Raw genomic sequence first — 226,586 nt, forward strand, 5'->3', positions numbered from 1 at the left:
GCGCATTACATAATGAGAATAATTGTTGCTGCGTATGTGTAAGATCTTTTGCTTCAATGATTAAACTATTTGATTTGTGAACGATTTGTTCGTTAAACGGAAGCTTTTCCAGAAACGTACATGCCTGATTTTCAGTATGAAACGTAACTTGTATCTGATGTTTACTATGTTTAGTCATAATTTCTGAAAGATTACCTGTGATAACAAACTTGCCATTATGCAGCAGAGCAATCTCATCACAGATTTGCTCAGCATCATGCAAAATATGAGTAGATAAAATAACCGTTGTTTCATGTTTAATCGATTGTAAAATATCTAAAATTTCTTTTCTTCCGATTGGATCAAGAGCAGAAGTAGGCTCATCACAAATTAGTAATTTTGGTTGGTTGATCAGTGCTTGTGCAATTCCAAGGCGTTGCTTCATACCTCGCGAAAATTGCTGTATCCTCTTTTTATTTTTAGCTAGTCCTACAAGATGTAAGTAATGTTCTACACGCTCTTTTCGTACATTTTTGGGCATGCCTGTGATTTCTCCACATAACATCAAATACTCGTAAGCAGTCATATAGGGATAATAGGAAGGGACATCTGGTAAATAACCGATATGACGATTCGTGGCAGTATATCCATAGCTGACTTCTTCATCTAATATGAAAATTTTTCCTTTTGTAGAGGGGAGTAGCCCTAATATTAACTTCATCAAGGTTGTTTTTCCAGAACCATTTTGTCCTATTAGACCAAAAATCCTTCCTTCTTCCAATGTGTAACTGATGTCGTCGATCACTTGGTGTGCTCCAAATGATTTTGTAAGGTGCTCCAAAGTTAATATACTCATATGTCTCTCCCTCTTCCGAATATAAAGTATACAACAGGCCCAATGATCTGGATGAAAAGAACGACAATGATCCACATGGGTTTGTTGCCAAACTGATAATGAGGATGCTTTAAAACATGTATCAATGCCACGATGGCAAGTGTCCATTCTAAAATAATAATGGGGATGATCAAGGGGAGTGCTTCTTGTAATGTCATATTAATCACATCCTAACGTATGCTTTAAATTTTCAATCATTGTTTTTACTTCAGGGCGTAGTATTAAAGGCTTTAATATTGGATTTTCTGTAATCCCAGAGATCAAGCTCATTTTAATGGTCTGTTCATCACGAGGAGCATTGGGCCCTAAATCGAGTTCACGCATTACCCATTCATCGATTAAATCAAAAAATGCATCCCCGTGTAAGGTGATTGGAAATACAATGGATTCTGAAGCTTTGATGTATTTCTTTAACATTTCAATCGCTTTTTTTTCATTTTTTTGCATCATATAGCCTTGGGCAGCCGTTAAATAAATGATCAAAGCATTATTAAAACTCAAGTTATAAATATCAAAAGTTTGCATCATTCCTTCCATACGAAGCACTACTTCATCGAATACCTCAGGTTGATCAACATACATCATCATATAATTGGGTGCGATTCCTAATACGCCAAGAATATTTTGATACATACTCACCTGTAATGTCTCCTTTGCTTTTTCAGGTTGTTGCAATTGTTGATAAGCATTGGCTACAATGATTTCATTCCCAGTATAGGGCTCTACACCATCCCCCAGTAACTCTAGCACACGTTTCGGATTTTGTAGGAACAGTTGACAATGTGCTTCTAATGAGCCAGCTTGATAGGCGAGACGTTGATCCTCTGAATTTTCTTCAATTCGCTGACAAAGCTCGATCGCCTTACGTATAATTTCTTGCTGTAAATCACCTGCCACATGCTGATAATTTAATAAAAGTACAGCCATTTGCATGAGTAATGGAAAGCAGGAATAGTATTCATCAATAATATTTTTGATGCGTGTATAAACTTCATCGAATGGCTTGACTGCAAAATCTTTTGATAATTCTGCGTATAATTTTTGAATATTCTCTTTTGTCATTTGAGGTTTATATCCAAGTAATTCATCAATCGATAAGTTAAAAAAGGTGGCGAGCTTTGGAAGTAACAATATATCAGGATAACTTAACCCCGTTTCCCATTTTGAAACGGCGGCCTTTGATACCCCTACAAAAGATGCAACTTCATCTTGTGTTAATCCTTTTTGCTTTCGTAAAGTAGCAATCGTATTGGCAAACTGTAAGTCTTTCATTCTTGTCATCTCCTTGATCTATGTTTAGTATAGCCAAGAAGTGCAGTAAAAACGATGGAATCATAGTGTAATTTAGTTGAAAAAATCAACCATTAGGAAACATTATGATGGGATCGTTTTAATCATAGATGCATAGTTCTTCTAAAATGTGATCCGTCAACGACTGTGCTATTATAGATATGAAAAGGTATATGTTGTAAGAAAGGTCGTAATAGTAATGGATTCATCAAATGTATCATTAGTTGTACAACAAGGAGAAAATATTCTTGCAAGCATGAAAGATTTAAAGAATGCAGCAAAGAAAAAGGGAAAAGCCCGCTTTGATTTGTACGAGAGATTTTCAGCAAATATACATTCATATTATGTTTATACTTTAACAGATTCTAAAATAGAAGAATCTCCTGAAGTTATTGCTTTTCTTGAAAAACTAGATCAATTTCAAGAGTATTATAAAAATGTCGGGATAGATTTTGATTGTACAGTTGATATAAGAAATGCAGCAATCGCTTATGATAATGTGCTTTCTGCATTTAATGAAATGGTGACGGCACTTGGTCTTCCTGATCGAAAAATAAATGCAAAAAAATTTTAAATGATTTTTCCTATCCACATACTTGCTATGTGGATTTTCTTTCATCTACAAACATACTCGATACGGCAAAAAGTAAAGGAGATGTGTGATTCGACATGCGTGATGCCATACAAAATATCTTATCCCCAGTTATCGATGAGTCTACATATGTATTAATTGTCGGTTCCATGCCAAGTAGACTTTCTCTTGAAAAACAACAGTATTATGGTAATCCGCGTAATCATTTTTGGGGGATTCTGAGTGAAATTTTACAAGTTGAGATGCCAGATAATTATCAGAAACGAATAGAATTATTAAAGGCACACCATATAGGGCTTTGGGATACGATCCGATCATGTGAGAGAAAAGGAAGCTCAGATGCTAGTATTCGAAATGTCATACCCAATAACTTTACAGAATTACTAAAAGCCTATCCTAATATTCGTGTAATCCTATTTAATGGAGGAAAGGCCTTTTCTATTTTTAAGAAATATATGGGTTTAGAGCTTCTACTGCCAATCGATTATGCCAAAATGCCATCAACGAGTCCAATGCCGGGGAAGAATATCAAATCGTTTGAAGGAAAAGTGGAGGAATGGCGGATCATGGAGAAATATTTGCGTTAAAGTATTTTAAAATTGCTGCTCTATAGATGATAAAGTAAAGCTTCCATCAGTGTGGGGGCTTATTGCCCGTTAACACGGGATAAATCTTGAGATAATCGAATCATATCTCTACATTGTATACCATTTTCAAAAATTTCTTCCTCGTAGCGTCTAATGAAAAAATCTATATCCACACCAGTTATCCGAAAACCACATTTTTGATAAAGTGCTAATGGTCCTATACTTGAATTGCCTGTTCCAACTTCGATCGTTTTGTATCCCGTTGACTTGGCTGTTTGGATGGCATTCATGATCAATTGTTTTCCGATTCCTTGATTTTGCATAGTTTCAATAACTGCAATATTGACTAATTCTACAGTTTCAGGTCTTGTTGGGAGCAATACATACACTCCAACGATTTGATGGTTCATGTCTGCTACAAAACAATCACCTCTTTGAATATATTCTTCAATAAGAGACTCTGAAGGATCTGCTAGCAACAGTAATTCTATTGGGGGCATTTCGTTTTTCTCTAATTTTCGAATTTTCATATTTTCTCCTCAAAACGATTATTTTTTTCGTTTACTACATGTAAGATGTGAAGGCGTTTAAGGAAGTACATGGATACGATGAACGCTATCAATGTACCAATTGTATTGGCGATCCAAAAGCTATTGAGATCAAATATCGGCAAAAGCAGAGCAGCCATAGCCACTCTTAAGATTAAATCTGACATATTCGAGATTAAAAATGATTTCATTTTCGCATAGCCACGCAATAAGCTTTCATTGATATTTTTCCAGCCATAGAATAACATCATCACACAGCTATATTTTAAAAAGGTCACACCGAATGCAATGGCTGCTGGATATTGTTTTTCATCTATAAAAATAGATACCATTGGCTTTGCAAGAAAGAAATCGAGAGCAACAATGGCGAGAACATAAAAAGAAACAAACTTCATACAAAAGCGATAGGCCTCTTGAATTCTCTCCGGTTTCTTTGCACCAATATTGACAGAAGCAAATACGGTAAGCGTTTGGCAAAATCCAACCGTGATCATCATCAAAAGCATGATCAATTTATTGGCAGCAATATAGCCACTGATGATTTGACTTCCAAAAGGATTAATCAGCGCCTGTAAAATCAGCATAGAACCTGTGATGACTCCCTGTTGGATCATTAGGGGATATGAGATCGTGAGTAATTTAAAAACTTCAGATTTTGGAAAAATAAATTTTTCTTTCGCAAAGGGCAAAGCTTTGAGGCGCTTTCTTAAAATCATGACTGTCACAAGCATGCCGAATAGTTGAGCTAATATCGTGGCGATCGCTACACCTTTGACCCCCATTTGTAATTCTAGTATAAAGAACAAAGTTAAAAAAACATTCAATATGGAAGTAAAGAGTACAACGAGAGAAGGTATTTTTGTGTCTCCCATAGCGATCAAAATGGCTCTTGAAATATCATAGAGGAAGATAAAAATAAATCCTATACTGTAAAAAGTCAGATAATCACTTGTTAAGCCATGTAGATCCGTTGGAATATTAATCAAATAAAAAAACGGTTTTTGCAAAAGAATGAGGATACTGCTTAAAATAATGGCAGTCACACTTGCAAATAGGAGAATGCCCAATGAGCTCCTGAAGATAGTTTGATATTGCTTTTCACCTATAAATCGTGCGATTAAAACTTCACATCCCATCTCAAGTCCACCAGAGATAATAAGAAAAACCCCAATAATACTTGCTGCATTGCCAACAGCCGCAAGCTCATCGACTCCTAAAAACTTCCCTACCAGGATCGTATCCACCACAAGATATAGCTGTTGGATCACGAAACTAAAAATAATCGGTATGGCGAATGTGATTAAACTTTTTTTGATCGGTGCCTCTGAAAGATCTAGCATATTGTATTCTCCTCATCAATTCATTATAATCACACCATAAAGTATCCAGTTAGTGGATAGTCAAGGGGAGAATTATGAAAAAAGATAAATATTCAACAGGGCAATTTGCTCAATTATGTCATGTCAATAAAAAAACATTGTTTTATTATGATCAGATCGATTTGTTCAAACCTGCCATTTTAGATGAAAACGGATATCGTTATTACACAATTGATCAATTGGATGATTTTAGTAGGATTAAAGCATTGCAATCAGTTGGGCTATCACTAACAGAAATCAAAGAACAATTATACAGCGATACACTTATAGAGGGAATGCAAACACTCTATTCACAAAGGCGTGCAGTAAAAAATAAAATAAAGCAGCTAAAACAATTAGAAAACCTATTGGATCAAAAATTGTCAGAATTGGAGCATTATATTCAAACGGGTGTTAACAAAGTATTTTTTGCAGAATATATAGATGAATATTTACTAGTGGACCAACAAACTGCACAGGACGGTTTTATGATGAATTACATGACAGAAGGACATCATGCTGGAGTCATGCTCCAATATGATCGTACCTCCAAAAAGCTGATCAATATCAGCAAATTTCAAGGGGTAAGAGAAGAAGATCCCTATAATTTCGTGAAAGAAAAAGGAAAATATGTAGGTATTTATTTTGAAGCGGAAGACGGCCATGTAATGGAAGGGGCACAGCAAGCTTATCAACAAATCTTAGCGGGCAACTATGCAATGGAAGACAACATTTTTTTACAGGATATAGCTGTAGATTTTATCAACTTTGCTAATCATTTACCCTTCAGATTAACGGTAAGACTAGCCGAAGAAAAATAACAAAGAATAAGCAATGGCTCACCAACCCTTTAACCAATTAACACCCATCCTCATTTTTCCATATCATGACACTTGATTTAATAAAATAAATTTTCTGAAAAATGATTGAATTTAAAAAATAAAAGTGCTATTGTTATATATATTAAAATGAAGTGAAAACTTCATTAATGATAAAAAATAAAGTTTCAACTTCATTTTGGAGGTAAAAAGCATGTATCAACAATTGATACAGGAGCATTTTCAGCAACTATCGAAAGGGCAAAAAAAGGTAGCTAATTATATTTTGGCGACTCCTCATGATGTAGCTTTAAAGTCTGCACAAGAAATTGGTCAGTCTGTTGGAGTAAGTGAAACAACCGTTATTCGTTTTTGCTATGCCATCGAATTATCAGGATATAGTGAATTGCAATCGATCATTCGAAGTTCGTTTATGCATGGCAAAAGTTCACTAGGCACTTATCTAGCATCAAAAAACAACATTGAGGAGGATGGTAGCTTTCATGAAACTGTTATGAAAAAGGATGCATTAAAAATTCAAAAAGTTTCTGAACAGCTAAACAAAGAAGATTTCCAGCATAGCTGCCAACACTTGCATAACGCCCCCAAAATATATGTACTTGGTTTACGATCTTCCTTTGCGGCTGCTCAATGGCTGGGTTTTACGTTAAATCTACTTCGATCAGATATTTATATGATCGAACCACAATCGCAAGATATTATTCAATTATTGAATCATATGCAAAAAGGAGAGGTATTGGTTGTTTTATCATTTCATCGTTACTATAAAGAAACGATTGAGTTGACACGTATGATAAAGAAAAAAGGGGTTATCATTATTGGGGTCTCTGATACAATCACGGCACCACTTTATCGATATTCTGATTATTATTTTCCTCTTGGAACTGCTGAAACATCGACAATCGATATGATGCCTGTAGTCATTTCATTTTTGAACACGTTGGTGTCAGGTATGACTAGACAGGAACCAAAACAATATGAGATGTATAAAGCACAATACGATAGTGTTGATAGCAGTTTTTTATTTTTAGATGGAGATGATTTTAAGTGAAACAATTAGTAGAAGAGATCACACCAAAATTAAAAGAGGTCTTTACATATTTGCATAATCATCCTGAAATAAGCTGGAAAGAAAATAACACAACATTATATGTGCAGCGGTTGCTGCAATCATATGGTTTTGAACCACATTTAGTAGAGGGTTCAACAGGATTATATGTTGAAATCGGGAACGGAAAACCTGTCATTGGTCTTCGAACGGATATGGATGCGCTCTGGCAAGAAGTCGATGGTATGTTTCAAGCCAATCATTCATGTGGACATGATGGACATATGACAATGGCAATCGGCACTTTATTGTTGTTACAAAAGTTGCACCATCCCGAAAACGGCACTATTCGTGTATTATTCCAGCCAGCAGAAGAAAAAGGGCAGGGAGCGCTATATTTTATCGAACAAGGCTTAGTAGACGATATCGATTATTTATTTGGCGTCCATGTCAGACCTATTCAAGAATTACAGGATGGTACATTTAGTCCTGCTATCTATCACGGCGCTGCTAGATTAATAACCGGTACTATAATAGGCAAAGAAGCTCATGGTGCACGTCCACATCTTGGAAAAAACGCAATTGAAATAGGAGCTTCATTCGTAAATGCATTAGAAAGTATCCATGTCGATCCGATGATTCCTTCATCGATCAAGCTCACAAAATTCCATGCTGGCAGTTCAGCGAATATCATCCCAGGAAAAGCAGAATTCTGTATCGACGCTCGTTCTCAGAAGAATGAAGGCATAAATGTGTTGATGAATGATTTTGAAAATGCTGTGGCAGGTGTTGAAAAGCAATATGGTATTCAAATAGAGTATAAGATCGACGCTAATATTGCTGCTGCTGAGGTGGATGAGGAAGCGATGCAGTTGATGCGTAAAGCTATTGTGGATACAGTAGGAGAGGAAAATACAAGACCTCCTGTCGTAACACCAGGTGGAGAGGATTTCCATTTTTATACGTTAAAACGTCCGAATATAAAAGCGACGATGCTTGGATTAGGCTGTGGTCTTCATCCTGGTTTGCACCATCCTCAAATGACATTTAATCGACAAGCATTGATCACGGGTGTTGAAATATTAACGCGAACAGTATTGAATGCAGTAGCATATGCAAAAGAAAGAAGTGATTCATAATGATTACGTATAAAGTGTTAAAAACAAATGAGGACATGAAAATGGTTCAACAATTGGAACACGAGGTTTGGGGAACATCGCCTATTCCAACCCATCAAACTTTGACTGCTGCAAAGCATGGAGGAACAGTGATTGGGGCATTTGATGGCGAGAAGATAGTGGGTTTTAGCTATGGGTTTGCAGGATTTGAAAATGGACAAGTCTCTCTATGCTCACATATGCTGGGGATTTTACCGGAATACAGAGAATTAGGGATTGGCGCAGAATTAAAACAACAACAAAAAAAATTAGCGATTGAAATCGGTTATGAAAAAATGACATGGACATACGATCCATTGCAAACACGTAACGCCTATTTGAATCTGAGCAAATTACATGGGGTATGCGACACATATATTGAAGATTGCTATGGTAAAATGGACGATGGTTTAAATGGCGGTTTGCCATCAGATCGTTTCCAAATAGATTGGTGGCTGACAAGCGATTATGTCAATCAATTTGAAAAAAGAGTAGAGGATGCACCCACTTTGATAGCGACATGGTCTTACAATGCTCAACATTTGCCGTATTGTGAAGATGAGAACTTCAAGAAAATGACGGAATGGAAAGAAACGGCTTATCTAGTACCAGTACCAGCAGATATTACGGAATTAAAAGAGCAAGATTTAGATTTAGCTATTGATTGGCGTATGAAAACACGTGCAATCTTTCAAACATTATTCCAAAATGGCTATACTGCGATTGAATTGGTAAAATCATCCGGTGAACCTGTCTATCATTATCTCGTTGTTCAAAAAAATACAGTGAATATTCCACAATAGAAAGGATTTTACAAGTGAAAATTCAAAATATCAAAATTCGTCAACTAAAAATGAAGATGAAAGCACCCTTTACCACAAGTTTTGGCACATTTGTTAATAAAGAGTTCCTTTTATTAGAAGTAACAGATGAACTAGGAAATATAGGCTGGGGAGAATCCGTTGCTTTTGATGCTCCTTGGTATAGTGAAGAAACTTATAAAACGAACTGGATTATACTAGAAGACTTTCTCATTCCACTAATCAAAGGGAAAGAAATTGGACATCCAGATGAAATAAATGAATTATTTGCACCTATCCGTAAAAATAATATGGCAAAATCGACCCTTGAAGGTGCTGTATGGGATTTATATGCAAAACGAACAAATCAAACGTTAGCCTCTGCACTTGGAGGAGATAAAAAACAGATTGAAGTCGGTATCAGCATAGGAATCCAAAAATCCGTCGATGAATTACTGGCTTTAATAGATGGTTATGTAAAAGAGGGATATAAACGCATCAAGGTAAAGATCAAACCAGGTTGGGACGTTGATGTGATCCGTGCAATTCGCGAGCGTTTCCCAGATGTCCCGCTCATGGCTGATGCTAATTCTGCCTATCGGTTGAAAGATATTGAATTATTAAAGCAACTGGATGAATTTCATTTAATGATGATTGAACAACCGCTTGCTTCAGATGATATCATCGATCATGCAACATTACAAAAACAGCTCAAAACACCTATTTGTTTAGATGAGAGTATCCATTCCTTAGAAGATGCACGGAAGGCAGTGGAACTTGGAAGCTGCGGCATTATTAATATTAAGATTGGGCGTGTTGGTGGTTTAACTGAAGCGAAAAAGATCCATGATTACTGTCAGTCAAAAGGAATCCCAGTGTGGTGTGGCGGCATGCTAGAGTCAGGTATCGGGCGAGCTCACAATGTGGCAATTACGACGCTTTCCAACTTTATATTGCCAGGGGATACTGCAGGGTCTGAACATTATTGGGATCGTGATATTATCAATCCAGAAGTAATCGTGAAGGACGGATATATCACAGTACCGGATCAACCAGGTATTGGCTATGAACCAAACCTTGAACGTATCGATCAATTGACGGTGAATAAAAAGGAATATAACTTAGCAGATGAAGAGGCGGTTCGATGAAGAAAAGTATCCAAATGGCAGGGGCATTCATCGGCGTCATTGTTGGCGCAGGCTTTGCTTCTGGTCAAGAAATCTTGCAATTTTTCACTAGCTTTGGCTGGTGGGGAGTTGCAGGAACAGCTCTTGCAACCGCACTATTTGCATTTCTAGGCATGAATTTAACAACATTAGGGAGTCGCTTGCATGCGACTTCTCATAAAGAAGTTGTCTATCAAATTTGTGGTAAATATATTGGAGCTGTTGTAGATTTTGTCATTACATTTTTCTTATTTGGTGTTGCAGTCGTTATGCTAGCAGGTGCAGGTTCCATTTTTGAAAGTCAGTTTGGTCTTCCAGCCGTGTATGGTAGTTTGTTTATGCTAATCATTACAGTATTAACGCTCATGTTTAATGTTCATAAAATTATTAGTGCGATTAGTGCGATTACACCTTTTCTTTTATTATTAGTAGTGATTATTGCGATATATTCTCTTTTTACCACAGATTTAAGTGCTGCTGACATGGATATGTTAGCGAAAAAACAAACTTCTGGTGCTGCCAATTGGTTCTTAGGAGGATTGCTATATGTATCTTATAATATTGCAGCAGGAGCATCAATGCTAGCCGTTATGGGAGGAGTAGAAAAAAGTGAAAAAATAGCAAAACATGGCGGGATTTTAGGTGGAGTCGGATTAGGTATTCTTATTTTGCTTATAAATGTCGCAATTTTCACAAAAATAGATCAAATTGGTGGGGCAGATATGCCAATGCTTCTTTTAGCGACTAAAATGTCACCTGCTATTGGTGTCATTATGGCCATTGCTTTACTTGGTATGATTTATAATACAGCTGTGGGGATGCTCTATGCATTTACTGCTCGAATCGTACCGTTAGAAAGCAAGCATTTTAAATGGATTGTGTGGGTAATTGGTTTAGCTGGATTCGCCTTAAGTTTTGTCGGCTTTATCCAACTTGTTAGTGCTGTTTACCCAGCAATGGGTTATTTAGGATTTGTGTTGATCATTTCAATCATTATTGCATGGATTAAAAATGTTAAATACTCAAAAGAAAAGATACTCATCCCAAAATAGTTTGCTAGTGATTATTCTAAAAACTATTTTTATCATATGCTTTTACAAGGGTGTTGATCATCCAGTTTTCTCCACAAAATATAGTGTATTCGCTGATTTCCGCTATGGCTTGCTCGCTTTCCTGCGGGCGCGGCTTGAGCCTCCTCGCTTCGCTGCGGGATCTCAACTGTTCGCTTTTCCCGCGGGACATTGAATGGACTTCCTGAATCCACACCGCACAAAGGAAATGTGCATACATTTTCGAGGACTCGAGCAAGCCACAGCGAAGATCTACATGAATGGAGTTAAAATACATGTTTTTTAGAATCATGCTAAATTTATTACTTATTTTTCCCTAATCAACACAACTGATACTATTATTCAATCTTCAACATCTATTAAATTTCAAGTAGGCTATTGAACGATTAAATCGGTAGTGCTATACTTTGACTTGTAATTTCATACAATAATTGCTAGGAGAGCTGGTGTTGCCAGCTGAGAGTAGAGCCGTAAGCTCATGATCCTTTTACCTGATCTAGATTATGCTAGCGTAGGGAAGCATTAGGATATCGCATATACACGTCCTTGTTTCCTGAACTTAGGAAGCAAGGACGTTTTTTATCTTCTATTCTATGAACAACTAAATATTGGATTGACCACTAGGGGTGCATGTATATGCTGAGAGAGAAAAACTCAACTCTTATGACCTGATCTAGATAATACTAGCGAAGGGAAGTGGCGCTACTTTTGTTATATCGTACAAAATTTTAGCCACTTCTTCGAGCTTGAGAGGTGGCTTTTTGTATGGGATTGCAACGAAAGGAAGTGAATAAATCGTTATTTTTATTTCAACGTCGGGTGATTCGATATGGAAGAATGGGATGATGAAAGAATTGGATAAAAAAATAGAGTTGCATATCATAACGGATGGTGAGCGTTCCTTAGAGGAAGTGATTCATTTTGCACCAAAATTAGAACCATATTTAAGCTATTTGCATATACGAGAGCCCAATCGTACAGCATCTGAGCTATATGATTGTATTCAAAACATACAACAACAAGGTTTTCCGTTAGAGAAGCTGGTTGTGAATGACCGTATTGATGTTGCGCTTGCTACAGGTATCAGTCATGTGCAACTCGGTTACCGCAGTATTCCCGTCGCTATTATTAGTGATAAATTTCCAGCTCTTCATATTGGTGCATCCATTCACTCCCTTGAAGAGGCCTCTGATACAAAAGCCGACTGGTTACTTTACGGGCATATTTTTGATACGACGAGTAAAAAAGGAAAACCTTGTCGTGGTACAAAATTATTGCAGCAGCTAACAAAGAAGGTTTTAAAGCCTGTGATCGCTATTGGTGGAATCACTCCACAAAATACGAAGGAAGTTTGTGCGGCAGGGGCTTCTGGAATCGCCATTATGTCGGGGATATGGCAGGCTATTGATCCAGTTGAGAAAGTAAAAGAATATGCATATAAACTCGAGGAGTGGGAAGATGAAAAGTTATGACAGTATCATTATTGGTGGCGGTGTCATCGGTAGTACAATCGCACATTGTCTTGCAGAGCAGGGGTTACATGTAGCCATTCTTGAAAAAAACGAGATTGCTTCTGGTGCTTCTCACGCAGCCGCAGGGCTTCTAGGCGTTCAAGCTGAATGGGACGAATATGATCCTTTATATGATATGGCTAGAAAAAGCAGAGCCTTATTCCCAAAAGTTGCTGAAAAAATCCGTGAAAAAACGGGAATTGATATTGGCTATGAAGCGAAGGGAATCTATCGGATTGCACATACGGAAGAAGAATGGCAAAGAATTAAAGAAATTCGTACTTGGCAAATAGCAGCGGGAGAGGAAGCCGTATTACTTTCCTCAGAAGAAGTAAGAAAGGTCGAGCCAAATGTTTCTTCAGAAATAGTAGGTGCAGTCTATTATCCAACAGACGGACATGTTTTAGCTCCAGCATTGACAAAAGGACAAGCACTTGCGGCCGCAGCTAGCAGTGCCGAAATCTTCGAATATACAACTGTCCTACAAATTGTTGTAAAGGATGAAAAAGTGACCGGTGTCCAAACAACAGAAGGCTTTTTCCCTTGCAAACAGGTTTGTATCACAACAGGGGCATGGAGTACGCCATTTCTAAAACAATTTAATAAAAATTATGGTACGTATCCAGTAAAAGGTGAAGTGATTTCCTTAAAAAGTAATCGTCCTTTACTAAAGGCTCCGCTATTTTTGAAACGATTTTACATCGCTCCAAAACGTTATGGCAAATATGTAATAGGCGCGACGATGGAGCCTCATTCTTTTCAAGAACAGGTGAAGGCATCTAGTGTAGCAGATATTTTACAACGCGCTTTTTCAATCCTTCCTGCTTTACAGGATGCGACTTGGGATCGTACTTGGGCAGGTTTACGACCAGAGTCGAATGAGGGGCGACCATATATGGAAGCACATCCTACGATTCAGGGACTATTTGTATCCACGGGGCATTATCGAAATGGCATTTTGTTGAGTCCATTTGTTGGTGAATACATGGCAAATAAAATGGTGGGGAATTATGTTTATTAATGGGACTACGATAGAAATACCGGAAACTGTAGGAACGATTCAGGAATTACTTATCTATTTAAAACTCCAAGATAAAATGGTGATTGTGGAACAAAATGGAGTTATTTTACAAAAAGAAGATTATTCACAGGTTGTAAAGTCAACCGATACAATCGAAATTGTGACATTTGTAGGAGGCGGTTAATATGTATCAAATTGGACCATATACATTTACATCTAGATTATTACTTGGAACAGGAAAGTTTTCAGATTTTGATATTCAAAGTCGTGCGATAGAAGTTTCAGAGGCTGAAATTTTAACATTTGCTGTACGTCGTATGAATATTTTTGAACCATCACAACCCAATTTGCTAGATAAGCTTGATCTATCAAACTATCGTTTACTTCCGAATACAGCGGGAGCTAAAACAGCTGAGGAAGCTGTACGCATTGCAAAACTCGCTAGGGCATCTGGTCTTTGTGATATGATCAAGGTTGAAGTAATTGGCTGTGATGATACGTTATTGCCAGATCCATTTGAAACGTATCGCGCATGTGAAATCCTTCTTTCGGAAGGATTTATTGTACTTCCGTATATTTCAGACGACGTAGTACTTGCTCACAAATTACAAGAACTTGGCGTGCATGCCATCATGCCTGGTGCTTCTCCTATTGGCTCAGGTCAAGGAATTTTGAATCCATACAATTTACAAATCATCATTGAACAAGCAACAGTACCTGTTATTGTAGATGCAGGAATCGGTACTCCTTCTGATGCAGCACTTGCCCTTGAGTTGGGAGCTGATGCTGTATTGCTCAATTCAGCCGTATCGGGTGCGAAAAATCCTGTCCAAATGGCAGAAGCGATGAAATTGGCAATCCGTGCAGGTAGGCTTGGTTTTGAAGCAGGTATGATTGAGAAAAAAACACGAGCACAAGCAAGCAGTCCAACACAAGGAATGAGCGTTATTGACTAGTCGCTATTCAAGACAAGAATTGTTTTCGCCAATTGGATATGAAGGACAGCAAAAAATTTGTCAAAAGCATGTACTGATTGTTGGAGCAGGAGCATTGGGAAGTGGAAATGCCGAGATGCTTGCTCGTGCAGGTGTTGGGAAGATATCGATTGTGGATCGTGATTATGTGGATTGGTCGAATTTACAGCGTCAGCAATTATATTGTGAGGAAGACGTGCGTGAGCATTTGCCAAAGGCTGTTGCGGCGAAGCGAAGATTAGAAGCGATCAATCAGGAAGTAAAAGTCGAAGCATTTGTGCAGGATCTAACACCATCAGGACTTTCAGCATTTCAACATGTAGATTTGATCATTGATGCCACTGATAATTTTGAAACACGCTTTTTACTGAATGATTTCGCCGTAAAGCATAACATCCCATGGATCTATGGAGCATGTGTGGGGAGCTATGGGATTACCTATACGATTTTGCCTCACCAAAAACCATGTTTGAACTGTTTGATGAAGACACTGCCTTTGGGAGGAGCAACATGTGATACATCGGGTATTATTGCACCAACTGTCGCACAAGTGGTATCTTATCAGGTGACAGAAGCATTAAAAATATTGGTAGAAGATTGGGACGCTCTTCGAAATGAATTAGTATCATTTGATTCATGGAAAAATGAGTTCAGTAAAATCAATGTGAATTTATTGAAACAGGATACATGTCAAACCTGTGGAGCAAACCCGACGTATCCCTATTTATCCAACTATTCGCTTTCAAAGGTAGCGGTCCTCTGCGGTCGCAATACGGTCCAAATTCGTCCAGCAAAGTATCAAGCTATTGACGTGAAACAATATGAGAAATATCTTGCTCCACATGTTCAAAATATTCATTGTAATCCGTATTTACTTCATTGCCAAATTGATCAATATAAACTTGTTCTCTTTGCGGATGGGCGTGTATTGATTCATGGTACAAATGATGTAGCGGAAGCGAAGAATATTTATTATCGATATTTTGCTTAAAAAACTATAATTTTCCGTTTTTTAGAGTTTTCAAAGAGGGGTTTGAGTTGCTCCTCTTTTTATGTATATTTTTATAATATAACAGGCGTGTTGATTAGGCAGAAATTAGGGAATATTTTTGATATAATTCTTAAAAAAACATGTATTTTTCGTTCCATTTATGTAGATCTTCGCTGCGGCTTGCTCGAGTCCTCGAAAATGCATGCGCATTTCCTTCGTGCGGTGTGGATTCAGGAAGTCCATTCAATGTCCCGCGGGAAAAGCGAGACAGTTGAGACCCTGCACGAGCGTAGCGAAGCAAGCCGTAGCGGAAATCAACGAATTCTCCCTATCTTCATGGAGAAAATTGGATAATCAACACGCCTGATAATATAATCTTGTTTCAATTGAATGTTTAGGTATTAATCATTGGTGAAAAATAAAATATTCTCTTTTAATCTATTTATATCTTTTAAATGACAAAAATAACTGGATATTGTAAAATGTATTTAATTCCATTTTACAAAGGGGTGTATAAGGGATGAATGTACCATTAGTATTAACCGATTTTTTAGACAGAGCAGTGGAATTATACGGGGATAAGGAAGCACTTTTTGATGAAAAGAGAGCGTTTACATACGCTCATATAAATAAACGTGTCAATCAGTTATCTCGTGGGCTACAATCCTTTGGGGTGAAAAAAGGGGATAAAGTAGCCTATTTAGCTTCCAATACAGTTGAGATGTATGAAGGTTTTTATGGTATTTATCAATTAGGTGCCATTATGGTGCCGTTAAATATTCGTTTAAAACCTGACGATTATTTATTTATATTAAATCATAGTGAATCTAAGATTTTACTTGTTGATCAAGATTTTTATCACTTGATTGTTCCGATTAAAGAAAAACTGGAAACGGTTCAACAAATTATTGTTCACTATAAAGATGAAGAAACTTCAGAACTAGGTTATGACGAATGGCTTGCTGTATTTGATGATGGTAAGTTTAATCGTGTAGAATTGGATGAAAATGATGTAGCCAGTTTACTTTATACAAGTGGTACAACAGGTGATCCAAAAGGTGTTATGTTAACACATCGAAACAACTATCTGCATGCACTTTCATCGATGCATCATTTACGGGTAACAGATGAAGATACACTTTTACATGTTTTACCGATGTTTCATGTAAACGGTTGGGGGTCGCCATTTTATTATACAGCAAATGGTTCATCTCAAGTCTTCTTACGAAAGGCAACACCAGAGGCAATTTTTCATGCGATGGCAAAGCACAATGTTTCAGTTGTTCATATGGCGCCAACGGTATTGAATTCGCTGATTCAATATTATGAAGAACATCATCCTACGTTATCAGATAAACTTCGCGTGGTCATCGCAGGATCTGCGCCTCCAGTTGCATTTGTTGAAAAGGTAGAAAAAGAGATTGGTTGGGAGTTTATACAAGTTTATGGTATGACAGAATCATCCCCACTAAGTACCGTCTCTCGTATTCTTCCACAATATAAAGATTTAACTGATCAAGAAAAATATCAACTAAAAGCAAAGGCTGGCACACCCATGATTGGAACAAAAGTGAAAGTGGTAGATGAATTTGGCGATGAAGTGCCACATGATGGGGCGACGGTTGGAGAAGTTATTGTGCGAGGTAATGGGGTGATGAAAGGGTATTGGAAAAATGAACAAGCGACTATCAACACCATAAAAGACGGTTGGTTGCACACAGGGGATGTAGGGCATATTGATGACAAAGGATACGTAGCCATAACGGATCGAAAGAAAGATATTATTATAAGCGGTGGGGAAAATATCTCCTCTATTGAAGTAGAAGGGGTACTTTATGATCATCCTGATATTCTTGAAGCAGCTGTCATTGCTATCCCACACGAAAAATGGGGAGAAACACCTCATGCCTACGTTGTATTGCGCGAAAATGCAACATTAACAGAGCAAGATATCATCGATTTTTCTCGCTCCAAGCTGGCTCATTTTAAAGCCATTACAGGTGTTACATTTATAAAAGAATTACCAAAAACAGCATCTGGAAAAATTCAAAAAGTGCATTTAAGAAAGAATTATGTGGAAAGTACAGGTGCTTAATATCTTCCAAAAGTCCAATGATGATCTTGTCATTGGACTTTTGGCGTGGCAAAAATAACACAGAATTTCAAGAACAACTATGAATAAATACGCCGCCATTCATCTTCTAAAATGCCCATTTCGATTAAATTCCAATAATTATCTCCGTTTTTTCGTGCATCTCTTAGCATCCCTTCCTTCACGAATCCCACCTTTTCATAACAATGAATAGCTGGAGTATTAAAATCAAATACGCCCAATGTCACTTTATGTAATTTTAGTTCTTCGAAGGCAATGGCTAGAACAGCTTTAACCATTTCAGTCCCGATTCCTTTTCCTCGAACTTCTGTAGAGCCAACTAATACTTTTCCAATCCTTGCCGATTGGTTGACTCTGTCGATCTTGCCCAAAGAAATATGTCCGATCACTTGGTTGGATTCTTGATCGATGGCTTTGTAAATGTATGTGTCAGAATCCATTCTATTTGCGTTTTTTAGATAATTTTCTAATTGCTGAATGGTTAATGGATACCGGAATGTAGGACCTGACCATTGTAATGTAAAATCTGCTGATGGAATCCAATTGATCAACTGTTCCATGTCTGATTGTTCAAAATACTTTAGCTCAATCATTTGCATCCTTCTTTCCTCTTAATAGAGTATTATAATAATAAAAATTCTAAAAAATAAATGATATAGAAAATTGTAGTATGTATTAGGATGGATTCAAGGATTAGTTGATTCTTTTTCTACTTTCGTTCGTCTATAGCTGTGAAAGGAGGATTTTCATGCGATATAAACTGTTCGAACAATTATATGAACAACATAGCGATACCATTTATCAATACATATTTTTTCTCGTTAACAATAAAGAATTGGCGGAAGATTTAACACAAGAAGTATTTTTTCGAGCATACAAACGACTTGATACATTTGCAGGTCAGTCCACCCTTTATACTTGGCTCAGAAAAATTGCAAGAAATTTAGTTTATGATCATTATCGTAGAAAAAGAATGATCCAATTTGTCCCATTCGTATCGAATGATGTGTGGCAAGATGATCAATTATTACCGAACGAAATCTTTGAAAAAGGGGAGGAACTCATTACCCTTTATAAAGCGATCACTCATTTAAAATTAGCATACAGAGAAGTGCTGATATTAAGAAAAATAGAAGGACTATCGATCAAGGAAACGGCCATGGTACTAGGTTGCACAGAAGCAAAAGTAAAAAATAATACGACACGTGCTATTCAATCATTAAAGAAAATAATGAAGGAAAAGGAGGATGAGTAAGCGATGAAGAAGGAATTAGATGCACTATTCCATGAGCTTTCATTGATCAAGCGTGATTCAAAACAAAAGAAAGAAAGTTTGCAATTACTTTTAAACAGAATAGAAGAAGATAAAAATTCTTTAAGAAGGACGAAACTATGGCGGCCAATGATTACAGTAGTCATGTTTGGTTTCGTGTGTTGTTTATTCTTTTTGATTTCACAATCTCCTACAACTACAGTTCAATTGAGTAGAGGGGAAGATATGATTTCTAGCCTTCAAGGAAATCATCGCTATATACAAACGATAAATGTTTCTAGCTCGCATTCATTAAATTATTTTCCTAGAGATGATGCAAATTTTTATTTTGGTATGGAAAAAAAAGTAGATCCATTTCAAGGTGTGAATACAGAGTTGAAGGATTTACTATTAACTGCTAAACCAATACAGAAACAGAACATACAACCACTTTTCACGATAATTAGAGATGTACAAGTAAATTACACTGATCACAAAAGTCATTTGAAAGGAACATTATTTTTAAAAATAATATTTATAGATACAAACAAGAAGCTACTCTATATAAAAGATATGAAAAATGATAAATGGTATAAAATTGAAGGTGCTGCTACAGAGAAATTACAAACGATTAAAGCCGCCTCTAGTTTTCCAAATTCTCTATTTGGTTTATTGAATTTTTATGCACCTATTTTCCTTATTTCTTTTCTAGTAGGGCTTATTATCAAAGATAAATTTCCGATTATTAAAAGGACACCTAAATACGTAGATAAAAAGCATCAATGGATAGACCGTAGCATAGTTGGAGGAGGCATAGTCATTTTAACGGGGTCCATCTATTACTTGGGGGTTATTCATGTCTTATTTGTTTTTCTCATACCAATCATTATTCTGATATATCGTTTTTATAGGGAGTTCAATTTTAGAGCTGAAAATAAGAGACAATATTTGATCATCAATGAATTCATTGTTTTTGTTTTATTTATGATCGGATATTTCATGGGTGTGTAATATATAGTGAAATAATTAAAAAATACCGTCAATATCTAACATTGCTATGGAAATTAGTTGTTCAATTTCAGATAAAATTATTTTGGTAAAAGTTGGACGTTTGTGGTATAACATTAAAAAGTATATGGAGGGGACAACGGAATGAATGATAAAATTGAAAGAACACAAGAAAGAATTTTAAGTTCTCAACAGAAGAGGAAAGCCGACTTCATTTTGCGTAATGCACAAGTTGCAGATGTTTTTAATCTTCAATGGAAAAAAGCGGATATTGTTGTAACAGACGGAATAATTGTAGCCATAGATGATGAAGGGATTTTTGAAGCGACATATGAGGAAGATGCAAATGGAGGTTATGTCATTCCTGGTTTAATAGATGGGCATATTCATATCGAATCTTCTATGCTGCCACCCTCTGAATTTAGTAAAATCTTATTGCCACATGGGATTACGACAGTTATTACAGATCCACATGAGATTGCTAATGTGGCAGGGGCAGCAGGTATTCAATATATGTTGGAAGATGCACAAAGTGCGGAAATGGATATTTATGTGATGCTACCATCCAGTGTACCTGCCACTTCTTTTGAAAATGCAGGAGCAACATTGAACGCACAGGACTTAAAACCATTTTTATCACATCCAAATGTTCTGGGATTAGCAGAGGTTATGGATTTTCCAGCAGTCTTGAACGGTCAAAAAGATATGTTGCAAAAAATCATTCAAACAGAAACGACAAGAAATATCGTAGATGGTCATGGAGCCGGTTTAGACGCTTCTCAAATTCGTGGATATCGTGTTGCTGGCATTCAAACAGATCATGAATGCGTTACTGCGGAAGAAGCGGCTACAAGGATTCAACAGGGAATGTATGTGCTGATTCGCGAAGGCTCTGCTGCTAAGAACTTGCGGGATGTTTTGCCGGCAGTCAATTCTTCAAATGCGAGACGTTTTTTATTCTGTACAGATGATAAACATTTGGACGAGCTAATAGACGAAGGCAGTATTAATCACTCTATATCTTTAGCAATTGAAGAGGGAATGGAACCGCTTCAAGCGATTCAACTAGCAACATTAAATGCAGCAGAATGTTATCGATTGTATCAAAAAGGGGCTCTTGCTGAAGGCTATGTTGCCGACTTTCTCTTGCTAGCGGATTTAACCACATGTAAACCGCAAGCTGTTTGGAAAAATGGTAAAAAGGTTGCTGAGAATGGGGAAATATGTACAACTCGTAACGATTCTATCAAAGTCCCATCATTGATTTTAGAATCCGTCCATATTCCAAAACTATCCTTGCAAGATTTAGCCATCCCTTTTCAGAATGGGAACCTTGCCAACATTATTGAAATTGAGCCAAATCAGCTCATTACTCATAAAAAAGTGGCGAAGGTTGAAGTTGAAAATGGTGTATTTGTTCCTTCTGTAGAAGATGACTATTTAAAGCTTGCTGTCATTGAACGCCATCATCATTTAGGGAATATAGGACTTGGTATTGTACATGGATTTGGTTTAAAAAAGGGAGCAGTTGCGACAACGGTTGCACATGATTCCCATAATGCACTTGTGTGCGGAACAAATGATGCCGATATCTTGTTGGCGCTTGCTGAACTTCAAAAAATGCAAGGGGGTTATGTTATAGTAGCTGATGGTAAAGTACTAAGCGCTTTACCTCTTCCGATTGCAGGTCTAATGACAGATTTAAAAGCTGAAATAGCAGCAGAAAAGTTACATGACTTACATAAAGCTCTATTACGATTAAATCCGGAACTGAAATTCCACCTATTTTTAACCTTGTCATTTATTGCATTACCAGTTATACCTAGTATTAAATTAACGGATACAGGTTTATTTGATGTGACAAGCTTTAAGCATATTCCAATTGAAGTTATTTCAGAATAAAGATTTTTTAAATACAAAAAAGACAAATTCCAAAAGATAGGGAATTTGTCTTTTTAATTATTCTTCATCAATATACTTGGTAAATAGGTTAAGGTTTTACGAAAGCAAAATGTTTATAAATACAACTTATTTTTTGACAATTTCTTTGATATTTTCTTTTTCCTCTTTCACTTCTTTTTTCACTTGATCGATTTCATCTACTGTATCATCTGTCAGCTCTTTTGCCGATTTTTTAAACTCATTTAATGTTTGACCAACTGCTCTACCAATTTCAGGGAGCTTCTTAGGGCCAAATATAATTAAAGCTAGTACGAGAATAATAATTAATCCAGGTATCCCTATATTTGAAAACATATTAAAAACCTCCTAAAGTTATAATTTTATCCCGCATGAACAGGCAGTAGGAGAGATCCCCATATCTAGATCCAAGTAATAGTAGGAGGATAAGTAAAGAGATATACTGTCTGTAAAAGCCCGATTGGTTCAGCTAACACTCAGCGGGAGATGAAGAAAATCCCCATTGAGCGAAAGTTCGCTTTATGATACATCTTCAGTTGATGCTGCTTTCTTTTGCTTGCGCTTATAGACGATTTTAGATAATGAAATACTAATTTCATATAAAAGTAACAAAGGAATGGATACAACAAAATCAGACATAAATTCTGGTGGTGTAATGACAACCGCAATAACGATCAAAACAAAATAAGCATACTTTCGAACTTTAGCCATCACATAAGGGTTTATAATTCCTAATGACGTTAGGAACATCATAACAATTGGCAGTTCGAAAAGTACTCCAAAAGGCAAAGAAATATTAATGATAAATTTAAAATACCGATCTGCCGTAAAGGAAATATCCATTACCCCTTCTCCAAGATTCACCAAAAATCTCATCACAAGTGGAAAAATCACAAAATATCCAAATGCTAAACCTCCTATGAATAAAAGGAACAAAGCTGGAATATAGGATAAAGCTATTTTTTGTTCGTGTTTCTTTAACGCTGGCTTCACAAATAACCAAATTTCTAATGCTAAAACAGGAATGGTTAAAGCAATCGCGACAATGCAGGCAATCGTGAAATAAATCCAAATAATATCGCTTGGCCCTAACGCAAGTAATTTGGTATCTAAATATCTTGTGAAATACAGATAAAGATCCTTTACGAAAAAGAAAGAAGCGCTAAGAAAGATTAGAAAAGCAACAGCTGTAATAATAAGTCGTCTTCTTAATTCATCTAGATGTTCAAGTAAGTTCATTTCTTGATTTTCCAAGGAGTTACCCCCCTCACTAATGTTGGAAAGGTATAAGATATGGATTATATCGATTGTATATATTCCAACTTATGTCTTTTCGACAAGTCTGATAGCCTATTGAAAGAAGCTAATTAGGTAAATGTTCTAAATTCATATATTATTCTACCAAAGTTATAAATTAAACAATATGTCCATTTTGTTAACGTTTTTAAATAAAGCAAAGCGTCATCAAACCAAAAATAAACTTTATCTCGCTTTAACGGGCAGTAAGACCCCTACCTTTAGAGAGAAACGAGAAAGATAGATGGAGGATCAACTGCCGCATACGCCCGATTGGTTCGGGCCGACAAGATGTTGGTCCCTCAGGTGTTACCACAGGACGTGGCGCTTTTAACCTGAGTTCTCTATTTCAGTAGAAATTTCATTTGTAAATTGAATTGGATAGAAAGTCAACATCATTACTAAACAGTTAGTATATCACATGTGTTGATTTGACAAAAATTAGGAGCGTCTATTTGGCGTGATTTTTGAAAAACCCTGTATTTTTAGGACCATTTATATAGATTGGAGCGGAGGCTTGCTCGACTCCAGCGGGAAAAGCGAATAGATGAGACCCCGCAGCGTAGCGATTAAGGAACGGAGTCTAAGGGCGCCACGTCCTGTGGCAACGACTCCGTGACCAACATCCTGTTGCCCTCAGCATTCGCCCGCAGGAAAGCGAGCAAGTCGGAGCGGAAATCAATGACTCTCCCTATTTTTATGGATTAAATGGGATAATCAACACGCCTGTTAGTATATTAACAGTATTGTCGTTTCTACACAAACAGGAGAAATGATTAAAATATCTTAATTTTGGTTATTTGGCCATAAAAAGCAAGTGGGATAAATCGCAAACCCTCTTCCATACTAAGGTGAGCTCGTATCAAGTAGACAAGGTGTAACAAAAGTCACAGTAAGTATTGCGATATTTTGCTACTATGAAAATGAATGTTGGTGTTGTTAAATTTGAATATTGGTGTTCAACGAAAATAGGCATAAAACCCTTGCTTTAAGGGGGATTGAAACCCGTGGGCCCACACTTTAAGTAATAAAACAGGATAAGTGGGAAGATCAACTACTGGAAAAATCTTGGTATTTAACTAACACAATGGGGAATGTAGAGGATTCCATAATGTGCCGTTTCACTTAATCTAGTGTTTTGTCACTATAAATACGGGCATTGTAGTGAAAATACCAATAGTAGTTTTTGGCATACCAGCTCTTTCATATAAAATGATTTGAAATTTTGCTTTAATTTGTAAGCGCTTTTTGAATAAGGGAGGCTTCGATAAAATGAAGAAACAGAAGACAATTTATGAATCGGCGCTAGATCAAGGAATTTCCAGACGAGATTTTTTAAAAATGTGTACGGCATTAGCTGCAACGATGGGGCTTGATTTTAGTCAAACAGACAATGTTGTAGAAGCAATGGAAACGAAAAAACGGGTGCCAGTATTATGGTTACAACTGCAGGATTGCACAGGATGTTCAGAGTCATTTATCAGATCTACTCATCCTAAAATAGAAAGTGTTATATTTGACATGATTTCACTTGAATATACAGAAGTATTATCAGCAGCTTCAGGTGTACAAGTAGAATCTAATCTAGAAACTGTTATTAAAAAGTATAAAGGTGAATATATTTTAGCAGTTGAAGGAAGTGTTCCTGACAATGCGGGCTATTTAATGGTTGGTGGTAAAAGTGCCAAGGATACATTTATCCGTGCAGCAGAAAATGCTAAAGCCGTCATTTCTTATGGCAGCTGCGCATCTTGGGGAGGAATTCCTGCAGCCTATCCAAACCCAACTAAAGCAAAACCAATTACAAAACTTGTGAAAAATACGCCCGTTATTTTGGTTCCCGGTTGTCCACCAATTGCCGAAGTAATGACAGGGGTAATTGCCCATATTATCACATTTGGGGAAATACCAGAGTTAGATGTAGCTGGAAGACCCAAAGCATTTTATCGCCATCGTATACATGATAAATGTAATCGACGTGCCTATTTTGATGCCGGTCTATTTGTAGAATCGTTTGATGATGAAGGGGCGAAACAAGGATATTGTTTATATAAAGTAGGTTGTAAAGGACCTACAACGTACAATTCATGTGCAGAAATGCGTTGGAATGGTGGCACAAGTTATCCAATCCAATCAGGAAATCCATGTATCGGATGTTCAGAAAGCAATTTCTGGGATAATGGACCATTCTTCACAAGACGTGCAAAAGTACCAGGAACGCAAATAACGATTAATCCTGACAAGGTCGGAGTTGCAGTATTAGGTGCTACGGCAGCGGGTGTTGCTATTCATGGGGCTGCGACTGTCGCAAAGAAAAAGCATGATGAAAAAATCCGAGGTGAAGAATAATGACAGAACGTATTGTAGTTGATCCAGTCACTAGAATCGAAGGTCATTTACGTGTTGAAGCTGATATTGACGATCGTGGTGTTATTAAAGATGCCTTCAGTTCAGGGACAGCTGTTAGGGGAATTGAAGTAATTGTGAAAGAACGTGATCCTCGTGATGTATGGGCTTTTGTGCAACGAATTTGTGGTGTATGTACGTCTACACATGCTTTAGCATCCATTCGTTCAGTTGAAGATGCTCTAGATATTAAAATTCCAGAAAACGCTCATTTAATTCGTAACATTATGAATGCTGCAGTATTTCTTCATGACCATGTTGTACATTTTTATCACTTGCATGCTCTAGACTGGGTAGATGTAGTGAGTGCATTAGATGCGGATCCTAAAGAGACTTCCAAAATTGCTCAATCTATTTCAGATTGGTCAAACTCTTCTCCAGGTTACTTTAAAGAAGTTCAAAATAAAGTTAAGAAACTAGTAGATAGTGGCCAACTTGGTATTTTTGCCAATGGTTATTGGGGACATGAGGCATATAAACTTCCTGCAGAAGTTAATCTAATGGCGGTTGCCCATTATTTAGAAGCACTTGATTGGCAAAAAGAGATCGTGAAGGTTCAAACGATTCTTGGAGGGAAAAATCCACATCCCCATTATGTAGTTGGTGGGATGGCAACACCTCTAGATATCAACAGTGATAATGGGATTCATGCGGAAAGACTTGGACATATTTCACAATTGATTGACCAAGCCAATACATTTATCAATCAGGTGTATATCCCAGACTTATTAGCTATCGGTTCTTACTATAAGGATTGGACATATGGTGGTGGTCTTAACAATTATTTGAGCTACGGTGATTTTGCACCAAAAGATCATTATGATATCGATAGTTACCGTATGCCACGCGGTGTTATTCTGAATGGTGATTTAAGTAAGGTCCATGATATCGACTTAAAAGATCCAACACAAGTTCAAGAATTTATCGATCATTCATGGTACGAATATAAGGGTAAAACGCAGGATGGAGGCTTACATCCATTTGATGGAGAAACCAACCTACATTATACAGGTCCTGAAGCGCCTTATAAACATTTAGATACAGATCAAGCATATAGCTGGATCAAATCACCACGATATAAAGGACAACCAATGGAAACAGGTCCGCTTGCACGAATCATGATTAGCTATGCATTGGGTCGTAAAGATGTTAAAACACTTGTGGATGACACACTTGCAAAATTAAAAATACCTTTGTCTGCTTTGCAATCTGCATTAGGAAGAACTATTGCAAGAGGATTAGAATCTGTTTTAATCGCAAAATGGATGCGTGAAGATATGGATCAATTATTAGCGAATATCAAAAATGGCAACCAAGTCACTTTTAACGCATCAAAATGGGAGCCTGAAACATGGAAAAAAAGTGCTAAAGGTGTCGGCTGGATCGAAGCACCACGTGGCGCGTTAGGACATTGGATCGTTATTGAAGACGGTAAAACAAAAGATTATCAAGCGGTTGTTCCAACTACTTGGAATGCATCACCAAGAGATAAAAAGGGAAATATTGGTGCGTATGAAGCATCTTTAAAAGGTACGCCTGTTGCTGACAAAAAACAACCGCTAGAAATTATTCGGATCATCCATTCATTTGACCCTTGTTTAGCATGTGCGGTTCACTTAACAGATTTAGAATCGGATACGCAAACAGAAATTCGTATTGGATAGGAGGAGTGACATATGGCAAATCCATATCATTTAGACGAAAGTAGCGAGTCGGCCTTTAAAAACGAATACCCTCCAAAAATAGAAAAAGTAAATAATGAAACTGTAAAAATTTATGTGTGGGAATTACCAGTAAGAATATTTCACTGGGTGAATGCCGCAGCTATTTTTGCTCTTATGATTACAGGAATTTATATTGGAAATCCATTTTTTGATTCAATGATACAAGGAGAAGCATCAGGGTTTATCATGGGATGGGTTAGATATATCCATTTCTTTTCTGCTTTCATCTTTACAGCGAATTTACTGGTTCGATTATATTGGACATTTGCTGGCAATAAGTATGCATCGTCTAATCTATTTCGCAAAATTTTCTGGAAGGATACATGGGAAAGCGTCAAGTTTTACTTGTTTTTAAAAAATAAAAAGCCACATTTTGTTGGACATAATCCATTAGCACAATTAAGTTATTGGGTTGTTATCGGTGTCGGTTCTATCATTATGATTCTTACGGGATATTACCTATATACAGAGCCACAACCAGAATCTTTCTTAGGCAAACTATTTCAATGGGTACCAGTGATATTTGGTGATAGTTTTGACATTCGATCATGGCATCATCTAGTCGCATGGGCATTTATGGCCTTTGTTGTTGCGCATATCTATTTATCCATCCGTGAAGATTATTTATCAAAGAATGGTACAATGAGTTCGATTTTTACGGGATATAAAACAGAATCAAAAGATTCCATTGAAGACATAAAGGATGAAAGCATGCCAGGAGAAAAAAATGACAAATACTATATGTAAGAAAATTACAATATTAGGTATAGGAAATACGTTGTATACAGATGAAGGGTTAGGCGTATATGCTTTATCTCCATTGGAAGAGTTGTATGGTAGTGATGATCAGGTAGAATTGGTATATGGTGCGACAGATGGCATGAGTCTTCTAGGTGTGGTGGAAGATACGGATTATTTAATGGTCCTTGATGCGATCAATGCTGGTAAAGAGGGAGGGCATATTATTCAATTACAAGGCGAGGAGATTCCCACCTATTATGGGGTTAAAATGTCTATCCATCAATTGGGATTTCAAGAAGTTCTCCTCGCTGCGAAATTGAGGGAACGTTATCCAAAGCATGTTATGATGATTGGCATGCAGCCCACTTCCTTAGAACTTGGTGTTGGTCTTACGACAACCAATCAGTCTCAATTACCAGCTCTTGTGCAATTAGTCGAGAAACAAATCAACAAATGGAAGAATGAAATCATATGAATCGATTAGAATTTCTGAAAGAAATAAAGAAAAGTCTTGTTGAAACGGTTCAATATGCTTGTGCTCCAATTATGGAGGATAAGATTGAGAAATGGAATCACTCACTTGATGTATTGTCCCAATTGCAATGGTGGCATGTGGCAAATCGGGTGAGCGAAACCAATAAAATCGAAGAAAAGTATATTGATCGCCAAACGATCATACTCGTTCATGACAATAAAAAATTATATGCTTATGACGGGCTTTGTCCTTCTTGTAAAAACTTATTAACGATAGTTCAAATTGATTCAACATGCAAATGCATGTATTGCGAAAAGGAATATTCTCTTGCAAGCCATGAAAAAAACGGCTTGCAGGAGTTTCCTCTAAAAAGAGCTGAAGACGGTTATTATGTTGGCTTAAGAAAAAGAAAGTCTGTTTGAAATAGGTGATGAAATGCATGAAATGGCCCTTATGGGAGATATACTGGACATTATTATGAAAGATGCAGAGAGTAAAGGGATTAAACAATTTAGTAGAATTGATTTGATCGTCGGTGAGTTGAGCAATGCTATGCCAGATGCATTGACAATGGCATTTGAAATATATAAAGAACAGAATGCACAACTGTTTACAAAAGATGCTAGTCTTCATATTCAATTTGAAGAAGCCATATCAGAATGTATTTTTTGTAAGACAGTTTACAAACCGGATTTCAAAATTTCTATCTGCCCATCGTGTCATATGCCATCTGGCAAATTAATCTCAGGTGAAACATTTCAAGTTTTATCCTATGAAGGGGAGTAATGAATTTGGAAGTAAAATTAAATACGAATGTATTAACCAATAATAATGTAGCTGCGGATTATAATAGAGACTTATTTCATAAGACGAAAACACTTGTTATTAATGTAATGAGTTCACCAGGTGCAGGAAAAACGACTTTATTAGAAGAAACCATCAAAAAACTATCCAAGCAATATCGCATTGGTGTTATTGAAGGAGATTTGGCTACTGAAAAAGATGCGGATCGTATTCGTCAACTAGGAGCAAAAGCAGTACAAATCAATACCCATGGCGGCTGTCATCTTGATGCACGAATGGTTGTTGCCACACTGCCTGAGTTCGATTTTGAAGAAATAGATATACTCTTTATCGAAAATGTTGGGAATTTGGTATGTCCATCTGGATATGATCTTGGTCAAAATCATAAAGTAGCTGTTTTAAGCGTGCCAGAAGGAAATGATAAGATTCCAAAATACCCACAAATGTTTATGCGTACGGAATTGGTTCTTTTAAATAAGGTAGATCTACTGCCATATTTAGATTTCGATGTGGAAACGGCAAAAGAAGACTTAAAAGGTATTAACCCTGAATCCACGCTACTACCATTGTCAGCAAAAACACAGGAAGGTATGGATAGCTGGTATTCTTGGATTGACGAGGCCTATCAAGCATGCTTGAAACAGTAAAAGTTTCGATTGTTGGAAGAGTTCAAGGAGTAGGATTCCGTCCTTTTGTTTTTCAACTTGCACAACAATACGGCTTAAAAGGTACAGTGCAAAATAATATGGATGGTGTAGAAGCATTTATCGAAGGAAAAGCAACTGATGTTCAACTTTTTTTACAAAGTGTAAGAGAGAAAACACCAAGATTAGCTAGAATTGATCAAATGACGATACAAAGAGAAGCGTTTATCGGATATAAGGAATTTTCGATTATTAAAAGTAGACGGGAAGGTACATCTCAGCTTGTTATTCCTGTGGATGCTGGTGTATGCGATGAATGTTTGGCAGAAATAAATGATCCTTATAATCATCGTTACCATTATCCTTTTACTACATGTACGCAATGTGGTCCCCGTTATACGATTATTGATGAACTTCCTTATGACCGTCCCTATACATCCATGTCTGATTTTGAACTATGCCCAAATTGTGAGCAGGAATATCATAATCCGTTAGACCGGAGACATCATGCACAGCCAATCGCTTGCCCAGAATGTGGTCCACACGTCACATTAATAAGTCATGATGGCAACATTGTAGCGGAACGTGACGAAGCATTAGAGATGACCGGAAAATTGCTTATTGAAGGTAAAATCATGGCGGTGAAAGGTATTGGCGGCTTTCATTTATGTTGCGATGCCCATAATGATCAAGCAGTTTCTTTATTGAGAAGGCGAAAAAATCGTCCTCATCGTCCATTGGCTGTCATGAGTTTTTCAATTGAAGATGTAAAGCGTTTTGCAAAAGTTTCATCTAAAGAAGAAGAATTGTTGAGAAGTGCAGAAGCCCCCATCGTTGTTTTACAAAAACGAAAGGAATATCATTTAGCCGAAAAAGTGGCGCCCGATATGAAGACAATCGGGGTTATGCTTCCTTATTCTCCTTTACATTATCTTTTGTTAAAAGAAGCAGGCAAGAAGACACTTGTCATGACAAGCGCCAATGTTTCCGGTTTGCCAATTGTGTATAAAAACGAAGACTGTCATCCGTATATAGGAGAAATAGCTGATTTTTATTTGCTGCATGATCGTGAAATATTACATCCTGTTGATGACTCTGTTGTTCAAATCGTTCAAGGTAAAACGGATTTTTTCAGAAAATCTCGTGGCTATGTACCAGATGCCTTATATAGCAAGATGAATATGGATGGCATTGTAGCATTTGGCGGACAACAAAAAACAACGTTTGCTTTAGGGAGAAATCATCAAATTTTTATAGGTCCACATATTGGTGATTTGGATAACCTTTCTACGATTCATCACTATAGAAAAGAATTGCAGCATTTGTTGAAATGGATTCAACCACATCAACGAATAGGCGTTGTTGATTATCATCCAAACTATCAAACGCGTGAATTAGCAAAAGAGTTTTCGTTTGATGAAGTAATGGAAGTTCAACATCATCATGCACATATGGCGGCTTGTATGGCAGATAATGACATGGAAGAACAGACATTTGCCATCATTTTGGATGGAACAGGTTATGGTTTGGACGGGAACTTATGGGGATTTGAAATATTTTATGGGGATTGCAGGCAGTTTCAGCGCTTGGCCCATTTAAAATATACAGCTTTACCAGGTGGTGAGGTCTGTATTCGTGAACCATGGCGCAATGCTTGTGGTATGCTTTTAACATTATTAGGTGATGAAGGATTTAAACTATGCGAGCAGCTTTTTCCTTCGCATAAAGAAGCAATACCTGTTTTTCGTGCAATGATTGAAAAGGGATTGAACACAGTTTATGCAGGAACTTGCGGCAGATTGTTCGACGCCGTAAGCAGCATGATCGGTATTTGTGAAAAATCTACTTATGACGGTGAAGCAGCCATTCGTCTGTCAGAACTAGCTCAGTTTGATCAACAAATAGGATCTTATCACTATGAAATTCAAGAGAATCAACAAAAATTAGTATTTGATTTTAGTAGAATGCTACTTGAAATAGTGCAAGATGTTCGTAACGGGAAAACAGTAGAAAAAATGAGTACAGCCTTCCATGAAACGATTGTACAGGCTTTAGTTGAAGGGATGAACCGTTTGCGGGACAATTTCCCACAATATAGTAAAAAGATCGTTTTATCAGGTGGTAGCTGCCATAATCGTTATTTAAAAGAACGATTGACGGCATGCTTAACAGCAGCAGGATTTGAAGTTTATAGTCATAAGCATATTCCATGCAATGATGGTGGCTTATCATATGGACAATTAATGGTTGCAGCAGCAAAAAGGGAGGAAAAACCATGTGTGTAGGAGTACCAGCAAAAATAATTGAAAAACATGAATATAGTGCTGTAGTAGATGTAATGGGATCACAAACAAATGTAGGGATTATTTTTGTACCAGAAGTTGAACTTGGTGATTATGTGATCGTCCATGCAGGACAGGCTATTTCGATTATCAACGAACAATATGCAAAAGAAAGTGTTGTTGAATGGAGGAAGATGGTTGATGCGCGAAATTCTGAACCAATCTTCTAATCCGGAAATTATTAAACCCATGCTAGAACTGGTCATGGAGAAAGCAGAAATGTTCAAACAACGTTTTCATAGAAAACCTGTTTTTATGGAAGTATGCGGTTCACACACACATGCATTAGCAAAATCAGGTATTAAACAAGCATTGAAAGAATATGTACGCCTTATCTCTGGGCCTGGCTGTCCTGTTTGCGTAACAGATCAGCGCTCCATTGATTCGATGATTGAATTATCACAAGGAGAAAATCGGATTATTTGTACGTTTGGGGATATGATGCGTGTACCAGGTTCGAAATATTCCTTGATGGAAGAAAGAACAAAAGGAAAAGATGTGCGCGTATTATATGCACCAACTGATGCCATTAAAATTGCGGAAGACAATCCTGAACAGGAAATTATTTTCCTTGGCATCGGATTTGAAACCACTATCCCTATTTTGGCTTTATTGATGCAAGAAGCAGAAAAAAAACAGTTAACAAACTTCTCCATTTGGATGACCACAAAGCTCGTTCGTCCAGTATTAGAATATTTACTACAATCAGGAGAAGTAGCTTTAGATGGTTTTCTTTTGCCAGGACATGTATCCATCGTTTTAGGGGAAGAAAACTATAGCTTTTTAGTGGATGATTATCATATCTCTGGAGTGATTGCCGGCTTTGAACCAGCTGAACTGCTAAGTAGTGTTCAAAAGCTTGTACAGTTAGCCTATGATGGGGAAGCAAAGATTATAAACGATTATCCATCTGTTGTGACAAAAAAGGGAAATAGTGCCGCTCGCAATCTAATGGCTCGATATTTTGAAGAATGCGACGAGGCGTGGCGTGGTATAGGTACGATCGCTAAAAGCGGTTTGGATATTAAACCGGCGTATCGTCAATTCAATGCAAAACTCAAGTTTAATATTAAACAACAAGAACCAAGAAAAACAAAATGCCGTTGTGGTGAGATTATTGTTGGGAAAATCGATCCAGAGGAATGTCCTTTATTTGGTAAAGCGTGTACACCTCGCAAACCGATTGGTCCTTGCATGGTATCAGATGAAGGTAGCTGTTCAGCAGCCTATCTATTTATGAGGGGGCTTGGCTAAATGTCACAAACGATTAATTTGGCACATGGCGATGGTGGTGAATTGACCCATCAGTTAATACAAGATGTTTTTGTGAAAGCCTTTGGGAACAACGAAGAATCTAAATTTGATGCGGCCATTATTCCAGTGCAACAAGGTAAAATAGCTGTCACAACGGATTCTTTTGTTGTAAAACCACTATTCTTCCCAGGCGGTTCGATTGGAAAACTTGCCATATCAGGAACAGTCAATGATTTAGCCGTAAGTGGAGCAAAACCTTTGTATTTAACTTGTGGTTTTGTCATTGAAGAAGGTTTTGCATTAAAAGATTTAAAAACGATTGTACAAGATATGGCAGACGAAGCGAAAAAGGCAGGCGTGTTACTCGTTGCAGGCGATACAAAGGTAGTAGAACGCGGTGGTTGCGATGGTTTGTTTATCAATACAACAGGGATCGGCGTATTGACGAAAGAAACAGAAACAGTTCCTTCTTTTGAAGTTGGTGATGATGTGATTATCTCAGGAACATTAGGAGATCATGGAATTGCGATACTGACATCTAGAGGAGATTTAGGCATAAAAAGTGCTGTGGAAAGTGACTGTGCGGCATTAAATACAATGCTTGAAAAGGCTACCGCTGTTTCGAAACAAGTACGTATTATGCGTGATCCAACGAGGGGTGGTCTAACAACGACACTTGTTGAAATCGCAGAGGATTTTGGTGTAACGATTACATTAGAAGAAAATGCGATCCCGATTAAAGATGGAGTACGTGGTGCTTGTGATCTTCTAGGCTACGATCCGCTCTATTTGGCGAATGAAGGAAAAGCAATTATTGTCGTGGCACATGATGATGGAGATAAAGTACTAGAAGCCATTCGTCAGTTGCCAGAAGGACAAGATGCTGAATGTATCGGAAAAGTAACAGATACATCAAAGGGTCAATTGTTAATCGAAACGCCTCTTGGGGTAAAAAGAGCATTGCATCGTTTATCGGGTGTCATGCTACCTCGTATTTGCTAGGCTTTTAGGATGAAGCGACAAAATCCATTTTGTTCAGCTAAAAAGCATACAAGATGGATTTTATCCTATATTAACAGGCAATAAGATTCTTACCTCAAGACACCAGTAAATTTTTATGCTGATTATTTCGAATCTGTATATGAAAAAATGAGGGTTAACCTAATAATATTATGGTTAACTCTCATCTTATTTTTAAAAGAATCATATTATTTAATAACAGGTGTGTCGATTAGGAAAAAATGAAAGCAAAGTTATAAATTACGCGAATTTAGAAATTAATTGGTGTAGTGTTCCATGAAGATTTGGAATATCTGACTGGTTTACTGAAAATTTAACATGAGATTCATCGAATTCAAATGCTTCAGCTAACACCCCACCTAAGCCGCGCGCTTTACGATCTACTTGCAACATTCCTTCCACACAGTCGGGAGTTTGAGAGGTGAAAATAATTTCGATTTCATCTAGTCTTCCACGGAAACTACCGCTTGTTGGGATGAACTCAAATTCCTGTACAAAAGGATAGTGAGATTGTAAGTGATAAGGGGCTTGCTCACATTCAACTTCGCGGAGTCTGAAGCCGAGATTTGAAATCTCTTCTAGTATGTCTGCCACCAAAGCAGAAGGTTGTACCTCAATATAATCTTCATCTTTTGGATCAATAGCATTTGGAATATCTACATTTGTTTTAATCCAAACTTGTGACCTTCCGATTGTCACAGGTGTATCAATCGGTAATGTAAATGAAAATGGAATGTTTTTTTCTTCATCTGCTTGAATCGTTAAAGGTTTTGTGACTTGAACTTTTTCAATAACAGCTTTTTTCATAAACTCTGTGTCATTAATTTCACCCTTATACGTTGTGTAAAGGGTCAAATAGATAGTATCAATTTGTTGTTCTACGTTCCCTCCACTTATTTGTACCTCACCTTGGATAGTGTCTCCACCCGTATAAACTGAACTCTCCAATTTTGTTTCAACGGTTGCAGATCCAATCCCTATACTCGCTAAAGCTTTATGTAATATTGACATCATATATCCTCCCTTAATTGATTTCTATAATTATACGAATTATTTATAAAAAGAGTTTCAAAGTTGTCTATATTTTTTAAGAATGAAGAAATATTTCTATCAGATGTGTTGAATCCTCCAATTTAACCGGATGAAGAAAACGCGTATATATTTTCGAGGACTCGAGCAAGCCACAGCGAAGATTTATATAGATTGAAGTTTCGCAATGAGGCGTTTTTTTCACATATGGAGAGTCAACGGTTTGTAAAAATCTGATTGGTTCAACTGACACACAGAGGTGGATGAAAAAACTTTTACTGAGCAGTTATGGTTGGTCTTCTAAAGCAGTCAATCATTTTTAGCCAAAATCTATCATAGCATAAATACATGCTTGAGCTTTTGAGGAGGCTAATATGTTTTTCTTTAAAAAAGGCTTAGTGATCATCATCGGTAGTGTTTTTTTAGCCACTGGCATTAATGTATTTTTAGCACCTAACAAAATTCTTGATGGGGGATTCATCGGGGTATCTTTAATATTCAATTACCTTTTTAAGCTCAAAATAGGATTGACGATTTTAGTTTTAAGTGTACCAATATTTTGGATTGCTTGGTTCAAAAATAGAACATATTTTTACAACAGTTTGCATGGGCTAATGATTTCCTCTTTTTTGATCGACTTGTTTAAACCTTTACGTTTTCTTATAGATATGAATGCTATGTTTAGTTCATTTATTGGCGGGTTTTTGGTCGGTTTAGGGACAGGCTTGATGCTGCGATTTGAGATAAGCACAAGTGGGACGGATCTACTTGCACTTTTTTTAAGCAAAAAAATAGGGATTAATGTAGGTATTATCATTTTTGCTATTGATTCTGTCGTGATAACGATGGGGGGATTATTGATATCTGGTCATACATTTATGCTGTCAATTATTACGATAACAGCTGTTGGGATTACTACTAGCCTTATTACAGGAAAATGGTTACATACGTAAAATAAGCTAGTAGTGATCAGAACGGCTACATTTCTCGCAAACGCCAAAAAGTATCAACTCATGCGCATAGACTTGATGCTTGGTAATTTGGCTTGCAATGCTTTCAATATCAATCAAATTTGGATAATGAAAATCCGTAGCTTGGTGGCATCGAGTACAAATTACATGATAATGTGATTGTAAATTACCATCATATCTTGTTAAGGTAGGCATAATAGAGATTTTACGAATCAATTGTTTTTCTAGCAATAATTCAAGCTCTCTGTTTACGATATCGATCGTTAATGACGGAAATTTTGTGCGCAATGCATCAAAAACATCCTTAGCCATAGGATGGTTCGTATTATTTTGTAAGTACTTTACAATAGCGACTCGTTGATCGGTAATTTCTAAATGTGACGCTTCTAAAATTTGTTCTACTTGATCTATTTTTGAAATGTACAATCATATTCCTCCTCATATATAAATCATCATTTGGTTTTACTGTATCAACTTTCTATTAAGATCTTTTTACAGTGTTATTAATATATTCTATAACATCTGTAATTATTTCATAAAAGTGACAAATAGTATGAAAATATTTTTTCCTTTTTATGAGTGAATCAATTTCATAAATTCTTTTCTTCTTAAAAAATACGAACATTTAATAATAACTAATTTTGATAGTTGTGAAGCGGAAGACGGCGACTCCTCGAAAATGCATGCATTTTCTTCGTGCGGTGTTAGTTCAGGAAGTTTATTCAAAGTCCTACGGGAAAAGCTTGAGCTGAAAGCCCCGCAGGAACAATTTAAGGGACAAAGCCTAAGTCCGCCACGTCCTGTGGCAACGGCTTCGGGGTCAACATCGTGTCGACCCGAGGAGATTGAGGCCAAGCCCGTGGAAAGCGCCGTCTGGAGCAGAACAAAATTTCTAAATATCAATGCTTATATCGATGTAAAACGTTCGTATTTTTTATCTAAATTTTTCATTATGAAATTGATTCGAGTTGATTTTATAAATGATTTTTTATCATAATGATTTGCCTCCCTTTTTTTATTCATTTTATAGCTTGTAGTATTTATTAGCGCAATTTGTAAATATTTAATTTTGAAAAAGATTATTTAATTATATATCTTGTATTGCAAGATAATGATTGGTATTATGTAGTTAATACCTTGTAATACAAGATAAAGGACATTATAGGAATAAGAAGGTGAATATTGTTTTGTCTAGCACACAGATGTTAAAGGGAATTATAGATGGCTGCATCCTTGCTATTATCCAAGAAAAAGAAATCTATGGATATGAACTTGCAGAAAAACTCGAACAGTACGGCTTTGATTCTTTTAGTGAAGGGACCATTTATCCACTTCTCATTCGTATGCAGAAGGAAGAATTAGTAACCTCAACTTTAAAAAAATCAACAGCTGGTCCCAAACGAAAGTATTATTCACTTACCCAAAAGGGAAAGAACGAGTTACAACAATTTATGGTTAGATGGGACAAACTTCAAAACTCCGTCAATCATGTTTTATACAAATAATCATATGAAAGGAGAACACCAATGGAGACTATGAAACGAGCTTTATCAAAGGAAAGTCAATCATTTTTAGAAAACTTGCGACTTTATTTAATTTCTAATGGTAAAGATGATGAGGAAATTAATGCCATTGTAGAAGAATTAGAAGATCATTTAATGGAGGCAGAATCTAGAGGAAAAACAGTTGATGATATTATAGGAAGATCCCCTAAACAATATATGAAACAGTTATCTGATGAGATGGTAACAAATAAAAGAGAATGGTTTAAACATATTTTGATGATTATAGTTGGTTTTACCGCTTTTTCTATTTTGACAGATGCTATTAATGGGCATATTTCTTATTCTACAATGGAAATAACTGGATCTATTATAATTTGTCTAGTTTCTATCTTTTCAATAAGAAAGGCTTTTCAATATGTCTCTACTACTAACTTTTTATCAATAAAGAAGGAATTTACACTTTATACTATAATTGGATTATTACCAATCATTTTATTTATAGGATTGACTTATCTAGATCGGCTTGTTAAAACACCCATTTTTTATTTTAGTGATATGGGAACGATTATAATTGTGGTATTATCCATTGGCATTTTGATAGGAATGTCATTATGGGCAAAAACATGGGTGGTTTTCATAATGTTAGCGTTACTTATAATACCAGATTTTATAATAGATCATATCGATGTTCAACCAGGTATAAAGTTAGTATTGTCAACGTTGATCACTTTTGGCGGTATTACGATCTATTTGATGTTTAATCATAAAAAGATGCAAAAACAAGTTTGATGATAAGATCATTATCAGGAGTATTTTTATCTCTATCGCTTTTCAGGTGTATTGATTAGGAAAAAATAGTCGATAAGTTTTACATAATTCTAAAAAACAGATATTTTTATCTTTATTTATGAGATTGGAGCGAAGACTTGCTCGAGCCCTCGAAAATGTATGCACATTTCCTTTGTGCGGTGTGGATTCAGGAAGTCCATTCAATGTCCCGAGGGATAAGCGAACAGTTGAGATCCCGCAGTGAAGCGATTTAAGGAACGGAATCTAAGAACGCCACGTCCTGTGGCAATGATTCCGTGACCAACATCCTGTTGCCCTCAACGATTGCCCATAGGAGAGCGGGTATGCCGTAGCGGAAATCGGCGGGTACACTATATTTTTAAGGGGAATTGGATAATCAACATGCTTGGTCGTTTTTATCTTTGTGTGAAATTTATTAATTTTATTACAAAACTTAATGGCTTATTGACTTAAAAAAATCGGGCGAGATCAATGCTAGAAATATTTTAAATGGAAGGTCGTGACCCAATGGGACGTGTTGTAATACTTGCTGAAAAACCTTCGCAAGCAAAGGCATATGCGGACGCATTTAAAGTGGCGAAGAAAACAAAAAACTATATAGAATTGCAGCCATCTGCTACATTTCCTCAAGGGGCAACAATCACTTGGGGAATCGGTCACTTAGTGGAACTAAAACAACCTGCAGATTACAAACCGGAATGGAAAAGATGGTCACTCGCTCAGTTACCAATGATTCCTGAAAAATACGAGTTTCGCGTATCAAAAGGAAAGTGGGATCAATTTCAAGAAGTAAAACGACTTTTTAGAGAAGCGGATATCCTCATTAATGCATGTGACGTCGATCGTGAAGGTTCTAATATCTTTTATTCCATTTTACGGCAAACAGGTGTACGTAATAAACCAATCCAACGATTGTGGATCAACTCTCTAGAAATTGATGAAATTCGAAAGGGATTCGCCCATTTAAGAGACAACCGCAAAGATTTACTCTTATATCGTGAAGCACAAACAAGGCAAATCAGTGATTGGCTAGTGGGTATGAATGCAAGTAGACTTTATACAATGCTTCTAAAAGCAAAAGGATTGCAGGAAACGATGTCAATTGGGCGTGTACAATCTCCAACCGTTTATATGATTTATAAACGTCAAATGGAAATCGAAAACTTTAAGCCATCCAATTTCTATGAGTTAACGGGGGATTTCTTATCTGAGAAGGGACCTTATAAAGGAAAGGCCGCTGTTAAAAAGGATAAACGAGAAGAAGCAGAAGCCATTTTAATGCAAGCGAATATCAAAGAAAATGAGTCCCTGCCTGGTACAATAAAAGAAATCAAGAAGGTTAAAAAATCTGTAAAACCGCCAAAGCTTCATTCATTATCTACTTTACAGGCGAAAGCCAATAAAATATGGAAATACAGCCCTGCAAAGGTATTAGAAATTGTCCAATCTCTCTATGAAAAGAAACTTGTATCCTATCCACGTTCAGACTGTCAATGGATCACAGAAGCAGAATTTGATTATTTGGTCAAGCAGGTTCCTAATTATCAGAGTGTCATTGGACAGTCATTTGAAGTAGCAAATAATCGTCCACAAAAACGGTATGTAGATTCTTCAAAGGTAGAAGAGCACTATGCCATCATCCCAACTAAAAGTATACCATCTGAACAGAAAATAGTGGGATTGCCACCAATGGAACGAAACATTTACATGGAAATCGTGCGCAACACAATCGCTATGTTTCATCGAGACTACCAATATGAAGAAACGATCATTCTAACAGATGTAAAAGGTATTGAGTTTAAAACGATTGGTAAAGTGGAGCTTGATAAAGGTTTTCAAGAGCTATGGCCTATGTCGACTAAAAAGAAAAAAGATGAAGAACCATTATTACCAGCTGTTACAAAACAAGAAATAGTAGAAGCTAGGATTCACATCCATGAAGGAACCACTCAGCCTCCAAAACCATATACGGAGGGACAACTTGTTCAGATGATGAAAACCTGTGGGAAATTGATAGAAGACGAGGGAGAAAGTGATATTTTAAAAGAGGTAGAAGGACTTGGGACAGAAGCAACGCGTGCAGGTATCATTGAAACCATTAAAAAACATGGCTACATAGAAGTAGCTAAAAACATTGTGACGATTACAGACAAAGGAAGAGTTCTTTGTGAAACCATCGAAGGTTCTCTATTATCAAGTCCTTCTATGACAGCAAAATGGGAAACTTATCTTCGTAAAATAGGGAATGGCAACGGCTCACAAGAAGCCTTTTTAGGAAGTATTTCCAAATTTCTTCATCATTTAATTGAAGTAACACCAGCAAAAGTAGCAGGTACAAATATACAAGCTGCATTAACAACAGCACAATCCAAAGAACCAGTTGTAGCATGTCCAATTTGCCATCAAGGAAAAATGGTTGATCGAAAATCGTTTTATGGCTGTTCAAATTATAAAGCAGGCTGTAAATTTACAGTTTCAAAAACGATTGCTGGTAAAAAATTGTCGCCTAATCAGGTAAAAGATCTTTGTCAAAACGGCATTACAAAAGAAATGAAAGGGTTCAAATCCAAAAAAGGAACTAGTTTTTCCGCAAAACTAAAATTAGATCAAGGGAAAATTGTTTTTGAATTTCAATAGATGGATCTCTATGTTTCCAATGTTTTGTCCTCATTAAAATGGAAGAATGTATAGTGAAAGATTATGGTGGAAACTTTACTCGGCATGGCTTTTTTGTCATTCAATAGGGTGTTATTGTGCCAATTGAAGTCTCGTATCTTCTGCGTTTATCCCGCTTTAACGGGCAGTAAGACCCCCACCTCAAGATTTAGAGAGACGAGAAAGATAGATGGGGGATCAACTGCCCATAAAAGCCCGATTGGTTCAGGCCAACAAGATGTTGGTCACTCAGGTGTTGCCATAGGACGTGGCGCTTTTAACCTGAGTTCCTCTGTTTCAGTGAAGGATGAAGAAAACCCCCCACTGATGGAAGCTTCACTTTATTTGTGTTTGTGGAGATTTTACTGCGCGTTCAAGCGAAATGAGTGGACATTTGGATAATTTTATGAGATAATATTATCTATGCTGATTAGCTAGTTTAGTGAAAATTGGCATTCTGCTATTTGTTTTTGATCATACTTATTCACACTGGCGTGGCTAAAGGGTCACAAGGACGCAAAAGAAGGTAGGGTTTGCGTTGCTTAGGTTAGAAGGCTTTCCAGTGGAATTTTACCGCGGCAAGAAAGTGTGGTACTTTCTCGTACTATTTCCCGGATAATCGGGTTGAAAATAATAGACTTTTATAAATTAGCTAATAAATTTAATCCAAGGGGTATGCTCTATATAGGTAGAGTATGCCCCTTGTCCAATTTGTGGAGTAGTTACATAAAAACTTCTATGTATAGAATTGATGAATTTGGGAATTCTATAGTTGGAGGTGAGCTTGATGGCGAAGAAAAAGAAAAATAAGAGCCATACAGATCGTGAAGAATATGGTGCAGGCTACGATTTAAGTCCGGATGATCTAGAGGTCATTGGTCAAAATAATGCAGCAAAAGCAAACAATAATCATGAAAATAAAGGGAAACCTGCAAATAAGGAAAACCCGTCAAAACTCAATCAATAACCTGAATGATTAAGGCATCACAGGTGATACATGAATAAAATGTATTCTCTGTGATGCTTTTATTCTTGTATAGATCAAGAGTTCAACATAATAAGATCCTCTATAATTGTAAAAATACATATGCGTAAAATCGAAAATCAGTTCATTATCTATTTTTATGGATAAATTGAGATGATTAATATGTCTGCAATCCTCTATTTAAATGGCTTTATATCCTTACTTCATATTTCCTGTTTGAGAACGAATCATTTTAATAATATTCATCTGAACAATGCCCATTTCTTCTGGCGTTTCTTTTGCGTCATTAGACAGCCATTCTTCAATCAATCCGAAAATAGCTGAAGCTGAAAATGAAAGAAAGTAGCTTTGAAATTTCTTTACTTCTTCATTTGCAAAATTTTGAACGCTCTCTTTTGGAATATGTGGCAGGAGCTTTTTCAAAATCGTTTCTTTATATATTGATTTTACCTTTATGGCAAAAGACGGGTCACCAGTGGGACCAAGCAATACTTTGAAGGCATGAACTTCTTTGCGAAAGTACGTGAACATTTGAATGATCGGCGGGTAAGGTTGCCCGTTTTCGATAAAACCTAACCCTTCCAATGGTTCAACATCTTTCAAACAATTTTTCATACCAGCAAGCAGTCTTTCTTGTATTTGTTCCATTAAGTCGAATTTATCCGTATAGTGTAGATAAAACGTTCCACGATTTAATCCTGTCTCATTCGTTAAGGCTCTGACTGTAACGCCTTGAATTCCATGAACAGCCATTATTTTGATAAAAGCATTTTCTAATTTTTGCTTTGTTTCTGAGTTCATTTGTTCATGAATTTTTCCCATTAAACCATGATCCTACCTTTCTCTCAACATTTTAAAAAGCCTATTTATATTTTATTAAAACGGAGTCATCTAGGTATTTTCAGACACATATTTTTTTAACAGAGGGATCAATGATTAGATAGGTTCTGGTGTCATGCTGGCATCGCATTGTAGAAAAAAGCTGATTAACTTCACTTAGTAGAGTTAATCAGCAAAAATAAATGAAGAAAGCCAATTGATGAAACTTATACAAGAACATCATACCACAGTGGGTATATATTGTCGCTTTGTTTGGCTGTTTCTTGATGTGCAATGAAAACAAGATTAGTGCAATTCGCTATTAATGTCACATAATAGAGTGTTTATTAATTAAAATGATCGGAGTACAAAGCGCTATGAATTCAGTCGACCGATTCAGGCTATTTTTCAATAGTAGCAAAATCTTTACATACCCCTATAGGTATGATAATATTGACCAAGTTGAGTTATAGAAAAGTACTAAATAAGGGTCGCACCTTAAATGTTGGAAATCATCCTATGCTCTGCTTGGATAATAAAATGTATAGAATTTTTAATGGAGGAATGTTAGATATGGATAATGTTAAAACTAAAGTGAAAGCTGTATGGAATGGAGGAATCATGGGAACGGGTTCTTTAAAAGGCGAGAATGTCGACACTCAAATTGCTATTTCCAAATCTTCAGGTGGAAATGGCAATGGTGCAGAACCGCAAGAGTTACTTGTTTGTTCCGCAACAACTTGTTATATAGAAACGCTTACTTACATGTTAGAAAGTAGAAAACTACCTGTAGTTGAATTAATGATCAATTCTGAAGCAACTGTATCAGAGGATGGATTTCATATCATACACTATCCTAAAATTATTTTAGACACTAATGCAACAGAAGAACTCATCCAATCTACTTATAGAGTTATAGAAGGAGCGGATAGAGGATGTAAAGTTGGAAATCTATTAAGAAAAGCAGGAATTGTCATTAATATTGAAGGAAAAGTTACAATACAATAACTCTATATTCATTTATAACTGGTAGATACAATTGTTGATTGGGGCGTTAATCTTAAAAGATTGGCGCTTTTTTATATGGAATATTTATTACTATTTTTAATTGATATTTTCATCCATAGATAAATGTGGATTTTGTAATTAAATTGGCAACGCAGTCAATTAGCGGAACAGGATTATTTGCTGAGGTAGTCTCCCAAAAAGTCTCCCACTTTGAGCATTAATCATGCAGTACGTTGAATGAGGTATTATTTAAGCCGTATTGATAAAGCCATATATTTATTGTCCTAATGATAACGTTGAAGCGTAATGCAAAACGTTCAACACTTTTTTCAACACTGTTTATTGAGTTCAACTTTTTGAACGATTACACTATATTATATAGTCAACACAGTGTTTAGTGAAGGGATTGATGATAATGGCTGTTTCCGTTGAGATTTCTCATGTTCAAAAACAATTTCGTAAACATATTGTTTTACAGGATATTAGTTTAACAGTTGAAAAAGGAAAAATTTTTGGGATGATTGGTCCCTCTGGTTGTGGGAAAACGACTTTAATCAAAGTAATGGTTGGGATGTTAAAAGCAGATCAAGGTCAAGTAACAGTGTTAGGCAAGCCAGTTCCACAATTTGATTTAATCGAGAAAATAGGCTATATGGCACAATCTGATGCTCTTTATACAGATTTAACTGGCAATGAAAATCTACAATTTTTCGCTAAATTATATCACTTATCTAAAAAGCAAAGAGCTGAAAAAATTGCCTATGCTGCAGAAGTTGTCCAATTAAAAGATGACTTAAAACGAAAAGTGCAAGATTATTCTGGTGGTATGAAACGGCGTTTATCTCTTGCGATTGCGTTGATTCAAAATCCAGAAATCCTCATTTTAGATGAGCCTACCGTTGGGATTGACCCTGCATTGAAAAAAATGATATGGATGGAATTGGAGCGACTTCGGGATAAAGAACAAAAAACCATTTTTATCACCACTCATGTCATGGATGAAGCAGAAAAATGTGATGAACTTGCGTTAATGCGTGAGGGGAAAATTCTTACACAAGGCACACCAAAGAAATTGAAGACAGCCTTTGATGCAGACAATTTTGATGATGTATTTTTGAAGGCAGGAGGGTATCAAGCATGAGATTTTTCGCATTAGTGACACGCATTATGCAGCAAATGTTTCGTGATAAAAGAGCGATGGCATTATTGTTTTTAGCACCATTACTTGTTTTAACATTGATGTATTTCATTTTTCATTCAGATGAAGTTGACACCACTTTAGGGGTTGTCGGACTCGATGAAAAAGTTGTCACGCTGATTGAACATGGTGATATTAACGTTAAGAAATATGATCATTTATCTCAACAACAGGCGCTTGATGATAAATTAGATGGTTGGCTAAAGGTGGAAAATGGCAAAGTTTTGTTAACACTGCAAAACGATCAGCCAAGTCGCGCAAAAGCACTTCAATTAAAATTAAAGCAAGCATTATCCGGTCAACAACAAGCAGCTATGCAAATTTCTGTAGATTATGTTTATGGGGATGAGGATACAGCCTTATTTGATGTTATAAGTCCCATTCTAGTTAGTTTCTTTGTCTTTTTCTTTGTCTTTTTAATCGCAGGGATTGCCTTATTAAAAGAGCGTACTACAGGGACACTGGAGAGGTTATTATCGACACCGATTAGACGTTTCGAAGTGGTGTTTGGTTATGTGGTCGGCTACGGAATTTTCGCCATTATTCAAACTTTATTAGTGATTTTTTATGCGGTGAAGGTGTTAGATGTTGTGCTTGTGGGATCAATTTGGCATGTGCTGATCATTAATATATGCTTAGCCTTTGTCGCATTATCTCTTGGTATCTTGCTATCAAGCTTTGCGTCGTCTGAGTTTCAAATGGTGCAATTCATCCCATTAGTCATTATCCCGCAAATCTTTTTTACCGGTATCTTCCCTATGGATGGAATGGCAGATTGGCTTGTAAATATAGGAAAAATCATGCCCCTTTACTACGCATCTGATGCAATGACGGGTATCATGTACAAAGGCTATCAATTGAATGAGATCGTCTCTGATCTAGGAGTATTATTGGGTTTTGCTTGTGTCTTCATTGTTTTTAATATTTTGTCGCTGAAAAAATATCGAACACTTTAAAAACAAACGGATTGCCTTTTAAAAAGATGTTGCATGCTAGTAATAAATAGTACAACAGAAGAAAAAATCAGGCGCTATAATTTATCTCCATGTTACCAATAAAATTCGATTGGTGCATTCATGAGGAAATCTTGTTAAATAGTTTTTCAAAATCTTTTCTACACAAGTTCTATTAAAAAGTACAAGTACAAGAAGGAAAAAAACGTACACATTCAATAATCAATCGAATGGTACGTTTTTTGTTGTTTATCCTGCATTAACGGGCAGTAAAAGCCTACCACCACAAGATTTAGTGAGAAACGAGAAGATAGCTGGGGAGTGGGGGATGAAGAAAACCCCCACTGATGGAGTTTCACTTTATATAGATCTTCGTTGCGGCTTGCTCGAGTCCTCGAAAATGCATACGCATTTCCTTCATGCGGTGCCAGATGCCTTTTTCCACTAAATATCATAAACGTTTAATTTTTCATCATAATCGTTATCGAAAAGGATCTCATTTAACATTTATGATCAATTAATTGCCTTTTACGACAAAAATAGCTAGGTAGAAACTTTAGTTGTTACAATTAAGGCGTGAAACGAATATGCATCGTGAAGATAAATGGGACCATTCATTGGATCATTAATACGATACTTTCTCTTAAAATTACTTTGTATCTCTAGAAAACTAAAATGTTAGTCATAATATGTTGAGTTTGGACACAAAAAAATTAACATACTTGTTTATGAGATATATTCTTCTCTGAATGTAGCATAGATGTATGGACACACTCCATTAAATTAGTAAGATCAAACAAGAGGAATGAATATAGCCGTTCATCAGTAAATGTCTAACCATCTATTATCAAGAATCAACAGAAGGACCATTAGAGAAAATACATAAAATTGTAAAGAAATTGATAAACTTGAGACCTTGAAATGGAATGAGTTTTTCATAGTAATTAATCACTTTATTGAGGAGAATGATAAACTTGAACAAAAACAATTTTTTGAAATTACTCAAAAATAGGTTGAAGTTTATGTCTGAAAAAGAAAAAAAGGATATAGTAAATGAATACATAATACACTTTACTGAGGGGAAACGTGAAAATAAAAGTGAAGAGGAAATATCCAAGGAGCTGGGAAACCCAGTGGATATGGCCAAAAAATTAAACGCTGCCTATGCTATCAAGAAAGTTGACGAAAATAAAAGCATCAGAAGTATGTTTATAGCGCTATTATCAATTATGGGATTGGGCGTAATGAACTGTATTATTAGTATAATGGGTTTTTTTGTACTGCTAATACTTCTACCATTTATATTAGCTTATATCATTGGTGTACCTATCATGATTGTATCTCCAGTGATTTTAATTGTAATGGGATTTATTAATGGATTTAGTACAATTGAATTTGAAGAAGTTTTCGAATCCGTAAAAGGGTTTATTATAGGCTCTTTTTTAGCATTCCTAGGTTATTATATAGGGAAATCTTTTGTTAGACTATTTATTAAATACTTGAGGTGGAACGTGTCAATTGCAAGGGGGAATTATTATGAAGAAAATTCTTTTTAGCTTCCTGATTTTGTTTATACTAAGTGCATGTTCTCAGAAAGAAGAGATTGATACTGATACTACAGAAGATGAAGTTCTTCTTTCTACACAAGATGTAAAAATCCCCAGTGTTATTTTCACCTCTGAAAAGCAAAATAGTGTAATTGATGAAAAGGAAATGAAATTAAGCATAAAAACCTATCTAGATAGCTATGAAGAATTATCAAATGCTAGTGAACCATTTCAAGAGATTATATATGAAGATAAGGAATTAGATAAAGAAGAATTAGAGAAATTCGACAAAATTACTAAGCTTACAAAAGAAAATGATAAAAATTTTTCTAACTATATTTTAAATAATACTTTGCCTGAAGGTTATCAAAAAGAGTCTGAAAGAATTAGCCAGTATATTACAACTGTAAATGAGACCCTTGATGAAATAGATGAAACGGTCAGCAATAGTATGGATGATGCAGATAAAGGCGATATCCCAAAAGTAAATATTAAGTCAATATTTGATAAAATAGGTGTGGTGAATGGAAAGGAACAGAAAAAAATAGAAGATTTCCTTGATAAGAAAAAGATTGATACAAAAGCATTTGGACGACATCAAGGAAAAGAATAGTAATAGAGTAATTCATAGAACTTTATAAGATTAACACTTAAAAAGGTGTCCTGAATTTACATTTGGATGTCTTTTTAAAATTTTTATAATTAATAACTCAAAATTTGCAGACTGAAATCGACAATAAGCCTTAATATAGTTAGGTAGACCGCAATCTATTAGTAAAGTTGACTTTTGATTAATTTTTAAAATATCAAGCATAACTGAATTTTTGCAACAGTATGTACTAAATACTTGACGGAGATCAATGTATAAAGGCTATAGCTTTAAGGACATAGGTTTCGATTTGTCAGTCTTAGTAGGGTTTGCGCTCGTATTTATCATTTTAAATATTTTCTCATTGAAAAAGTATAGAACACTTTAAGAAATTCGTTTAAATTTATTGACTTTCAACATAATTTGTTGCATCCTTATAGATAATATAAGCGAAGTGAAGATTAGTACGTATGTCACTTCTGTGAAAGAGAGCAATGTTCATCGGCTGAAAGGCATTGTAACAGAACCATGCAGAACCTACTTCATAGCTCCTAGCAAAACTAGGCGCAGTCTCTAGCGTTATGAGAAATGAGTGGAGTATCGAATACGATGATATTCAACTAAGGTGGTACCACGAAGAGTTACCTTTTTCGTCCTTATTTTTAGGATGAAAAGGGTTTTTTTGTTAGGAGGATTTGTGTGATGGAAAAGAAACGAATTGTCGTGAAAATTGGAAGTAGCTCTCTTACGAATGAAAAAGGGGAGATAGATCAGCTCAAATTTCATGATCATATACAAGCTATTGCGAAATTGAAGCAAACGGGTCATGAAGTAATACTTGTTTCTTCAGGTGCTGTTGCATGTGGATTTCGAAAGCTTGGTTATTCTTCGAGACCTGTTACACTAAAAGGAAAGCAAGCTGCTGCTGCTGTAGGACAAAGCTTGCTTGTTCAATCCTATACTGAACAGTTAAGTACGTATGACATTGTAACGGCACAAATTTTATTGACAAGAACGGATTTTTCGAAAAAAGATCGCTACAAAAATGCATATGCAACACTTTCTGAACTGCTTGATCGTTCAGTCTTACCAATTATTAACGAAAATGACACGGTTTCTATTAAAGAACTGACCTTTGGGGATAATGATATGTTATCAGCATTAGTAAGCGGTTTAGTGCATGCAGATCAGTTGATTATATTAACGGATATTAATGGTCTTTATAATGCTAACCCTAAAAGAAATCCAGATGCTGTCCGTATTAATCGATTAACTGAAATTACGGAGGAACAATTAGAATTTGCGACAACTGAGGGTTCAAAAGTAGGTACCGGCGGCATGCAGTCAAAAATACATGCTGCAAAGATAGCTTATGATCTAGGGGTGAAAAAGGTATTCATAGGAAGAGGAAAGGGAGAAAATAAGCTCTTAGAAATTTTAAATGGCAAGGGGGATGGTACCTATATTGAAAACGATCAATTACCTGTCTTAAACAGTCAAAAACAATGGATTTCCATATTTTCACCAGTGGCTGGAAAAATTACGATAGACCATGGTGCAGAAATTGCATTAATCGAACATGGAAAAAGTCTATTACCAGCAGGTGTAATTGGGTTAAATGGCGAATTTTCTATAGGAGATGTGGTAGAAGTCTATGGTACTGATAGACTTCTAGGAAGAGGGGAAATTTTTTATTCCTCAGAATTATTGAAGAAAGCGATGGGCAAAAAAACAAGTGAAATCGATGCACCATTTATAGAAGTGATTCATAGGGATCGCTGGGTTCGAATATGAGGAGGTTTCGTTATGTCAGAAGTTTTAGAAAAAGGTAAACTAGCGAAGCAAGCTAGCTTCCGATTAAACCAACAATCTACAAAAGAAAAAAATGAAGCATTAGAGCTAATTGCACAACAGTTAATAATAGATCAACAACGGATTATCCAAGAAAATGAAAAAGATATTGTGGCAGGAAAAGAAAAAGGTCTTTCACCATCTGTGTTAGATCGCATTCTATTGACAGAAGATCGGATACAGGGGATTGTAGATGGTATTCGATTAGTCATTAGTCTACCAGATCCAGTTGGCGAGTGCCTGGAAAAAATCGATAAGGAAAATGGTTTGCATATTGAAAAAAGACGTGTTCCTCTTGGCGTGATCGGAATGATCTATGAGGCGCGTCCTAATGTTACCGTTGATGCAGCAACATTAGCATTGAAAACTGGGAATGCAGTAATATTGCGTGGTAGTTCTTCAGCCATTCATTCTAATCTTGCCTTGGTGAAGTCTATCCATGAAGCACTAAATCAATCTAAACTACCTTTAGATTCTGTTCTATTAATTGAAAATACAAGCCATGAGGCAGCGGAAGAACTATTCCATTTAAAGGAATATATTGATGTGCTCATTCCTCGAGGTGGAAAAAATTTGATCGATACAGTTGTTTCAAAGGCAACAGTTCCAGTACTTGAAACAGGCGCGGGCAATTGTCATATTTTTATCGATGAAACAGCAAAAGCTCAAATGGCGAAGGACATCGTCATTAATGCCAAAACACAAAGACCTTCTGTTTGCAATGCAGCGGAAAGTCTACTAATCCATGAAAAATGGTTTGCATCTCATGGGAAAGAGTTTATCGATAATTTGCTGAATGCAGGGGTGACCATTTATGGAGATTCAACCATTCAGAAGGCAAATGAAGCTGTCAAGCAAGCAACAGAAACGGATTGGGGAACAGAATATTTAGCATTATCATTAAGTGCAAAAATCGTGAAAAATGTAGAAGAGGCAATCGATCATATCAATCAATATGGGACGAAACATTCAGAGGCAATCATTACGGAAAACTTTGAAAATGCAGCAAAATTTCAAACTGGGGTAGATGCAGCAGCTGTATATCATAATGCATCCACTCGTTTCACAGATGGTTTTGAATTTGGTTATGGTGCCGAAATTGGAATCAGCACCCAAAAATTGCACGCAAGAGGCCCTATGGGATTACCTGCATTAACATCTACTAAATACTATATTTCGGGAAATGGACAAATTCGCGAATAAGTTAGAAAAATAGGATTCAAAGGTCGATTTACAGATTAATATTATAGTATAATAACCACGAAATGATTTTATAGAGAAAGCAGTGATCATAATGGCAACAGCATCACATACAGTAGAAGTTTCAGTACCACAAAAAGAAGTTTGGGATTTTGTCAGTCATATGGAAAAGTGGGCAACATTAGTACCAGGATATCGCGAACATCAAATTTTGAATGAGAAACAATCTACATGGACATTTGCAGGGAATGTTGGGGTTTTGAAAAAAGAAGTCAAAGTACAAATTGATATTACAGATTGGGAAGAACCACATAAAATCAGTTTCACTTTAACAGGTTTATCAGATAAATTTTCTGGTCAAGGGTACTTTGAAGATGTTGAATTAGGTGCGAACAAAACACAAATGACTGGTCACTTAGAAATGAAAGCAGGTGGACTTGCTGCTCCTGTCCTAAATCCAATTTTTGTTGCTGTTCTTCCAAAGGCAACAAGCATATTGACCAATCGCGTTGCTAATAAAATTCAATTGGTTCATGCGTAGATCTAGATGCTAAAGTATATATTTGGTATATTTTTGCGTGGCATAGTTGGAAATGAAAATATATATTCATAATAATATTTTAATCAGGCATGTTGATTAGGAAAAAATCAACATGCCTGTATTACTGTTTTTACATAATAAATCGCTAAAAAATCCCAGATTACATTTGATAAGGTGTTTTATCAGAAATGATTTTGAAATAAATCCCTTTTGCATCTTTTGATAAGGCATCTTTTATAGCATCTAAATCTACTAATTCATTTGTTCCGACATATTTTGCGAATTCATCTATTAAACAATCAAAAGAATCCGTGAATAACTTACGCATGTTATCAAAATCTAAGTTTCTAAAGTTGCCATCGATTTGGAATGCTTCAATGGAATTCATTTGTTTGGAAGCTCCTGCAAAACGGTCATCATAAACGGTATAACTTTCATCTGTAAGGGCAATGATAAATAGCTCTTCGCCTGTTACTGTTTTTAACTCAATATGGTTTTTATGTTTTTTGACATCAACAATAATATGAATACCTTCTGCATGTCGGATATTAAATAATGACAAATTAATTTCCTCCTCTATATAAAACTGCTTTTTACAATAATTAGAATAACATAAGAATGAACAAGTAAAAGAAAAAATATTATATTTTTTCGTAAATTTCCTTTATATTTTCTTGATTGAATCTGTTGACAATAAATTAAATGCATTCATTAATAAATAAATGTTAAAAGTCAAGGATATAATATTAAAAAAACAAATAATTCAATTCTTTGTGCATTTTTTCACATGAAATGTTCAAATTTAATGGAAACTCTATAAAGAAAGGTGTATTATCAAATGTAGAGTTATAAAAGTGGTTCATTCCACAAATTATAAGGTAGAGGTTGAATTTAAATCGTCAAAAAGACAATTGTTTCTATTGAAAAACGAGCACTTTTAAAAAAGGTAAACTTTCATCATCAGGATTTATCTCCTATTGATGGAAAAGGAAACATAGGCTAAATAGCTACTAGCTATGACAACGTCTATATTTCGAAATCAATCGAGCTTTTACTGGCAAATGATTCTATTCCATCCTCTATTGGATTTTCACAATCTCGAGGAGGAGAATGGATTGCCATTAATGCGATAAAAGTGGCGTGGTATGATTTTGGGCATTGTTGGTCAAATTCATCAAACAACTGAAATGTCGAAAGATGATTGAGTATGACTTCTTTAAATTATCTGTATTCACAAATAATAAGTAAATAGTTATTGCAAAGGAGAATTGGATATGTCAGAAGCGACTAATCAATTACAAGCTGGGCAACCCGCTGTAAGCCAAGAAAAACTTGATGTATTGGATCAATTATTAAAACCTGAGGTACAAGATTCTATTACAGCATTGGTTAACGAATTACCTAAGTTAACTGAAATGGTAACAACTTTAACTAAAATCTATGATGTTGCAGTATCATTATCAACAGATGAAATATTAAAAAATGATATTGCTGGTGCTGTAGGTGAAATCGCAACTCCAGTTGTGAACTCAGCAAAAGGTCTAGCTGCAACAGCAATTGAAGCAAAAGATCGTGCTGCTGGAAGCACTGAAACAATTGGACTATTTGGTATCATTCGTTTACTAAAAGATCCACAAGTACAACAATTTTTCCGTTTTACGAATGCCTTCCTTCAAGTGAACGAAGAACATAAAAATTTAAAATAGTCTTTTCTTAACATCAATACTGATTCTGATTACGGAGGATTAATTATGTCAAAAAAAATCATCATTTTAGGTGCTGGTTATGGTGGCGTTCTAACTGCCTTAACTTTCCGCAAATACGCAACAAAAGATGACGCAGAAGTTACTGTCGTCAACCAATTTCCAACTCACCAAATTATTACAGAACTTCACCGTTTAGCTGGTGGCACAATTAGTGAACAAGCAGTTGCATTCCCATTAGAAAAAATCTTCAAAGGGAAAGACATCGATCTTCACATCGCTAAAGTTACTGAAATTTCACCAGATAATAAGTTCGTTAAATTAGATGACGGTTCATCTCTATCTTACGATGTCCTTGTAGTGGCTTTAGGAAGCCAAACTGGATATTTTGGTATCCCAGGATTAGAAGAAAACAGTATGGTCCTTAAATCTGTTAACGATGCAAATAACATCAATGCACATATCGAATCTAAAATTAAAGCTTACGCTGAAACAAAAGATCCAGCAGATGGCACAATTGTTATCGGCGGTGGCGGTCTAACAGGTATCGAACTTGTTGGTGAAATCATCGATCATATGCCAAAAGTGGCTGAAAAATATGGAGTTGACTTCAGTGAATTTAACGTTAAATTAGTGGAAGCAGGTCCAAAAATTCTCCCTGTATTACCAAACACTCTTATCGAACGTGCGACAGAATCACTTTCTAAACGCGGTGTAGAATTCTTAACAGGTCTCCCTGTAACTGCCGTTGAAGGTAACAAAATCTCTCTTAAAGATGGCCAAGTGATCGAAGCAAATACATTTGTTTGGACTGGTGGCGTAGCTGCACTTCCAGTTGTTGCTGAATCTGGCTTAGAAGTAAATCGTGGTAAAGCAACGATCAACGAATACTTACAATCAACTTCTCATTCTGATGTATTCGTTGTTGGTGATAGTTCTGTATTGATCCCTGAAGAAGGTGCTCGTCCATTATATGCACCAACTGCTCAAGTTGCATGGCAAATGGGGGAAACTGCAGGATATAACTTATTTGCTCAATTAAAAGGTCAACCTTTGAAAGAGTTCAAAGCAGTTAACTCTGGTACACTTGCTTCACTTGGACGTAAAGATGGTGTAGCTACAGTTGGAGCGAACAACACTGAACTTAAAGGCTTGCCTGCTACTTTGATGAAAGAAGCAAGTAACATCCGTTACCTATCACATATTAAAGCGTTATATGGTTTAGTATATTAAGCAAAGTTTTAAAAACCCGATTTTCTTATGGAAAGTCGGGTTTTTTTAAGTTTAATACCGTTTAATTACTGTTAAAGGTTTTTAACATGAGATTCTGAAAAATCCCACATTTTTTGTAGTGAAAACTTATAATAAGAAGAAAAAGCACGAATGTTAATGAATCAATGAACTGCATCTCCCATTGTTAGATCATGTTTATAACAATGGGGGCAGTTTAAAATAGCATTTGTGCCTTTTTAATGTTCGTTATTATTTGATAGGGGATGAATTTGTTCTAAAAAGCGTCGAGTGCGTTCGTGCTGAGGATGCGTAAATATCTCATTTGGTGTTCCTTTTTCAACAATTTCACCATGATCGATAAAGACTATCTCATCTGCCACTTCTTTGGCGAACCGCATTTCATGAGTGACTACAACCATCGTCATGCCTTCTTCAGCCAAATCTTTCATGACTTGCAATACATCCCCTACAAGTTCAGGATCTAATGCAGATGTAGGTTCGTCAAAGAGCATCACTTTTGGTTCGATTCCCATTGCTCGTGCGATACCTACACGTTGCTGTTGACCACCAGACAATTGAAAAGGATAATCGTCTATTTTATCAGCAAGTCCTACTTTATTGAGTAATTGGATTGCCTTTTCTTTAGCTTGCTTCTTTGGAATTCCTTTAACGATAACAGGTCCTTCCATTACATTTTCAAGGGCAGTTTTATGAGGAAATAGATTATAATTTTGAAAAACCATTCCTGTTAAACTGCGAAATGAAACGATCTTTTTTTGAGGAATTTCTTTTCCATTAAAATTCATTAGATGATCATCTATTTCGATTGCTCCGGATGAAGGAATTTCAAGTAGATTTAAGCATCTAAGCAAAGTTGTTTTGCCAGAACCGGAAGGACCAATGATGACGATCACTTTACCAAGTTCTACCTCTAAGTCAATTCCTTTAAGAACTTCTAAGTCACCAAATGATTTATGAAGATTTTTGATGCTGATCATATCTAATACTCCTTTTGTTCTTCTATTATTATTTTGATACATATCGATCTAGCCGGGATTCAATTCGTCCTTGAATAATAGAAAGAACAGTACAAATTATCCAATATAAAATAGCTACTTCAGAGTAGAGTAATAGGAATTCATAGTTTGTCGAAGCTATTTCTTGTGCTTTTCGGAACATTTCAGATACAAGGACAAGCGATGCCAGTGACGTATCTTTTACAAGACTAATAAAAGTATTTGATAATGGCGGAATGGATACACGAACAGCCTGAGGGAAAATGATGCGCTTAAGTGTTTGTGTACGATTCATTCCGATAGAATAGCCAGCTTCCCATTGCCCTTTAGGAATGGATAAAATGGCGGCTCTAATAATTTCAGAGGCATAAGCGCCTACATTTAGTGAGAAACCAATAATCGCAGATGGAAATGGATCTATCGTGAAACCTAAATTAGGTAATCCATAAAAGATAATAAACAATTGAACAAGTAAAGGTGTTCCACGAATAATGGAAACATAGATACGTGCAATTGTATTCAAAATTTTACTTGATGAAATCCGGGCTAACGCTGTCAAAATAGCAAGAATTAGTCCAAGAACAAAAGTGATAATCGTTAGTGGAATCGTATATTTAATGGCTCCTTTTACCATTGGTAAAAGAGAAGACTGAGCGATCGATACTAATTGATCGAATCGCTCAGGATCTTGAAAAATACTATTTAGGAGAAACATCTTCACCGAACCATTTATCAGAGATTTTTGCGTATGTTCCGTCTGATTTTATATCTTTTAATGCTTTATTGACTGCTTCCACTAACTTGTCGCTACCTTTTCTGAACATTAGACCACTTTGTGATAAATCGGATTCAGCATCTACGGTTTTGATTGGTGCATTTGGGTGTGATTTTTGATAATCCAAGAATGACAATTTATCATTGATAGTTGCATCTACACGTTTAGAACCAATAAGAGATATTGCTTGCGTAAATCCTTCCACACCTACTAATTGTGCTCCATATTTTTTAGCCATTTGACCATAATTACTTGTTAATGATTGAGCAGACTTTTTACCTTTTATATCTTCAAAAGATTTAATTTCATTATTATCTTTATTGACGATTAACACTGCACCTGATTCGATATATGGATCAGAAAAATCGTATTTTTTTTGACGATCTGGTTGAATACCTACTTGGTTTGCAATCATATCGAATCGTTTTGCATCAAGTCCGGCAAACATGGCGTCCCATTGTGTTTCTTTAAATTCAGCCTTTACACCTAAACGTTTTGCTACTTCTGTTGCAATATCAACATCGAAGCCAGTAAGCTTGTTTGATTTATCATGGAATGTGAAGGGTGGGTAAGTGCCTTCTGTTCCAATTTTTAAAACGCCTTCTTTTTTAATCGTATCGTACAAGTCTGTTGTTTTAGACGTTGAAGATCCCTTTTCATCTTTGTTGTTGTTTGAGCCACATGCTACAAGAACTAAAGTTAAAGCAATTAGCAGTGACATAAGCGAAAAATATTTTCTCATAGTAACCTCCGAGTATTCTGATAGGATTTATAAAAAATCAATGGTTATCGTATCATTAATCTCTATGATTGTCAAAAAAATATGAATCTCGGCGTGTTGATGAGAGAAAGATAGGATGAATTATTGCTGATGTGGCAATAATGGATGGCAAGGCAACGATTTTCTTTGCTAGTTCACTATCATTAGAATCTTGCTGTGGATTGCATGTCTTTGTAAAAAAATTTAGGATTTGTACGAACCATTTGAGACCACTGAAAACTATCTTTTCATTGATAAGAAACTAATTTTTCTTTGATGATGAGTCAAAAGGTGATTTTTCTCCTATCTTTGAAAGCAAATCGACTTTTTCAGTGGCATCAATGGATGATAAATTGCATTTCGGACAGCTCTCTCGATACGAGGTTTTACTTTATTATTTGTTGTTTAATTTTTTGAAGGATCGTTTCTAAAGAGGTGACAACACCTTTATCATCTTTATACATAATATGTTCGGGCTTAAAATGAACAGGAGAATCGATGCCGGCAGCTGCACCAATACGAAATAGTCCCTTTCGAAGAGTAATAAGGTAATTTACTACCCTGTATTTTTTTTCATCAATGACCAATGCCTTTTGTAAATCAGGATCGGTAGTGGCAACTCCAACTGGGCAGGCGTTGGAATTGCATTTCATTGCTTGAATACAGCCTATTGTAATCATAAATCCTCTAGCGATATTGACTAAATCTGCTCCCATTGCGAGAGCAATAGCAATTCGATCGGGTGTAAACATTTTGCCGGAAGCGATAATTTTAACTCGATGTCGAACCCCATATTTTGTTAATGTTGCCACAACAATTGGCAATGCCGATTTAATTGGTAGACCAACACTGTCAATTAGTTCTTGGTAGGAGGCTCCGGTACCACCTTCGCCGCCATCAACGGTTATAAAGTCCGGTCCTTTTCCAGATTCTTTCATATATTTTGCTAATTCTTCAATACTGTCATTTCCACCCACAACAATTTTCATCCCAACTGGTTTACCAGTATGATTTCTAATTTTTTCGATAAAGTCACACATCGTTTTTATATTATTAAACTGATGGAACCGATTTGGACTATCTACTGAATGATAGGGCTCTACTCTTCGGATCTTTGCCACTTCAGGTGTCACCTTTTCAGCATCAATATGTCCACCTCGTGCTTTGGCACCTTGAGCGAGCTTGAGTTCAAAGGCTTTGATCTCTGGGATTTCACTTTTCTTTTTTAGCTCATCCCAATCTATTTCTCCATTTTGATCTCGAATACCGAATAATCCAGGCCCAATTTGCATAATGATATCAACCCCACCTTTTAAATGATAGGGAGAAAGACCACCTTCACCTGTGTTCATCCATGTTCCTTTCGCTAAAGCTAATCCTTCCGATAATGTTGTAATCGCTTGATTTCCTAATGAACCATAACTCATCGCTGACATTCCAATAAGGCTTTTTACGACAAATGGATGTTTGGTTTTAGGACCGATGACAATGGCATCATCATCATGTAATAAATAGGCAGATGACTCCTCGTCCTCCCATTTTTCTTCTCGCTGTGAAAATAGTGGATCTTTCAATAAAATATATCGTTTTGTTTTGACTTTTACGTATTGATCCAATTTTAATTCTTCCGTTAACTTAGGAAACATATCATTACGAACATAAAAACCTCCTGTTTCAAAATCACGTTTTGAGCCAAAGGCAGCAACTTCTCTCATATATTTTGCTCCTTTTACAATATGCTCGTAGTCCAATCGTGAAAATGGTTTGCCTTCAAGATCTGTGTTAAACCAATATTGACGCATTTCAGGACCAATTTTTTCAAAAAAGTATCGGATTCTGCCAAGGGCTGGATAGTTTCTTAAAACGGCATGACGTTTTTGATTTCGATCAAATACCATCATATATACTAGAAAAATAACAATAGTGATCATAACGATTGCTATTATAGTGAATCCAATAATCACGAGTCGATCTGCAATATTCATGAGAAGCCCCCTAAAAATTCATCTATCTTTATACTTAGCACTAATCTTGTCGAATTTTATAGCATTTATTCAACGGATGTGAAACGTTGGATGCTAAAAGATATACGTACAACCTTGATTTACTGATTATAGAAAGATAAAATGAATACTATAATTAAACCCATTGAACTTATCCGCACAGTATTCCCTACTTAGTGCTTGTTTTTTGAACTGGTGGAGGTCTCACTGCATGTTCATGCGGGGAAAATTGCATACGCTACAGAGGTTCTAGCTACCCTCTTAAAAAAACTAAGAAAACAGTACTTTTCTTAAGGTGCTGTTTTTTTATCCCGCATTAACGGGCAGTAAGACCCCATCTCAAGATATAGAGAGAAAGATAGATGGGAGATCAACTGCCCGTAAAAGTCCGATTGGTTCGGGTCAACAAGATGTTGGCCCCTCAGGTGTTGCCATAGGACGTGGCGCTTTTAACCTGAGTTCTTTTATCTCAGTGGGGGCTGAAGAAAACCCCACTGATGAAGTTTCACTTTATAAGGAGTTTTGAAATATGTATGACTTTGAAATTATCGATCAGTTACAAAAGATAGATGAAGATATTGATCGAAAGCAATTGAAATATCATTCGAAACGAGTGCTCGTTAGCAAAGAATTTACTTTTGATGCCGCTCATCATCTACACTGCTATGAAGGAAAGTGTAAAAATCTGCATGGTCATACGTATAAAGTTGTATTTGGTATCAGCGGATTCACAGATGATCGAGGTTTAACGATCGACTTTAATGATATAAAGAATATCTGGAAAGAAAAAATAGAAATTCATTTGGATCATCGCTATTTAAACAAGACACTTCCTCTAATGAATACAACAGCAGAGAATATCGTAGTTTGGATTTACGAAAAAATGGCAGAAGCTTTGCATAAGAAAAATTTAAGTAATGATGCACGTGTTGAATTTGTACGTTTGTTCGAAACACCGACGAGCTATGCTGAAGCTAGACGGGAGTGGATGGAAATTGAGTAAAATTCCCGTGATGGAGATCTTTGGTCCCACCATTCAAGGTGAAGGAATGGTTATTGGTCAAAAGACAATGTTTGTTCGTACAGCAGGTTGCGATTATTCCTGCTCCTGGTGCGATTCTGCTTTTACGTGGGATGGTACTGGGAAAGAGCAAATTGTGCAAATGTCAGCTGAAGAAATATGGGATGAGCTAAAGCATATTGGAGGAGATGGTTTTTCGTTTGTAACCATTTCAGGAGGAAACCCTGCTTTATTGAAAAACCTCAGTGATTTGATATCTTTATTAAAAGAAAAAAATATACAGATCGGTGTAGAAACCCAAGGAAGCAAGTGGCAGGAATGGTTTTATGAAATAGATGCACTAACTATTTCTCCTAAGCCCCCAAGTTCAGGGATGAAAACAAACTTCGCGGTTCTTGATGAAATATTCGCAAAATTGAAAAGGGGAAAGAATGATCACCAAGTTTCACTGAAAGTTGTTATTTTCAATAATGAGGACTATGAATTTGGTAAACAGGTTCATCATCGTTATCCAGATGTTTCTTTCTATTTTCAAGTTGGAAATGCTGATATTACTACAACTGATCATTTAAAGTTAGTCCATAAACTTTTACAAAAGTATGAATGGTTAATCGAAAAAGTTCTCTCGGATGATGATGTGACAAACGTGAAGGTACTTCCTCAATTACATACATATATATGGGGGAATAAGAGAGGCGTATAAAATAGGACTTGTCGGTTTTTGTTGTATAAACAAGAATGGATAAATACCCCTTCTATCGTGTATCAGATAGCAAGACTCAAGTAACAGGTAAAAGATAGGTAATGTGATAACTGCTTGTAAAAGATCAAATGTTTTAACTAACCCCGGTAGAGGATAAAGAAAAGGCTACATGGGATGAAGTTGCACTTTATTATACTTAAGCTATGCTGAATCGAAAGGAATGTAAGAATTGAATATTTTTAAATTATTGAGTGGGTTATTGGGTGCCACATTACTAATGTGTTTTGACTTCTATCAGCAATGGACGATATGGAAAGTCTTTCCGAATATCGCTTGGATGATAGTAGGGTTCGGATTATTATTGTTTAGTGTATATACGCCAGCGATCAAAGATAGAATGATGCATTTTTATGTCGAAGTGGTGGTGATGGCTTATTTGATCGTATTAATGTTTATCTTGCCGTTAGCAGGAGGTAAGTCTTCTGTTGGTTTCAGTGTAAAGGAACCTTTTTTGTGGATCGTGATTTTGTTAACAATATGGCAACTTGTGGCATATAGAAAACGAATTCTTCGACAATTGAAGGACCATCAAAAAAATGAAGCATGAAGTGGAGATTTTGGACTGTTCGTTTGTCTCACAGTATTGAATAGTCAGACATCACCTCAAGATTTGAGTAGTAGGTATGGAATCAACTGGCTGTAAGCTTTGATTGCTTCAGAAAAACTAGTTTCTGTCTATGAAGTTGCTCTTTAATTGAATAGTGTATAAAAACTAAATAAGATTTTTTTCATAAAGAACTTTGCTATCACGCGTGTTGATTTGAAAAAAAAAAGGGGTGTCTGTTTGGCATAATTTTTGAAAAACCCTGCATTTTCTTCGTGCGGTGTGGATTCAGAAAGTCCATTCAATGTCCCACAGGAAAAGCGAATAGATGAGACCCCGCAGCGTAGCGGAAATCAACGAATACCTAATTTTATGGATATAATTTGATAATCAACGTATCTGAAAGACTAATAAAATTTTATTCATAAAGAACTTTCCTATCGTGTATTTTTTGTGTATAGAACTGCCGATTGATGATCTATTTATTTACTACAAGACTATTCATGTTCGTATATTTCCTATATAATATGGTATGTAAGAACTAAGAGATAGGAACTAAGAAAATTGTCAAATGGGGGAACATTATGTCTATTAGTAAAAAGATTTTGGGTAGTTTTTCTATTATCATTTTGATCATTATTGCTGCATTTTTAATTATATTAGGTCAGCTAAACAAGATGAACCAACAATATAGCTCAACTATAAATTCGGGCTTACCTCAAATTAGTGCAACAGCCAAAATTGAAAGTTTAACTGCTAAAAAAGCTCAATTAATTAGATCATATCTTTTAGGAAATGAAGAAGATTTACAAACATTAATGGATACTAGAAAACAATTGAATCAGGAAATAGAGAATTTAGAAGGAAATTTACAGCGTCAAAAATCGAAACAATTATTAACGAAAGTATCTACTGAAGTGAACAATTATGATAAATTTTCGGATCAAGTACTTGATCTGCAAAAGAGTGGTAAACACAAAGAAGCCATTGAACAGACAAATACGAATGGGAAAGCAGCATACTTAGAAACGTTAAATGCTACTCAAGATTTATCAAAATATATAAAGGTATTATTTTCACAGGCGGAAACCAAATCTGAAAGCATAGCCAAAAATGCGTTGATTCTTGGGATTATCATTGTAATTGCTATTGTTATTTTTAGCTATTTGATGGCTTATTATATGCATCGAGTAGTTGCGAAACCAATTGTAAAGTTAAATAAATCAGTAAATGTAATCGCTGAGGGAAATTTAACGGAACCGGATGTTGAAGTACGTTCGAAAGATGAAATTGGACAACTATCCAAATCATTTAATCTAATGAAGCACTCTTTAAAAGACTTACTAAGCTCTTTATCGGTTAGTTCAGAGCACTTGAGTTCTTCTGCGGAAGAATTGTTGGCCTCTACACAAGAAGTTTCTGCATCATCAAATGAAGTATCACAAAATCTTGAAGTTACATCAAAAACAGCCCAATCAACCACATATGCTGCAAAAGAAAGTGCAGTTGCGATGGATGAAACAGCAGCAGGTGTCCAAAAAATTGCGGAATCCGCACAAAATCTACATACCTCTGCAAGTGAAACATCTGATATTGCTAATAGCGGACAAAAAGAAATTTCTAATGCTGAAAAACAAATGGTGCTTATCCATTCATCAACAAAGGATACAACAGATTTAATCCAATCATTAAATAAACAATCAGTGGAAATTGGAAATACACTTAAAGTGATTACGGATATTACAGAACAAACAAATTTACTTGCATTAAACGCAGCTATTGAGGCTGCAAGAGCAGGAGAACATGGAAAAGGATTTGCTGTGGTGGCAGATGAAGTTCGGAAATTAGCAGAAGAATCTAACCGATCAGCTAGTCAAATCGAACGTCTAACAGTAGAAATACAGCAGAACACAAAAGATGTCGAAAAAGCGATTTTAGACAATCTAGACACAGTTGAAGATGGTGTCCATTTAATTCAAAAAGCAGGGACTTCATTTGAAACGATTGTACAAGCTGTAGATCATATGAAATCAGAAATTGAAGATGTATCTGCTATAACGGAAGAAATTTCTGCTGCAGCAGAGCAGGTTGCGGCTTCAGTAAGTGAAATTGCAACATCTTCTGAAAATTCAACTAAAAAAATAGAATCAGTAAGCGACAATGTGAAGCAAGTGGCAGAAACAATAGAAGAAATCACATCTGTTTCAAACGACTTAACCAATAAGGCGATTGAACAAAGTGATGCTGTTAAGAAATTTAAGATTTGATGCAAAAAATTGTCTTCTTTTAGAAGAAGAATGTGTACGGTACAAAAGGTACGGATTGTTGATTTAACAGCATTCTGTACCTTTCTTTTTTTTATAAATGTTTATAGAATAAGGTATTTCTGTCCAATTAATTATTTACTTTAATATTTAATATACGGGATAATTAGTAAGAAAGTTCCATTACTATTGACTCGATAATCATGCTGGTATAAAATTGTATTTATTTATATAGCATAAAATTCATTGTGGTGGGAGATGACATAGATTGTCTGTTCAAAGGAAAATAAGCTTAGGCTTTATTATTTTGTTTGTTTACATAATGATTCTCATGGGGTTAAATGGCAATCGAATGGATAGCGTAGTCGACTCATTTGGTCGCGTTATCAATGACAATGTAACTAATTTAAAAAAGGTTAATGAAATTAAGTCGAATATTTCCAGTGAAGGATTATATTTAAGAGGTTTTATTATTGATAATAATGCATCCAATTCTCAAAAATTAACTGGATATCAAGAAAAAACAACAAAATTGATTGATGAGCTTCAGAAAAGTGCTGACTCCAAAATTGTCAAGGATTATACAAAGAGTATGAGTGAGACAATAGCTACCTACAATCAAGTCATAGATAAAATCATCGAGTATAAAAAAGCGGGAAAAGACGATAGCGTAGCTTTAGAATTGAATAATGCGGAGTCCGCTCACCAAAGTTTAATGACGAATATCACTGCTATTGAAAAATATCAGCAAAAGGAACTGGCTGCAGCAAAGGCCAACGTCAATCATAGTGCTTTTATAGCAAAAATTGCTTCGATTATCATTGCCATTTGCGGTATGATTACAGCTCTTCTTTTTATGAATCGAGTAAGACGGATCATTGTGAAGCCTCTATTAAAGGTCGTAGAAGGTGCGAAACAAATTGCATCTGGAGATTTAACGCAAGATGATATTGTTGTGAAGTCAAAAGATGAAATTGCAACATTGGCGTCATCTTTTAATGAAATGAAGAAAAATTTACAAACGATTATTATCAATATAGGAGAAAGTTCACGTCAGTTATCTGCAGAAATGGAAGAACTTGCGGCTTCAACTGAGGAGATTTCTAGTGCAGCTGATGCAGTATCAAATAGTGTCGAAGTCACTTCGAGAGGCGCAAATGACTCGGCTGTTATCGCAAAAGATGCAGCACAAGCTATGAATGAGACAGCAGCAGGTGTCCAATCAATCGCAGAAAATTCTCAATCGCTATTTGATAAAGCAAAACAAGCATCAGAACTTGCAGAAAATGGTAGGAAAATATTGAATGTTGCCAAAGAACAAGTTTTGTTAATATCTAAAACAACGGATCAAACAAATGAATTAATCACACGTCTAAAAAATCAATCAGCTGAAATACAGAATATGACAAAAGCGATTACAGAGATTTCAGATCAAACGAATTTACTGGCTTTAAACGCTGCTATAGAGGCTGCAAGAGCAGGAGAGCATGGAAAAGGATTTGCGGTTGTGGCTGACGAAGTTCGGAAATTAGCAGAGGAATCCAAAAATTCTGCAGAGCAAATTGTCTCATTAATAAGTACAATTCAAAATGATACAGAAATTGTAGCGAAATCCGTAACAAGTAATTTAACGAATGTTCAAGATGGTGTGTATGTTATTACAAATGCGACGGAAGCTTTTGGTCATATTTCTAGTTCAGTTAATCAAATGACAAATAGCTTAGAGGAAGTAACGTCCACTTCTGAACAGCTATCAGCAGCAACTGAGGAAGTTACAGCTTCAGTTGAAGAGATTGCAAAACAAGCCGTCCAATCTGCTGAATCGACAAATACTATTTCTGGTTCAGTAGAAGAACAAAATGCGACATTACAAGAAATAACAGGGGTTATTCAGGAAATAAGTAAAAAATCTGTTGAATTGCAAGAATTAGCACATCAATTTAAAGTGTAAAATAGTATGTTATTAGCCGAGGTGCAAACAAGTGCCTTGGCTTTTTTCTTTTTACAGGCGTTTGTGTTTTAACTTTTTTTCTATATCAAATGAATAGTATAATGAGAAAAGCAGATTATCCATTTGAACAAAGAAGTAACATAATGAACAATCGAGTTTACATCAAATGAATGATTATTGATCCCGCTTTAACGGGCAGTAAGACCCCCCACCTCAAGGTTTAGAGAAAAACGAGAAAGACAGGTGTGGGAACAACTGCCCGTAAAAGTCCGATTGGTTCAGCTAACCATTAGTGGGGGATGAAGAAAACCCCCACTGATGGAAGCTTCACTTTATTGGAAAGTGTTAACTTAATCACTCAGCTGATTTTACGTTTAAAATAAAGATGAATAGGTGATATACAATTGAAAATATATTCATTGAGTGGGCCAAGTGGAACTGGTAAAAGTACTTTTGCATTGTCTTTTGCACATGATCATGATATCGCTGGCATTATTGATGATGGTCTTTTTATTGTCAATGGTAAGAAAATTGCTGGTATGTCTGCAAAATTTGAAAAAAGTGCCTACAAAGCAGTGAAAAGGGCCATTTTTTCAGATGAGGATCACGCAAAAGAAGTGCAAAATGCCATTAAAGCGCAGCAAATCGACAAATTATTGATAATAGGCACATCTGATCGAATGACAGATAAAATTGCACGAAGATTAGAGATCGGAGAAATTCAATATTACTATCATATTGAAGATTTAAAATCTTCTAGTGAACTGAAATTAGCAAAATTTATTCGTAAAACAGAAGGCAAGCATATAATGCCTATTCCTGTTATAGAAGTTGAGCAAAATTTTTTCAAACGATTCATACAAAGAGGAATGGAAATTTTCTCAACCAAAAAAGAAAAGATCGGTGAAACAACTATTGTTCAACCTGATTTCCATCAGGCTACTGGTCATATTGATAAACAATACTTTAGCCAAATGATTCAAAAGACTTGTGAAAAAGAAAAAATGGTTGAGAAGGTAACGAAAGTACAATTTGTACTATTACCGGCACCAAAAGTTTCGGTTAGCCTTATTTTACAAGGACCCATACAGTTGGATCAACAACTGCCCATTAGAGAATTACAAGAAAATATACGGAATGCTTTTGATCAAGAATTTGAACTGGAATTACAGAGCATCGATATAAATTTAGTGTCCATTCAGTAGGATTAAAAAACCAGGGACTGATAGGCCAAGAATGCCCCCTGTGTCATTTTTCTTTGATACAGAAGGATATTTCTTCCTGATCTATTCACCTTGAAGAATTAATATCATATAGGCATGAAGCTTAAGCCACTCACAATGTGGGAAGTTCAAAATCCACTATTGAAAAAGTAAAAAAGACAGTTTAGATCGATTGAAAACTATAACATCTCTAGTCAATCCTGGTTGATGATAAGCACTTTGTTGCTTCAAGCTTCTATCTTGACGGTTTGTGATATGTATCAAATAATCGTAACAAATAAATCGTAAAATGAGTGCAGGAGAACAACCGACCATATTGAGCCTGTCTTTTTATAAATAAATCCAAAAACTAAACTAAGTAGAAAAATATAGATATGTGTGCCAAAATGAAAAAATTCCCTATTATGAATCCAAATCGGGTAGTGTATAAGCAAAAATAATAATGATGTAATTCCGTTTGCCTTCCAAAAAGATATCCTGCTGTTAATTTCTTTCAGGATAAACCCCCTAAAAACCATTTCTTCTGTAATACCTACAATTAGAAACCCATCAAGATAGCTGTCTAATGGCAGTAAAAAATGAAATGTTTCTTTATTAATGAGATAGACTTCAATGGCAAAACGCAAACCAATAAGTGTAGAAAGAATGATACCCCAAAATAATCCTTTTTTCACATGAACGTTCATATTAAAATAATCAATTGGCTTTATTTTTAGATCGTATTTTACATAAAGCCAAATAGGAACGATCCAAACTAAGATTTTTGCTGTTGCTTCCAGCAAAGTATAAGCTGTTTCTCCAAATAAATGAAAGTAATCAATGAACCACAACTCTTTCAAAGCCCAAATAAAGTAAAAGAAAAGTAGATATAAAATGAGCGTTTGCACATTACGATTTTTAGCGTTATTTTCAGCCTTTGAGTTTAATTCCATTTTCTCCCCCTATATTGTATTATATCAGCGCTAATATTTTTAATATAGCAATTTTTAGTTTTTTATAGGTTTTAAGACATACAAAAAGCATGAATAATTCATATACGAATCACAGCATGCTTTTTGTGTGCGATTGAACCACATTTAATTTTTGTCCTTCTTAAAAGAGAAGCCATTCTTTTTACATTAAAGCCTTTGTTTTTCCAAATTCTATAGACTTGCATGAATATTAGCTAATAACTTTTTAGCAAGATAGAAAAACAATTTAGATAAGGATTATTTATGATATTCGCGTAAATTGAGGTGGTCTTTTTTCAACGAAAGCGCGAACACCTTCTGGAAAATCCTTTGCGTCGACAAATGGAGTAGAACTTTTCCAAAGTACGGGTGCGGAATCGATACATTCTTGAACAGATTGCTTCACAGCTAATACAGAAGCTGGTGACATCGAAGCCACTAATTTTCCAAGTCTTATGGCATAACGATCTAAATCCTTTTCTTGTGTGACATAATTCAACATTCCAACTCGATAGGCTTCTTCCGTTTTCAAAAACTTTCCTGTATATACTAAATCTTTTGTCATACTTGGACCTATAAGGTTCACTAAACGTGCTGCAAATTTATTGTTTAACGTAATACCTAATTTTCCAACAGGGATACCAAGCTTGGCTTTCTCTGAACCAATGCGAATGTCACATGCAAGAGCCAATTCAAGACCAGCTCCCATCGCAGGACCATTAATGACTGCAATAGTTGGTAGTGGTAAATGTTCGATGGTGGAAATCGTTTTTTCCATATGAACGAATGCTTCTTCTGATTTTTCCAATGAAATGGAATTGAATTCTTTAATATCTGAACCAGCAGTGAACTGTTGACCATATCCTCTTAAGAGTAAAACTTTATTTTTAGAATTTTCTAACGCCTTCAATGCTAGTTTTCGTAGTTCATCCCACATAATCGCCGTTAGTGCATTTTTAGCTTGCGGACGATGTATTGTAATGATGGCTAAACCTGCTGTTTCTTGATAAATGATTTTTGCATCTTCTTTTTCCAATCTTGTTGTAGAAACTTTCATCATAATCCCCCTATTTTTTAACGTACCTCTATTATATAACAGAATAAACTGTTATAGATTATTTTTTTATGACTAAAAATTTTAAATCATCGGAAACGACATTTAAAACATTATAATTATAACTAAAATGCATAATAATTTATGAAATAATATAGTGTACATTATGAGTAAAAGGTGTTAGTCTGTATGTAATATAAAATGTGAACAAAAATTGAGCGCCTACGAGAAAAAAATGCGGAATGATAAACTTTTTAATTGACAATAATATTTTTAGTGGAAAAGGAAAATTATCATATAGGCACTCAAAATAAAAAGGAGTTCAAGAAAAGATGAAGCTATTAGCACCGCAACCATTTACATTTGAAGGAGATCATCGGGCTGTCTTATTACTGCATGGTTTTACGGGAAGCACAAAAGATGTGAAGAAACTAGGCCAGTATTTAAATAAACAGGGTTATACATGCCATGCGCCAATGTATCGAGGGCATGGTGTAAGCGCAGAAGAAATCTTAAAATATGGTGCAAAATATTGGTGGGAAGATGTAACGAGAGGGTATCATCATTTAAAAGAATTAGGATATGAAGAAGTTGCTGTTGTTGGTATTTCTCTAGGCGGTGTATTTACATTAAAAGTGGGTGCTGAGTTTCCGGTAAAAGGTGTTGTTTCAATGTGTGCACCAATTAAACGAAGAACAAAAGAGGGTTTGTTTGAACGTTTATACAATTACGCAAGAGTATACAAGCAAATTGAAGGAAAAGATGAAGAGCAAATCGAAAAAGAACTAAAGACATTAGAAAAACTCCCACGAGGAGCTATTGATGAAATCCAAAAAATGATTCAGCATACTTCTGAAGAAATTGAAGAGATTCATGCACCAACACTAGTGTTACAAGGTAAATTGGATGATTCTTTATACCAAGAAAGCGCTCCCTATATTTATGATACAGTTGAAACAGAAGATAAAGAAATTATCTGGTATCAAAACTCTGGTCATATCATTACTTTGGGGAAAGAACGAGATAAAGTATATGAAGATGTATTGCATTTCTTAGATGAATTAGATTGGTCAAAGGGTGCAAAGGATAAAAAACTTCACGCATAGAGAAGAGTGCTAGCATAGACGAACGCAATGTTCTGATAGAATGGAAGATAGATATATGATTTTAACGACTCGTTATGAATTTTCATAGCGAGTTTTTTAGATTTTGGCTAAATATCCATAAGATTTTTAAATTGATATAATAAAGAACGTTTGTTCTGTTTTACGGATTATGATAGAATATATGTAATCACTTTACTTTGTTTAATGTAAGAACCGTCATCATCTTTCGTTTGTCACATTACTAGCTGAAAAAGTCGATAATATCCTATAATAGAGCTAATAGTTTTAAAGATTGGAGTGATCATATGAAGATTTTTCACACAGCAGATTGGCATTTGGGAAAATTGGTACAAGGTATTTCCATGATAGAAGACCAAGCGTTTATTTTACAGCAATTTTTGCAAGATATTGATGAAGAAAGGCCTGATGTAGTCGTTATAGCAGGTGACCTATATGATCGATCAGTTCCAGCTACAGAAGCGGTGGCGTTATTAGATGATATCTTTTCGGAAATCGCCATCAAACGAGATATTCCAGTCGTCGCTATATCAGGCAATCATGATAGTCCAGGACGTATTCACTTTGGCTCACGTTTTATGGGGGCAAAAGGTCTCCATATTATGGGGAATTTATCAAAGAATTTAAAACCTGTTGTGTTACATGATGAATTTGGTGAAGTTCACTTTCACTTAATTCCTTATACGGATCCCTCTCATGTACGCTATTTATATGCTGATGATACGATTAAAACTCAACAAGATGCAATGGCAAAAATTATAGCAAATGTGGTTGATTCACTGGATTCAAGTGCCAGACATGTATTAGTTGGACATGCTTTTGTGACGAAAGATGGAGCCGATGAAGAGAATGCTACCGATGCAGAGCGCCCATTATCAATTGGGGGTTCAGAATGTATTGATGCCAAGTTATTTGAACCATTCCATTACACAGCACTTGGTCATTTACATCAAGCTCATTTTGTAGATTCTGAAAAAATCCGTTATTCGGGATCGCCATTAAAATATTCTATTTCAGAGGAAACACATAAAAAAGGGTATTTAATGGTCGACTTATCTGCTGATGGCTCCATTCGTGTTACCAAAAAAGAATTAATGCCAAAACGAGATCTTAAAACAGTTGAGAATACTATGGAAGAAATTTTAAAGTCGCCAAAAAGCGAAGATTATGTTTTTGTAAAACTATTAGATGATACCCCCATTATTTCACCTATGGAAAAAATCCGTTCTGTCTATCCAAACGCGATGCATGTTGAACGTGTCATTTTAAAAGATTTTAGTGATGTACAACATGAGATTGTATCACGCCAAAAAATGGATGACATGACATTGTTTACATCATTTTATCGAGAAATTTTAGGAAAAGATGCAGATGACGAGACTATTGAGCTTTTCCGAGAAGTGTTGCAAGAGGAATTATTATTACAACGTGAAGTGGAGGTGAAAAATGTATGAAACCGTTAATGCTGAAACTTACTGCTTTTGGACCATATAAGGATACTGAAACAATTGATTTTAGAGAATTAGGAGAACATAAGTTATTTGTGATATCCGGATCAACTGGGGCAGGCAAAACAACTATTTTTGATGGTATTTGTTTTGCTTTATATGGTTCCGCAAGTGGTGAAGACCGTGCTGATATGAAAGAAGTTCGTAGTGATTTTGCAAATGAAGATACACATACTTCTGCTGAATTAATTTTTTCAATGAAGGGGAGAACATATCGAATTTTGCGTCAGCTTGCTCATAAGAAAAAGGGCAATAAAAGTGCAACAGGAGATAAATTAGAGTTTGTTGAAATTCTTTCTGAAGGAGAAAGACCTGTTGTTGAATCACAAAAAGTAACCGAAATCAATCAAAAAATGGAGGAAATTATCGGCTTATCAAAAGATCAATTTAAACAAATCGTGATGTTGCCTCAAGGTGAATTCCGTAAGTTATTGACATCTGAAACGGAAAATAAGGAAGCGATTCTTCGCAAAATATTTAAAACGAATTCTTATCGTCATTTAGCAGATCGCTTAAAAGAAAAAAAGGATGAGGCTGAAAAAGCATTAACAAGTGCAAAGTCTATTCAACATTTACATATTGAACATATAAAAACGGCATTACCCAAACGTCAATCATCATTACAACAAGTTTTATCTTCAGAACATTTGAATATCTACCAATTGGTAGATGCCTTAAAAGAAGAGATCGAATTCTACTCAAATGAGCTGCTGCAGAAAGAAAAGGTATATCAGGCAATCGTATTTCAAACAGAAGAACAACAAAAATTAGTTGTGGAAACAAAAGAATTCAATAAACGTTTGCGTGCGTATCAAGATAAAGAAGAGCAATTGGGATTGCTAGAGCAACAATCTAAAAGTTATGAAGAAATGAAACAGAAGATAGATGCTGCGAAAAAAGCCAGTCATATCATTCCTTTAGAAGAACACTATTATGAGAATGTTCGTTTGAAAAAAGAAAAGGAGCAGGCATTCAATCATTTACAAGAATCCTATCAGACTGCCAAGACAGCCTTGGAACAAGCCATCCACCTTTTTGAAAATGAAAAGATCAATCAACCAAAAATCGATGAACTGACGATTGAATTGGCGTCATTTAAAAAACTTGAAGAAACGTTTAGCGAATTAGCAAAAGCAGAAAATTTATCAAAGCAACAGCAACAAATTATTGACCAAGACAATAAATCCATAGAATTATTAAAAAGAGAAGTGGGAAATTTAAGTCAAGTACAGTCTCAACAAGTCTGCACAGTAGCGAGTTTAACCCAACAATTAGTTCAATTTGATGAAAAAAATGAACAACTTTCACTATTAAAGGAAAAAACGTCGGCGTGGCAAAGCTGGCAACAACAATCAACGGCATTAAAACAGCTTCAAGATTTGGAAGTAGAGAAAGAACGTATTTATCATCAGTACACTGCACAGTACAAAATTGAGGAAGGAAAATGGCTAAGCAATCAGGCAACTCTCTTAGCGGCACAACTGGTGGATGGACAACCTTGCCCTGTATGTGGAAGCATCGAACACCATCCTATCCAAGCAGTCCATAGCGAAAGTGAGGTTAACGAACAACGACTTTCTAAATTGAGATCACAGGCAGAACAAGCAACTAATCAGTATTTTGAGTTGCATGGTAAGGTCCAAGCCAGTGCACAGCTGCTTCGTCAATTCGAAGAAAAGTTAGCCCTTTTAGGAGTAGAAATAAAAGACGGGCAACAATTATTGACGCAATATCAACGACTCCAATCAGAAATTCAACAACTCAAGCAAAAAAAGAAAGAACTTGATCAAGTACAAACTCAAAAACAACAAATAGATGCGCAATTAGAATTACAAGCTCAAAAGCAACAAAAATTGGAACAAGATAAGAATGCTCACTTGGAAAACTACTATGCGGCACAGGCAAAATGGAATCGTATTCAAAAAGAAATACCTGAAACCATTTCATCGATTCAAGTGCTTCATACAAAGATCCAAACCACTACTGTCCAACGAACTCAGCTAAAGGATCGTTTTGAACAGGCACAGCAACAAGTGGATTTGATGCATCGCCGAGTAGTATCGTTGGAGGCTTCTATTCAAAGTGCCGAACAAAGTAAAATAGAAGCACAAGATGCTTTGGAAGTAGCACAAAATCGATTTAAGGAAGCAGTCTTAGCAGCTGGATTTGAAAAGGGAAGTGACTATCAAGCAGCACGTTTACAACCAGATGTATTAGAACAACTTGAAATACAATTGACAGATTACATGAAACAAAAATATGCTCTTCAAGAACAATTAAAAGATGGTGCTGCTGATTTTGCAGGAAAGACCATAAAAGATGAAGTACAATTAGAAAAACAATTAGAAGAACTTCGACAACGTTCCATGAAGGCAAGTGATGAATTGCACAAAACAAAGCAATATCATTTAGATGCTATACAATTAGCAGGGAATATTGAAAAAGTCAGTCATCAGATTGCCGCACTTGAAAGAAAATGTTCTAAGATTATTGATCTATATGATCTGCTTCGTGGACAAAATGATATGAAAATTTCATTTGAACGATATTTACAGATCGAATATTTAGAACAAATCATTCAAGCTGCGAACGAGCGCTTAAAGCCAATATCTAACGGACAATATCGACTTGTTCGAAGCAATCGACAAGAGGCAAGGGGAAAACAAAGTGGATTAAGTTTAGATGTGTATGATGCGTATACGGGACAGAATCGAGATGTGAAAACATTATCGGGAGGAGAAAAATTTAATGCATCATTGTCACTTGCTTTAGGTATGTCGGATGTTATTCAGTCCTACCAAGGTAATATCCAAATAGAAACGATGTTTATTGATGAAGGATTTGGTACTCTTGATGAGGAAGCTTTAAACAAAGCAATTGATACATTAATCGAACTGCAAAACACTGGTAGAATGATTGGCATCATTTCGCATGTAGTTGAATTGAAAGAAGCTATGCCAGCCTTATTAGAAGTGAAAAAAAGCAAAGAAGGATACAGTTATACTAAATTTATCATCAAATAACTATATAATCCCTTAAATATTAAAATAAAATTCAATGATATTAAAATGCGGCTTTCAAAATTTTTTGTAAGAAAAAAGCCTTATTTTGCAAATTTTTTATAAAAGATTTGTAAAGATTTATAGTTAAAATAGACAAATAGGTATATAATGTACCGACGGGGCCAAAAAGTTCCTTTAATATGATTAGAATTTTATAATAGAGGGGATATAAAATGTTTAAACAATATATAGTTGCTATGATTATTAGTATTTTTGCTGTAGGCTTCAGTTTTTCAAATGGCAATACTGCAAATGCTGCAACTTCTGTTCATCAACCAAATACTATTGAAACTACCAAATCGGTCATTACAACGGTTTCTAAACCAACTAACCATATAAAAAAAGAAACAGCATCATCAAATGATGCTGAATTTGTTCAAGACACATTACCTCAAACCGGTGTTGAAGCAAATCATTCTGGATTGTATTTTTCTATTGCGGGTTTCTTCTTGTTATTAGCTGTTTTTACAAGCCGATCTAAATCATCTGGTCGCTACACTGTTTCCTCTGATAAACATAAAAAGTAAACCAAAAGCGGTTTACTTTTTAGTCTCAACCTTGTTAGTTCATTCTCAATAACGAATGAATCGACAAGGTTTTTATTTAGCTATTTTAACGGCAGCAAGTTCTCGAGATTTTGCTTCTGCATTTTGGATACATGCGTCGATCGCATCTACAAAATGATATTCTTCTAAAGCTTTAATGCCCGCTTCAGTTGTGCCGCCAGGGCTTGTAACTTTTCTGCGTAATTCTGTTGGTTCCTCATTCGATTGTTTTAGCATCTCAGCAGCACCAGCAATTGTTTGAATAGCCAATTGTCGTACTACTTCTTGAGATAGCCCAAATTTTACACCAGCTTGTTCGAATGCTTCCACTAAATAATAAAGATAGGCCGGACCACTTCCAGATAAGGCAGTGACTGCATGCAACTCGTCCTCTTTCACTTCAATGACTAAACCAATCGCTTCAAGCATTTGCATAAATTCTTCTCTTAGAGAAGCTGTAACAGATTGATTGAATGCAACCCCAGTTGCTGACATACCAATGGTTGCAGAAGTATTTGGCATAATCCTTGCGATTGGTCTTATACCTAGAGTTTGTTCGATTGTGTTCATAGAAACCCCTGCTACTACAGATAAAATAGCTGTATTTGATGGCAAAAATGGTGATAATTCATCCATTACTTGCTGAATATCCTTTGGTTTCACTGCTAAAATTAAACAATCAGCTTTTTTCACAATTTCGCGACTCCCACAAACAATTTGTACGCCATAGGTATCTGCTAATCGTTGAAGCTTTTGTTGATTAGACTTATTCATGACATAAATGCATTTGGGCAAAACAACACCTTCTTTAACCCAGCCATGAATTAATGCTTCAGCCATTGAGCCAGCACCAGCAAATACAATTGTCTCCATTTTAGTCGCCTCCTCATTTTTTAAGCCTTCATAAGCTCATTTTACGAATTGTCTCCATCTTTCAAGCATTTTCGGATGGGGACATATGCATTTTTTACAAATGGTTCTGTTATACTTCATCATTGACAATGGACAAGTTTTCATACTATGCAAAAGAAATGATCCTAAAGGAAGAAGGCAAAGTGATATCTTCGACTGAGTGCAGCGTATAAGTGCTCAACTGTAGCCAATAAATAAAGTATTTTTTAACAGAATTTGATAAATAAAAAAGCATTTCCATCCTAATTTAAGGACGAAAATGCTTGATTCCGCGGTACCACCTTGTTTTGCTACATGAAAAAATAGCACAACTTCATTTCCTCTTTATCGCAGAGAAACGACTGTGTTTCCACAGTTGCTCAGAAGTAGGTTCCAAAAAAACAGGTTATGTGACTTACAGCCGATGGTCACATTCTCTGAAAACTTATTATTTTTGTACTATTCTTCATCTTCGCTTTGCATATGTAAAATGAGTATAGTGAATCTAACATGGTTTGTCAATGTAAAAAGATGACGATTATTAAAAAAAAATGTACAATAAAGTGAATAGTTATTCATTTTAAAAAGAAAAAGGGGACTAACGATGATTCATAAAATTATTTCACCTGTACCTTTCCCAGAGGGGACTGTGAATTCATATTTAATAAAAGATGATGCGTTATCAATCGTTGATGTGGGAACTAAAACACCAGAAGCATTGGAAGCTATAAAAAAGGGGATCAAGGATGCTGGATATCAAATGGAGGATATCGAACAAGTCATTTTAACACATCATCATCCAGATCATGTCGGGTGGATAGATGCTTTTCCGAACGCAAAGGTTTTAGGGCATATTTATGTGGATGCATGGCTTCGCCGAGATCCTGTCTTTATCAATTCACATTATGATTTTTACCTAGATAGATTAAAAGAAGAAGGCGTTCCGGAAGAATATTATTTTTGGGCAAAAAAGATGACAAGATCTATAGAGATGCTTGGAGAACGCACATTAACGGATGTTATCCATGATGGAGATGAAATTCCAGGACACAAAGGTCTTATCGCTATTGAAACACTAGGGCATGCACAAAGTCACTTTGTCTTTTGGAATGAAGAGAAAAATGCAATGATTGGTGGAGATCTATTAATTGCGAATATTTCATCGAACCCACTAATTGAACCACCACTTAATCCAAAAGCAAAACGGGCAAAATCCCTACTACAATATAATGCATCACTGAAAAAACTATTAACTTTACCAATTGACAAAATTTATAGTGGGCATGGGAGCGAAATTACTAATGTTCAAGAGTTAGTCCGTGAAAGACTTGAAAAACAACATATAAGGGCCATGAAAGTTTTAAAATTATTAGAAGAACGTCCAAAAAATATTTTTCAGATCAATGTAGAAATTTTCCCTATACCTTACAAATCTCAACTCGGTTTAACTTTATCACAAACTATTGGACAGATTGATTATTTATTAGATCAGGATTTGATTACAGAAGTAAAAGATGAGAATGGTGTATATTGGTATGCTAAAAAATAAAACGATCTTAATAACGGGGGCAACATCAGGTGTTGGGCAAATCATTGCAAATAAACTAGCGGAGAAAGGGAATCATGTTATTGCAACAGGAAGAAATAAAAAATCTTTAAACGAATTGGCAATAAGGAATATCGTGACCATTCCAAGCGATTTATCTTCTCCGTTGGGAGTGCATCATCTTATCAAGCAGCTTCCACAACTTGATATTGCTATTTTCTCTGCTGGTATTGGTACGTTTGAATACGTAACTGAAATGGAAGATGAAGACTTACTAGAAATGTTGCATGTCAATGTTCAGGCACCTATGCTATTAACAAAATATATTGCGCAGAGGATGAAAGAGCAAAATCATGGTCAGCTTATTTTTATAGGTTCGCAGGCAGGAAAGATCGCAACACCAAAAGCATCTGTATATGCAGCGACAAAACATGCGATGATAGGTTATACGAATGCATTGCGATTGGAACTAGCGCCATATCATATCCATGTCACCTGCATTCATCCAGGACCTATCGATACACCTTTTATAGATCATGCAGATAAGACAGCTTCTTATAAACAAGCAATGAAGCATGTATTATTGCAGCCAGAAAAAGTTGCCAATGCAACGATTCGTACAATTGGTAAAACAACTAGAGAAGTTAATTTACCAAGATATATGTGGATTTCAAGTAAACTATATGCAATCGCTCCAGGTATTGTAGAAAAGGTAGGGAAACGTTTCTTTTATAAAAAGTGAATATTGTATGCTATATACATTTATTGCATGAAATTTTGCGTGTATTGTTCAAAAATCCTGTTAAAAATGCGGATTCTCATTCGAATGCATTATAGGTGTAGGCTTTTCACATATGACTCGAAAATTCCTCGTTATGCAAAGATCATATTGCCATGTCATAGAAGGGTTTCCACTATATGATTTTCACTAGCTCATTTGCTTGTGCTGCCATTTTTCAGTTTCGGCTTATATAAAATGAACTTTCACCAATAATATATACGAGTCCATTTTGAAAAAAATAAATTGTTGAAACAAATTAACTTAGTTTTACTTAATACAAGAGTAAAGATGTCATGGATTTTGAAAAGGCGATTTTCTTCAGGCAAGTTCGAAAAAACGGATGCAGACGTTCAGCGTAATTGATCACGTAAGTAAGATCCTCTCCTTCAAAACTTCTGTAAAAAACAGGAGGATAAGTAGAAGGATCAATTGCCTGTAAAAGCTTGATCAGCTCACTTTATATACAGTGAGGATGAAGAAAAATCTCCCTTGTGTGAAGTTTCACTTTACGATCAAAACCTAAATTTTAAAGTACTTTAGCTTAAATTGATGGTCATTTTAAAGTTTTAAAAAAAATGCAAGAAAATACACTTGTATTCATTTTTATTACATGTTAAGATGAATGCATAAATATTATATATCAACGCATAAACATACAGTGACTATGGAGGAATGCAATATGGCGAAAAAAATAGTATTGGCTTATTCAGGCGGTTTAGATACATCTGTAGCAATTCAATGGTTGAAGGACAAAGGCTATAATGTAGTAGCCTGCTGTTTAGATGTAGGTGAAGGTAAAGATTTAGATTTTGTACAAAAGAAGGCACTTGAAGTTGGTGCGGTTGAATCTTATATCGTTGATGCAAAAGATGAATTTGCTGAAGAATACGCATTGATCTCATTACAAGGACATACTTGGTATGAACAAAAATATCCTTTAGTTTCTGCTTTATCTCGTCCTTTAATTTCTAAAAAACTAGTAGAAATTGCAGAAAAAACGGGCGCAGTCGCTGTTGCACATGGCTGCACAGGTAAAGGAAATGACCAAGTTCGTTTTGAAGTTTCTATTAAATCACTAAATCCTAATTTAGAAGTAATTGCTCCTGTTCGTGAATGGGCTTGGAGTCGTGAAGAAGAAATCGATTATGCAAAATCTAAGAATATTCCGATTCCAATCAATTTAGACAGTCCATTCTCTATCGACCAAAATTTATGGGGACGTGCAAATGAATGTGGTATTTTGGAAGATCCTTGGGCTGCACCACCAGCTGATGCATATGATTTAACAGTAGCACTTGAGGATGCACCTGATACAGCAGATGTCATTGAAATCGAATTTGAACAAGGTGTTCCAGTTGCGCTTGATGGCGTTCAATATAAATTAGCGGACTTAATCTTAAAACTAAATGAATTGGCTGGTAAACATGGTATCGGACGTATTGATCATGTTGAAAACAGATTAGTTGGTATTAAATCACGTGAAGTTTATGAAATTCCAGGTGCACATACATTACTTCTTGCACATAAGGAACTTGAAGATATTACGCTTGTAAAAGAATTGGCTCACTTTAAACCAGTAATTGAAAAAAAATTAACAGAGCTTATTTATGATGGTTTATGGTTCTCTCCATTACGTGAAGCAATCCAAGCATTCTTAAAAGAAACTCAAAAATATGTAAATGGTACAGTTCGTGTGAAATTATTTAAAGGTCATGCAATTGTAGAAGGACGTAAATCACCAAACTCTTTATATGATGAAAAATTAGCTACTTATACAAAAGATGACGAATTCAACCATGCTTCAGCTGTAGGCTTTATCGAATTATTTGGTCTACCAACTAAAGTAAACGCAATGGTTAACAACAAAGGAGCAAAGAAGGTGCAAGCATGAGTGGTAAACTTTGGGGAGGTCGCTTCCAAAAGTCTGCTGAACAATGGGTAGATGAATTTGGGGCATCCATCGGGTTTGACCAACAGCTTGTAACGGAGGATTTAGAAGGTAGCATTGCCCATGTAACCATGCTTGGTGAAACCGGTATCCTTACAAAAGATGAAGTCAACACGATTAAAGACGGTCTAGAAAAACTAAAAGCTAAGGCACAAAACAATGAGCTTACATTTTCAGTGGAAAATGAGGATATCCATTTGAACCTTGAAAAAATGCTAATCGATTTGGTGGGTCCTGTAGGTGGAAAACTCCATACAGGGCGTAGCCGCAATGACCAAGTTGCAACAGATATGCATTTATTCCTGAAAAAACGTGTAAAAGAAGTAATTGAACTGATTACAAAATTTCAAGAAACGATTATCGTACAAGCACAAGCGAATATCGATACATTAGCACCAGGATATACGCATTTACAACGAGCACAGCCAATCTCTTTTGCACATCATTTAATGACGTATTTTTGGATGTTGGAACGAGATAAAGAACGATTTAACGAGTCGGTTAAACGTATAGATATCTCTCCACTTGGAGCAGGGGCTCTAGCTGGAACGACATTTCCAATCGATCGTGAATTGAGCGCAGAACTAATGGGCTTTTCAAATGTCTATCAAAACAGTATGGATGCTGTCAGTGATCGTGATTTTATCGTAGAGTTTTTGAGCAATAGTTCATTATTGATGGCACATTTATCAAGATTTGCAGAAGAAATTATTCTTTGGTCAACTGAGGAGTTCAAATTCATCGAGTTAGATGATGCATTCTCAACAGGTTCAAGTATTATGCCACAAAAGAAAAATCCTGATATGGCAGAACTGATTCGCGGGAAGGCAGGCCGTGTATACGGCAATTTGATGGGCTTGCTGACCGTGTTAAAAGGAATTCCATTAGCTTACAACAAGGACATGCAGGAAGACAAAGAAGGTATGTTTGATACACTTCATACGATTATTGGTTCTCTTAAAATCTTTGAAGGTATGGTACGTACAATGACTGTTTCAAAGGATACTTTAAAGAAGGCAGTTCATCAAGACTTTTCAAATGCAACTGAACTTGCGGATTATTTGGCTACTAAAGGCATGCCATTCCGTGAAGCTCATGCAGTAACAGGAAAATTAGTATTTCTTTGCATTCAACGAGGTATTTACTTATTAGACCTTCCTCTTGAGGACTTGCAAGAGGCAAGCAATCTAATCGAAGCGGATGTGTACGATGTATTAGCACCGGAGACAGCTGTTAAACGTCGTCATTCCCTTGGTGGGACAGGTTTCGATCAAGTGAAGATCCAAATTGAAAAGGCAAAAGAAAAATTGTTTCGTGCTTAAAACCCTTTTATAAAGGGAAGATAAAATTGGAAGGCTGTCCACAGAGGGGGACTAATTCCATAAAGAAGCATACATAGTGTGCTACAGAAAAAGCCAGTTTCCAGAGGGAAGCTGGCTTTTTTATTCAAAGTAAAGTTTTTTATCCCGCGTTAACTGATGACGTTCAAAGCAAGAGTTAGATGGAGGTAATTGCCTGCAATATCTCATTGGATAAACTAGCATCCATAAAAAGATAAAGAAAACTCTATTTGATAAAAATTAGGCGTGTCTGTTTGACATAATTTTTGAAAAACCCTGTTTTTTTAGGACCATTTATATAGATTGGAGCGGAGGCTTGCTCGACTCCCGCGGGAAAAGCGAATAGATGAGACCCCGCAGCGTAGCGAGTGAAGGAACGGAATCTAAGAACGCCACGTCCTGTGGCAACGATTCCGTGACCAACATCCTGTTGCCCCCAGCATTCGCCCGCAGGAAAGCGAGCAAGCCGGAGCGGAAATTAACAAATCCCCCTATTTTCATGGATTAAATTGGATAATCAACACGCCTGTTTTTGTAAGCTATTTATTGTAGAAAAAATTGTTTTCGCACCACTTCTTCTGCTATAAATCAGGAAAAATAGCCCTAAATTCTTCTCATCGATAAGACGTATATTTTCCACGAATTCCTAATAGTACAAAAATATAAGATGAAATCCCATATAAATCCTTCGCTTTTATAGTCAAATAGCATTATAATAGTCGTAACATGTTAAATGTTCGAGAAAATTTCACAGTTAAAAGTTGAGAATTTTTATGTAAAGTTTGGTAACATGGTAGTAGAATTTATAAGGAGCGACATCTGCATATGAATACAGACATAAATTTATTTTTTGCCTTTGGGGCAGGTTTTTTAAGCTTTATCTCACCATGTACATTGCCTCTTTATCCAGCATTTCTTTCATACATAACTGGTATTTCTTTTGATCAGTTAAAAAATGAAAAAGGAATGTTACAAAAAAGAGCAGTTTTACACACATTATTCTTTTTACTGGGCTTTTCTGTGATTTTTATCGCATTAGGCTTTGGAACAACCTTTGTAAAAAGTTTCTTTGTCCAATATGACGAGTTAATCCGTCAAATCGGGGGTATTTTGATTGTTGTTTTTGGTCTGATCATTACGGGGATTTTTACACCAGAGTTTTTGATGAAAGATCATAAATTCGAGTTTAAAAATAGACCATCAGGATATATAGGATCAATGCTTATTGGACTTGTTTTTGCAGCGGGTTGGACACCTTGTACAGGACCAATATTAGCTTCAATTATTTTGTTGGGTTCTACACATCCAGAGTCTGCGATGGGATATATGTTAGCCTACGTACTAGGATTTTCAATTCCATTCTTTGTTCTGTCATTCTTTATTTCACGGATGAATTGGATTCGAAGAAATAGCCAAAAAATCGTTAAAATTGGTGGTTATATCATGATTGCGGTAGGAATTATTTTGTTCTTTGATGGAATGACATACCTAAATCAATTATTAACACCAATTTTTGGTGGATTTCAGGGCTTTTAATTTTAGATTAATGTGATGGGGTGAAATTGTTGTCAACTGTATTAGTAGTAGATGATACGTTGTTTATGCGTAATGCTATTACAACGATGCTTGAAGAGGCAGGATTTGTTGTAATTGGAGAAGCAGAAAATGGAAAGCAAGCAATTGAGCAATATTTCAAATTACAACCTGATATTGTGACGATGGATGTTACAATGCCAGTCATGTCAGGATTAGAGGCTACAAAGGAAATCGTAAAAGATGATCCAAATGCAAAAATCTGTGTTGTTACTGCATTGGGACAACAAAAGCTTATCTTACAAGCGCTTAAAAATGGAGCAAAAGATTTTATTACAAAACCTTTTGAGAGGGAACGTTTAGTATCGACTATACGTCAAATGATAGAATAATTTTTTAAAGATAGGTGATTGTGAGATGTTAAGTTCAATTCCTTCTCAATTTATGCTACTTGGCTCTACTGTGGCTGTTGTATTAATGGGGATTATGATGATGATTATTCGTTCTAGATCATCCAAAAAACCTGCAAGTGTGAAAAAGATTATTATTCCACCAATTGCTATGTCATCAGGTGCATTTATGTTCTGTTTTGACTATTTTCATGTGGCATGGCCGCAAGTATTAGAGGCAGTTATTGCTGGTATAGTCTTTTCAACAGTTCTTATTGCAACCTCAAAATTCCAAGTTTTAGATGATGAAGTTTATTTGAAGCCTTCTAAAGCTTTCTTTTTCATATTAATCGGCTTATTGGTTATTAGAACGGTTGCAAAGGTGTATTTAAGTGGTTCTTTCCATCTTGGAGAGCTTGGTGGTATGTTCTGGATACTAGCCTTTTCGATGATTTTACCATGGCGTATTGCGATGTTGATCCAATATAAAAAAGTGGAAAAAGAATTACGCTTTTTACAACATAGTTGAATAATGAGTTTGTTTCAGAAGAGGTCTTCTTTGTCATATGATTTAGACAATCAAAAGCACGAATGCTGCTCAATCGGCATTCGTGCTTTTGACTTTTGAAGAATCTTGTCTCAAAGAGATTGTGGAGTCTACTCTTTCATTCATCTAAAAAGTTTTCATAAGGAGAAATATCAATATCCATTTGATTTAATTTTTTCCGTAAGAATTTATGATCACGTTTTGGCGTGGCAAGTATGTATCCTCTAATGATTAAGTCAAAATCAATCTTCTTTGCTTTTTCATCTAATGCAAGTTGGCCAATTTTACCTGCAATTTTTTGCTTGGCAACATCACGAAATAGATCTGGAACAGGGCTGACTAATTCATTTAATAAATCCTTTTCTTCTTGATGCCACAAATGCAAAGTTTTGTTTACATAATAATCTTGCCAATCTAAAGTAGATTTACCATCATCTTTTGGCATGGATTTCAAAAATTTACGGAACATGAAGAAACCGCCGATTGCTATCGTGCCGATAAGTACGACCACCCAAAATAGTATAAACCACAAAAAAGGACCGTTTAACACCGCATTCACCTCCCTACTATTATAAAAGGTAAATAAAAAATTTGCACTCCTTGTCCTCTTTTGAAGGATGAAAGTCTATGTAATTAGTGAAAGAGAGGTGATGGAGATGGCGATGAAAACATTTGAAAAAGCAACACTACGGTTAAAATTTTCACAAGGTTTGAATGAAAAAGGCCAAGTCATTGAAAAAACAAAAACATATCAAAATATTTCAGAACAAGCATCATTGGATAACTTGGCTATCGTTGGAACAGCGCTTGCTAGTTTGTTTGAATACCCGTTTATCGGGACTAGTATAGCAACGCAAGAAGCAATACAAAATTGATTCGAAAAGATGATAGTAGAGGAGGAAAAGAAATGGCAAAGGTACTGCAATTACAATTTAAAACCGCTAATGGAGCAAACTGTTCTATCAGTGTTGACGCACCTAAAAGTAATTTAACATCTGAAGAAGTATATCAAGTGATGGATACGGTGCTAGCAAGTAATGTATTTGCTATCAATGGTGCATCACTTTCAGAAATTGTAGGTGCTCGTTATGTAGAACGTACAGTCACTGAGATACATGCATAATGGATAAAGAGAAAGCTGCCTTTCTATCTTTTTGATAGTGCAGGCAGCTTTTTTAATAGCGCCTTAACGATAGGAAGACTCCACTTAGTTCAAGATTCCAGTAAAAGGAGAATAAGCAGGGGAGCGGCAGCCTAAAAAAATTAGGTCCCCCTCGTATGTACACAGTTGGAATCAAGAAAATACGGTGTAAAAGCTTCACTTTATAGCACACTTTTTGGAGTGTCGAATTGATGGGAACTAGGAAGGAGGAATTGTGATGGATGAATGGATTACGATTATTCAAGAAATGGGATTTCCGATATTTGTATCATTCTATTTAATGCATCGAGTTGAAACAAAACTTCAAGCAATTCACGATGCCCTGCTGAATTTAAAATAAGCCTATCGACTGTTTCACAAATTCGTCTTAAAGCTTTCAAACAGCGTTCTTGTAAAATGTGGTACAATTCGTTAAGATGGATGCAGATGAGGAGTGAAAGACAAAGTGAAAAAAAGATGGATCATAGCATCATTATTTTTGGTTTTATCTGTACTATTATCTGCCTGCGGTGGTAGTGAAAAGTTTAAAGCAGAAACGGACTGGAAAGTGCAAGACTTCAACTATACGAACCAAAATGGTGATAAGGTATCATTAGAAAGCTTGAAAGGAAAACCGTGGCTTGCCATGTTTATCTTTACAAATTGTACAAGTATATGTCCACCAATGACAAGAAATATGACAGATATCCAAAAATCTTTTGAAAAAAAGGGATTAAAAGATTACAAAATCGTTGGATTTAGTGTGGATCCTGATACAGATACACCTGCGAGACTAAAAAAATATATAGGGCAGTACCCTGTAGCAGATGATTCAAAATGGGATCTTCTAACAGGCTACTCTCAAGATGATATTGCTCAATTTGCATTAAAATCATTTAAAACATTAGTCAAAGATGATCCAAATTCGAATCAGGTTATTCATGGATCAAGCTTTTTCTTAGTGAACCAAGATGGTATTGTAGTAAAAAGCTATAGCGGATATAAAGATGTACCATATGATACAATTGCAGTTGATATGGAAACCATTATTGAAGACGGAAAGTAAGCATAAAAAGGCTTACCTGCAGTCTTTTTAAAAAATACGCATACAAAAAGCACAGGGTACTTGTTCTGTGCTTTTTTATGTAAGATGAAACTTGAGCTCCTCTAACGACTGCTTTATTTTTTCTCTTGAAGCAATGCACGAATATCCTTTAGTACGTCTTCAGTTGTTTCAACTGCTGCCGCTTCAACAATTTCTTCTTGTTTCTTTTTGAAATGTAGTTTTGAAATTAATCGGATGAAGATGAATATAGAAAATGCAATGATAAAAAAGTCAAATGTATTTTGAATGAAATTACCATACATAATGCCGTGATAATGTAAACCTTTAAAATCTACTTTCCCTATTAAAAGCCCTATAATAGGCATAATGATATCTGCTACCAATGAAGAAACAATTTTACCAAAAGCACTTCCAATAACAACCCCGACTGCTAGGTCCACAACATTTCCCTTCAAAGCGAATTTTTTAAAATCTTCCCACATATGTAATTACCTCCTAAACATATTAATTTTCACTATAAATAAGGTATTTTTATAAAATACTTATCCATAGTAGCAAAAATTTTCAATATATACTAGATACAAAAGGTAGAAAGTAGGTTATTTTATCTTTTCATGTTAACATAAGTAATTAGTGGTAAGGAAAGTTGAATTATAGAATTGGGGTTTTTATATGAATAAAGTTTTTGTGGCAATCCTACTTGCAACTGCTTTGGCGGCAATAGAGGGAACGATTGTATCGACAGCCATTCCAAGCATTACGGCTGACCTATCTGGCGTTGAACTAATTAGTTGGATCTATTCTGCTTATCTATTAACATCGGCGATTTCTGCCATTATTTTTGGAAAGCTAGCTGATTTATTGGGGCGGAAAAAAATAATCATAGCTGGGATTACGATTTTCTTAATCGGTTCGTTATTATGCGGTATGGCCACATCAATGGGACTTCTCATCGTTTATAGGGCAATTCAAGGTATAGGGGCAGGCTCTATTTTGCCTATTACTTTAACAATGGTCGGAGAGCTTTTTAAAACAGAAAAGGAACGAGCAAAAGGGCAAGGCTATATTAGTATGGTTTGGGGAGTTTCAGGTGTTATAGGTCCTCTCATTGGAGGATTTATCGTGGATCAGTTAACTTGGCATTTCATATTTTTATTGAATATACCTTTTGGGATTGGGACCATCATTTTAATCGCTAAATATTATCAAGAGGAAAAAATCATTTTATCACGAAAAATTGATTATTTAGGCGCGTCTTTTTTTTCAATTGGTATGATGGCATTGCTTTACTCACTTATAGAGGGAAGTAATACTCAGCAATGGACAACCATTACACAATGTATACTCTATATAACTGCCATTGTATTTCTTGGTATCTTTATCTTTGTTGAAAATAGGACGGATGAACCAATTATTCCACTCACATTATTTAAAAATAAACGGTTGAATGTCATAAATGGTTTAACTTTATTTTGTATGGCGATTGTTATCGGTATTTCAGCATACTTACCGATCTATGCGCAATCTGTATTAGGAAAAAATGCAACAGAGGCGGGACTCATGCTAACTCCTCTTTCTGTTATGTGGACGGTTGGCGCCATTTTATCCAGTCAATTAGTTGGGTGGATAACAAATAAAAGGATCATCCAAATCGGGACCATCTTGTTGGTCATTTCAACGACGATGTTAATGTTTTTATCTTCTACCACAAGTCCGCTCTTTGTATTTCTTGCTACGGGAATTTTAGGAACAGGAATGGGTTTTATCGCACCAATGCTTATTATTGCAGTCCAAGCATCTTCTACAGAAGAACAATTAAGTACAGCTATTGGGCTAAATTCTTTTATCAATACGTTTAGTCAATCGATTGGTGCAGCTATTTTCGGCGTATTGTTTAATATCACAACGAGTCATCCATTAAAAGAAATCGATGCAGAATCTATTAATCTAAATGGTTCATTTGATCATACTTTGTTTTCTGCTCAACAAATTCATCGGATTATCGAAATTATAGCTGGAGGAATACGTTCTGTTTATACTGGTTCATTTGTTTTCGCGGTTATTGCATTCATATTAGCGATATTTATTTCAATAAAACAATCTGAAGAAAACAAATGAGATGGGACTGTCCGAAAAGTGGAAGAAGTGCAATTCAACATTAATTTGAATTGTACTTTTTTGTTTCTAATGATCAATTATGGATACAGTCGGATGTTTTCTTCTTTTATCCCGCGTTAACGGGCAGTAAGACTCCTACCTCTCAAGGTTTAGAGAAAAACGAGAAAGATAGGTGGGAGATCAACTGCCGCATGCGCCCGATTGGTTTGGGACAACAAGATGTTGGTCACTCAGGTGTTGTCACAGGACGTGGCGCTTTTAACCTGAGTTCCTCTATTTCAGTGGGGGATGAAGAAAACCCCCACTGATGGAAGCTTTACTTTATTGGCTGCTTTTTATAAAAATGCGAACGTTTTAGGATATATCATTTTAATATTGAGCAGCGAAAAACAATTAGTCCTCGAAAATACATACATTTTTTCGTGCAGTGTTGTTGATGTAACGAAGCAAATCTAGAGTTCTTCACAAAAAAGCTTGAGCTGAATCCTCAAAGAAGGGGTTTAATGACAGCGTCTAAAAGCATTATGTCCTGTGACACGGCTTTGTACCTGACATCATTGAGATAAATTGAAACCAATCTCTATTGAAATCCTCAACCAAAGTGAAATAGCTAAATCTGAATATTAAAAATGATATGTGTTAAATTGTTCGTATTTATAAGCTGAAATATATTTATGAAATAGCTCCGCTTTCAAAAATACAAGAAAAATAGGCTTCTGAAAATATTTTGTTACGTTTAACAGAAAAGAAAATGTTGCTAACATAATTGTGTAAAAACTAGTTAAATTATGTCAGATGGAAATTTCGAAATTAAATTAATTAATTCATTTTTCTAAAAATTTAATTTTAAACAAAAAATAGAAAAAGTCTAACTTATACGGGATAAAAACGTATACAAACAGTATTCAAAATTCGAAATTAGTTGACAATTCTAAAAATACTGTTGACTTCGATGGAAATACGTACTATGATAGCAACAATTTAATAAATGTTTTTTAGGCGAGTAGCTGATAAACATTTTATTGTAATTTACAGAAAGAAGTGAGAGTGTGGGGGAGCAGTTAATTTTTCTTGATGGAAATTTAGTGAAAAGGGAAGACGCTAAAGTTTCTGTTTATGATCATGGTTTTTTATATGGCGATGGTGTTTTTGAGGGAATTCGTTCATACAATGGCAATGTCTTTCACTTACAAGAACATTTAGTTCGCTTATACGAATCAGCAAAGTCAATTTTACTTACCATTCCTTACACGATTGAGGAAATGACCGAAATTGTGAAGGATACCTTAAAAGCAAATAAATTACGCAGTGCATACATTCGTCTGATTGTATCTCGTGGTGTAGGAAATTTGGGAATCGATCCATCAACATGCAAAAGAGGAGCAAGTGTCATTGTTATTGCAGAACCACTTGCATTATTCCCAGCTGAATTATACGAAACAGGTATTTCAATTATCTCTGCATCAAGCAGACGGAATCGATCTGACGTGTTAAGTCCTAAAACAAAAACATTAAATTATTTAAATAATATACTTGTAAAGCTTGAAGCGACACAGGCTGGTGTTTCTGAGGCATTGATGATGAATGATGAAGGGTATGTAGCAGAAGGTTCTGGGGATAATATCTTTATCGTCAAAGGTAAAAAATTGATAACACCACCAGGATATATTGGTGCGTTAGAAGGTATTACTCGTAATGCTATTTTAGATGTTGCGAAAAAACGCGGATATATTGCTGAAGAGGGCGTATTTACAAGACATGATGTTTATGTTGCAGATGAAGTTTTTTTAACAGGAACAGCTGCCGAAGTCATCTCAGTAGTAAATGTTGACGGCCGAGTAATTGGTGACGGAAAACCAGGAAAGGTAACAAAAGATATTTTAGAAGGTTTCCGTGAAATCGTTGAAAAAGAAGGCGTCAAAGTATACGAAGAAGAAGCTACAGTAAAATAAGGGGCGTTTCATAATGAGAAGTGACATGATTAAGAGAGGAGTCGATCGAGCTCCACACCGCAGTTTATTATACGCTGCTGGTGTTAAAACGAAAGATTTAGATAAACCATTTATCGGAGTTTGTAACTCATATATTGATATCATTCCAGGGCACGTTCATCTTCAAAAATTTGGTGAAGTGGTTAAACAAGCAATTCGTGAGGCAGGTGGCATTCCATTTGAATTCAATACCATTGGTGTTGATGATGGTATTGCGATGGGACATATCGGAATGCGTTATTCGTTGCCGAGTCGTGAGCTAATCGCGGATTCAGCAGAGACAGTTATTAATGCGCATTGGTTCGATGGCGTTTTTTATATTCCTAACTGTGATAAAATCACACCAGGAATGTTAATGGCAGCTGTTCGAACGAATGTACCTTCCGTATTTGTTTCCGGTGGTCCTATGGAAGCTGGCCATTTATCTACAGGTGAACAGTTATCGCTCACTTCTGTTTTTGAAGGTGTTGGTTCCTATAAAAGTGGATTGATGACTGCGGAAAAATTAAAAGAAATTGAAGAAAGTGCATGCCCAACTTGTGGCTCATGTTCAGGAATGTTCACAGCGAACTCTATGAACTCATTGATGGAAATGCTCGGAATGGCTTTACCAGGTAATGGTACAATTGTTGCTACATCGGAAGAAAGATATGAACTGGTGAAAGAAGCAGCAAAACATTTAATACGAATGGTTAAAGAGGATATTAAACCTCGTGATATTATTACAAAAGAAACAATTGATGATGCATTTGCACTCGATATGGCGATGGGCGGTTCAACAAACACCGTTTTACATACACTAGCTATTGCAAATGAAGCAGAAATTGACTATAACATCGAAGATATCAACGAGGTTGCCAAGCGTGTTCCTTATCTAGCTAAGATAATGCCAGCATCAAGTTATTCTATGAATGATGTTCATCTTGCTGGTGGTATTAGTGCTATTATCAATGAGTTGTGTAAGATTCCGGGTGCTATTCATAAAGATCGCATAACGGTTTCAGGAAAAACCATCGAGGAACAAGTGAAGGGACATGAAATTACGAATACAGAAGTTATTCGTACAAAAGACAATCCTTATAGTCCGGTAGGTGGTTTGTCCGTCTTGTTTGGTAACATTGCTCCAGATGGGGCAGTTATTAAAGTAGGGGCAGTTGACCCATCCATTCGAGATTTTACTGGAGAAGCAATTGTATTTGATTCTCAAGAGGAAGCACAGGCAAGAATTGATGATGGTACTGTTCAAAAAGGACATGTCGTGGTTATACGATATGAAGGTCCAAAAGGTGGACCGGGAATGCCAGAAATGCTTGCACCTACCTCTGCGATTATGGGACGTGGTTTAGGGAAGGACGTCGCGTTGATCACAGATGGTCGTTTCTCGGGAGCTTCTCGTGGTATTTCAATCGGTCATATTTCCCCAGAAGCTGCTGAAGGCGGTCCAATAGCATTAGTTGAAAATGGCGATAAGATAGCCATTGATCTAACGAAAAGGACAATAGAATTACTTGTCCCAGCTGAAGTTTTAGCTGAAAGAAGAGCAAATTTAAAACCATTTGAACCAAAGATTAAAAAAGGTTATTTAGCTCGTTATTCAAAATTAGTGACTTCCGCTTCTACAGGTGGAGTTATGAAAATATAATTTCAAATCCAATAAACAATAAAACGTTGATGAGGTTAAAGGTATTAGAACTTTGTATTTACAGAGAATCGGGTTGCTGAGAACCGATGATACAACTAATACTGACATCCCCTCGGAGTGAACTACTAAACGCTAACGCAATTAGGTAGTTTCGGGCGCATACTTTTGTGCTCGTTAAGCAAAGAATAGATTGTTCTATTCATGAGGTAGTTATTTTTTGACTATAAAAATAGGGTGGTACCATGGAAGCTTTTTTCATCCCTACGCAAAGGTCTTCTTTTGCGTGGATGAAAAAGCTTTTTTTATTAATAAAAATCAAATTTCCTAGGGAGGAGTTCAATGATGAATGCACAAGTTCCGCTAAAGAAACAACAACCTGCGACTGATCAAGAAGTTGATCATGAATGTAAAGCCAGTAAAACGGGTGCTGAGATTTTTGTCGAATCGTTACAAAACCAAGGCGTTGAAATAATATTTGGATACCCAGGTGGAGCCGTCTTACCTTTGTATGATGCGCTTTACCGTAATCCGGTTAAGCATATTCTTGCTCGTCATGAACAAGGTGCTATTCACGCAGCAGAAGGTTATGCACGAGTATCAGGTAAAACAGGGGTAGTCATTGCTACTTCTGGTCCAGGAGCTACTAATTTAGTTACTGGAATAACTGATGCTATGATGGATTCTTTACCACTCGTTGTCTTTACTGGTCAAGTTGCAACAACTGTTGTTGGTACGGATGCTTTCCAAGAAGCAGATATTGTCGGAATCACGCAACCAATTACAAAACATAATTATCAAGTAAAAAATGTTCAGGACTTACCACGAATCATCAAAGAAGCTTTTCATATAGCTTCAACAGGTCGTAAAGGTCCAGTTGTCGTTGATATTCCGAAAAATATTGCAAATGCTATTTTCGATTCGAATGCAGTAGAAGAAGCAACAATCAACTTACCGGGATATCAACCAACATTGCATCCAAATTATTTGCAAATAAAAAAAGCCGTATCATTACTCAGTGAAGCAAAGCAACCACTTCTATTAGTAGGTGCTGGTGTTTTAGCAGCTGATGCTTCAAAAGAATTAACTGAATTTGTGGAAAAATACAATTTCCCAGTAGTAAATACACTATTAGGACTTGGTAGCATTGATGGAAATCATGAACTTTTCCTTGGAATGGCTGGTATGCATGGAACATTTACAGCCAATATGGCTATTAATAATTGCGATGTACTTTTAAACATTGGTTCTCGATTTGATGATCGCTTAACCGGTAACCTAAAGAAATTTGCACCAAATGCAAAAGTCATTCACATCGATATTGATCCGGCTGAAATCGGTAAAAACGTACCGACTGAAATTCCAATTGTGGCTGATGCTAAAGAAGCACTACTCGCATTATTAGAGCAAACATTTGAGGTACAGGATTTAACACTTTGGCATGAATATTTACATGAATGCCAGGAAGAGTATCCACTTTGGTATGATGATGATGGCGATGGGACGATCTATCCTCAATATGCAGTTGAAACAATCCATCGTTTAACGAATGGTGAAGCAACTATTGTGACGGATGTTGGTCAACATCAAATGTGGACAGCACAATACTATCCATTTAAAAAAGATCATCATTGGGTAACATCCGGTGGTTTAGGAACGATGGGCTTTGGTTTCCCAGCAGCCATTGGTGCACAATTTGCTCATCCTGATGAAAAGGTTATAGCCATCGTTGGTGATGCAGGGTTCCAAATGACCATGCAAGAGCTCGCATTATTGAAAGAATTCAAATTGCCAGTAAAAATTTTCATCTTAAATAACAGTTGCTTAGGAATGGTTCGCCAATGGCAAGAAACATTCTATGAAGAACGTTATTCTTCTTCATTGGTACCAGTACAACCAGACTTCGTCAAACTTGCTGATTCTTATGGAATCAAAGGCTACAAAGTAGAAAAAGTGGACGACATGGAAGCTGTATTCAAAGAAGCGATCGAATCAGATGAACCTGTTTTGGTAGACTGCCGAGTGAAAGAACTAACATTAGTAAATCCAATGGTAGCACCAGGAAAAGGACTATCTGAAATGATTGGAGTGAAAAAAGGATGAAAAGAGTAATTACTGTTACCGTTATAAACCAAAGTGGTGTTTTAAACCGTGTTACAGGTCTATTAATGAAACGTCAATTCAATATAGAAAGCATCACTGTTGGTCATACCGAGCAACAAGGTGTTTCAAAAATGACGTTCATCGTCAATGTTGAAGATGAAGCAAAAATTGAACAGCTTGTAAAGCAGTTATCCAAACAAATTGACGTTATCAAAGTTAACGATATTACGGATAAATCTATCGTTATGAGAGAACTGGCACTTATTAAAGTAGTGGCTCCACCGAATTTGCGTGCCGAAATCAATTCAATTGTTGATCCTTTCCGCGGTTCCATCATTGATATGGGAAAAAATGTTGTCACTTATCAAATCGTTGGTAATCCAGAAAAGATCGATGCATTTATCGAATTGATTCGGCCGTATGGCATCAAAGAACTGACTCGTACAGGTGTAACTGCATTTGTACGTGATGCTCAATTGAAGCCATCACCGCAACTTTCGATTTTACAATAAAAATAAAAAAACTAAAAACCCAGGGGGAATTTAAAATGGCAAAATTGTATTATAACCAAGACATCGACGAAAAAGTATTAGAAGGTAAAAAAATCGCAATCATCGGATACGGTTCACAAGGTCATGCACATGCGCAAAACTTAAAAGAATCTGGTTACGATGTAGTAGTTGGTATCCGTCCAGGAAAATCAGCTGAAAGAGCAAAAAATGATGGACTTCCTGTAAAAACTGTTAAAGAAGCAGCCGCTGAAGCTGATATCATCATGATCTTACTTCCAGATGAAAAACAAAAAGCAGTTTATGAAGAAGAAATTGCCCCAGGTCTTGAAGCTGGAAACGCATTAGTATTTGCCCATGGTTTTAACATTCACTTTAAACAAATCGTACCGCCAGCAGATGTAGATGTATTCTTAGTAGCACCAAAAGGTCCAGGACATTTAGTACGTCGCACATATGTTTCTGGTGCTGGTGTTCCTGCATTAGTCGGTGTTTATCAAGATCCAACTGGTCAAGCAAAGGCACTTGGTTTGGCTTATGCAAAAGGTATTGGTGGAGCTCGCGCAGGTGTTCTTGAAACAACATTTAGAGAAGAAACAGAAACAGATCTATTTGGAGAACAAGCAGTACTTTGTGGTGGTGTAACTCACTTAATCAAAGCTGGCTTTGAAACATTAGTTGAAGCAGGTTATGAACCAGAAAGTGCTTACTTCGAATGTCTTCACGAAATGAAACTAATCGTTGATTTGATCTACGAAGGAGGTTTCTCTAACATGCGTTACTCTATCTCTGATACTGCTGAATGGGGCGATTATGTATCAGGTCCACGTGTGATCACTGAAGATGTAAAAGCAAACATGAAGGCTGTTTTAACGGATATCCAAAACGGTAAGTTTGCGAAAGAATGGATCCAAGAAAATGAAACAGGTCGTCCAAAATACAATGCGATCAAAAAGGCTGAAGCTGAACATCCAATTGAAAAAGTGGGCGAAGAATTACGTGCAATGATGCCATTTGTAGGTAAAAAATTGAACAAAGAAACTGTTGGTACAAAAGCATAATCTTGACTCAACCCTGATAAATGAATGTCTTATTCTATAACTTAAAGAAGCAGCTTCCACTGCTTCTTTAAGTAAATTATGCGGAAAATATAATGAATATTAGTATGTATAGGTTTATGAATTAGAAGCAGTTTAGTATCTGAGGAGGAGTTACTGTGGAGAAAAAAGTTACCGTTTTACCTGGTGATGGGATTGGACCTGAAGTTGTTGCTTCTGCGGTTAAAGTGCTACAAGCTATCGGCAAAAAATTCCACCATACGTTTCATATTGCATATGCTACGATTGGAGGTGCTGCCATCGATCAGCATGGGGATCCACTTCCACAAGAAACAATTGAATTATGTGAAGAAAGTGATGCCGTTCTTTTAGGGGCAGTTGGTGGTCCAAAATGGGATCATAATCCAGCTGAGCTAAGACCTGAAAAAGGATTATTACGTATTCGCAAGCATTTTGATTTGTTTTCAAATTTGCGTCCCGTTCAGGCTATTCCATCACTCATAAAATCTTCTCCTCTGAAAGATGATTTAGTAAAAGAAGTTGATTTGCTGATCGTACGTGAATTGACAGGTGGCTTATATTTTGGTGAGCCACGTAAGCGTACAAACGAAGAAGCAATAGATTCATTAGTATACAGTCGTCTTGAAATTGAACGCATTGTTGAAAATGCATTTGAATTAGCTCGCGTTCGAAGAGGAAAACTAACATCTGTGGATAAAGCGAATGTCCTTGAAACATCACGTTTGTGGAGACAAATCGTTGATGAGAAAAAAGCACAATATCCAGATGTAGAAGTTGAACATAGTTTAGTTGACTCAACAGCTATGAAGCTGATTACAAATCCGGGAGCCTATGATGTTCTTGTCACAGAAAATATGTTTGGAGATATTTTAAGTGATGAGGCCTCTGTTATAACAGGATCTTTAGGAGTCCTTCCTTCTGCAAGTATTCGCTCTGATAATTTCGGATTATATGAACCAGTTCATGGTTCAGCACCTGAAATCGCAGGAAAAGGTATTGCTAATCCAGCTGCGACCATTTTATCAGTTGCTATGATGCTACGTTATTCATTTGGCTTAAAAGAAGAAGCAACAGAAATCGAACATGCGGTTAATGCCGCCTTTAATGATGGTTTCTTCACATCAGATTTAGCGACTTCTGGAAACCAAGCTTTAACCACAGATGAATGGACAGAAAAAGTTTTAAATAAAATAGATCCTAGCTTTGTGTCAGACAGTATTATAACTACTTATATTTAGAAAAGAAAATAGGTGAAGAATAATGGGGAAAAATATTATAGAAAAAGTATGGGACCAACATGTAGTATATCACGAAGATGGAAAACCAGATTTACTCTACATCGATCTTCATTTGCTTCATGAAGTAACGTCTCCACAAGCTTTTGAGGGGCTTCGCCTAAACCATCGAAAAGTTCGTCGACCAGATCTTTGTTTTGCCACAATGGATCATAACGTACCTACAAAAAACTTACCGATCATTAATGACCCAATTGCCAAGACACAAATTAATACATTAGCCAAAAACTGTGAAGAATTTGGTGTTCCATTAGCAGATATGGGGCATCCAGATCAAGGAATCGTACATGTTATTGGTCCACAACTTGGTTTAACTCAACCAGGCAAAACGATTGTATGTGGTGATTCCCATACATCAACTCATGGTGCTTTCGGTGCCATTGCATTTGGTATCGGTACTAGTGAAGTGGAACATGTATTATCAACGCAAACACTTTGGCAAAGTAAACCAAAGACGATGCAAATTCACGTAAAAGGTGAGCTTGGCTTTGGCGTAACGGCTAAAGATATCATTCTTGCTATTATCGCGAAATTTGGTATTGATGTAGGTACTGGACATATTGTTGAATTTACGGGTGATGCGATCCATAAATTATCAATGGAGGAACGTATGACAATTTGTAATATGTCCATTGAAGCGGGAGCAAAAGCTGGTTTAATAAGCCCTGATGAGATTACTGTTGACTACATTAAAGGACGCAAGTATGCACCACAAGGAGACAAATTTGAGGAAGCTAAAAAATACTGGTTATCACTTGCTTCTGATCCAGATGCGACCTATAATAAAACGCTTGTGATTGAAACATCAGAAATTGAACCGTTTGTAACATGGGGTACGAATCCTTCAATGGGAAGCGGTGTGTCAAAAACAGTTCCTTATGCTTCCAATTACACAGAAGAATCAGATAAACAGGCGTTGAAAAAAGCATTAACATATATGGATTTACAAGAAGGTACACCATTAACGGATATTGAAATCCAACATGTCTTTATCGGATCTTGTACAAATTCACGTTTACATGATTTGCGTGCCGCAGCTAATGTTATTAAAGGAAAGCATGTTCATCCAAATGTTCGTGCGATTGTCGTTCCAGGCTCTCATTCAGTGAAAAAGCTAGCTGAAGAGGAAGGAATCGATAAAATATTCAAGGATGCTGGTTTTGAATGGCGTGAATCAGGATGTAGTATGTGTCTTGCAATGAATGAGGATGTTGTACCAGCTGGTGAACGATGTGCTTCAACATCGAACCGTAATTTCGAAGGACGTCAAGGTACAGGGGCAAGAACCCATCTTGTAAGCCCTCCGATGGCTGCAGCTGCCGCAATTGCTGGTCACTTTGTAGATGTTCGCGAAATCATGAATGTACCTGTGTGATGGAGGTGTAAAATATGGAACCTATTAATATCGTAAAAAGTGTCGTCACACCCTTAAATCGCAAAAATGTCGACACGGACCAAATTATTTCAAAAGAATTTTTAAAACGGATTGAACGAACAGGTTTTGGTCAGTTTGTCTTTTACCACTGGCGTTTCGATCAAGACGGGCAGCCAATAGAAGATTTTGTTTTAAACCAACCTAAGTATAAGGGCTCTAAAATCTTAGTGGCTCATGAAAATTTTGGTTGTGGATCATCTCGTGAACATGCTCCATGGGCCATTTTAGACTATGGTTTCAACGTGGTTGTTGCACCAAGTTTTGCGGATATTTTTCATAATAACTGCTTCAAAAATGGTATTTTGCCTATTGAATTGAAAGTATCGGAAATTGAAGAATTATTAGCAAAAGGTGAACAATCAGTATTGGAGGCAGAAGTAAATCTTCAAAACCAAACGTTAACAGCTGATGGGAAAGTTTATCATTTTGAAATAAATCCTTATTATAAGGAAATGCTTTTAAACGGTTGGGATGAAATTGCATTAACCTTTAAATATGAAGATTATATTAAAAATTATGAAAAAAAGCGTGTACAATTTAGTTAACAAGATCCAACAGATGAATGGCTATTTAGGAGACTAAGAAATTAGTTTTCCTAAATAGTTTTTTTGCTTTGTGGGATAAACATATAGGTAGCCACTATATAAATGGTTTTTCATATATTTCCATTTTGCTATGTTGTTGCATTATGGAAAACTAAAACTTATCTATGGTAACATGGGAATGAAACAGTTACAGATGATGCGAGCAGTGAAAATCATGTATAGTCGGTTACACTATGAATGTTTAAAGGTTATGGAGTATTACAATTGTCATCGCATATTAACAGATCGTAAGAACTCATTTCAAGGGGCAAATAAAAAGTTGGAAGAAAGTAGGAGCCATTGTATATATCCCACTTTATACCGCTCTAACGGGCAGTATAAAAATATCACTTCAAGATTCAAGTAAACTTTTTTGAGCGATTGCTCCAACTGGTACATAAAAAGTTTTTTAATAGATGAATAATATAATAAAAAATGCTCACTCTAAGCGGTGTATTTTAAGTGGATGACCATTTATGACATGACTCATTATAGCTTTAAAGAAAAGGGGAGGAGATTATGAATTCGATTCTTTTCTATGATGGCGACTGTGGATTTTGCCAAAAATCTGTACAGTTCGTTTTAAAATATGAAAGAAAGCCTACTTTGATATTTGCATCATTGCAGGGAGAGATAGCAGCAACATTATTGTCTCCAAATTTAACACAAAATCTTGATTCCGTTGTTGTTTATCATAACGGAAAAATATTAACAGAATCTAACGCAGTATTGTTTATTGTAAAAAAATTAAAATTTCCTTTTTTCTTGTTCTTTCTTTTAAAAATAGTTCCGGTTTCTATACGTGATCATTGTTATCAAATTATTTCTAAAAATCGTCATAAATTCACAAAATCGAGAAAAAATTGTGAAATTCCTAAAGAAAATACTCGTAAACGCTTTCTAGATTGATGGTCATTCAAAAAAATTATAACAAAGTATAATTTTAATGTTATTTACTTATGTATCTTTTTCGATTATTATTATGTGTGGAGAAAAGTAGCTCATATAAAGCCTTTTCATTAGTTAATTTAGAGGGGGAACCAAACAATGGCAAACAACAACTTGCATAACAGTCGTTCTTCATTCGAAGTTAACGGTAAAACTTACAACTTTTATCGTTTAGCTGCAATTGAAGAAGCTGGCATCGCAAAAGTTTCACGCCTTCCTTATTCAATTAAGGTATTACTTGAATCTGTATTACGTCAATATGACGGCTATGTCATCAAAGAAGAACATGTGGATAACCTAGCCAATTGGGGTAAAGATGTAATTGGCAAAGCTGAAGTACCTTTTAAACCATCTCGCGTAGTTTTACAAGACTTCACTGGTGTGCCAGTAGTTGTTGACTTAACATCACTACGTACAGCAATGAAAGAAATGGGTGGAGATCCAAATGAAATCAACCCAGCTATCCCAGTCGATCTTGTTATTGACCACTCAGTACAAGTAGACAAATACGGTAGTGCTTCTGCATTACAAGCAAATATGGACCTTGAATTTGAACGTAACGCTGAACGTTACAACTTCTTAAAATGGGCACAAACTGCTTATGATAACTTCCGTGCTGTCCCACCAGCAACTGGTATCGTTCACCAAGTAAACTTGGAATACTTAGCTCCAGTTGTTCATGTTAACGAAGGCACTGATGGCACATTCGAAACATTCCCAGACTCAGTTGTAGGTACTGACTCACATACTACAATGATCAACGGTCTTGGTGTTCTTGGATGGGGCGTTGGTGGTATTGAAGCTGAAGCTGGTATGCTTGGACAACCTTCATACTTCCCAGTTCCAGAAGTTATTGGTGTAAAACTTGTTGGTAAACTTCCAAGTGGCTCAACTGCTACAGACTTAGCACTTAAAGTGACACAAGAATTACGTAAAAAAGGCGTTGTAGGTAAATTTGTTGAGTTCTTCGGACCTGGCGTACCTGAACTTCCTTTAGCTGACCGTGCAACAATTTCTAACATGGCTCCAGAATATGGCGCAACTTGTGGTTACTTTGCAATTGATAACGTTTCACTCGATTACATGCGTTTGACTGGTCGCGATGAAGAACACATTCAAGTTGTAGAAGCTTACTTAAAAGCTAATAATATGTTCTTTGATCCAGCATTAGAACCAACTTACACAGATGTATTAGAAATTAATTTAGCAGAAATTGAAACAAACCTTTCTGGTCCAAAACGTCCACAAGATTTGATTCCACTTTCTAACATGAAAAAACGCTACCATGAAGTTGTTGTAGCACCATCTGGTGTTCAAGGCTTCGGTTTAACAGAAGATGAATTCACTAAAACAGCAACTGCTAAATTTGCTGACGGTGACGTTGTAATTCCTGCAGGAGCTGTTGGAATTGCTGCTATCACTTCTTGTACAAATACTTCAAACCCATATGTTTTAATCGCTGCAGGTCTTGTTGCGAAAAAAGCGGTTGAAAAAGGTTTATCTGTTCCAAAATGGGTTAAAACTTCATTGGCACCAGGATCTAAAGTTGTAACTGGTTACTTAAAAGACTCTGGTTTACAACAATATTTAGATACTCTTGGCTTTAACCTTGTAGGTTATGGTTGTACTACATGTATTGGTAACTCAGGTCCATTACTTCCTGAAATCGAAGAAGCTATTAAATCAAACGATCTATTCGTAACTTCCGTACTTTCAGGTAACCGTAACTTTGAAGGTCGTGTACACCCATTAGTAAAAGCTAACTACTTAGCTTCACCACCATTGGTTGTTGCTTACGCATTAGCTGGTACTGTTGACGTAGACCTTAAAAATGATTCATTTGGTAAAGACAAAGATGGCAAAGACGTATTCTTTGATGATATCTGGCCATCATCTGATGAAGTAAATTCAGTATTAGATAAAGTCGTTACTCGTGAATTGTTCCAAAAAGAATATGAAACAGTGTTCAATGCGAATGAAAAATGGAATGCAATCGAAATTTCAACTGATTCATTATATGAATTTGATGAAAAATCAACTTACATCCAAAACCCACCATTCTTCCAACACTTGTCTGCTAAACCTGAAGCTATTCAAGAGCTTTCTGGCTTACGCGTGTTAGCTAAATTTGGTGACTCTATCACAACTGACCACATCTCTCCTGCAGGTGCAATCGGTAAAGACACCCCTGCTGGTAAATACTTACGCGAAAAAGGTGTAGAACCACGTAACTTCAACTCTTATGGTTCTCGTCGTGGTAACCACGAAGTAATGATGCGCGGTACATTTGCGAACATCCGTATCCGTAACCAAATCGCTCCAGGTACAGAAGGTGGTTTCACAACTTACTGGCCAACAGGCGAAGTTGAATACATCTATGATGCAGCTATGAAATATGCTAAAAACCACACTGGCTTAGCAGTACTTGCTGGTAAAGATTACGGTATGGGTTCTTCACGTGACTGGGCAGCTAAAGGTACTAACCTTCTAGGTGTTAAAACAGTTATTGCTGAATCTTATGAACGTATTCACCGTTCTAACTTAGTGATGATGGGCGTTCTTCCATTACAATTTGTTGATGGTCAAAACGCTGAATCTCTAGGTTTAACTGGTGAAGAAACATTTGCAGTTAATATCACAGATGATGTAAAACCTCGTGATATTTTAACTGTAACAGCAACTGCTAAAGATGGTTCTACAAAACAATTCAAAGCACTTGCTCGCTTTGACTCAGAAGTTGAAGTAGACTACTACCGTAATGGTGGTATCCTACAAATGGTATTACGTCATAAATTAGAAAAATAAGTTTATGATTGATTAAAATTTCAATACATGTGCACAATTATTTGTGCACATGTATTTTTTTGCTAACGAAAACTTTGATAGAGGAGCCTATCGTGTCTTTAATAAGTAACTTGAGAAGTGTATGATAAAGAAGAGTCTACCAAATAATTGGTTTAATCCCATATTAATAGGAAGTAAAAAGTAAAACACTCAGGTACGTGAAGCTCCACTTTATTAAATGACTCAAAATGTAATGAGGTGATATGTTTACATGATAAAACAAAGAAAAAGATTCATTTTATACTCAACCAGTTTCATGTTGTCCATGGGTTTACTATCTATTCATGCTTTTGCGACTGACCAGAATAATCAGGAGAACGTAAAAGTTTCAAATTCTGCTGAAGATTATTCAAATGTTCAAGAATTGTCGGATGATAGTGCTGAATTACCTAATACAACTGACAGTGAATTTCAAAATGTACTTCATTTTGCGAAAATAGGGACAGATTCTATCCTTGTCACACCAGAATCCTTACAGCCGACAAATGTGACATTGCCTGCAAGTGATCGTACATATAGCGTTGAACAATCAAAAAATGAAAATTATTATGCAGTGCAAATTGGTGGGTATACATATTGGATTCAAAGTGAAAATTTAATGGGTTCTAATGATCAACCAGAAGTGTTGACAAAAAAACGTAATTTAAAGATCAAAACAAAACGTAATTTTAAAATATATGAATCAAAAGACAGTCATTCGAAAATTTTGGTGATCGGTACCAATGCTACAACTTTCAAAGTTTTGGATATAGCCCCCAATTATTATGTTGTGTCAGTAGCAGGAGTAAAGGGATATATCCCTTTTAACCAAGTAAATATAACTTATAAGAAAAATAGCTATGTAGAAGTAGCGACAAATTCTGTCAAATTATATAAGGCTGTGAAAGGAAAATATAAAGCGATAGGCACATTGATGAATGGGGCTGTTGTTAAAATAGCGAAATCTACATCTAAGTATCATACCATTCAAATTGGTCATGAAGCCTATATGATACCCAAAAACGGTACGATCCCTACAGAAAAATCTGCTTCGCTAGGCAAATTGTTAAAAGCTACCTATCCTGTTTCATTAACAGTGAGTTCGACAAATTCCGTTTATTCCTCAAAAGGAAGTAAAATAGGAACCATTTCTAAAGGCCAAGTTGTTTCCCTTAAAGGATTGAAGGGGAATAAAGGAATTATCGATTTTATGGGGCAATCTGGGTATGTTAATCTGAAATACTACAATCATTCCAATATGGTCAACCCTACTAAAAATATTACTTATGGAATGTACAATTATTATCTTCGTGTAGTTGCACAATTATATCCTGAATTTACGAGGATTGAAAAAATAGGGCATTCCGTACAAGGACGCTCTATCTATGCATTACGTGTTGGCAATGGAAAAAAAGAAATCTTAATGGACGCAGCTATCCATGCAAGGGAACATATGACGACAAATGTTTTAATGGAAATGATCGATAATTATACGGTCGCTTATCGTAAGGGTTCTTCTTTCGCAGGATATAATATCAAAAGTACATTGAATAAAACCAGTATTTGGTTTGTCCCAATGATGAATCCTGATGGTGTTACACTTGTTCAAAAGGGGATAAATTCAATAGATTCAAAGTATAGAGCACGTCTTAAACAATACAATCACGGCAGTAGCAATTTTAAACGCTGGAAAGCAAATGGCCGTGGAGTCGATTTAAATCGAAATTTCGATGGATTATGGAAGTATTTAGCTTACACATCCAAATCCTACATGGATTATAAAGGACCATCCGTATTTTCTGAACCAGAAGCACAGTCGTTAAAAGCTTTTGTACGCCGTCATCATTTTAAAACAGATTTATCGTATCATTCATCTGGACAAATTGTTTACTGGTTCAATTTCCAAAAGGGAGCTAACTTAAAAAGGGATTTAAAACTAGCCAAAAGTGTTGCTAAAGTAACAGGATATTCAGTGGTACCACCATTGTATTATAGAGGATCAGGGTCTTCTGCAGATTGGTTTATTATCAATCAAAAGAAACCTGGTTTAACGATAGAAATTGCGCCATACGCTGGGAATGGTCCAGTGCCACATCATTATTGGAACAGTGTTTGGTATAAAAATAAGTCGATCGGCTTATTTGGGGCAAAAGAAGCTAGTAAGAGATAATTTATCTTGTTTCAGATCAACAGACAGTTAGATCTAGTACAAAATAGTGAATAGATGCGAGGAATCGACTATCTGTGAAACCTGATGAGGCTTGCTTCAACTAACACTAGCGAGTAATGAAGAGAACCCCCCATTGTGTATTGGTTTAGCTAACCATCAGTGGGGGATGAAGAAAACTCCAACTGATGGAAGCTTCACCTTTAGTTATAGGAGCCTTCAATGATTTAGAATTTGAATCATTGAAGGCTTTTTTGCTTCACATTTAAGGACAAAGAAAGTAAGAGCCTATGAGTAAGGAAAGAGGATATCCAATGAGGATAAAGAAATCTCTCATTGAGTGAAGTTTTACCCTATCAAAAAAATATTCATATAAGATTTTTAAATGAAAATTCGCTATACTAAGGAAAGAGGTGAAAGAAATGTTTGTTAGTGAAAAAGAAATTGAAATTCGTTATGCAGAAACCGATCAAATGGGTGTCGTATATCATGCTAATTATGTGATCTGGTTGGAATTAGGAAGGACTCAACTGATTCATGATCTTGGCTTTTCAGTTATAAAATTTGAAGCAGATGGCTATGTTTCACCTGTTATGAATGTAAACATTAGCTATAAAGCAGCCATGCGCTATGGAGAAAAAGCAATCATCCGTACTTGGGTAAAATCACAAGACCGCATGCGTACAGTTTATGCTTATGAAATTTTACATACTGATGGTACAATCGCTGCTACTGCGACTTCTGAACATATCGTAGTAAAAAAAGAGAATTTCCGACCAGTTGCGTTCAATCGTGTAGATGAAGTTTGGTACAATAAGTATAAAGAAATCGCAGAAATACAAGATTAAAAAATGAAACAAGAATTTTTTACAAATGATGAATAGACGTAATAGGGAAGAGCACAGAATGTTTTCCATCAACATTCTGTGCTCTGTTTTTTCATGTATTAAAACAATGGCGTGTTACTTATCTATATTCATAGCGAAGTTCGTCGCGTTCTTTGTCGAAGTCTACGATTAAGTCGTGACCATTAAAAAGCCAAACGTCATCTTCTTCGATAAAGAAAGTGACACCATTATGTTGTAAAACCGTTGAAGGATTCAAGGGATCATCTTTGCTCATGCCAAGTGAAAAGCCTTCGTGGAAGGGATTAGCTCCTCCATATCGTGCATAAAAGCGAATAGAATCACCTGCTTCGACTTCCATTTCGTCATAAAACCAATTTAGAGCCTGATCTGTCATCACAATTTTCATGTGAACACTCCTTTTTCACTATAACCAAGTAACTTTAGGTTCTGTACCGTTTTTAATCCGTGAAATATTTGAACGATGGCGATAGAATATAAAGACTACAAGTATCGTAATAATGATCAAAAGTAGATATTCTTGTTGTAAGATAGCATAGACAAGCGCATAAATAAAAGCTACGATTGCTGCAAACATAGAAGCTAGGCTGACCATTTTATATACTTTTAGACAAAGTAAAAAAGCAATGACTAATAAAATAAAGATTGGCCAATGATAACCGAGTAGTATGCCCGCTGAAGTAGCAACGGCTTTACCACCTCGAAAGCCAGCAAAAATAGGAAACATGTGTCCGAATACTGCCACAACACCTGCAATAAGAGGATGTACACCACTGTTAGAAAAAACAGCTAATGTTGGTAAAAGGGTAGCAACTGTTCCTTTCAAAATATCCATTAAGGTGACGACAATGCCTGCTTTTTTTCCTAGCACACGGAATGTATTGGTTGCACCTAAATTGCCACTACCGTGCTTGCGGATATCTGTTTTATAAAAAATTTGGCCGATCCATAGACCTGAAGGAATCGAACCTATTAAATAGGCTAAAACCAAAACGAGAATAATATCCATAAAAAACTCCCTCTTACTTTTAGTAGTTGGTACTATTATAATGTATTAATAGTCTATCATGAATCCTAATAAAGATCACACAATTGTCAACTTTATATCCTTTACCATCATATTCTTATTTTGATTTCGTTTCAACGTTTGATACAATAAATGCTGAATGTATATAAAATGCAAAAGTTGACAGTTCTAATCATTGTGTTTAATATGGATAAAAGTAGAACGGGTGTTTGTATTTAGGGGGAATTTTTTTGACAAGTAAACAGACAATCACGTCTTACAATGAAGATGATATTCAAGTATTAGAAGGATTAGAGGCAGTTAGAAAGCGTCCCGGTATGTATATCGGCTCTACAGATAGCCGTGGATTGCATCATCTCGTATATGAAATTGTTGATAATGCCGTAGATGAAGTACTAGCTGGTTTTGGCAATCATATCATTGTAAAGATTCATGCTGACCAAAGTATTAGCGTGCGTGACTATGGCCGAGGTATTCCTACAGGTATGCATAAAACTGGTAAACCAACTCCGGAAGTGATTTTCACCGTATTACATGCGGGTGGGAAATTTGGACAAGGTGGTTATAAAACGAGTGGTGGATTACATGGTGTAGGTGCATCTGTAGTGAATGCGTTATCTTCATGGCTAGAAGTCATCATTTATCGTGATGGTAGCAAGTATCGTATGCGCTTTGAAAACGGTGGTAAACCTGTAACAACATTAGAGAAAATTGGTTCTACAAAAGAAACAGGTGCATTTATTCATTTCAAGCCGGACGATACAATTTTTTCTACTAGTAAATATAATTTTGACATATTAGCAGAACGTCTACGTGAGTCAGCATTTTTACTAAAAAATTTAAAAATCGAGTTAATCGAAGAAGCAACGGAACGCCATGAGATCTATCACTATGAAAATGGTATTGAAGCGTTTGTAGCTTATTTGAATGAGGAAAAAGATGTCCTTCATCCTGTTAAATATGTTGAAGGTGCGCAAGATGAAATTGAAGTAGAATTTGCATTCCAGTTCAACGATGGTTATTCAGAAACCATTTTGTCTTTCGTTAATAATGTGCGAACTCGTGATGGCGGTACTCATGAAACAGGAGCAAAGGCTGCAATGACTCGCGTATTCAACGATTATGCTAGAAAAATTGGTCTACTAAAAGAAAAAGATAAGAATTTAGACGGTTCAGATATACGTGAAGGTCTTGCAGCTATTATTTCTGTTCGGATTCCAGAAAATCTGTTACAGTTTGAAGGACAAACAAAGGGAAAACTGGGTACGTCAGAAGCACGTAGTTCAGTGGATGCTGTTATTTCTCAGAAGCTGATGTATATCTTAGAAGAAAATGCAGAGCTGAGTGCTTCACTTGTACGAAAAGCAATTCGTGCACAACAGGTTCGTGAAGCGGCGAGAAAGGCGAGAGAAGATGCCAGAAACGGTAAGAAGTCCAAAAAACAAAGCACGATTTTATCTGGTAAGCTAACGCCAGCTCAGTCTAAAAACGCTGCGAAAAATGAATTGTATTTAGTCGAAGGGGACTCTGCGGGTGGATCAGCAAAACAGGGACGGGATCGCACATTCCAAGCCATTTTGCCGCTGCGAGGAAAAGTGATCAATACAGAAAAAGCAAAATTGCAAGATATCATGAAGAATGAAGAAATTTCTACGATTATCCACGCAATTGGAGCGGGTGTTGGATCTGACTTCAATGTTGAAGATTCAGCGTATGATAAAGTGATCATTATGACCGATGCGGATACCGATGGTGCACATATCCAAGTACTATTGTTGACATTCTTCTTCCGTTATATGAAACCACTTGTGGAAGCCGGAAAAGTGTATATTGCGTTACCACCACTGTATAAGGTATCAAGGGGTACTGGCCGTAAAGAGGTTGTAGAATATGCATGGACTGAAAAGGATTTGCAACAAGCGATTAAAAAAATCGGTAAAGGATATATTCTACAAAGATACAAAGGTCTTGGTGAAATGAATGCCGAACAACTTTGGGAAACAACGATGAATCCAGAAACACGAACGCTGGTACGCGTTAAAATCAATGATGTAGATCGTGCTGAAAAAGGTGTAGCTACATTAATGGGAGACAAAGTTGAGCCACGTCGTAAATGGATTGAATCACATGTAGATTTTGGTCTTGAAGAAGATAACAATATTTTAGAAAGTGAATTTATTACCAAAGAGGAGGAAGAGCTTAAATGACACAATCAGAGAAATTTCAAGACTTGCTCTTAGAAGAAGTCATCGGTGATCGTTTCGGTCGATATAGTAAATATATTATTCAAGATCGTGCTCTTCCGGATGCAAGAGATGGGCTTAAGCCTGTGCAACGCCGTATTTTATATGCAATGTTTATGGAAGGCAACGCGCATGATAAGCCATTCCGTAAATCTGCTAAAACAGTAGGGAATGTAATTGGTAACTATCATCCACATGGTGATAGCTCCGTTTACGAAGCAATGGTACGTATGAGTCAAGATTGGAAAGCACGTCATATGCTGATCGAAATGCATGGCAATAACGGGTCAGTTGATGGGGATCCACCGGCAGCAATGCGTTATACAGAAGCGCGTTTATCTACGATTGCTGCTGAAATGTTACGTGATATTCAAAAAGAAACAGTTGATTTCGTTCCAAACTTCGATGACCAAGATATGGAGCCGACTGTATTGCCTTCACGTTTTCCTAACTTATTAGTCAATGGTTCTACAGGTATTTCAGCTGGTTATGCCACAGATATCCCACCTCATAATTTAAAAGAAGTTTTGGATGCTGTATTAATGCGTATGAAAAAGCCGAATGTAACGGTAGAAGAATTGATGACAGTTATTAAAGGTCCAGATTTCCCAACAGGTGGAGTCATTCAAGGGATTGATGGTATTAAAAAGGCCTATGAAACAGGTAGGGGTAAAATAATTGTCCGTGCAAAATCTGAAATCGAGCCGTTAAAAGGTTCAAAAGAGCAAATTGTTATTACGGAAATACCATACGAAGTCAATAAGGCAAATCTTGTGAAGAAAATGGATGAGATGCGTCTAGACAAACGTTTAGAGGGAATTGCAGAAGTACGCGATGAATCTGACCGTTCCGGATTACGCATTGTTGTCGAGTTGAAAAAGGATGTTAGTGGCGAACCGATTTTAAAATATTTATTAAAAAATACAGATTTGCAAGTAACGTATAATTTCAACATGATTGCCATTTATAACCGTCGTCCTACGATGATGAGTTTACCACTTCTTTTAGATGCTTACATTGCACACCAAAAAGAAGTGGTCACTAGACGTTCCAAATTTGACTTGAAAAAGGCAAAAGATCGTTTACATATCGTTGAAGGGTTGATGAAAGCTCTATCTATATTGGACGAAGTCATTGCAACCATCCGCGCTTCAAAAGATAAAAAAGATGCGAAAAGCAACTTGCAACAAAGATTCGCCTTCACAGAAGTTCAGGCAGAGGCAATTGTTTCTTTACAATTATATCGTTTGACCAATACAGATATTACAGAATTACGTGAAGAACAAGCAGAACTTGAAAAGAAAATTATAGAATTACAAAGTATTTTAGATAGTGATGCAAAGTTGATAAAGGTACTTCAAAAAGAATTGGAAGAAGTAAAAAAACGATTTGCTGAGCCAAGACGATCTCTTATCCAAGAGGAAATAGAAGAGATCAAATTAGATATGGAAGTATTGATCCCTAGTGAAGATGTAGTCGTCACTGTGACACAAGATGGTTATATTAAACGTACAAGTATTCGCTCATACAACGCGTCAAACGGAAAAGATTTTGCCATCAAAGAATCTGACCATTTGCTGTATGAATCAACGCTAAATACACAGCAGCATTTATTGTTATTTACAGATAAAGGACATTATATATTCCAACCGGTGCACGAATTGCCGGATATTCGCTGGAAAGACCTGGGCCAACATATATCAAGTATTGTACCGCTGGATGCGAATGAAAAAATTATTAATGCTTGTGGTGTAGCTGATTTTAAGGTAGATCAATACGTTTTAACTATTACGAAAAATGGTCAAATCAAACGTACAGCTTTAGCTGAGTTCTTTGTACAACGCTATACAAAACCGCTTAAAATGATGAATGTTAAAAAAGATGATGTGGTCATTTTTGCGGGTATCGTCGAGCCAACAGTTGAAGTTTATTTAACAACTTACTGTAGCTATGCTATCCGCTTTGAGCTTGACGAGATACAAGTAACGGGTATCAAAACAGCTGGTGTAAAAGCGATGAATTTAAAAGACGGTGACTTTATACAAGCGGCTAATGTCATTCCAGAACATCATAAAGGAAAAGTAATGATCGTGACACAACGCGGAGCAGTCAAGAAGATGGCTTTGGATGAAGTGGAATTAGGGAATCGTGCACTACGTGGTGTGTTAACTCTTCGCGAACTGAAGAAAAATCCACATCGAATTTGTGCAGTCGTTTACGTAGAAGAAGGTGAAGGTATTCTCATCACTACTGAAAAAGGCGTGCAAGAAGAGCTAAGGGAAGACCAATATCGTTTGGCAGATCGATTCTCAAATGGCTCCTATGCAGTCGATGTTGATACAGATGGTGAAATTATTCATGTACAAAAAGTTCCTGCAATAAAAGAGTCATGACATCGTGCTGGGCAATCAGATATGCAGATTTAGTTATGATTATGCCAATTTAGTTTAAAAACTTGCATAAAAGATGTAACCGAAACGTTATTTCAATATGGAACAACAACACTTACAAGCTTCACATGGTGTGGATGAAAAAGCTTCCACTATGTGAAGTTTGATTTTATTTTAGGATAATATGGTCGATTTTTAACGTTTTTCAGGCATCCTCTTCCTATGGGTATGTAAGAACGATTACTAGTACGTGAGCTATTTCATTTCAATAAATATGCAAAATGATGTAACGATAACACCTATTGACAGTTCGTTCAAGAAAACTGTCAATAGGTGTTTTAAAATTGGCTGAATTTATAAAAATAGGAAAAGAGAAATAAATGGATCTACATGAAGAACAAACCAAAGAACCAAATACTATGTCTTCATCAGAAAATATAGTAGTTCTTTGATCATGAAAACGCTTTATACAAATATATGTTAGATTTTATAACATTATAGAAATAAATTCTGAAAATTCTATTGACTATTATTTTTTAATGTGTAAAATATAAATTAACAGCAAACGTGTTATGAAAACTAACATAAGTTTGTTTGGAAAAATAACATAAGAAATGAGGTTGATATTCATGGATGCAACGTATCTAATGAATAGCTTGTGGACGATGGTTGCGGCAGTTTTAGTTATTTTAATGATTGGCGGATTCATATTATTAGAAGCCGGTTCCACAAGAATGAAAAACGCTGGTCATGTAGCCGGCAAAACGATTTTCACTTTTGGTTTAGCATCATTAGTATTCTGGGCGTTAGGCTACGGTTTGATATTTGGAGGTAACGCAAACTTCTTTACAGGAATGACGGACTTTTTATACTCTGGAGATCAAGTAAAAGATGCTGGTCTAGCAACGACGGTCTTCTTCGTATTCCAATTAGCATTTGCTGCTATTTCTATTACAATTGCTCTTGGTGGTTTTGCAGAACGTGCGAAATTTTCAGCATATGTTGTTTTCACGATCTTATTTGGTATTTTAGTTTATCCCGTAATCGCTCACTGGATCTGGGGAGGCGGCTGGTTAGCTGAACATGGTAAACAAGACTTTGCAGGATCTACTGTCGTTCACTTAACGGGTGCTATGGCAGCATTAGCAGCAACAATTGTTTTAAAACCTCGTATTGGTAAATTTAATAAAGATGGTTCTTCTAATAACATTGCAGGTCATAACCAAGTGTATACTGCACTAGCAGTACTATTACTTTGGGTTGGCTGGTTCGGATTTAACGCAGGTAGTACAGTATCAGTAGAAGATGGATTCTTTGGATTCGTTGCACTTAACACAAACCTTGCTGCAGCAGCTGGTGCAGTAGCGGCAACTTTAATTTCATGGATCGTACTAGGTAAACCTGATATTCCTACACTTTTAAATGGTGCTTTAGCTGGATTAGTTGCCATTACTGCATCCTGTGCATTTGTTGATGTTTGGGCTTCAGTTGTAATTGGTTTCATCGCAGGTATCTTAACTTTCTATAGTGCTCGTTTCTTAGAAAGCAGAAAAATCGACGATCCAATCTTTGCCGTATCTGTTCATGGTATCCCAGGTATGTGGGGAACATTATCAACTGGTTTCTTTGCTACAAAGGAATTAGCTACTGTCGGTAAACCAGGATTATTCTATGGTGGCGGTCTTCACCAATTGGGTGTACAGTTTACAGGTGTTCTTGTTTCAGGGCTATATGCATTTATCATTTCTTTCTTAATTCTTTGGGTAATGAAGAAAGTCATGGGAGGAATTCGTGTCACTGAAGAAGAAGAAATTATGGGGTTAGATATTAGCGAACATGGTAGTTATGGTTATCCAGAACAAATGGTAACACAACAAAAAGATACAAATGTTACCGCTAGTAAAACTCACGTAAGTTCATAAGTGAAAAGCCTATCTTTAGGCTTTTTACAAAAAGGAAGTGCTTCTTTTGAACACTGGGGTGTTAACATATGAGTCCATTAAAGAATGGAAAGAGCAAAATATTTCTACATTTAAAAATGATTTAATAGGTCTTAATTCATTCCATGATCAAATTATGCGGAAAGTGTTAAAGGTGGCAATTGAAAAATTAAACAAAGGGGAGCCACCTTGCGACTTTTCATGGTTTGTAACAGGAAGCGGTGGTAGGTTTGAACAAGGTTTCATTAGTGATCAAGATCATGGCATGATCTATATGGAAGATTCTGAAGAATGTCATCTCTATTTTAAAGCTCTTGGGGAAGAGCTTGCAGATGGTCTTGCATTTGTGGGATATCCATATTGTAAGGGGTATATTATGAGTTCGAATCCGCTGTGGTGCAAATCTTTTCAGGGGTGGAAAGAACAATTGCTTGCCTGGATGGAATCTGAAAGTTGGGGAGCGATCCGCTATTTACAAATATTTTATGATGCTAGAGTCATAGAGGGTGAAGAGCCATATATCAAGCAGTTGAAAACCGTCATCTATGACTATCAATTAGAGCATCCAAAACTATTAAAACGATTTTTAGCAAATATAATGCATATAAAAAATATCATTGGACCTTTGGGACAAATTTTGGTGGAACGTTACGGTACATATCAGGGGTGTATAGATTTGAAGTATTCAGCCTTTGTTCCGTATGTGAATGCGATACGAATATTGGCAATTAAAGAAGGAATATATGAAACTTCAACACTTGCACGTATTTCTCAGTTAACTCAACAAAAGGAATATGGTCAATTGCTTCAAAATTGTGAACAGAATTTCGAACTTTTATTAAAGTATAGGCTATCTTTATATAAAGTAAATGATTATTCAGACACACATTATTTAAGAATTGCGGGTCTTGAAAAAGAGAAAAAAAAGCAAATCAAGCAAATTCTTAAAACGGGTGTAAGAATTCATGACGAAGTAATCGAGCTTATTGAAAAAGGGTGTTAATTATGGCTTTTGAACCGTTTCAGCAGTTGTTAAGATCCATACAAGGTAAACGGAATTCAGGAGGTTTAGGGGAAGTTCAAAATGCTCAACAAATTGCATTTTTGAGAGGCTTGCAAAAAGAAATACAGCCGGAAGAAGCTTTAACAATCCCTTTAACGGAACTAAATGTAGTCGTTTTTGATATTGAAACGACAGGTTTTCATCCAGAAAAGGGAGATGAAATATTATCAATTGGTGCCATTAGGATGAACGGTTCAAATATTCTTGAAGACGAAACATTTTATTCACTCATGCATTCTGAAAAGAATATTCCACTTGAAATCATAAAACTGACGGGTATTACAAATGAGGCCATTCAATCTGCTCCTCCAGCAGCAAATGTCTTTCTTGAATTTCTTGAATTTGTAAAAGATTCAACACTTGTTGCCCATCATGCAAATCATGAGCGAAGCTTTATGAAATATGCAAGTAATCATTATTTTAGAACACCTTTTAAGTACCGAATAGTGGATACAGCATTTTTGTTCAAAATAGTGGAACGAAACTTGAGTATTGTTAAGTTAGAAGATTTTTGTTCTCATAATCATATCCCGATTATCAATCGACATCACGCTTTAGGTGATGCAGTATTGACCGCGAAATTATGGAGCCTTTATATTGAAAGAGCCAAAAAGATCGGTTGTGAAAATTTGCAAGATGTTTATGATCGATTTGCAAGATTACAGTAGCCTCCTCTAAGCTTTTTGTATAGGATAAAGTATATATTTAATACCAATAATTGAAGTAAAGGTGATAAAATAGCAATGTGTTGTCTAAAAAGCAGAGATTCCGTTTTATCATGATAAATAGAGCACAGAATGTTGTTTAATCAGTATTCTGTGCTTTTTGTATGATCCATTTTCCTTTTGAAAACTTCTTGGCTATAGCTGGATTGAAGTAGTGGAGATGTGCTTGATGCATGATTGACAAAGGTTCGAATAGAACATTAAAGAGTGGGGCAAAGTAATTTATATTTGTATTGCCTGAAGATTGATCCTATCAGGGATTCTATGCTATATAGAGCAAAATAGCGCTTATTAGTGTCACAATAATTCTGCTTTATGATATAATATAATTACTATTTAATGTAAATAGTGAAACTACCGAAAGGAAGTGATTTTTTGTTAACTCTCAACATTCATAAGGACGATCGATTTTATGTTGTGGAGTATGTTTCTAAAGTGGGAGAACGTATTGATCATCAGCATTATTCTAAGGATTCCCTCTTTGAGAGCATTTATAAGCTCGGTCGGCATACTCACATCAACAACGTCCACTTTTGCATCCCACGCGATTTAAGCCATTCTTTGTTATCATTTTTATCTATTGAATTTCCAGGAGAACTTTATGAACACAAAATTACGATCAACGATTAGCCCGTCTTTTACAAATCTCAAAAATTTCAAAAAATTAGTACAGTAAACAGATGATCTGACTTATTTTTTTAGATCATCTGTTTTATTATTATTTATCCGCATTAACTGGCAGTAAGACCCCCCTCAAGATATAGATAGAAACGCAAAAATAGATAGATGCGGGAATAACTGCCGCATGCGCTCGATTGGTTCGGGCCAACAAGATGTTGGTCCCTCAGTTGTTGCCACAGGACGTGGCGCTTTTCACTTCCGTTCCTCTATTTCAATGAGGAAGAAAACCCCAGCTGATGGAACCCTCACTTTAACGAACATCCTTTAATTGTTTATATATGGATAAATTGACTTTAAATTTGTTAAGAACTACAATTATCTTATAAAAGATATAGCACTCAATGACTTCAATGGCTAATAAAATGACGAAATAGATAATCAATGATTGAACGAACTTATTAGAGGTGGTTATCATGGGAAACAATTTATTATCAATAGATTGGGATTATTTTATTTCATTAGACAACAAAAATTGTGTATCAACTATCGAAAACAAAAAAACAGTAAATGATTTGTGGTATAAGCGATATTTTCAATTTAAATCGGAAGGTAAAGATCTTCAAAAACGATATCAACTTTCTGAAGAGGCCGATAAGTTTTGGGGGAAGATGAAGAAAATTTTTGAGTTTGATTCGCATGTTCATATATTTGTCTCAGATTCACATGCTTTATCTTATAAAATTGCACAGATGTATAATTGTGATAATGTATACCTTTTTGACGCTCATTCTGATTTGGGTTATGGGGGTCTACCATCTCTTGAGTTTGAGTTGAATTGTGCAAACTGGTTAGGCAAATTACTAAAAAACAAAAAAGTAAAAGAAGCCCATATCATTTATGGTCCATACACGGCTGAAAAGCCTGAAAATTTCCAACAAATGAACGAATTATATCATATTGAATATCCAACAATAAATGATTTAGATGAAAAGACGAAAATATCAGCTATTCATATTTGTCGTTCAGGTGCCTGGACACCACCATGGTTAGATGGAAAATTTATTGAATTTATTCGTAAAATAGGTTTTTCTTATACCATGACTGAATGTCTGAAACGAAATTGGAATCCAACTGCTCTAACCTATGCAGATCAATTGCAATATTTGATGACATAAACGAATCCATATCATTTTTCCTGTGGCAACGACTTTGGGATCAACATCGTGTTGCCCCGAAGCGGCTCAGCGTTCGCCGCCCTCAGGAAAGCGAGCGAGCCGTAGCGAAAATCAGCATATACACTATATTTTGTGTGGGAAATTGGATCATCAACATCCTTAATAAAAAAATTTTGAAGCATTTTTTTAAAAGATATTGTAGTATAACAGAATAGATTTTGACGTATATCTGTATCAGTTATTCAAAATTATTTAATTGCAGAAAATTACAGTTAATTATTAGCAAATTAATGATAATCCTTAATAAATAAACGTATTTTAAAAGTGGCAGGTTTTTCTGAATAGAGAAACTTAGTCGCTTTTTTATATAGGTAAGTCCTAAATTGAATAGAACAGTTTTAATTTATACATATTTAATTTTTAAATTATAAAATAATTGGATCATTCAAAACTGAAATTTATCCCAAAAAACGATTTGACAGTTTTCGTGAAATCAATTATTATTAGCCTCAGCATGAATAAAGTTGCTCTTATTAATAACCGTTGAGACGAGGGGTCTAAGATACGGTGGCAAACCAGACTGATCAAAATCAGATTTTGGGGCTCAACCTGAGCGCAAAATGTACGAAGTTTTGTGAACGATAAGAGGATAAGCAGTTGATACTAATCGAAGCTTTCCTTCTAATGGTTGGAGAGCTTTTTTCTATGCTAAAAATAACATTTTTTAGTTGAGGTGTTTAATATTGACTGTTTTTATTTTATTGCCATCTAAGTTTGTTTTGAAATTATATTTTCATAAAATTCAAAAATATTTTACAAATCATGTTCTTGAAATGATTTCAACACCCTATTATTCCAAATTAGTTTGCAAACCGATCGGGGAGGGCGTTGAATAATGAATAGCATTCAAGAACAAACCCAAATCAGAGAATTTGCTCAAGCACAAGAAAGAATGCCGTTATTTGAAACATTAGTGGATTACGCCAAAAAGGATGTAACACCTTTTGATGTTCCTGGTCATAAAATGGGTGCACAGGCAAGTCCCTTAAAAAATATACTTGGTGAAATGACAATGAAAATGGATGTTAACTCCATGAAAGAGTTAGATTTACTAAGTCACCCTGAATCGGTTATTAAAGAAGCACAGCAGCTGGCGGCCAATGCTTTTGGGGCAGATCAAGCTTACTTTTTAGTGAATGGTACAACATCAGGCATTTTAGCGATGATTTTAGCTTCTTGTAAACCTGATGATGTATTAATTGTGCCTCGGAATTGTCATAAATCCGTTATGAATGGCTTAATTTTAAGTGGGGCAAAACCTATTTTTATTGAACCAGAGGTAGATGTACACTTCGGGATTTCGCATGGGATTTCAGTAAAAAGTGTGACGAAAACTTTATCCGCATATCCGGAAGCAAAGGCAATCTTAGTAACATATCCGACTTACTTTGGTTCGATGAATGATTTAAGGGCGATTTGCAGGTTAGCGCATGATCGGGATATTACTGTGATTGTGGATAGCGCACATGGTGCACATCTGCCATTTATGCCCGGTCAAATAGATCCAATTGTTGCAGGTGCCGATATCGTTACAATGAGTATGCATAAAACAGGAGGATCGCTGACTCAAAGTTCGATTTTATTTTTAAATGAAGGCCGTGTCTCAGCGAAAACCATGCAAAAAACGTTGAACATGTTACAGACAACAAGTGCGAACTATCTATTGATGAGTTCCTTAGACGTTGCAAGACATGACCTTGCATTGTACGGGTATGATCGCTATAAAGATTTAAAACCACTTGTAGAAAAGGCAATTCATGATATCGAACAGCATACATGCTTTGAAGTGCTAAAAAATGATTATGTAAAAAAACAGAATATGCAAGCTTATGATTGGACTAAAATGGTGATCCGTGTGAACGACAGCGGGTTAACAGGTTTTGAAGTATATACACTGCTAAAAGAAAAGTACCAAATTCAAATGGAATTAGCTGAAGGCTATGTAGTTATGGCTGTGGTTACGACAGCTGATGATGAGGAATCGTTGAAAAAATTAGTATATGCCCTTTGTGAGATCAATCGTTTATACGGCAGAAAAAAACCAATCTATTCGACCAATGTAACACCTACTCATCCCAATAAATTATTGTTGAGTCCAAGGGATGCATACTATGCCGAGCATGAATTGTTACCAATCGATATGGCACTTGGAAAAATCAGTGCGGATTTGTTGATGATTTATCCTCCAGGTATTCCGCTTGTCATTCCAGGAGAATTAATATCAGAAGATGTTATTCAACAATATCACTACTACTCTAAAACATTCGGTAATGTTCTGACCGAATCTGCTTTAAAGCATCATATTACGGTAGTGAAACCATCAATTACGCCTCCAGCGTAATTGCGTCCGGATTTTTTTCGAGCTTGCTCGAAAAACTCCTCTTCAAAATCCGTGACATCCGCCGGAGGCTTTATCTTGATTCAGCAGGCATTTGCACATCTGCTGAATTAGAAAAAACAGCATTCATCCCACCACCTATAGAGATGGGAGCTTTTTGCTGAATCCAGATAAAAACATCGAAGCAAATAAAGGAGTAATTAACATATGCAAAATAAGCCATTAAATGTATCAACATTCATTGGATGTGACAATCAATATGAAGAGTCTAGTCTTGTACTTTTCGGTATTCCATTTGATGGGACGACAAGCTTTAGACCGGGCACTCGTTTTGCGATGCAAGCGATTCGCCCGGACTCCTATGGATTAGAAACTTATTCACCTTATTTGGATCGTGATTTAGAAGAGATCGCTATTTATGATAGTGGAGATTTAGAACTGCCTCTTGGAAATACGCAAAAAACAATGGATGAAATCTTAACATTTAGTCGTTCACTTGTTTCTGATAACAAAAAATTTGTAATGGTTGGGGGAGAGCATTTAGTCAGCTATCCAACTATTCAAGCAGTTTATGAAAAGTATCCAGATTTGCATGTGATCCATATTGATGCACACACTGATTTGCGAGAAGAATATATGGGAGAAAAACTATCGCATGCCTCCATTATTCGTCGTTGTCATGAATTTTTGGGAGATGGACGAATCTTTCAATTTGGTATTCGTTCAGGTTTAAAAGAAGAATTTGAATGGTCCAAAGAACATACTTATATGGAGCGCTTTACGATTGATACTTTAGGTGAAGTGGTAGAAAAGCTAGAAAATGTTCCTACATATATTACGATTGACTTGGATGTACTAGATCCCGGTACATTTCCAGGGACAGGAACACCTGAACCGGGTGGTATAACGTATAAAGAGCTATTAATTGGTATTCAGCAATTACAAAAGTTAAACTATATTGTTGCAGCAGATGTCGTAGAATTATCTCCATCCTATGATCCATCTGGTGCATCGACAGCCGTTGCATGTAAAACGATTCGCGAAATGTTGTTAACGGTTGGAAAATAAAGAACTATTCAAGTGGGTCTTCACCATATTAGATACTTGTTGAAATAAGTATATGTATTAGCTAGGCAGGTTGATCCATTTATAACAAAACTGAAATGTTGATTTATCAGCATTTTGGTTTTTTCATTTTAAAACTGTATAGTTGAATAAATCAAAACTCACACAAGATAGGAAATATTCAAAAAAATAAATATTGCCCGAGGAATAAGGAAAAACGACAAAAATCTCTTATTTAATTGATTTTATTCGACAAAGATATTATTTTTACGTTTCAAATGAAAATTTATATCATATTTTTCGAAAAAAAGCACATTCTTACGTAAAAAGACTTTAGTTTTTAAAAATTTATGTTATTATATTTATAAATATTAATTCATATATATTCATGATTTGCAGTTTACCCGTATTATTATGCAATAATTTGAGCACTCGATGAGAGAATATATATAAACAACTATAGAATGGAGCTTTTTAGTATGAAAAAGAAATGGTTATTTGCAGCAGCCGCTGTATTATCACTATCACTAGCAGGATGTGGATCTAATTCAGATAAAACTGCGACTGACAACAACAATGATCAAGACAACAAAAAAGTATTAGTAATGGGAACATCAGCAGATTTTGCCCCATTTGAATATATCGATTCAGCAAAATCAGATGAAATCATCGGATTTGATGTAGATTTAGCGAAAGCAGTTACGAAAAAAATGGGTTATCAATTGAAAATTCAAGATATGGAATTCAATAGTTTAATCCCAGCTGTACAATCTAAAAAAATTGATTTTGCCATGGCTGGTATTACACCAAACGAAAAACGTGCGAAAGTGGTAGATTTCACAGATTCGTATTACGATACAGTAGATTATATTATTACGAAAAAAGGTGCTACTTTTAACGGCATTGATGATTTAAAAGGTAAAAAAATTGGTGCACAAGTTTCTTCTATTGAAGAAGATACAGCAAACACGATTAAGGATAAATTAAAAACTGTAAAAGTAGAAACTCGTGACCGTGTACCTGAATTGATCCAAGAAGTGAAACTTGGAAGACTTGATGCCATCGTGCTAGAAGATATCGTTGCCAAAAACTATGTTAAGCAAAATAATGATTTAAAATACTCAGCCATTGAAGGCGTTGAAAATCAAAAAAAGGCAGCAGCATTTCCTAAAGGCAGTAAATTGGTTACAGAATTCAACAAAGCTGTAAAAGAATTAGACGATGCTGGAGAAATCGATAAAATGAGAGCAAAATGGTTCAAGGTTGAGTAACAGGAGAAAGAGGTTCTAAAGATGAATTTGGATTTTACGCCAATTATGCCATCGATCCCTTATATCATTAAAGGGATTGTCGTTACATTAGAAATTGCAGCAATTGCATGTGTATTAGGTTTTATTCTCGGGGTTTTGCTGTCACTTGTTAAATTGAGTGGCATCAGATTCCTTAAATGGCTGGCTGATTTCTATACTTCTGTATTTCGTGGTACACCACTTGTTTTGCAGTTGATCATCATTTACATGGGGATTCCGCAAATGTTCCCGAATATTGAGATTGAACCTATGCCTGCCGCTATTCTTGCTTTCTCTTTAAACTCAGCGGCTTATATCTCTGAAATCATTCGAGGTGGCATAATGGCAGTTGATAAAGGCCAAAGCGAGGCAGCACAAGCTTTAGGTGTCTCTTATGCTAGTATGATGAAAGATATTATTTTGCCACAAGCGTTAAAAAATATTATTCCGGCTTTAATGAATGAATTTATTTCATTGACAAAAGAATCAGCCATCGTGACGGTAATCGGTGCTTTAGATATAATGCGCCGTGCATATATTGTGGGTGGTGCGACATTCCACTATATTGAGCCATTGCTCATTGCTGGGGTCATCTACTATTTGATCGTGTTAGTGCTATCATATGCTGGTAAATTGGTTGAGAAAAGGATGAGAATAGGTGATTAATGTACAAGATTTGCATAAATCGTATGGCAAAAACGATGTGCTAAAAGGTATTTCAACAACGATTCAAGATGGCGAGGTTATCGCAATCATCGGTCCTTCTGGTTCAGGTAAATCAACCTTTTTACGATGCATCAACTTACTCGAAACACCGACTAGTGGTAAAATCATCATCAATGGTCAAGATGTGACAGAGAAAAAAACAAACTTGATGAAGGTCCGTGAAAAAGTAGGCATGGTATTTCAGCATTTCCATTTGTTCCCGCATAAAACGGTCATGGAAAATCTAACATATGCTCCGATGAAAGTAAGAAAGCTGACGAAAGCAGAAGCTGAAAAAAGTGGTGAAGAGCTTTTAAAGCAAGTTGGTTTATATGATAAAAAGGATGAATATCCAAGCCGTCTATCAGGTGGTCAAAAACAACGTGTTGCGATTGCAAGAGCTTTAGCAATGCAACCAGATATTATGTTATTTGATGAACCAACATCAGCGCTTGATCCAGAGATGGTAAAAGAAGTTCTTGATGTTATGAAATCTTTAACGAAAACAGGGATGACGATGTTGATCGTCACGCATGAGATGGGATTTGCTCGTGAAGTGGCTGATCGGATTTTCTTTATAGACAATGGTCAGTTAATCGAAGATACAGCTCCACAAGCGTTTTTCAAAAATCCATCCACTCAACGTGCGAAGGACTTCTTGGATAAAGTACTGAATATATAGATAGACTTTGATATAACAAGTGTTTTTAATATAAATTGTGTTTGTTTTTAATGTTAAAAGGAAAGCAACCAATTTGGTACGTTCAATAAGAAATTTATATCTTTTGAAAAAGGCATGGCTGAATATTTCGGCTATGTCTTTTTCGTATTCTTGCATGGATATATTAACCACCTAGTGTAGTTATCAACAATTTGAATGTTCTGATGACTGCATCCATTCATTTTTTAGCTTTGAATACAAGTGAAAAATATGTGCTTATTGAACTGCTATCTTAGAACAAGATTGATTTGCAAAATGAATTTGATTGCTCGTTTAATGGTATAATTAAGGAAAAACTTCCTTGTTGATTAAACGAAAAATTAGATTGTACAAAAGGAGGAATAAAGATTTGAAACTTTTCCATGGAAGTAATGTAGAAGAAGTAATGTAGAAGTTATGTAGAAGTTATGCATCCAAAAATTCGACTTAATTTACGAGCATTGGACTTTGGAGCTGGTTTTTATCTAACTTCAAGTGAAGAACAAGCAACAAGATGGGCAAAAATTGTTTCGCGTCGGAGAAGAACCGGAAAACCTACGTTGAACATCTACACAATCGATGAATCAAAAATAAATGAATTAAACATACTCCAATTTAAAACTGCTGATGCAGATTGGCTGGATTTTGTTGTAAATAACCGTAAAGAACAACTACTTGAAAATCCTTATGACTTAGTGATTGGTCCAGTTGCAAATGACTCGACTTTGCCTGTGATTGATGATTATATAGATGATAAATATACAAAGGAAGAAGCGGTATGACGTTTACTACCTCAAAACTTGACTGATCAATATGCTTTCTTAACAGTTAAGGCACTTGATTTATTGATATTTGAAAGGAGTGAGCCTAGATGACCAAAATTCCTGCAAGAACAATTGATTTCTTTGACAGACAAGTTACGCAATTAATGATTGAAAGGTATGGCTTTAATGATATGGAGGCCATTCGTTCTTTTCTTAAGTCAGAAACTTATAAGATGTTAATTGATCCTGAACTTGAAATTTATAAGTTGAGTCCACGTATTGTTTTTGACATGTGGGAAAGTGAACGAGTTACAGGTAATCCTCGAAACTCGCAATATTTAAGGAGTGATGAAGATGAGTAAACAAGCTGATTTTTTCATCTATCTTATTGAGCGATATGCGGAAAACAAGAAAACCACTGCTCAGAAAGTGCTTGAGCAGTGGGATTCTCTGGATTTGACGAACTTAATCTATGATATGTACGAATTATACCATGTGGAACGTTTAGAAAATGCATTTGATGATATCGATAAATTGGTGTCGCAAAAACAAGGCTAAGAATGAAACTATCAAAATTCCGTTTAGCGAGGAAATCAGGCAAGAATATTACTTGAACCAATCATCAATGACCGTGGCATTGAAGTGGATAAGACATTTGTCAAACAAGCACTCAAGCTAGATGAGTTATCGAAAAGGGTATTGTGGAACGTTTAAAAAAAATTACAGGTCCTGAAAATCCTAATTCCGTCACGCAGTTCCATGATTTTTTTGGAATAAGATGGATTTAAATGTAACTTTCCTGATTTTATGTTGATAAATTTGACTATGAGGAAGATGAAGAATAAGCGAAAACGACCACACTTGGTATCAAAGACCTTGTGTGGTTGTTTTGTTCTCACTTGAGCAACATATTTGGGGTGACTGACTTTATACCTAAGAAAAATTTTGACTCGCAGCAAGTTTTTCAAATTTATCCCGCGTTAACGGGCAGTAAGACCCCCATCTCAAGGTTTAGAGAGAAACGAGAAAGATAGGAGGGGATCAACTGCCCGTAAAAGCCCGATTGGTTCGGGACAACAGGATGTTGGTCACTCAGGTGTTGCCATAGGACGTGGCGCTTTTAACCTGAGTTCCTTTCCCTCACTGGAGAATAAGGAAAACCCCCACTGATGGAAGCTTTACTTTATAGATGATTGTTGAGTTCTTTAATTCAATGCTCCTTAATTTTAACTAATTTGATACAATAATAGTAGTCAAAAAGTGAGGGAGTTGGGTACACCATGATTAAACAAAATACATGTTCTAAAAACCATCAAACCATTGATTTGGAAGGAGATACAGATTTCTTAGTAAAAGATTTTTTAGATCATGCGGGCATCAGCTATACATATCCAAAAACGAATATCAATGAAATAGATCAAGCTCTAAATGGGGAAAGCCAATCTACGTTAATGGGAGAAAAAGCAGAGTTTATTTTTGTCAGTGGAAACCATTTATTTATCGTTCAGCGCAAATTGTCCAATGACAAGTTAGAATCTCTAAAAGATGGTCAAGTAGATACCACTCTTCCAGCAAGAAGCGAATACGCTGTAAATGGGGCTGTTCATTTTGCCAAGCTCATCATTGATAAAAAGATCAACTATAAAGAAGTAATTGCAATAGGGGTTACTGGCACCTCACATTATTATCAAATCCAACCCTATTATGTGACGGATACAGAAATCCGTAAGTTAGATGATGTCAAATCATTCGATGATTTTTCAGAAACGAATATTGATGAATACTGGCGAGTAGCTATAGACGGCGAGATGCCAAAAATTGAACGTGAGTTACGTGAAGTTCAACAGGTAGCAAAAGAGCTGCATGAAGATCTGCGAAACTATGGGAATCTTGAAGGGGAACGTAAAGCCACAGTCATTAGTGCGATCTTATTGGCATTAGAAGAAGAAACGTTTGACCTAAAACAGTTAAGGGGCTATGACAAAGAGGGACAGCGTGATGGGGATAAAATATTTAACGCGATTAAAACATTCATCGAAAATCTAGATTGGAACGGGCGATACGAAAAATATGGCGTACTGCTTGATTCATTTCGGTCTATTCGAACAGATCCAATTCTCAATACGATCAATTCTAGCCTAAATATGACACCGCTTCACTACTACGCTAACAAGTTAAAAGATCAAGTAGTGGATTTGATCAAGTCTAACAATGACATCGATATTCTGGGGAATTTTTATGGAGAGTTTGTTCGCTATGGTAGTAGCGATGGCAACACACTAGGCATCGTATTGACACCAAGACATATCACTTCACTAATGGCTGAATTGATCGATGTTAAACCCTTTGACTATGTATTGGATCCAGCTTGTGGCACAGGTGCTTTCTTAATCTCAGCTATGCAACGTATGATTTCAGATGTTGAAAACAATAAAAGTTTATCTCATTCTGAGAAAGAAGAACAGATCCGTGAGATTAAACAACATCACTTGTTTGGAATTGAGTTGCAGGCAAAGCTTTTCACGATTGCAACAACAAATATGATCCTTCACGGTGATGGTAAATCCAACCTTATTAAAGGTGATATGTTCCACGTTGAAGATAAGGAACATCTGCAAGGTAATCTGATTACTAAAGTATTGATGAACCCTGCTTATAGTCAAGCAAAGACGAAAAATCTAAAACATCTAAGCGAGATCAATTTTATTAGACATGCTTTAGCAATGATGAAGCCCAATGGGAAACTAGCAGCCATTGTGCCGATTAGTACAATGGTAGGAAAATCAAAAGAAGAAAAGCAATATAAAAAACAAATACTTGAGAAAAACACCTTAGAAACTGTTATTACGCTCAATACGAGTACTTTTCATAGTGTTGGCGTGAATCCTTGCATTTGTATCTTTACATCCGGTATTCCGCATGACCCACAAAAACGTGTAAACTTTGTTGATTTTACTGATGATGGCTATGAGGTTAGAAAACATGTTGGACTGATGGGGAATGGCTCGGAAAAAAGTAAGCGCCAACATTTGCTAGATGTGTTAAAGGGTAATGCGGACGATAATACTAGATTTATCGTAAAAACGACGATTGAGCCAGAGGATGAATGGTTACACGGTTTCTATTATTTTAATGATGAGCTACCAACAGATAAAGACTTTGAAACGACAATAGCTGATTATTTAACATTCCAATTTGACATGTATTCTCATGGAAGAGGATACTTATTTGAAGGATGTGATTCAGATGATGAGCATTGATTTAAATAGCCATAAATGGGCTGAGTTCTCTCTTGGGGATACAGAGTTATTCGATTTGCATGCCACATTAAATGGTATTGATAAAAACAAACTCATTCATACAACAAAAAAGTTACATCCATACATTACTCGCTCTGATAAAAACAACGGTTTAGATATGTTTATTTCCAAACAAAAACAACAGATGAATAAAGGAAATGTGATTAGTATCGGTCTTGATACACAGACGGTCTTTTATCAACCTTATGATTTTTATACTGGACAAAATATTCAAATATTAAAAACGCCAGTGATGAATAAAGAAATTGCTTTTTTCTTGATCCCACTTATCAAGAAACAATTGGAAACATTAAGTTGGGGCGGTAATGGAGCGACTCTTGGTAGACTGAAGAAGAAAAGGATCATGCTGCCAGTAGATGATCATGATGAGCCAGATTGGAAATTCATGGAGTATTATATTCATATGAAAACCAAGCAAATCAATAATCAAATACAACTTCCTCATTCAAATAATATCACAGATAAACATAGCTTGTTGGATGCCGATTGGGGAGAATTCAGTTTAGGAGATCGAAAATACTTCGATATCCTAAGTGGTGTACGCCTTACTAAAAAAGATATGCATGAAGGTTCTAGGCCGTTTGTTGGTGCAACAGATGGTAATAATGGTATTACTGCATGGACTTCAGATGTCAACAGCAGCTTAGATGAAAATGTATTAGGTGTCAACTACAATGGAAGTGTTGTTGAAAATCACTATCATCCGTACGAAGCTATTTTTTCTGATGATGTTAAACGGATAAAACTTCAAATCGATCATGCCAATAAATATCATTACCTCTTTCTGAAAACCATTATTCTTCAGCAAAAGGAAAAGTATGCCTATGGCTATAAGTTTAGTGCAACACGTATGAATGCTCAAAAAATTATGCTGCCAGTCAAGCAAGGGGAACCTGATTGGGCATTTATGGAGCAGTTCATGCGACAAAAAGAACAGGAAGTATTGCAGAATTCAAGGACACTATTTGAAAATCTATGAGGTGCAAAAATTGATCATCCGACCAGTAAAAATAGAAGACTTTTATCAAATAATGGAAATAGAGAAACTTTACTTCACAAAGGAAGAAGCGGCAACGGACGTAGCATTTGTTAACCGAATCCACATGATCCCAGATAGCTTTTTAGTAGCAGAGGAAGATGGAGAAATTAGAGGATATGTGAACGGCCCTGTAATGGAAACTACATATATTACAGATGACCTTTTTAGTGAAACAAAGGAAAATCCCAAAACAGGAGGAGTTCAAAGTATTCTAGGGTTAGCTGTCCATCCCACACATCAACAAAAGGGGATTGCCACAGTGTTATTAGCATATCTCGAAAATAATGCGAGGATGAAGAATCGCACAGCGGTTACTTTAACATGTCTAGAAAGATTAATCATTTTTTATGAGAAGCATGGCTATGAGAACAAAGGAATTTCTCAATCTAAACATGGTGGGGAAGTCTGGTATAACATGACAAAGGTGCTGTGATTGACCATCGGTATGGACATGGAGTTAAGCGGTTTTAAAATGGGATCTGTTTGTTGTGAAGTTTTGTAAATAGAGTATTCTCAATATAGTAGAGATGATTTTATGAAACGGAATCTAAAAAAGCTAGGTCAAATGATTTTAGGGACAAGCATTGCGGCATTATTAATCATCACATTAATTCCAGAAAAGGCACATGCTGAGTTAAAAAAAGATGATTATTTATTTAGAAGTACGTGTGCTATTGTAATTGATAAACACAAAAATAATATTACAAAACATCAACCAAAAGCGACGGCAACAGGCGCCTGTGCAGGTGATTTAAGAGGATACTATTTTAAGGATGATACAGATTCATTTTATACAATTGATAGGGGCTACTTTGATATAAAATATAGTGGAGAGCCATTTATTATCGGTACAGATACTAAAGTAGTTGTTTATTTAACAGATTCCTCAAAAAAACTTAAAAAAAATCAAATCATGCATGTAGCTAAAGATAAAAAAATTAACGTTAGAAAGACAGCTAGTGCTAAAGGAAAGATTGTAACGTCTGTTAAACAAGATAAAACGGTAAAAGTTGTTTACGAAAAGGGCGGCTGGGTTAAAGTAATTGCTAACAAGAAATATGGTTGGGTTCCTCGTAAATATTTGGTTAATACAGTCACTATTAATACGGTAGAGAAAAAAATATATAAAGCAACCACTAATTATGTGAAGACAGATTCACTGTTAAAAGGTGAAAAAGAAGTCTGGATAAAAGGCAAAGATGGAAAAACTGCAACCATTTATAAAACTAGGTACGTGAACGGTAAAAGGGTATATAAAAAAGCATATTTCAAGGTAACTGAACAGCAAAAGTAGGATGCAACTATTCTAATTGGAACGGGAGAACTATAAAAAATTAATATAAGTAAGGAAGATAAATACGAATAAAAAATTAATTTATAGAGCACCCATTTTAATGATGTGCTTTTTTCTTTCAGAGACAAGTCTATAAAATATAGAGAAAAATTAACTTACATATATATGAAAATATATTTCTAGACAGATGATATGAGATCAGAAGAATTTAGGAAAAGGAGATAAGCAATATTTCTAGCATAGGATATCACGCGTGTTGATTTTACAAAATTAGGGGTGTCTGTTTGGCATAGCTTTTGAAAAACTCTGTATTTTTAAGACCATTTATATAGATTGGAGCGGAGGCTTGCTCGAGTCCTCGAAAATGCAAGCATTTTCTTCGTGCGGTGTGATTCGAGGAAGAAAATTCAACGTCCCGCGGGAAAAGCGAATAGATGAGACCCCGCAGCGTAGCGATTGAAGGAACGGAATCTAAGAACGCCACGTCCTGTGGCAACGATTCCGTGACCAACATCCTGTTGCCCCCAGCATTCGCCCGCAGGAAAGCGAGCAAGCCGGAGCGGAAATCAATAAATTCCCCTATTTTCATGGATTAAATTGGATAATCAACACGCCTGATAGGATATAATAATGCTGCGTATAATTGTTATTTTAGCCATGGCTTATAAACTCCTGTTCATCGGGTTGTAGATAATAAGTTCATTAAATTGATTCTCCTATCAAAGATTATGTATAATTAGTGCATATTGATTACATTGGAGGATTCTGAATGAGTATATATAATTATTTGGTTCAAAAACCTAATGGTGAGATTTTATCAATGCAAACATTTAAAGGAAAGATCATGCTCATCGTAAATACAGCTAGTAAATGCAGATTTACATATCAATTTGAAGAACTTCAAAAACTATACGATCGTTATCAAGCTAAAGATTTTGTCATACTTGGATTCCCGTGCAATCAGTTTGGCGATCAAAATCCAGAAGATGGAACAGACTCAAATATTTTCTGCCAACGCAATTATGGTGTTGCATTCCCAATGTTTGAAAAAGTAGAAGTTAATGGGGATAAAACCGCTCCATTATTTAATTATTTAAAGCATGAAGTACCTTATCGAGAATTAAGTGATGAATCGATTGAAGAAAAAGTTTTAAAGATAAAATTAAAAGAAGAATATCCAGAATACTTAATTGGAAATAATATTCGATGGAATTTCACCAAATTTTTGGTCGCAAGTAATGGAGAGGTTATAAAAAGATTTGAGCCAACAGATTCAATACTTGATATTGAAAAAGAAGTTGACAACCAAATAGCTAGTGCTATTCATTGATAAGGGGATATATGTATTGACATTCATCATAAATGGTGAAAATCTGCTCGAATGGCTAATCTTCACATTGTGTTTACATAAACGTAAATGCCATCATATAAACGAAGGCAATCTTCTGATTCTAAATGAATGGAAGATTGCCTTTTTCTGAATAAAAGTATTTACGACCTTCTTTAAAGCCTGAGATGAAGCTTTATTCCACAGTAAGACCTTTGCTTCAAGCACAAGTAGTGGGGGAATAAAGAAAGATTCCGCGTTCAAAATTATTTCAGCATATGGAGAAGCTTTTGTTTTTCTTTTAAATATTCTTCCTCAGTGATGTCCTCTTTTAATAATAGTCCTGCCAATCTTTGAATTTCTTGCATCATTTCTTCTGTTGAATATTGTTTGTTTTCAGAAGAAACTTGTGATGGTTGTTTATCTGATGACATAGCATTCCCTCATTTCATGGCGCAGGTGTCCAAAATATATACTACATTATAGTACATTGGTGATCATAAGAGTACAAATTTCTCCTTGCTAAAAAATCGTCTAAGTATTCTAAATATAGAACTGTATACACTGCTCAGTCAAATTTGATCTGATCGCTTTTAGATAAAGTAAAGCCTCCATCAGTAGTGGGGTCTTACTGCCTCTTAACGCGGGATAAAATATTAAGCTGTGATAGTTCCTTGTTACGCAATATATTCTGGCTTCCCTGAAGTGCTTGCTTCTCCATCGATTGCACGGTTTTGCGCACCAGTAGGATCAAACTCTTTTTCACTTTTTGAAATAACGACTGTAGCTACGCCATTCCCAATAAGATTTGTAACGGCACGGGCTTCAGACATAAAGCGGTCGACACCGATTAATAATGCGATCCCTTCAACTGGGATCATTGGGAAAGCAGCTAATGTAGCGGCAAGTGTCACAAAACCAGAACCTGTTACGCCAGCAGCACCTTTAGACGTTAACATTAAAATACCAAGTAAAGTGATTTGCTGCCAAATAGACATTGGAACATCATATGCCTGTGCGATAAACATAGCGGCCATTGAAAGATAGATGGAAGTACCATCAAGATTAAAAGAATAGCCGGTTGGCACCACAAGACCTACAACCTGTTTGGAACATCCATAATTCTCCAACTTACGCATCATGGATGGGAGTGCTGATTCTGAAGAAGAAGTGCCGACAACTAAGAAAATTTCTTCTTTGACATAAGCGATGAATTTGAAAATATTAAAGCCATAGAATTTGGCAATAGAACCAAGCACTAAAGCGATGAACAAGAACATCGTAATATATACGGCTATCATTAATAGACCGAGAGATTTTAATGATTCGAGACCAAAATTACCGATTGTATAGGCCATTGCACCAAATGCACCAATCGGCGATAGTTTCATGACCATATTGATGATTTTAAAGAAAATTTCTGAAGCTTGTTCGCATAGCTTCATCACTGGTTTTACAGTTTCACCAAGAGAAGCGGCAGCAACTCCAAAAAGAACGGCACTAAACAATACAGGCAATAATTGTCCAGCTGCTAGAGAGCCAAAGAAGTTATCAGGCACAATATTCATGATAAATGGTACTAGTCCATGTTCTGTTTCAGCAGCAGCTGTTGTATAAGCAGAAACATCTCCACCTTTTGCTGCGGATGTATCTAACCCATGTCCAGGATTAATGACGTGTACAACGATTAAGCCAATCGCAAGTGCAATGGTTGAGACAACTTCAAAATAGATTAATGCCTTTCCACCAATTTTACCGACTTTCTTTAAATTGCCCATGCTACCGATACCAATGACAACTGTTAAGAAGATAATGGGTGCGATCAGCATTTTAATCAATTTAATAAAAACATCTGCTAATATTTTCAGCTGTACACTGAATTCAGGGAAAACGGCCCCAACAACGATCCCAATGATAATGGCTGTAATCACCTGAAATGTTAGACTCTTAAAATTGAATTTCATCAATTCGCCTTCTTTCTATCAAAATTTATTTTTTCTTTATTCCATCATAAATAAAAAGAAAGCGTTTACAATATTATGGTTTTAAAAGTCATTAAGGTTTTTTTGGTCTTAAAAGAGCAAAGCCATTAAAATGTTGATATATAAGGACTCCTTGAAACTTATAGCATGACATTGATATTCATAACTGTTTTAAAAAATGAATTTTGTCTATTTTGTACTTCTACAAAAAATGAATTATTTAAATATTTTTATATACCTCGATAGTCTATATATAAAAAATAATCTAAAAGCATTAAGTGAATATAGAAAAAATGAGTTTTGACACATGGTAATAGGTATTATATACTATCTGTAATACATCTTTAAAAGGGGTTAGGGATCATTATGAATTTAAGGGTAAAGTTAATCGTTTCACATAGCGTTATCAATGCGCTGAGTATTATCATTATCATCATTAGTGTTATCCAGTTGAGCAGAATGAATGGAAATTATACAAAAATCATCAATACGGAAATGCAACAAATTGTACAAATCGGAGATATCAGAAAAAATATTGCTTTGCAAACATTATATAATCGTACATATTTAGCTGATCCATCTTATGACAATCAGCAAAAACTTGAAAAAACATTAGAAGAAACGAACGCATCCATTGAGCAGCTTTCAAAAGAAATCGGTCAAAGCTATCAAACAACCATAGCTAAAGCGAAGACCGCGCAAAGTGATATTATGGGCTATAATCAAAAAGTCATACAAAATATAAACAATGACCAAAAGGACACGGCTAAGGATATTGCTTATGGCGCAACATATGATGTAAGCAATCAATTACTTGATTATATGGATCAATTAAAAAAAGACAAATTAAAATCTGTTGATAAAGTAAAATATGAAGCAACGCAAAGTTCTAAACATACGAAAGAATTCATGTTATCGATGATTGGCGTATTGTGTTTTGTTGTTTTTGTAGAGGTATTCTATTTAAGACATCGAATCATTCAGCCATTGACGAAGATCACTCATCAGGTACAACTGCTTGCAAAAGGAGATTTGACCAGTCAAGATATTTCAGTAAAAACGAAGGACGAAATAAAAATTCTGGCGGAGTCCTTTAAAGAACTTAAAAAGTCTCTACGTTCTTTAATTGGAAATACAAAGGAAAATTCAGCGATGCTCGCTACGACGTCTGAACAGTTGAAAAGCAATGTGACACAAGTTGATGAGTTATCAAATTCCATTTCAAATCGAATTGACAATATAACTAGAGCAGTGCTTGAAAATGTTGATTCGGCAAAGGATAGTTCCAAAGCAACCAATGAAACAGCCATCGGCGTACAACAAATTGCGGAAGAAACATCCAGTTTGCAAGATCAAGCGGTGACGACGCAGACATTGGCAGAGGATGGGATTCAGACAATAACTAATGCAAACGAACAAATGGCTGTTATTCATCAATCTACGCAGCAAGTTCGAGATTTAATGAATGAATTGAATAAAGAAATAAATGACATCAATAAGTTTTCGAATATTATTACCGAATTGACTGATCAAACCAATCTTTTAGCGTTAAATGCTGCCATCGAAGCGGCACGAGCTGGAGAACATGGAAAAGGTTTTGCTGTCGTAGCAGATGAAGTAAAAAAATTAGCTGAGGAATCGAATCGTTCAGTGGAACAAATTGTTGAAATAACACAAAGTATCGTTAGTAAAACAAAAGGTGTAGAAAAAGCAGTTGATACAGGGCTTTTAAATGTTCAAGATGGTGTGAGACTTCTAGAAGAAGCGGGGGGAAGCTTCAGCAAAATTACGGAAGCGGTTGTAAACATAACAGATCGTATTTCGAATATTTCTGCAGTAACTGAACAAATCTCTGCTTCTGCAGAGGAAGTGGCAGCAAATGTGAATCATGTGTCTTCAACATCTGAAAATACCGCTGATAAGATCCAACAGATCAATGATTCTGTTCATGGACAAGTGACAACTCTCGATGACATTAATGATATTTCAAAAGATTTAACAGAAAAGGCGGAAGAGTTACAACAAAGCATTCAACAATATAAATTATCATAAAAAACGAGCCTTCCTATCTATTTTAAAGATAAGAAGGCTTTTTTGTATCGTTTGATAGGCCTTATTAACGGAAAAGGTTTTACTGTCGTAGCAGATGAAGCAAAAAAATAGCTGAGGAATCGAATCGCTCAATGGAAAGATAAGGTGGAGTCTTTCTAGTTTGCATGATCGTTTTTTGTTATGATTATGGAAGAATACTTAATAAGGAGTCCTCCTATGACATTCAATATTTTATTAATAGAGGATGATGAGGCTATTTCTAAACTCATCCAAAAGCATTTTTTACAGTGGGATATGCAAGCGGAAGTGCCTAACGATTTTAAAAATGTGATTAGCACCTTTCATAAAATCCAGCCGCAGCTTGTTATTATCGATATTCAGTTGCCCGCTTTTGATGGATTCCATTGGTGTCGTGAAATACGTTCCATCTCAAAGGTACCGATTCTATTTTTATCATCAAGAGATCAGCCAATGGATATGGTGATGGCGATGCAAATGGGTGCAGACGATTATATCCAAAAACCCTTTAATATGGATGTATTACTCGCAAAAGTACAAGCCATTTTGCGAAGAACCTATGATTATACAGAAGAAACCGTAGAGCATGTTATTTGGAATGGAGCAACAATCGATTATTCCATGAGCTCTGTTACGAAAGATAATCAAACGATCGAACTCACTAAAAACGAGCAGTTTATCCTCCGTATACTTTTAGAGCATAAAGACCAAATTGTATCCAGAGATGATTTAATGCGAAAATTATGGGACGATGAACGTTTTGTTAATGACAATACTTTAACCGTTAATGTGAATCGTTTAAGAGGTAAATTGGAAGAACTTTCTTTAACAAATGTCATTATCACCAAAAAAGGATTAGGTTATATGGCAGTTACAAAGGATGTGCCACATTGATTCTATTGTTTTTAAGAGAGAGGCTTGCTTGGATTCTTTTCTTTGTATTTTGCATGATTTGGATGAACATCCTCTTATATTTAGATGTTGAGTTTTCCAATATTTCAACAACCTATCTCAATGCAACGCTTCTTTTTTTCTTTATGTGTTTCCTGGTCTGGCGCTATATAAAAGAAATGAAATTAGTGAAAAGTATCACAAATAAGCCCCAAGAATTCCATCGGATCGATGAGCTCATTTTGACAAAGCTGCATGAGTCAGCATTAGAACTGGAACGATATAAGAATGAGCTAACGATCCAATTTTCAGAAGATCGGGATCAGCATTTAGCATGGATTCATGAAGTAAAAACACCTTTAACAGCTATGAAGTTGATGATAGAGGATTTGCCTGTTGCAACAAGAAAGCCTTTAGAGCTTGAATGGCTTCGAATCCACCTCTTGCTTGATCAAACATTGCACACTTTGAGAATTGCTAATATCGAGCAGGATACAGTCTTCGATCAATTTTCTCTACATCCAATCGTTTTAAAAGAAATCAAAGAGCTTCAGTCTTGGTGCTTTGCCAAAAACTTAGCGATTGACGTTGCTGATCTTGAAGTATCCGTTTTGTCAGATCAAAAATGGCTTTCCTTCATCATCCGGCAAATTTTATCAAATGCCGTGAAGTATAGCCATAGGGGAGACACGATCACAATCTATGTAACAACTGATGAAAAAGGACATCAACAATTACATATACAAGATACTGGTGAAGGCATCGATCCTGCTGATTTACCACGCATATTCCAAAAATCATTTACAGGTTCAATGGGACGAAAACAAAGTGCCTCTACCGGTATGGGCTTGTATTTAGCACAAAATTCAGCGAAGAAATTAGGAATCTCCATTGATGTCCATTCGATCGTCAACCAAGGAAGTACATTTACATTGACATTCCCGAACCCCAATGATTTTGTCACAACCATTGCAAAGTGACAAAAATGTCATTTTAAAATTCAAATTGTCACGTCAATCGAACGATTCCACATCCTTTTCTTTATAAAATATTAGTAGTAAAAGCAGGAGGGAATCTCATGGGTATATTAAAAGCAAGTAAAATAAAAAAAGTATATGGCAAAAAACTGTTCGCTCAAGAAGTATTAAAAGGGATTGACTTGGAAGTGGAATCGGGAGAATTTGTGGGTATTATGGGCCCATCAGGTTCGGGTAAAACAACTTTACTCAATGTTCTCTGCTCCATTGATCGTCCCACTGAAGGCATCGTTGAAATCAATGGGCAATCATTGCAAAAGATGAAATCCAAACAGCTATCAACATTTCGTCGGACTGAAATGGGTTTTATTTTTCAAGATTATAATTTACTCGATACATTAACGGTAAAGGAAAACATTCTTTTGCCTTTATCTGTAGGAAAAACGAGTAAGCAAGAGGCTGAAACCCGTTGCCAACAATTAGCTAAACAATTAGGAATTCAAGATATATTAAAAAAATATCCAAATGAAATTTCAGGAGGACAAAAACAGCGGACGGCTGCTGCACGTGCATTGATCATTCAGCCAAGTATTGTTTTTGCCGATGAACCAACTGGTGCTCTTGATTCTAAATCGGCTTCAGCATTGTTAGAAAGCTTAGGAACCTTAAACAAGACAAATCATGTAACCATTATGATGGTCACTCATGATCCAGTGGCAGCAAGCTATTGCAGCCGAGTACTTTTCTTAAAAGACGGACAAATATACACGCAAGTCTATAAAGGCGATAAAACTCGTACTCAATTTTTCCAAGAAATTATGAAAACACAAGGTGTACTGGGCGGTGACGGTTATGAAGCTTAGTACGCTCGTCATCCGTAGTATGCGAAAGAATATTAAACACTATTATCTCTACTTTTTCGCTCTTATTTTTAGTGCAGCTTTATATTTTTCGTTTGTAACCTTACAGCATAATGAGGCAGTTGTGAAATTAACGCACTCCAGTATGAAAGGAGAAGCTGGTTTTAAGGTTGGTTCGATTTTGTTAGTAATCATCGTATTTTTCTTTGTTTTCTATGCCAATCAATTATTTTTAAAAAGACGTAGCAAGGAAATTGGTTTATACCAAATGATAGGTATTCCAAAGCCAACCATTTCATACATGCTGACAATTGAGAATATGGTCCTCTGGATTGGCGCAACAGCCATTGGTATTCTAGTTGGATTTTTCTTCTCTCGTTTTTTCGCTTTGATTTTCCTGAAGGTGATCAACACAAAAAGAGAGGTAACACTTGACTTTTCGACTGCAGCTCTATTTCAAACCATACTAGTATTTGCCTTGTTATTAGCGATTGTTTTACTTCAAACCATGTGGGTCGTTCATCGTACGTCTTTATTAGATCTATTTAAAGCAACAAGTAAAGCAGAACAAAAGATGAAAAAGATGAATCCACTACAAATCCTATTAGGTATTGTGGGAATGGGATTGATCATTTACGGTTATTATCTATCTACCGTTCTTTTTGAAATGGACAAAACAATCACTTTAAAAGACTTATATATAAAAATGGGTACGATATTAGGCAGCGTTATTATAGGAACTTTTTTGACATTTCGATATTCGATCGCATTTATCATGAACATGATTCGAATTTCCAAAAATGGTCACTTGTCTTTAAATGATGTACTAGCAGTTACCCCCATCATGCATCGAATGAAGAGCAATGCATTATCGCTTTCAATTATTACGTTGATGACTGCAATGGCGTTAGCGATTCTGTCTCTATCTTATATTTCCTATTATTCTGTTGATGCTCAAACAGAAAATTATATGCCATATGATCTGGCTATACTTAATCACAAGGGGGAACAAAAATTTGAAAATGCATTACAAAAAGAGAATATTGACTATAAAAAATATGATTTTGACCTTCTAAATGCCAAAATCGATACGACCCCTTTGTTAGAGGAAAAGTTAAATGAAGATCTTGTCAAAAATATTTCTATGGATAATATCGTCATTAAAGAAAGTGATGCAAAGAAAATTTTCCCCAAAATCCAATTAGCTAAAAATGAGGCTATCATGGCAGGGTATAGTGATGTTTTTCGAAAATTCATGCCATTGAAGATTGGGAAAAGTATGATCGTGTATGTGGGGAAAGAAAAACACAAAGTAAAACTGATGGAGATAGAAAAACAAGCTAGCATATCATCGCAAATTACTTATGGAAATCCAGCTATTATTATTCAAGACGAGTTGTTTTATCAATTACAAAAAAATACATCCGTTCAGAAAAAGACAATATGGAAATCTTTCGTAGGGTATAACATTACAAAGCCAAGTCAGATGGAGGAAGCAATATCCTTGTATAAGAAAGCCACTAATAATGGTACATTTAAAATGGGCGAACAAGATGGTGTTACAACAATGATCCAAATCGATGCGAAAGATGAATTATATAAACAAGACCTTGAGAACGTGGGGCTTATCATCTTTATAACTGGCTTTTTAGGATCGGCATTCTTAATCGCAACGGGCAGTATTCTTTACTTTAAGCAAATGACAGAAGCAGAAGAGGAACGAGATTCGTTTATGACGTTGCGTAAAATTGGCTTTTCAACGGATGATATTATGAAAGGTATCTATCGTAAACAGTTATTCAGTTTTGGATTACCTTTACTAATAGGAATTTTCCATAGCTATTTCGCAGTAAAATCTGGTTGGATGTTCTTTGGGTCAGAATTAGTCGTACCACTCCTAATTACAATGGGCATCTACATCCTTTTATATTCAATCTTTGCAATTTTAACCTCTAATTATTATCGAAAGATCATTAAAGAAATATTATAATAAAAATAGCATATTGAGATCTGCCTTCAGCTGTAGACAAAACCGAAAATTTGGCGTTTGTCTACAGCTTTTTTACGCTTTATCATGTTGATCGAGAACTTATTTCTTTATTATAATGAATAATATTCCAGTAAATGGTGGACGTTGAATGTTACGGATTTTGAAAAGCAGTCTTTCGAGCAAGCTTGAAAAAATCTGGATACCATTACACTTAGGTGTAATGGATTAGAAAGGAGAAATCAGAGTGGAATCTCTATGTATCTTTTTTTGTTTGGCTATTACGTTGCATAATTTAGAAGAGGCCATTTGGCTGCCTAAGTGGTCACAAAATGGTTCGAAGTTTCAAAAAAGTGTTTCAGCAAAGGAATTCCATTTCGCTGTTATTGTTATAACGATGTTAGCCTATCTATCCTCCTTTTCGTATACATATTTTCCTGAAAGTCATATCGTAAAATGGGTATTTGTAGGTTTTGTAGGCTCCATGATTCTTAATGCGATTTTTCCACACCTTATTGTAACAATCCTCACGAGACAGTATGCACCTGGTCTAATGACAGGAATCTTGCTTATGATTCCTATCAATTCCTTCATTATAATCAAAATGTTTAATAATCAGCTGATTAGGTGGAGTGATTTCATTATTTCTACAGTAGTGGTTGGTGTCAGTCTATCGCTATTAATACCACTCCTTTTTAAAATTGGAAGGAAAATCATCCTTTAAAATGATCAGTAGGAAATCAACTGCCTAAAGAAACTAAAGTGGGGATGAAGAAGCTCCCCACTTTACGGAGTTGGTAAGTCTATTTAGTTAATATCTGCAAATATCATGGTCTTAATAATATTTTTCCTGTACTCATTCGACTCTCAAGAAAATCATGCGCTTTTGCACCATCTGCAAGAGGGAAGACAGTAGGGGATTGAAGCTGAAGTTTTCCTTCAGTTATCCAATCAAATAATTGTTTAGAACGTTTTTGGCGTTCTTCAAATGAAGTAAGGACATTCCATAAATCGCCGCCTGTTAACGTTTTAGAAGTATCCATTAACATGCGAGGATCGACTGGAGAAGGATCTCCTCCCGACATTCCATAAAATACGACTGTACCACCTATACGAGCTGCTCTCAAACTGTCATCAAGTGTAGAGCCTACCGAATCATAAACGACATCTACACCCTTGCCGTTCGTGGATTCCATAACGGATTCCAACCAATGGCTATCATATGTAAAAGCAAGATCAGCACCAATTTTTAATGCCTTAATCGCCTTTTCCTTTGTGGAGGTAAGACTGATCACTTTAGCGCCATATATTTTTGCGATTTGTACTAAATTCTGACCAACGCCACCGGATGCCGCATGCACGATTACTGTATCATTCGGTTGCACTTGATAACTATCTTTGGTTAAATAGTGAGCTGTCAATCCTTGTAAGAGAATAGATGATGCAACATCAAAAGAAATCTTTTCAGGCAATAAGATTAATTTTTCGAATGGAACGGCCACTAATTCTGCATTCGCAAAAGGAGCATCTGCAAACGCTACACGATCTCCAACTTGCACTTGTGTCACATCTTTTCCAATAGCTACTATAACACCAGCACCTTCATAGCCGAGAATATAAGGCGGCTCCCCAGCTAAGTGATAATTTCCTTTTCTTCTATAGATATCAGCAAAATTCAGTCCGATGCTTTTGGTACGAACTAGAACTTCATTGGGGTGAATTTCTGGATTTGGGATCTCTTCATAATGTAAGACGTTGGAATTGCCAAATTCATTGAAAACAAGTGCTTTCAAAACAAAAAACTCCTTTAGTCATAGAATGTGATTATTGTAACATGATTCATCTTGCTTTAATAGAAAGTAAGCTCACATATTCAACGGGCACATATTCATTGTTCGCCTAGATGGTGAACCGGATCTTCATTATAATTTTGGTCTTTAATTGTGTATCAGTTTGTGGAAGGTACACATCACAAACTAGATCTAATAAAACTATAAAGAAAAGTGGAAATTATTCTATATGTTGTCCTCAATCCCCGAATTATTTTCATCCACAATGACAAATAAAAAAGCTGCAGCAAACTCAAAAAACTTAAAGTTTGCTGCAGCCTAAGCACAATGTTAATCTATTGAATTATTTAAAATTAAATACTTCAGGATCTGGACCATAATGGAAATCCTCATTCAATGAAGAAATTTTTTCGAGATCTTCTCTTGATAGAGTAAAGTCAAAAATATCTATGTTTTCACGAATACGAGAAGGTGTTATTGACTTCGGAATGGTGATCACATCATTTTGTAAGTCCCATTTTAGAATAATTTGAGCAGTCGATTTGTTATGTTGGTTCGCAATTTCAATAAGTGTCGGATCATTTAAAATTTCACCATTCATAAGAGGGGACCATGCCTCCACTTGAATTCCGTGTTTTTTGCAGAATTCACGGACCTCCACTTGTGTTAGGCGAGGCTGAAATTCAATTTGATTGATCGCTGGCACGATGGTTGCCTGTTCTAGTAATTTTTCAAGATGATGTACATGGAAATTGCTTACACCAATTGTTCTTACACGCTTATTATTGTAAAGTTCTTCAAGTGCTTTATAAACTTCAATGTAACGATCATCTTGTCCTGGCCAGTGTATAATATAAAGATCTAAATAATCTAGGCCTAATTTTTGAAGACTTTCTTCATAGGCTGCTAGTGTTTCATCATATGTGAGCCCATTATTCCAAACTTTCGAAGTGACAAATAATTCATCACGTGTCACAATACCTTCATCAATTGCTTTTTTAATACCACGACCAACACTTTCTTCATTTCCGTATATATGTGCGGTATCAATATGTCTGTATCCTTCTTTGATAGCCAATGTAACTTTTTCAGCAAGTTCATCGCTGTCTTTCACTCTAAAGGTCCCATAGCCAACTGCGGGTATTTGTACGCCGTTATTTAATTGTACGATTTCATTTGTCAAAACAATCAATCCTCCTTTTATAGAAACATATTTTACCATGTTACAAATAGAATATCCAAGAATTGATATGAGATTTATAAGATTTATAGAAAATCGTGCGAATTCGAACTAGCATTTGATTAAAAAGTTCTATTGGGAATTTCATATTATTTTCGGCAGTTTGTACCTTTGTATGAGATTTAAGGTCATAATAGTCATGATTATGACACAAGATAAGGTAGATCTATAAATTTTGTTGTTTCCATCAAAAACAAAAGGTGTGATTTTCGTGAAGCCGCAATCAACGAATTCTATTGAAAAGACGCTGATTATGCATATAATGGATACTTTTGGATTCGGACTGTTTGTAGCAACATTAGCTTATTTATCGTTCAACTGGTCGACAATCCCAGCACAAGTTCCTACATACTTTGGATTAAAAGGCGAGATCCATCGATATGGCTCAAAATGGGAGTTGCTGTTGTTTCCCATTATTATATTTTTAACGGGTGCTGCTCTACAGCTTTTAGAAAAACACCCGGATTGGCATTACTTTCCCATTAAAATAACCGATACGAAAATGGAACAAGAAGTTAAGCAAAGTGTGTTCATGATTTCCTTTATAAAAAATATGAGTAGCTTGTTACTTGCTCTGCTCATTTGGGAAACGATTCATATTGCACAGGGAAACGATGCTGAGTTGGAGGGTGTCATATGGCTTCTTGTAGCAACGATCATTATACTTCCAACAATGATGACGGTCATTTCAGCATTAAAGGAATAGGAATCTGTTTTGTAGATCGAAACAGGTTCCTATTTTGTTTGTAACTGTCTATTATAGCTATACGCAGGTTTTTTTAAAAACTTGAAGATATTCATTTTGTATTCTTCCACTCCTGGTTGATCAAACGGATTAATATCTAATAGATAAGCACTATAGGCACATGCCATCATAAAAAAATAGAAGAGATGCCCTAAATGTTCTTCATCTATTTGTTCAATCGTTATAGCTATTTGTGGTACACCACCTTGTAAATGGGCTAGTGAAGCAGCTTTATAACAGATATGGTTAAATTCATGTAATGATACCTCATTCAAATAATTTAATTGATCCATATTTTGCTTTGTTTCAACAAATGTTAAATCCTCCTGCACCTTTTCGATGAGCAGACATGTTTCAAAGACAATACGTTGACCATCTTGAATATATTGTCCGAGGGAATGTAAATCTGTTGAATAGAGCACAGAGGTAGGGAAAATTCCTTTTCCAGCTTTTCCTTCACTTTCAGCAAAGAGCTGCTTCCACCATTCTTGTACATATTTTAATTGACTTTCAAAGGTAGAGAGTATTTCAACAGGATAGCCAGAATCATATAGGTGTTTTCGAATCACCGCATATTGGATTGCTGGATTCTTCTCCAGATCTAGTTTTGAATATTCTTCTGCAGCCGATTTTGCACCATTTATCAATTGATGAATATCATAGCCAGCCACTGCAAGGGGCAGCAAACCAACAGCTGTCAATACAGAATAACGTCCACCGATATTATGGGGTATAACAAATCGTTTGTATCCTTTTTCAATCGCTAGGGAGCGTAATGTTCCTTCGTTTTCATCCGTGGTGACAATGATCCTTGAGCTAGCTTCTTCACCATAGCGATTTTCCATATAATTTCTTAAAAAGTGAAAGGCGATGGCGGGCTCTGTCGTTGTACCGGATTTTGAAACGACGTTCACTGTAACTTCTTTACTATCTAAATAGTGCATTAATCTTTTTAAATACGACCCATTCACTAGATGTCCAGCAAAAATAATTTCAACTGGATGGGAGGATTCAAAGTTAGTGGATAATGCTTCTAACATCGCTTTTGAACCTATATAAGAACCACCTATTCCGATGACAATGAGAACGTTCGATTGCTCGCAAATTTTGTCTGCTGTTTCTTGAATCTCTCGCAATGATTCTAGATGAATAGAGTGTGGCCAATCGACCCAACCTAAATAATCGGCACCTGTTCCAGATCTTGTTGCCATAAGATGATGGATCGTTTGGATTTTATGGTGTATCTCTGATGATAAAAGTTTTGAGTAATTGCCTGAATACTGTAAAGATATTTTCATAGCGTTCTCCTTTGAATGATATTCAGAAAGAGTTACTGCAAACTCTAAAAACTAGTAAGGAAACCCCTTTCTAAACTAATATATGCAAGGAAACTAGTAATTATATGGTGTAAGAATGAAATTCATTTCATAAATATTGATGTAAACACATCTATTCATTGCTCAATTATACAAGCGTTGTTAATATAGAATTGAACGTTTATTTACTATTTTATCTTGTATGAACAGGTAGTAATATCCTTACCTTAAGATGCTAGTGACAAATAGCGGATAAACTAGGGGATCAACTGCTTGTAAACGTTTGATTGGTTCGGACCAACAAGATGTTGGTCCCCACAGGACGTGGCGCTTTTAGCCTGAGTTCCTCTATTTCAGTGGAAGATGAAGAAATCTCACACTGTGTAAGGTTTCATTTTATCAGTATTGGAGAATGGATATGAATATCTTAAGACTTTTATTGTTTTACTTCGTCGTATTAGCTATAGGCGGTATTTTTACTTGGCTAAAGGTACCTACCAATTATTCGATTGCTTTTTTTGTCATTCTTGCTATAGGTCTAGTTGGTTACTACGCATATACTATGACCTCTTCTAAAAATACAAAAGCTATTCTACGTCAAGTAAGATATCAAAAAAACAACCCAACTTATGCGTATATTTTGGCTATAAAAAATGGTACAAAGGAAGATGAAATCGCAGCACTTGACCGACTCATCAAAAAATTTAAAAATCAACTAGATGGGCGAATGGATTATGAATTTCAACGTGCAGTTCGTTTAGGTGATATAGCAAGTGCAAAAAATATTGCCAATTCGATGAAGAACGGGCCACTCAAAACGTATAATGTTGCCTATGCAGAAGCTCTATCTGGCAAATATGGAATTGCTCGCCAACAAACATTTTTACAGCCTTGGATGAAGCATAGCATAGAAGCTATTATTGCGAAAAAACAAAAAAATAGAGATCGCTATCAGTCAGAAATGGAACTAGCCATTGAAAATTCGAAAGGAATTCAGCGATTGATCAACCAAGTGACCTGTGAAAAAACCTTAAAAGAATGGTCATGATACGTATGCGGAGAGACTACCCGAAAAGTAGTGTCTCCTTTTATCTAAATTGAGCGACAATCTTTTTTGAATCAGATGATTACATAGTAGAAACTAGGCGGATAAAATGAAAAAATATGCAGGATTATATATGGATTTGCGAAATTTTTTCTTAACATTAATTGTAATGATATGTTTAGTGATCAGCTTTCGAGCAATTATTTCTCCAGAGATCGTTGTTGGAGATAGTATGGAAAATAATTTACATGAAGACGATTATTTGCTATCGAACCGACTTGCATATAGTTATGAAAAACCTCAATATAATGATATTGTCAGTTTCGATGCTGAAATTGTTGCAGGCCATGATTTATTTATTAAACGTGTGATTGGTTTGTCAGGTGACCATATCCAGATCAAAAAAAATGTACTGTATCGCAATGGGAAAGCAATCGATGAGCCTTATATCAAAGAACCCATGAAGACAAAAGATATCGATATAAAAGTAGGTAAAGGGAAGATATTTGTAATGGGGGACAATCGCAATCATTCGATGGATTCTAGAGATTTCGGCACCATTGATTACCAAAAAGAAGTAAAGGCAAAGGTCATGATTCGTTTAAGACCCTTGAACCAAGAATATAAGTATAAAGATTAGCATTTGCAATAAAGAGGATCATTTAAAAAGGGGGTTGAATAGAAACCTTTTTGAATGATCTTTTTTGCTTTATCAAGAACAATGAAATGAATTCACATGGTTATTTTTTTTTTAGAAAAACGACTTTATAATGTCTAAATTAAAAAGAATAGGGAATACTTTAGATAGTCATGAAAGGAGTTGCTTAAAATGAAAAAAATCTTCTCATTTTTACCATTATGTCTTCTAACGATCCTATTATTTGGTTGTGGGGCAAATGATGATAATGCAACAAATGTTGATCAAAACGCGCCCGTTTCAGAAAGTGGAGCGAATGAGCCTACGGAGACCCAAGAATCTACTGATAATAATGACACAGTTACAGATGATACAACAGACACAACGGACGATACAACTGCTGGGACAGCATTCCCATTCTCAGAGTTTTCACTAAATGTTGATTATGGCGCCAATCAAGCATATAAGGTAGACTATGAAAATGAAAAAGATGGGTCAGAAGCAACAGTTGAAAAGGAACGTGAAAATCAGAAAATTGAGGGAAATGAAGCATACGCACAACTGGAACCTTTGTTTAAAAGATTAACATTTACGGACAAAACATCAGATGAAGAAGTTAAAAAAGAAATCATATCCGTATTCAATATTGATGACACCTATAAGAAAATTAATTTAGAAGTAAAATTTTCAAATGGAACAGAAAAGACATATACATTTACCCCTTAATGGATTATTATGAAATGTGAAAATAACGTAAAAAGTGGATGCACAATCACTTTTTACGTTATTTTTTTTGAGAAATGAATGAATCATTTTTGAAAAGGACATAGTGAGAGTAGGCGAAAGGAGCTGTTGATATGAGAAATCGGGTAAATTATGTATGGATGATTTTATTAGTACTTATACTATTGGGTTGCAGAAATGATCCATCAGCCATTAACAGTGATGAAATGGTAGCTGTTTCTGCAAATAGCTCACATCCTGTCAATTCAAATGAACCTAACATCAATTCGCCACTCCGCTTTATCGATTTTTCATTAGATATAGAGTATCCCAACGATCAATCCTTAGAAGTTGAATATGAGAAAAAGTCTATTGGCATTGAAGTCAAATTTGAAGATGAGAGAACGTATGAAAAAAAGATTGGAAAAGATGCATTGGTAAAGATTCATCCTTTGTTAAAAAAATTAAAGTTCAATAAAAGTACCCCTGATGCAGATGTTAAAAAAGAAATCCTATCTATATTTAATGTTGAAGATTCCTATCGAAAAATAGAATTAGAAGTCAAATTTTCCGATGGAATTGAGAAAGAATTTCATTTTTATCCTTAAAGTTGAGGTTCTTGACAATTAAATTACCAAATTTATTCTCTTTTCCCCTGCATTAAAACATTAAATCATGGCATATAAAAAACCACCCGCAACAAGGAGAGCGGGTGGCATTATCGAAAGTCATTGTCAAGGAGATCGAATTCCTTTTATGACGGTCTGCTATTAATGAGTGTGTGCATGTTTTAATTTGATTTCTTCTTCTAATTGGTGATGTTGTTCAGAATTGAATTCTTTTTCTGTTTTTGCAATAACAACTGTAGCAACTGAGTTACCAATGATATTTGTAATAGCACGAGACTCAGACATGAAACGGTCGACACCAATTAGTAGTGCGATACCTTCTACAGGAATCATCGGGAATGCAGCCAATGTTGCTGCTAAAGTGATGAAGCCTGAACCGGTTACCCCTGCAGCACCCTTAGAGGTAATCATTAAAATACCTAATAAGTAAATTTGTTGCCATAATGATAGATCCACATTATAAGCTTGTGCGATAAACATGGCAGCCATTGATAAATAAATAGATGTACCATCTAAGTTGAAAGAATATCCAGTTGGGACTACTAAACCAACTACTTGTTTTGAACATCCGAACTTTTCAAGCTTTTGCATAATCAATGGTAATGCTGATTCTGAAGAAGATGTACCTAAAACAAGGAATAGTTCATCCTTAATATAAGCAATGAATTTAAAAATATTGAAACCAAAGAATTTTGCGATTAGTCCAAGAACAACAATTACAAATAGTGCCATTGTTGTATAAACGCCAAGCATCAGCTTACCTAATGACCACAATGATGATAAACCAAAGTTACCGATTGTAAATGCCATAGCACCGAATGCACCGATTGGCGAAATCTTCATAATCATATTGATGATTTTAAAGAAGATTTCTGAAACTTGATCGCAAAGTTTGATAACTGGTTTGACTGGTTCACCAATGGATGCAGCAGCTACCCCAAATAAAATCGCACAGAATAATACGGGTAATAATTCACCGTTTGCAAGAGAACCGAAAAAGTTATCTGGAATAATGTTTGTAATAAATGCTACAAAACCATGATTGGATTCAGCAGCTTGTTTCGTGAACTGAGTAACAGCTCCTGCATCTACAGATGATGTATCTAAGCCTTTGCCGGGTTGGATGATATGAACAACGATCAAACCGATTGCTAATGCAATGGATGAAACGACTTCAAAATAAATAAGTGCTTTGCCGCCAATAGTACCAACTTTCTTTAAATTGCCCATTCCTCCAATACCTGTGACAACAGTTAAGAATATGATTGGGGCAATTAACATTTTGATGAGTTTGATAAAGATATCAGCTAATATCTTCAGCTGAGCACCAAAACTAGGGAATAAAGCGCCTACAATAATCCCTAAGATAATTGCGCAAATTACTTGAACAGTTAAGTTTTTAAAATTAATTCTCATAGCCATGCCTTCTTTGTGAGTAGAGTTTTCTGTTTTGTTATCGCTTACATGAATTATCATACTACGATTATCATAAAAACGATTATTATGGTGATAAAACTCTTTTTGGTCATTTTGGTCTTATCATGTATATTAGTTCTACATTATTCGACAAAACCAGTCATAGCAATGAATAAGAAAAATTTGTGAAGAAATGGCTGTTTTCAAAAATTTTTTGAGTTCTCATGAATTAAGCTCTTTTTGTACTAATACAGAACGATTTTAATGATGAATCTCAGAACGAATTTCTTCCAAAAAGGTTGAGTTTATGTTCTTTTCATAGGAAGAATAAAGTGGTTTGAATTTTTTCTCCCATTTTTTCTGTTCTGCAACAGATAATGTATTGAGATCGATATTGGGATCTTTTTTTAGTTTCTCTAAATCTTGCTGATTCAATTTCTTGGCTATTTGAAAATTCCATTCAGTTGCTTCTTGCATAGCTTCCACAACATCATCTTGAAGATCTTGAGGAAGACTATTCCAGAAATCCTCATTCATTAAAACGGCATAGCCTAATAAACCATGATTCGTCAAAGTAATATGATTTTGGACTTTATAAAATCCTTTCGAATAAATGTTAGACAAGGTGTTTTCCTGAGCATCAATCTTATGCTTCTCGACTTCTGTATATAATTCGTCAAAAGAAGTATTAATCGAACTTGCACCTAGTAGCTCAAACTGTGATTGTAATACATGGCTTGGCATCGTACGGACCTTTAAGTTTTTAAAATCTTCCCATTTCAACAATGGCTTTTTCTCAGAACTCATCTGTTTGAAGCCGTTATTCCAAAAAGCCAATCCTTTAATATTGACACGATTTAACTGATTGAGTAATTGTTCACCAATGCGCCCATTTAAGACATCTTTTACTTCTTCATCAGTGTGAAATAGATAAGGTAAATCTAATATTTCCCATGTAGGAATTGTTTTTGTCATTTTAGAAAAGGTTGGGGCGATCATTTGAACATCATTGTTTTGTAATGCTTTTAACTCATTGTTATCATTATAGAGCATGCCATTTGGATAGATCACGACATGGATGCGTCCATTTGATTTTTGTTCTAAAATCTCCGCAAATTTTATAGCAGCTTGCCCTTTGGGTGTATCTTCCGCAACGACATGGCTAAAGTTAATAACGATTTGTTTATTTAATCCTTGTTGTTCCTCATCCACCGGTAGCATGGCATTTGGCCAAACCTGCTGCCTATAGCATATAGCACCAAGGAGCAGCACAATTGTTAAAATGGCGGTTGTGATATATACTTTCATGCAATCACCAACATTTTGATATTTTCTTTCTATTCTAACATAATTCCTAATGATACAATATTCTTATACTAGCAGATTGGGGGAAGAACGGTGAAACAGAAGCAACATCTGTCTATGAATGGTAAAATCATGTCGCTCACCTTCTTCATCATCATGTTTTCATTTTTAGTAGCTGGGATTTTTGTGATTGGGAATATTTTATCTACAAAAGAAAAAGAACTTGGAAACCAAGCCATGCTGATCGCAAGAACAGTTGCTAAGCTTCCTGAAGTTCAACATGAATTGACAGCAGATAAAAAAATAACAGATCAAGCAAAAACAATTAATGAAGTAATCGAAGGAATCCGTATTATCAACAAAGCAGAATATATTGTGGTTTTAAATATGGAACATATTCGTTTATCGCATCCTGTCAAAGAATTGATCGGCAAAAAATCGAAAACTAGTGATGAAAATGCCGCTTTTGCAGAACATTATTATCTATCCAAGGCAAAAGGAGAAGCAGGTACAACAATACGTGCATTTGTTCCTATTATGGATGCGAATCACCAACAGATCGGTGTAGTCATTGTAGGATATACCTTGCCTACTATCGTTGAAATTTTATATGGCATCCGTAAAGAAATTTTAATTGCAACATTGTTATCCTTATTGTTTGGAGCATGGGGCGCATGGTTGCTTGGTCGGAACATGAAGAAGCAAATGTTTGATCTAGAGCCTCATGAAATAGCGGAAATGTATACAGAGCGGACAGAAACATTTAATGCGATGCATGAAGGAATCATAGCCATCGATAATGATTTCACGGTGACCATTTTCAATACAAAGGCAAAGCAAATTTTAGGTGTTGAAGAAGAAAGCCTAGTGGGGAAGAAAATATATCATATTTTGCCCGATACCCGCTTGCCCGAAATCCTTGATTATAACCGCCCGATTTATAATAAGGAATTATTCATTAACCAACATAATATTATGAGCAATCGTGTACCTATTGAAGTCGATGGTAAGATGGTGGGCGCAATGGCCATATTCCAAGATCGTACAGAAGTGAAAAAATTGGCTGAAGAGCTGACAGGTGTCAAAGAATTTGTACAAGCGTTACGAATTCAAAATCATGAGCATAAGAATAAAATCCATACAATTGCCGGGCTTTTACAGCTTGGTCATTATGAACAGGCGCTTAGTTATATAAAAGAGGTAAAAGAAAAACAAGATGATATCGCCAATTTTCTAAATGACCGTATTAAAAATCAAAATATTTCTGGATTGTTATTGAGTAAGATCAATCATGGGAAAGAGCTTGGAATTGATGTGGAAATTGATATGAACAGTCAATTGACATACTTGCCAGAACAATTAGATTTTAACGATTTTGTTGTGATCATCGGAAACTTGATCGAAAATGCTTTTGATGCCTTGCAATTAGCAAAAAAGGATGATAAAAAAGTGATGATTAGTATCGATCAGGATGATGAGATTTTATCGATCTTAGTGGAAGATAATGGTGTTGGGATGTCAGAAGAAGTGATTAAACGTATTTTTGATAATGGCTATACAACGAAAAAAAATGAAAATCATGGAATCGGTCTTTATCTCATTCAGGATATCGTCAAAAAATTAGACGGAACAATCGATGTCACGAGTACACCTGGTGAAGGAACAAGCATTTTTGTTACATTTTACGTATAAAAGGGGATGAAATAATGCAACCGATACAGGTTCTATTAATAGAAGACGATCCAATGGTCCGACAAGTAAATCGCCAGTTTATCGAGCAGGTTCCAGGCTATTCTTTAATAGGTACTGCCAAAAATGGTATGGAAGGCATTCAGCAAATAAAACAACTAAAACCGGATCTTGTTTTTATGGATATTTTTATGCCTGAGCAAGATGGTATTGAGACGTTGAAAAAAATACGTGAAAAAGGGCTTAAAGTGGATGTCATTGCTGTTACAGCAGCTAATGATATGAAGACCATTCAGAAAATGCTCCAATTAGGGGTTTTTGATTATATTATGAAACCATTTTCCTTTGAACGTATGAAGCATACATTACAAAATTATCGTCAATATAAAAACAAAATGGAGGAAAAAAGCGAGATGACTCAAAAGGAGCTTGATGCACTCCTTCATCATCAACTAAAGCCGCATCAACCTGATATAAAGCTACCTAAAGGCTTGAATGCTTCTACACTCGAAAAAATTGTTTCTTTTATCGGTACTCAGGAGCAATCAGTTTCTGCGGAAGAAGTAGCTAATGGTGTAGGTCTTGCACGAGTGACTGCACGTAGGTATTTAGATTATCTTGAAAAGCAAAACAAAGTGAAAATCGATATTCAATATGGTGGTGTTGGACGACCAGTGAACCAATATCGATTGATTCAGTAGAACAGATAGATGTGGTGAATCTTGCGCATGAGGTAAAAGTAGTTTCTTATGATTCAAAGTGACCAATATTATAGCTGAAATACCCGTGTGATCTACTGCAAGATGAGATTATTGCAATTCACCATATTGGCAGTATTTCTATTTCAAACATGCCCACAAAACCAATCATCGAAAAAAGAGAGCATTCTATGCGATTTGCTCTCTTTTTTTGGAGTGATATAAACCAAAATAGATAAAAAGTATACCAATGATAATAATGCAAGCGATCCAAAGGGACATTTGCCAAGGTGAAAAATATATACTTAAAATCAAGGCAGAACTACTTAACATGGACGCGCCACTAAAACTAAGACTAGAAAATGCTAGATAGGAGCCCCGTTGGTTTTCAGGTATACAATTCGCCTGTTCTGTTTGAAAGACAGGCGAATACATCAATTCACCCAGTGTTGCAATGGCAGAAAAGAGTATTAACAAAGAAAAATGATTGGCTGAAGTCAATAAACTATATCCTATGCAATAAATGATGAGGCCTATTAATAGAGAGCGCTTATTCGATAAATGGCTTGTCCATTTTGACACTAAAAATGTAAAACAAACCACTAACAGTGTATTTTCAAAGTTTAAAATACTATACATACGTACTCCCTCAATTTGAATATTCAATATCGATATCGTTTCAAATGTTTCTTTTAAACGTACGCTAATATAGTTGCTAAGTGATAATTCCGCTGTAAATACACACATGAAGCCAATAACCAATTGGACAAATCGTCTATCGTTTAGTGCTGTTCGATAACTTTGGACCAGGTCGATCAACATATTATGATGGCTGCTTTTTCTAACAGGTACTCGTTCATCCTTTAACCATATGAAATAAGCAATCGCAATCATGTAAGAAATAACTGTCAACATGATAAACAGTAGTATTTGATGGTTCAGGTAGAGTAGCCCTCCTAATATAGCTCCGAGACTAATAGATAAGTTGGTAAACCAATATTCAATCGTATAAACCGTTTTTCGATTTTCTGTATTCGTTGAATCTAAGATAATAGCTTCTAAAGCAGGCCGACCGATGTTATTCGAAAAGATAAATAGCAAATAGAATAGGGTAAACCAATATATAGGTCTTTTTTCAGGAAAAAGACAAAGTGTTAACAATAAGAGCAATGTAGGTGTAATAGTAGAAGTCCAATAAAGAATTTTCCTTCGTTTAAAACGATCTGCTAAATAACCACCAACTATTCCAGCAATAAAATTTACACCAACTGCAATAAGCAATATGGTGCCTGCATATACTTTGCTTTTCTCCTGTGTAAAGAATAAAGCCATAAATGGCATCACTGAATTTGAAGCGATCCGATTAAAAAATGATGTAAATAAGCGTAACTTGATATTTTGCGGGAGTTGTAAAATATTCATGTTGGTCACCTCTTTCTTTTCAATAATGTTAAACTAGACTTATAATGTTAAAAACAGACAATTTATAATAGGATGTCCTGTTTTGAAAGGAAAAGAAGATGAATCCATTACTTTTAAGGTTATATCAGAAGATAAAGACGGGAGAATGTAAGCAGCAACAAATGTCAGATGTTCTTTCATTATCCGTTAAGCAAACATCTCGTTTATTGCAAAAATGGCAAGAAGAAGGATGGCTACGTTATATACCAGGAAAGGGTAGGGGAAAGAATTCCTATATAGAATGGTTAAAACCTATTGAAGAATTATTTTTAAAGAAAGCCATACAATCATTTCAAGAAAATTCTATAGAAGAGACCGCAAAATTATTAACATATGACTGGTCTATCTCCAGCAAGGAACGTTTAACCTCTCTTTTCCAAACCAAAATGGGATTCATTCGAGATGAAAACGATCGACTTATCATCCCGATACGTTTTCGTTTTGTCACATTTCATCCATTAGAAGCAGTTGATTGCTATAGTGCTAATTTGGTATCTAGTTTATATGATCGACTGGTCAATGTTGATGAGGAGGGGCGTTTTTCTTCTGGGGTTGCTCATAGTTGGGAATGTCTTGATAAACGATTTCGCTGTTATTTAAGAAAGGGCGTCCGTTTCCATGATGGATCGTTATTGACGGCATCGGATGTTGTCACATGTTTGGATAAACTCAGGCATCATCCTCAACATGTGGTTATTTGGGAGCCCATTCATCGAATTTCAACGCCAGCACCATATGTGGTAGATTTTGAATTGAATGAATCGTTAGCAAGTTATATGCTCCCATTATTGAGTAATACTTATGCAAGTATTTATAAGGAATATGATGGTAAGATTATTGGTACTGGCTCGTTTTATCTTGTAGAAGATACGGAAACAAGAACTATTTTGAAAGCATTTGATTATTATTATAAAGAACGTCCGTTACTGGATAAAATTGAATTTATCCGAGTTCCTCAAGATTTTAAGGTGGTCTATCATACTTCTCAAACTGAAAAAGAAGATGCGACATTTCAGGTAAAAAGTGATTCAGGGTTTGGCATCGTTGTGATGAATTTTTGCCATGAGTCGCCACTAAAAAACCCCAATATTCGCCATTATATTCATCAGATCATTGCCAATTCTCGTCATGAAATAATGGAGAAAGATAATTTTAAGGAAAATTTCTATCCCAATGCGGAGGGGTTTCAATTAGGAAATAGGGAAGCATTCCATATCCCTCCAATAAAAGATGTTCCGAAGCTATCTAGACCTTTAATCATGCAAGTAGTCAATTATACAAAGGATATGTCCTATTGGTTAAAGGAAAAATTAGAAGCAGCAGGGATTCAAATTGTTATTCAACATAAAACTTTTGATGAGGTACTTTATGGAAATCTACAAGAAATAAAAGCAGATCTCCTTATTTTCGGGGAGGTTTATGAGGTAAATCCTCAATATTCATTTTTTTGTTTAATAAAGGGTTTGGATTATTCCATTTCTCAAATTTTTTCCGTAGATCCAGCAATTAAAGAGCTGTCGATGAAATATAAATGCACGCCAATTGAACATTGGAAAGAACTTAATCATAAAATTGAAAAATTGTTAATCGAAAAATCGATACTAATCCCGCTTTATTATTCTAAAAGAAATATTCCATTCACTTCAGATCTTCAAAATATCTCCATAAAAAGTTTTGGTTATGTAGACTTTGCAAGCTTATGGATGAAACCTAATATGAACATGACAAGTGATCTAGATTAGATAGTTGAACATAGAAATCATTGCCATCCAAATAAAATGGATGGTTTTTTCATTATTTACGAAATTTTGTGTTGCCACAGTTTTTAAAACATATAAATAAGGGAATAGTGTGTAGTAGAAATAGAGAATAGGAAGGGGGATAAGCATTGTTTTTTGTTTTTTTCATGCTTATTTTATCTACATGCTTAATACCTTTAATATTGATCGAGATAAAGGCGAAAATGGCTGAAAATCAATTTGATATAGCCATTCGGTCTATAGAATCTAATTTGGACTCAATCCCAGAATTACGAAAAGAGTACAAATATCGATTAACGCGTTTTAAAATGTTTTGTGCAAATTGGCATAAGGTCATCAAAACGCGCATATTCAACGGAAATGTTTGGTTAAAGCAATGTCCAAAAATAGGCAAGAAATATTACACACAATTTATACAGCTAATTAAAACAAGGAAATTTAAAATTAAATTCAGTCGTACAAAAAATTAAATACGACGGCTATAAAAAACTTCAGTAACGATTATAACTGAAGTTTTTTTATTTTTTTATATTAGATTAAAAAAATCTCAAATATCTCACTATTATAAGTATACTTTATAAATGAAATACAACTTCCTAGAATTTATATTATGTAAACTAAAAATTTTACATAATATAAGTGGGTTTAATTAGTCTTTACTATTTTGAGTTATTGTCTTTTTCTTTACTTTTTTTAATGATGCAAATACGTAATTAAAATATCATTGTACAGATAATTTATTATACATAAATTTCATCTTTTTTAATTGTAATTATTAAAAAATAAGATGTTCTTCAAGTTAAAACATCTTATTTTTTATTCATTTCTATTCTTTAAATTTTAGCAATCTTATTGCATTTAAGATGACGATCAATGCGGCTCCTGTATCACTTAAAACAGCCATCCAAAGTGTAAGCCATCTATTTTTTAATCTCTTTGAAAAAAATCTTTCGTTTGTGGGTACTTTTCAGTAAACCATTTATTTGCTTCCTGTAGTTTGTTTGAATATTCGCGATAAGAATGGCTCAAGATTTTCAAATTTGTGATAAAAATTTCCTGATAGCCGCTACTTTTCTGGAACTCTAATAGCAATTGTTGCAATTTATATGAAGGGGTTGATTTATATTCTTTAGAGCTGCGGAATGTAATGTACTCTTCTATCCCCTTTTTGTTATGGGCAATGTAACTGTCTATATCATCGATCGAATCAAGGAAAGTAGTATTTATTTTTTCTAGGTTTTCTTGTTTCATTAAAGGAATGACGCTTTCCAAATACTCTTCCAATTCTTTAGAAATTTTTAGTTGGTCAAGGAAATGGACTATTTTTGTATAGGCTTCTTCCTTTTCCTTAGTATCTATTTTTTCATTTAAAAATGGTCCAAAGTGGATAGACAAATAAATACCATACATACCTGGAAAAGATTGTACTAATTTTTCTCGAATGGTAAAAGAAGAGTCGAGATTAGAATGAATGTATTCCAATCCTCGATCGATATCATAGTCTTCCATCAAAAGTTCCAAACATTTTTGTTGTTCTGTTAACTTTTTCTTATTTAGATCTATTAAATACTTATATTTTGATAATGTTAAGGATTTATTACTGCTTGCAAAAACATTTTTTATATTAGAAATACTTAATCCTAGATTCCTGAGGACAGAGATTTCTTTTAATATAGATATATCATCAGGATCGTAATTTCTATATCCGTTTTTACTGATTTTCGGATGGACAAGTCCCGATTTTTCGTAATATTCTATCGCTTTTTTGGTAAGTGAACATTTTTTGCATACTTCATTTATTAACATAGCCATCACCTCAAAAACATAATAAGCTACCCCCTAAGGTAGGAGTCAATGCATTTTTGTGATTATAATATTGCTTGCGTTGAATATTTTATTAGCTTTCCATTCTAACGTAACATAGAATTACAAATCCACCCCATTGTGAGTATAAAAAATTTTTGATTGGGCAAAATATGACTAATTGGATATGGGGGTGAGAAAATTGAAATTGCTTATCAAATTGGATGTCAACATTAAAGTACGAGATGTTTTCATTGTTTCAGCTGTTTTAATGATTCATCTTTATTCTTAACAATGATCAGCAGCAACAATAAAAATATTATTGAATGAACATATCCTAACACTTAATGCCAAAATACATATAAAAAACTTCAATCTTCTAAAATGCCAACTAAAGTACCTATTCATCTTTTACATCAAAGCCGATTTACTACAAAAAAGTAAATCGGCTTTGATAGTTGTGATTGTTTTAGGTTTAAATTCTAACATTGATCAAGTCCTACACTAAATAATCCTCGAAATTGCTTATAAACTCGACTATCCAAGCAGTCCCCATAGAAACAATAGCTAAAGCAAATGGTAGAAGAAAACTTTTGATGGCTTTTGACCAATGAAAGTTTTCTTGTTGCTTTTTTAGTATTCTATCCGTCACAAAAAATAAGATAGAAGCAGCTAAACTATAAGGTAAAATAACAAGCCCGAAAACAATATGTAATATGCCAGAAATGATCATTTCTACGTTTTCTTTTCCCAGCTTTTTTGATAGGAATTTTGCTACTATATCACTGAAAATTGAACTTAGTATGCCATAGCCCAAGATGACAGGAAAACTAAATAATAAACAGCCATACATGATCGACAAAGCAGAATAAAGATAATTTTGAGCTACAACTGTTTCTTCTTCAAATGGATCCGGACTAACAAATCCTAATAAAATAACAAACAAAGTACCTGAAATTGAAGCAGCTATTATTTTTCTGGATAACATTTTATTCCCGCCTTATGTGCTTTCGCAGATTATTTTTTATTGGAGTTACGTGGATTAAACGTTAAAAAATTTATTTCTATGGTAAATGTAAAATTCTTACTTTGCCATTTGACTCATTATACTCCATAATTTCAACATCATTTGGAATCAAGTTTTTGTATGTACGTATATAGTATTCCCCTAATGTTTCATTACGCTTTACATTCATATCTTTTAAAATGAAAAAAATTTTACGATACTCATGAGGTGCTAGATAAAAATAATACATTTCTACAAGAAATATTCAATAAAAGCGTCAGTAATTCCTTTTTTAATTATCTGTTAGATAAAAATCCAGGAAAACTACTGTTTCACAATAGCCCTGTTCGTAAGTTTTTCTCCAAATTTCATTTTTGTATCAGATTCATCCAATATTCTTATCATAAACCTTAAACCAGGTTGTTACTCAATGAGGAAAGAGATATGTTATATTTTATGTATGGTAACCAATAAGGGGCGTTATTACCTCTTGTATATGAATAAAGGCTGTTTCGCATGAAAGGAGTTTTTTGATGCCAGAGACCGAAATAGATAAAAAAGCACATGTTGAAGAACATTTTTTAGCATCCGATTTAATTCGCGATATTGTTATTGGTATGTCTGATGGACTGACGGTTCCTTTTGCACTTGCTGCCGGCTTATCAGGTAGCGTTTCAAATGCAAGTCTTGTTGTCATAGCAGGAGTAGCTGAAATCGCTGCAGGATCAATTGCTATGGGGCTTGGTGGTTATCTTGCTGCACGTACGGACGAAGAACACTACGCAACCGAATTGGCTCGAGAAAAAAGAGAGATTGTCGAATTACCTGATCGAGAACGACAAGAAGTAGCTGACATATTGCGTGAATGGAGTCTACCTGAATCGGCGATCCATGAAACAGTTGATGCCATGAGTAAAGATCCTGAAAAATGGGTAGATTTTATGATGAAATACGAGCTTGGACTTGAAAAGCCCGAACCAAAGCGTGCATTAACAAGCTCCGCTACAATTGGTGGATCCTATATCGTCGGAGGTCTTATTCCTCTATTCCCATATATGATCATCTCCAATGCTAACTCTGCCCTACTTCTTTCCGTCATTATGACACTGATCGCCCTATTTATTTTTGGATTTGTCAAAGGAAAGTTTACAGGAGCGAAGCCGTTTAAAAGCGCTTTTCAAACGACATTGGTCGGTGGTCTAGCTGCAGGTATTGCCTTTATCATTGCAAAATTAATTTCGTGATTTTTTACAAGCAAATCAATGCTTGAATCTGGACATGCACAGCTTTATCCTTATGCCTGGCATGTCTTTTTACGTGTTTAGTGGGATAACTGCTTGTATGAACTGATGAAGAAGCATATTAGCTATTTTTTCGTCATTTAGGATTTGCATTTTTGATTAAGCGAAATCATTAAAACGACAGAAAATCTCCTTCCATGATCTTTCTTATTTTGATGGCTCTGCCTCCATTTTTATAGTAAACTTAGCAATGAGAAATACAGGTTTCAGGAAAGGTTGAAAATTATGTCAAATGTCGAAGAATTAGTGAATCAAGCAGTTGAGTTAAAGCGTACAGGTCACTACGATCAAGCGTTAAATAAGTATACAGAAGCGATCAAGTTACAACCATCTAACAGCCATTTATATCGTGGGATTGGCCAAGTTGCTTATCTTATGGAGCAAAATAAAATTGCTGTAGCTGCCTATTTATCTGCGTTACATATTGAAATTGCAAAAATCGAACACTTTGGGTTGAATGAAGAAACACAAAAAATGTATGAACAATTACCAGAAATATTAATAAAAGATTTGCCCCTAAAAGGTGCCTTTATCCTTTATTATGACACAAATACTTTGCGTCATTTGGCACATGCGATCGCCGACTTTGATCAGGACGCGCTAAGTTCAGAACCCGAACTTGTAAGTTATAAAGAGATTTATACAGCTCATTTGAAGGGTGATCAAGATCTAGCGGAAATTTTATCGATCTATAATCGCAGCGAAAAGGATTATACAGATCAAGAAACAACTTTTTATATTCAAATTGGGAAAGAACTCGCTCTTGCTTGGATCAAATGGGATCAAATTGGTAGTCTAGATGTCGGAAAGTTATACTTTTAATCGAAAAGCAGCAGCCATTCATTGTAAGTCATTCCGTTTTGAAGTAGAGAATCTTAAATACTGTTTCAAACAAAAACCAATTAGCACGATTTTGAATAACAATTTTATTAACATAGAGAATGGTGTCAACACAACTGACACCATTTTTTAATTATAAGTAATTGTAACAGTTCAATACAAATTCACTCATTTAAAAGGAGAAAACATATGAACAGTTCTACTTTTTGGGATGTAATCGGACCCACTATTTTAGTCTTTTTTGTCGCTACTTTTGGTTGGTCATTGTATGGACTAAAAAGAAAGTCATTTACTATTCTTTTAATAGGGACTATTTTAAACATCGGAATAGCCAGTATATTTTGGTGGTCAATTGGGAGATTTTTAGTATTTGTACCTTTTTTTCAATTAGTTGCGACAATATATATTTTATTAAGCAACAGAAGGCATCACTTTGAAAAATAATTTAAGTTATTAATAAGGAATTAAAAATCTGTTGAATACTGTCTCAAAATTAAGTTTACATAATAATATTATTACATTTAAATTTAATCGATTTTTTCAAATTCTATTTCAAAATAAAAACAGCATGCTTAGTATAAGCTTTACATGCTGTTCTATTCTAAGGATTGATGGATGCTTCTTATTTTATTTAATCGACTTCATACATAAAACAATTTAAACTTGTTGCCCTACTTGCTGACAATACTTATCTAAAAACAATTGAATCATCAAATCTCCTTCTTTGGTTCCGATAGATTCTGGATGGAATTGCAAACCAAATACAGGATAATCTCGATGCTGGATCGCCATGATTTCTCCATCATCTTTGGCGATAGCTGTGACTTTTAATTCTTTAGGTAGCGTTTTTGGGTCGATGACTAGAGAATGATAACGCATGACAGTGAGTGGTTTTGGACAATTTTGAAACAATCCTGTTGGTTCAAATTCTAGCTCTGAAAACAGGCCATGTTTAATCTGTTTCGCTTGTATAATTTTAGCGCCAAAAGCTTCCCCGATTGATTGGTGCCCTAGACAGATCCCTAGTATCGGAAATTCTTTATAAAGTTTTTGAATCACTTCAATCGAGATTCCCGCTTCTTTTGGTGTTCCGGGTCCAGGAGAAATAACAATCGCTTCTGGCTGTAATTGTCGAATTGCATCAATAGTTAAAGCATCGTTTCGAACAACTTTAACTTCTTTTCCAAGACTACTAATTTGTTGATATAGATTATAAGTAAATGAATCATAGTTATCGATCAGTAAAATCATGCGCGCACCTCCAACAATGCTTTTGCCTTGTTTAATGTTTCTTCATATTCTTTTTCAGGAACAGAATGATAAACAATCCCTGCTCCGGCTTGGACATATGCCTTTCCCTTTGTCACAACCATTGTACGGATGGCAAGCGCCATATCCATATCTCCAGAGATTGAAACATATCCGACAGCCCCAGCATAGACGCCTCTTTTATGGTGTTCTAAGCTGTTGATAATTTGCATAGCACGAATTTTAGGAGCTCCAGATACAGTACCTGCTGGCAAAGTTGTCGATAACACATCGAGTGGATGAATGTCATCTTTTAACTCCCCTGTTACTTCAGAAACAATATGCATCACATATTTATAACGTTCTATGTTCATATATTTTGGTAATTTTACGGTGCCAATTTTAGAAAGCTTTCCAATATCATTACGACCCAAATCAACTAACATACGATGTTCAGCAAGTTCTTTTTCATCCTGTAGTAGCTCTTTTTCCAGTGCCAAGTCTTCTTCAGTGCTTTTCCCTCTTCGGCGAGTACCTGCAATTGGATTCGTCGTCGCCATACGTCCCTTGACCTTGACTAAGCTTTCTGGAGATGTTCCAAGGATCACATAATCGCCGAAATCCATATAAAACATATAAGGTGAAGGATTCGCTGTACGAAGTCTTCGATAAAGGTTCATCGGATTTCCTGTAAAATCAGCTTCAAATCTTTGAGATAAAACTACTTGAAAAATATCCCCCTGTTCAATATGCTTCTTGCCTTGAATGACCATTTGACAAAAATCTTCTTTTTCAATAGTTGAATGAAATTGAATCGTATCTGTATCATGGTCGCTTTGGGTGAATACAGGCATCGCGAGCTGTTTTTCAATATCGTTTACTCGCTGCACTAATTGTTCATGTGTGATTCCCATTTGCAATAAATCTACTGCCACGATATGCACTTTTTGCAATAAATGATCTACCACGATAAAAGTATCATAGAATAATACATGCATATCAGGCATTTGTAAATCATCTTTCAACATTGTGCCTATTTTTTCATGATAAAATGCGGTTTCATAACCAAAATATCCGATCGCCCCACCAAAAAATGAAAAAGGTAATTTTTCCTCTTCAGTAGGTAATAATGATTTCAACTTGGCAAATGCATCGACGCCTGAATGGATGAGTTCATGTTTAGCATTGAATAATTGGTACGCATTATTGGTCGAAGTCAATTCTGCTAATGGATTAACAGCAATAAACGAATATCTTCCGCTTTCTTCATGTTTGGCCGATGATTCGAATAACATTTTTTTCGATCCGTTTAAAGCGTGATAAATGGAAATAGGTGTTAACATATCGCCTTGGATTGTTTTCATTTCGTACATTCTTGTCTCAACTGTCATTTGTTTTAACTCCTTCTCTCTGCTCTTCTAAGCTCTAACCTTTTGAAAACATGCGAATCAAAACACTCCCGAGTCAGTTCAATAAGGGTGAAGATGGCCATAGTTGTTATTCAAATAAAAAATCCTCCATAGAAAAAATTCCATGAAGGACGGGAAATCCGCGGTACCACCTTATTTGTAACGACTCGTTACCACTCACATATAACGGTATGTGCCGGATTACCCTACTAAACCGTTCAAGTAATCACTCACAGGTCCATTCAACAAGAAAATTGGTTCGACTTTCACCACACGCCGACTCTCTGCGCCAATTTGGTCTCATTTACTACTCCTGCTCAACGTTTTCAATTTAAAATTTTAGCCTTGTACCATATTATAATCAATGCTATACGAATATTCAATGTTTTATTGATTGACGTGGATCTGGGTAAAGAATTTCAACATATAACGTAAATAATGGCGGATGGCTGTCATTCGTTCCTCTAAAGAAGCCGCAATGGTTCGATAAAAAGTTACCCCTTCATCTGTTCCACGTAAATTTCGAACAGTCCTTTTTTCATCTGGCCAAGAACCAACTAAATACCCTTCATCTTCAAGCTCCCATGCGATTTGATAGAGATAGCCATTTGAAGGACACCAGCCGAATAGATCCTCTAGTTGCTGACCAACCTCGGCCATATAAAAGCTAGAGCGAGTTTGAGCAAGCTTTAAAGCTAAGTATCTGACGGCATCTTTGACAGAAATAAGCTTTGAAAAATAGCTTCTAAATTCTTCAGGTAGCGGATGCTCTGGTTTAGGTGGTTTTTCACCATTTTTTGTTAACTCATAATAGAAACGATCTAACACTAAGACAATTTCATGAAACCGTTCATAATAGAGCTCATTGTAACGGCGAAGACGATTTCTTCCAAGATCAGTGCATGTATATAGAATCCTCTTGTGAATTTGTCTAGCTTGAAGAGCGCCCTCTGCTTCTAGTTGTTTTGCAACACGAGCTACATATTCGTAACCAACTTTACGACCGGGGAATTCCTCCTGAAAATGTTGATGAATTTCTACAGAGTACTTTTCGGAGTCCTGTGTTGCGTAAAGCCAATACAGTGCGATCGTATCTTTGACGCTAAAGCCTACTGTCTGTTGAAAGTTCTTCTTTTTCATAAAGATTCCCCACCTTTTAGACTATTTAACAATAGTATATCAAATTACTTTCTAAATAGTGGAAAATCATAAAAAATATAATGATCATCATTATTAAACTTTTTCATACCAATCGTTCTATAAATGAATCAATTTCATAAATCATTTTCTTCTTAAAAAATACGAACATTTAAGAATAACTAATTTTGATAGTTGTGGAACGGAAGACGGCGACTCCTACGGGAAAAGCTTGAGCTGAAAGCCCCGCAGGAACGTAGTGACGAGGAGATTGAAGCCAAGCCCGTGGAAAGCGCCGTCTGGAGTGGAACAAAAACTTCTGAATATTAATGTTCATGTTGATTTAAAACGTTCGTGTTTTTTATCTGAATTTTGCATTATGAAATTGATTCCAATGTAAAAAACACCATACGAATTCGCAGGTGTTTCTTATATTGTTATTGTACAACCACTTTCAACGGCTTGCTTTTGATGCCAAGTCGATCTTTTATATAAATTGTTAAAGTTGTATGGTGCGTTTGATTTTTAATATATAGTAAAAAATGACCTTTAGAATCTACTTTGCCAGAAGCTAATAAAGTACTGCCACGATAAACAAAAACTTTTGAATCGAGTTCTGCTTCTCCACGTAAGTATTTCGTATTCGTAGTAACTTTCTGAACGATTGGTTGTGCCGCTTTTTTCGATTGTTGAATCGTTATTTGTCTAGCTTTACTTCTATTTCCAACTGAATCTTCAGCAGTAACTGTTAATGTTGTATTGACAGCTTGAAATGGAATGTTTAATTTAAATTTTCCATCTTGATTCGTTCTGCCTTTTGCAATAATCGATTTTGATCCTTTCTTAACAACTATGAAAGTGTTCGGCTTTGCTTTTCCGGATATTGAATGACTACTAGTTGTGACTGAATAGACAGCAGGTGTTGGAATCGTTTTTGCTGCTGGTGTATGAATCGTTGCGGATATACCATGCGACTTGTTGCCTGTTTTATCTATCGCGTTCAACAAAATTTGATAATCGGTATTTGGTTGGAGATGTTTAACCGATAAATAATCTAAATTTGCGGTGTTAATAAGTTTTCCATTTAGATAGACTTCCGTTACATCAAAATCATCATCTACTGGATTTGTCCAAGCTAATGTTGCGGAATCAATCTTTAAATTTGACAGTTTCAGTGAGCTGATTTCATTTGGAGGGGTGATATCCTCTTTTGTTTGAAACGTTTGAGTGACTCCCACTGAACTGTCACCATTGTTGTTAATGACTTTCAATAATACGTTATAAGATTTTTGCGCATACAGATTTTTCAAAGTATATGATGCTTTGGTTGTATATTTTACTTTTCCATTTATGATCAGTGCAACTTTTTTAAAAGTAGAGTCATTTGGAATCGTATACGTAATCGTTGCACTATGATCTTTTATTTTTGATACTTTTACATTCGCTAGTTCTTTCAGTTTTATAGTTGAAAGCTTCGGCAATTGTGCTAAACCATATCCATATTTCGTATCTTTCCCTTTTGCCCCTAAGTCTAAAGCGCTAGCCTTTAACTTTTGAATGAGCTCACTAGAAGAACTATATGGATATTTTTCTTTTAATAATGCCATCAAACCTGCTACATGTGGTGCCGCATAAGAGGTTCCTGATGCATAGAAAAATTGACCTTTACTATTAATCGTTGGAATATAATCCCCAGGTGCTGCAAAGTCGATAGCTGTCCCTATATTCGAGAAATCACTACATTTTTTATTCTTACCAACGGAACTGACTGCAATCACATTACTATATCTCGCAGGATAGGTTGGAGTAGAGCTACCTTCATTCCCTGCCGAAGCTACAAAAATAATCCCTGCTTTGACAGCCTTATCGATCGCTTTTTTGAGAGAACTGTTGTTTTCATAAATACTTGATGAAAGATTGATAATATCCATTTTATGTTGAATAGACCAATTAATCGCCTCTATGACTTCGCCTATACTTCCGTCTTTTGTTCCATCAGCATATTTTAAGGAATATAGCTGAACTTTTGGTGCAACACCAATGATATCTGAAATTTTAGTGTTGAATGTTTTCCCACCAATTTGTGCTCCTATCACAGCTGCTACACTTGTTCCGTGCCCTTCGCCATCATGCCCTCTATCCCAAGGATCGGATTCATCAATTGTTTTGGTTTTAGGGTCATCCTTCACAAAAGATACACGTTTGACAACATTCTTTAAATCGGGGATATTATTGACGCCTGTATCAATGACTGCCACTTTGACTCCATTCCCCATGTACCCTTTTTTCCAAAAGGTCGGCGCCTTCACCATATTCATATTCCAATACGAAGTGAGAGATGGCAATGAGTTTGTCCCAGTAGATGGGGTGGCTTCCAATGTCATCTTTTTTGTACTTTTATCGATAAATTCTATATTTTTATTTTCTTTCAGTTCGGCAAGTTGTTTTTGGCTGATCTCTGCTCTTACCATTCCAACGCTAGATAATACTTTTTCTACTTTTGTGACATGTTGAAAGATAAACTCTTTCCCATCATTATTTTTATAAGAAATCAACATGTCATTTGTAGGCTGTTTTACATCAACATTTGTTGGATAAAGTATCAAGCAAAAGCTTGTTAAACATAGAATAGAAAGCCATCTTTTTTTGGATAGTTTATGTAATTTCCGATTGGTCACAATTTCGTACTCCATTCCTACGATAATAGCAAAAACTTTTGATTTTTAAAGCTATTTAAACAGCTTTTCTATTCTATTATGCCTTAAAATATAGGAAAAGGCTGCTTATTTATGCCTTCACATAAAAAACAGCCTTTTTTTACTATGAATCTATTCCTCTAGTAAACCATATTTAATTTTTATCCGCTTTAACTTTTCACCAATTGGCTTTGCTAGAAGGAGTAAGAAGATAATATTAGAGATAGCATAGGTAGCGGTATAAGGAATCGCTGTACCCGCAGCGGCGAAGTAACGGCTCCACGTAAATCTACCGTCATATGAAATAACGGTCCAAATATCCATGATAAAAGAATAGAGTATGCCGCTTAGTAGGCCAAAAATGATTAGCCATATTTTGTACTTCATCCAGTCTGTTTTTCCTAAAACACCAGCAATATAACCTAATATTCCCCATGCAAACATTTGAAATGGTGTCCATGGTCCTTGACCACAAAAAATATTCGATGTAATCGCTGTAGCGGCTCCTGTTAAAAATCCTGCCGCAGGTCCAAATGAAAATCCCGTTATCGCAACAATTGCAGTTACAGGTTTAAAGGCAGGAGCCCATACAAATGCTGCACGGCCAGCCACCGCAATGGCAGACATTACAGCAATGATTAAAATTTCTCTTGGCTTTGGCTTTTTATGCTCAAAAGACAGAAAAAAAGGGATGCAAGCAAGGATGACCATAATAAGTGAAAGAATATTATAACGGCGATCTTGCCACAAAGTGACACCTAATAATAAACAAAGTGGCGTCAAGATGAGCACGATTATGGATGTAATGATAAATTTTTTCTTCAAGAATGGATCATTCGATTTTGTTGTTGGTTGCATTGTTCAATCACATCCTCACATGTAATAGCATTTGAAAATAAATGGCGAGACATTCGATGAGCAGCAGTTGTGTAAAAATGATTACCACTGTAAAAAGTTCGTGTCTCATCAGAAGAAACAATTAATCCGTCGAAAAAAAGTGCGCAACGATCTGAATGGGATGCAGAAAATTCAATATCATGCGTGACCATAACAATCGCTACCCCTTCTTCTTTTAGTTGCTCTAAAAGAGTTGCTAAAACGGTTTTAGAAGCTGCATCCATTCCCTTTGTCGGTTCATCAAGTAGAAGAATTCGAGGTTTTAATAATAAAACCTTTGCTAGGGCTACCTTTTGCTGTTCTCCCCCGCTTAAATCATATGGATGTCTTTCAAGCAGTGATTCTAAATTAAGTTTACGAACGATTGTTTGAATCTGAAGATTTTCTTCTTCTTTTGTTAGATTTTGTGTTTCGACAGTTGATTGTAATTCCGATATGACAGATTTTGTGACAAAAAGCGTTTGAGGATTTTGAGGAAGCACTGCCAAACATTGATGATATAACTCATGATTTGAAATTTTTCTTAGCGGTTTTCCATCAATCATTATCTTCCCTCGATAGGCCTTCAGAATACCAGACATTACACCTAAAGCCGTTGTTTTTCCTGTACCATTGCCACCAAGAATACTAATGACTTCTCCCTGATTCACGTCGATTGAAAAACCTCTTAAAACATCTAAACCATCTTTTTCATAACGGAACCAAGCGTTTTTAACACTTAAAACCGTTTTCTTTTCAAAAGATCTATCATATATTTTTTTCGATTGCCATTCCTGTGCCTTAAAGTTGTTGGTTAACCATTGCCGACCATCTCGAATGGTTAATGGTGCATTTGTTTGGCTTTTTAATGCATGGTGAATTCGAAGTGGAGTTGGTAAGCCCCCTAACATGGGATGATGCTGATCTACGTGTTGTAAAGCCTTTGCCACTTCTTTAGGCGTACCATTGCAAATAATAGCTCCTTTATCCATGATAACTACTCTGTCCGCTATGGGATACACTTCTTCTAAACGATGTTCTACTAAAAGAATCGTCAAGCCAAGTTCCTTGTTTAGCTTATGTAAAGTTGCGATAAATTCACTTGCAGCAATCGGATCCAATTGAGAGGTCGGCTCATCTAAAATAAGCAATTTGGGTTGCATCGCCATTATCGCAGCAAGATTCAAAATTTGTTTTTGACCGCCTGATAATTCCATCGTGTTTTTTCGAAACCATGTTTGGATGCCAAAAAAATTGGCCATTTCAGCCACTCTCCGACGAATGGTCATTGTGTTAAATCCTAAGTTTTCTAAACCAAAAGCGAGCTCATGCCAAACTTTATCAGTCACAATTTGATTTTCAGGACTTTGCATAACAAAACCTATTTCTGAAGCAGCAATTTTATCTGAAAGTTCGTTTAGAAGTGTTCCATTATAAAGAACACTACCAGTAGCATCACCATGTGGAGTAATTTCTCGCTTTAAATGTTTTACCAGAGTACTCTTCCCACAACCAGATACTCCACATAACACAACAAATTCCCCTTCTTCTATTGATAGATCGATATGGTGTAAAACAGGCTGTTCCATCTGTGGATAGCTAAAAGTTAGTTGTTGGATATCAATGAACGCCATTTGAATGCCTCCCAAAGCTCAATAATAATTGGTAATGCCAATAGTAAAGTATAAGTTGTATATAATAGTAAAGATATGGGCTGCAACACTAACTCACTAAATGTTGGGTAAAAATAATAATCCGTATATCCTAAAAAGCTTCCAATAACATTGATTGTCATCAGAATGAACATTATTGTCAGTGTTAGGGCATCTCTTTTTTCAAAAGAAAATAATGAAAATGTAGAGCGTTTCGGTAAACCATATCCTCTAGCCTTCATGGAGTCAGCTGTTTCAATGGCGTTTTCTAGTGCCCAAGTAATTAGAATAGATAGAATGTGAATGCCACATTTGATACGATGCAATAAATTCCCAGAAGTCACATCCATACCGACTGCCCTTTGCGCTTGAGTGATGGCGCCAATTTGTTGTTGGAATCGAGGGACTAGCCGAAGCGTTAACGAAATGATTAAGGCAAAGGCTGGCGAAATTTTACCAAATAAATAAAGAAATTTATCCGAAGTCATTAGCTTATTATAACAGCCAAACCAAAAGATAACGGTACAAATCATAACTGACATGGCAAATCCATAGACAATGGCCTCAATCGTAATAGGATTATCATCGATATATAAAATGATTTTTTCACCATCATGACTAATTAAAGGATTGATCAAAGCTGCAATGACAAACAAAGGAACCATCCATTTTAAAGAATGGAGAAATGATTTTTGATTGATTTGCAAACTTAAAAGGATGGACATTGCGAGTGAAATGATTAAATAAATTGGATGCATATAAAACATCGTTAATCCTATCACAAAAACAAAATATAAAAAAATCACAATTGGATGATAGTTAGCAAAAGCTTTCAATAATTTTTCCTCCTTCACCCATTACAAACCTATATCTCTGCCATTATCAACCGTATATTGCCAAACGATATGGTCGCCATCTTTAACCTCATAACTTCCACATCCAACACCTGGATTTTTTCCATTGACACTATACATCCAGCCAGACAATTTTCCGGCGTCCTTTTCGTATAAATGATTGATGCCTTCTACATAGATACTTCCATATTTTTTAGCAGCACCTTCATATTCAAAATGAATGTGATGCTGTTGTAAGGCACGCAAAGTAATGTCCCAAGCTGAATCGTCCTCATGTTGAATTTCATAGGTGGATGTAGAAAGTATCACACCATTTTTCGGTACATATTTTTCACTTTGTAGGGCTGGCTCTAATCTTTCATAGTTATCTTTTTTCAAAAGTGTGTCAACACGAATGGATATGGTGACATATTTTTTCTTTTCAGCAACAGTTGCTTGCTTTGCTGGATTTTTTTCTTTATGTGTTGTCGTTGATTTCTTTTTCGTTACAGTATTTTTATCTTGTTTTTCTTGTTTAACTACCTTACCCTTTGTTGGTTTTGTTTGTTGCTCTTTGCCTGCAGATTCTTTTGTAGGAGATGATATCGTTTTTTCTTGATTTGAACCATTGTTTTCAACTGTTGATTTTTCTGTTTGTAATGCTGTATCTTGCTGTTTTGAATTTGTCGTTTCCTTCTTAAAATCACTTGTTGTTTCTTTTTTCTGTTCAGTTGAGCTAGCTGATTTTTGTTGCTGCTTTTGTGTTTTCTCCTGTGGGTTTTTGTTTTTTTCCGAGCCTTCTATAACCTTCACTTTTCCTTGGTCAAGGGTTGTTCCTTGTTGTTCTTGATCATGTTGTTCAACAGTTTGAACCTTACAACCTGAAAGACATAGTACTGCGATGATAAAAGACAGTACAATAAATTGTATCTTTTTCAAAAAAATACACCTCCTAAACTAGATGGGAATAGGGTGTTAGAAGTAAATTCTAACACCCTATGATTCTATTTACTTTCTATTGTTTTATTTTGATTTGACAATAATCGTCTTATTAGCACTTTTATTTTTGGCAGCATCTTTGACATAGATGGTTAATTTGGTACCCACTTTTTGTTTTTTAATAGACAATGAGAATTTACCTTTTGAAGATACTGTGCCATATTTAATGATTTTTTTATTTTTCACGACATATACTTTAGATTTTGCTTCTGCCGTACCTGTAATTCTATTCGATTTTTTCGTCACTTTATGGACTTTCGGTGCTTTTGGCGCTGTTTTGTCTACAACTTTAATCTTGACGATTTTACTTTTATTTTTGGCTGAATCTTGGACATAAACTGTTAGGACTGTTCCTGCCTTTTGTTTTGGGATAGCCAATGAGAATGCGCCTTTTGTAGAAGCAGTCCCAGTTTTGATTACCTTATTATTTTTGATCACATAGACTTTTGCTTTCGCTTCAGCTATCCCTGTAATTTTTGTCGTGCGATCACTTACTTGACCGATTTTTGATATTTTTGGAGCCGTTTTATCAACTACTTTAGTGTCGATCGGTTCACTGCTGTTTTTCCCTAAGTCTGTCGCAACGATTTGAAGGGAAGCCCCTGCTTTTTGCTGTTTGATTTTAACAGAATATTTTCCTGTGAAATCTGCTTGTGCTGTTCCAATAATTTTAGTATCAATCTTCGATACAATTTTTACTGTAATTGTGGCAAATGGTTCTGTTTTACCTGTGATAGTCGTTGCATTGTCAGCAACTGTAGCAACAGTTGGTTTTTCAGGTGCCTTCACATCATATTTTAGTTCGTCAGCTTTAGCATCTGTTGTCATATTATAAAAGCTATTTTTCCCGTTTACAAAACGGTCATAAGCTTGTAAAGCACGATTCGCTTGGTCTGATGATATGGAGTTGGGTTCCTTTGCTTGCGGCGTACTTTTGAAGCCACCTGTAATACTATCATATGTTGTAAGCAAGTTGGAAATAGTCCAAGCTCCATTTTCTTTAACAAATCGAACATCTGTTTTCGGGTCCACTTCATTGGCAGTTAAACTAATAATTAGCTGAGATACTGTTTCTGGACTATCACCACCGTAGTAACCGACAAATCCAGCACGCTCATTGATTTGATCGCCTAAATATGAATAGGCTTTTTCAATTGCCTGTTGAACGGATTCTTGATTAGAATAGTTTGCTAAAGCCGTCACAGCCATAGATGTAGCGTCCTTATCTGCTCCCCATGTCTTATCCCAACCAAATGCACCATTATTTTCATCATCATCTGTAAATTGAGAAGCTAATAACTTGGAAACTAATTGTTCACGGCTTAATGCTTGATACTTCTCGCCCGCTGGTAAATGATATGATTTTGCATCCAATGCATACAGCATATAATAGTTATCCATATCGTAGAGCAGATCTTTTTCTTGCGCTGTTAAATAGGCATCTGCCATCAGTTGAATAAGGTTATAACCGCCAACATTTTCCGCATCTTTTCCGATGGCTGTAACAGCTAAAATAAGCTTTGCATATTGTGATGATGAGTCAAAAATGGCGCCATTTTTTGCTTGTAGTTCTTTTTCAACAGATTGGTAATAGTTTTCATAATAATCTTTTGGGACAATAGGTAAGTTAGCTCGTGCCAAATCGGTGACAATATCATAATCCGCGATTGTTGGGTTTGGTGTGATGCTTAAAAGAAAAGCGCTTGAAGAAGAAAGGGCATTTTGATAGCTAACATCCTTGCCAACAGTCGTTGTGACAGTTGTATTTTCCTCTGCATGAGCAGTGATGGTAGCAGGTAATTGAGATGCTACCAGTAAACTAGCTAGTGAAATCGGTGCGATCCACTTTTTAAAAGATTTGTTTGAATACATATAAGAGCCTCCATTCTTTTGCATAATTACAGATTGATCTGTCTTGTTAGGATAGAGGCAATTAAATTTCTCCATAAAAAAACTTTACATCAAAATGTAAAGAGTGCTTGGACGTGAAATGTCAATAATCATTATTTGTCATTTCAATGTTCCACACCTCCCCCTCGAAGATCAGAAACGCAGATAAAAGCAGGTTTCCTGGCTTATATGTACATGAATATTCGCACCTTCCCAGCTAAAAGCCAGTGGTATACACGATTTCCAACATATTTACAGTAGCGGGGCTGCATCAGACTTTCACTGATTTCCCTATTATCCTAAAACACATTAGGCACTTTTATCTAAGACTATGTAATTGTTATTTTCTATAGTATTTCATATTCACAAAAACATGTAAATGCTTTTTTTACTTGAACGCCATTTTTTTGTAAACGCTATAAAACCTCTACCAACCAACATTTTGATTAGTAGAGGTTTTATAAGTTACCCGCGGCGACATCAGACATTTTGTTCTTCGCTCCTTTTTGAATGCTCCTTGTAAGCATTGAGTTGTTCTTCTGTTAAATGATTGATAAAAAAGTAAAAGTCTTTCGATTCTAATCCATACTCCTCACAAGCACTACAATATCGTTCATATCCTTCTAGATATATATCCATATATATCTCCTCCTGTTATATAACAAATTTTATTGCTGTTAATAATATATAACAGAAATAGGCGGTTGTCAACAGAATTATCTGAAAAATTAATAATACATATTTATCCTGCATTCAACAGGCAGTAAGATCCCTTTCATCAAGATAAACGTATATTTTCATAAGCGACCGCCCTATCCTTTGTATATGAAACAAGCATGAAGAAAACAACTGTATAAAGTTTTAAAACATTTTCAATTCATAAATCAAAAGATTTCGTACATAATGGTGCGCTGTTACTATATGTGTAAATCAAATTTTTGAAATATGAGTAAAACCCAAACTTCAATTTTTATCAAGAAGTTTGAGTTTTAAGATTTGTTTTATTTGAACATCCTGTTGAACTACATCCAATTGGGCAGAATGAAGATGTTTTTCATAGTTATGTTCATACACGCCCAATATTGTAAAAGTGGTCCCCTTTTTTTCGGATACTGTCTAATCAACCATATCCTCTAATCTACATATTAAATAATATGTTTGAAATTCTTAAATCGATGATGAGTCATTAAACTAATGGTTACATACGTAATAAGAGATAATATGATAGAAGTTGTGACAGTATGCATGCCTAAAAAAGTGGTTTTCCATTTTTCATAAATCAAAATATAACTAATTAAGCCAACGAGCATCGATGAAACGGCTCCATATTTGTTTCCTTTTTTCCAATATAGACCTAATACTACAGGCCAAACAAATACGGATTCCAGACCACCAAATGAGAAAAGATTGAGCCATACTAATAGATCTGGTGGTTTTAATGCAACAATAACAACAGCTGCACCTATTAAAGTAGTGACAAAAAAGCTCAGCTTTTTGATTTCGTGATCATTAGCTTGTGGCTTTATAAAGTTTAGATAAATATCTTTAACAATTGTAGAGCTTACAAGTATTAAGAGCGCATTTACGGTAGACATAATAGCCGCCATTGGTGCTGCTAATACAACCCCTGCCAAAAACGGTGGCAGCACTTTTAACGTTAAAAGTGGCATAACTTTATCTCCGATTTCAACACCTGGTAATACGGGACGTGCGAATACACCTGTTAAGTGCATGCCAAACATCACGGTGCCCAGTGCAATCGTCCCGATAATAATAGCCGAGTGCATACTTGCCGAATTCTTATAGGACATGGCACGGACTGCGATTTGCGGTAAGCCAATCACACCAATACCGATCAAAATCCAAAACGTTGATACATAAAGAGGTGTTAAACTACCATCTGCCCCAAATGGCGATACCAGTTTAGGATTTTCAGCAACAAGATCAGCCATAATATTGGAAACTCCGCCACCAGCAATAATGGTCCCGATCAGTAAAATAACACTTCCTAAAAACATGACAGAGCCTTGTACAGCATCGGTTAAAGCAACAGCACGAAATCCTCCGACAATTACATACACAAGGACTACTATAGCAAATATAAAAAGTGCAGTTGTATAATGCAATCCGGTCAAAGATTCGATCAAGCGTGCACCGCCGATCCATTGTGCAGCCATGGAAGAAAATAAGAAGATGATTATACTTAATGCGGAGACAATAACAACAAAGTTGCTTTGATAACGCTCACGTAGAAAATCGATTAAAGTAATGGCTTTGTATTTTCTGGCAATAATAGCAAATTTCTTTCCTAATACCATTAATACGTAATATCCTGCTGGTAATTGAGCCATCGATAGTAAAACCCAACCAAGTCCAGTGTTATAAGCTACTCCTGGACCTCCAATAAAACTAGATGCACTGCCATATGTAGCCATCATGGTCATGGCCAGCAAGAATCCTCCCATTTGTCTCCCGCCAAGGAAGTATTCCTGTAAAAAAGAATCTGATTGCATGACATGTTTATTTGCCCACATACCAATTAAAAAGATGATCACCAAAAAAAGAATTAGTGGGATGATTACTTGCCAATGTATCATCGTTCATCACCATCCTCTTCCGTATCAAATGATACGTCTTTAAAGAAGAATTTGATGACAATGATGAGCAATATAATCATAAAGATCGTTCCGGCGATACAGCTATAGAAAAACCAAGCCGGAAAGCCAAATACATATGAATATTTTTTCGGATCACCCGAACCGAGCCCATATGCAAAGCCAAACCATATTGCAAAATTGATGATAACTAATGCAATACCAATAAGCGCTTCGCGATGAGCAATTTTATAACGCTTATCGTTCATAATTTCTCTCCCTCAATTCAAATAAAATACCCTTCCTATTTTACTTATATAAGAAGGAAAAGAAAAGGATCAGAAGGGAAAATAATAAAGATCAGCTAATATTTAGAGTCGACTTTATCAAGTACTAATGAGATTAATCGTATCTTGCGTTTGAAAGATAAATTTAGTTTACATAATAAAATTATATGTATTTATACGATGTAGAAATATCTAAAGAGGTTAAGAGAATCATTTATGAAAGTTTGCTATGTGAATGGTTTTCTGATTTTATGGATCTATCTGCGTAAATTTACTGTGTTATCTTCCGCCTTGTTGTCATGTTATGTGTACAAAAATATCATTCCTTCTCAAGGCAGAAAATATTGAATAGAATGTATTTATTCATACAACCATCTACTAGAAACATCACAAAAATTAGCTAACATTATCAAGTTATTTGTCTCTTATCATGTGCAAAAAGTATAAAATGATTTGAATTGTCAGAAAAAATATATCATCATTTTTTGTATATTTTTGTCGATAAAGCGCACATTATCTCGTTTAAGTTATTTGTCTATAATTTTTAGAATATTCCCTATTGACTGTAACATTATATGTTATATAATTTAGAACATTACTTTATTTTACTCAATTGATTGGAGATTGATATTTATGAAAGACTTTTTCAACAAACTACTAATTGGCATGAGTATGGGAATTATCGTAGCTCTCATTCCAAATGCATTAGTTGGAGAAATCTTAAAACTGATTATTCCGTATGTTCCGTTTTTCCAATATATCTTAGATATTTCCGTTTTGGCAATGAGCCTTCTCCCTGTTATCACAGGGGTAATGATTGGTTTAACATTTAAATTAACGCCTATCCAAACGGCAAGTGTTGGTTTAGCAGCAATGGTTGGTAGTGGCGTTTGGAAAATGGGTGACGGCGGTGCCATCACTATGCAAGGAATCGGTGTTGTTATCAATACTGGTATAACAGCAGCACTAGCTGTTTTATTTGTACAATTTATCGGCGATCGTTTTAAGGATTATACCATTTTATTGATGCCTGCTTTATCTCTATTTATCCCTGGTGGAATCGGCTTATTTACACTTCCTTATGTTCGAACTGGTGCTGGTTATGTAGGAGTTGCCATTGATAATGTGACAAACTTACAACCAATATTAATGGGAGCTATTATCGCAGTTATCTTTAGTATTTTGATTCTTTCACCTCTATCCACGATTGGTGTTGCAACCGTTATCATGTTATCCGGCATTGGTGCAGGTACTGCAAACTTAGGGGTTGTTGCCTCAGGTGTTGGTATGTGTATCGCAAGCTATAGAGCTAACAATTTTGGTACTGCTTTAGCTCATGTTATGGGATCGCCTAAAATCCAAATGCGTAACTTCTTTATGAAACCAAGAATTGCGTTTCCAATGATTATTACAGCTGCGATTTTAGGTGCTCTAGGCGGTATGCTAAATATTACAGGTACCCCCTACAGTGCAGGGTTTGGTCTTGCAGGTTTAATTGGACCATTAAACTATATCAATCTAGCTGATGGTGGTTGGAATTTGCATAATACAATGATCATGTTAGTCATGTTCTTTGTCTTACCAATTATTTTAAACACAGTATTACTTCGCTTATTTGAACGCAAATTAAAAATGATTAAAGCTGAAGATTACTCCGTTAATTATCAATGATTCAATGACATTGATTTAAACATGAGATTATTCATAAAATATATTTACACAAAGCGCACAGTTGCCTGTTTGAATGACAACTGTGCGCTTATTTTGGTTCATTTTCATTATCTATGAGAACATGCTGCTTTATTCTTGATATGCAAATTTTAAAAAAAGGTTGAATCGCTAAAGTAGTCTGGAATCTTTTAGAAACAAAAGTTCCCGCTTTATTTCATGCGAGATATTTAAAATCATTACCATCAAATTTGCTTTTCAATGAAAGTTCTTATTAGTTTACATAATAATAATATTTTAAACTTAAATATTAAAAGGATTATTTTCGATTACTTGTTGAATTTCTTTGTCCTCAACATGCGTATAGATTTGCGTTGTGGATACATTGGAATGACCAAGTATTTGTTGAAGACTTCTAATATCAGCCCCGCTTTTGTACATCATTGTTGCGGAAGTATGTCTCAGTTTATGAGGTGTCAGTTTTTTCTTATTCAGACCAGATGTGCAGTTAATCTGCTTCACGATTTTAGCAACGCGTTGTCGAGTTAGTCTAGTCCCCTTTTGTGATAAAAACAATGCTGGATTTTGATCTGCCTCTTTTATATGGCTTCTTTCATGTGTTAAATAGTTTGCTAAAGCGGATGTGCACGCGTTATTAAGGTACACGGTACGCTCTTTATCCCCTTTTCCCGTTACAGTTAAAAAATTTTCTTGAATCGAATCCAAATTCAAATGACAAAGTTCACTGACACGGATTCCTAAATTCAAAAAGAACATCATCATGCAATAATCCCTGTAATGATGTGTTTTGGATTGAATTCCTTTCAAAAATACTTTTGCTTCCTCAAAACTCAAATAGATGGGTTGACGTTTACTGATTTTTGGTGTTTCAAGATCTTCCGCAGGGTTTTCTTCTATTAAGTGGCGTTTTGATTTCAAATATTTAAAAAATGATTTTAATGTTGCCACCTTGCGAGCTCTTGTAGAAGCGGAGTTATGTCGATTTTCCTCGCAATACTCCAGAAATAGATACATATCCTCTAAAGCGATCGTTTTGAAAAAGGTAACATCCAATTTACTGATATCTATTTCTTCTATTTTTTCAAGTTCCAATTGCTGCTCAACTACTAGTAGAAACTTCAAAAATAATGTTAAATCATACTCATATTCATCGCGTGTTCGTTTTGATTTTCCCTTGATGGCGGTGAGATAAATAAGAAAATCGCGAAGAATTTTTGGCTTTTGCTGACTCATATGTATGTGTCCTCTCCCATATATGATCGACTTTTTCAAACGTATCATTTTATCTATTAAAATTGGCATCATCAATAGGGGCTTTCATTTCAGATTGCCACTTTTGCAGTTGAATTATCTATTTTTGATCTTCATGTCTATTATTTTAACATAAAAAAGGTTCCCAAATTCATATTTGGGAACCTTTTTTATGTTTTAGAGAACCATTAAATGATGCATGTTAAATTCTTCGCTTGAAAAGATCGAATCCATAAAAATCAATCCTTGCTGTTTTTCACCTGCTCTTTTATTTAAAATTGCTTTTATCCCACCCTAATTCAAATAAACCCATAAAAAAGTTGATACAGATGGAATTCTAAAAATAGCAGAAAATATTTGAATTGAATAGAAATATATTGTTTTAAGGAGAACAAAAATCAAATCAGTTATCCGTTTTCATCCTCCACTTGTATCATCATTTTGGTCACGTAGTTTTCTTCTCTGTTTACCGAAATTTCGTCTAATATATATTCTTCGTATGCGTAACCTTTCAGTTTTAAATGATGTTGTTCCATAAACTTAAAAATTTTAAAGTAGGATGATGCCATTTGCTTATCATCCCCCTTGTGATACCCAACTACATATTTTCCAGCAGGTTTTATAATCGTAGAAGCTTCAAGAAAATGTTGAGGCATCATTGTGTATAAATAACTATAATTTTCAAATTGGTGCTGGAGCAATTCTTCTTTTGCAAGCATTGCCCCAATTGGATGGCCTATATATAATTCATAGCTATTGCAAAGATTTATAAAGTCGGTAACGGCATTTAAATATTCTTTATCTGAAGCATCTAAAATAGAATGGCTAATGAACAATACGCTTTCATCCATTTCTTCAATTCTTATATCCTCAATATCTATATGCAACGCTTGTTGAATATTAGCTATTTTCGTTTCGACAATCGTTTTTGTATGATTCAATTTACGTATTTTATGATCGATTTGAGTTAATTGATGCTGCAGAAGTTGAATTGCTTCTTTTGGTGTTTTATTTGTTAAAAAGTCTCGAATTTCTTTTAATGGCATATTTAGATCTTTTAACAATTCGATCACGATGAAAATTTCATATTGTTGATACGAATAATAGCGATACCCGTTTTCTAATTTGACCTCAGGCTTGAGCAACCCGATATCGTCATAATGAAATAATGTTTGCTTTTTAACATGGCATATTTTTGCGAATTCTCCAGTTGTAAAGTATTTATGCGAAATTTCATTCATTTTGTTCACCTCAAAGAAACTTTTTATATCCTAGTTGACTATATGGTTACCGTATACTATAGAATGATGGAAGACTTACTGTTTAATGAAAGGGCGTGTTGCTCCGATTTGGAGAATATGATGACTGAAACAACTACAAAATTGCAGGAAACGCCAATCCATCAATTATTTTTATCGTATTTATTTCCATCATTATTAGGCATGGTTTTAATGTCTGTCAATATTTTAGTAGATGGAATTTTTGTTAGTAATGGTGTCGGGACCTTAGCACTTGCTGGCGTCAATATAGCTGTCCCTATCTTTTCTATTTTACTTTCCATTTCTTTATGGATTGGTATGGGAGGAGCAACACTCTACTCGATTGAAATGGGTAAAGGCAATATTACTAGGGCTAGATCTATTTTTACACAAAGTGTGATAATGACCATTTCCATTGTTGGCGTGTTAGTGATTATTTGCCTATGGAAGCAGGAACAGATTGCTTATTTATTCGGCGCCAGTTCCAAAGTATTGCCATATGTTGAAGATTATTTGCATATCATTTTACTTTTTGGTCTTGTCTATGTATTAGAAAATATCTTCAGTATTTTTGTACGAAATGATGGTAGTCCCAAGTTAGCTATGGTGGGCTTGATCTTAACCTCAGTGCTGAATATTATCCTCAATTATCTCTTTATTTTTCAAATGCATATGGGGATTAAAGGTGCGGCCTATGCAACTGCCCTTTCAACTGTCGCTGGATTGTGCGTACTTGTATCACACTTTTTCACTCAGAAAAATAATTTAAAATTTATTCATTTTCATTTTGATGTAAAAACATGCTTAGAAATACTGAAAATAGGTTCACCAAGCTTTATAACAGAAGGTTCGGCAGCAATTGCGGTAGTTGGTTTTAACATTGCGTTTAGCCATTTTGTTGGAGAAATTGGTGTTACTTCTTATGCCATTGTAAACTATTTACATGCTGTATTTATCATGATTTTTATTGGCATCGGCTCAGCCATTCAGCCAATCGTTAGTTTTAATTATGGTGCTCAATTGAATGAACGGTTGAAAAAAGTATTGCAACTAGGCATCAAAACAGGCCTCATTTTCGGTCTAGTCGTTTTCTTAATGGGTTGGTTATTAAAGGACCAACTCATTTCCCTTTTTGCTGTAACAGATCCATCTGTGATCGATTATACAAAAGAAGGGATTGACTTATTTTTTATTGGCTATTTATTTTTAAGTTATAATTTGATACAAGCAGAATTTTATCAATCCATTAAGAAAATACGATTGTCCATGATCATTATTGTGATGCGTAGTTTACTATTCTTTTTACCGTTATTATATTTTTTACCATTAGTGTTGAGTAGTAACTATATTTGGCTGGCTTTCCCGATAGCAGAAGGGGCAACATCACTGGTTATTATACTCTTTAAATGGTTAGAAAAAACGTGGCATACAACGGAAGATGCCACGATTGAAAAAGATCATTCTGTCGTAAGATAAAGTGAAACTCCATCAGGGGGGGTTTTCTTCATCCCCCGCTGAAATAGAGGAACTCAGGTTAAGAACGCCACGTCCTGTGGCAACACCTGAGGGACCAACATCTTGTTGGCCCGAATCAATTGGACTTTTACGGGCACTTCATCCCACATGTATCTCTCTCGTTTCTTTCTAAATCTTGAGATGGGGGTCTTACTGCCCGTTAAAGCGGGATAAGGGGAGTCTATTAATTTTATACAACGCAATAGGCTTCCAAAATGTTGCTATTTAGGAGCAATTTATACTTATAAAGTGACACTTTCCACTCCTACTAAAATAGAGGAACTCAGGTTAAAAGCGCTATATCCTGTGGCAACACCTGAGGGACCAACATCTTGTTGGCCCGAATCAATCGGGTACATCCGGCAGTTGTTCTCTCTCCTGCCTTCTTAATTTTGGATACGTATTATTGCCCGTTCATGCGGGATAAAAATCCACTATTCGCCTAAATCCTGAATAGTGGATTTTTACTTAAAAGAGAAGATAATGTCCATTAAATAGAAAAATAATTATTTTTTTGTTCAAAAAATGTTGCTATTTTTGTCAAATTTGAATATGATTATTTTAAGAGTTTGAAAGCACTTTCAAACTCACCAATTAGGCAAAGGGGGATTTTATATGAATTCAGATCTTTCAAGTACGGTAGAAGAAAATCAAACAGCCGCTCGCGATCATGTACTAAATCGGTTTTCTAAGGGGAGGAAAGCTGATTTTACTGCAGAAGAGTATGTTAATATTTCTGAAAGTTCAGAATTTAATACGTTGGTAAAAAAGAAAAGTGGATTTATTGTACCAGTGGCTATTTTGTTTTTAGCATTATATATTCTACTTCCCATCTTCACCTCTTTTACTTCCATTTTAGATGGTAAAGCTTTTGGTGATATTACATGGGTATGGATCTACTCATTAGGTCTTTTTATCATGACATGGTTTTTATGTATGACTTATGTTAGAAAAGCGGCATCATTTGATGAAAATGCACAGCAAATAATCGACAAGGCTAAGGATGGTGGATATGAATGAGTACAGTTGGCGTATTTTTCTTTGTTGCAATTGTAGCTTTAACGTTAATCGTGACATATATTGCTTCAAAACGTACAAATTCTGCAAGTGAGTTTTATACGGCAGGTGGTGGTTTAACTGGTTGGCAAAACGGCATCGCCATTGCGGGCGACTATTTATCAGCTGCCTCCTTCTTAGGGATCGCTGGTGCCATTGCATTATTTGGATTTGATGGTTTCTTCTATAGCATTGGCTATTTAGTCGCTTATTTAGTTGTTCTATATATTGTAGCAGAACCATTGCGAAATCTTGGACGTTACACTTTGGCGGATATGATCACAGCACGGTTTGATCAGAAAAAAGTTCGTGGGACTGCAGCAGTTAGCTCGATTGTGATTGTATTATTTTATATGATTGCACAATTAGTTGGTGCAGGTGCACTTATTCAATTATTATTAGGTATTCCTTATTGGGTAGCCGTTTTAATCGTTGGTGTGATGATGACGATTTACGTTCTTTGGGGAGGTATGGCTGCAACAAGCTGGGTACAAATTATTAAAGCTATCTTATTAATGATCGGGACTGTTATTATTTCTTTCCTTGTCCTTTTAAAATTTAATTTCAATATTTTAGAAATGTTCACATCTGTCAAAACAGCTACTTCACATGGAGAAGCCTACTTAAATGCAGGTGTAAAATACACGAATGGTTGGGATACAGTATCCATGATGATTGCATTAGTACTTGGGACTGCTGGACTTCCCCATATTTTAATGCGCTTCTTTACTGTGAAAGATGCAAAAACGGCTCGTAGCTCAGTTGTTACAGCCACTTGGATTGTTGGTATCTTCTATATTTTAACGATTTTCTTAGGCTTTGGTGCAGCTAAATTTGTGGGAGCTGAAAAAATCGTTGCCGCTAATGCTGCTGGAAACATGGCTGCCCCTCTGCTTGCAGAAGCATTGGGTGGAGATTTCCTTATGTCATTTGTATGTGCCGTTGCCTTTGCGACGATTCTTGCGGTAGTAGCGGGACTTGTGTTATCAGGCGCTTCAGCATTTGCTCATGATATTTATGGTCAGATTATTAAAAAAGGAAATGTTACTGAGAAGCAACAAATGAAAGCAGCTCGTTGGGCATCACTTGGTGTAGCCGTATTTTCGATTATTTTAGCGTTGGGGGCTCAAACTTTAAATGTTGCTTTCCTCGTTTCACTTGCATTTTGTATTGCTGCAAGTGCGAATTTGCCAGTCATTATTTATACCATCTACTATAAAAAATTTAATACGACAGGTGCAGTAGCTGCAATGGCAACAGGCTTGATCACTGCGGTAGTTCTTGTCATTTTAAGTCCGAATATTTGGAGCCCAGAAGGTACTGCTATCCTAACAGGTACGCCATTGTTCCCATTGACCAATCCAGCGATTATTTCTGTACCACTTGGATTTTTAGCAGGATGGATCGGTTCATTAGTTGGGGAAAAAGCAGATGCGAAGAAATATGCCGAAGTGAAAGTAAAGGCAACAATCGGATTGAAGAATAATTTATAAAGTGGTTTTAGCGAATTTGCTCATTCTATTTCAAGAATGAGCAAATTTTTTATGTAATCCACAATTTTGTCTCAAATCGTGTGAAAGGCTGTAGGACAAGTGCTGAGATATACAAGCCCCATCTTTTCAACTAACGTACAATAATAAATGAAGAAACTTGTTGATTTGAAATAGTTGTACTGTTTATAAAAAAGATGTACTGAAATTAATTATGCTCTGTTCTTGCACTAACGGAGCAGGTTACTCTGTAAGGATTTGTGAAAAAATATACAAAATGTTACAATTAAAGTGGTTTAGCCTTCATACAAAAAAGGGGTAAACAATGAATTATAGTGTCTTTCGGAGGTGAGTGTTTTGTCCATCGGAATTCTTGCCCTTGTAACTATGGCTGTATGGATCATACAAATTTATGAATTCATTAAACATGAAGAAAAACAAGACAATAGAAAAACAATATTATTAACTTCTTTTGGTTGCTTGTTAACAACAATTTTGACCATCCATCTTATTCAAAATTTCATCGCTTAAAAGAATTACAGCAGCTCCTAATTAAGGAGCCTTTTTATCGTTCAATTTATGGATATCACGAATAAGTAATATTAAAATAATCAAACTTTTTTATAAAATTTCATACTTGAATCAATTTTAAATCATTTTCTTCTTAAAAAATACGAACATTTGATAATAACTAATTTTGATAGTCGTGGAGCGGAGGACGGCGACTCCTACGGGAAAAGCTTGAGCTGAAAGCCCCGCAGGAACGTAGTGACGAGGAGATTGAAGCCAAGCCCGTGGAAAGCGCCGTCTGGAGCGGAACAAAATTTCTGAATATTAATGCTCATATAGATATACAACATTCGTATTTTTTATCTGAATTTTACATTATGAAATTGATTCACTTAGTTAAAAAGAGAAACTCTATTTTGATCAATCTTTTTTCAAAATGGAGTTTTTACGTTTGCTTTTAAATAAGGATCAAAACACATTTTTAATCACCCTTTATTACCAAGCTATAAAACTCTCCTCTGTGTGAAGTTTCACTTGAAAACATCCCATCCATTCTTCTATTTTTTTGCAAATCCTTTTCTTTCTATTCACGAATCTGTCATAATATAAGTGTAATATAGAAAGGATATAGTGATGAATAAAAGTAATATAAAAATGATAGCAAGAACCGCGCTTGTTGGTTTAGTTGGAGCCATTCTTTTTAAACTGATTCATATACCGGTCCCCTATTTACTTGGACCAATGATAGCCATCTTACTCGCAAATCGAATTTTCCATTTTGACATGTATTGGCCAAAACAAATCCAATCTGCAGGATTAATCGTTATTGGTTATTCTCTTGGTATTGCATTTAATGAAGAGGTCTTAAAAGCTATGCTTCTAGATATACCTATGATGCTATTAGTGACGACCTTTTTATGTGCCTTCAGCTGTCTTTTTGCTTTTCTTATTTCAAAATATGGGAAAATCGATTATCCAACTGCTTTAACAAGTAGCGTACCAGGTGGATTAACACAAATTATAGCATTTGCTCAAGATATGAAAGGAGTCAACTTATCGACAGTTACTTTCTTTCACACAATCCGTGTCATTATGATCGTTATATTAGTTCCATTTATTGTGCACTTGCCATTCTTACAACCAAGCAGCAAGGCAAAGTCAACTGATATGCATACGGTTTTAGGAACGCTCAGTTGGTCTCATTTTCTTATTTATATGGTATTATGTACAATCGCTGCCCTTATAGGCAGAAAAATAAAGCTGCCAGCTGCTTATTTACTTGGTCCGTTGATCATCACCGTTTTGTGTAATCTGACTTTCATACGTGCCTCTTCAATGCCGCCGGGATTATTAAATATAAGTCAGTTTGTTGTTGGGATACATATTGGTCTACTTCTACATCCAGAATCATTGAAGAATAAAAAACAACAACTTTTCTTTGCTTTTTTAAGTAGTATCATCTTGATTTTTATTGCCTTTGTTTTGAGTATTGTCATTATGAAGTATTTGGAACATACCTCTATTATTACAGGCTTTTTAAGCTTGGCACCTGGTGGGATGGATCAAATGGGCATTATCGGTCATGAAGTTCATGCGGATGTAGCAACGATTACGATTTACCAGTTATTTAGAATTCTCTATATCTACATTTTGATCCCGCCTTTACTAACCATTGTGAATAAACGATTTCATAGAGAAACTGATAATGATAAAGATTAGAAACTATAGCAACTCAGATGATACGTTTGGATACAACTTTAAGTAAAAAGAGAGAGATAAAAGGGATACGGTCCCATTTTATCTCTCTCTTTTATTGTACGATAACAGGCGTGTAAATCAGCGAATACCTAATATTTTTATGTGTATAATTGGATAATCAACATGCCTAGTATGATGATAAAAGTGCACTAAAAACAACTTTTCAATTTAGTAATCCCTTCTACGATATCTTTGTTATTGACACCACCGAACCCAAGTATAATATAAGACACCTCGTCAGGATTTAACCAATGTTTTTTCGGGGAATATACTTTAACGCCAACTTTCATAGCACGTTCGATTAATGTATCTGCGTTCGTGTTTTTTAATTTCAATAAAATATGCAATCCACCCTGTTGACCTACTATTTCCACTTTATCTCCCAATTGTTCCTTGATAGCTTGAACCAGTATTTGTTGTTTCTTTTGATAGGTTATTTTCATCCTGCGCACATGCTTTTCAAAATACCCTTTCCTCATGAAAATAGCGATCGCTCTTTGCAAAAGGGGTGAACAATTTTGAGTTTGTTGCTGTAGCATCGCCTCTGCAGCCTCAGCAAGAGAATCAGGCAGAATGATATAACAGCATCGAACAGCTGGAAGTAAATTTTTTGAAAACGTTCCTAGATAAATAACCCTTTCAAATTGATCTAATGACTTTAACGAAGGGATTGGTTTCCCAATATAACGAAATTCACTATTATAATCATCTTCAATAATATAAGAATCTTGATGTGCTGCCCATTTTAGTAAGCCATAACGTTTCTGTATTGGTAAAATTCCCCCTAAGGGAAATTGATGAGAAGGAGTAACATAGACAACCTTTGCTGTATTATTGGCGATGGTATTCATGTCGATCCCATCATTTTCTATAGGTACTGGTATAATATCACAATGCCATTTTTGAAACATATTTCGTACTTCATTATATCCGGGATCTTCAAAGAATACAGGTTGTTGCATTATATTTAATAACTGGATAATCAATGATATGGATTGTTGCGTTCCATTACAGATCACTATTTGTTTTGTCGTACAGTTGATGCCACGAGATTGGGCCACATATTTTTTAATTTCTTCTCTTAAAAAAGGGTCTCCCTCCGGTGCACCATATTGTAGAATATCCAAGTCCTTTTCCATCGCTAGTTTCATACATTTTACCCAATTGTTTAGTGGGAATTTTTCTAAGTCGATCGAGCCGTAATGAAAGTCAATTGTAGGTTGATTATTTTTAGGGATAATAGATGAAGTATTGATCATTTCTTCGGGTAATGGGAAGCCTTCAATTGGTAAGACGTATAACCCACTCCGAGGAACGCTTTGGATATAACCTTCTGCCAGTAATTGCTGGTAAGCGGCATCAATAGTATGTTTACTTAACCTCAATTGTTGCGCCAAATATCGGATAGATGGAAGTTTTTCTCCCACTGTTAATTCATGACAAATTATTTTTTCTTTTAGTTGTTCATATAACTGTATATATTTTGGCGTTTTTTCATCCGTATTTAAAAACAGTTCCATCTTCAGCTCGTCCCTTCCTTTGTCCATCCTAAAATCACAAATAATATGCTTCCATCTGTAGAGTTAAACTTACCTGTAAAAAGCTTGATTGGAAGATTGAAGAATATCAAGCTACTGTATGTAGCTTTATCCCGCTTTAACGGGCAGTAAGACCCCCATCTCAAGATTTAGAGAGAAACAAGAAAGATAGATGGGGGATCAACTGCCCGTAAAAGTCCGATTGGTTCGGGCCAACAAGAGGTTGGTCCCTCAGGTGTTGCTACAGGACGTAGCGCCTTTAACCTAAGTTCCTTTATTTCAGTGCGGGATGAAGAAAATCCCCACTGATGGAAACTTCACTTTATTTGATCTGTCCTGTATAAATTGTTCTAATCTGTCTATTTTTAATTGGTCAAAAACTTGTTTAAATAAACTATAGCAAACATTTGGAGGGATTCATATGCGAATGAAGGATCGAATTTGTGAGGACAAATCAAAAATAGAACAATTATTATCTTCAGCAGAAACAGGATTTTTAGGATTAGCCCAAAATAACGAACCATATGTTGTTCCGCTAAACTATGTCTGGTTAAATGGGAGTATCTATTTCCATGGAGCATCTGAAGGGAAAAAAATAGATTTTATTCAAAATAATCCTCTTGCAACTTTCGTTATTAGCAGGTTTGAAGGGACAATGGTTTCCCCCATTCCTGCCCATACCGATTCCGCTTATCTAAGTATTATGCTGTTTGGAAAGATTCAAATCGTCAATGATTTAAAAGAAGCAACAACTGTTATGCAAGCACTGCTGGATAAGTATGTAGCAGGTTATTTCAGTACACCATTGGCTTCCCAACATGTGGCACGCTATCAATCTTCGCTTGGAAGTAAAACATGTATATGTAAGCTAACCCCCACAGATATAACAGCAAAAGAAAATATGAAATTAGAAGATCAATTGTACTATAAAGGAAGAAATGTTGTTACAGACGTTTCCATCGACTAGGCTTGAAAAGAATTAGAATCTATTTGAACGAATTTTTTCAAATAGATTCTTTTGATCTACAATAAAAGTATGAGACTTATAAGATACTTTTAATTAAATTTTTTCAAATAAAGTATCCTAAATCTATTGGTAGCGAAATATTCATTAAATCCATATTAAGTTCTTTAAAAAAATTTAAATGTTTCGCTTCTTATAATTAAAATAATACATACTTAAAGGCCACCAAAGTACGGTAAAGATTGGATAAACAGCCCAGATTTCTTGTGGTGAAAAGATAGCATTAATGCTGATAAAAAATAGACTAATAAACAAAGAAGCAGAGATAGAGAATCCAAAATAGGATTTTCGTTTTATGTGGTAAAGGGAAAGCGGCCACCAAAGAATCACGAAAGCCGGAAAAATAAACCATGGAGTCTGAGGAGCTAAAAAGATATTTAAAATTATATAGTATAGAATAAAAGAAAAACTTCCTATAAGAGCTGTGGTCATGCTTTTTGCTCGTTTTCCAAGTAACATAAGAGCCGGCCACATTACAATAGGTGCCAACGTATAGAAAAACCACGGATAACTAGGCATATCAATATAGTTCTCTGTGATAAGAAAAAGCAAAAGCAGAAAACTTCCTACCATAGAGAATAGCGTATATTTCTTTGCATATACGCAGTACAACCCCAGTGGAAATAGCACTAATATGAAGGCAGGATAAATAAACCAGGGGTATTGAACGCTTGTAAAATAATTGACTAGGATTAAAAATACAATGGTCATTACACTGCCTGTAGCAACAAATCCAATATCATATTTCTTCAATTTTTACTCTCCCCTTTCACTTTCATCCATCTAAAATACATCGTCAACGGCCACCAAAGCACGGCAAAGGTCGGATAAACAAACCAAATTACATGAGATGAATAATAGAAATTCATAAAGACAAACAAGGCAATGATTAACACACTTCCCCAAATCGAATATTCTAGGTTTAATTTAGTATTATTTTTCGTATTTGATTTCCCTGGTTTTGCGGACTTATTGACCCCAAGTTCTTTTGTCAAGTCCTCGATATCTCCAAATTCAACAATGGCTTTATTAATTGCATCCTCTTCAGCTTTCCCTTGTTCCATCAAGTCCCACACTTTTTCTTCGAGGTTTTGTAGCACTTCCTGCATAATCGATGCTTTTTGTTCACTTTCTGGAACATCTTTAAATAAGTCGCTTACATGTTGCGTTAATCGGTTCAATTAAATCCCTCCATAAATAAATCAATAATTTCCTTTGTTTCTTGCCATTCAACGACCGTTTCCTTGAAGAATGCCTTTCCTAGCGTAGTGATTCGATAATACTTTCTTTTTCCTCCCTTTGAAACACTCCCGTAATACGATTCAATTAATTCCTTTTTCTCCAATCTTTGAAATACTGCATACAGCGTAGCTTCTTTTATTTGAAATTTGTTACCTGTACGCAAACTGATCTCCTTCGATATTTCAAAACCATAGCGATCTTTTTCCATTATTAATCGCAGAATAATGGAATCCAAATGTCCGCGAATAATATCACTTCTAATCAATTTGTCACTTCCTTGCCTGCAAACTACTCCATTACATAGAGTTCTATCTCATAGAGTAATTATAATGAACTGTACTCTATCTGTCAAAGTAATTTTTATATAAAATTTCAGGCGTGTTGATTATCCAATTTAATCCATAAAAATAGGGGAATTCGTTGATTGTAGCGAAGGCTTGCTCGCTTTCCTGCGGGAGTCGAGCAAGCCGCAGCGAAGATCTATATAAATGGTCCTGAAAATACAGGGTTTTTCAAAAATTACACCAAATAGGTATTCCTAATTTTTGTAAAATCAACACATGTGATAAAATTTACTACCACCCTACGAATAAAATCTGAATATTTAGTATTTTATTTTTAAAGTAACTATCATTGTTCGTAAAGCAGGAAAAAGTCGGGGCAAAGTTAAAGAAATTGATACTGTGATAGGTGCATATTCACGCATCTGCTTTGTTATGCACAGATATACAGCCACTATAAAATTAAATTAAAAAGCAGCATGAAACAGTTACTTTAGGAGCTCCCCTGCATCTAGTTTAAGTGCTATTTTGCACTATAAGTGACTATAAAAAAGCGACAAACGCAACCAATTCCACAACAGTCAAAAACAATTTTGCACTATAAGTGACTATAAAAGAGCCTCATTTCTCAGCATTAAACTTGAGAAATGGGGCTCTTTTCGTTACTACGGAAAACCGTTCTATTATTGAATAAGGGATTCCACATCAATTGAACAGAGATAAACTTCAAAGATCTCCTTCAATACACAAATAATGAACCAAAATAAGTTAACCCAATGATTTAGTTGAAGAAAAAAATTCTTGATTTTATCTATTATATATAATTCTCCAACAAGTATTTACAGAATTTGAACGTATTTGATCGAGGAGTACTCTACTGCGAGACGAGCAGAAAACTTGCATTACGATGATTACCAAAGATAAATAGTTAAATTTTTGGCTTTCTCTATTTTTTTCACATAAATGTTGAGTGAATAAATACCAAAAATACAGCCAAGTGTCTACAGAACAACTTGGCATTCTAAAGTGCTTGGCAGCAACGATTATATTTTGAGACAAAATCGCAGTTTCCTTATAAAGGATCAAATTGTGCTCGAGTTGGTATACCGATCATTTTATAGACCCGCTCCATATCGATATGTTCCCGAACATGATCGGCTAATAATTGATAGGCAGCCTCTCTACGTTCTGCATCGGATTGGATTTGTTGATCGAGTGGTTGCAATCCTTTTTTTACACGCAGTTGATTGACCATTTTTCGCGTAAATGCTCGATTGTTAAAGATCCCATGAAAATACGTACCAATCACTTGCCCATCCATCGCAATAGCCCCATCACAGCGGCCATCAGACAACTTCATAAATGGTACGCAATGATCATCTTCTATCACTGTTTGACCAAGGTGGATTTCATAACCTGTTAGTGACATCGTATCAAAAATAGTTGATACAGTATGGCCGGTCATCTGTACTATTTTTTTATCCTTATTGAATATGGTAGTGACAGGTAATAGGGAAAGTCCAGTCGCGCTACGACCGTCCCCTTCGACTGCATAAGGATCTTGGAGCTCTCTACCTAATAGTTGGAACCCTCCACAAATTCCAAAAATGGATGTACCTTTTTTGGCGAGTTTTTGAATAGCTGAGGCGAATCCTTCATCCTTTAACCACTGTAGATCTTCTATCGTATTTTTTGTACCCGGAATGATCAGCAGATCTGGCTCCCCAAGCTCTTTTACATGACGAACTAAGCGAACCCCTACTTCTGGTTCATCAAAAAACGGATCAACATCTGTGAAATTTGAAATTCGTGGTAAACGAATCATGGCTACATCTATCGGAAACTCGCCTTGTTTTGGTCTTTTAAAGCGCAGTGAAGATAGAGCTAAAGAATCTTCCGCTTCGATATTCACCTGAATATATGGAATGATCCCTAATACAGGAATTCCTGTTTCCTTTTCAAGCCATGCAACGCCATCGTCCAATAGCTCTCTCATTCCACGAAATTTATTAATAATGATTCCTTTTACTCTAGCCCTTTCTGAATCATCGAGGAGTGCCAACGTGCCAATGATGGAAGCAAACATACCCCCTCGCTCAATATCGGCAACTAAAATTACAGCAGCATCCGTAGCATGAGCCATGCGCATATTCGCAATATCTCGGTCCTTAAGATTGATCTCAGCAGGACTTCCGGCACCTTCTAATACCATCACATCAAAGTCATTTTGTAATTTATGTATAGATTGTTTCACAATGGGCATTGCCTTTTCGACAAAATCATTGCGATAGCTAGTGGCACTCATATCCATGAAGTGCTTGCCATGTACAATCACTTCAGAAACCATATCTTGTTTTGGCTTTAGTAAAATCGGATTCATATCTGTCGTGGCGATGACTCTAGCAGCCTCCGCTTGCACCCCTTGTGCTCTGCCAATTTCACCGCCATCGATCGTTACAAAAGAATTAAGTGCCATATTTTGAGATTTAAAAGGAACAACCTTCATCCCATCATCAGAAAAGATTCGACAAAACGCTGTACATATCATACTTTTTCCCACATCAGATGCAGTACCTTGAATCATTAAAGCTTTAGCGGTCATAAGCTTACGCTACCTTCTTCCATTAAAATTCTAATCCTTTGACAGCAGGTATTCCTCTTTCATAATAATGCTTGGTCGCTTCAATGGTTGACACTAAATCCGCTATCTCTTGTAATTCTTGTTTTGCATTTCTACCAGTAATAACAAGGTGCATCGTTGAAGGTCGATTTTGAATAGCCTCCACTACTTCTTGTAACGGTAGGACATCATCGATTGGAAATTTGTCGATCGATAAAGCATTATTTAGTTCATCCAGTACCAATAGATCAATAGAGGGATCCGCTAATGCAGCTTTCGCTTTTTTCCAAGCGATCCTTAAAGCTTCCCGGTGCTCTTCTGGTGTTTTCGTCCATGTAAAACCGATGCCCATTTGTTCGATTTCCACCCCTAGTTTTTTTAAAGCCAAATCTTCACCATATGTACGTTCAGGTGATTTGATAAATTGCATATATTTCACCTGTAACCCTCTACCAATCGCTCGAAGTGTAACCCCCAGTGAAGCAGTTGTTTTTCCTTTTCCTTCCCCTGTATAGATCAAAACTAGTCCTTGACGTGCCATTTTCACATCCCCCTTTTTCTATAACCAAGTTGTTTTTTCATCAAATGATATTCGCTCTGTTGGAGGAACTTCTTTTCCTTCTTCAGGATATCCGATGAAAATAGTACCGATGACTTTCTCATTTTCGGGTGAACCGATAAATTGATGCATCCGTTCATCATGGACTAAGCCGACCCCTCTTGTCCGCCATACGAAGCCCAAGCCCAACTCTTGCGCTGCTAGCCACATCGAATGGATCGCACAGCAAGTCGCAAAAATATTATCCTCTGAATCATCTGGTTTATCCGGAATTAATGCCGAAGTTACAACAATCGCTACAGGTGTTGTCGTGACAACTTTTAGAGAGCTTTCTACTAAATGTGGTTTTGTTGGAAAACGTTGTTGCAAGTACTCCGTTGCCATTTCTTCATATCGTTTCATCGCATCTCCTTGAATCACATAGAAATGCCATGGTTGTCGTAAGCGGTCATTTGGCGCATATGTCGCTACATCTAATAATTTTTCGATTTTTTCTTTTTCGACAGGCCTATCTGCATAGTTTCGAATGGCTCGGCGGTTTTTCATCGCTTCCATAATCGTCATTTTTTGTCCCCCACTAACATTGTTTGTTTTTCAAACCATTTGATTTTTTCTCGTAATTGCACAACTTCACCGACTAATACCATCGATGGATTGTGGAATTTTTCTTGCGTAACAAGATCATAAATGGTTTCTAATGTTCCTGTGATAGTACGTTGCTGTTTTGTTGTGCCCCATTCGATCACTGCTACAGGTGTAGTGGAACATTTGCCATTGTCCATCAGCTTTTGACTAATATATTCAAGATTGCCAACACTCATATAAAAAGCGATCGTATCGATCCCATTTGCTAATGCCTGCCAATTTAAATGATCTTGTCCTTTTTCTTCACGACCATGGCCTGTTACAATGGCAAAACTTGAAGCAAATTCTCTATGAGTAACTGGAATGCCTGCATAGGCTGGTGCCGCAATTCCCGCTGTAATACCCGGAACAATTTCATAGTCAATACCATGTTCAACTAATACTTCGGCTTCTTCTGCTCCACGTCCAAAAACACATGGATCTCCACCTTTTAAGCGTGTAACCATTTTGCCTTCTAAAGCCTTTTGAACGAGTAATTCATGAATTTGTTCTTGGATCAGGTGATGCTTGCCAGGGGATTTTCCACAGTAAATCAGCTCTGCTCCTTCTTTTGCCTGTTCTAATAGAGCGGGATTGACAAGACGATCATAGGCAATAACATCTGCCTTCTGTATACATTCTAATCCATAAACAGTGATCAGCTTGGGATCACCAGGACCTGCTCCAACTAAATATACTTTTCCTGGAGTCATTGAATCGTCCCCTTTTTCAATAATTTCTTCAATAGTTGATCGCGTTCTTCTATCTGTTTTGCTTTAGTTAGCGTTAAAAATTTTGAATCTAGTAATGCGGACAAAAGGACACTTTTCAATTCGGCATCTGTTATTTCATCAATAATTTGACGTCTTGCTTGTTGTAAAAATAAAACGTAGTCTTCATAAGTTTCATCATATTGTGTTTCTAACTCTTTCTTGATTTTTTGAGCAAGTTTTGGATTGGCACCAGATGTAGAAACAGCGATGGCTAATGGTCCCCGACGAACGACAGATGGAACGATAAATTGACTTAGATCTTCCCGATCGACAACATTACAAAGTTGATGCGGATGAACAGATTGAGCTACGAATTCATTGATTTCAGAACAATTGGTGGCAGCAATGATCAAAAATGCACGATCTAGGTCATCTGGTGCAAATGTTTTCTTTCTCCATTCAATCGATTTTTCTTCCACTAATCTTTGAAGCTTTGGTGACAATTCTGGGCTCACTATTGTTATTTGAGCCTGTGCTTTTAACAGGCTAGTAACTTTACGTGTAGCCACTGACCCACCACCAACAACTACAACAGGCCGATCTGTTATGTTCAGCATGATTGGATAATAATTACCCATTTGTATTCACAACTTTCTTCTGGTAGTTTTTACATTGTTCGATCCATTGAGCAGCTAGTTGTGGGTTAGAAGCAAAATGAAAATGCGTATAGCCTGCGATTAAATTTTCATGCCTATAGCCTTCTCCTTGTTTTTTGAAGCGGCTTTTTGTTTCATAGGCATAATGAATATTTTCCGGTTTTGAATAAGTAGAATAATGGAATTCATGACCCTTTGCCTCTTGATCTTCCTTGATTAAAAAGTTTCCTTTTGTACCGAAGATTTCACGATATCCCAATGCAGCCCGCTTTGTTTGCATTTGTATCGTCCCCGGGATACACCCAACCATTTCAAAGCGCTTGCCATCTGTTGTGAAGATAGCCTCCGTTAAAAACATAAAACCTCCGCATTCCGCTAATGTTGGAATTCCTTTTGCTATCGCTTGTTGTATAGATTTCTTTACATCCGTTTGTTGTGCAAGCTGCTGCGCAAATTCTTCAGGGAAGCCTCCTCCAACATAGAGACCATCTGCATCAGCGGGTACTTCTTCACCATTTAATGGAGCAAAATACTCGATTGCCGCCCCGTTCGCTTGAAGTAATTCGATATTTTCTTCATAGTAAAAATTAAAGGCAGCATCTTTCGCGACAGCAATTTTCACCTGCTGATCCTTTTGAACATCAAAAATACTTGACTGAGTAGCAGAAAGTTCAGGAGCCATCGATAACTCATAAATTTTTTCTAGATCAACAGTTGCACGGATTAAATCTCCCAACTGTTGAAAAAATGGTTGTAATTCACCGCGTTCAATTGCTGGAATAAGTCCTAAATGTCTACTTGGCATTTCGATGTTTTGTTCTTTTTTTAAATAGCCGACGACTGGAATTCCACATTCTTGTTCCACCGCGGCTTTTACGATTTTATAATGTCCTTCACTTCCAACCTGATTCGCAATGACAGCGACTACATGGACCTTCGCATTGAAGAGTTGAAAACCTTTGACAATGGCCGCTACACTACGAGCCATGCTTGCGCAATTCACAATAAGTAATATAGGACTTTTCGTTAAGATGCTGATTTCAGCTGTGGAACCTCGATCTTCTAATGGAGATTTTCCATCATAGAGCCCCATTACACCTTCAATAATGGAAATATCTGCATCTCGACTATTTCGTTCTAGGATGTCTACGACCGTTTTTTCATCAAACATCCAGCTATCTAAATTGCGAGAAGGTCTACCTGTAACTGCTGTATGGAATGTAGGATCAATATAATCGGGTCCACATTTGAATCCCTGAACTCGAAGGCCTTTTTGCTGTAAGGCAGCCATGAGCCCAATCGTAAAGGTTGTTTTGCCGACACCACTACCAGTACCGGCGATGACTAGTCTATTTGCTGACATCTATTTTCCTCCTATCCCTGCTTTAACGGGCAATAAGATCCCCATCTCAAGATTTAAAAAGAAACGAGAAAGATAGATGGAAGATCAACTGCCGCATGTGTCCGATTGGTTCGGGCCAACAAGATGTTGGTCCCTCAGGTGTTGCCACAGGACGTGGCGCTTTTCACCTGAGTTCTTCTATTTCAGTAGAGGAAGAAGAAAATCCCACTGATGAAAGTTTCACTTTATCGTATCAATGCAACAGATATCGTCGTATTGCCTGATTTTTTCTTGACGAGCTCTAGATCTTCTGCACCAGTATAAATTCTGACGGCAGGCTCACTGACACCGTAGACACCTGTATATTTAAATACGGTGGCAGAAGGCGCCTCGATTTTCTGAGCATTCAATTGTTCTGGTTGATAATAGACAAATTCCCACCCATGTTTCGATGCAACCTGTAAAAAGCCTTCTTCATCTTTTTTTAAATCGATGGTACAAAGTGCTCTTACGCTTTTGACGGAAATTTGAAGTTCCTCTAATGTTTCTTGAATAACTTGTTCAATTTCTTCAGCAGAAGTCCCACGATTGCATCCCATGCCAATGACCACATTTTTAGGCCGATAAAGTACACCATTTTCAAGAATTTGTTCCTCTTGTTTGGTTAAAATACGGTGTGTAATCACAAGTGCTGCATCTGGTTTTGCCTCGATCGCTTGTTGAATGGTTGGATAGATTTTTAAATGATCAGGCATAGGGCTTTCTAAATGCCACCAATTGGTTTCACCAGATTCCTGAACGATTGCCACATGTTCTTCATTGACGACAGATGCACTAACGGGTGTTAGTTTTTCTGGTGAATCCCACTCCCAACCAAAACGTGAACCAAACAAATCAACAGGTATTGTTTTTTGCACATCAGAGGCAGTTGTAATAATCGCACGTGCATTCAAAACATGAGCGACCTCACGCGTTAATTGGTTGGCACCGCCAAGATGTCCGGAAAGTACACTAATGACATTTTCTCCACGATCATCTATTACAACAACAGCAGGGTCCTTTTTCTTATCTTTTAAAATAGGAGCGATCATTCGAACTACTGCACCAAGTGAAATGATTAGGATAATCCCTTTATACTGTTTGAAAAGAGTCGGAAGAAGTATTCGAACACTTCCTGAAAACAATTGAATCTGTTTTGTTTCTTCATCGCCTTGTTCAAACTTACTCATATAATACACATCTGAATGAATAAAAGAATGCAAATTTCGCGCAAGTTGTACACCATGCTTCGTAATGGCTACAATGGCATATGGATTTTGTTGGTTGACTTCTGGTTGAATCCCTTCTTGTAATTCAATCATTGTGGTTTCACACCTTTTCTAAATCCATGCGTAAATGTAGCATCATATAATTTGGAACGATATTCATCTTTGTCATATATATTTGGATCTAAAGCCCAACCGGCTAGGATCATCGCATGTTTTCGAATCCCGTTCTTACGCATATCTTCATCTAAATTTGCTAAAGTTGTCCGAACGATTTTTTGATCTGGCCATGAGGCTCTTTGGACGACCGCAACAGGTGTGTCATCCGACCAACCGGCAGCTTGAAGCTCTTTGACAATTTTTTTCGTTAATGTAGCACTTAAAAATAATGCGATTGTACAATGGTGACTTGCTAAATCCCGTAGTTTTTCGAATTCTGGTACAGGTGTACGACCTTCAGCTCGAGTCAAGATCAATGTTTGTGTTAAATCTGGAATCGTCAGTTCAGCTCCAACAGCCGCTGCAGATGCGAACACAGAGCTAACACCTGGAATGATTTCCACTTCAATACCAGCCCTTTTCAATAAGGCCATTTGTTCCATAATCGCTCCATACATCGCAGGATCTCCCGTATGGATACGTGCAACTGATTTGCCAGCATTGACACGATCAATAATGGCTTCAACCATTTCTTCTAAGTGCATACCTGCCGTTTTTAACACTTCTGCCTCAGGTTTTGCTTTGGCGATCAATTCCTCATTTACGAGAGAATCTGTGTACATCACAACATCAGCAGTTTGTAAAATTTGCAACCCTTTTACCGTGATTAAGTCGGGATCACCAGGTCCTGCTCCAACGATATAAATCTTCTTCATCATTTACGCACCACCATTAATGTTAAATATTCTAAATCTGCCCCTTCTAGTTCATCTATTGACCAAATCACTTCTTCCTCAGAAGTAACTTTGGTTACAACAGAAGCTTTGTCGAGTAAATTCAAATCTCCCAATACTTCAATCATCAAATCGATCACTTTTGCCACTTTGATAAAAACAACGGCATCATGATCTTCAATGGCTTTACGCATCACATCATATTCATCGGTAGCAGGTATAATCGCTACATGATCATCGCCATCCGCCAATGCAATACCAAGGCGCGAAGCCGAGCCGTTAAAACTAGAGATACCAGGAACAGTTTTGACTATGATCTCAGGGTGAAGTTCTTGCATCAGTTTCATCATATGGATGAATGTACTATACAAAAGGGGGTCGCCTTCTGTTACAAAAGCAACATCTTTTCCTTCTTGTAATTTGTCATAAACAATTTCAATGGTTTTACGCCATTCAGCATCTAAAATCGCTTGATCTTTTGTCATTGGAAAAACGAGTCCAAGCATCTCTTTTTCGCCTGGTCGTATGTATACATCTACAATGCGCTGCGCATAACTTTTACTGCCTTTTCTTTTTCTTGGGTACGCAATGACTGGCGTTTCTTGAATAACACGAAAAGCCTTTACTGTGATGAGTTCTGGATCTCCCGGACCTACACCAAGACCATATAAAGTACCAATATTAGTCATTGATTTCTTCCTTTCTAGTAGCTGTTATAATATAAATAGGGTTAAGTGGTGTAAAGCGGTTCATCCCTAAAATCGGCTTATTGTGTGCTAACTGTGCATGTAGAATGCTCGTATGAAAATTCAATTCTTTGAAACATTCAATTGCTTTATATAAATTTTCGATCGTTGCAGCATTTAGGACAATTCGTCCACCATCCTTTAATCGATCACAACAAACATTCAGAAGGTCTGTCATATTTCCTCCCGTTCCTCCGATAAAGATAGCATCTGGATTCGGAAAAGTTTCTAAACCTTCTGGTGCTTTGCCATGAATGGCTGTAAGATCTGTTCGGAATTTATGTTGATTTTCAATGCAATTAGCTAAGTCACCTTCGTTTTTCTCAATGGCGAAAACTTGCCCATCACGTGCGATTCTCGCAGCTTCTATTGCTACTGAACCCGTGCATGTTCCGATATCCCACATAATACTGTCTCTTTGTAATTGCAAAGCTTGTAAACTCAATACACGAATTTCCTTTTTTGTAATCAAACCTTTATCGGGTCGTCTTTGCGAAAATTCATCATCTGGGATTCCGAGTGTCCATTTGGGTGATGGCGCTATTCTTTTTAAAATAACGACATTTAAAGGTGAAAAATCACTGTTTTTCATTTCTTCTAAGGAGTACCAGCCCGTTTTTTCATCATTTCCTTGCAAATTTTCTGCGACGAATGCTTTATATTCCGTCATTCCAAATTGTAGCAAATACTTGGCGATCGTACTTGGGTTATTTTCTGAGTCTGTTAAAATCGCAATCTTATCATAGCCTTCGATTTTTTGAACTAAGCCTTTCATTGAACGGCCATGGACACTTGTAATATAAGCGTCTTGCCAACTTTCTCCTATTCTTGAGAAGGCTAACTGAATGGAACTCAGATATGGATATACTTCTATCTTTATTTTTTTGGATAAATACCCACCAAGTCCATAGAATAATGGGTCTCCTGATGCTAAAATAACCATATTTCTCGTATCATTTTGAATGGTTTCCACTAATTTTTTTAAGCCGCTTTTAACAACAAGCTTTTCACCTTTATAATAAGGAAAAAACGCTAATAATCTTTCGCCACCGATCAGCACATCACTTTCCTCAATCCACTTTATATACTGTGGTAATAAACTTGCTTGTCCGTTGTCACCTATTCCAATCAACTTAATCGATTGTGTCAATTTCATCAGCCCTTCCTAATAATTCACCCTTCATCGAATAGATAGCCGTATCCATCACAAGTCCACCTTCTACATGTTTCAAAGAAGAAATGCAGCATGCCTCACACAAATGATCAAAAAAATTCCGATTGCCAGTTTCTATCATAATCTCGCCAACATGAGATGCCGTATTCGCTGCTAAAACTTCATTTACAACTTCATCTGACGCCTCGACATCTTTCGCTAACTGTGCTAGAAATTCGAAGTTGATCGGTGCACTTTTTGAATGTACCATCATGACGCCTTGAGCAACCTTAGAAAATTTGCCCATCATTCCTACTAATGAAACTCTTTTGATCCCTTTCAGTTTACAATGCTTGATCGCAAATCCAACAAAGTCTCCCATTTCAATAAACGCTTCTTCAGGAAGCCCTTCATATTGTTTCATGGCATAACGTTCGCTTCTGCCTCCTGTTGTTAAGACGACATGATCATTCCCCGTTGCATGTGCAACGCTAATCGCTTCCACAACACTTGCTCTATAGGCAGAACTTGAAAAAGGGACTACTGTTCCACGAGTACCTAAAATAGAAATACCACCAATAATACCAAGTCGACCATTTAATGTGTTTTTGGCGATTTCTTCTCCATCAGGAACAGAGATCACCACTTTTACGCCACGTTTCACGTTAAATTCGGATAAGGTTTCTTCGATGGTTGAATAGAGCATTTTACGAGGTACGGGGTTAATCGCTGCTTCACCAATTGCCACTGGAAGACCTGGTTTTGTCACTCGTCCGACACCAACACCGCCATCTAAGGTGATCCCTAACTCATGTTGCCAACTTACAGTGGAAACGATGGTTGCTCCATGAGTTGCATCTGGATCATCGCCTCCATCTTTGATCGTTTCACAACTGACAGCATCATTGGTAAATAAGTTTTTTTCGATCGTAAAAGTTGCATCTCTTCCAATCGGCAAATGAATCGTAGCCGTTTCTTGTGCCTCACCAGTGATGAGTGCCGTTAATGCCGCTTTCGTTGCAGCTGTCGCACAAGCGCCTGTTGTGTAGCCATGACGCATTTGCGATGGATCTTTTTTATTTTTCTTTTGCATTTAGAATCGTTTTACACTTGATCAGCTAAAATGGAAATAGCATTTAAGGCAGCTACAGTAACTGTGCTACCACCCTTACGTCCAATATTCGTGATATATGGGACTTCTGTTACTTTAGCCAATTCTTCCTTGGATTCCGCGGCTGAAACGAAGCCAACAGGCATACCAATGATTAAATCTGGTTTTGCTTCGCCCTCTTGGATCAATCGAATAAGTTCTAATAATGCTGTTGGGGCATTTCCAATAGCGTAAATGCCTCCTTCATGCAACTTTGCGGCTTTTCGCATAGACATGATGGCACGGGTCACGCCAGCTTCTTTTGCCGCTTTTGCAACATCTGGATCAGAAATATAACAGTGAACGTCACCACCATATTTTTGGAATCGTTTATGCCCCGTTCCTACTTCTACCATTTGGACATCTGCAATAACAGGTTTGCCGGCACGAATGGCTTGAATTCCCGCTTCAATAGCTTCAGGCCGAATAATGACACTTCTCCCTAAATCGAAATCTGCGGATGCATGAATAATACGGCGTACTACTTTCCATTCGTTTTCTGTAAAATCATGAGGACCATATTCTTCCGCAATCGTTGCAAAACTATGGTCATAAATTTTATTAGGGTCAACAGTAACTGGTTTAAAATCTGATTTAGAATTCATGTTATTCCTCCTCGCTTTCCCATTTTGAAGATAACTCTTCGATAACACCTTCAAAATCAGAATGCATATTTTCATATTTTACTTTTGGTCTTGCTATCATGATTGTTTCAATGCCACACTCGAATGCGGCCTCCAATTTCTCATCAACAGAACCGACCTTGCCGCTTTCCTTTGTGATCATCAATGTGACATTGTATTGATGAATAAGTGCTATATTCAACTCTTTTGAAAAAGGTCCTTGCATAGCGATAATATCTTTTTGCGCTACCCCTAATGCCTGACATTTTTCCATATTATCAACTCTCGGCAGCATACGAGCAAGCACACGAGTATTTTCTAATCCTAATAAATATTTGGTGAAAATGCCGAGCGTTTTACTACCTGTCGTTAACATGATGACACCGCGTTTTTTGGCAGCAAGTGCTGCTGCCTCCTCATAGTCTTGAACGACAGTGACTAAAGGATGCGTGAAACTTTGACTTGCTCTTTCATAACGGATATAAGGAATTTTAGCTATTGAAGCTGCAGCTAAAGCGTTTTTGGAAGCCTCTTCAGCAAATGGGTGACTCGCATCAACAATTGCTTGTAAATGATGATCCTTGATAAATTGTGCCATTTGCTCCGCCGTTAAGCGTCCAACATTTGTGCTAATACCAGCCTCCCTTAAACTTTTGGCTGCTGTTTCTGTTACAACCGTTGCGATCACCTTCCAGCCGCTTTCTTCGATTTTGATGGCCAGTTCCCTTGCATCGCTTGTACCAGCTAACATGAAAATCATTTGTCAACACCCACTAAATGATCATGGTCGTGGTCAGTGTGATGATGGTCATGATCATGATGTTCGTGCTCGTGGCGATGTTCATGTTCATGATCGTGATCATGATGATGCTCGACAAACTGAGCTGCATTCAAACGATACTGGCATGTATCACAATTCATCTTGACTTCACCTTGTAGCGATTCCGTGATGCGATCTTTCAGTACATTTTTTAAAGTTGGATGATAGCCAAAATAGTTAGCTAGAATAATATCTATTTCTGGATAATATACTGCATATGTTTCTCGCATATCTTTCATTCTTTCCATTAATATACCAGTGAATAGGAAATAAGGGAGCATAATGATTTTTTTCGCACCTAATTTCACACATCGTTCCATTCCCTCATCAACAGTTGGATAAGTGACACCCATAAAAGCACATTCGACTGTCAATACGTGGAGTTGTTCCCAAAGCATTCGAGAAATTTTATAGAAATCACTATTTGCATCTATATCACTACCACCTCGTCCGATTAACAAAATGGCTGTATCGTCATTTTTTCCTTCAATCTGAAAGCCGGCTTCCGTAAGGCGTTCTTTCAAAATTTCAAAAATACCTTCATGTACCCCAAGTGGCCTTGCGTAGATGATGTGAACATCTGGATATTTTTCTTTTCCTGCATCAATTGCAGCTGGAATATGAATCTTCGAATGTCCTGCTTGCAAAAGAATGATTGGCACTACATGAATTTCTGTTGCACCTTTTGAAACACAATGATCTATGCCTTGTGCGATATCGGGGGATGCGAATTCAAGGAAGCAGCTTTCAACAAGTAGATTTTTATCTAAAGTTGGTTTCAATTCTTCGACGAACTGCGTCACCTCTTCGTTTCCTGCTGCTAATCTACTTCCATGCCCCACAAATAGAATGGCTTTCATTTTTTTACCTCCATCATCATTAGTCACCACAAGGTGCTGGTTCAATTTTTATTTTTGGTGCTATATCTTGATAAATATATCCCTGAATATTTTTCACTCTTTTGAAATATTTAAATAATCGTTCATTTGGATGTGCATTTTCTTTATATTCTTTCATAATGTTTGAAATGACTTCTACGATTTTGTCTGGTTCAATGCCCTCTGCTACAGGCTGTCCGGGATGTGCAGTTCTTCCAACAGGTTTGGCTCCTAAAAATAAATCAAATTTCCCCTTTCGGTAAATAATGCCAATATCTTCATTGACCGCTTTATAACAAGCCATACCACAACCATTGAAGCCAATTGTCAACTCTTTTGGTAATTGCATACCACCCAATTTTTCTTGAATTTCTTCTGCGTAAGGAATCCCGCCCGTTTTTTCACCATCACAAAAATCACAAGCTTTTAATGTTAAAACATCTCCTACTGGCGATAGCAGGAAGCCTACATTTTGTAATTTGGATGTAATTTCATCGGGATTTGAAGTAGGTATTTTTAATAGAATTTGATGATTGGGTGTATATTCCATGGTGCCTTTTTCACCTACAACCATGGCTAAAGTCATCATTTGTTCAGGTGTAAACTTTTTATTGGCAACACCAGGACTTACAGCTAATTCAAATATTTCTTCAAAATCTTGATGAATGTATTGTGTAGTTGTAGTTTCAGGTTGTTTACCAGTCACGCGTCTTAAGGCTTCCAGAGCCATCTCATATGAATTTACTTTTGGAAGCTCTGTCTTGATCGATTCAACCTTTGGGACTTTCTCAACAACAGCTACAGAAGATTGAATACGCTGAACGCCTGTTTTTTGATCCATTGCCCATGGCTCAGCTTCCTCTTTTAAGCGTTGATGTGGTTTTAATGTTTGTTTATCTGCATGCAACGTGTATTTTCTTTGATAGCCACGTGGGGTAATCATTTTATTGTCATAAAGGAAGGTGGAAGAGTTACCAATAATGACAGTCGTTAACATTCCAATATCATTTTCAAGCATTTCACTCAAGTTGGTAATCGTAATTTGCTGACGGTCACGATAAGCACTTTTAACTAATCCAACAGGTGTATCGGGTGATCGATATTGCAAGAGAATACGTTGAGCTTCAACAATTTGACGTGTTCTACGTCCACTACGTGGGTTGTAAAGAGCTATCACAAAATCCGCCATGGCAGCAGCTTCTATTCTTTTAGCAATTAAATTCCATGGTGTTAAATGATCACTTAGACTGATCGTGCAAGAATCATGCATAATAGGTGCCCCTAACAAAGAGGCACATGAATTGATCGCAGAAATACCTGGAATGATTTCGATTGGGACCCCAGTTGCCTCGGTCCAACCTTTTTCGATCAACACCTCGTATACAAGTCCTGCCATCCCATAGACTCCTGAATCTCCACTTGAAATGACAGCTACTATTTTCCCGGTTTCTGCTTGTCGAACTGCTTCTTGAGCTCTTGAAACTTCCTCTGTCATCCCTGTGCTAATAATTGTTTTTTCATTCGTAATGAGATCTTGGATTAGTTCAACATAAGTTTTGTAACCAATGATAAAATCACTTTCTTGAAGTGCTTCTACTGCTCGCGTCGTAATATGTTTAAAATCACCAGGGCCAAAACCAACGACATATAGTTTACCTTGTTTTGCCATGTGAACTTCTCCCCTTTTTATTTATTTGTTTTTGTGAATCCCAATAGTAGCTGCAACTGTTGGATTTAAAACCATTTTTCCATCTTCCATCTGATAAATCGTGTGGAGTTCACTTTGCTGCGTGATACAATCTCTTACGATTTCACGGCCAATATCTGTACTTGAAGCTTTATACCAATTTCCTTGAGGATAAGCAATGACAATACAGGCATCTTGACAACGTCCATTACATCGAGTTTTAGTTGTATGGATTTGTTCGTCCATCCCTAATTGTGTAATTTCATCTCGAATGGCGAGGGTGATTTCCTCTGCTCCTTTCCTCATACATGAACTTCCGTTACAAATGAATAAATGACTTTTCATTCCAGATAAATCCCAAGTCGCCATATCCACTCTCCTCTTCATCCTATTTATATTTATCGATAGAGGAAGGAAAATAAAAAACCTTTATTCTTGGAATAAAGGTTTAAAAACTAGTTTGTTAGCGGGTACCATAGTTTTTACCTTTCCCTCCGAAAAGTATCGTACTTTTTAAAAGCAGGTTTCCTGGCTTACATTTCACTTTACTCTGATCTCTTCCCAGTCATTTTGACCAGTGAGTTTCATCATTTCATCCATGTTTACAGTAGCGGGGGCTGCACCGGATTTGAACCGGTTTCCCTATTATCCCTTGAAAATCTACAAGAGCACTTTTAAAAATAGTATGTAATTGTTCATTAGAAAAACAGGTGTATAGATCGATCAATTTGAAAAAAACTTGTTGCATTATGATCAGCGAGTTTTCATCTCACCCCGTTAGAAAAATTTTAAACTGTCATAATCATATACTATTTTGTCATGATTTAAAATATGTTTTTTATCTTATAGACTGTTTTTCAATTTAAAAAATAGATTTCTTGTACAATATTTCTCTAAAATTTTAGTAATTAAATCAATTTCATAATGCAAAATTCAGATAAAAAACACGAATGTTTTAAATTAGCATGAACATTAATATTCAGAAATTTTTGTTCCGCTCCAGACGGCGCTTTCCACGGGCTTGGCTTCAATCTCCTGCGGGGCTTTCAGCTCAAGCTTTTCCCGTAGGAGTCGCCGTCTTCCACTCCACAGCTATCAAAATTAGTGATTATTAAATGTTCGCATTTTTTAAGAAGAAAATGATCTATAAAATTGATTCAATTAACTGTTATAAAACAAACTTTTATAATCATCAGAATTTCTTCTAATAAAAAGATAGAATTGGGCATATAATCGTGATACACTGGATTTGTAATATAACAATTCAATAAATTTTATGGTGCTAAATTTAGATATTTAGCTTAAAAGGGAAGTTTGTGCAAAACAAACGCGGTCCCGCCACTGTAAAGCCGAGTTATGCTTTTAAGATGCCACTGTCAATGATGGGAAGGTGAAAGTATAATGATGACGCTAAGCCAGGAGACCTGCCATGAAATGCGAATTAGTTTCAGCCTACGAGGATAGGTGTGAGAATAGACATGCTAAGCAATTAGTATTATTTTACTATTCACCAACACTTCTTCTATCCGTAAGAAGTGTTTTTTTATTGTCCTTATAGGGTGTGATGGAGGTGCAACGAAAGAAACTTTTAAATGTCACAATGGAATAAGTAATAGAGAGGATTGGTAAAATGAAAAATTTAAAAAAATATTTAAATTGGAAACTAGTTTATTTTCTTCTAGCCATTATGATTGTACCAAAACCAGCTTTTGCCATGCATATTATGGAAGGTTTTTTACCCGTTGAATGGGCTATTTTCTGGTGGGCAGTTTCCATTCCATTTTTAGTGATTGGATTCCGCTCCATCCGAAAAACAATTATTGAAAATCCAGAAGCCAAAATGATGTTAGGATTATCTGGAGCCTTTGCATTCGTATTATCAGCATTGAAAATTCCGTCTGTTACAGGTAGTTGTTCCCATCCTACTGGTGTAGGCCTTGGTACTGTATTATTTGGACCAATGGCTATGAGTGTGGTGGGTTTTATCGTTCTTTTATTCCAAGCATTATTGCTTGCGCATGGTGGATTAACTACATTAGGCGCGAATACAGTTTCTATGGCGATTGTCGGTCCCCTTATTGCATACGGCGTGTATAAAGGATCTACTAAAATGGGATTATCTTTTTCATGGGCAGTATTTTTAGCCGCTGCACTTGGTGATTTGGGTACATATGTAGTGACATCTATCCAATTAGCACTTGCTTTCCCTTCTGATGTAGGCGGTTTCTTTGCTTCATTTACAAAATTTAGTGGTATTTTCGCTATTACACAAATTCCTTTAGCCATTAGTGAAGGGATTCTTACAGTTGTCATCATGAACTTCTTACAAAAATACAATTTAGCAGAGTTAAAAGCACTGAAAGTCTTTAAGAAAGGAGCAGAACAACAATGAAAAAGAACTTATTGTTAATAGCATTAGTCATTATTTTGGCTGTTCTTCCTCTTTTCTTCCAAAAGGGTGCGGAATTTGGTGGTTCAGACGATCAAGCTGAAGCGGAAATAACGAAAATCGACTCTTCTTATCATCCATGGTTTTCTAACATTTGGGAACCGCCAAGTGGTGAGATTGAAAGTCTATTATTCTCCTTGCAAGCTGCTATAGGAGCAGGTTTTATCGGTTACTTTATCGGACTATCACGTGGTAAATCTAAAAAAGATGATAACAAAGAGGGCAAAGGAAAGCATGTTACTTATTGATCAATATGCTTATATCAATCATTTAGCAAAAACCCATCCCGTAGAAAAAATCGTCTTATCACTTTTTCTTTTGATTTTTTCTTTGACAGTCAAGGATGCTTTGATTTCTCTTATTACTTTTTCGATGATGAGCGGACTCATTATTTTTGCAGCTAAAATACCTTGGACATATTATTTAAAATTACTTTGTATACCTGGATTGTTTTTATTGAGCAGCATGGTTGGAATACTATTCTCTTTTACTCAACATGCTGAATTGCTATACAGTTCAGTGTGGCAAATTTCATTTTTAAATGGGACTGTGTATATCACAACTCAAAGTATTCAAATGTGTATTCAATTATTTTTTTCGGTTTTAAGTAGTATTAGCTGCTTATATTTTTTAACGTTAACAACACCTGTCCATGATTTAATGCAAGTTTTGAAAAAATGCAGAGTACCACAACTAATGATTGAATTAACCGAGTTAACGTACCGATTCATTTTTGTATTTTTAGAAATTTCAGTTAGTGTTTTTCAGGCACAAAATTCAAGACTTGGCTATATTTCGATAAAAAGAGGCTTTCATTCTTTGGGAATGTTAATTTCCTCCCTATTCGTCCATGTTTTTCACCGTTCTAAGGAACTTTCAATAGCTATGGATTCTCGTGGCTATCATGAATCAGTGAATTTTCTTGAAGATTCTTATTATTATTCTAAAAAAAATTGGACTTTGATCAGTTTTATCTTTGTACTCATCATTGGTGTTTACATTGAGTTTGGAGGAATCCTCGTTTGAATGATTTATATTTTGAAATTCAGCATTTAACACATCGTTATGCTGATGGAACTGTAGCATTAAATGATCTATCTCTGACTATTTCCAAAGGTAAAAAGATCGCACTTCTTGGAAATAATGGTGCGGGAAAGTCTACACTATTTCAGCATTTGAATGGTATCCTTCAGCCGTCTTCTGGCAGTATTCTTTTTGAAAATCGCCCGATGAAATATGACCGAAAATCATTACTAGGATTACGTTCACGCGTGGGGATTGTATTCCAAGATCCTGATTCACAATTATTTGCTGGAAATGTACGTCAAGATATTTCATTTGGTCCATTAAATCTAGGTTGGTCTGAGGATAAAGTGAATGAAATGGTTGAATGGGCTATGACCGAAACAGAAGTTACTCCTTTACAGGACAAACCTATACATTTTTTAAGTTTAGGCCAAAAAAAGAGGGTCGCCATTGCTGGTGTATTGGCGATGAATACGGACGTTTTTATATTAGATGAACCTTCAGCTGGACTTGATGGGTATTATTCCAAGCAAATTTTACAGTTGCTTAATCAAATTCATCAATTAGATAAAACCATTATTTTATCCACGCATGATGTCCATTTTGCTTATGAGTGGGCAGATGAAATTATTGTCATGAGTGATGGTGAAGTGATTTATCATGGCGATCCTATTCATATTTTTAAACAAGAAGATTTACTATTAAAAGCACATTTAGAAAAGCCATGGATTTTTGAAATGGCAGAAGTTTTGCAAGCTAAGAACATCATTTCAAATATAAATGATTTTCCTAGAAATAAAGAACAACTGATCACCTATTTGAAATAGCCTTTCCCCCAATTGCTGCTAGTTCAAATAGTAAACCCGTTATGAAACTTCATAACGGGTTGTTCATTTATATTTATCTCGCGTTAACGGACAGTAAAACCTCATCAATGCGGGATGAAGAAAACTCCCACTGATGGATGGAAGCTTCACTTTATCTAGGATTAACAGCAAGTAAGATTCCACTTCAAAACGGAAGGATCGAGCAATCAGCGGTAGCTTTCCTCCTCATAGAATCACAATTGATTCGTTGAACACTCAAGTTTGGGACGAAGAAAACTCCCAGTGTGTGTTTTCTTCATTTCGTCTAATGTCTAATCGTTCACAACAACCTTTGGCAATAACGCTTTGATTGCTGACTCATTCCCTTCATGGAAGGCCTTCACAATGGCACTACCTACGATTACACCATCTGCCATTGCTCCTATTTTCTCTACTTGTTCAGGTGTCGAAATACCGAATCCGGCAAGAACCGGAATATTACTGATTTCTTTAAGATTATGCAAATGTTCATCTAATGACTTGCCAAATTCATTGCGAACGCCAGTAATCCCATTAACAGTAACTGCATAGATAAATCCTTCCGCCGCCTTCGCGATTTTTTCAATTCGGTTTTGAGGACTCGTCAAGGATACAAGCTGAACCAATGCGACGGGAGATGTTATTAGCTTTGATCGAATCATCTCAGATTCTTCTACTGGTAAATCAGGGATGATCAAACCGGCAATACCCACTTCCTCACACTTTGCAACAAATTTTTCAATGCCATAAGCAAGGATCGGATTCAAATAACTCATAATAATAAGTGGTACTTGAATGTCCTCTTTAAATTGAGCCATTTCATTTAAAATTACTTTTAAGTTTGCCCCTTCTTTTAATGCACGACTTCCAGCTTCTTGAATAACAGGACCATCTGCAACAGGGTCTGTAAAAGGAATGCCTAATTCAATAGCAGTGACACCCTCATTTTGTAAAAATAGTATTTGCTTTCGAATAGCTTTCAGCCCGCCATCTCCTGCCATGATGTAAGGAATAAATGCTTTTTGACCAGCTTTTATTTTCTTTTCAATTGCTACTTGTAAAGGTTTAGTTGTCATGATTTTCTGCCCCCATTGCTGCTCGAACTGTTTCAACATCTTTGTCTCCGCGACCGGATAAACAAATGACTAAAATTTCATCAGGTTTCATCTCTTTGGCGATTTCAGCAGCGCGATAAATGGCATGTGCACTTTCCAATGCTGGGATAATGCCTTCCGTACGGGATAATAATTTTAATCCCTCTAATGCTTCATCATCTGTTACTGAAGAATATTTTACACGACCAATATCATGTAAATAACAATGCTCTGGACCTACTCCAGGATAATCTAAACCTGCTGAGATTGAATGAGCCTCTTGGATAAAGCCATTATCATCTTGCAATAGGTACATATATGCTCCGTGCAACACGCCTTCTTTTAATTCGGCAAAAGCTGCTGCATGAAGACCCGTTTGGATGCCACTTCCCGCAGCTTCGACACCATATAATTTGACGGATTCATCATTGACAAATGGATGGAACATACCTATAGCATTACTGCCTCCCCCTACACAAGCGACGATAGCGTTCGGTAATCTACCTTCTTTTTCAAGAATTTGTTTTCTTGTTTCATCACCGATAACTCTTTGGAAGTCACGCACAATACGTGGGAATGGATGTGGTCCTAAAGCTGATCCTAGAATATAATGCGTATCTTCTACATTTGTGACCCAATAGCGAAGTGCTTCATTGACAGCATCTTTTAAAGTGCCGCCACCTTGGTCAACAGAAACAACAGTTGCACCTAATAATTCCATACGAAATACATTCAATGCTTGGCGTCTAACATCTTCTTTTCCCATGAAAATAACACATTCTAAATCAAAAAGTGCACAAACGGTTGCCGTCGCAACACCATGTTGACCTGCCCCTGTTTCAGCAACAATTTTCTTTTTGCCCATTCTGAGCGCAAGAAGTGCTTGACCTAAGGCATTATTAATCTTGTGTGCTCCCGTATGATTCAGATCTTCACGTTTCAAATAGATTTTTGCTCCACCTATTTTCTTTGTTAAGCGTTCCGCATAATAGAGTGGATTTTCACGTCCCACATAATCTTTTAAATAATATTGTAATTCCTCATGAAAAGATGGATCTTTTGTCGCTTCATCATAAGCTGTTTCTAATTCATTTAAAGCCGTCATCAATGTTTCTGGCACAAATTGACCACCAAATTTGCCATATCGTCCCGCTTTTTGTTCACTTAGTTCTTTTACCATTTACAAGACACTCTCCTTTTGCTGCTTCGATAAATCTTTTGATTAAAGCATGATCCTTTTGTCCGTTTTTTTCTACACCACTGGACACATCCAACATATAAGGGTTAGCAATATCAATGGCTTGTTTGACATTTGAAGCGTTTAATCCCCCTGCAAGGATGATTTTTCGCTCTTTTAGTGCTGGATGATTGAACAACAAGTTCCAATTGAATGTTTTTCCACTACCACCTGCAAACTCAATACCAGGTGCATCTAACAACAAATAATCTGTATCATAGGTAGATGCTCGTTCAATATCCTCTTCACATTTCACAGAACAAGCTTTTATGGAAGGAAGACCTAGTCTTTGAATCTCTTCATTTGTTTCATGACCATGAAATTGAACATAATCTAATGGCACTTCTTGATAAGCCTTGACAATAAATGCCGGCTCCGCATCAACAAAGACACCAATTTTTAATATACTTGCTGGAACAGCTGTTGCTAATTGGGCCGCTTTTTCAATAGAAACTTGTCTTTTACTTTTCGCAAAAACAAATCCAATCGCATCAGCCCCTGATTGAACAGCCGTATTTACATGTTCTTTGTTCATCAAGCCACATATTTTTACTTTTGTCATAGTGCTACAACACCCTTTGGAACTTGTAATGCTGTTAATGTTGTTTCAACATCATTACTTCGCATCAGCGTTTCACCAACTAAAATAGCACTAACACCACATGCGGCAACAAACTTCGCATCTTCAACCGTTTTCATACCACTTTCGCTGATTAACACTCGTTCCTCTTGAAAAGGAAATTTTTTGGCAATGGTTGCGGTATGTTGCAGATCCACCTGAAATGTCTTTAAGTCCCGATTATTAATGCCAATTATTTTCGCGTCGATTTCTAAAGCCGTTTGAAGTTCTTTGTCGTCATGTACTTCAACTAACACATCTAGATTTTTGGATGTTGCGTATTGGTACAGGGATGCTAGTTTTTCCTTTGATAACGCGGCAACGATCAGTAAAATAACGGAAGCGCCATGGAATTTCGCATAATCAATTTGTATTTCATCAATAATAAAATCCTTACAAAGTACAGGGATTTGAACAGCATCTGTCACATTTTTTAAATCTTCAAATGTTCCCTTAAAAAATGGGGTGTCTGTTAAAACAGAGATACATGCAGCACCCGCCTTCTCATATAATAAGGCTTGTTTTACTGGATCTACGCCATTATTAATGATCCCCTTTGAAGGTGAAGCTCTTTTAATCTCAGAAATCACTTGAAGTGTTTTCGCACTTTTTAACTTTTCATAAAGCGAAGGTCGAATTTTTTCCTCAGATTGTTGTAAAAGGTTTTCTTTTTTTAATCGTTGTACTTCTTCCCTCTTTTTTTCGATGATTGTATCTAGGATGGTTGTCATAATAGTTGCTCCTTTCGATGTGCTTCGCTAAAGGCTATGACGGCTTCTAATTTTTCCAATGCTTTGCCAGACTCAATCGTATCAATCGCAAGTTCTACACCGTCTTTTACTTTATCTACCTGACCATATGCAAATAATCCAATACCTGCATTTAAAGCGACAACATCAAAGTAAGCATCCCTTTTTCCTTTTAGCAATTCTTTTAAAATCACGGCATTTTCTTCAGCATTCCCACCACGGATGGCTTCTATCGGAGCTTCTTTTAAGCCAACATCTTCGGGACGGAGGGAGAATGGGATTAAATCACCATGATCTACAAGTACTAATTGGTTTTCACCAGCTAATGATGCTTCATCCATGCCACCTGCCCCATTTACGACAACAGCGCGTTCTTTACCAAGTATTTTCATGACCGTTGCATATTCCATCAAGAAATCTGGACGATAAATACCTGTAAATTGTGTGGCTAAGTCAACGGGATTCGTTAAAGGACCCACTAAATTAAAAATAGTTGGTTTGCCAATCTTTCTTCTCACTTGACCAATCCTTTTTAATTTGGGATGAACATTTGGCGCGTATAAAAAAGTAAGATTTTCTTTATCTAAAAGCTCAATTGTTTCTGGAATTGTAAAGTTTGTATGGATTCCTAATGTTTCTAATATATCCGCACTTCCAGCGGCACTTGAAATTTTGCGGTTGCCGTGTTTTGCGATTTTTACACCTGTTGCCGCCAATACAAACGCTGCTGTTGTACTGATGTTAAAGCTGTTACAGCCATCTCCACCTGTCCCGCAATTATCGATATATCGTCCTTCTTTTGCGGGAACGTTTAATGCAAAGGATTTCATGACCGTTGCAAGAGCTGCCACTTCAGAGGCGGTTTCCCCATTTTGAGACAATGCGATTAAAAATTCTTCAATTTCCTCAAGAGGTGTTTCATCTTGAAACATTTCTGTAGAAGTATTTAACATTTCTTCATACGTTAAATGTTGACGATTTTTAAGTTGTTCAATTGCTTTTTTCATATTTATCTCTCCTCATTTTCTTTACTGTGCATTTGATCATACAGTTCAAGAATTTGTTTTGTGCAATATCTCTAAAACCATATATCTGTTCGAGATTGAGAAATGATGATGATTTTCTTTATTTTGCTGAGGGAGTCGATGAAATAAAAAAGCCCCCATGAAAGAATAATTCTTTCATGAGGACGATACATACCGCGTTGCCACCTCAAGTTGAAGTTCGAAAACTTCCCCTTAAAATCTGTAACGTAGATTAAACGTCATTCGCTACTCACTTTTTCACGAATGCTCTCCTAAGTCCATTCACATAGATCATTGGTCAGCTTTCCACCCACCGCTAACTCTCTTCACAATGATTGCATATGCTACTATTCTTAATCTTCAATTTCTCAGCTATGCTCAACTATTCTCATCTCAACTCAAAAGGCCAACCTTGCTATAAAGTTGCTACCTATCGAACAATGTTTAATGTAATTCTATTCATTCTAATGAGATATGTCAACATTTTTTTACTATTTCCGCAGAAATATATTTTAATTTTCAATCAATTTCAATTTACTTTTAAAAATGCTCTTTTAAAAATGTGATGAGACCTTGTTGAATATCAGGCGTCACGCCATGTCCATCTTCAAAGGATTGAAATGTAACGTCTGCGCCCTGTTCGGCAAAAAAGTCTCGGCTTGCCTCTCCCCATTGATAGGGAAGTACCATATCATATGTGCCATGTGAAATGAATACAGGTAGTCCTTCGATAGAATGCTTCTTATACTCTGTTTTCACAAATTCAGGAATGTATCCGCTCAATGCAACAATTCCAGCTAATTTTTCTTTTCCCATCGCAAAAGCTAAAGATTTGGAAAGAATAGCCCCCTGGCTGAAACCCATCAAAAAGATTTTTTCTGCATCGATCGGATATTCAGTGATAGCTTCTTGGATAAAGCTCATAATATGCACAATCACTTGATCAAATACATGACGATGTGGTTTCCCAAATTCTTCAATCGTAAAAAAGGCATATCCCGGCTGTTGAACAATAGGACCTTGTAAACTAAAAATAAAACATTGATCCTTGATCTCGTCTAGTAATCCTGGTAAATCATGTTCGTTACTTCCCATGCCATGCATGAGGAACACTGCGGGATATAATTTTCCCTTTTCCAAGTCCTCTGGTGCTGAATATATAAATGTAAATGGAGAATTCATGTATATCTTCCCTTCGAGATAATTTAACTTTATGATAGCATACTACTAGTAGTATATTAAAATATTTACTCACAGCTTTATAAACAGGATTTCCATTGATTCATTTTTCACATGAATAGACAGATTTAAATCTTGAAAGTGTATATGTGGAAAATGTAGTTTTTCTATCTTTTTTTGAATTATGAAATGAAGTTAGTATGATATAAACTATGGTGAACGGATCAGATTCAAGCGTTTTTTTAACTTAGCGAATGGAAGATATGATCAATTCTATATTGATGTTTGAATTTTCTAATATTTATATGTAATAATAAAAAGGAAAAAAGGCAGGCGATATAATGGAGTTTATTATATTTGATTTAGAATGGAATTCAGTTTTTCAAAATGGTAAATTATACAACCAAGATATTACAGAAATAGGCGCTGTTGAGGTAAGCGAAGTAGACCAGCGATTAATATTAGGAAGAAAATTTCACTCTTATGTAAGACCACAAAAAACAATATCACCTCAAATTAGGCAATTAACAAATTTACAGGAAGCGGATCGTTGGTTAGCACATAAATTTCCTATTGTTCTAAAACATTTTTATAAATGGCTCGGTCATAAATCATACATATTTTGTTCTTGGGGAGAACAGGATCGCACTGTATTGCAAAAAAATTTACGATTCTATCAACTTAAGGGGAATTACTTTACGCAATATTTTGATTTGCAAAAGGCATTTTCGGTTTTAAAAAATCATCAAAATGGAAACCGAATAGGTTTGCTAAAAGCAATAGAAACTTTAGACCTAACCTTTGAAGGAACTCCCCATTGTTCAGTCGATGATGCTTTTAATACAGCTAAAGTTTTTATGAAAACTTTTCATCAATTGTCAATCCATCCTGAGCCATTTCTAAAAAATTGGCAAGATCATGAGTATAAAAAACAAATTCTGAATATTATAAAACTACGAAAAGAGCTGGACTTTAGCTATCAGGAATTGTCAATCATTTCGAATATCAGTCAAGAAGAACTAAAACAAATGGAAACATTTCAAGTGCAAAAAAAGCAAAAAGAAATTACAAGGTTAGTTAATTTACTTTATGCCATGAAAGCTAAGGGACTTTGAATAATAGGAAAAATTATTACGATTACCCTATTCTTAAACTTTTTAAATATTTATTCATGAATACATACAGACTGCAGACAAAGCCAAATTTTGAGTATGCCTGCAGTCTTTTTTCAATGAAAATAGAATTCACCGATTTACGCTTTGAAAAACAGTTTTAATGGATGTAGTGAATTTCTATCCTTATTTGCACTTCGATATCTTAAAGTTTAACTAATGAATACCCCCTCTGAAAGAGTGCACAGTATTTTCCTTAATGCGGTTTGTTTTATTTAGTATATAGACTATCGAGGTTTATAAAATAAACTATATTTTAGATTATTTAAATTTGTTTTGCTTACATAAAAAATCATGTTTTGTATCAACCTATTGTTATAACTAAGTTTAAAAAGGATGAGTCAAAATGCGGAAAACGATCATTGTGATGTTATCGATTGTAGCTAGTTTTTTATCTGAGCCTTTTGTGAGCAGTGCAGTTGAAAAGGATTTTGAGAAGTATTATGTTGATATTGGCTACACTGATATAGCAACTGCTCTTATAGATGGGCAAAAACATTTCAAAACGGATATTTCTTTGCCCTCAAAATTGCCGGGAATTTCGTTTACACATGCATTTGGTCGACTTAATGATTTAGATGGAGAAGTAGATGATGAGTTAGAATTTGAATTTTTAAATGCCAAAAAAGATCAGAACCATTTTAAAATTTTAATCAAACCTGTTCAATATAAAGAGAAATTTGAAGAAAAGAACATCAAACAAAAGATCAAAATGAATAATGGCAGTGAAGCTATATATAGTAAAAGCTTAACTGGATTCGATACATTAGTTTTTGAAAAAAATAACCTACAATATATATTAATTATGGATGATAGCAGTAACTTAAAGTCATCGATAGACAGTTTAGTTGAGATAGCAAATAGCGTAAAGTAAACCATCACAAGCAGTTGCTCCCAGGTCTTGCTCTACATGAAAAAGTTTTCAAACACTAAAAGACTTGACCTAGTTTTTGCTAGGAACAAGTCTTTTAGTAAAAATTTCACTTTATGTTTTGTACAGGTTAAATCTTGTGTATCCTAGTCAATCAATAGCGAAGTTCCTTTTTTAAACAAGCCTTTTAAAATTCAAAGGGAATCTTCTATACATTAAATTTTCCCGTTTCTTCTTGAAGATTCTGAGCCAACTTGGCTAATTGTTCAGCGGCAGTTGCCATTTCAGTCATTGTTGAAGCTTGCTCCTCTGTGATAGCAGAGACGTTTAACGTATGATCGTTTGTTGCAACCGCTTGTTTACTGATTTCTTGAACTTTAAAAGTCACTTTTGTTAGCTTATCATATGCATTTGTTGTACTAAAACTAGTTTGTTCAATCGTTTGTTTTAATTCCATAATTGCTTTTGCAATAGTATCAAAATTTACCCCGGCTTGTTGAACAGAAACAAGCCCATTTTGAGCAATGGAACGACTTTGCTCCATCATTAAACTCGCTTTATTAATTTGATTTTGGACATTATGCACAAGTGTTGCAATCTCCTGAGAAGCTTGACTTGTTTGTTCAGCGAGTTCTTTCACTTCTCCAGCTACAACTGCAAAGCCCTTTCCTGCCTCTCCAGCTCGTGCAGCTTCAATAGCTGCGTTTAAAGACAATAAATTGGTTTGCTCCGTGATGGATGAAATGAGTTGACTCATTTTCTCTATTTTTATAGAATAATCGCTCAAGTTACTAACTAAATTAGCTGAATCCTCAATTTGCGTATGCAAGTGAGTAAATTCGTCAACAAATGCTGAAATTTGTTTTGCCCCTTCTACTGCTAAATCAGATGTAGCAGCTGAATGGGTTACCGTATTTTTTAGGGTATTTTTAACTTTTGTCATTTCATTAGCCAATTGAGTGGTTGCAGATTCTAATTGATCACTTACAACCTGCTGTTTATTTGTATTTTCTGCGACATCTTGAATAGAAATAGCAACCTCTGTTACGGAATGGTTGACCTCTTGCACGCTTGCAGTCAACTCTTCTGCTGTGGAAGCAACTGTTTCGGATTCAGTTAAAATGTTTTTGACCATTTTCCTTAATGCTTCGACAGAATGATTATAATATTGCGCCATCTCACCAAATTCATCTCTAGTAGCAACAGACATTGTTTGTGTTAGATCTCCTGTGGCAAGATGACCTAAATGCTTATTGATCACCTGTACTTCACCACGCATGTAACGGGCTAACAAATAAATAATGATTGCAATTAATACTATCAAAACAATACTGACCACAATTTGTTGGTAGACCATCCCTTGTACATCTGCATATAACTCTTTTGTTGGAACTAGTAAAACAAGTTTCCATGGTACACCATCTATTTTCTCATATTGTAATGTATAATTTGTCCCCTTAATAGTCGTTTCCATTAATTGCTTCTCTTTTGAAAACTTTTCAATAGGAATTTTTAAAAATTTTTGAACGGTTTCTTTATTAACCTTCTTAGCATCAGGATGTGTTAAAAACTTTCCGTTATTATCCATTAAAAATGCATAACCACTATCTCGTATTTTGACATCTGACACAATCGATTGTATGGAATCTAGCACGTAGTCACCTGTAATAACCCCAACTGGAGTTGAATTTTTCACTACTTGAACACCAAATGAGATAAACATTTTTCCTAATGATTGATCAAAATAAGGCTCTGTATAGGTTATTTTTGATGATTGTATGCTATCTGTATACCACTTTTGCGTATGAAAAGCATAAGAAGGTTTTTCATAGACATTTGTATAAACCATTTTTTCATTTTCTTTATATACATACGGTCCAAAGTTTTTTCCACCAGCTGCATTTTTTTCAAGCCAAAGTCCCATTCCATAAGTTTCTTTATTGGATGGGAGTAATTGCTCAGCAAACTGTTTAAATTGCTCCCTTGTCATCACTTTATCCGCAGATTCTATAGAAGATTTTGCACTATAAATGAGCTGTTCGTGTGAGTGTAATTTATTTTCTACTGAATTACCTACATTGTCTGCTAGCAACGCCATTTCGTTCTCAATTGATTTTTGCAATTCTTTAGATGCACTAATATAGTTGATGATGGACATTCCAGCTAAAAAAATTGTAATAATGGGAAAAAGTATACCGATTTTTAGAATGAGCTTAAGGTTCCCTAATAGCTTTTTCATTCACTTTTCTCCTTTGTATTTGATTTTAAAAAAACATGTTCATTTATATTTTTCAACTTCATGCTCACCATCATGAGGCTTCATCTTTATTTTAGTTTAAATATAGCTAATGTTTGATTTAAATCATCCGTTAATTGACGTAAATCTGTTACTTTTTCTCCCATCTTTTTAAAAGATGTCAGTTGTTCTGCTGTTGAGGCTGATATTTCTTCCCCTCCTGCTACAGATTGTTCGACTACCGCGCTAATACTTTCCACATTTTGAAGCACTTGAGTCCCTCTCGTTTTTGATTGTTGAATAGCTGACTGTAAGCTTGTTAATGCGGTCGTAATTCCTTGGACTTTCTTCTCAATATGATTAAATGTTTTGTTTACTTCTTCCATTGACTGACGCTGTTGATTCGCAATAGTTACGCCGTTTGTGACTGATTGTGAGATATCAACGATGCCAGTTTGGATGAGCCCCACCATTTCAAAAATTTGTGATGTCGCCTTTGTTGACTCTTCTGCCAATTTCCTCACTTCTTCTGCTACAACAGCAAAGCCCTTTCCAGATTCTCCGGCACGAGCCGCTTCAATTGCTGCGTTTAAAGCAAGCAAATTTGTTTGATCCGCAATATTTGAAACAGTTTGTGCCATATCCCCAATATTGGATGTGTAATGAACAAATAATTTTGTCGCTTCTTCAATTTGTTGCATAGTCTCTTTGTTCTTTACGATTAATTCTTGCTGAATGGCCATCACCTGTTGACCAGATTGAATGGCTTCTACTGACTCCTCTCCATATGTAACTACTTCCTGTGAGCGTTCAACATTTGTTAGCAATTCAAGATCTACTTGTTCAATAAGTGACACAGCTTCTTGTAAATCTTCTGAAATAGTTTGAAAGCCCGCTGATAATTCGTCAGTAGCAATAGCGACCTGATTACTCATTTGTGTCAAGCCACCATTGTCTGTTTCAATTTCTTTAGCAAATCCTTCAACTTCTTTACTAACCTTTTCAATAGAAAATAAAAGCCCCTTTAGCTGCTTGACCATCAACGTAAAGGAAGTATTCAGCGTACCCACTTCATCCTTTACAGCATATTTAAACAACTCCACATTTAAGTTTCCTTGTGAAATTTGGCTTGCATGAGAAGCAAGATTCGTTAATGGTTTAGTGATTGATCTCATCATCTGGATACTAATGATGATTGCAACAATGATTAGAGCAATACTGCCAATCACTACGGATGTAACTATAAATGATATTTTATTTTCTAAATTTTTTTGAATAGTATCATAATCATCATTCACATATAAATTAAGTAAATATATATCATTTAAAATACCGTCTATTCGGATCGATTGCTTCTTTGCCTCCGCTTGATTTTTTGTATTTAAAAAAGTAGTCGTTTCTTTTTTCCATATGTTATATTTTTGGCTTACTTTTTTAAAAACTTTGACGCTATCTGCATCTGTTAATTGTTTAGATAATTGTTTCATAAGCAAATCAATTTTTTCTATATTTTGCTCTACTTCTGCTTTGTTAGCATCTGTGACTGTAAAAGAAAAATTATTGATGGCCTGCTTAGTCATACTCATGTTAGCATCCAATTTTTGTACATCTATTAAAATCGCAACATTATCCTTATTTGATGATTGAATAGCAACCATATTGAACAATATGAATGCGATCATTAAAATTGCCAATAATAATCCAACTAAAGAGTTCAATATTAATTTCTTTTTGAGTGTCATGACTGATAACCTCCCTAATAATTACCATTGGTCAGTTTTTCTTTTTCTTTCTTCAAACGATCTTCTTGTTCTTTTGTTAAAGAAACAACCCTAATAGGAGCCAGTCCCACTCCATTTTCATCTATCCCCAATTCTTGCTGTTTCTTAGTCACTACACCTTTTTTGGTTAGTTGTGCCGCGATTTCAAACAAAGCCACATCTACATGTTTCAACATAGATGTCACTACAGCTTTTTCTGCATAGAAATATTGATCGGTATCTACACCAATTGCTAAAACTTTTTCTTTTTGTGCTTCTTTCAGCATCCCTACACCTGTAAAGCCAGCTGCTGCATAAATTACGTCTGCTTTTTGGGCAATCATCTGTTTTGTTATTTGACTACCAAGCTTGTCATCTCCAAAGTTACCTGCATATTTTTCAATAATCGTAATATTAGGTTTAACCGCTTTAGCACCTTTCTGAAATCCTTCAGAAAATTGTTGAATAGTGGGAACATCGTCTCCACCTATGAATCCCAACACATTTGATTTCGTTGTTAATGCAGCTACAACGCCAGCTAAATAGCTCCCTTGATCTGCTTTAAAAGTAATCGAACTAACATTTTGAAGGTTAGATACGGCATCTATAAGAACAAACTGCTGTTTAGGGTATTTTTTTGCTACTTTTTCTAAATCTTCCTGAACCATAAATCCTAACCCTACAATGACATCATTGCCCTGTTTCACAAGTTCGGTTAACCCTTTTTCATAAGTTTTTGTATCTTTGATTTCCCGATAATCAAACAAAATTCCTAATTCATCACGTGCTCGAACTAATCCCTTAAAAGCCGAATCGCTAAAGGATTGATCGCCAAGTCCTACATCTGAGAGCATAATGCCAATCTTCACTTTATCTTTCACATGTGTTTATTGCAAAATAAAAGTACAGAGGTTTGCGAGAAATTTGTGCAGAACTCAACTGCATAAAAAAAGGCTTGCCAGCCCCATAATAATTCCCTACTGTATTGATTGAGAGACCACAACAGTAGGAGGACATGAAAGGATGCTAGCGATGCCTGAAGTAAATTATATCAAACATTTAAGAGAAGAAGAAGATTTATCTATAAACGAGATTGCAAGAAAAACTGGTTGTAATTGGAGGACTGTTAAAAAATACGCAGATGGAGAAAGTTTTCAAGAAACACTCAAGTTCACTAAAAGAGGAATGATGTATGAGGAGGGGTTCGGAGAAATTGTTGACTGTTGGCTTGAGGAGGACATGAAACTCAAGAGAAAAGACCGAAGAACTAGCAAGAAGATCCATGAAGAACTTAGAAACAACCATGATTTTAAAGGTTCGTATCGGACCGTATGCGAATATATCCAACACCGAAAGCCCCAACTCAAAGCAGCCAAGGTTGAAAGACATGAGCGTTTAGAACACCCTCCGGGTGAAGCACAAGTGGACTTCGGAAACATGACTGTGGTAAAAGACGGAGCGTATAAAGATGTCAAAGCCCTAATCTTGAGTTTTCCACATAGTAATGCTGGATTTAGCTACCCTCTTCCAAGCGAAAATACGGAGTGTTTCCTTGAAGGGCTAAAGGAGTTGTTTCACCAGGCTGGAGGGGTCCCAACCTATCTACGTATTGATAACTTGTCTGCGGCAGTAATTTCAATTGGCAAAGGGGACAAACGGACCTACACTGACGCATTTTTGAGATTCAAGTGCCATTATGGTTTTGAAGTGCAGCCATGTAATCCGTCAAGCGGGCATGAGAAAGGAAATGTGGAAAAGAAGGTTGGTTATACAAGGAATAATCTATTTACAACAGCACCGATAATGAAGAGTTTTCCACAATTAGCGGACTGGTTGAAGGAGGGAATGGAAAAGGATCGGCAACGCCTCCACTATGAAAAAAATGTGTTGATTGATGAGTTGTGGAAAGAGGATAAAAAACATTTGAAAGCCTTGCCTTTAACGGATCTTCCGATTTATTCTGTAAAATCCACAAAGGTTAATAAATATGGGGAAATTGAAGTTGACGGTGAAAAAATTGTTATCCACAAAGCGAAAATGAAACAAGGATTGGTCCTCAAAATGGAATGGGATCGATTCACCTGTTTTACGAATGGCGGAGAAATTGTTTACCAGGAAGACCGCCCTTATATGAATACAACAAGAGCGATACCATGGAATGATATTTTAATAGATTGGGAGAAGAAGCCTCGGTCTGTCAAGTATTCACGATTCTTTAAATATTTGCCTGAGAGGGTTCAAGCGTATCTGACGATACACCCGGAAGAAACCCGAGCAAGGGTTAAAGGTATAAAGAAACTATTAGAGAAGCATACACTAGATGATATTCACTCCTCTCTGGAAACAGAAGAACGGCTTGAAAGAGCTCCACATGAACTGGG

The 226,586-nt window shown here is 35.9% G+C and carries 208 protein-coding genes, 1 pseudogene, 6 riboswitches and 4 other annotated features (1 of these 219 cut by a window edge); of the genes and pseudogenes, 132 read left to right on the plus strand and 77 right to left on the minus strand.

Going from position 1 to position 226,586, the window contains the following annotated elements; translation table 11 throughout:
* The 3 genes in view from FEU33_RS06220 to FEU33_RS06230 are tightly spaced (at most 1 nt apart) and all read right to left on the minus strand, a layout consistent with a single transcriptional unit that may run on beyond the window.
* Nucleotides 1-835, minus strand: the 5' portion of a protein-coding gene (locus FEU33_RS06220) for an ABC transporter ATP-binding protein (protein WP_146548544.1). It extends 74 nt beyond the left edge of the window; the window shows 835 of its 909 coding nt (coding positions 1-835); its start codon is at nt 833-835; the stop codon falls past the left edge of the window.
* Nucleotides 832-1,032 (minus strand): PLD nuclease N-terminal domain-containing protein, encoded by a 201-nt coding sequence (locus FEU33_RS06225; protein ID WP_186725751.1) that lies wholly within the window; start codon nt 1,030-1,032, stop codon nt 832-834. The genes FEU33_RS06220 and FEU33_RS06225 overlap by 4 nt, the downstream gene beginning before the upstream one ends.
* 1 nt (nt 1,033) lies before the next feature.
* Nucleotides 1,034-2,146 carry a helix-turn-helix domain-containing protein gene (locus tag FEU33_RS06230; protein WP_186731333.1) on the minus strand — a complete coding sequence of 371 codons (1,113 nt, stop codon included), beginning with the start codon at nt 2,144-2,146 and terminating at the stop codon, nt 1,034-1,036.
* A gap of 217 nt (nt 2,147-2,363) precedes the next feature.
* Between FEU33_RS06230 and FEU33_RS06235 the strand changes: the two genes are divergently transcribed.
* A complete protein-coding gene (locus FEU33_RS06235; RefSeq protein WP_146548547.1) occupies nt 2,364-2,738 on the plus strand; it encodes a hypothetical protein in 375 nt (124 codons plus the stop codon).
* Nucleotides 2,739-2,833: 95 nt separating this feature from the next.
* On the plus strand, nt 2,834-3,343 hold the full coding sequence (locus FEU33_RS06240) for a DNA-deoxyinosine glycosylase (protein ID WP_146548548.1): 510 nt from the start codon (nt 2,834-2,836) through the stop codon (nt 3,341-3,343).
* 59 nt (nt 3,344-3,402) lie between these two features.
* Here the strand turns inward: FEU33_RS06240 and FEU33_RS06245 are convergent, their stop codons facing one another.
* Together FEU33_RS06245 and FEU33_RS06250 are read right to left on the minus strand one after the other, a co-directional pair.
* Nucleotides 3,403-3,873: a GNAT family N-acetyltransferase gene (locus FEU33_RS06245; RefSeq protein ID WP_146548549.1), complete on the minus strand. Its 471-nt coding sequence runs from the start codon at nt 3,871-3,873 to the stop codon at nt 3,403-3,405.
* Nucleotides 3,870-5,231: an MATE family efflux transporter gene (locus tag FEU33_RS06250; protein ID WP_146548550.1), complete on the minus strand. Its 1,362-nt coding sequence runs from the start codon at nt 5,229-5,231 to the stop codon at nt 3,870-3,872. Before FEU33_RS06250 ends, FEU33_RS06245 begins: the two co-directional genes overlap by 4 nt.
* Before the next feature lie 74 nt (nt 5,232-5,305).
* On the opposite strand from FEU33_RS06250, the gene FEU33_RS06255 reads away from it, so the two are divergent.
* The 6 genes from FEU33_RS06255 to FEU33_RS06280 all read left to right on the plus strand — a co-directional run bounded on the left by FEU33_RS06255 (nt 5,306) and on the right by FEU33_RS06280 (nt 11,311).
* Nucleotides 5,306-6,070: a MerR family transcriptional regulator gene (locus FEU33_RS06255; RefSeq protein ID WP_146548551.1), complete on the plus strand. Its 765-nt coding sequence runs from the start codon at nt 5,306-5,308 to the stop codon at nt 6,068-6,070.
* A gap of 211 nt (nt 6,071-6,281) precedes the next feature.
* Entirely contained in the window at nt 6,282-7,139 is an 858-nt protein-coding gene (locus tag FEU33_RS06260; RefSeq protein ID WP_146548552.1) for a MurR/RpiR family transcriptional regulator, read from the plus strand.
* Nucleotides 7,136-8,275 (plus strand): M20 peptidase aminoacylase family protein, encoded by a 1,140-nt coding sequence (locus tag FEU33_RS06265; RefSeq protein ID WP_146548553.1) that lies wholly within the window; start codon nt 7,136-7,138, stop codon nt 8,273-8,275. Before FEU33_RS06260 ends, FEU33_RS06265 begins: the two co-directional genes overlap by 4 nt.
* On the plus strand, nt 8,275-9,096 hold the full coding sequence (locus FEU33_RS06270) for a GNAT family N-acetyltransferase (RefSeq protein ID WP_146548554.1): 822 nt from the start codon (nt 8,275-8,277) through the stop codon (nt 9,094-9,096). The genes FEU33_RS06265 and FEU33_RS06270 overlap by 1 nt, the downstream gene beginning before the upstream one ends.
* Nucleotides 9,097-9,110: 14 nt before the next feature.
* Entirely contained in the window at nt 9,111-10,241 is a 1,131-nt protein-coding gene (menC, locus tag FEU33_RS06275; RefSeq protein ID WP_146548555.1) for an o-succinylbenzoate synthase, read from the plus strand.
* Nucleotides 10,238-11,311 carry a YkvI family membrane protein gene (locus tag FEU33_RS06280; protein WP_146548556.1) on the plus strand — a complete coding sequence of 358 codons (1,074 nt, stop codon included), beginning with the start codon at nt 10,238-10,240 and terminating at the stop codon, nt 11,309-11,311. Before menC ends, FEU33_RS06280 begins: the two co-directional genes overlap by 4 nt.
* Before the next feature lie 16 nt (nt 11,312-11,327).
* On the opposite strand, the gene FEU33_RS18720 is transcribed toward FEU33_RS06280, so the two are convergent.
* On the minus strand, nt 11,328-11,501 hold the full coding sequence (locus FEU33_RS18720) for a hypothetical protein (RefSeq protein ID WP_186731334.1): 174 nt from the start codon (nt 11,499-11,501) through the stop codon (nt 11,328-11,330).
* A 254-nt stretch (nt 11,502-11,755) separates the two neighbouring features.
* Nucleotides 11,756-11,864: riboswitch (TPP riboswitch) on the plus strand.
* 77 nt (nt 11,865-11,941) lie between these two features.
* Nucleotides 11,942-12,041, plus strand: a riboswitch (TPP riboswitch).
* Nucleotides 12,042-12,171: 130 nt separating this feature from the next.
* Here FEU33_RS18720 and FEU33_RS06285 point away from each other — a divergent pair.
* The 6 genes from FEU33_RS06285 to FEU33_RS06310 all read left to right on the plus strand — a co-directional run bounded on the left by FEU33_RS06285 (nt 12,172) and on the right by FEU33_RS06310 (nt 17,921).
* Nucleotides 12,172-12,801: a thiamine phosphate synthase gene (locus FEU33_RS06285; protein ID WP_244950980.1), complete on the plus strand. Its 630-nt coding sequence runs from the start codon at nt 12,172-12,174 to the stop codon at nt 12,799-12,801.
* Nucleotides 12,788-13,861 carry a glycine oxidase ThiO gene (thiO, locus tag FEU33_RS06290; protein WP_146548557.1) on the plus strand — a complete coding sequence of 358 codons (1,074 nt, stop codon included), beginning with the start codon at nt 12,788-12,790 and terminating at the stop codon, nt 13,859-13,861. Before FEU33_RS06285 ends, thiO begins: the two co-directional genes overlap by 14 nt.
* Nucleotides 13,851-14,045 carry a sulfur carrier protein ThiS gene (gene thiS, locus FEU33_RS06295; protein ID WP_146548558.1) on the plus strand — a complete coding sequence of 65 codons (195 nt, stop codon included), beginning with the start codon at nt 13,851-13,853 and terminating at the stop codon, nt 14,043-14,045. The genes thiO and thiS overlap by 11 nt, the downstream gene beginning before the upstream one ends.
* A 1-nt stretch (nt 14,046) precedes the next feature.
* On the plus strand, nt 14,047-14,817 hold the full coding sequence (locus tag FEU33_RS06300) for a thiazole synthase (RefSeq protein ID WP_146548559.1): 771 nt from the start codon (nt 14,047-14,049) through the stop codon (nt 14,815-14,817).
* Entirely contained in the window at nt 14,810-15,826 is a 1,017-nt protein-coding gene (locus FEU33_RS06305; RefSeq protein WP_146548560.1) for a thiazole biosynthesis adenylyltransferase ThiF, read from the plus strand. Before FEU33_RS06300 ends, FEU33_RS06305 begins: the two co-directional genes overlap by 8 nt.
* Before the next feature lie 520 nt (nt 15,827-16,346).
* Nucleotides 16,347-17,921, plus strand: coding sequence for a long-chain-fatty-acid--CoA ligase (locus tag FEU33_RS06310; RefSeq protein WP_146548561.1), 1,575 nt, complete (start codon nt 16,347-16,349; stop codon nt 17,919-17,921).
* Between the two features lie 77 nt (nt 17,922-17,998).
* Here FEU33_RS06310 and FEU33_RS06315 read toward each other — a convergent pair whose 3' ends face one another.
* Nucleotides 17,999-18,532 carry a GNAT family N-acetyltransferase gene (locus tag FEU33_RS06315; RefSeq protein WP_146549917.1) on the minus strand — a complete coding sequence of 178 codons (534 nt, stop codon included), beginning with the start codon at nt 18,530-18,532 and terminating at the stop codon, nt 17,999-18,001.
* 155 nt (nt 18,533-18,687) lie between these two features.
* On the opposite strand from FEU33_RS06315, the gene FEU33_RS06320 reads away from it, so the two are divergent.
* The 3 genes from FEU33_RS06320 (at nt 18,688) to ade (ending at nt 22,101) form a co-directional block, all read left to right on the plus strand.
* Nucleotides 18,688-19,194, plus strand: coding sequence for an RNA polymerase sigma factor (locus FEU33_RS06320; protein ID WP_146548562.1), 507 nt, complete (start codon nt 18,688-18,690; stop codon nt 19,192-19,194).
* 3 nt (nt 19,195-19,197) lie between these two features.
* The gene (locus FEU33_RS06325; RefSeq protein WP_146548563.1) at nt 19,198-20,202 is read left to right on the plus strand and encodes a hypothetical protein; all 1,005 of its coding nucleotides are present in this window, start codon (nt 19,198-19,200) and stop codon (nt 20,200-20,202) included.
* A 141-nt stretch (nt 20,203-20,343) separates the two neighbouring features.
* Nucleotides 20,344-22,101, plus strand: coding sequence for an adenine deaminase (ade, locus tag FEU33_RS06330; RefSeq protein WP_146548564.1), 1,758 nt, complete (start codon nt 20,344-20,346; stop codon nt 22,099-22,101).
* Between the two features lie 126 nt (nt 22,102-22,227).
* Here the strand turns inward: ade and tatA are convergent, their stop codons facing one another.
* Both tatA and tatC read right to left on the minus strand, forming a co-directional pair.
* The gene (tatA, locus tag FEU33_RS06335; protein ID WP_146548565.1) at nt 22,228-22,455 is read right to left on the minus strand and encodes a twin-arginine translocase TatA/TatE family subunit; all 228 of its coding nucleotides are present in this window, start codon (nt 22,453-22,455) and stop codon (nt 22,228-22,230) included.
* 183 nt (nt 22,456-22,638) lie between these two features.
* Entirely contained in the window at nt 22,639-23,373 is a 735-nt protein-coding gene (gene tatC, locus FEU33_RS06340) for a twin-arginine translocase subunit TatC (RefSeq protein WP_146548566.1), read from the minus strand.
* Nucleotides 23,374-24,687: 1,314 nt separating this feature from the next.
* Here tatC and FEU33_RS06345 point away from each other — a divergent pair.
* Genes FEU33_RS06345 through hypE form a run of 11 tightly spaced genes read left to right on the plus strand, consistent with a single transcriptional unit; the run spans nt 24,688 to nt 34,807 of the window.
* Nucleotides 24,688-25,764, plus strand: coding sequence for a hydrogenase small subunit (locus FEU33_RS06345; protein ID WP_146548567.1), 1,077 nt, complete (start codon nt 24,688-24,690; stop codon nt 25,762-25,764).
* Nucleotides 25,764-27,485, plus strand: coding sequence for a nickel-dependent hydrogenase large subunit (locus FEU33_RS06350; protein ID WP_146548568.1), 1,722 nt, complete (start codon nt 25,764-25,766; stop codon nt 27,483-27,485). The genes FEU33_RS06345 and FEU33_RS06350 overlap by 1 nt, the downstream gene beginning before the upstream one ends.
* Nucleotides 27,486-27,497: 12 nt before the next feature.
* Nucleotides 27,498-28,292 (plus strand): Ni/Fe-hydrogenase, b-type cytochrome subunit, encoded by a 795-nt coding sequence (gene cybH, locus FEU33_RS06355; protein WP_146548569.1) that lies wholly within the window; start codon nt 27,498-27,500, stop codon nt 28,290-28,292.
* Nucleotides 28,273-28,761, plus strand: a complete 489-nt coding sequence (locus FEU33_RS06360; RefSeq protein ID WP_146548570.1) for a HyaD/HybD family hydrogenase maturation endopeptidase — start codon at nt 28,273-28,275, stop codon at nt 28,759-28,761. The genes cybH and FEU33_RS06360 overlap by 20 nt, the downstream gene beginning before the upstream one ends.
* Entirely contained in the window at nt 28,758-29,183 is a 426-nt protein-coding gene (locus FEU33_RS06365; RefSeq protein ID WP_146548571.1) for a hypothetical protein, read from the plus strand. The genes FEU33_RS06360 and FEU33_RS06365 overlap by 4 nt, the downstream gene beginning before the upstream one ends.
* Before the next feature lie 13 nt (nt 29,184-29,196).
* Entirely contained in the window at nt 29,197-29,547 is a 351-nt protein-coding gene (locus FEU33_RS06370) for a hydrogenase maturation nickel metallochaperone HypA/HybF (RefSeq protein ID WP_146548572.1), read from the plus strand.
* Nucleotides 29,547-30,212, plus strand: coding sequence for a hydrogenase nickel incorporation protein HypB (gene hypB / locus FEU33_RS06375; RefSeq protein ID WP_376752485.1), 666 nt, complete (start codon nt 29,547-29,549; stop codon nt 30,210-30,212). The genes FEU33_RS06370 and hypB overlap by 1 nt, the downstream gene beginning before the upstream one ends.
* On the plus strand, nt 30,197-32,494 hold the full coding sequence (gene hypF, locus FEU33_RS06380) for a carbamoyltransferase HypF (RefSeq protein ID WP_146548574.1): 2,298 nt from the start codon (nt 30,197-30,199) through the stop codon (nt 32,492-32,494). Before hypB ends, hypF begins: the two co-directional genes overlap by 16 nt.
* Nucleotides 32,485-32,721, plus strand: coding sequence for a HypC/HybG/HupF family hydrogenase formation chaperone (locus tag FEU33_RS06385; RefSeq protein ID WP_146548575.1), 237 nt, complete (start codon nt 32,485-32,487; stop codon nt 32,719-32,721). The genes hypF and FEU33_RS06385 overlap by 10 nt, the downstream gene beginning before the upstream one ends.
* A complete protein-coding gene (hypD, locus tag FEU33_RS06390; RefSeq protein ID WP_146548576.1) occupies nt 32,693-33,805 on the plus strand; it encodes a hydrogenase formation protein HypD in 1,113 nt (370 codons plus the stop codon). Before FEU33_RS06385 ends, hypD begins: the two co-directional genes overlap by 29 nt.
* Nucleotides 33,806-34,807: a hydrogenase expression/formation protein HypE gene (gene hypE, locus FEU33_RS06395; RefSeq protein WP_146548577.1), complete on the plus strand. Its 1,002-nt coding sequence runs from the start codon at nt 33,806-33,808 to the stop codon at nt 34,805-34,807. It abuts the gene before it with no gap.
* 258 nt (nt 34,808-35,065) lie between these two features.
* Here the strand turns inward: hypE and FEU33_RS06400 are convergent, their stop codons facing one another.
* The gene (locus FEU33_RS06400; RefSeq protein ID WP_146548578.1) at nt 35,066-35,836 is read right to left on the minus strand and encodes a sporulation protein; all 771 of its coding nucleotides are present in this window, start codon (nt 35,834-35,836) and stop codon (nt 35,066-35,068) included.
* A gap of 392 nt (nt 35,837-36,228) precedes the next feature.
* On the opposite strand from FEU33_RS06400, the gene FEU33_RS06405 reads away from it, so the two are divergent.
* The gene (locus FEU33_RS06405; RefSeq protein ID WP_146548579.1) at nt 36,229-36,807 is read left to right on the plus strand and encodes a YitT family protein; all 579 of its coding nucleotides are present in this window, start codon (nt 36,229-36,231) and stop codon (nt 36,805-36,807) included.
* Between the two features lie 6 nt (nt 36,808-36,813).
* Here the strand turns inward: FEU33_RS06405 and FEU33_RS06410 are convergent, their stop codons facing one another.
* The gene (locus FEU33_RS06410) at nt 36,814-37,251 is read right to left on the minus strand and encodes a Fur family transcriptional regulator (protein ID WP_146548580.1); all 438 of its coding nucleotides are present in this window, start codon (nt 37,249-37,251) and stop codon (nt 36,814-36,816) included.
* Nucleotides 37,252-38,027: 776 nt separating this feature from the next.
* Between FEU33_RS06410 and FEU33_RS06415 the strand changes: the two genes are divergently transcribed.
* The 5 genes from FEU33_RS06415 to FEU33_RS06435 all read left to right on the plus strand — a co-directional run bounded on the left by FEU33_RS06415 (nt 38,028) and on the right by FEU33_RS06435 (nt 42,762).
* Nucleotides 38,028-38,330, plus strand: a complete 303-nt coding sequence (locus FEU33_RS06415; RefSeq protein ID WP_146549918.1) for a PadR family transcriptional regulator — start codon at nt 38,028-38,030, stop codon at nt 38,328-38,330.
* Between the two features lie 21 nt (nt 38,331-38,351).
* The gene (locus tag FEU33_RS06420) at nt 38,352-39,119 is read left to right on the plus strand and encodes a DUF1129 family protein (RefSeq protein WP_146548581.1); all 768 of its coding nucleotides are present in this window, start codon (nt 38,352-38,354) and stop codon (nt 39,117-39,119) included.
* A 528-nt stretch (nt 39,120-39,647) separates the two neighbouring features.
* Nucleotides 39,648-41,777, plus strand: coding sequence for a type IA DNA topoisomerase (locus FEU33_RS06425; protein ID WP_146548582.1), 2,130 nt, complete (start codon nt 39,648-39,650; stop codon nt 41,775-41,777).
* A 123-nt stretch (nt 41,778-41,900) separates the two neighbouring features.
* Nucleotides 41,901-42,197, plus strand: a complete 297-nt coding sequence (locus FEU33_RS06430) for a hypothetical protein (protein WP_146548583.1) — start codon at nt 41,901-41,903, stop codon at nt 42,195-42,197.
* Between the two features lie 385 nt (nt 42,198-42,582).
* Entirely contained in the window at nt 42,583-42,762 is a 180-nt protein-coding gene (locus tag FEU33_RS06435; RefSeq protein ID WP_146548584.1) for a hypothetical protein, read from the plus strand.
* A 216-nt stretch (nt 42,763-42,978) separates the two neighbouring features.
* Here the strand turns inward: FEU33_RS06435 and FEU33_RS06440 are convergent, their stop codons facing one another.
* Nucleotides 42,979-43,602, minus strand: a complete 624-nt coding sequence (locus tag FEU33_RS06440; protein ID WP_146548585.1) for a TetR/AcrR family transcriptional regulator — start codon at nt 43,600-43,602, stop codon at nt 42,979-42,981.
* 570 nt (nt 43,603-44,172) lie between these two features.
* Here FEU33_RS06440 and FEU33_RS06445 point away from each other — a divergent pair.
* From FEU33_RS06445 to FEU33_RS06480, 8 genes are all read left to right on the plus strand, one after another.
* Nucleotides 44,173-44,607, plus strand: a complete 435-nt coding sequence (locus tag FEU33_RS06445; RefSeq protein WP_186731335.1) for an OsmC family protein — start codon at nt 44,173-44,175, stop codon at nt 44,605-44,607.
* A 415-nt stretch (nt 44,608-45,022) separates the two neighbouring features.
* Entirely contained in the window at nt 45,023-45,748 is a 726-nt protein-coding gene (locus FEU33_RS06450) for an ABC transporter ATP-binding protein (RefSeq protein ID WP_146548587.1), read from the plus strand.
* Nucleotides 45,745-46,761, plus strand: a complete 1,017-nt coding sequence (locus tag FEU33_RS06455) for an ABC transporter permease (protein ID WP_146548588.1) — start codon at nt 45,745-45,747, stop codon at nt 46,759-46,761. Before FEU33_RS06450 ends, FEU33_RS06455 begins: the two co-directional genes overlap by 4 nt.
* Nucleotides 46,762-47,780: 1,019 nt before the next feature.
* A complete protein-coding gene (locus FEU33_RS06460) occupies nt 47,781-48,314 on the plus strand; it encodes a DUF1700 domain-containing protein (RefSeq protein ID WP_244950982.1) in 534 nt (177 codons plus the stop codon).
* Entirely contained in the window at nt 48,295-48,918 is a 624-nt protein-coding gene (locus FEU33_RS06465) for an NDxxF motif lipoprotein (RefSeq protein WP_146548590.1), read from the plus strand. Before FEU33_RS06460 ends, FEU33_RS06465 begins: the two co-directional genes overlap by 20 nt.
* 678 nt (nt 48,919-49,596) lie before the next feature.
* On the plus strand, nt 49,597-50,688 hold the full coding sequence (proB, locus tag FEU33_RS06470; protein WP_146548591.1) for a glutamate 5-kinase: 1,092 nt from the start codon (nt 49,597-49,599) through the stop codon (nt 50,686-50,688).
* A gap of 12 nt (nt 50,689-50,700) precedes the next feature.
* Nucleotides 50,701-51,948 (plus strand): glutamate-5-semialdehyde dehydrogenase, encoded by a 1,248-nt coding sequence (locus tag FEU33_RS06475; RefSeq protein ID WP_146548592.1) that lies wholly within the window; start codon nt 50,701-50,703, stop codon nt 51,946-51,948.
* Between the two features lie 91 nt (nt 51,949-52,039).
* The gene (locus FEU33_RS06480; protein WP_146548593.1) at nt 52,040-52,486 is read left to right on the plus strand and encodes an SRPBCC family protein; all 447 of its coding nucleotides are present in this window, start codon (nt 52,040-52,042) and stop codon (nt 52,484-52,486) included.
* Nucleotides 52,487-52,646: 160 nt separating this feature from the next.
* Here FEU33_RS06480 and FEU33_RS06485 read toward each other — a convergent pair whose 3' ends face one another.
* Entirely contained in the window at nt 52,647-53,048 is a 402-nt protein-coding gene (locus FEU33_RS06485; protein WP_146548594.1) for a hypothetical protein, read from the minus strand.
* Nucleotides 53,049-53,760: 712 nt separating this feature from the next.
* Between FEU33_RS06485 and FEU33_RS06490 the strand changes: the two genes are divergently transcribed.
* Nucleotides 53,761-54,192, plus strand: a complete 432-nt coding sequence (locus FEU33_RS06490) for a DUF1641 domain-containing protein (RefSeq protein WP_146548595.1) — start codon at nt 53,761-53,763, stop codon at nt 54,190-54,192.
* A 45-nt stretch (nt 54,193-54,237) separates the two neighbouring features.
* Nucleotides 54,238-55,422: an NAD(P)/FAD-dependent oxidoreductase gene (locus FEU33_RS06495; protein ID WP_146548596.1), complete on the plus strand. Its 1,185-nt coding sequence runs from the start codon at nt 54,238-54,240 to the stop codon at nt 55,420-55,422.
* Between the two features lie 236 nt (nt 55,423-55,658).
* Here FEU33_RS06495 and FEU33_RS06500 read toward each other — a convergent pair whose 3' ends face one another.
* The 4 genes from FEU33_RS06500 to FEU33_RS06515 all read right to left on the minus strand — a co-directional run bounded on the left by FEU33_RS06500 (nt 55,659) and on the right by FEU33_RS06515 (nt 59,958).
* Nucleotides 55,659-56,420, minus strand: a complete 762-nt coding sequence (locus FEU33_RS06500) for an amino acid ABC transporter ATP-binding protein (RefSeq protein WP_146548597.1) — start codon at nt 56,418-56,420, stop codon at nt 55,659-55,661.
* Between the two features lie 28 nt (nt 56,421-56,448).
* A complete protein-coding gene (locus FEU33_RS06505) occupies nt 56,449-57,153 on the minus strand; it encodes an amino acid ABC transporter permease (protein ID WP_146548598.1) in 705 nt (234 codons plus the stop codon).
* On the minus strand, nt 57,137-57,955 hold the full coding sequence (locus FEU33_RS06510; RefSeq protein ID WP_146548599.1) for an amino acid ABC transporter substrate-binding protein: 819 nt from the start codon (nt 57,953-57,955) through the stop codon (nt 57,137-57,139). Before FEU33_RS06510 ends, FEU33_RS06505 begins: the two co-directional genes overlap by 17 nt.
* Nucleotides 57,956-58,359: 404 nt before the next feature.
* Nucleotides 58,360-59,958, minus strand: coding sequence for an FMN-binding glutamate synthase family protein (locus tag FEU33_RS06515; RefSeq protein ID WP_146548600.1), 1,599 nt, complete (start codon nt 59,956-59,958; stop codon nt 58,360-58,362).
* Between the two features lie 255 nt (nt 59,959-60,213).
* Nucleotides 60,214-60,256: riboswitch (PreQ1 riboswitch) on the plus strand.
* 15 nt (nt 60,257-60,271) lie between these two features.
* On the opposite strand from FEU33_RS06515, the gene FEU33_RS19095 reads away from it, so the two are divergent.
* From FEU33_RS19095 to FEU33_RS06550, 7 genes are all read left to right on the plus strand, one after another.
* Nucleotides 60,272-60,502, plus strand: coding sequence for a hypothetical protein (locus tag FEU33_RS19095; protein ID WP_244950983.1), 231 nt, complete (start codon nt 60,272-60,274; stop codon nt 60,500-60,502).
* Nucleotides 60,503-60,505: 3 nt separating this feature from the next.
* Complete coding sequence (gene queD, locus FEU33_RS06525) at nt 60,506-60,979, plus strand: 6-carboxytetrahydropterin synthase QueD (RefSeq protein ID WP_146548601.1); 474 nt, start codon at nt 60,506-60,508, stop codon at nt 60,977-60,979.
* A complete protein-coding gene (queE, locus tag FEU33_RS06530; protein ID WP_146548602.1) occupies nt 60,972-61,700 on the plus strand; it encodes a 7-carboxy-7-deazaguanine synthase QueE in 729 nt (242 codons plus the stop codon). The genes queD and queE overlap by 8 nt, the downstream gene beginning before the upstream one ends.
* A 229-nt stretch (nt 61,701-61,929) precedes the next feature.
* On the plus strand, nt 61,930-62,307 hold the full coding sequence (locus FEU33_RS06535) for a hypothetical protein (RefSeq protein ID WP_146548603.1): 378 nt from the start codon (nt 61,930-61,932) through the stop codon (nt 62,305-62,307).
* 581 nt (nt 62,308-62,888) lie between these two features.
* Nucleotides 62,889-64,571: a methyl-accepting chemotaxis protein gene (locus tag FEU33_RS06540; protein WP_146548604.1), complete on the plus strand. Its 1,683-nt coding sequence runs from the start codon at nt 62,889-62,891 to the stop codon at nt 64,569-64,571.
* 265 nt (nt 64,572-64,836) lie between these two features.
* Entirely contained in the window at nt 64,837-66,519 is a 1,683-nt protein-coding gene (locus FEU33_RS06545) for a methyl-accepting chemotaxis protein (protein ID WP_146548605.1), read from the plus strand.
* A 404-nt stretch (nt 66,520-66,923) separates the two neighbouring features.
* Entirely contained in the window at nt 66,924-67,724 is an 801-nt protein-coding gene (locus FEU33_RS06550; RefSeq protein WP_146548606.1) for a hypothetical protein, read from the plus strand.
* 278 nt (nt 67,725-68,002) lie between these two features.
* Here FEU33_RS06550 and FEU33_RS06555 read toward each other — a convergent pair whose 3' ends face one another.
* Entirely contained in the window at nt 68,003-68,674 is a 672-nt protein-coding gene (locus FEU33_RS06555; protein ID WP_146548607.1) for a CPBP family intramembrane glutamic endopeptidase, read from the minus strand.
* A gap of 280 nt (nt 68,675-68,954) precedes the next feature.
* Nucleotides 68,955-69,749, minus strand: coding sequence for an enoyl-CoA hydratase/isomerase family protein (locus FEU33_RS06560; protein WP_146548608.1), 795 nt, complete (start codon nt 69,747-69,749; stop codon nt 68,955-68,957).
* 329 nt (nt 69,750-70,078) lie between these two features.
* Here FEU33_RS06560 and FEU33_RS06565 point away from each other — a divergent pair, with 329 nt between their 5' ends.
* The 4 genes from FEU33_RS06565 (at nt 70,079) to FEU33_RS06580 (ending at nt 75,967) form a co-directional block, all read left to right on the plus strand.
* Nucleotides 70,079-70,852 carry an alpha/beta hydrolase gene (locus FEU33_RS06565; protein ID WP_146548609.1) on the plus strand — a complete coding sequence of 258 codons (774 nt, stop codon included), beginning with the start codon at nt 70,079-70,081 and terminating at the stop codon, nt 70,850-70,852.
* A gap of 305 nt (nt 70,853-71,157) precedes the next feature.
* Nucleotides 71,158-72,324 carry an exonuclease SbcCD subunit D gene (locus tag FEU33_RS06570; protein WP_146548610.1) on the plus strand — a complete coding sequence of 389 codons (1,167 nt, stop codon included), beginning with the start codon at nt 71,158-71,160 and terminating at the stop codon, nt 72,322-72,324.
* On the plus strand, nt 72,321-75,401 hold the full coding sequence (locus FEU33_RS06575) for an AAA family ATPase (RefSeq protein ID WP_146548611.1): 3,081 nt from the start codon (nt 72,321-72,323) through the stop codon (nt 75,399-75,401). The genes FEU33_RS06570 and FEU33_RS06575 overlap by 4 nt, the downstream gene beginning before the upstream one ends.
* Nucleotides 75,402-75,613: 212 nt before the next feature.
* Complete coding sequence (locus tag FEU33_RS06580) at nt 75,614-75,967, plus strand: LPXTG cell wall anchor domain-containing protein (protein WP_146548612.1); 354 nt, start codon at nt 75,614-75,616, stop codon at nt 75,965-75,967.
* 72 nt (nt 75,968-76,039) lie between these two features.
* On the opposite strand, the gene proC is transcribed toward FEU33_RS06580, so the two are convergent.
* On the minus strand, nt 76,040-76,858 hold the full coding sequence (gene proC, locus FEU33_RS06585) for a pyrroline-5-carboxylate reductase (RefSeq protein ID WP_146548613.1): 819 nt from the start codon (nt 76,856-76,858) through the stop codon (nt 76,040-76,042).
* A 285-nt stretch (nt 76,859-77,143) separates the two neighbouring features.
* Nucleotides 77,144-77,358: a binding site (T-box leader), on the minus strand.
* A 122-nt stretch (nt 77,359-77,480) separates the two neighbouring features.
* On the opposite strand from proC, the gene FEU33_RS06590 reads away from it, so the two are divergent.
* The 7 genes from FEU33_RS06590 to FEU33_RS06620 all read left to right on the plus strand — a co-directional run bounded on the left by FEU33_RS06590 (nt 77,481) and on the right by FEU33_RS06620 (nt 84,942).
* Entirely contained in the window at nt 77,481-78,425 is a 945-nt protein-coding gene (locus FEU33_RS06590; protein ID WP_146548614.1) for an MBL fold metallo-hydrolase, read from the plus strand.
* A complete protein-coding gene (locus FEU33_RS06595; protein ID WP_146548615.1) occupies nt 78,412-79,164 on the plus strand; it encodes an SDR family NAD(P)-dependent oxidoreductase in 753 nt (250 codons plus the stop codon). Before FEU33_RS06590 ends, FEU33_RS06595 begins: the two co-directional genes overlap by 14 nt.
* 718 nt (nt 79,165-79,882) lie before the next feature.
* A complete protein-coding gene (locus tag FEU33_RS06600; RefSeq protein ID WP_146548616.1) occupies nt 79,883-81,094 on the plus strand; it encodes an argininosuccinate synthase in 1,212 nt (403 codons plus the stop codon).
* Nucleotides 81,091-82,473 (plus strand): argininosuccinate lyase, encoded by a 1,383-nt coding sequence (gene argH, locus FEU33_RS06605; RefSeq protein WP_146548617.1) that lies wholly within the window; start codon nt 81,091-81,093, stop codon nt 82,471-82,473. The genes FEU33_RS06600 and argH overlap by 4 nt, the downstream gene beginning before the upstream one ends.
* Nucleotides 82,474-83,316: 843 nt before the next feature.
* Entirely contained in the window at nt 83,317-84,027 is a 711-nt protein-coding gene (locus FEU33_RS06610; protein WP_146548618.1) for a cytochrome c biogenesis CcdA family protein, read from the plus strand.
* Nucleotides 84,028-84,056: 29 nt separating this feature from the next.
* Nucleotides 84,057-84,416 (plus strand): response regulator, encoded by a 360-nt coding sequence (locus FEU33_RS06615; RefSeq protein WP_146548619.1) that lies wholly within the window; start codon nt 84,057-84,059, stop codon nt 84,414-84,416.
* A 25-nt stretch (nt 84,417-84,441) separates the two neighbouring features.
* Nucleotides 84,442-84,942 (plus strand): CcdC family protein, encoded by a 501-nt coding sequence (locus FEU33_RS06620; RefSeq protein WP_146548620.1) that lies wholly within the window; start codon nt 84,442-84,444, stop codon nt 84,940-84,942.
* Between the two features lie 136 nt (nt 84,943-85,078).
* On the opposite strand, the gene FEU33_RS06625 is transcribed toward FEU33_RS06620, so the two are convergent.
* On the minus strand, nt 85,079-85,510 hold the full coding sequence (locus FEU33_RS06625; protein ID WP_146548621.1) for a DUF2621 domain-containing protein: 432 nt from the start codon (nt 85,508-85,510) through the stop codon (nt 85,079-85,081).
* A 106-nt stretch (nt 85,511-85,616) separates the two neighbouring features.
* Here FEU33_RS06625 and FEU33_RS06630 point away from each other — a divergent pair, with 106 nt between their 5' ends.
* The 4 genes from FEU33_RS06630 to FEU33_RS06645 all read left to right on the plus strand — a co-directional run bounded on the left by FEU33_RS06630 (nt 85,617) and on the right by FEU33_RS06645 (nt 87,167).
* Nucleotides 85,617-85,835: a DUF1659 domain-containing protein gene (locus tag FEU33_RS06630; protein ID WP_186731336.1), complete on the plus strand. Its 219-nt coding sequence runs from the start codon at nt 85,617-85,619 to the stop codon at nt 85,833-85,835.
* A 32-nt stretch (nt 85,836-85,867) separates the two neighbouring features.
* A complete protein-coding gene (locus FEU33_RS06635; RefSeq protein WP_146548623.1) occupies nt 85,868-86,083 on the plus strand; it encodes a DUF2922 domain-containing protein in 216 nt (71 codons plus the stop codon).
* Between the two features lie 256 nt (nt 86,084-86,339).
* Complete coding sequence (locus FEU33_RS06640) at nt 86,340-86,462, plus strand: YvrJ family protein (RefSeq protein ID WP_146548624.1); 123 nt, start codon at nt 86,340-86,342, stop codon at nt 86,460-86,462.
* A 105-nt stretch (nt 86,463-86,567) separates the two neighbouring features.
* Nucleotides 86,568-87,167, plus strand: a complete 600-nt coding sequence (locus FEU33_RS06645) for an SCO family protein (protein WP_146548625.1) — start codon at nt 86,568-86,570, stop codon at nt 87,165-87,167.
* A 113-nt stretch (nt 87,168-87,280) separates the two neighbouring features.
* On the opposite strand, the gene mscL is transcribed toward FEU33_RS06645, so the two are convergent.
* Nucleotides 87,281-87,649 carry a large conductance mechanosensitive channel protein MscL gene (gene mscL, locus FEU33_RS06650; RefSeq protein ID WP_146548626.1) on the minus strand — a complete coding sequence of 123 codons (369 nt, stop codon included), beginning with the start codon at nt 87,647-87,649 and terminating at the stop codon, nt 87,281-87,283.
* Between the two features lie 190 nt (nt 87,650-87,839).
* On the opposite strand from mscL, the gene FEU33_RS06655 reads away from it, so the two are divergent.
* The 13 genes from FEU33_RS06655 (at nt 87,840) to FEU33_RS06720 (ending at nt 106,706) form a co-directional block, all read left to right on the plus strand.
* Nucleotides 87,840-89,285: an MFS transporter gene (locus tag FEU33_RS06655; protein ID WP_146548627.1), complete on the plus strand. Its 1,446-nt coding sequence runs from the start codon at nt 87,840-87,842 to the stop codon at nt 89,283-89,285.
* Between the two features lie 1,049 nt (nt 89,286-90,334).
* Nucleotides 90,335-91,237, plus strand: coding sequence for a branched-chain-amino-acid transaminase (ilvE, locus tag FEU33_RS06665; protein WP_146548629.1), 903 nt, complete (start codon nt 90,335-90,337; stop codon nt 91,235-91,237).
* A gap of 13 nt (nt 91,238-91,250) precedes the next feature.
* The gene (ilvD, locus tag FEU33_RS06670; RefSeq protein ID WP_146548630.1) at nt 91,251-92,918 is read left to right on the plus strand and encodes a dihydroxy-acid dehydratase; all 1,668 of its coding nucleotides are present in this window, start codon (nt 91,251-91,253) and stop codon (nt 92,916-92,918) included.
* A gap of 17 nt (nt 92,919-92,935) precedes the next feature.
* Nucleotides 92,936-93,184 (plus strand) — a binding site (T-box leader).
* 76 nt (nt 93,185-93,260) lie between these two features.
* The gene (gene ilvB / locus FEU33_RS06675) at nt 93,261-95,018 is read left to right on the plus strand and encodes a biosynthetic-type acetolactate synthase large subunit (protein WP_146548631.1); all 1,758 of its coding nucleotides are present in this window, start codon (nt 93,261-93,263) and stop codon (nt 95,016-95,018) included.
* Complete coding sequence (gene ilvN, locus FEU33_RS06680) at nt 95,015-95,530, plus strand: acetolactate synthase small subunit (RefSeq protein WP_146548632.1); 516 nt, start codon at nt 95,015-95,017, stop codon at nt 95,528-95,530. Before ilvB ends, ilvN begins: the two co-directional genes overlap by 4 nt.
* 35 nt (nt 95,531-95,565) lie before the next feature.
* The gene (ilvC, locus tag FEU33_RS06685) at nt 95,566-96,588 is read left to right on the plus strand and encodes a ketol-acid reductoisomerase (RefSeq protein ID WP_146548633.1); all 1,023 of its coding nucleotides are present in this window, start codon (nt 95,566-95,568) and stop codon (nt 96,586-96,588) included.
* A 155-nt stretch (nt 96,589-96,743) separates the two neighbouring features.
* A complete protein-coding gene (gene leuB, locus FEU33_RS06690) occupies nt 96,744-97,844 on the plus strand; it encodes a 3-isopropylmalate dehydrogenase (RefSeq protein ID WP_146548634.1) in 1,101 nt (366 codons plus the stop codon).
* Nucleotides 97,845-97,866: 22 nt separating this feature from the next.
* A complete protein-coding gene (leuC, locus tag FEU33_RS06695; protein WP_146548635.1) occupies nt 97,867-99,276 on the plus strand; it encodes a 3-isopropylmalate dehydratase large subunit in 1,410 nt (469 codons plus the stop codon).
* Nucleotides 99,277-99,290: 14 nt separating this feature from the next.
* On the plus strand, nt 99,291-99,881 hold the full coding sequence (gene leuD, locus FEU33_RS06700) for a 3-isopropylmalate dehydratase small subunit (RefSeq protein WP_146548636.1): 591 nt from the start codon (nt 99,291-99,293) through the stop codon (nt 99,879-99,881).
* A gap of 558 nt (nt 99,882-100,439) precedes the next feature.
* On the plus strand, nt 100,440-100,829 hold the full coding sequence (locus tag FEU33_RS06705) for a thiol-disulfide oxidoreductase DCC family protein (RefSeq protein ID WP_146548637.1): 390 nt from the start codon (nt 100,440-100,442) through the stop codon (nt 100,827-100,829).
* 138 nt (nt 100,830-100,967) lie between these two features.
* Nucleotides 100,968-103,673, plus strand: coding sequence for an aconitate hydratase AcnA (gene acnA / locus FEU33_RS06710; protein WP_146548638.1), 2,706 nt, complete (start codon nt 100,968-100,970; stop codon nt 103,671-103,673).
* A gap of 250 nt (nt 103,674-103,923) precedes the next feature.
* A complete protein-coding gene (locus tag FEU33_RS06715) occupies nt 103,924-105,861 on the plus strand; it encodes a M14 family zinc carboxypeptidase (RefSeq protein WP_146548639.1) in 1,938 nt (645 codons plus the stop codon).
* A gap of 419 nt (nt 105,862-106,280) precedes the next feature.
* Nucleotides 106,281-106,706, plus strand: coding sequence for an acyl-CoA thioesterase (locus FEU33_RS06720; protein ID WP_146548640.1), 426 nt, complete (start codon nt 106,281-106,283; stop codon nt 106,704-106,706).
* Between the two features lie 118 nt (nt 106,707-106,824).
* Here the strand turns inward: FEU33_RS06720 and FEU33_RS06725 are convergent, their stop codons facing one another.
* Together FEU33_RS06725 and plsY are read right to left on the minus strand one after the other, a co-directional pair.
* On the minus strand, nt 106,825-107,112 hold the full coding sequence (locus FEU33_RS06725; protein ID WP_146548641.1) for a HesB/YadR/YfhF family protein: 288 nt from the start codon (nt 107,110-107,112) through the stop codon (nt 106,825-106,827).
* A gap of 18 nt (nt 107,113-107,130) precedes the next feature.
* The gene (gene plsY / locus FEU33_RS06730; RefSeq protein ID WP_146548642.1) at nt 107,131-107,733 is read right to left on the minus strand and encodes a glycerol-3-phosphate 1-O-acyltransferase PlsY; all 603 of its coding nucleotides are present in this window, start codon (nt 107,731-107,733) and stop codon (nt 107,131-107,133) included.
* A gap of 248 nt (nt 107,734-107,981) precedes the next feature.
* Between plsY and parE the strand changes: the two genes are divergently transcribed.
* The 20 genes and pseudogenes from parE to FEU33_RS06825 all read left to right on the plus strand — a co-directional run bounded on the left by parE (nt 107,982) and on the right by FEU33_RS06825 (nt 131,812).
* Nucleotides 107,982-109,958, plus strand: coding sequence for a DNA topoisomerase IV subunit B (gene parE / locus FEU33_RS06735; protein WP_146548643.1), 1,977 nt, complete (start codon nt 107,982-107,984; stop codon nt 109,956-109,958).
* The gene (gene parC, locus FEU33_RS06740) at nt 109,955-112,387 is read left to right on the plus strand and encodes a DNA topoisomerase IV subunit A (protein ID WP_146548644.1); all 2,433 of its coding nucleotides are present in this window, start codon (nt 109,955-109,957) and stop codon (nt 112,385-112,387) included. The genes parE and parC overlap by 4 nt, the downstream gene beginning before the upstream one ends.
* A gap of 626 nt (nt 112,388-113,013) precedes the next feature.
* On the plus strand, nt 113,014-114,306 hold the full coding sequence (locus FEU33_RS06745) for an ammonium transporter (RefSeq protein WP_146548645.1): 1,293 nt from the start codon (nt 113,014-113,016) through the stop codon (nt 114,304-114,306).
* Nucleotides 114,307-114,343: 37 nt separating this feature from the next.
* Nucleotides 114,344-115,327, plus strand: coding sequence for a DUF294 nucleotidyltransferase-like domain-containing protein (locus tag FEU33_RS06750; RefSeq protein ID WP_376752483.1), 984 nt, complete (start codon nt 114,344-114,346; stop codon nt 115,325-115,327).
* A 2-nt stretch (nt 115,328-115,329) separates the two neighbouring features.
* Nucleotides 115,330-116,055 carry an exonuclease domain-containing protein gene (locus FEU33_RS06755; protein ID WP_146548646.1) on the plus strand — a complete coding sequence of 242 codons (726 nt, stop codon included), beginning with the start codon at nt 115,330-115,332 and terminating at the stop codon, nt 116,053-116,055.
* An 862-nt stretch (nt 116,056-116,917) separates the two neighbouring features.
* On the plus strand, nt 116,918-117,061 hold the full coding sequence (locus FEU33_RS18725; protein WP_186731337.1) for a hypothetical protein: 144 nt from the start codon (nt 116,918-116,920) through the stop codon (nt 117,059-117,061).
* 145 nt (nt 117,062-117,206) lie between these two features.
* Complete coding sequence (locus FEU33_RS06760) at nt 117,207-117,908, plus strand: arginase (protein ID WP_146548647.1); 702 nt, start codon at nt 117,207-117,209, stop codon at nt 117,906-117,908.
* 895 nt (nt 117,909-118,803) lie between these two features.
* Complete coding sequence (locus tag FEU33_RS06765; RefSeq protein WP_146548648.1) at nt 118,804-120,309, plus strand: aminotransferase class I/II-fold pyridoxal phosphate-dependent enzyme; 1,506 nt, start codon at nt 118,804-118,806, stop codon at nt 120,307-120,309.
* A 204-nt stretch (nt 120,310-120,513) separates the two neighbouring features.
* Nucleotides 120,514-121,374 (plus strand): agmatinase, encoded by an 861-nt coding sequence (speB, locus tag FEU33_RS06770; RefSeq protein ID WP_146548649.1) that lies wholly within the window; start codon nt 120,514-120,516, stop codon nt 121,372-121,374.
* Nucleotides 121,375-121,850: 476 nt separating this feature from the next.
* Complete coding sequence (locus FEU33_RS06775; protein ID WP_146548650.1) at nt 121,851-122,642, plus strand: transporter substrate-binding domain-containing protein; 792 nt, start codon at nt 121,851-121,853, stop codon at nt 122,640-122,642.
* A 21-nt stretch (nt 122,643-122,663) separates the two neighbouring features.
* Nucleotides 122,664-123,326: an amino acid ABC transporter permease gene (locus FEU33_RS06780; protein ID WP_146548651.1), complete on the plus strand. Its 663-nt coding sequence runs from the start codon at nt 122,664-122,666 to the stop codon at nt 123,324-123,326.
* Nucleotides 123,319-124,047 carry an amino acid ABC transporter ATP-binding protein gene (locus tag FEU33_RS06785; protein ID WP_146548652.1) on the plus strand — a complete coding sequence of 243 codons (729 nt, stop codon included), beginning with the start codon at nt 123,319-123,321 and terminating at the stop codon, nt 124,045-124,047. The genes FEU33_RS06780 and FEU33_RS06785 overlap by 8 nt, the downstream gene beginning before the upstream one ends.
* Before the next feature lie 443 nt (nt 124,048-124,490).
* A pseudogene (locus tag FEU33_RS06790) lies at nt 124,491-124,847 on the plus strand (DUF3990 domain-containing protein); the annotation flags it as partial.
* An 89-nt stretch (nt 124,848-124,936) separates the two neighbouring features.
* Nucleotides 124,937-125,191, plus strand: a complete 255-nt coding sequence (locus FEU33_RS06795; protein ID WP_146548653.1) for a hypothetical protein — start codon at nt 124,937-124,939, stop codon at nt 125,189-125,191.
* On the plus strand, nt 125,184-125,387 hold the full coding sequence (locus FEU33_RS06800; protein ID WP_146548654.1) for a DUF3791 domain-containing protein: 204 nt from the start codon (nt 125,184-125,186) through the stop codon (nt 125,385-125,387). Before FEU33_RS06795 ends, FEU33_RS06800 begins: the two co-directional genes overlap by 8 nt.
* Nucleotides 125,388-126,109: 722 nt before the next feature.
* Complete coding sequence (locus tag FEU33_RS06805) at nt 126,110-128,089, plus strand: N-6 DNA methylase (protein WP_146548655.1); 1,980 nt, start codon at nt 126,110-126,112, stop codon at nt 128,087-128,089.
* Nucleotides 128,076-129,128 (plus strand): restriction endonuclease subunit S, encoded by a 1,053-nt coding sequence (locus FEU33_RS06810; RefSeq protein ID WP_186731338.1) that lies wholly within the window; start codon nt 128,076-128,078, stop codon nt 129,126-129,128. The genes FEU33_RS06805 and FEU33_RS06810 overlap by 14 nt, the downstream gene beginning before the upstream one ends.
* A gap of 52 nt (nt 129,129-129,180) precedes the next feature.
* Entirely contained in the window at nt 129,181-129,621 is a 441-nt protein-coding gene (locus FEU33_RS06815; RefSeq protein ID WP_146549920.1) for a GNAT family N-acetyltransferase, read from the plus strand.
* A 102-nt stretch (nt 129,622-129,723) separates the two neighbouring features.
* The gene (locus FEU33_RS06820; protein ID WP_146548657.1) at nt 129,724-130,482 is read left to right on the plus strand and encodes an SH3 domain-containing protein; all 759 of its coding nucleotides are present in this window, start codon (nt 129,724-129,726) and stop codon (nt 130,480-130,482) included.
* Between the two features lie 769 nt (nt 130,483-131,251).
* The gene (locus FEU33_RS06825) at nt 131,252-131,812 is read left to right on the plus strand and encodes a glutathione peroxidase (RefSeq protein ID WP_146548658.1); all 561 of its coding nucleotides are present in this window, start codon (nt 131,252-131,254) and stop codon (nt 131,810-131,812) included.
* A gap of 263 nt (nt 131,813-132,075) precedes the next feature.
* Here the strand turns inward: FEU33_RS06825 and FEU33_RS18730 are convergent, their stop codons facing one another.
* Both FEU33_RS18730 and FEU33_RS06830 read right to left on the minus strand, forming a co-directional pair.
* The gene (locus tag FEU33_RS18730) at nt 132,076-132,243 is read right to left on the minus strand and encodes a hypothetical protein (protein WP_186725759.1); all 168 of its coding nucleotides are present in this window, start codon (nt 132,241-132,243) and stop codon (nt 132,076-132,078) included.
* Nucleotides 132,244-132,486: 243 nt separating this feature from the next.
* On the minus strand, nt 132,487-133,773 hold the full coding sequence (locus FEU33_RS06830) for a dicarboxylate/amino acid:cation symporter (protein ID WP_146548659.1): 1,287 nt from the start codon (nt 133,771-133,773) through the stop codon (nt 132,487-132,489).
* A gap of 384 nt (nt 133,774-134,157) precedes the next feature.
* On the opposite strand from FEU33_RS06830, the gene FEU33_RS06835 reads away from it, so the two are divergent.
* From FEU33_RS06835 to FEU33_RS06860, 6 genes are all read left to right on the plus strand, one after another.
* Nucleotides 134,158-135,843, plus strand: a complete 1,686-nt coding sequence (locus FEU33_RS06835) for a methyl-accepting chemotaxis protein (RefSeq protein WP_146548660.1) — start codon at nt 134,158-134,160, stop codon at nt 135,841-135,843.
* 216 nt (nt 135,844-136,059) lie between these two features.
* Nucleotides 136,060-136,755: a response regulator transcription factor gene (locus FEU33_RS06840; protein WP_146548661.1), complete on the plus strand. Its 696-nt coding sequence runs from the start codon at nt 136,060-136,062 to the stop codon at nt 136,753-136,755.
* Between the two features lie 185 nt (nt 136,756-136,940).
* Nucleotides 136,941-137,732: a sensor histidine kinase gene (locus FEU33_RS06845; RefSeq protein WP_186731339.1), complete on the plus strand. Its 792-nt coding sequence runs from the start codon at nt 136,941-136,943 to the stop codon at nt 137,730-137,732.
* A 98-nt stretch (nt 137,733-137,830) separates the two neighbouring features.
* Nucleotides 137,831-138,592 carry an ABC transporter ATP-binding protein gene (locus FEU33_RS06850; protein WP_146548663.1) on the plus strand — a complete coding sequence of 254 codons (762 nt, stop codon included), beginning with the start codon at nt 137,831-137,833 and terminating at the stop codon, nt 138,590-138,592.
* Nucleotides 138,582-140,579, plus strand: coding sequence for an ABC transporter permease (locus tag FEU33_RS06855; RefSeq protein ID WP_146548664.1), 1,998 nt, complete (start codon nt 138,582-138,584; stop codon nt 140,577-140,579). The genes FEU33_RS06850 and FEU33_RS06855 overlap by 11 nt, the downstream gene beginning before the upstream one ends.
* A gap of 244 nt (nt 140,580-140,823) precedes the next feature.
* Complete coding sequence (locus tag FEU33_RS06860) at nt 140,824-141,300, plus strand: HXXEE domain-containing protein (protein ID WP_146548665.1); 477 nt, start codon at nt 140,824-140,826, stop codon at nt 141,298-141,300.
* A gap of 103 nt (nt 141,301-141,403) precedes the next feature.
* Here the strand turns inward: FEU33_RS06860 and FEU33_RS06865 are convergent, their stop codons facing one another.
* The gene (locus FEU33_RS06865) at nt 141,404-142,369 is read right to left on the minus strand and encodes a quinone oxidoreductase family protein (protein WP_146548666.1); all 966 of its coding nucleotides are present in this window, start codon (nt 142,367-142,369) and stop codon (nt 141,404-141,406) included.
* A gap of 340 nt (nt 142,370-142,709) precedes the next feature.
* Complete coding sequence (locus tag FEU33_RS06870) at nt 142,710-143,558, minus strand: aldo/keto reductase (RefSeq protein ID WP_425328581.1); 849 nt, start codon at nt 143,556-143,558, stop codon at nt 142,710-142,712.
* 259 nt (nt 143,559-143,817) lie between these two features.
* Between FEU33_RS06870 and FEU33_RS06875 the strand changes: the two genes are divergently transcribed.
* Nucleotides 143,818-144,312 (plus strand): DUF1648 domain-containing protein, encoded by a 495-nt coding sequence (locus FEU33_RS06875; RefSeq protein ID WP_146548668.1) that lies wholly within the window; start codon nt 143,818-143,820, stop codon nt 144,310-144,312.
* Between the two features lie 29 nt (nt 144,313-144,341).
* Here FEU33_RS06875 and FEU33_RS06880 read toward each other — a convergent pair whose 3' ends face one another.
* Nucleotides 144,342-145,649: a glucose-6-phosphate isomerase gene (locus FEU33_RS06880; protein WP_146548669.1), complete on the minus strand. Its 1,308-nt coding sequence runs from the start codon at nt 145,647-145,649 to the stop codon at nt 144,342-144,344.
* Nucleotides 145,650-146,085: 436 nt separating this feature from the next.
* On the opposite strand from FEU33_RS06880, the gene FEU33_RS06885 reads away from it, so the two are divergent.
* The 4 genes from FEU33_RS06885 to FEU33_RS06900 all read left to right on the plus strand — a co-directional run bounded on the left by FEU33_RS06885 (nt 146,086) and on the right by FEU33_RS06900 (nt 148,680).
* Nucleotides 146,086-146,715, plus strand: a complete 630-nt coding sequence (locus FEU33_RS06885) for a hypothetical protein (protein ID WP_146548670.1) — start codon at nt 146,086-146,088, stop codon at nt 146,713-146,715.
* 106 nt (nt 146,716-146,821) lie between these two features.
* Nucleotides 146,822-147,352, plus strand: coding sequence for a signal peptidase I (gene lepB / locus FEU33_RS06890; RefSeq protein WP_146548671.1), 531 nt, complete (start codon nt 146,822-146,824; stop codon nt 147,350-147,352).
* Nucleotides 147,353-147,541: 189 nt separating this feature from the next.
* On the plus strand, nt 147,542-148,075 hold the full coding sequence (locus FEU33_RS06895) for a YusW family protein (RefSeq protein ID WP_146548672.1): 534 nt from the start codon (nt 147,542-147,544) through the stop codon (nt 148,073-148,075).
* A gap of 131 nt (nt 148,076-148,206) precedes the next feature.
* Nucleotides 148,207-148,680, plus strand: a complete 474-nt coding sequence (locus tag FEU33_RS06900; protein WP_146548673.1) for a YusW family protein — start codon at nt 148,207-148,209, stop codon at nt 148,678-148,680.
* Between the two features lie 162 nt (nt 148,681-148,842).
* Here FEU33_RS06900 and FEU33_RS06905 read toward each other — a convergent pair whose 3' ends face one another.
* Nucleotides 148,843-150,117: a dicarboxylate/amino acid:cation symporter gene (locus FEU33_RS06905; RefSeq protein ID WP_146548674.1), complete on the minus strand. Its 1,275-nt coding sequence runs from the start codon at nt 150,115-150,117 to the stop codon at nt 148,843-148,845.
* A 261-nt stretch (nt 150,118-150,378) separates the two neighbouring features.
* Complete coding sequence (locus tag FEU33_RS06910) at nt 150,379-151,425, minus strand: DctP family TRAP transporter solute-binding subunit (RefSeq protein WP_146548675.1); 1,047 nt, start codon at nt 151,423-151,425, stop codon at nt 150,379-150,381.
* Nucleotides 151,426-151,539: 114 nt separating this feature from the next.
* Here FEU33_RS06910 and FEU33_RS06915 point away from each other — a divergent pair, with 114 nt between their 5' ends.
* The gene (locus tag FEU33_RS06915; protein ID WP_244951038.1) at nt 151,540-153,114 is read left to right on the plus strand and encodes an ATP-binding protein; all 1,575 of its coding nucleotides are present in this window, start codon (nt 151,540-151,542) and stop codon (nt 153,112-153,114) included.
* A 14-nt stretch (nt 153,115-153,128) separates the two neighbouring features.
* Nucleotides 153,129-153,812 carry a response regulator gene (locus tag FEU33_RS06920; protein WP_146548676.1) on the plus strand — a complete coding sequence of 228 codons (684 nt, stop codon included), beginning with the start codon at nt 153,129-153,131 and terminating at the stop codon, nt 153,810-153,812.
* Nucleotides 153,813-153,998: 186 nt separating this feature from the next.
* On the opposite strand, the gene FEU33_RS06925 is transcribed toward FEU33_RS06920, so the two are convergent.
* Nucleotides 153,999-155,231: an MDR family MFS transporter gene (locus FEU33_RS06925; protein ID WP_146548677.1), complete on the minus strand. Its 1,233-nt coding sequence runs from the start codon at nt 155,229-155,231 to the stop codon at nt 153,999-154,001.
* 98 nt (nt 155,232-155,329) lie between these two features.
* Here FEU33_RS06925 and FEU33_RS06930 point away from each other — a divergent pair, with 98 nt between their 5' ends.
* Together FEU33_RS06930 and FEU33_RS06935 are read left to right on the plus strand one after the other, a co-directional pair.
* Nucleotides 155,330-157,012 (plus strand): ABC transporter substrate-binding protein, encoded by a 1,683-nt coding sequence (locus tag FEU33_RS06930; RefSeq protein ID WP_146548678.1) that lies wholly within the window; start codon nt 155,330-155,332, stop codon nt 157,010-157,012.
* 146 nt (nt 157,013-157,158) lie between these two features.
* Complete coding sequence (locus tag FEU33_RS06935; protein ID WP_146548679.1) at nt 157,159-157,500, plus strand: hypothetical protein; 342 nt, start codon at nt 157,159-157,161, stop codon at nt 157,498-157,500.
* A gap of 457 nt (nt 157,501-157,957) precedes the next feature.
* Here the strand turns inward: FEU33_RS06935 and FEU33_RS06940 are convergent, their stop codons facing one another.
* Nucleotides 157,958-158,836 carry a MerR family transcriptional regulator gene (locus tag FEU33_RS06940; RefSeq protein WP_146548680.1) on the minus strand — a complete coding sequence of 293 codons (879 nt, stop codon included), beginning with the start codon at nt 158,834-158,836 and terminating at the stop codon, nt 157,958-157,960.
* A 496-nt stretch (nt 158,837-159,332) separates the two neighbouring features.
* The gene (locus FEU33_RS06945; RefSeq protein WP_146548681.1) at nt 159,333-159,821 is read right to left on the minus strand and encodes a hypothetical protein; all 489 of its coding nucleotides are present in this window, start codon (nt 159,819-159,821) and stop codon (nt 159,333-159,335) included.
* A gap of 551 nt (nt 159,822-160,372) precedes the next feature.
* Between FEU33_RS06945 and FEU33_RS06950 the strand changes: the two genes are divergently transcribed.
* From FEU33_RS06950 to FEU33_RS06960, 3 genes are all read left to right on the plus strand, one after another.
* Nucleotides 160,373-161,083 carry a VIT1/CCC1 transporter family protein gene (locus tag FEU33_RS06950; protein WP_146548682.1) on the plus strand — a complete coding sequence of 237 codons (711 nt, stop codon included), beginning with the start codon at nt 160,373-160,375 and terminating at the stop codon, nt 161,081-161,083.
* A 282-nt stretch (nt 161,084-161,365) separates the two neighbouring features.
* The gene (locus FEU33_RS06955) at nt 161,366-161,962 is read left to right on the plus strand and encodes a tetratricopeptide repeat protein (RefSeq protein WP_146548683.1); all 597 of its coding nucleotides are present in this window, start codon (nt 161,366-161,368) and stop codon (nt 161,960-161,962) included.
* A gap of 207 nt (nt 161,963-162,169) precedes the next feature.
* Nucleotides 162,170-162,424 carry a hypothetical protein gene (locus FEU33_RS06960; RefSeq protein WP_146548684.1) on the plus strand — a complete coding sequence of 85 codons (255 nt, stop codon included), beginning with the start codon at nt 162,170-162,172 and terminating at the stop codon, nt 162,422-162,424.
* Between the two features lie 213 nt (nt 162,425-162,637).
* On the opposite strand, the gene FEU33_RS06965 is transcribed toward FEU33_RS06960, so the two are convergent.
* The 12 genes from FEU33_RS06965 to FEU33_RS07020 all read right to left on the minus strand — a co-directional run bounded on the left by FEU33_RS06965 (nt 162,638) and on the right by FEU33_RS07020 (nt 177,583).
* Nucleotides 162,638-163,231 carry an anthranilate synthase component II gene (locus FEU33_RS06965; protein WP_146548685.1) on the minus strand — a complete coding sequence of 198 codons (594 nt, stop codon included), beginning with the start codon at nt 163,229-163,231 and terminating at the stop codon, nt 162,638-162,640.
* The gene (gene trpE / locus FEU33_RS06970; RefSeq protein ID WP_146548686.1) at nt 163,228-164,619 is read right to left on the minus strand and encodes an anthranilate synthase component I; all 1,392 of its coding nucleotides are present in this window, start codon (nt 164,617-164,619) and stop codon (nt 163,228-163,230) included. The genes FEU33_RS06965 and trpE overlap by 4 nt, the downstream gene beginning before the upstream one ends.
* A gap of 142 nt (nt 164,620-164,761) precedes the next feature.
* Nucleotides 164,762-164,967 (minus strand) — a binding site (T-box leader).
* A 57-nt stretch (nt 164,968-165,024) separates the two neighbouring features.
* Entirely contained in the window at nt 165,025-165,777 is a 753-nt protein-coding gene (locus FEU33_RS06975) for a helix-turn-helix transcriptional regulator (RefSeq protein ID WP_146548687.1), read from the minus strand.
* A gap of 434 nt (nt 165,778-166,211) precedes the next feature.
* Entirely contained in the window at nt 166,212-168,452 is a 2,241-nt protein-coding gene (locus tag FEU33_RS06980; RefSeq protein ID WP_186731340.1) for a S8 family serine peptidase, read from the minus strand.
* A gap of 150 nt (nt 168,453-168,602) precedes the next feature.
* A complete protein-coding gene (locus FEU33_RS06985; RefSeq protein WP_244950985.1) occupies nt 168,603-169,328 on the minus strand; it encodes an ECF transporter S component in 726 nt (241 codons plus the stop codon).
* Nucleotides 169,292-170,980: an ABC transporter ATP-binding protein gene (locus FEU33_RS06990; protein ID WP_146548689.1), complete on the minus strand. Its 1,689-nt coding sequence runs from the start codon at nt 170,978-170,980 to the stop codon at nt 169,292-169,294. Before FEU33_RS06990 ends, FEU33_RS06985 begins: the two co-directional genes overlap by 37 nt.
* A complete protein-coding gene (locus FEU33_RS06995) occupies nt 170,953-171,834 on the minus strand; it encodes an energy-coupling factor transporter transmembrane component T (RefSeq protein WP_244950986.1) in 882 nt (293 codons plus the stop codon). Before FEU33_RS06995 ends, FEU33_RS06990 begins: the two co-directional genes overlap by 28 nt.
* A 21-nt stretch (nt 171,835-171,855) precedes the next feature.
* The gene (locus FEU33_RS07000; protein WP_186731341.1) at nt 171,856-172,770 is read right to left on the minus strand and encodes a DUF4430 domain-containing protein; all 915 of its coding nucleotides are present in this window, start codon (nt 172,768-172,770) and stop codon (nt 171,856-171,858) included.
* Nucleotides 172,771-172,854: 84 nt separating this feature from the next.
* Nucleotides 172,855-174,702 (minus strand): Ig-like domain-containing protein, encoded by a 1,848-nt coding sequence (locus tag FEU33_RS07005; protein ID WP_146548691.1) that lies wholly within the window; start codon nt 174,700-174,702, stop codon nt 172,855-172,857.
* 171 nt (nt 174,703-174,873) lie between these two features.
* Nucleotides 174,874-175,056, minus strand: a riboswitch (cobalamin riboswitch).
* Between the two features lie 144 nt (nt 175,057-175,200).
* Nucleotides 175,201-175,359 (minus strand): transcriptional regulator, encoded by a 159-nt coding sequence (locus FEU33_RS07010; RefSeq protein WP_146548692.1) that lies wholly within the window; start codon nt 175,357-175,359, stop codon nt 175,201-175,203.
* A 506-nt stretch (nt 175,360-175,865) separates the two neighbouring features.
* On the minus strand, nt 175,866-177,314 hold the full coding sequence (gene panF / locus FEU33_RS07015) for a sodium/pantothenate symporter (RefSeq protein WP_186731415.1): 1,449 nt from the start codon (nt 177,312-177,314) through the stop codon (nt 175,866-175,868).
* Nucleotides 177,314-177,583: a YhdT family protein gene (locus tag FEU33_RS07020; RefSeq protein ID WP_146548694.1), complete on the minus strand. Its 270-nt coding sequence runs from the start codon at nt 177,581-177,583 to the stop codon at nt 177,314-177,316. Before FEU33_RS07020 ends, panF begins: the two co-directional genes overlap by 1 nt.
* Before the next feature lie 651 nt (nt 177,584-178,234).
* Here FEU33_RS07020 and FEU33_RS07025 point away from each other — a divergent pair.
* Nucleotides 178,235-179,272 (plus strand): PTS sugar transporter subunit IIC, encoded by a 1,038-nt coding sequence (locus FEU33_RS07025; protein ID WP_146548695.1) that lies wholly within the window; start codon nt 178,235-178,237, stop codon nt 179,270-179,272.
* A gap of 300 nt (nt 179,273-179,572) precedes the next feature.
* Here FEU33_RS07025 and FEU33_RS07030 read toward each other — a convergent pair whose 3' ends face one another.
* Both FEU33_RS07030 and FEU33_RS07035 read right to left on the minus strand, forming a co-directional pair.
* Nucleotides 179,573-180,523, minus strand: a complete 951-nt coding sequence (locus tag FEU33_RS07030; protein ID WP_146548696.1) for a tyrosine recombinase XerC — start codon at nt 180,521-180,523, stop codon at nt 179,573-179,575.
* Nucleotides 180,524-180,948: 425 nt separating this feature from the next.
* Nucleotides 180,949-181,782: a MerR family transcriptional regulator gene (locus FEU33_RS07035; RefSeq protein WP_146548697.1), complete on the minus strand. Its 834-nt coding sequence runs from the start codon at nt 181,780-181,782 to the stop codon at nt 180,949-180,951.
* Between the two features lie 120 nt (nt 181,783-181,902).
* Between FEU33_RS07035 and FEU33_RS07040 the strand changes: the two genes are divergently transcribed.
* From FEU33_RS07040 to FEU33_RS07055, 5 genes are all read left to right on the plus strand, one after another.
* Complete coding sequence (locus FEU33_RS07040) at nt 181,903-183,276, plus strand: MATE family efflux transporter (RefSeq protein WP_244950987.1); 1,374 nt, start codon at nt 181,903-181,905, stop codon at nt 183,274-183,276.
* A 654-nt stretch (nt 183,277-183,930) separates the two neighbouring features.
* The gene (locus FEU33_RS07045; protein ID WP_146548698.1) at nt 183,931-184,335 is read left to right on the plus strand and encodes a DUF485 domain-containing protein; all 405 of its coding nucleotides are present in this window, start codon (nt 183,931-183,933) and stop codon (nt 184,333-184,335) included.
* A complete protein-coding gene (locus FEU33_RS07050; protein WP_146548699.1) occupies nt 184,332-185,864 on the plus strand; it encodes a solute symporter family protein in 1,533 nt (510 codons plus the stop codon). The genes FEU33_RS07045 and FEU33_RS07050 overlap by 4 nt, the downstream gene beginning before the upstream one ends.
* Nucleotides 185,865-186,218: 354 nt before the next feature.
* Entirely contained in the window at nt 186,219-186,392 is a 174-nt protein-coding gene (locus tag FEU33_RS18735) for a hypothetical protein (protein ID WP_186731342.1), read from the plus strand.
* A gap of 612 nt (nt 186,393-187,004) precedes the next feature.
* Nucleotides 187,005-188,090 (plus strand): AbrB family transcriptional regulator, encoded by a 1,086-nt coding sequence (locus FEU33_RS07055; RefSeq protein ID WP_244950988.1) that lies wholly within the window; start codon nt 187,005-187,007, stop codon nt 188,088-188,090.
* Between the two features lie 188 nt (nt 188,091-188,278).
* Here FEU33_RS07055 and pdxR read toward each other — a convergent pair whose 3' ends face one another.
* Nucleotides 188,279-189,649 (minus strand): MocR-like pyridoxine biosynthesis transcription factor PdxR, encoded by a 1,371-nt coding sequence (gene pdxR / locus FEU33_RS07060; protein WP_186731343.1) that lies wholly within the window; start codon nt 189,647-189,649, stop codon nt 188,279-188,281.
* A 439-nt stretch (nt 189,650-190,088) separates the two neighbouring features.
* On the opposite strand from pdxR, the gene FEU33_RS07065 reads away from it, so the two are divergent.
* Entirely contained in the window at nt 190,089-190,634 is a 546-nt protein-coding gene (locus FEU33_RS07065; protein ID WP_146548701.1) for a pyridoxamine 5'-phosphate oxidase family protein, read from the plus strand.
* A gap of 174 nt (nt 190,635-190,808) precedes the next feature.
* Here FEU33_RS07065 and FEU33_RS07070 read toward each other — a convergent pair whose 3' ends face one another.
* From FEU33_RS07070 to FEU33_RS07110, 9 genes are all read right to left on the minus strand, one after another.
* A complete protein-coding gene (locus FEU33_RS07070) occupies nt 190,809-191,444 on the minus strand; it encodes a hypothetical protein (RefSeq protein WP_244950989.1) in 636 nt (211 codons plus the stop codon).
* Nucleotides 191,441-191,872: a permease prefix domain 1-containing protein gene (locus FEU33_RS07075; RefSeq protein ID WP_146548702.1), complete on the minus strand. Its 432-nt coding sequence runs from the start codon at nt 191,870-191,872 to the stop codon at nt 191,441-191,443. Before FEU33_RS07075 ends, FEU33_RS07070 begins: the two co-directional genes overlap by 4 nt.
* Nucleotides 191,869-192,198, minus strand: a complete 330-nt coding sequence (locus FEU33_RS07080) for a PadR family transcriptional regulator (RefSeq protein ID WP_146548703.1) — start codon at nt 192,196-192,198, stop codon at nt 191,869-191,871. Before FEU33_RS07080 ends, FEU33_RS07075 begins: the two co-directional genes overlap by 4 nt.
* Before the next feature lie 1,088 nt (nt 192,199-193,286).
* Nucleotides 193,287-194,816: a cobyric acid synthase gene (locus FEU33_RS07085; protein WP_146548704.1), complete on the minus strand. Its 1,530-nt coding sequence runs from the start codon at nt 194,814-194,816 to the stop codon at nt 193,287-193,289.
* A gap of 22 nt (nt 194,817-194,838) precedes the next feature.
* Nucleotides 194,839-195,375, minus strand: coding sequence for a cob(I)yrinic acid a,c-diamide adenosyltransferase (locus FEU33_RS07090; RefSeq protein ID WP_146548705.1), 537 nt, complete (start codon nt 195,373-195,375; stop codon nt 194,839-194,841).
* 18 nt (nt 195,376-195,393) lie between these two features.
* Entirely contained in the window at nt 195,394-195,957 is a 564-nt protein-coding gene (locus tag FEU33_RS07095) for a nitroreductase family protein (RefSeq protein ID WP_146548706.1), read from the minus strand.
* Nucleotides 195,954-196,730, minus strand: a complete 777-nt coding sequence (gene cobA / locus FEU33_RS07100; protein WP_146548707.1) for a uroporphyrinogen-III C-methyltransferase — start codon at nt 196,728-196,730, stop codon at nt 195,954-195,956. The genes FEU33_RS07095 and cobA overlap by 4 nt, the downstream gene beginning before the upstream one ends.
* The gene (locus FEU33_RS07105) at nt 196,727-197,368 is read right to left on the minus strand and encodes a precorrin-2 dehydrogenase/sirohydrochlorin ferrochelatase family protein (protein WP_146548708.1); all 642 of its coding nucleotides are present in this window, start codon (nt 197,366-197,368) and stop codon (nt 196,727-196,729) included. Before FEU33_RS07105 ends, cobA begins: the two co-directional genes overlap by 4 nt.
* Complete coding sequence (locus FEU33_RS07110; protein ID WP_146548709.1) at nt 197,361-198,749, minus strand: cobyrinic acid a,c-diamide synthase CobB; 1,389 nt, start codon at nt 198,747-198,749, stop codon at nt 197,361-197,363. Before FEU33_RS07110 ends, FEU33_RS07105 begins: the two co-directional genes overlap by 8 nt.
* Before the next feature lie 95 nt (nt 198,750-198,844).
* On the opposite strand from FEU33_RS07110, the gene FEU33_RS18740 reads away from it, so the two are divergent.
* A complete protein-coding gene (locus tag FEU33_RS18740) occupies nt 198,845-199,012 on the plus strand; it encodes a hypothetical protein (protein ID WP_186731344.1) in 168 nt (55 codons plus the stop codon).
* Here the strand turns inward: FEU33_RS18740 and FEU33_RS07115 are convergent.
* From FEU33_RS07115 to FEU33_RS07160, 10 genes are read right to left on the minus strand one after another with little or no spacing between them, the layout of a single operon-like run.
* Complete coding sequence (locus FEU33_RS07115; RefSeq protein WP_146548710.1) at nt 198,974-200,089, minus strand: cobalt-precorrin 5A hydrolase; 1,116 nt, start codon at nt 200,087-200,089, stop codon at nt 198,974-198,976. The two genes, FEU33_RS18740 and FEU33_RS07115, sit on opposite strands and share 39 nt — an antisense overlap.
* Nucleotides 200,086-200,868 (minus strand): precorrin-4 C(11)-methyltransferase, encoded by a 783-nt coding sequence (cobM, locus tag FEU33_RS07120; protein ID WP_146548711.1) that lies wholly within the window; start codon nt 200,866-200,868, stop codon nt 200,086-200,088. The genes FEU33_RS07115 and cobM overlap by 4 nt, the downstream gene beginning before the upstream one ends.
* Entirely contained in the window at nt 200,868-201,575 is a 708-nt protein-coding gene (gene cobI / locus FEU33_RS07125) for a precorrin-2 C(20)-methyltransferase (protein WP_146548712.1), read from the minus strand. The genes cobM and cobI overlap by 1 nt, the downstream gene beginning before the upstream one ends.
* Nucleotides 201,568-202,788 carry a precorrin-6y C5,15-methyltransferase (decarboxylating) subunit CbiE gene (gene cbiE, locus FEU33_RS07130; protein WP_186731345.1) on the minus strand — a complete coding sequence of 407 codons (1,221 nt, stop codon included), beginning with the start codon at nt 202,786-202,788 and terminating at the stop codon, nt 201,568-201,570. The genes cobI and cbiE overlap by 8 nt, the downstream gene beginning before the upstream one ends.
* On the minus strand, nt 202,766-203,878 hold the full coding sequence (locus FEU33_RS07135) for a cobalt-precorrin-5B (C(1))-methyltransferase (protein WP_146548713.1): 1,113 nt from the start codon (nt 203,876-203,878) through the stop codon (nt 202,766-202,768). The genes cbiE and FEU33_RS07135 overlap by 23 nt, the downstream gene beginning before the upstream one ends.
* A gap of 11 nt (nt 203,879-203,889) precedes the next feature.
* Nucleotides 203,890-204,540, minus strand: a complete 651-nt coding sequence (locus tag FEU33_RS07140) for a precorrin-8X methylmutase (RefSeq protein ID WP_146548714.1) — start codon at nt 204,538-204,540, stop codon at nt 203,890-203,892.
* A gap of 1 nt (nt 204,541) precedes the next feature.
* Nucleotides 204,542-205,318, minus strand: a complete 777-nt coding sequence (cobK, locus tag FEU33_RS07145; protein ID WP_146548715.1) for a precorrin-6A reductase — start codon at nt 205,316-205,318, stop codon at nt 204,542-204,544.
* Nucleotides 205,315-206,238 carry a sirohydrochlorin chelatase gene (locus FEU33_RS07150; RefSeq protein WP_146548716.1) on the minus strand — a complete coding sequence of 308 codons (924 nt, stop codon included), beginning with the start codon at nt 206,236-206,238 and terminating at the stop codon, nt 205,315-205,317. Before FEU33_RS07150 ends, cobK begins: the two co-directional genes overlap by 4 nt.
* Nucleotides 206,239-206,257: 19 nt before the next feature.
* Complete coding sequence (gene cobJ, locus FEU33_RS07155; protein WP_146548717.1) at nt 206,258-207,925, minus strand: precorrin-3B C(17)-methyltransferase; 1,668 nt, start codon at nt 207,923-207,925, stop codon at nt 206,258-206,260.
* Between the two features lie 21 nt (nt 207,926-207,946).
* Entirely contained in the window at nt 207,947-208,312 is a 366-nt protein-coding gene (locus tag FEU33_RS07160; RefSeq protein WP_146548718.1) for a (2Fe-2S) ferredoxin domain-containing protein, read from the minus strand.
* 132 nt (nt 208,313-208,444) lie between these two features.
* Nucleotides 208,445-208,634: riboswitch (cobalamin riboswitch) on the minus strand.
* A 569-nt stretch (nt 208,635-209,203) separates the two neighbouring features.
* Nucleotides 209,204-209,389: riboswitch (cobalamin riboswitch) on the plus strand.
* A 184-nt stretch (nt 209,390-209,573) separates the two neighbouring features.
* Here FEU33_RS07160 and FEU33_RS07165 point away from each other — a divergent pair.
* The 4 genes from FEU33_RS07165 to FEU33_RS07180 are packed head-to-tail and all read left to right on the plus strand — an operon-like array spanning nt 209,574 to nt 212,245.
* The gene (locus FEU33_RS07165) at nt 209,574-210,335 is read left to right on the plus strand and encodes an energy-coupling factor ABC transporter permease (protein ID WP_146548719.1); all 762 of its coding nucleotides are present in this window, start codon (nt 209,574-209,576) and stop codon (nt 210,333-210,335) included.
* Nucleotides 210,332-210,640 (plus strand): energy-coupling factor ABC transporter substrate-binding protein, encoded by a 309-nt coding sequence (locus FEU33_RS07170; protein ID WP_146548720.1) that lies wholly within the window; start codon nt 210,332-210,334, stop codon nt 210,638-210,640. Before FEU33_RS07165 ends, FEU33_RS07170 begins: the two co-directional genes overlap by 4 nt.
* A complete protein-coding gene (gene cbiQ / locus FEU33_RS07175; protein WP_146548721.1) occupies nt 210,627-211,418 on the plus strand; it encodes a cobalt ECF transporter T component CbiQ in 792 nt (263 codons plus the stop codon). The genes FEU33_RS07170 and cbiQ overlap by 14 nt, the downstream gene beginning before the upstream one ends.
* Nucleotides 211,415-212,245: an energy-coupling factor ABC transporter ATP-binding protein gene (locus tag FEU33_RS07180; protein ID WP_146548722.1), complete on the plus strand. Its 831-nt coding sequence runs from the start codon at nt 211,415-211,417 to the stop codon at nt 212,243-212,245. Before cbiQ ends, FEU33_RS07180 begins: the two co-directional genes overlap by 4 nt.
* A 311-nt stretch (nt 212,246-212,556) precedes the next feature.
* Here FEU33_RS07180 and trpA read toward each other — a convergent pair whose 3' ends face one another.
* From trpA to FEU33_RS07210, 6 genes are all read right to left on the minus strand, one after another.
* Nucleotides 212,557-213,339, minus strand: coding sequence for a tryptophan synthase subunit alpha (gene trpA, locus FEU33_RS07185; protein ID WP_146548723.1), 783 nt, complete (start codon nt 213,337-213,339; stop codon nt 212,557-212,559).
* Nucleotides 213,329-214,537 (minus strand): tryptophan synthase subunit beta, encoded by a 1,209-nt coding sequence (gene trpB / locus FEU33_RS07190; protein WP_146548724.1) that lies wholly within the window; start codon nt 214,535-214,537, stop codon nt 213,329-213,331. Before trpB ends, trpA begins: the two co-directional genes overlap by 11 nt.
* The gene (locus FEU33_RS07195; RefSeq protein WP_146548725.1) at nt 214,518-215,156 is read right to left on the minus strand and encodes a phosphoribosylanthranilate isomerase; all 639 of its coding nucleotides are present in this window, start codon (nt 215,154-215,156) and stop codon (nt 214,518-214,520) included. The genes trpB and FEU33_RS07195 overlap by 20 nt, the downstream gene beginning before the upstream one ends.
* Nucleotides 215,153-215,944: an indole-3-glycerol phosphate synthase TrpC gene (gene trpC / locus FEU33_RS07200; RefSeq protein WP_146548726.1), complete on the minus strand. Its 792-nt coding sequence runs from the start codon at nt 215,942-215,944 to the stop codon at nt 215,153-215,155. The genes FEU33_RS07195 and trpC overlap by 4 nt, the downstream gene beginning before the upstream one ends.
* Nucleotides 215,941-216,969 (minus strand): anthranilate phosphoribosyltransferase, encoded by a 1,029-nt coding sequence (trpD, locus tag FEU33_RS07205; RefSeq protein ID WP_146548727.1) that lies wholly within the window; start codon nt 216,967-216,969, stop codon nt 215,941-215,943. Before trpD ends, trpC begins: the two co-directional genes overlap by 4 nt.
* A 175-nt stretch (nt 216,970-217,144) precedes the next feature.
* Nucleotides 217,145-217,357, minus strand: a binding site (T-box leader).
* Nucleotides 217,358-217,527: 170 nt separating this feature from the next.
* Nucleotides 217,528-218,169, minus strand: coding sequence for an alpha/beta hydrolase (locus FEU33_RS07210; protein WP_146548728.1), 642 nt, complete (start codon nt 218,167-218,169; stop codon nt 217,528-217,530).
* A 338-nt stretch (nt 218,170-218,507) separates the two neighbouring features.
* On the opposite strand from FEU33_RS07210, the gene FEU33_RS07215 reads away from it, so the two are divergent.
* Entirely contained in the window at nt 218,508-219,281 is a 774-nt protein-coding gene (locus FEU33_RS07215) for a 3'-5' exonuclease (protein WP_146548729.1), read from the plus strand.
* Between the two features lie 403 nt (nt 219,282-219,684).
* Entirely contained in the window at nt 219,685-220,212 is a 528-nt protein-coding gene (locus FEU33_RS07220) for a hypothetical protein (protein ID WP_146548730.1), read from the plus strand.
* 205 nt (nt 220,213-220,417) lie between these two features.
* Here the strand turns inward: FEU33_RS07220 and FEU33_RS07225 are convergent, their stop codons facing one another.
* The 3 genes from FEU33_RS07225 to FEU33_RS07235 form a co-directional block, all read right to left on the minus strand.
* On the minus strand, nt 220,418-222,448 hold the full coding sequence (locus FEU33_RS07225) for a methyl-accepting chemotaxis protein (RefSeq protein WP_146548731.1): 2,031 nt from the start codon (nt 222,446-222,448) through the stop codon (nt 220,418-220,420).
* An 86-nt stretch (nt 222,449-222,534) separates the two neighbouring features.
* On the minus strand, nt 222,535-224,187 hold the full coding sequence (locus FEU33_RS07230; protein ID WP_146548732.1) for a methyl-accepting chemotaxis protein: 1,653 nt from the start codon (nt 224,185-224,187) through the stop codon (nt 222,535-222,537).
* A 14-nt stretch (nt 224,188-224,201) separates the two neighbouring features.
* Nucleotides 224,202-225,074, minus strand: a complete 873-nt coding sequence (locus tag FEU33_RS07235) for a BMP family lipoprotein (RefSeq protein WP_244950990.1) — start codon at nt 225,072-225,074, stop codon at nt 224,202-224,204.
* Nucleotides 225,075-225,228: 154 nt separating this feature from the next.
* Between FEU33_RS07235 and istA the strand changes: the two genes are divergently transcribed.
* Nucleotides 225,229-226,586: IS21 family transposase (gene istA / locus FEU33_RS07240; RefSeq protein ID WP_146549928.1), on the plus strand; the 1,358-nt coding region annotated here is incomplete at its 3' end.

The organism is Rummeliibacillus suwonensis (genome assembly GCF_007896435.1).
Lineage (GTDB): Bacteria > Bacillota > Bacilli > Bacillales_A > Planococcaceae > Rummeliibacillus > Rummeliibacillus suwonensis.

Excerpts from the sequence above, each read along its gene's own strand:
- FEU33_RS06800 (WP_146548654.1), top strand. The coding sequence starts at position 125,184 with ATGAGTAAACAAGCTGATTTTTTCATCTATCTTATTGAGCGATATGCG.
- argH (WP_146548617.1), top strand. The coding sequence starts at position 81,091 with ATGAGTGGTAAACTTTGGGGAGGTCGCTTCCAAAAGTCTGCTGAACAA.
- FEU33_RS06880 (WP_146548669.1), bottom strand. The coding sequence starts at position 145,649 with ATGAAAATATCTTTACAGTATTCAGGCAATTACTCAAAACTTTTATCA.
- FEU33_RS06930 (WP_146548678.1), top strand. The coding sequence starts at position 155,330 with ATGAATCCATTACTTTTAAGGTTATATCAGAAGATAAAGACGGGAGAA.
- FEU33_RS06885 (WP_146548670.1), top strand. The coding sequence starts at position 146,086 with ATGAATATCTTAAGACTTTTATTGTTTTACTTCGTCGTATTAGCTATA.
- FEU33_RS06925 (WP_146548677.1), bottom strand. The coding sequence starts at position 155,231 with ATGAATATTTTACAACTCCCGCAAAATATCAAGTTACGCTTATTTACA.
- FEU33_RS06830 (WP_146548659.1), bottom strand. The coding sequence starts at position 133,773 with ATGAAATTCAATTTTAAGAGTCTAACATTTCAGGTGATTACAGCCATT.
- FEU33_RS06455 (WP_146548588.1), top strand. The coding sequence starts at position 45,745 with ATGAGATTTTTCGCATTAGTGACACGCATTATGCAGCAAATGTTTCGT.
- FEU33_RS06540 (WP_146548604.1), top strand. The coding sequence starts at position 62,889 with ATGTCTATTAGTAAAAAGATTTTGGGTAGTTTTTCTATTATCATTTTG.
- FEU33_RS06815 (WP_146549920.1), top strand. The coding sequence starts at position 129,181 with ATGGAAATAGAGAAACTTTACTTCACAAAGGAAGAAGCGGCAACGGAC.
- FEU33_RS06705 (WP_146548637.1), top strand. The coding sequence starts at position 100,440 with ATGAATTCGATTCTTTTCTATGATGGCGACTGTGGATTTTGCCAAAAA.
- FEU33_RS06555 (WP_146548607.1), bottom strand. The coding sequence starts at position 68,674 with ATGGAATTAAACTCAAAGGCTGAAAATAACGCTAAAAATCGTAATGTG.
- trpD (WP_146548727.1), bottom strand. The coding sequence starts at position 216,969 with ATGAAAAAAGCAATTGAACAACTTAAAAATCGTCAACATTTAACGTAT.
- FEU33_RS06655 (WP_146548627.1), top strand. The coding sequence starts at position 87,840 with ATGAATAAAGTTTTTGTGGCAATCCTACTTGCAACTGCTTTGGCGGCA.
- leuD (WP_146548636.1), top strand. The coding sequence starts at position 99,291 with ATGGAACCTATTAATATCGTAAAAAGTGTCGTCACACCCTTAAATCGC.
- FEU33_RS06560 (WP_146548608.1), bottom strand. The coding sequence starts at position 69,749 with ATGAAAGTTTCTACAACAAGATTGGAAAAAGAAGATGCAAAAATCATT.
- FEU33_RS06570 (WP_146548610.1), top strand. The coding sequence starts at position 71,158 with ATGAAGATTTTTCACACAGCAGATTGGCATTTGGGAAAATTGGTACAA.
- FEU33_RS06610 (WP_146548618.1), top strand. The coding sequence starts at position 83,317 with ATGAATACAGACATAAATTTATTTTTTGCCTTTGGGGCAGGTTTTTTA.
- trpB (WP_146548724.1), bottom strand. The coding sequence starts at position 214,537 with ATGGTAAAAGAACTAAGTGAACAAAAAGCGGGACGATATGGCAAATTT.
- FEU33_RS07150 (WP_146548716.1), bottom strand. The coding sequence starts at position 206,238 with ATGAAAGCCATTCTATTTGTGGGGCATGGAAGTAGATTAGCAGCAGGA.
- trpE (WP_146548686.1), bottom strand. The coding sequence starts at position 164,619 with ATGACAGTTGAGACAAGAATGTACGAAATGAAAACAATCCAAGGCGAT.
- ilvD (WP_146548630.1), top strand. The coding sequence starts at position 91,251 with ATGAGAAGTGACATGATTAAGAGAGGAGTCGATCGAGCTCCACACCGC.
- FEU33_RS06435 (WP_146548584.1), top strand. The coding sequence starts at position 42,583 with ATGGCGAAGAAAAAGAAAAATAAGAGCCATACAGATCGTGAAGAATAT.
- FEU33_RS07095 (WP_146548706.1), bottom strand. The coding sequence starts at position 195,957 with ATGACGATTATGGAAGCGATGAAAAACCGCCGAGCCATTCGAAACTAT.
- FEU33_RS07115 (WP_146548710.1), bottom strand. The coding sequence starts at position 200,089 with ATGATTGAATTACAAGAAGGGATTCAACCAGAAGTCAACCAACAAAAT.
- FEU33_RS07040 (WP_244950987.1), top strand. The coding sequence starts at position 181,903 with ATGACTGAAACAACTACAAAATTGCAGGAAACGCCAATCCATCAATTA.
- lepB (WP_146548671.1), top strand. The coding sequence starts at position 146,822 with ATGAAAAAATATGCAGGATTATATATGGATTTGCGAAATTTTTTCTTA.
- FEU33_RS06640 (WP_146548624.1), top strand. The coding sequence starts at position 86,340 with ATGGATGAATGGATTACGATTATTCAAGAAATGGGATTTCCGATATTT.
- FEU33_RS06895 (WP_146548672.1), top strand. The coding sequence starts at position 147,542 with ATGAAAAAAATCTTCTCATTTTTACCATTATGTCTTCTAACGATCCTA.
- proB (WP_146548591.1), top strand. The coding sequence starts at position 49,597 with ATGGAAAAGAAACGAATTGTCGTGAAAATTGGAAGTAGCTCTCTTACG.
- FEU33_RS06850 (WP_146548663.1), top strand. The coding sequence starts at position 137,831 with ATGGGTATATTAAAAGCAAGTAAAATAAAAAAAGTATATGGCAAAAAA.
- FEU33_RS06250 (WP_146548550.1), bottom strand. The coding sequence starts at position 5,231 with ATGCTAGATCTTTCAGAGGCACCGATCAAAAAAAGTTTAATCACATTC.
- ilvB (WP_146548631.1), top strand. The coding sequence starts at position 93,261 with ATGAATGCACAAGTTCCGCTAAAGAAACAACAACCTGCGACTGATCAA.
- FEU33_RS06755 (WP_146548646.1), top strand. The coding sequence starts at position 115,330 with ATGGCTTTTGAACCGTTTCAGCAGTTGTTAAGATCCATACAAGGTAAA.
- FEU33_RS06635 (WP_146548623.1), top strand. The coding sequence starts at position 85,868 with ATGGCAAAGGTACTGCAATTACAATTTAAAACCGCTAATGGAGCAAAC.
- FEU33_RS06365 (WP_146548571.1), top strand. The coding sequence starts at position 28,758 with ATGAATCGATTAGAATTTCTGAAAGAAATAAAGAAAAGTCTTGTTGAA.
- trpA (WP_146548723.1), bottom strand. The coding sequence starts at position 213,339 with ATGACAACTAAACCTTTACAAGTAGCAATTGAAAAGAAAATAAAAGCT.
- tatA (WP_146548565.1), bottom strand. The coding sequence starts at position 22,455 with ATGTTTTCAAATATAGGGATACCTGGATTAATTATTATTCTCGTACTA.
- hypB (WP_376752485.1), top strand. The coding sequence starts at position 29,547 with ATGAATTTGGAAGTAAAATTAAATACGAATGTATTAACCAATAATAAT.
- plsY (WP_146548642.1), bottom strand. The coding sequence starts at position 107,733 with ATGGATATTATTCTCGTTTTGGTTTTAGCCTATTTAATAGGTTCGATT.
- FEU33_RS06325 (WP_146548563.1), top strand. The coding sequence starts at position 19,198 with ATGAAGAAGGAATTAGATGCACTATTCCATGAGCTTTCATTGATCAAG.
- FEU33_RS06810 (WP_186731338.1), top strand. The coding sequence starts at position 128,076 with ATGATGAGCATTGATTTAAATAGCCATAAATGGGCTGAGTTCTCTCTT.
- FEU33_RS06495 (WP_146548596.1), top strand. The coding sequence starts at position 54,238 with ATGTCAAAAAAAATCATCATTTTAGGTGCTGGTTATGGTGGCGTTCTA.
- FEU33_RS06965 (WP_146548685.1), bottom strand. The coding sequence starts at position 163,231 with ATGATTTTACTGATCGATAACTATGATTCATTTACTTATAATCTATAT.
- FEU33_RS06300 (WP_146548559.1), top strand. The coding sequence starts at position 14,047 with ATGTATCAAATTGGACCATATACATTTACATCTAGATTATTACTTGGA.
- FEU33_RS06720 (WP_146548640.1), top strand. The coding sequence starts at position 106,281 with ATGTTTGTTAGTGAAAAAGAAATTGAAATTCGTTATGCAGAAACCGAT.
- FEU33_RS06445 (WP_186731335.1), top strand. The coding sequence starts at position 44,173 with ATGGATAATGTTAAAACTAAAGTGAAAGCTGTATGGAATGGAGGAATC.
- hypE (WP_146548577.1), top strand. The coding sequence starts at position 33,806 with ATGTCACAAACGATTAATTTGGCACATGGCGATGGTGGTGAATTGACC.
- FEU33_RS06475 (WP_146548592.1), top strand. The coding sequence starts at position 50,701 with ATGTCAGAAGTTTTAGAAAAAGGTAAACTAGCGAAGCAAGCTAGCTTC.
- cobK (WP_146548715.1), bottom strand. The coding sequence starts at position 205,318 with ATGATTTTCATGTTAGCTGGTACAAGCGATGCAAGGGAACTGGCCATC.
- FEU33_RS07055 (WP_244950988.1), top strand. The coding sequence starts at position 187,005 with ATGAATAAAAGTAATATAAAAATGATAGCAAGAACCGCGCTTGTTGGT.
- FEU33_RS06760 (WP_146548647.1), top strand. The coding sequence starts at position 117,207 with ATGGGAAACAATTTATTATCAATAGATTGGGATTATTTTATTTCATTA.
- FEU33_RS06505 (WP_146548598.1), bottom strand. The coding sequence starts at position 57,153 with ATGTTTCTCCTAAATAGTATTTTTCAAGATCCTGAGCGATTCGATCAA.
- FEU33_RS06310 (WP_146548561.1), top strand. The coding sequence starts at position 16,347 with ATGAATGTACCATTAGTATTAACCGATTTTTTAGACAGAGCAGTGGAA.
- FEU33_RS06515 (WP_146548600.1), bottom strand. The coding sequence starts at position 59,958 with ATGAATATTGCAGATCGACTCGTGATTATTGGATTCACTATAATAGCA.
- FEU33_RS07045 (WP_146548698.1), top strand. The coding sequence starts at position 183,931 with ATGAATTCAGATCTTTCAAGTACGGTAGAAGAAAATCAAACAGCCGCT.
- ilvN (WP_146548632.1), top strand. The coding sequence starts at position 95,015 with ATGAAAAGAGTAATTACTGTTACCGTTATAAACCAAAGTGGTGTTTTA.
- hypF (WP_146548574.1), top strand. The coding sequence starts at position 30,197 with ATGCTTGAAACAGTAAAAGTTTCGATTGTTGGAAGAGTTCAAGGAGTA.
- FEU33_RS06990 (WP_146548689.1), bottom strand. The coding sequence starts at position 170,980 with ATGGCGTTCATTGATATCCAACAACTAACTTTTAGCTATCCACAGATG.
- FEU33_RS06725 (WP_146548641.1), bottom strand. The coding sequence starts at position 107,112 with ATGAAAATTGTGATGACAGATCAGGCTCTAAATTGGTTTTATGACGAA.
- FEU33_RS06500 (WP_146548597.1), bottom strand. The coding sequence starts at position 56,420 with ATGATCAGCATCAAAAATCTTCATAAATCATTTGGTGACTTAGAAGTT.
- FEU33_RS18725 (WP_186731337.1), top strand. The coding sequence starts at position 116,918 with ATGCGCTCGATTGGTTCGGGCCAACAAGATGTTGGTCCCTCAGTTGTT.
- FEU33_RS07085 (WP_146548704.1), bottom strand. The coding sequence starts at position 194,816 with ATGACCGCTAAAGCTTTAATGATTCAAGGTACTGCATCTGATGTGGGA.
- FEU33_RS07010 (WP_146548692.1), bottom strand. The coding sequence starts at position 175,359 with ATGGATATATATCTAGAAGGATATGAACGATATTGTAGTGCTTGTGAG.
- cbiQ (WP_146548721.1), top strand. The coding sequence starts at position 210,627 with ATGTTACTTATTGATCAATATGCTTATATCAATCATTTAGCAAAAACC.
- FEU33_RS06945 (WP_146548681.1), bottom strand. The coding sequence starts at position 159,821 with ATGTTATCCAGAAAAATAATAGCTGCTTCAATTTCAGGTACTTTGTTT.
- hypD (WP_146548576.1), top strand. The coding sequence starts at position 32,693 with ATGCGCGAAATTCTGAACCAATCTTCTAATCCGGAAATTATTAAACCC.
- FEU33_RS07160 (WP_146548718.1), bottom strand. The coding sequence starts at position 208,312 with ATGGCGACTTGGGATTTATCTGGAATGAAAAGTCATTTATTCATTTGT.
- FEU33_RS06715 (WP_146548639.1), top strand. The coding sequence starts at position 103,924 with ATGATAAAACAAAGAAAAAGATTCATTTTATACTCAACCAGTTTCATG.
- FEU33_RS06915 (WP_244951038.1), top strand. The coding sequence starts at position 151,540 with ATGAATGGTAAAATCATGTCGCTCACCTTCTTCATCATCATGTTTTCA.
- ilvC (WP_146548633.1), top strand. The coding sequence starts at position 95,566 with ATGGCAAAATTGTATTATAACCAAGACATCGACGAAAAAGTATTAGAA.
- queD (WP_146548601.1), top strand. The coding sequence starts at position 60,506 with ATGTATGACTTTGAAATTATCGATCAGTTACAAAAGATAGATGAAGAT.
- FEU33_RS06480 (WP_146548593.1), top strand. The coding sequence starts at position 52,040 with ATGGCAACAGCATCACATACAGTAGAAGTTTCAGTACCACAAAAAGAA.
- FEU33_RS06795 (WP_146548653.1), top strand. The coding sequence starts at position 124,937 with ATGACCAAAATTCCTGCAAGAACAATTGATTTCTTTGACAGACAAGTT.
- cobI (WP_146548712.1), bottom strand. The coding sequence starts at position 201,575 with ATGACTAATATTGGTACTTTATATGGTCTTGGTGTAGGTCCGGGAGAT.
- FEU33_RS06940 (WP_146548680.1), bottom strand. The coding sequence starts at position 158,836 with ATGTTAATAAATGAAGTATGCAAAAAATGTTCACTTACCAAAAAAGCG.
- FEU33_RS06765 (WP_146548648.1), top strand. The coding sequence starts at position 118,804 with ATGAATAGCATTCAAGAACAAACCCAAATCAGAGAATTTGCTCAAGCA.
- FEU33_RS06620 (WP_146548620.1), top strand. The coding sequence starts at position 84,442 with ATGTTAAGTTCAATTCCTTCTCAATTTATGCTACTTGGCTCTACTGTG.
- FEU33_RS06280 (WP_146548556.1), top strand. The coding sequence starts at position 10,238 with ATGAAGAAAAGTATCCAAATGGCAGGGGCATTCATCGGCGTCATTGTT.
- FEU33_RS07090 (WP_146548705.1), bottom strand. The coding sequence starts at position 195,375 with ATGGCACGTCAAGGACTAGTTTTGATCTATACAGGGGAAGGAAAAGGA.
- FEU33_RS07165 (WP_146548719.1), top strand. The coding sequence starts at position 209,574 with ATGAAAAATTTAAAAAAATATTTAAATTGGAAACTAGTTTATTTTCTT.
- FEU33_RS06415 (WP_146549918.1), top strand. The coding sequence starts at position 38,028 with ATGTTAAAGGGAATTATAGATGGCTGCATCCTTGCTATTATCCAAGAA.
- FEU33_RS06950 (WP_146548682.1), top strand. The coding sequence starts at position 160,373 with ATGCCAGAGACCGAAATAGATAAAAAAGCACATGTTGAAGAACATTTT.
- FEU33_RS07020 (WP_146548694.1), bottom strand. The coding sequence starts at position 177,583 with ATGAACGATAAGCGTTATAAAATTGCTCATCGCGAAGCGCTTATTGGT.
- cobJ (WP_146548717.1), bottom strand. The coding sequence starts at position 207,925 with ATGGCAAAACAAGGTAAACTATATGTCGTTGGTTTTGGCCCTGGTGAT.
- FEU33_RS06405 (WP_146548579.1), top strand. The coding sequence starts at position 36,229 with ATGTTTTTCTTTAAAAAAGGCTTAGTGATCATCATCGGTAGTGTTTTT.
- FEU33_RS06440 (WP_146548585.1), bottom strand. The coding sequence starts at position 43,602 with ATGGGAAAAATTCATGAACAAATGAACTCAGAAACAAAGCAAAAATTA.
- FEU33_RS06780 (WP_146548651.1), top strand. The coding sequence starts at position 122,664 with ATGAATTTGGATTTTACGCCAATTATGCCATCGATCCCTTATATCATT.
- FEU33_RS06835 (WP_146548660.1), top strand. The coding sequence starts at position 134,158 with ATGAATTTAAGGGTAAAGTTAATCGTTTCACATAGCGTTATCAATGCG.
- FEU33_RS06590 (WP_146548614.1), top strand. The coding sequence starts at position 77,481 with ATGATTCATAAAATTATTTCACCTGTACCTTTCCCAGAGGGGACTGTG.
- FEU33_RS06260 (WP_146548552.1), top strand. The coding sequence starts at position 6,282 with ATGTATCAACAATTGATACAGGAGCATTTTCAGCAACTATCGAAAGGG.
- FEU33_RS06905 (WP_146548674.1), bottom strand. The coding sequence starts at position 150,117 with ATGAGAATTAATTTTAAAAACTTAACTGTTCAAGTAATTTGCGCAATT.
- FEU33_RS06450 (WP_146548587.1), top strand. The coding sequence starts at position 45,023 with ATGGCTGTTTCCGTTGAGATTTCTCATGTTCAAAAACAATTTCGTAAA.
- mscL (WP_146548626.1), bottom strand. The coding sequence starts at position 87,649 with ATGTGGGAAGATTTTAAAAAATTCGCTTTGAAGGGAAATGTTGTGGAC.
- FEU33_RS06840 (WP_146548661.1), top strand. The coding sequence starts at position 136,060 with ATGACATTCAATATTTTATTAATAGAGGATGATGAGGCTATTTCTAAA.
- FEU33_RS06425 (WP_146548582.1), top strand. The coding sequence starts at position 39,648 with ATGGGACGTGTTGTAATACTTGCTGAAAAACCTTCGCAAGCAAAGGCA.
- FEU33_RS06240 (WP_146548548.1), top strand. The coding sequence starts at position 2,834 with ATGCGTGATGCCATACAAAATATCTTATCCCCAGTTATCGATGAGTCT.
- FEU33_RS06270 (WP_146548554.1), top strand. The coding sequence starts at position 8,275 with ATGATTACGTATAAAGTGTTAAAAACAAATGAGGACATGAAAATGGTT.
- cybH (WP_146548569.1), top strand. The coding sequence starts at position 27,498 with ATGGCAAATCCATATCATTTAGACGAAAGTAGCGAGTCGGCCTTTAAA.
- FEU33_RS06510 (WP_146548599.1), bottom strand. The coding sequence starts at position 57,955 with ATGAGAAAATATTTTTCGCTTATGTCACTGCTAATTGCTTTAACTTTA.
- FEU33_RS18730 (WP_186725759.1), bottom strand. The coding sequence starts at position 132,243 with ATGTCATCAGATAAACAACCATCACAAGTTTCTTCTGAAAACAAACAA.
- FEU33_RS07220 (WP_146548730.1), top strand. The coding sequence starts at position 219,685 with ATGCGGAAAACGATCATTGTGATGTTATCGATTGTAGCTAGTTTTTTA.
- FEU33_RS06855 (WP_146548664.1), top strand. The coding sequence starts at position 138,582 with ATGAAGCTTAGTACGCTCGTCATCCGTAGTATGCGAAAGAATATTAAA.
- FEU33_RS07105 (WP_146548708.1), bottom strand. The coding sequence starts at position 197,368 with ATGGGTAATTATTATCCAATCATGCTGAACATAACAGATCGGCCTGTT.
- FEU33_RS06575 (WP_146548611.1), top strand. The coding sequence starts at position 72,321 with ATGAAACCGTTAATGCTGAAACTTACTGCTTTTGGACCATATAAGGAT.
- trpC (WP_146548726.1), bottom strand. The coding sequence starts at position 215,944 with ATGACAACCATCCTAGATACAATCATCGAAAAAAAGAGGGAAGAAGTA.
- FEU33_RS06285 (WP_244950980.1), top strand. The coding sequence starts at position 12,172 with ATGATGAAAGAATTGGATAAAAAAATAGAGTTGCATATCATAACGGAT.
- FEU33_RS07005 (WP_146548691.1), bottom strand. The coding sequence starts at position 174,702 with ATGTATTCAAACAAATCTTTTAAAAAGTGGATCGCACCGATTTCACTA.
- FEU33_RS06350 (WP_146548568.1), top strand. The coding sequence starts at position 25,764 with ATGACAGAACGTATTGTAGTTGATCCAGTCACTAGAATCGAAGGTCAT.
- FEU33_RS06955 (WP_146548683.1), top strand. The coding sequence starts at position 161,366 with ATGTCAAATGTCGAAGAATTAGTGAATCAAGCAGTTGAGTTAAAGCGT.
- FEU33_RS06360 (WP_146548570.1), top strand. The coding sequence starts at position 28,273 with ATGACAAATACTATATGTAAGAAAATTACAATATTAGGTATAGGAAAT.
- cobM (WP_146548711.1), bottom strand. The coding sequence starts at position 200,868 with ATGAAGAAGATTTATATCGTTGGAGCAGGACCTGGTGATCCCGACTTA.
- FEU33_RS07140 (WP_146548714.1), bottom strand. The coding sequence starts at position 204,540 with ATGAATTCTAAATCAGATTTTAAACCAGTTACTGTTGACCCTAATAAA.
- FEU33_RS07035 (WP_146548697.1), bottom strand. The coding sequence starts at position 181,782 with ATGAATGAAATTTCGCATAAATACTTTACAACTGGAGAATTCGCAAAA.
- pdxR (WP_186731343.1), bottom strand. The coding sequence starts at position 189,649 with ATGGAACTGTTTTTAAATACGGATGAAAAAACGCCAAAATATATACAG.
- FEU33_RS07030 (WP_146548696.1), bottom strand. The coding sequence starts at position 180,523 with ATGAGTCAGCAAAAGCCAAAAATTCTTCGCGATTTTCTTATTTATCTC.
- FEU33_RS06975 (WP_146548687.1), bottom strand. The coding sequence starts at position 165,777 with ATGAAAAAGAAGAACTTTCAACAGACAGTAGGCTTTAGCGTCAAAGAT.
- FEU33_RS06345 (WP_146548567.1), top strand. The coding sequence starts at position 24,688 with ATGAAGAAACAGAAGACAATTTATGAATCGGCGCTAGATCAAGGAATT.
- cobA (WP_146548707.1), bottom strand. The coding sequence starts at position 196,730 with ATGACTCCAGGAAAAGTATATTTAGTTGGAGCAGGTCCTGGTGATCCC.
- leuC (WP_146548635.1), top strand. The coding sequence starts at position 97,867 with ATGGGGAAAAATATTATAGAAAAAGTATGGGACCAACATGTAGTATAT.
- FEU33_RS06245 (WP_146548549.1), bottom strand. The coding sequence starts at position 3,873 with ATGAAAATTCGAAAATTAGAGAAAAACGAAATGCCCCCAATAGAATTA.
- FEU33_RS06630 (WP_186731336.1), top strand. The coding sequence starts at position 85,617 with ATGGCGATGAAAACATTTGAAAAAGCAACACTACGGTTAAAATTTTCA.
- FEU33_RS07195 (WP_146548725.1), bottom strand. The coding sequence starts at position 215,156 with ATGACAAAAGTAAAAATATGTGGCTTGATGAACAAAGAACATGTAAAT.
- FEU33_RS06825 (WP_146548658.1), top strand. The coding sequence starts at position 131,252 with ATGAGTATATATAATTATTTGGTTCAAAAACCTAATGGTGAGATTTTA.
- FEU33_RS06910 (WP_146548675.1), bottom strand. The coding sequence starts at position 151,425 with ATGAAAGTATATATCACAACCGCCATTTTAACAATTGTGCTGCTCCTT.
- FEU33_RS06805 (WP_146548655.1), top strand. The coding sequence starts at position 126,110 with ATGATTAAACAAAATACATGTTCTAAAAACCATCAAACCATTGATTTG.
- FEU33_RS06235 (WP_146548547.1), top strand. The coding sequence starts at position 2,364 with ATGGATTCATCAAATGTATCATTAGTTGTACAACAAGGAGAAAATATT.
- FEU33_RS06600 (WP_146548616.1), top strand. The coding sequence starts at position 79,883 with ATGGCGAAAAAAATAGTATTGGCTTATTCAGGCGGTTTAGATACATCT.
- FEU33_RS06315 (WP_146549917.1), bottom strand. The coding sequence starts at position 18,532 with ATGATTGAGCTAAAGTATTTTGAACAATCAGACATGGAACAGTTGATC.
- acnA (WP_146548638.1), top strand. The coding sequence starts at position 100,968 with ATGGCAAACAACAACTTGCATAACAGTCGTTCTTCATTCGAAGTTAAC.
- FEU33_RS06820 (WP_146548657.1), top strand. The coding sequence starts at position 129,724 with ATGAAACGGAATCTAAAAAAGCTAGGTCAAATGATTTTAGGGACAAGC.
- FEU33_RS07210 (WP_146548728.1), bottom strand. The coding sequence starts at position 218,169 with ATGAATTCTCCATTTACATTTATATATTCAGCACCAGAGGACTTGGAA.
- FEU33_RS06225 (WP_186725751.1), bottom strand. The coding sequence starts at position 1,032 with ATGACATTACAAGAAGCACTCCCCTTGATCATCCCCATTATTATTTTA.
- FEU33_RS06465 (WP_146548590.1), top strand. The coding sequence starts at position 48,295 with ATGAAGAAAATTCTTTTTAGCTTCCTGATTTTGTTTATACTAAGTGCA.
- FEU33_RS06370 (WP_146548572.1), top strand. The coding sequence starts at position 29,197 with ATGCATGAAATGGCCCTTATGGGAGATATACTGGACATTATTATGAAA.
- FEU33_RS06775 (WP_146548650.1), top strand. The coding sequence starts at position 121,851 with ATGAAAAAGAAATGGTTATTTGCAGCAGCCGCTGTATTATCACTATCA.
- FEU33_RS06460 (WP_244950982.1), top strand. The coding sequence starts at position 47,781 with ATGTCTGAAAAAGAAAAAAAGGATATAGTAAATGAATACATAATACAC.
- FEU33_RS06595 (WP_146548615.1), top strand. The coding sequence starts at position 78,412 with ATGCTAAAAAATAAAACGATCTTAATAACGGGGGCAACATCAGGTGTT.
- FEU33_RS07225 (WP_146548731.1), bottom strand. The coding sequence starts at position 222,448 with ATGAAAAAGCTATTAGGGAACCTTAAGCTCATTCTAAAAATCGGTATA.
- FEU33_RS06920 (WP_146548676.1), top strand. The coding sequence starts at position 153,129 with ATGCAACCGATACAGGTTCTATTAATAGAAGACGATCCAATGGTCCGA.
- proC (WP_146548613.1), bottom strand. The coding sequence starts at position 76,858 with ATGGAGACAATTGTATTTGCTGGTGCTGGCTCAATGGCTGAAGCATTA.
- FEU33_RS07170 (WP_146548720.1), top strand. The coding sequence starts at position 210,332 with ATGAAAAAGAACTTATTGTTAATAGCATTAGTCATTATTTTGGCTGTT.
- FEU33_RS06565 (WP_146548609.1), top strand. The coding sequence starts at position 70,079 with ATGAAGCTATTAGCACCGCAACCATTTACATTTGAAGGAGATCATCGG.
- speB (WP_146548649.1), top strand. The coding sequence starts at position 120,514 with ATGCAAAATAAGCCATTAAATGTATCAACATTCATTGGATGTGACAAT.
- FEU33_RS06960 (WP_146548684.1), top strand. The coding sequence starts at position 162,170 with ATGAACAGTTCTACTTTTTGGGATGTAATCGGACCCACTATTTTAGTC.
- FEU33_RS07050 (WP_146548699.1), top strand. The coding sequence starts at position 184,332 with ATGAGTACAGTTGGCGTATTTTTCTTTGTTGCAATTGTAGCTTTAACG.
- FEU33_RS07025 (WP_146548695.1), top strand. The coding sequence starts at position 178,235 with ATGAAAGACTTTTTCAACAAACTACTAATTGGCATGAGTATGGGAATT.
- FEU33_RS06255 (WP_146548551.1), top strand. The coding sequence starts at position 5,306 with ATGAAAAAAGATAAATATTCAACAGGGCAATTTGCTCAATTATGTCAT.
- FEU33_RS06420 (WP_146548581.1), top strand. The coding sequence starts at position 38,352 with ATGGAGACTATGAAACGAGCTTTATCAAAGGAAAGTCAATCATTTTTA.
- FEU33_RS07110 (WP_146548709.1), bottom strand. The coding sequence starts at position 198,749 with ATGTCAGCAAATAGACTAGTCATCGCCGGTACTGGTAGTGGTGTCGGC.
- ade (WP_146548564.1), top strand. The coding sequence starts at position 20,344 with ATGAATGATAAAATTGAAAGAACACAAGAAAGAATTTTAAGTTCTCAA.
- FEU33_RS06745 (WP_146548645.1), top strand. The coding sequence starts at position 113,014 with ATGGATGCAACGTATCTAATGAATAGCTTGTGGACGATGGTTGCGGCA.
- FEU33_RS06385 (WP_146548575.1), top strand. The coding sequence starts at position 32,485 with ATGTGTGTAGGAGTACCAGCAAAAATAATTGAAAAACATGAATATAGT.
- FEU33_RS06320 (WP_146548562.1), top strand. The coding sequence starts at position 18,688 with ATGCGATATAAACTGTTCGAACAATTATATGAACAACATAGCGATACC.
- FEU33_RS06230 (WP_186731333.1), bottom strand. The coding sequence starts at position 2,146 with ATGAAAGACTTACAGTTTGCCAATACGATTGCTACTTTACGAAAGCAA.
- cbiE (WP_186731345.1), bottom strand. The coding sequence starts at position 202,788 with ATGAAATTGACACAATCGATTAAGTTGATTGGAATAGGTGACAACGGA.
- FEU33_RS07135 (WP_146548713.1), bottom strand. The coding sequence starts at position 203,878 with ATGCAAAAGAAAAATAAAAAAGATCCATCGCAAATGCGTCATGGCTAC.
- parC (WP_146548644.1), top strand. The coding sequence starts at position 109,955 with ATGACACAATCAGAGAAATTTCAAGACTTGCTCTTAGAAGAAGTCATC.
- FEU33_RS18720 (WP_186731334.1), bottom strand. The coding sequence starts at position 11,501 with ATGTCCCGCGGGAAAAGCGAACAGTTGAGATCCCGCAGCGAAGCGAGG.
- FEU33_RS06580 (WP_146548612.1), top strand. The coding sequence starts at position 75,614 with ATGTTTAAACAATATATAGTTGCTATGATTATTAGTATTTTTGCTGTA.
- FEU33_RS06900 (WP_146548673.1), top strand. The coding sequence starts at position 148,207 with ATGAGAAATCGGGTAAATTATGTATGGATGATTTTATTAGTACTTATA.
- FEU33_RS07230 (WP_146548732.1), bottom strand. The coding sequence starts at position 224,187 with ATGACACTCAAAAAGAAATTAATATTGAACTCTTTAGTTGGATTATTA.
- FEU33_RS06400 (WP_146548578.1), bottom strand. The coding sequence starts at position 35,836 with ATGTCAATATTACATAAAGCTTTAGCGAGTATAGGGATTGGATCTGCA.
- thiS (WP_146548558.1), top strand. The coding sequence starts at position 13,851 with ATGTTTATTAATGGGACTACGATAGAAATACCGGAAACTGTAGGAACG.
- FEU33_RS07215 (WP_146548729.1), top strand. The coding sequence starts at position 218,508 with ATGGAGTTTATTATATTTGATTTAGAATGGAATTCAGTTTTTCAAAAT.
- FEU33_RS07065 (WP_146548701.1), top strand. The coding sequence starts at position 190,089 with ATGCGAATGAAGGATCGAATTTGTGAGGACAAATCAAAAATAGAACAA.
- thiO (WP_146548557.1), top strand. The coding sequence starts at position 12,788 with ATGAAAAGTTATGACAGTATCATTATTGGTGGCGGTGTCATCGGTAGT.
- FEU33_RS06985 (WP_244950985.1), bottom strand. The coding sequence starts at position 169,328 with ATGCAACCAACAACAAAATCGAATGATCCATTCTTGAAGAAAAAATTT.
- FEU33_RS06490 (WP_146548595.1), top strand. The coding sequence starts at position 53,761 with ATGTCAGAAGCGACTAATCAATTACAAGCTGGGCAACCCGCTGTAAGC.
- FEU33_RS18740 (WP_186731344.1), top strand. The coding sequence starts at position 198,845 with ATGTGTCCGATTGGTTCGGGCCAACAAGATGTTGGTCCCTCAGGTGTT.